Source organism: Bacillus sp. FSL M8-0077, from assembly GCF_038050255.1.
GTDB lineage: Bacteria > Bacillota > Bacilli > Bacillales > Bacillaceae > Bacillus > Bacillus altitudinis.
The window spans coordinates 1344821-1575506 of record NZ_JBBPAF010000001.1; the positions used below are offsets into that span (position 1 = coordinate 1344821).

A 230686-nucleotide genomic window follows, 5' to 3' on the forward strand; every position below is an offset into this window, starting at 1 on the left:
GCTAATGAGCAAGCAGGCAAAGGATCTTCAAGCAAGGGTGAAGAGAAAATTTTAACATTAAATAACGAAAACGAACCGACATCATTTGATCCACCCATTGGTTTTAATAATGTGTCCTGGCAAGGGCTCAATAACTTAATGGAAGGATTAACAAGACTGAATGAGAAGCACGAACCATCTGCTGCCATGGCGGAAAAATGGGACATTTCAAAGGATGGAAAAACGTACACGTTCCATTTAAGGGATGGGATTAAGTGGTCAAATGGTGATCCAGTCAAAGCAAGTGACTTTGAATATGCGTGGAAGCGGCTGCTAGATCCAAAGACGGGCTCTTCTGCGGCATTCTTAGCTTATATGATTGAAGGGGGCGAAGCGTTTAACAGCGGAAAAGGGAAGAAAGAAGATGTAAAAGTCAAGGCTGTTAATGATCAAACGCTAGAGGTCAAGCTAGCATACCCGCAGAAATCTTTCTTAAATATGACGGCAAACCCTGCCTTTTTCCCAGTGAATGAGAAGGTAGCGGAAAAGGACCCGAACTGGGCCAAGGATGCGAAAACCTTTGTCGGCAATGGACCGTTTAAGCTGACAGAGTGGAAGCATGATGAAAGCTTTACAATGGAAAAAAGTGACACGTATTGGGACAAACAAACGGTCAAGCTAGATCAAGTGAAATGGCTCATGATCAGTGATCGAAACACAGATTATCAAATGTATCAATCAGGAGATTTAGATATGGCCTTCGTTCCGGCAGAACAAAGTGAAGACCTGTTAAAAAGTAAAGATGTGCAAATTGAGGATCAAGCAGGGCTGTTTTTTTATCGCCTGAATGTCAACATGGAGCCTTTTCAAAATAAGAACATTCGCAAAGCCTTTCAAATGGCGATCAATCCTCAGGATATTGTAGAGTATGTGACGAAAAATGAAGAAAAGCCAGCACGTGCCTTCGTTTCACCAGGAATTTTAGATTCAAAGGGTGAAGATTTCAGAGAAACTGGCGGCGACCTTGTCAAACATGATACGAGTGAAGCCGTAAAACTATTAGAAAAAGGGTTGAAAGAAGAGAACTATTCAAAGCTGCCGGCCGTCACATTAACATATAGTACAAAGCCTGAAAATAAGAAAAAAGCAGAAGCCATTCAGCAGCAATTAAAAGAAGCGCTAGGGGTAGACGTGAAGCTTGCAAACATGGAAGCAAATGTGTTTGCAGAAGATCAAAAGGCACTCAAATTCCAATTCTCGCAAAGTTCATTTCTAGCTGACTATGCAGACCCAATCAATTTCTTAGAGAGCTTCCAAACAGGAAATGCGATGAACCGGACAGGCTGGTCAAATGATACGTATGATCAGCTGATCAAAAAGGCGAGCCAAGAAGCAGATGAACAAAAGAGAAATCGTATGCTGCATGATGCCGAGGCACTTCTGATGGAAGAAGCACCGATCATTCCCATTCATTTTTATAACCAAGTCTATTTACAAAAAGAAGGCGTAAAGGGCATTGTTCGTCATCCTGTTGGTTACATTGATTTGAAATGGGCACAGGTAGATGGAGAGTAATTGAAAAAAATGAGAGAACGGGACGCTTTGAAAAAAGCGTCTGTTCCTTTATTCGTTCATGTTATAAAGAAGATACCCATAGATTGAAAGAAACGAAAAGAAAGAGGGGATTGGCATGAACCATTTGCCAGTGGCACTTCAAACAGGGGATACAGTGGGAATCATTGCACCAGCAAGCCCGCCTGATGAGCTGAAATTAGCAAGAGGTATTTCTTTTTTAGAAAGCTTAGGGCTAAAGGTGAAAAAGGGGAAGTATATCGACTCCCGGTATGGTTATTTAGCAGGTCATGATCATGAACGAGTGGAAGATATTCATCACATGTTTCAAGATCCTGACGTGAAGGCAGTGATTTGTGCTTGCGGAGGTTACGGAACAGGAAGAATTGCAGAAGCCATTGATTATGACCTCATTCGCCGGAACCCAAAAATCTTTTGGGGATACAGTGATATTACGTTTTTACATACAGCGATTCAGCAGCAGACGGGTCTTGTGACCTTTCATGGTCCAATGCTCTCCTCTGATGTGGGACTTGAGGAGGTTCATCCGTATACAAAAGATACCTTTTTACAGCTATTCACTCCGAAAGCCTTTTCGTATACGAACCACCTGTCACCTCTTCACACTTTTTATCATGGCACGGCTTCAGGCGAAATCACCGGAGGAAATCTTGCCCTTATCGTCACGACACTTGGTACACCTTTTGAAATTGATACAAAGGGGAAGCTTTTATTGATAGAAGATATTGACGAAGAACCATATAAAATCGATCGAATGATGCAGCACTTAGCATCTGCAGGAAAATTACATGATGCGGCTGGATTTATCATTGGTGATTTTCATCAATGTGAGCCGAAAAAGAAAGAGCAGTCGTTAACGCTCGATCAGCTATGGGAGACGTATATTGTCCCGCAACAGAAACCTGCACTTGGCGGCTTTCGGATCGGTCATTCATCTCCAAACTTCGCCATTCCAATCGGTGTGCAGGCTACATTAGATGCTACAGAGAAAAAACTGCATATTTCTCCTGGTGTTGCAGCAAAAGAGGCGATCAAATGAAAATCGTAGATGTTCGCACATGCAGAACGAGTGTACCGCTAAAGAAGCCTTTCAAAACAGCATTAAGAACGGTATATGACGCCGCATCTCTTATTGTGATCATCACCTATGATCAAGGTGATATCAGTTATGGAGAGGCAGTACCGACATCGGTCATTACAGGTGAAACACTGGAAAGTATCGACTATGCTATTTGCGCTGTGATGAGGCCGATCTTGATTGGAGCCTCATTGTCACAATATGAACAAATCTTTTCAGCGATCGACCGTGTACTTGTAGGAAACACGAGTGCAAAGGCTGCAATAGATATGGCGATTTACGATGGTTTAGCAAAGCAGGCTGGCCTGCCGCTTTATCAATATCTTGGCGGTTATCGTGATCAGCTGGAAACGGATTACACGGTCAGTGTCAACCGTCCGCTAGAAATGGCAGAGGATGCGAAGCAATATGCAGCTGAAGGCTTTCGCACCTTAAAGATCAAAGTGGGAAAAGATGATATAAATACGGATATTCAGCGGATCAAGCGGATTCGAGAAAAAGTCGGGCCGGATATTCAAATCAGGCTTGACGCCAACCAAGGCTGGACATGGAAGGAAGCGATTGTGGCCATTCAAAAAATGGAGGCGCTCAATATTGAACTAGTCGAGCAGCCAGTGCCTAAAGAAGACATCGAGGGTCTGCGCCGGGTGACGGAAGCGACAGACACATTGATTATGGCAGATGAAAGTATTTTTAGCCTCCATGATGCCATCAAGGTGTTAGAAACGAGAAGCTGTGATCTCATCAACTTAAAATTAATGAAAACAGGCGGTATCAAAAAAGCGCTGAAAATCAATAGTTTAGCAGAAGCATACGGCGTCAAGTGCATGGTTGGCAGTATGATCGAGTCAAAACTAGGGATTACCGCAGCTGCTCATCTTGCTGCAAGTCAGCCGAATATTACCCGTTATGATTTTGATGCGCCGCTTATGCTCAAAGAAGACTTAATAGACGGAGGAATTGTCTATCAAGGAAAAAATATTCTCTTTCCGCCGCATCATGGGTTAGGCATTCTAGGAGTGAAAGGGGTCTTATGATGTTATATGAATCAAAGGTTCCAGTCGCAAATATATGGACAGCACCACAGTCGCCGAGAGAAATAGATCGACGCGTTCTTCAAAGTTCCATCCAGATCGAAGAGTGGATTGATCAGCAAACATATGAACAGAAATTGGCCTTATGTGAGGAAAACCTTATTCAAACCCAAGTACTGCTTGGCGAACGAGTCATTGGGCTGGAGGAGACAGATGGCTGGATGAAAGTTGTCATCCCGCAGCAGGCAAGCCGGAAACACCCGCAAGGCTACCCAGGTTATATCCCTGTAGAGCAATTAAAAGAAGTATCAGAGAGTGAACCACCTGCTAGTCCCTTGATTGTTTGTCAGAAAAAAGCGGTTTTATATCAAAACGGAGCACCGGATATGGAGGTTAGTTTTTTAACAGAACTAGCACCTGTTGAAGAAACAAGCGATTCCTTTGATGTTCTGACTCCAGTAGGAAGAAGAGAAATCAAAAAAGAAGATGTGCGCCGCGCTTCATCCCCTTCTTCAATGAGCGGTAAGGATGCCTTAGCCATAGGAAAACAATTTATTGGACTGTCATATTTGTGGGGCGGCATGAGCAGCTATGGCTACGACTGTTCAGGTTTTGTTTACAGCATGTACAAAGCGTGTGGATGTTTATTACCGAGAGACGCAAGTGACCAAGCAGTTCAAGGAACTCCAGTCGCATCAAACCATTTGGCGCCAGGTGATCTCATGTTTTTTGCCAATGACAATGGGAAGGGAGCTGTTCGCCATGTAGGGATGTATGCTGGAGATGGCATGATGCTTCACTCGCCTAAAACGGGCAGACAGATTGAACTTCTTTCTCTTTCTGGTACTTCATATGAACAGGAATGGGCAGGAACAAGGCGGTATTTGAAAGCTGAGAGGGGGAGATGTGATGGGAAGTGAACCACTTCTGCAAGTCAACAACTTAAAAAAGCATTTTCATCTATCGAAAGGAAGAACGTTAAAAGCATTAGATGGTGTCACCTTTCAGCTGAAACAAGGCGAAACCTTTGGTCTTGTTGGTGAGTCAGGCTGCGGTAAATCGACACTTGGAAAAGTGCTTATGCGGCTTTATGACCCGACAGAAGGTGAAGCTTTGTATGAAGGGAAAAGTCTCCATCACTTATCGAACCGAGAATCATTTGATTTCAATAGGCAAATTCAAATGGTGTTTCAAGATCCGTATTCTTCTTTAAATCCTAGGCTCTCTGTAAAAGATATTATGCTGGAACCGATGGAGATCCACCAATTGTATGGCAGTCAAAAGAAAAGGCTCGCACGTGTGAAGGAACTGCTTGAAGCGGTGGGGCTAAGTCATGATTTTGCTACACGTTATCCTCATGAATTCAGCGGAGGACAGAGGCAAAGAATAGGGATTGCTAGAGCACTAGCCTTATCGCCAAAGTTTATTGTGGCAGATGAGCCGATTTCTGCACTAGATGTATCCGTTCAAGCTCAGGTCGTGAATTTGCTGAAAAAACTGCAAAAAGAAGAAGGATTGACGTTTTTATTTATTGCCCATGATTTATCGATGGTCAAATATATCAGCGATCGAATTGGTGTCATGTACTTAGGACATCTCGTGGAAATGACGAGCAGTGATGCTTTATATAAAACACCGCTTCATCCATATACACAAGCATTGCTGTCTGCTATCCCGATTCCAGATCCTGATGTGGAAGATAAACGCAAGCGGTTTATTTTAAAGGGAGAAATTCCAAGTCCAGTGAATCCGCCAAGCGGCTGCGTATTTCGGACAAGATGTCCTGCTGCAATGGATGTATGTGCGGACAAAAAGCCAGTATTACAAGCAGTCGAAGAAGGACATGAAGTGGCCTGTCATTTATATGATAGGAAATAGATAGAGGGAAGAAGACAAGCGTTTAAAAAGCCAGCGAGTAAACAAGCTGGCTTTTTGGCTTTTATGAACGCCTAATAGGTAATGTACAGCATCTAAAAGAGCCGCCGGATTTAATGATTTCTGAAAAATCCACTTCAATGACGGTGTAGCCGCGGGCTGTTAATGCAGCATTTGTTTCCTGGTTGATTGGTAAGCTGATGACTTTTTTCTGACCAGTGGACAAAACATTTGGTCCAAGTGTGAACTGCTCTTGCTCACTTATTTCAATGAGATCATAATGCTTTTTGAGCATATGAAGATCCTTTTCCGTAAAAGCTTCAGGGTAAATCAATATCTCATGATGAGAAAGAATATTCATCACACAATCAAGATGCAAAATGTGAGAAGGAAGATGAATAGGAATGATGTCGTAATTCGGCAGTTCTTTTTTGAGCTGCTGGATGGCGGCTAGATTTGTTCTTTTGCTGACCCCCACAAATACCCGGGTTTGGTCTACAAGCACATCGCCGCCTTCAATCGTTCCAGCATCCAGCGTAACGGTTGTCCATCCTTTTGTTTGTGCCCATTCTGTTAAGGAATGTTCTTCTCCTTGTCTGACAGGGGCTGCCATGTTTGAAACAAATAAAGTCTGTCCAATTGTAAATCCAATATCCCGAGTGAAGACTTGTTCAGGGAAACGTTCATTTGCAGGAAGAAGGACAGGCCGGACATGATGGTTTTTCAGCGTTTGGATGAATTGCTTATGCTGCGTGAGGGCTTTGATTTGAGAAATATTTTCTCTTGCAAAATGCTTTTGGGTTTCATTGATGATCTGTTTAATTTCCATATAAATTGGACTGCATAAGAGGACTTCTTGTAAATCATCATATTCACTCATACATTGCGGCGTTTTGTACACTTTCTCTGATTTCATAGAATCCATCAAAGGGCCTCCTTGTTTATCGATAGTTATATTATTCCTCCTTCTAGTAAATGTTGAAACATTTCCGAAAGAAAATCTCTCATGAGAGACTAAAGCAAAAAGTTTAGACAAACCTAATAGAATAGTGTTTAATAAAAGTCGTTCCGCATCAACGAAAACAGCAAGAAGGAGCTATGACGATGAGTGAAGAAAATTTCAAATACTGCAAGGAATCGAAAGTTGTGAAAACCAGCAGGGTATTCCCCCTTGATACGAATAACCACCAAACGTTATTTGGCGGGAAATTAATGAGTTATATAGATGACATTGCTTCCATCTCGGCAGCAAGACACAGCCGTAGTGAAACAGTCACCGCATCAATGGATTCAGTTGATTTTTTAGAGCCGATTGGACAGAAAGAGTCCGTCTGCTTAGAATCTTATGTGACATGGGTCGGCACATCTTCTATGGAAGTATTCGTCAAAGTCATTAAGGAAAACTTGATGTCTGGAGAGCGCAGACTCGCAGCAACTTCATTTCTTACATTTGTCTCGCTTGATGAAAACGGGAAGCCAAAACGAGTTCCACAAGTCATGCCGGAAACAGAGGAAGAAATCATGCTTCATCAAACAGCGAAGCAGCGGGCAGAGGAAAGAAAAAGCCGCCGAAAGCATAGTAAAGCTTTGGCTGACGCACTTGGGACGGATAAGCCTTGGGCGTAAAAATCACCCTTTAAGCGGTGATTTTTTTCTGAGTCGGTATCTTGCATGGCAAGATAGTGTGTGGTAAGATCAAACTATCTTGTCATGCAAGGTACTGAAAGCGGAGGATCGATGATGACACAATCAACACAAATGCTAAAAGGAATTTTAGAGGGATGCCTGCTGTCGATTATTTCTGAAGGTGAAATTTATGGGTATGAAATGACAAAGAAGCTTGCGCACTATGGGTTTGATCAAATTAGTGAAGGCAGTATTTATCCGATCTTGCTGCGCATGCAAAAAGAACAGCTGGTTCATACGTCCACAAAAGTATCGGCGAGTGGGCCGAAAAGAAAATACTATACGCTCACACAAAGAGGCGAAGAAGCGCTGACGGATTTTACCATGCGATGGAATGAGCTGTCAGGGAATGTAGAGCGATTATTACATAAAGGGAAGTGAGAAGATGGTAACAAAAGAAACGAGACACATCTTATTAGAGCTGCAACTCTATCTCATATCAAAAGGGAAAAATCAGGACGAGATCGACGAAGTGATGGATGAATTAACGACACACGCTGTCGAAGCTGAGAAAGATGGGAAAACAGGGGAAGATGTATTTGGCGGAGATCCACGGGGCTTTGCTGATGAGCTAGCGAAAGAGCTTTCTAGAAATCATAAAGACTGGGTTCCGTTTGTCAGTGCTTTTTTAATTGGATCTCTTTTTTACATGATGTTAGCAGATGCCATCAGTCAAAGTTTATCGTATTCTTGGTATGCACTCATTGGTTATCCGCTCATCATAGTGGCCAATGTGATCATGACCATTGTGATGTTTAGAGCTTCTGCCTTTCAAACAAGCAGGAGGGCATTCTTTTACTTTTGGATATTAGGTGTTTTTCAGATGACAGCCTTGATCACAGTGAAATTATTGGACCAAAAACTTGGTACTCCTTTACTTGTGCTGACCTCGAGCCAAAGATGGGGCGTCATTCTTCTGTTGCTGCTGTGTATTGTCTTATTGAATGCCATATTAAAGGCGAATATGATGTCGCTCATTCCGCTGATCTTCTTTGGACCGCAACTCCTATTCGAATGGCTTGGATGGACATCACCTCTGATGCTTCTTTTCACAAGTCTGGTATCCATTGTCATTTTAGTCTTGCTCACAATCGCTTTTTTACGGAAAACAAACAAGAAAAATGAACATTTAATGTAAATAGAGCACATCTCTTGCGATGTGCTTCAGCGCGTAGACAAACCCTCGCATTCTTTGTCAGTCCTGCGTGCTGGTGCTCACGAATGTCAAATTCGCTCCGCGCCAGTACTCGTCCTTCCTAGACTTCAAAGGTTTTCTATCACGCTGAAAAGAAGACAAAGGGCTAAAATAAACAACATTTTAGCCCTTTGTCAACAATCTGGAGCACATCACTTGCGATGTGCTTTTCTTTTTCTAAAAAAATGTAGATATGGGATCACATTTTTCTTTACAATGAGAAGAGGACAAAAATGAAAAGGGGTTCTGTAATTGGATATTGTATGGGGGTATGTACTCGTTTTTATATTGGCTGCTTTACCTTTCTTTGAAGTGGTTGGTGTCGTTCCGCTGGCGATTTTAAGTGGTCTACATCCTGTGACAACGGCAGTTATTGGATTCGTCGGCAACTTTCTTACCGTCTTGCTACTCATCGTCTTCGTGGACCGATTTAAAGCGTGGTGGCTGAAGAGGAAAGAGGAGAAACATGATGAAAAAGGAGAGAAAAAACAGCTGAAAGCCAGAAAGGTTTGGGAACGGTATGGTCTCCCTGGTCTGGCACTTATTGGTCCTTTTATTATTGGCAGTCATTTAGCGGCTTTTATGTGTATGAGCTTCGGTACGAAAAGAAAACAAGTCGCTGTGTGGATGACGGTCAGTTTAATCATGTGGACCGTATTAGCAGCTAGTTTAACGGGTGCGGGCTTCCATTACTTTGCCCCAGATTCAAATGGGTTGTTCGGGGATATTTTTAGCAAGTAAGCAGGGGGGATAAAAAATGGCACATCAAACACGGATCGTGCTTGAAACAGAGCGCCTCAGACTGAGAACAATGGATGAAGACGATGCGCCTTTTTTATATGAAAAGCTGTTCCAAGATGAAGAGGTCATGAAGTATTATCCTTCACTAAAGGATGAAAAGCAGACAAAAGAGTGGATTGCTTGGAATCAAAAGAATGACCGCACGTACCATACATCCCTGTGGATCATTGAAGAAAAAGAAACGAAAGAACCACTTGGACAAAGCGGAATTGTTCTCCAAAACGTCGAAGGACAAACAGAGCTTGAAATTGGCTATATGCTAAAGAGATCCGCATGGGGAAAAGCATATGCTGTTGAGGCTGCAAAAGGCTGTCTTGCGTATGGTTTTGATGAAATGAAGGTGAGGCGAATGGTCAGCTTAATTCGCCCTGACAATGAAGCGTCAGTCAAGGTCGCAATGAAAATGGGGATGAAAAAAGAAAAAACCATTTCAAAATGGGATCAAATTATTGATGTTTACAGTGTTACTCGTGATGGAAAAAGCGGCTCACTTGAACAATAAAGAGAGCCGCTTTTTCTTTTATATACGCTGTTCTAACTGAAGTAAATATTTCTTTCGTTCGATTCCCCCGCCATATCCGCCAAGTTCACCGCTTGTTTGAATGACTCGGTGACAAGGAATGATGATGGCCAACTGATTAGCACCATTTGCATTTCCAACTGCCCGAACCAAATGGGGATCGCCAAGCATGATGGCAAGATCTCGATACGATCTCGTTTCGCCTGGTGGAATCTGTAATAGAAGATCCCATACCCTTTTTTGAAAAGGGGTGCCATGTATAGAAATTGGCACAGTAAACTGCGTGAGTTTCTTTTCAAAATATAAGGCCAATTCCTTTGCTAATTGCTGATGGACGTTTGTTTCTCCAACTAAAATACGGGCATGATGTTTTTTTCTGATGTTCTCAATTTCTCTTTCTAATCCTCGCCTGTCCATAAATTCAAGCAAATACACATGGGTTGCATCTGAAATGCTAATCATCCGCCCAATCGGAGTAGAAATAAAATTCGCATGCAAAATATTGACTTGCGCCTTTTTGGGTGGATTTCCCATGATTTTCGTAAAGGCATCATTGAAGGCACTGGAAGACTCGTAACCGAAGGTGACTTGCTGATCTATGACTTTTTTTCCGTTCAGAATCTCTTTAAACGCTAGCCCCATTCGGCGTGATCTAGCATATTGAACAAAGGTCATTCCATAGATTTCTTTAAATTTTCTCCGAGCTGTTGCAGAGTGAATCCCTAATTGGCGAAAATCTTCTTCTTTCCATCGTTTCTCAGGACTCTCTTCAACTGCTGATACAAGTGTTTTGACTTCTTCTGGAATGCTGTTAGGATATGTCAAAGGCGTGCATCGCTTACACGGCCGATACCCTGCAAGCAGAGCCTCCTCTGCTGTAAAGAAAAACTCGCAGTTTTCATATTTTGGTTTTCTAGCAGTACATGTGGCATGACAGAAGATGCCGGTTGTTTTAATACCTGCAAAGAACGTGCCGTCATATTGCGGATTCTTATCAACAAGTGCTTGATAAAATTCGTGTTTTTGTTCGTCGGTCATCATCATTTGATCCACCTCTTGTTTTATTATATCAGTGATGTGCTCGTTCCTCTTTCTAACATTTAGTATACTTCGCTTTCATCCACTTTCTTTCGGAAAATGAACAAGTATATTTGCAGGGGAAAAGCAAAGTGGTAGACCGGCATATTAGGGTGTGATACACTTTTTTATACAGAATCTGCTCTACGCTAGATTTGCTTATCATGAATTGGTTTTCTAGGGTTCCGTGCGGCAGCGCAGTCTGGACCGAGAGAAAACACATAGGGTCCTCTGAGAATAGGCCGTATGGACACGGAGGGATAAAAGCCCGGGAGATTTGATCAAATGATCGATTTCCGGGCTTTTTTTGTTGCTTGGAATCGGTAAGAAAGGAAGAGATCGAATGAAATGGGGAAATGTTTTGATTGCAGCCGTATTTGAAGTCGGCTGGGTGATGGGGTTGAAATATGCTGGCTCTATATTGGAATGGAGTGCAACCATCGTTTGTATTGTCGTCAGCTTTTATTTACTCCTGAAAGCCACGACTGTCCTTCCAGTTGGCACACTTTACGCCGTTTTCACCGGACTTGGGACAGCAGGTACGGTCATAGTAGGTATGGTCATGGGTGAGCCGGTACAGCTAGTGAAATTACTTTTAATCATGGTCCTTTTAAGCGGTGTATTAGGACTCAAATTGACCACAGGTGAAAAGAAAGGGGAGGCTGAATCGTGAGCTGGCTTTTACTCATTGGGGCAGGCATCTTAGAAATGCTTTGTGTCACCATGATGAATCAATTCCAGAAAGATCGCCATGTCAAATGGATTTTCTTCATAGCAGCTGGATTTTCGCTATCCTTTCTGATGCTGTCTCTTGCGATGAATACCATTCCGATGGGAACGGCGTATGCGATTTGGACAGGAATCGGAGCAGCTGGAGGAGCGATTGTTGGGATGCTGTTTTATGGTGAGTCGAAAGACGCAAAACGTATTTTCTTTATCGCACTGATTTTATCAGCAGCGGTCGGGTTAAAAATCATTGAATAAGAAAAGGCTGGCAAACATGTGCCAGCCTTTTTGCTACATCGAATGATGATTGGAATCGTTTTCATTTTTGCGGTAAAGCTGACTCACAAGCAGAAAACATACACCAAATGTAAGCAAAGGAATGAGTCTTTCTCCGGTCATAAATAGATAAATGCCCGTGATGAGAAATACGATGCCGAGCCAAAAGCTCACTTTACCAAACAAAGTCATGCTTTTCATCTCCATCACTCCTTTTGTGATAAAAGGTCTATTCATATTATAGCACGCCAGGTGCAGAATTGAATGAATATTCAATAAAAAATACGACTCTGAATTGCTTTTTCTCTTTCCAGTCCAGTATAATATTTCATTAGAATGAAAAACGTAAATGAGGTCATAACACATGAGAACATTGATTACAGAGAAACTTGAATTACACAGACAAAAGCATGAGCAAAAAGGCAGGCTTTTAGTCAGCTGTCCGGATCAGCCTGGTATTGTGTCAGCTGTTTCTACTTTTTTATTTGAACATGGAGCAAATATCATTGAATCTAGTCAATACACAACAGATCATGAGAGCGGCCGGTTCTTTTTAAGAATTGAATTTGATTGGAAAGACATCTCGGCCAACTTACATCAATTGAAAAGCAGCTTTGAGCCGATTGCGCAATCATTTCACATGACGTGGAGCATGTCACGGGCAAGTGATTTGAAAAAGCTGGCAATCTTTGTATCTAAAGAGCTTCATTGTTTACATGAACTTTTATGGGAATGGCAAAGCGGTAATTTAATGGCTGAAATAGCGGTTGTCATCAGCAATCATGAAACGGCAAAAGATACAGTCGAAGCACTCGGCATTCCATTCCATTTTGTGAAGGCAAATAAAGACATTCGTCAAGATGCAGAAAAACAGCAGCTTGCATTATTAGAAGAATATGATATTGATGCGATTGTTCTTGCGAGATACATGCAAATTTTAACGCCAGCCTTTATTGAACAGCACCCAAACAAAATCATTAATATTCATCATTCCTTCCTGCCAGCGTTTATCGGTGCAAACCCATACAAGCGGGCATACGAGCGGGGAGTCAAATTAATTGGTGCGACTTCCCATTATGTCACCAATGATTTAGACGAAGGACCAATCATTGAACAGGATATTGAGCGGGTAGATCATAGAGATGATGCAGAGGCATTAAAAAATATTGGCCGCACGATTGAGCGCAGCGTGCTTGCCCGAGCTGTCAAATGGCATCTAGAAGATCGAATCATTGTCCATGAGAATAAAACGATTGTGTTTAATTGACCGCTTGACTTTTCTGAAGCAATTGGTGATAATATAAAAAAATTAACGAGCGTTGAGAAGGAATAGTAAGCAGGACCTGCTGTGTAAAGAGAGCAAATGACATGCTGAAACATTTGCCGCAGACAGCTGCTGAACCTACCCTTTGAGCCTTAGAGGAAAAATCTAAGCGCATGCCTGGCGTTACAGGAGTTGAGTGGAATAAGCATACGTATGCTTATTCAATGAAGGTGGTACCACGGAAAATCCCTTTTTCGTCCTTTACATAAGGAGAAAAAGGGATTTTTTATGTGGTGAAAGGTATAGCGGAGGGAATCAATGATGAAAAAGCAAAGGATCGTCATAAAAATTGGTAGCAGTTCATTAACAGAGCAAAAGGGAGCCATTGATGAACAAAAAATGCAGGATCATGTCAAAGCCATCGCAAAGCTAAAAGAGGCAGGGCATGAAATCATTCTCATTTCGTCAGGTGCCGTTGCGGCGGGATTTGGCAGTTTAGGATATCCGTCAAGACCTGTGACCTTAAAAGGGAAGCAGGCTGCTGCTGCCGTTGGTCAAGGCTTGTTAATGCAGAAATATACAGAACTATTTTCACAGTTTCAGATGACGCCTGCACAAATGCTTTTAACACGTAATGACTTTTCAGATCGTACAAGATATCGAAATGCTTACGCAACGATGATGGAACTGCTCGAAAGAAAAATTTTACCGATCATTAATGAAAATGACTCTGTGTCCATCGAGGAGCTTACCTTTGGTGATAATGACATGTTATCAGCACTGGTCAGTGGCTTAATTCATGCAGACCAATTGATCATTTTAACAGATATCAACGGAATTTATGATGCCAATCCAAGTGAGAATCCTGATGCGAAGCGGTTTGATGTGCTGACTCACATTTCAGATGAATTGTTCTCATATGCGAAGAGTACGGGTTCAAAGGTTGGAACAGGCGGGATGAAATCTAAGCTTTCAGCTGCACAAACAGCTCTCTCTCTTGGCGTCAAAGTCTTCATTGGCACAGGTGCAGGAGAAGACAAGCTTCTTCACATTCTCGCTGGTCAAGGGGACGGCACATATATTGGTGAACAAGACTTATCATCAGTTAATAACCGTCGCCAATGGATTCAATTCCACTCACCAGTCTCTGGGAAGATCATGATTGATGCGGGGGCAGAGGCGGCGATTTTGCATAATGGAAGAAGTCTTCTTCCAGCTGGTGTCATTGATGTAGCTGGTGAATTTTCTAAAGGAGAGGTCGTCGAAGTCATTGGTCCAAACGGATTAGTCGGTAAAGGACAAACATTGTATGATTCTGATGAGCTTCTTGGCATCAAAGGGATGCGAAGTCATGAGCTTTCTCATGAAAAACCTGAAGTCATTCACCGAGATCACTGGGTTCAGCACGTACAAAACTGAGGAGGGAAAACGATGAATGAAGTTCTAGAAAAAGCAAAAAAGGCAAGCTCAGCCAAAGATCAGCTGCTATTAAAAACGACTGAACAAAAGAATGCTGCATTAGACGCTATTGCAAAAGCATTAAAAGCATCTTCAGCTTATTTAATTGCCGAGAACCAAAAGGACGTTCAGGCGGCTATAGACAAAGAGTTCACGCCATCTGTGATCGACAGAATTACATTAACAGAAGAGAGAATTGAAGCGATTGCAGACGCTACGCATCAACTCATTCAGCTCAAAGACCCAATTGGTGAAACATTAGAAACCATTCAAAAAGAAAACGGGCTTTTCATTGAAAAAGTACGTGTACCTCTTGGAACGGTTGGTATGATTTACGAAGCAAGACCAAACGTGACAGTCGATGCGGCCACTCTTTGCTTGAAAACTGGAAATGCTGTGATTCTTCGAGGAAGTTCATCGGCCATCCATAGTAATAAAGCGATTGTGAAAGTGATTCATAAAGCGCTGCAACCAACGGATATTCCAGTAGACAGTGTACAACTGATTGAAGATACAGGCCGTGAAACGGCTAAAACCCTGTTCACTTTAAATGACTATCTAGATGTCCTGATTCCACGCGGCGGGAAACATTTAATTGACCTTGTTGTGAGAGAGTCTACGGTTCCAGTACTTGAAACGGGTGCAGGGAATTGTCATATTTACATTGATGAAACAGCCAAAAAAGAAATGGCTGAACAAATTGTTCTGAATGCGAAAACACAAAGACCATCTGTTTGTAATGCCATTGAGAGCATTGTCATTCATGAAACATGGGCAAAGGAACATGGCGCTTCGCTCTTTGAAGCACTTCATACACATGATGTAGAGATACGGGGCGATGAAGCAGTATGTGCACTGGCACCGAGTGCCACATTAGCTAAGGCCACTGACTTTGAAACGGAATTTTTAGCACCGATTGTCAGCATCAAAATCGTAAAGACCATGGAAGAGGCGATACAGCATATTCAAACGTATAGCTCTAAGCATTCTGAAGCGATCATTACGGAAAACGAGCAGCATGCGGCACTTTTCTTAACAGCCGTTGATGCTGCCGCTGTGTATCATAATGCATCCACCCGGTTTACAGATGGCTTTGAATTTGGCTACGGAGCGGAAATCGGCATTAGTACACAAAAGTTGCATGCTAGAGGACCAATGGGTCTGCCAGCCTTAACCTCTGAAAAATTTGTCATTCGTGGTCAAGGACAAATAAGAGAATAACCAATCCAAAAAGAGAGTCTTATCGCACAAGGCTCTCTTTTTCCTTTCATTTTTGTATTTCTCCGGTCAAGTATGATAAAATATGGTAATGTTTTATATTTTGAGAAGATTGGAGAAGGCAACGTATGGCGAAAATCATTCCCTCTTCGGATATTGGAGTGAAAATCAACAAGTGGTATGAATTAATCCGCAGATTTGATTCAGAACAAGCAGAACAGTTAAAGCAGGAAATTCGCACCTCTCTTGATTCAATGGAAGAAGATCAGAATTTGCTTCTCTATTTTTCTTTAATGGAATTCAGGCATGAGGTCATGCTCGATTATTTAAAGCCATTAAAGGAAGGAAAGCTTCGCGCCAACTTTTCCGAGCTTTCGAAAGAAATAGATGAGCATCAAACGCATGTTACAGGCATGCTTGAATATTACTATCATTTCTTCAGAGGCATGTATGAGTTTGGCCGGAGAGAGTACATTGCTGCCATATCGTCCTATCAAAAGGCAGAGCACAAGCTTTCTTTTGTATCAGACGATATTGAACGTGCAGAATTTCATTTTAAAATGTCAGAAATATATTATCACATGAAACAAACACACATTTCGATGCACCATGCCAAACTAGCGCTGGATGTTTATATTCAGCACGAACTATATGCGCTTCGTACCATTCAGTGTGAATTTATTGTAGCTGGTAATTATGATGATATGAGAAGGCATGAAAAGGCATTGCCACATCTCGAAAGAGCACTTGCAAGGTCAAGAGACTTTCAGAATGTGCGTTTTATTGCTTCTTCTTTGTTTAATATGGGCAACAGCTATTACAGAATGGGAGACTTGAACCGCGCACTCGACTTAATGAAAGAATCCATCTCATTATTTGATCAAAACCAATCTGATCATCTTCGTCGATCGATAGACCCTCTTTATACAGCCGCTCAGATCTTATACAAACAAGGTAAAAACAATGAAGCATTATATTACAGAGAAGAATGTATGAAACGAGCAGAAGCTCTGCAGGATGACATTCATATTCAGAAAACTATTTTTTTAGAAGCGTTGTACTTACGGCAGGATGCAGAGCATATTAAACGGATTTTCCATTTTTTAGAATCTTCCTATGCATATCCAGATATAGAAGAGCTGGCTTTAGACACCGCAAAGTATTATAATGAAATGGAGGATTATGAAAAATCTTCCATGTTCTATGGGGAAGCGGAACATGCTCGTATCTATATTCAGAGAGGGGATTGTTTATATGAATTTTAAAAAATGGGCAGTCGTCTGTACAAGCATCACGATCTTGGCATTATGGATCACATCACCTAATGCCGACCCCGATAACAGAAATCATACGCTAGAAAAACCGAATCCGCAGCATATCACGATCTAAAAAGCCCTTTTTAAAGGGCTTTTTTTATTGACCGCTTCAATCATCGTAGGTTGCACATTCATAAAAATAAAAAATGGAGGAAAGATGAAAGTGAGTGTTTTTCATTGACTCTCGAATTTAAATTGTGTACAATTCAATTGTAGAAAATATTAATAGAGCGAAAGAGGGTTATATTCATGTCAGAAGTTTTATTTACTGCAACGGTATCAGCTGTAGGAGGAAGAGAAGGTAAGGTTGTTTCAACAGATGGTGTACTAGAGCATGATGTAGCAATGCCAGGAACGCCAAGAGCGAAAAAGCTTGAGAAAGCAACGAATCCAGAGCAATTATTCGCAGCGGGCTATTCTGCATGTTTTGATTCAGCCCTTCAAATGGTCGCAAGACAAGAGCGTATCCGTTTTGAAAGCGAAGTAACGGCACATGTAAGCTTAGTCAAAGACAGTTCAGACGGCGGTTTCAAATTAGGTGTCAAATTAGAAGTAAAAGGAACTGGAATTGAGCAATCTGCACTTGATGAACTTGTTCATAAAGCACACGGCGTTTGCCCATACTCAAAAGCAACGCAAGGAAACATTGAAGTAGAATTAGTAGCTGTCGCTCAATAATAGACATCAAAAAAAGGCTGAGGGAATATTCCCTCAGCCTTTTGATTGTGTTAATTTTTGCAAAAGCTCATGTAAAGAAGCGCGAAGTGTTTTCAGCTCTTCTTCTGACCTGCCTGTTCCAGACAGCATTTGAAATGGAATCGAAGTGGCCTTCTCTTGTAAAGCTTCTCCATATTCTGTTAAACGAATTTGGACAGAACGTTCATCCTCTTTCGAACGTTCACGGATGATGAGTCGATTTTGTTCCATTCGTTTTAGCATAGGTGTGAGTGTACCGGAGTCTAAATAGAGAAGCTCTCCCATTGTTTTCACATTTAAAGTCCCATGCTCCCATAATAAAAGCAGTGCCAAATATTGTGGGTACGTGATATTTAACTCTTCTAATAATGGTTTATACTGCTTCGTCATTTCTCTTGAACTTGCATATAACAAGAAACAAAGCTGATTTTCCAGCTTCATATGTTCAAATTCATTTGTCATATTTGTCACCAACTATTTTTTGTCATACTTATCATTGTATAAGATTTTCTTCCTTTTTAAAATAAATACAGACTAAAAATGAAAAATTCTTCAATGTGCCATAAATGTTTGAGCAACGAATAGAACGTGAAAGGTATAAGTAGAAGAAGGAGGAGATCAAGATGAAACCATTATTTACTGCAAAAGTAAAAGCACAGCACGGAAGAGCAGGACATGTTCGTTCGGATGATGGTGTGCTTGACCACAACATTGTGATGCCAAACGCAAAGAAAGATGGAGAAACTGGTACGAATCCTGAGCAATTATTTGCAGCGGGTTATGCGGCCTGCTTCGGAGGGGCGCTTGAACAAGTCGCCAAGAAGCAAGGTGTCGAAATTGAATCAGAAGTAGAAGGACATGTCAGTCTATTAAAAGATGAAAGTGATGGCGGTTTTAAACTTGGCGTGAAGCTGATTGTTTCCGCTAAAGGGCTTGACCATGACAAAGCGAAAGAGCTTGTTGAGGCTGCACATGAATTCTGTCCATATTCAAAAGCAACAAGAGGAAACATCGAAGTAGAGCTTGAAGTGGCGGAATCATGAAAAGAAAAAAAGGGCTAAAAATGAAGCCCTTTGTCCGTTTACTGATACCTGCTGTTGAGCAGGTGTCTTTTTTTAATATTCTTTCTTTTTGTCGTATGTGTCCCATGCTTCAAATGGAGCAAGGGTTTTTTGAAGGGTCAGCTGGTAAAATGGAATGTTTCTTGATTCGTATTCTTTGTTGATTTCTTCATAAATAAAGGAGTCATCAAAACCAGAAGTCGCTGCATCCTTGTGTCCAGCGGCAAAATATACGGCCTTTGGTCTAGCCCAATAGATAGCACCAAGACACATTGGACAAGGCTCACAGCTTGTATACAAAATACAGTCTTCTAATTGGTATGTATGTAGTGTTTGGCACGCCTTTCGAATGGCTGTCACTTCTGCATGTGCGGTTGGATCATTACTCGTTGTGACATTGTTGCTTCCCTCTGCAATAATCTGACCGTCTTTGACAATGACCGCTCCAAAAGGGCCGCCTGTGCCACTATTTACTCCTTCTACTGCAAGATCAATTGCGCGTTGTAAAAAAGCTTCGTGATTCATTGTCTTCCTCCCTTTGTTCGACTGACTTCTCTAGTATAAACGAATCATGATAGAAAAGGAATCATTGTAGGAGGAGACCGATCAGGACAATTTACGGATAAAAAACCCCTGCCAAATGTTCAGCAGGGGAAGAGTGAGTTAATTATGCGTGCTGCGCTAGCTTTTTACGAGCGACTTCAGCAGCTGTCACCATGTTTTTCAAAGCAGCAATGGTTTCAGGTTCTTGTCTTGTTTTCAGTCCACAGTCAGGGTTCACCCAGAAGCGATCTGTCGGACAGACGTTCAGTGCATCATCAATGATTTTACTCATTTCTTCAACAGCTGGAACGCGCGGGCTGTGGATGTCATATACCCCAAGTCCAAGGCCTTTCAAATACGGGTGTTTTTCTAAATAATCGAGGAACCCGCCATGACTGCGTGAATGTTCAATCGTAATCACGTCTGCATCAAGGTCTTCAATCGTATCAACAATATCCTCGAAATTGCTGTAGCACATATGTGTATGAATTTGCGTTTCATTTTGAACAGACGATGTCGATAGACGGAATGACTCTGCTGCCCAGTTTAAGTATGCTGCCCAATCACTCTCTTTTAAAGGAAGACCTTCTCTTAGCGCAGGTTCATCCACTTGAATCACTTGAATACCCGCTGCTTCTAACGCTTCTACCTCTTTACGTAAAGCAAAAGCGATTTGGAAGGCAATGTCTTTACGAGAGATATCTGTTCTTGGGAAAGACCAGTTTAAGATCGTGACAGGCCCTGTCAGCATTCCTTTGACTTTTTTCTCCGTTAAGCTTTGAGCGTAAACCGTCTCTTTCACTGTCATTGGCTCTGTAAATTCTACATCTCCATAAATGATCGGCGGCTTCACGCAGCGTGATCCATACGACTGGACCCAAGCGAATTTTGTAAAGGCAAATCCAGCGAGTTTTTCACCGAAGTATTCAACCATGTCTGTACGTTCAAATTCTCCATGAACGAGTACATCTAGGCCAATCTCTTCTTGAATATCAATCCATCTTTTTGTTTCTTTTTTAATAAATTCATCATACTCTGCATCTGTCCACTCATTTTTGCGCCATTTTTGACGAGCACTGCGCACCTCAGCTGACTGAGGGAAGCTTCCGATTGTTGTGGTTGGAAGAAGCGGCAGTTCAAGAGATTCATTTTGAATGCGTAGTCGTTCTTCAAAAGCAACTGGACGTTTAAAATCTTTTGATGAAAGACTGTTGCGCTCTGCTGTCAGGTCCGCATTCGTTCCTTTCGCGAATTCTTTTAACGTCAGAAGTGCTTCATTTGCTGCATGGATGTCTGCATCAATGGCAGCCGCTCCTTTTGATAAGCCTTCTTTTAATAGCGTTAATTCAGCCAGCTTTTCAGTGGCATAAGAAAGTCCGTTTAATAGTTTTTCTTCAAGCTGTTCGCTCGGATGTTTTGCAACTGGTACATGTAGCAGGCTGCTTGAAGGCTGTAGCCATACTTCTTTCGGCTGCACGTCAGCAATCACTTCAGAAATAAACGATAATCTTTCTCCTAGATCTGATCTCCAAATATTTCTGCCGTCAATGATGCCGGCTGCTAAAATTTTATCTTTTGGGAAGCCATGCTTTTTCAATTGTTCAAGGTTTCTTCCTTGATCATGGACAAAATCAAGACCGATGGCTTCAACTGGATACGTGACAAGCTCTTCATAGGCATCTACTGAGTCAAAGTATGTTTGAAGCAGAACGTTTAAGGCAGGTACAGCTTCTTTAATCGTTTGATAAATGGCTTTTACTGCTTTCACGTCTTCACTTGAAGCTGTGACTAAAGCAGGTTCATCAATTTGAACCCATTTTACACCGGCTTCTTCAAGCTCTTTTAACAACTGAGTATAAAGCGGCACGAGACGCTGCTGAATCTCTTTCACTTCATTGGCTTCATAGCCTTTAGAAAGTGCGACAAATGTATAAAGGCCAAGAACCACAGGTTTTGTTTCAACACCAAACGCTTTTTTCACCTTTTCGTATGCTTCAAGCGGTTTGTTATGTGTGAGTTTGAATTCTGTGCTTTTTTCGTATTCTGGAACGATGTAGTGATAGTTTGTATTAAACCATTTTGTCATTTCACTTGAGACAGCATCTTTTGTTCCTCTTGCTATCGCAAAGTATGTATCTAGTGGGTCTTTCAAGCTGCGGAAGCGCTCTGGAATCCAATTGAACATAACGGCAGTATCCAGCACGTGATCATAGAATGTGAAGTCTCCAGAAGGAACAACGTCAATTTGTTGATCAATTTGAGTTTTAATAGCGGCTAAAAATTGTTCATCGAGTGTGCTTAAGAGGGTTTCTCGGTCAGTTTGACCTTTCCAATAAGACTCAAGTGCTTTTTTCCATTCTCTGTTTAAACCAATTCGCGGGAAACCTAAATTACTTGTTTTAACAATTGTCAATTCCAATTCCTCCTCTAAATATAAAAAGACATTCACACTCATGATCAAGATTGATGAGGGCAAATGTCTGGTTTAAAAAGACAAAATGTGTGTGCGAAAGAAGGCGTAAGTATCAATGACGAACGCTTTTCCGACATCTCCTATCAACCGTAGGGGGTTTGATGTGATAGAGCGGCTGGTATCCTGGCTCGCGAATCTGCAAGCTTTTCATCCTTCCCATCCTCATGACAGTGGATTATTAACGAAAAGCTCTCCTCACTTACAGTGGCGGGACCGCGCCGGATTTTCACCGGTCTTCCCAATTAAAATTCGACGTGTGATCGAATTACCGACTCTCAAACTATGAATTTATTGTGTTCGATTATATAACGTTCACTTCATTTCGTCAAAGTAAATTTTGAATAATTTTAATTAAAAAAATCCTGAGAAAATTCTATCTTTTCTCAGGACCTAACATGTACCTATAGAGACAAAAGTTCTGCTTCCAATGTTTTCTCAAGAAGCACATCTGGTGCAGTTAAATATAAAAACCCGTTTCCTACAAGGGTTTTCGTTTGTTTTAGCGGAAGAGTTCTCCGTACGAGCTGAGCATATACCTCAGGTTCTGTCAGCTTACGCTGGAACGCTTCTTCTTCGGCATTTTTAATAATGGCGAGTGCACCGCTCACATGAGGGGCAGCCATGGAAGTGCCTGTTAGTCTTCCGTATTTATGGTTAGGGAGAGTGGATAAAATGTCTTCACCTGGAGCGACGAGGTCGATTTCTTTATTCGCATTGGAAAATTCAGAGGATTCTCTTGCAAGGGAGACAGAGCCGACGGCAATGACTTCATTGTATGCAGCTGGGTAGGAGAACTCTTCAGTACGCTCGTCTCCGTCACCTTCATTTCCTGCTGCGCAGACAACAAGAACACCGCTGCTTACCGCATGTTGGATGGCCTTTTGCAGTTCTGGTTCATTGCTTGGCCCACCGAGAGACATGGAAATGATATCAACCTTCTGCTCAACCGCATAGTTAATGCCATTGATAATCCATTCGTATTTCCCGCTGCCATTTTTCCCTCCGAGGACTTTCACGATCAACAGCTTGGCTTCAGGCGCAACACCTAAAATGCCGCCATTTTGATCCGTTGCTGCAATCGTTCCAGATACATGGGTACCATGCCCATTGTAGTCTTTTACATTCTCAGCATCTCCATTGTCATCATCGGTAAAGTTTTTTCCTCCGATAATCTGATCTTTTAAATCGGGATGCTCCGTGTCGCAACCTGTATCAAGGACAGCAATGGTTATGCCTTTTCCTTTGAAGCCACTTGACCAAAGTTCGGGTGCTTTAATCTCCTGAATACTTTCCGGCGTCTCTTTCGCTTCCATCACATTGGCTTTTACTTCATACGGAATTAAGCGAATTTCACCTTTCATAAGAAAGCCCTCCTTATTTTGTTTTCAAAGTAGATTCAGGTTGCGTAATGTTATTGTATAAAACAAATGTTTGATCGGAAAGGGTCAATTGTAATAATTTTTCAAATAATCAAATAATTATTCAATGTGCAGTTCTCCTCATATCTTGCCGAAAGAGGTCACCTTTTGAGGAAAACTCTTAGTATCATATGAAAAAGAAGGAAATGCTGCATAGTGAGCTTGTACCTGTACAGATGAAAATGGGTGAAAAGAACTAAAAAAGATGATCTTGCAAAACAACAAAATTAATTGATAGGTGAGTAGTGAGGAGAAGGGAGAACGAGAAAACATTTTCCCCAAAAAACATTTTATTCTCTAGAGTTCGTTTCATGGACAGTTAGGTTAACAGCAAATTCATAATAATCTGTTCACCAATTGGGCCAGTTTTTCTTCCACCTGTATCCTGAAAGCCTATTTGTGTATATAGAGTCTGGGCAGGGATATTTTGATGATTCACAGCCAGTACGATCTCGTTATAGGTAGGAAATTCAGAGGTGACGAATGGTTTTAATAACGACATGGCCTGTTTGGCATACCCTTTTCTTTGCTGCTTCTGATGCATAGATAATGAAGTTAACAACAAAGCGTTTGGGTTATTTGAATAATCTTTAACACGATCTGTAGCATGTAATACAAAGAAGCCAACCGGTTCCTTCTCATTCAGGATCACAATTCTGTATTGTCCTTCAGTGAACTCAAAATATTCACTCGGTAAAGCGGTGAATTTTTCTTGTTCTTTGTTTAGATTAAAAGACGTTAAACCCTCTATATATGCCTCTGAAAAGTGTGCTAATGTGATATTATCATTTCTCATCATCAAGTAAAGTTCCTCCTTGTCATAACTATAAATAAACTCAAAAAGCATAACCTATATGTAAGGTGATCATCTCTTGATTTTAGAACGTAAGTTCCTTTTTGTCGATAATAAACTATTTTCTTTTGAATAATAATATATGAAGATTGTGACTGTTCCAATGGAGAAAGGCAACATATAATAATGGAAAGACAAGCTTGCCTTTTAGATAGGAGAGATAGAGATGAACAAAGGGAAGATACTCGTGGTCGAAGATGAAAAGAAAATTGCAAGAGTGCTGTCATTAGAACTTGAATATGAAGGATATGAGGTCACAGTCCAAGATACAGGGATGAAAGGACTCCAGGCGCTCGAGGAGGAGAGTTTTGATTTAGTGCTTCTAGATGTCATGCTTCCAGAATTAAGCGGACTTGAAGTGCTTAGAAGGGTTCGAAAGACAAATACGGCAACACCGATCATTTTGATTACCGCAAGAGGAAGTGTTCCCGATAAGGTCAGCGGTCTTGATCTTGGGGCAAACGATTATATTACAAAACCCTTTGACATAGAAGAATTATTAGCGCGAATTCGTGCACAGCTGAGGTTCAATCACAATGCGCAAGAGGAAAAGGACATTGAGCTAAGTATTGCAGATTTAACGGTGAATGAGAAAACAAGAGAAATTCAAAGAGGCGATCAGACGCTTGAGCTGACACCGAGAGAATATGACCTGCTTGTTCATTTATTGAAACATCAGCAGCAAGTGCTCACAAGAGATCAGCTTTTAACAGCTGTTTGGGGTTTTGACTATTTTGGTGACACGAACGTGGTTGATGTCTATATTCGCTATTTAAGGAAAAAAATCGATTACCCGTTTGAAAAACAATTGATTCACACAGTGAGAGGTGTGGGTTATGTGATGAAAGGATAAAGCATGAGATTAAAAAATAAGATCCAGCTTTATACATCGTTGTCCTTGTTTTTAATGGTGCTGCTGTTTCATACAGCGATTTATTTTATTTTTTCAATGACCTTGACGCAAAAAGATATGTCACGGTTGTCGGAAGTAGCTGAAAATATTGCGATTGCACTAAAGAAGTCAGAAGAAGAGGGCCTTCCATCTTCAGAGCTTCTGAAAGCGTATCTGCCTCAAAATGGTATGATCCGTGTCGTCACAGAGAAAGGTGAATCAAAGCTGACCGTCACGAAGGAATCTACGTTTAGCTCACTTCCTTTTACATACGAATCTGGTCAGACAGCGGAAATTCAAGAATACAATAAGAATATGATTGCGTTCGCGGCTATCCCTGTCATTTGGACAAATGGGGACATTGTGTCGCTGCAAGTATATGAAGAAATTGAAAATACAGAAGAGAACTTGGCGTTATTAAAAATGATTTTAATCGCTACTGGCGTTTTGTTTATTGTGCTTTCTTATTTTGCAGGCCACATTTTAACAAAACAAATTGTCCGCCCAATTAGTCGAATGACCAATACGATGAAAGCAAGTATGAGAGAAAAGGCGTTTAAACGAATTGAATTAACAGGCGATTCAAAGGATGAACTGTATCAAATGGGTCAAACCTTTAATGAAATGGCCGAAATTCTCGAGAAACATTATGAGAAAGAGCAGCAATTTTTACACGATGCTTCTCATGAATTGAAAACACCCATTACCGTCATCATGAGCTACAGCAATTTACTAAAACGCTGGGGGCAAAGCCGGCCAGAGGTCGTAGAAGAATCCTCTCAAGCCATTCATGATGAGGCAAAAAAAATGAAAAGGCTGACAGATCAACTACTCACACTGGCGAAAAATGGGCAGCCGCTTTACTTGGACATGAAGCCGGTTGATCTTGGTCATTTGTGCAGCCAAGTTGGCCATACACTTGAAGTGGCAACCAATCGAACCATCCTTACTCATATACAAGCGGGTCAGCCTGTTATTGCTGAAGGAGACGAAGAGAAGATCAAACAGCTTTTGACCATCTTGATTGATAATGCGGTTAAATATAGTGCAGAGCCAGTTGATGTGAACTGCGGACGAGCAGGAGAGAAACCGTTTATTTCGGTTGTTGACAAAGGAATTGGCATAAAAAAAGAGGATCTGCCGAAAATCTTTGACCGCTTTTTCCGTGTGGATGAAGCGAGAAACAGTGAGACGGGCGGGACTGGACTTGGCCTGTCAATTGCGAAGCAAATGGCTGAAGAGCATGGGGCTGAGCTAAAGGTAGACAGCCGTATCGGTGAAGGAACCGTAATGACCATTCTTTTTCAGAAATAAGTAGGTCTTTTCTCATCAATTTCTCATTTCCTCCTTATAAAATAGGAAATAGGAAGGAGGCGCTGCATGTCTAGAAAAATGAAAATGCTGCTTACGCTCGTAGGATGTCTTTTCATTCTTGTGGCTTTTGCAATGCTCATGATTCAAACCATTGACAAAAAAATATTAAGCGAAGCAGACATTAAAAAAATCATCGCAAAAGACTACAATGGAAACATCACAAATATTGATCTGATCAATCATAAACAGGACTATACATTGACGCTTGAAAATTCAAATGGCATCTATCAAATCATTGCATCTTCCTCAAGCGGTCAAATGAAAGAGATGAAACAGTTAAAGAGCTATCAAAAACCAAATGAGAAAAATGCCGAACTCCAAGCAGAAGAAGTGGCAGTGAAAAAAGTGAAGGGTACCGTGATTCAAAAGAAAGAAAAATCGGATCGCTTTATCTTTACGATTCAATCAAAAAAAGAACTGTATCAAGTGGATGTTGAGAAAGACACGTTCAAGGTGATTGAAGCAGAAAAGAAACAGCCAACCTCTAAAGAAAAGAAGCTGACAAAAATAACGGTAGAAGAAGCCATTCAGATTGCCGTAAAAGAAGTGGGCGGCACAGTGGATGATGCGGATCTTGAAACTTTTAGCGGAATGCTCGTGTTTGAGGTAGAGCTCGATTTGCCGGATGGAAGAGAGGCAGAGGTGTTAGTGAATGCCTATACAGGAGATATTGAAGGCATTACGTACGAAAACTAATCATTTTCTCATGATTTTCTCATGTTCCTTTCCTTCCTTTATCATCTTGTTTTTTTAAGATAAAGGAGAAATCAAACAGAGGAGGAATTAAACATGATAAAAAAAGTACTAGTAGCTACAGCATTCACAGGAGCACTTGTCGCAAGTGGTTTCACGCTTCAAGCGCAAAATACAAATCAAACGGCAAATGCCGAACAAGTGGTGCAAAAGAAATCTTCATTTGTCTCAAAGAAACAGGCTGAAAAAGCGGCATTAAAAGTTGTGAAAGGCTATGTAGATGATGTAGATCTTGAGCGTAAAAAAGGAAAATGGGTATATGAGGTCGAGATTAAAAAAGGCGGCTTTGAATATAAAGTATATGTCGATGCCAAAACAGGCAAAGCGCTCAATGATCCAGTCAAAGAAAAGAAACAAAATGTAAAAATCACCAAAAAACAGGCTGAACAAATTGCCCTTGCAAAAGTAAAAGGAACCGTCACAGATTCAGAATTAGATAAAGAAAATGGTGTGTACTTGTATGAAATTGAAATTACGACACCAAGCGGTGAAGAAGTTGATTTTGAGATTTCCGCTAAAACAGGCAAAATCCTCAAGCAAGAATGGGACGATTAAGCCATAAATGAACCTTTGAGCGTGATAGAAAACCTTTTGCAGCCCTAGGAAGGGCGAGTACTGGCGCGGAGCGAATTTGACATTCGTGAGCACCAGCACGCACATGCTGAACCTTACACTTTTATGTGTAAGGTTTTTTCATTGGGACAAACTACTGGAAAGGAGGCGAGAGAATATGATGAAGAAAAAAGAAGAAGAACAGACGATGGATCGTGCGGAATATGTTCCCCATCCTGATGGAGAAGGATATGCTTTGTTTTTGCATGATTCCTTTCATCTCCTCTCCCAAGAGGATATGAATCAGCCGGAAGAAGAATAAAAGACATGAAAGGGCGATGGTCAACTTGTCGATCGCTCTTTTTTTGAAAAGAAAGCGAATACATCAGGAAACTTGGCATCTTGCTTATTGACATCATTGCGCTTTTTCTGTAATCTCAGTGTGTCAACAATATGAGACTTCGTTAGGTGAGGCTCCTGTATGGAGATACGCTGCTGCCCAAAAATGTCCAAAGACGCCAATGGGTCAACAGGAATCATCGACATAAGGTGATTTTTAATGCAGCTGGATTAATCCTATGCCATACAGTGCTAAAGCTCTACGATTGAAGGAGCAAGTGTTTATTTGTCATGCTTACAAAGCGCCTTCATTCGGTTGAAGGTGCTTTTTTATGAGAAAAGGAGGTGTGGGGATGGATCATCCCGATTCGAGACACATAGAGAGTATGTCAAAAGATCAGATTGACGCATCAGATAGAGGAGATCCTGACCCCCGCACAATCTAAGGGATTCGGGTATCTCCTGATTTTGGGGAGGTAACAGCGATGATACAGAACATTACGTACGATGAACTCATTTTACGCATCATTATTTTACTAAGAGATGGAAAACGTAAAGAATTTAAAAACATTATGGAAGAACTTCAGCCTTATGATATGGCCTACTTATTCAAGGAGCTTCCAGAAAAACACCGCGGCCGTTTTCTCAGCTTTTTAACAGTCGATGACGTGACAGAAATGATGGGTGAACTGGAGCGGGAATATCAAGAGATAGTTCTTGAAAAAGTAGGGAAAGACAAAGCTACCTTCGTCACAAACAAAATGGATAATGATGATCTAGCCAATTTGTTTGATGAGATGGAGGATGAGCTGAAGGATCAGCTTTTATCTAACATGGAGGCAGAGGAATCCAAGGCCGTCCAGCTTCTCATGAATTACCCTGCTGAGACAGCAGGCCGGATCATGACCAACCGGTACGTTTGGATTCCGCAGCATTATACGGTTCAGGATGCCGTGGTGAAGCTGAAAAGCTTTGCTGAAATTGCCGAATCGATCAACTACTTATATGTCATAAATGATCAAAAACAGCTTGTAGGGGTACTCTCATACAGGGATCTTATTTTAGGTGAACCGGATGAAAAAGTGCAGGATCTTATGTTTACACGAGTCATTGCCGTTGGTGCCTTTCAAGATCAGGAAGAAATCGCAAAGCTCATTGAACGATATGATTTCCTTGCCATCCCTGTTGTAGAAGAGAACAATGTCCTAGTCGGAATTGTGACAGTCGATGATATCATTGATGTTGTGATTCAAGAGGCAGGAGAAGACTATGAAAAGTTTGCTGCCTCTGGTAAAGATATCACGTTCGACACACCGGCATTTGTGGCGGCATACCGCCGTCTTCCATGGCTCATTTTGCTCCTATTCATTGGGCTGATTTCAGGCAGTATCTTGAATTATTTTGAAGATACCCTGCAGCAAGTCGTTGCTTTAGCATTCTTCATGCCGATGATTGCAGGTATGACAGGGAATACAGGGACACAGTCTCTAGCGGTTGTCATTAGAGGATTGTCAAAAGAAGAATTAACGAAAAAAACCATTATGCGCTTGATTTTCAGAGAGCTGAGAACAAGTATTTATATTGGGATTGTTTGTTCAATCATTATTACGGTCGTTGCCATGGTATGGCAGGGCAATATGATTTTAGGTTTTGTTGTTGGTTCCTCGCTTCTTGCAACACTGATTATTGGGACAATGGCAGGTACGGTCGTGCCGATTATTTTACACAGATTAAACGTGGACCCAGCCATTGCATCTGGACCACTGATCACAACATTGAATGATATTTTATCCTTACTCATCTATTTTGGAATTGCAACAGCATTTCTTCATACACTGATGTAGTCAAAAGAGACTGTAAAATGTAACGTTTTACAGTCTTTTTTGAATAAAGATTGCATATAGCGCTTCCATCCTTTACATTTTAAGGAGAAGGTGGGAGAGAAAAATGAAGAAGTGTTTATTCATTTTCATGTGCATTGTTTTGCTAAGTGCATGTTCAAGAGAAGACGAGGGGAAAGACAGAAGACTTGTGGCATCAGAGCATATGCTTGAAGCGATAACTGAAGGAAATAAACGAAAAATGGAAAATGTCTATGTCGAAGGCGCTGTCCCAAGCCCCAATGACATTCTTAAATCGAAAAAAGAATGGGGAATTGATACGCTTTCTTATGAAGATTTTCAATTGGAAGAAGCCAGCATCCACGTCTTTCATGCGAATTATAAAGATGCAAACACTGGAGAAAAAAAGGCGCTTGCCTTTCGGGTGAAAGAAGATCCTGAAAAAGGCGGTGTACGGATTGACTTTGTAGGGGTCGTTGAAGGAACTGACGCTTCATCTAATTAAAAAGAATGATGATAAGTCAGGCATAAGTTAAGATGATGTAAAAGGATAGAAGAGCTGAAAGAATGTCGCTCTATCTATCCTCTTTTTTTTATCACAAATGATCTTATTTATGAAAACAATGATCTGTCTCAGATCACATATTCGTAATACCTACTAACTCCATAAATTGTGACAGGGCACTGGTCATGTACGAATCACGTCGCCTTATTAACACAGTGGGCACGATTCGATGTGGTTCTGGTAATGGATGACAGGTAAATTTACCTTGCCCCCGAGATTCAACCATAGATTTTGGTAATACAGTCACTCCTAGCCCGCTTTCAACACATTTAAGGACGCCCTCTAACGTACCATATTCCATGACCTTCATAGGAGGATACCCATTGTTCTCTAGCCACTTTTGCCATCGTCCTACATAAATACAATGGGCGAATGACGAGAGCAATGGTTCATGTAAAATGGATTCTACCTGGAATTGCTCCGTGGAGTAGCTTGTAATGAGAACGAGGGATTCTTCCAAAACAGGATACTCAATGATTTCTGGATGAAGAATTGGCCCATCTACCAAGGCGCCGTCTACTTTGTAGTTGAGGATAGCGCTAACCTGATCGACTGTAGGTGCCATATACAAGCTCAATTCAACTTGTGGAAATTTTTTGTAATATTCTGTGAAGATGCTGGGCAATCTTGTAGATGCGGTAGACTCTATAGATCCAATGTGTAAAGATCCCCGCGGAGTAGAGGAAAGCTTAACTGCCTCTATCGCTTCTTCGTAATCGTATAGTAATTTATTTACATAGGGCAGCAGTTCACGTCCTGCAGGCGTTAAAGATATTTTCTTATGATATCGATAGAGAAGAGGAACACCTAACTCTTGTTCAAGACGTTGGATTCTTGCGGTGACATTGGACTGCACATAATTTAATTTTTGAGCAGCTTTTGTGATGCTTTGTTCAATGGCAACGGCTTTAAATACTTCCAAAGATTTAATATCCAAACTAACTCTCCTTTTGCATCATAATTTGTGATGATCTATATGCTATTTTTTGATTTTACGTGATCCAATGAAGTATGTAAACTGAATGATAGAAGAGGTTGATGCTCATTGCGTCCCTTTTATCTGATCGAGAGGAGAAAATGAGAATTTTTTAGCTATGACAATTAAAACAGACGTTTCTATTTAATGAGGAGGGAATCAGTTGATTTCAAAGGTAAATATCGAAGAAAAATTTTCGCAAATAAATGATTATTGGAATCCTAGAATAAGTGGAGAGTTGAACGAATCATACATGAAAATGGTGAAAATTAAGGGTGAATTCATTTGGCATCACCATGATAATGAGGATGAAATGTTCTTTGTGTGGAAAGGCAATCTAGTCATCCGTTTTAGGGATAGGGAAATAACGCTTAATGAAGGAGAATTTCTTGTGATTCCAAAAGGAGTTGAACATCAGCCAATTGCTGAAGAAGAAGTTCACTTGCTCTTAATTGAACCCAAAACGACGCTAAACACGGGGAATGTGCTCAATGAACGAACTGTTTCGATTCCTGAACAAATTTGAAAAACTAAATCGTTAAAGATCAAGTATCCTAGGTGATAAATAGTTGAATGGTTGTTTTAGCTAATAACGAGGCTGCAATTGCTGCCTCGTTTTGCTGTTTCAATGATTCATTGGCTTTCGTTGTCTGAAATAGACTCTTCTGCAAGAATCGGTCTTTGGGTAAGTTCGTGCTTTCATCGTTTCATATTCAGGTCGATCAGGTGCTAAGTCAATTTTGCCGAGTAAGCGATTTTTATTTAGTTCATCGATTTTTGTACCGGAAGTGTGCGTTAATTTGACCTTCCAGCATTTTTTTCTTATATTGTCCGCTTTTTAATGCCTGTTCTTTTTTCTTCATGTCTTTTAAAATTTCCGCTGTCTGCACACCATCTTCCCGTTTGTTGGCGATATCCATTAAACGTTCTACATCAGAAAAAGAATATTTTCGTGTGCCTCTTGTTGAGCGCTGGGGATAGATGAGTTTCCGTTCCTCATAATATCGGATTTGCCTGACGGAAAGCCCTGTTAATTCACTGACAATCCCGATTGAAATGACTTTTTTATCTTTATAAGATACATCTTCCTGCGTCATATCCTCACCCCTGCAAGTCTTTTCTTCATATTATATCGAACAGTCAGTAAAAAAACCTAACGTTTGTTAGATAATATAACACAAAAATGAAAAAAGTGAAAAACAATGGAAGGAAAATTAACATATAACGTGCAAATCATGTCACGTGAACATATGATAATAAAAAGAAAAAATGAGGAGGAGGCGCACTTGATGGAGAAAACACAGATCATTCGTATGGCAAAAGAAATCATCGCATTAGATGTGAAGAGGGATGAACTGCTGGAGCAGTTCATGAAGGCTGCGGGTCAGAATGCACATGCTCTTCTTAGAGCCGTACAAAATGATTTGTATAAAAAGTCCTCATAAGCACCCGATCCATATCCATTGATAGGAGGGGAGATGTCGTGCGGCGTATATTAAAAGAAGCTTTAGCGAAAGAAAGACATTATTATACGAAGCAGCTTTGCTCACTTGGGGTGTATAGCCCTGATATGACCAAGAACATGACAATTAGTGACTTAAAAAAAGAGTATCATTTCTTTTTCAACAAAACAGACCGCTATCTTTAACATCCCTTATCATGTGCACTGTCACATGAAGGGTTCTTTTTTGCGTGTTTAATATTATAGCAATATTGAATTTTGTAGAAATTTGACGAATCAAATGTAAGGAAATATAGAGCCTTTACAGATTATGTTAAAATTTGTCGTAACTTGATGGTTTGCTGGAAAAGCTTTTTTTCGAGATGATTGTGAAAAATAAGAAGGATTTTAAAAGTTTATATCGAAATCTTATACATAACACGAATGGAGTCACTTATGTGGTTGAAAGGGTTTTCAAAAACGTACTTCTATTTTTTACGAAAGGCTCCAACTGCACCGCAAGAAAGCCTTGAAGTTAAAAAAATATTATAAGAGGTAGATATGTGATGAGACTATCGTTTAATGAAGAAGAAGTAGAACGTTCAATGACGCTTTACAAAGTTTTTGCAAGGGCATTTAAAAGCGTTTCCGAACACAGTATTAGAGACAGCAAGGAGCATGGATTCAATCCAACTGAATTTGCCGTTCTCGAATTACTGTATACGAGAGGTGCTCAAAAACTTCAGCAAATCGGCTCAAGACTCCTGCTTGTCAGCGGGAATGTTACGTACGTAATTGACAAGTTAGAACGAAATGGTTTCATTGAAAGAGAACAGGACCCAAAGGATAAACGGTCAGTTTATGCCCATTTAACGGATAAAGGGCGCAGTTATCTAGATAAAATTTATCCAATCCATTCTCTTCGAATTGCGCGGGCGTTTTCTGGTCTTTCGCGTGAAGAACAGGAGCAATTAATTAGTCTGCTGAAAAAAGCAGGTATTCACAGTCAGCATTTGTTATTTAGATAAAAAGAAAAGGTGCCATGGTTGGCACCTTTTTTATGTATCCAGCTGATGAGCAGGATAGGCGATAAATTTCTCAATATCACTAGCTGGAAGTGGCTTGGCATAATAAAAGCCTTGTAGATCGTCACAGCCCTGCGCAGATAAAAGTTGCGCTTGTGCAAAAGTTTCAACACCTTCAGCAATGACTTCTAGAGATAGCTGGTGCCCCATTGCAATAATAGCCCCTGTGATTTGCTCAGACTTTGAATCGCTCAAAATATCCTCGATAAATGATTTATCAATTTTCAGTCGGTGAATCGGCAAATCCTTCAAATAGCTTAAAGAGCTGTGGCCTGTACCAAAATCATCAATACTAATACGGACGCCAAGATGTTTTAGAGACGTCAGTACCTGTTTTGACTGCTTGATGTTGTCCATTGTCATGCTTTCTGTCACTTCAAGCTCAAGAAGTGATGGTTGAAGGTCGTATTTTTTTAGCGTTAGTTTGATCAAATCAATTAAGTCTTCAGAGTTAAACTGCTTAGCAGATAAATTGACCGCTACAGGAATTTTCAATTGCTTGTCATACCACAATTTTGCCTGCTGACATGCTGTGTCAATGACCCACCTTCCAATATCGATGATCAGGCCGGATTCTTCAGCAAGTTCAATGAAAGCCTCGGGTGATTTTAGAGAACCGTCTGGTGCTTTCATTCTTAAAAGGGCCTCAACACCTGTCATCTGTCTTGTTTTGGCGCTGATTTGCGGCTGATAATGAAGCACAAACTGCTTTCTTTGAATGGCATCTCGTAGCTCCAGTTCGCGATTAAGTCTGTCCTCACTCAATCTCTCCATAGATTCAGTAAAGAATTCATAGCGGCTTTGTTTATGTTTCTTTGATAAATACATGGCCATATCTGCTTTTCTCATCAATTCCATACCATTCTTTCCGTTTTGCGGAGAGATGGCGATTCCAATACTAATGGATGTAATGAGCTGATGGTTTTGAATGAAAAAAGGACGTTCAAATTGGCGAATGATGTTTTTCAAAAGCTGTTCAATTTTATGTGTGTTATGCTCCATGTGAGGAAAGATCATTAAAAATTCATCCCCGCCAATTCTTGCAATAAAGCCATTGTCAGGCAAACATTTGGTTAGTCTGTTTGCGGCGGCTTTCAACAGCAGATCGCCTATGTTATGACCAAGGGCATCATTAATAATTTTAAACCGATTTAAATCAAGAAAAAGAACAGCCGTTGACGTTTTTGTCTCTTCTTGAGCGGATAAAACATCATTTAAATGATTAATTCCGTGACGACGGTTCGGAAGTTCAGTTAGTGCATCATAATGTGCCATCACATGAATTTCTTTTTCAGCAATCTTCTGCTGGGTTAAATCCTTAAAAACGAGATAAATGCTGTCAAGTGTATGGTTGACGTGTACGGGTATGTATGTAACATGATAATAATAAAAACGATCTGCTGCTTTCAGTTCTGCTTCACGCGTAATTGCTTTTTTTGATTGATAAATAAAGTCTTCCCACATCTCAGTCGGCATGACGTATTGACTCACATCATCACCAATCCAGGAATTGCACATTTTCAAAATGTGTTTGCCTGGGTCATTAGCAGATATCACTTTTCGATCAACAGATAACACGATAATCCCATCTATATTATGTTTGATCAGTGATTGGAACCGCTGTTCATTTTCTTTTAGCTGATCTGATTGTGACATAATCCGGTGATCAATATAGGCGCCGAAAATCATGAGTGATTGGACGATAAGTGTCATCAGGCCGATGAAAATGGACAGGCTGAATGGTGACATTTCAAGAGAACCACCCGCAGCGACCTGACCATCTGAATGAAAAAACATCGTCGAAGACGCCATGCCAGTGTAATGCATGCCCGCAATAGCACCGCCCATCATTAGTGCACCCGCTATTTTTAACAGCTGATCCTCCCGCCTTTTCTCAGAGCGATGGAGCCGGAAAAAAAGGTGTAATGAAAAGAATGAAGCGAGCGCACCAATAAAAAACGAAAGAAAAAAGAGAACAGGATCATAGCTGATGGTGACATTGGCCATTGATTCCAATCCGAGGTAGTGCATGCTGCAAATAGCTGAGCCCATCGTGATCGAACTAATCAAAAGTCGTCTTGTGGAAAGCTGCTGCTGAATACATATTGAAAAAGCAATGAAAGAACCGATAAAAGAGGCCAAAATCGATAAAATGAGTAAGGGTGTTTCATATGTGATACCAGAGCGTAGATGAAACGCCATCATGCCAATAAAATGCATCGACCATATTCCCATCCCCATGATCATCGCACCAATGATCAACCATACTCTTTTCTTTGCGCCGCTTGACTGGATCACCTGGCTGGCTAATTGAAGAGCTGAGTAGGAGGCGACAGCGGCGACAGCGACTGACAGAAAGACAAGCCATCCATTGTAGCTTCCTGTTAAATGTGTCATGTAAGAAAACCTCCTGTATCTAAAAGCAGACATATACTTAATATATCGGATCAAGTGTCGCCTGTGTTCACTTTTCCTTTACTTAAAAAGGGCATTCAGTATTTTTTTTGAACATTTTTTATAGTAAAATCAGATTTAATGTAAAAAAACGAAGAAAAGTGAATCGTTTTTGGTTTTTTATTCGTTTAATAGGTGGCACGGTACGATTTGCAAGCATAGCCTGTCAAACTGATTATGTGTGAAAGGGATTGATAAACATCGAAGATTTTATTATTTCATTAGCTGATGCTTTTAAGAATTTGTCGTACTTCGGCATCTTTCTTGCATTATGCATTGAATTTGTTCCTGCTGAAGTGGTGTTGCCTCTTGCAGGTTACTGGGTCTCAAAAGGGGACATGGCCTTCATCGGTGTTGTGGCTGCCGGTTCTATTGGCGGGGTGGCTGGCCCTTTGACCTTGTACTGGTTAGGGCGTTATGGAGGCAGACCCTTTTTAAATAAATATGGGAAGTATTTCTTTGTGAAACCTGAGTCACTTGATAAATCGGATGCCTTTTTTGAAAAGCATGGCGGATTTGTTGCGTTTAGCGGCCGGTTTATTCCAGGTGTCAGAACCCTTATTTCCATTCCGTGCGGGATTGCGAAGATGAATGTGTGGGTTTTTTGCCTGTATACGTTTTTGGCGATTACGCCGATTACATTTGTATACGTTTATCTAGGATTTGTCCTTGGGGAGAACTGGCAAGAGGTTGGAACCATTTTAGAACCATATGTATTGCCAATTGGGATCGGTGTGCTCTTGTTGTTTGTTGTCTACGTGTGGCTAAAACGAAGAAAAAGAAAAACAGAAACACCAACGGCTTAATCAATGGGTGAAGATAAAAAGTCATCTGTTGACAATCCGGGGTCTGTTGATTATGATATAAGTAATCTAAATATTCTTAATCCCACCAAAGGGGAGTAGCGTCCGGTTTTTACCGGAAACAAAGTCGTCATTACATGGAACCTCATTCCATCGGCTTTGTTGGCATGATTTACATATCACATGTCTAGCAAGACCTTTGCCATTTCAGGCAAAGGTCTTTTTTGCATTCATAAGCCTATGTCTGTTGTGGGACAATAGATAAAAAATAAGGAGGAATGATGATGGATGCAGCAATTATTTTAGAGTACGGGTGGGTTCTTCTCGTATTGATTGGATTAGAAGGGATTTTAGCAGCTGATAATGCGCTGGTTATGGCTGTGATGGTCAAACACCTTCCTGAAAAACAAAGAAAAAAGGCATTGTTTTACGGACTTGCGGGAGCATTTGTCATGCGATTTGGTTCTCTTTTTCTTATTTCGTTTTTAGTAGATGTGTGGCAAGTTCAAGCCATTGGCGCAATTTATCTTCTATATATTTCGATTCACCATATTTTAAAATCGCACGTATTTAAGAAAAAGGAAGCAGATACAAACATGAAACAAAGCGGCTTTTGGGCAACTGTCGTGAAAGTTGAGCTTGCTGACATTGCATTTGCAGTAGATTCTATTTTAGCAGCCGTTGCATTAGCTGTGACTCTGCCAGCAACAAATCTTCCACAAATTGGTGGTCTTGATGGCGGTCAATTTATTGTCATTCTATTGGGCGGTATCATTGGTCTAGTGATCATGAGGTTTGCGGCGACTGTATTTGTGAAACTGCTTAAAACGAGACCAAGCCTAGAAACAGCAGCATTTGTCATTGTCGGATGGGTTGGCGTGAAGCTGACGCTCTATACACTTTCTCATCCAGCCATAGGGATCGTGTCCTCTCATTTCATTCATTCAACATTATGGAAAGTCATTTTCTGGACGGTTCTTCTCACAATTGCAGCATTTGGCTGGTTTTTATCAAGTCCATCAAGAAAAGGCGGCCAGCAAAACGAGGAAAAACAAGAGATGCGGCTGGAAAAGTAGGTTTTTTGAAAGAAATATCATTTCATTTTCATAACACGTATATTACAAAAAAGGGGGGATACCCCCTTATTTCTTTGCTTTTAAACGAAACGTTGTAAAGTAGATAAAGAAATACATGTCACAATTGAGTAACAGGAAATGAATTCCTCATTTCTTCCTTTGCGCTTCCCTCATAAATTAGCTATCATAAATGAGTAATATAGGGAGAACTGAGGTGAAACCATTGCTTAGCCTTTTGTTTAAAAAGGGAAAGAAAAAGCAAACATTAGAGCAGTCGGCAATCAACATCCAACAGGGTGATACCGAGCTGCAAAATGCATTAATAGAGCAATACAAACCATTTGTCGCTAAGACGGTTTCATCCGTTTGTAAACGATATATAGATGAAAAAGATGATGAATTCAGCGTAGGCTTAATTGCCTTTAATGAAGCGATAGAAAAATACTCTGCCGAAAAAGGCAACTCACTCCTTGCATTTGCGGAGTTAATTATTAAAAGAAAAGTAATCGACTATATTCGAAAAGAAGCAAGAAACGCGCCAACGGTTCAAATGGACCTTCAAGAAAGTGAGAATGGCGAATACTCGCAAAGCATGATTGAAGCAGAGCTTTCTGCAAATGAATATAGGCGTTTAATTGAACAAGAACATAGAAGAGAAGAGATTGAACATTTTAAAGAACGATTGAAAGTATATGGTCTTACGTTTCAAGAACTGCTTGAGCATTCACCAAAGCATGCGGATGCGAGACAAAATGCCATTAAAGTGGCCCATACACTCGTTAAGCACGATGAACTGAGAACCATTTTATTTCAGAAAAAACAATTGCCAGTCAAACAGCTGGAAAAGCTAGTGGAAGTCAGCCGCAAAACGATTGAGAGAAATAGAAAATATATTATTGCGATGGCGATCATTATGACAGGTGATTATGTGTATTTGAAAGATTACCTTAAAGGGGTGCTTAATTCATGAGAAGAGGCATTATAGTAGAGAAAAACAAAAAATATGTCACACTGCTGACCCCTGATGGACAATTTCTGCGGACAAAGTATGAACAGCAAGACTATGAAATCGGTCAAGAAGTGACGTTTCCGAATGAATCACGTCTCGAAAGAAAAAGAGCCGGTTTTTTTGACCTGCTTCGTTTACGTCCGTTAAATGCAGGAATTCTATCAATTGCAGCAATTATTGTCGTGATTTTCACTATGATGCCATCTTTCTCAAGTCAAAAAGCGTATGCATATATGACGATTGACATTAACCCAAGCTTTGAGCTGAAACTCGATCACAATTATCAAGTGATCGGTGTCACTCCGCTGAATAAAGATGCGAAGCAAGTACTGGCCAGTATGAAAGATTTAGAAAAAAACGACATGACCAAAGTCGTGCAGGAAATCATCGATGATTGTGATAAAAAAGGTTACGTGAACGACTCTAAAAGCATTTATATTTCAACTGTTTATGAAAACAAGCAGGATCATACATACAAAACAAACGTAAAAAGTAAAATCAGCACCATCTCGGGGGAATATCAAAAGCGCAATTATAAGCTCGAAACTGTGGAAGGTGACCTGGAAACAAGAGAAAAGGCACAAAAAGCAGGCATTTCAACAGGAACTTATATTAGAAATCAAGAAATGCAAGACAACGAACAAGAGGACGTTAAAAAAGAAGATGAAGATCCAGCAGATGACGAGGCTGTCAAAGAAGAAGAGCCGAAAAATGCTGATGAAGATCAAAAAGACGAAGACAAAAAAGAAGACATAAAGACAGACGATAGCGATGAGATGCAGCCAGATAAAGAAGCTCCTGAAGGCGAAGACAAAGAGCAGAAGGAAGTTGAGAGGGAAGAGCAAGGTTCTGTTCAAAAGCCTCACCAAACAAGCCCTAATCTTGACAACAAAGAGAAAAAGGGAAAAGAAGAAAAGGATCGCTCTTTTGAAAAAGACAAAGAGCAAAAAAAAAATCACTCAACTGATCCAGATGAAAAAAAACATCCAAACGGCACATCACGTGGTGATACTGAAAAGCATGTAAAAAAAAACGACAGTGGTCAGAATCGTCCGTACGGCGAACGTAACAGAGATGACGTCAAACAAAAAGGAAAAAACACGCCGCCCTCATACCGTGAAAACCGGGATGAGCCTACATATGAACAGTAAAAAAACGCCAGAATAGTTCCGGCGTATTTCACCATGTCTTTATTTAGTTGAATGGCCCATTTGAGATTGCGCCTGCTGGACGAGTCTTTTTGTAATTTCGCCGCCAACAGAACCGTTTGCACGTGCGACTGTATCTGAACCGAGAGTCACGCCAAATTCTTGAGCGATCTCGTATTTAAATTGATCTAAAGCTTGTTCTACTCCAGGAACAAGAAGTTGATTTCGATTTGCCATCACATATTCCTCCTTTCACCTCATGTTTGTTGCGCCTTCTTATTTTGAAAAAAACAGCCTGCAATTATGCTGGCAATTGCTGCACAAAAAAGCCGAGGTGATGAAGTTCACCTCGGGTTCATGTTTAAGCCTTTTTTAGCTGTAGCGTATTAAACATCATTTCTTGCGCTGTGCTTTGCAAGTGAGAAGTGAAAACGGAGAAAACTGTAGAACTGATAATGCCTTTAATCAAGTTCCATTGTGGTTTCGTCAATTCTATAAAATCTTCATGAAGCTTGTCCGTCTGCTCTTCTGTCATTTCTCGTAAATTCGTTTCCTTTAATGGAAAATGTGTATGATGATAAATAAAATCAAGGACGTGCGCATATGCTTCATAAAAACGGATAGGGCTGATAACATCATCCGTTCGATCTGTGATCGTATTAAATAAGGCAGATAAGATCGTGCGAATAGAATCAAAATCAAAAACTGATTTTAAATCCCGGACAATTAATAAAATAACGACTTGATCAATGGAGTACTTCTTGCCAAGCTCTGGATGGCCGATCATATCCTTAATATCGCGCTTGATCCAGTTTTGAATGGCTGTCGATTTAAGAGAAGTCAGCTCACACAAGTTGCCAAGCTCAACGATTTCGTTCGTTGAAAGCCCGTGTTCTGATTTTTGCTTCCGCCGTTCGAGTTTTTCAAAAAACGAAGGGATTTTTAATTCATCATATTCATGTTCCTTATCGCTTTTTACAGATAAATTCAAAAGCTGAAGCGGAGTCAGATCTCCCTCGCCTTTTAGAGAATACAGAAGTCTCGTCATGTCAATTCTCGTTAATTTAAAAGTCACCATGTTCCACCTCATTTGTACGTCAAAAACGTGATTATTGATCTAATTCAACATCATAATCTCTTTTTGATGAAAATGCAAAATAAACTAAAACAGGACAGCTGCGTCACAGTTTGTTCACTTTTTAGTGAATAGAAGTAGCGTAATCATTGAAATGACGAGGATTAAGCCAGTATGATAAACATAGAAAACGATTCCTTTTTCCTTGCAATTTGAGACGTTTATTTTTATAATTTTATTAATAAGTTCAAATGAACTTAATATGACAGCGGAGGTTATGTATGGGTAAAAGAATATTTCTGTTTATATTAACGAACATTCTTGTTATCACTACGATTGGTATTGTCCTATCGGTTATTAGTGCAACGACTGGTGTTGGTTCTTATATAGGAGCAGACGGAAGACTTAATATCCTTTATCTTCTTGTATTCAGTGCAGTTGTTGGTTTTGTAGGCTCGTTTATGTCACTAGCGATGTCTCGCTGGATGGCAAAAATGATGATGGGTGTGCGTGTGTTAAATCCAAAAAAGGATTCATTAACATATGATGAGCAGCAGCTTGTTGACCGCGTTCACAGACTATCAAGAGCAGCAGGCCTTTCTAAAATGCCTGAGGTCGGTATTTACCAATCATCTGAAGTAAATGCTTTTGCGACAGGTCCTTCTAAAAGAAGATCGCTTGTTGCCGTATCAACTGGATTGCTTCATGAAATGGATGATGCAGCGGTTGAAGGGGTTATCGCCCACGAAGTCGCTCACGTTGCGAACGGGGACATGGTCACAATGACGTTACTGCAAGGGATCGTCAACACATTTGTTGTCTTCCTTTCAAGAATTGCGGCATGGATCGCAAGCCGTTTCGTTTCACGTGAAGAGCTTGTGCCAGTTGTTCACTTTATTGCTGTGATCGTCTTCCAAATCATTTTCTCTATCTTAGGAAGCCTTGTCGTATTTGCTTACTCTAGACATCGTGAATTCCATGCAGACCGCGGCGGTGCGGACCTTGCAGGAAAAGATAAAATGATTCATGCGCTTCGTTCACTAGAGGCGTATACATCAAGAATCAAAGATGATGATCAAACAGCTGTTGCTACATTAAAAATCAGTGGTAAAAGAAAAGCTTCACTTTTCTCAACACACCCTGATTTAAACGAAAGAATTAGAAGACTCGAAGCAAAATAAGAAAGATCAAAAGACATTCTGCGTAAGGATGTCTTTTTCTTTTTGATGAAAAAGTAAATAAAGCACAAAATACCTTTAAAATCTTCTCTCTTTTCATTAAAATGATATAGTATTCGAAAAGAAAGATAAAAGAAGGAATAACCATGAATCCAATGAAAAAACTAATTGACCGGCTGTCGGCTTTTCAGCTGATTGCCCTTTATTATTTTCTTGCTGTGACCGTGTCGTTCATACTACTCAGTCTGCCAGTGGCTCACCAAGAAGGAGTCAAATGGACATTTATTGATGCGCTGTTTACAGCTGTGAGTGCTGTCAGTGTCACGGGTCTGACTGTTGTCGATACGTCACAAACATTTAGTGTGACCGGGATGTGGATCCTTGCATTTGTTTTGCAAATCGGCGGTATCGGCATTATGACGCTTGGTACATTCGTCTGGCTGGTTATGCGAAAAAGGATCGGCATTAAAGAAAGAAAATTAATTATGGCAGACCAAAACCAGAGCAACTTATCAGGAATTGTGAAACTCATGAAGCAGGTCTTGTATTTAATCTTGCTGATTGAGTTTGTAGGCGGTCTGATTTTAAGTATGTATTTTCTAAAGTATTACGATGTGCAAGGCGCTTTTTTACACGGATTTTTCTCTAGTATCAGTGCAACAACTAATGGAGGCTTTGATATTACAGGGAATTCGTTAATTCCTTATAAAGATGACTATTTCGTCCAATTTATCACGATGCTGCTCATCATTTTTGGCGCTATTGGCTTTCCGGTACTTGTCGAAGTAAAGGATTATTTATTCAATCAAGACCGAAAACATGCATCGTTTTCATTGTTTACGAAAATTACAACGATCACGTTTGGCCTCCTTGTTGTCGTTGGGGCAATTGGGATTTATGCACTTGAAGCCCGGTTTACTTTTCTAGGGAAGAGCTGGCATGAAATCTTGTTTTATTCTTTGTTTCAATCAACAGCCACTAGAAGTGGCGGGCTTTCGACATTAGATATTACGCAATTGACAGAGCCGACGCTGTTATTTTTATGTTTGCTGATGTTTATCGGGGCATCTCCAAGCTCGGTAGGGGGCGGAATTCGGACAACCACGTTTGCCCTTAATTTACTTGCTTTGTTTCATTTTGCGAGAGGAAATAAGTCCATTAAAATTTTTAAAAGAGAGCTCCATCAAGCGGATATTAATAAATCCCTCATGGTGACGATGATGGCCTTTATTTTAGTGTTTGGTGCTACGTTTCTGTTAACTTTATCAGACCATCATACACTTCTTGAAACTTTATTTGAAGTTTGTTCTGCCTTCGGAACAACGGGACTGTCGCTCGGAATTACGTCTGACTTGTCCGTATTTGGTAAGTGTATTATTATGGTCGTCATGTTTATCGGGCGGATTGGAATTCCAAGCTTCTTGTATTTAATTGGCCGTCGTGAAAGTGAAGCGAATTATCATTATCCGAAAGAGCGTGTGATCATCGGCTAACCAGCATTCCTACTGAATGCTGGTTTTTTTATTTCCATTATATAACTGGCTAAATCACAAAGGATGTTCGCAATCTATAGGTAAGAGGTGAAAGAGACGTGCTGGATGTGTTATGGAAAGCAATTGTTATGCTGCTCGTTGGTACCTTGCTGCTGAGAATAGCAGGACCTAAATCCATTAGTCAATTAACGGTTCAACAGACAGTCATCATGATTTCAATTGGATCGATTATTATCCAACCCTTCATTGAGCATAATTTACTTGAAACCATTTATGCAGCGACCATCTTTATTGTGGCACTTGTGGTGATGGAAAAGCTGTCAATTCGGTTTGATTTCTTTGAAAAATTGGTTTCAGGGAAGTCTGTGGTGATTTTAGAGGATGGAGAAATGCTTGATCACAAGCTGAAAAAAACGCGTCTGACAAGGGACGAATTCAAAATGCGCTTAAAGCAGCAGGGCATCACAGACATCAGCAGTCTCAAAAAAGCAACGCTAGAAGCAAATGGGCAAATTGGATATGAGTTAAAGCCTGAGGAAAAACCAGTGACAGTCAAACAAATGAAAGAGCTGTTTGATCAATTGAGCGAAGAACTAAACATGTTAAAAAGGAATGATGACAAATGAAAAGAAAAACAGCGAAAAATGAAGCACTCACAAATAATATGACACCTACAGAAAGCATGGCACACGATCAAGGACAAACACAATTTGACGAGCAATCAGAAGACCGCCAGGCGAACCGAAATTCTCATCAAGGTAAACAGGGGGGAGCCTCTCGTGACTAAAAAGCATTTGAAAAGTAAAGATATAAAAGACCATAAAAAGCCGATGAACCCTGGTATCTTAGAAGAGGAATTTGGCAGTGAGCTGGGGGATATAAACAGTAGTAAATGGATTGATACCTTAGTGAAGCCTAAAAAAGACGATGAATGTCACACTGAACAGAAAAACAGAAATAAATAGAAAAAACGATCTTCTGAGGATCGTTTTTTCTATTTAATATAACTATTTTGTCTGCCAGTCATTGTTCGCATCAGACTGGTCATTTTGAGCTCGATGACTGGTTGTGCAACAGTTTTAACAAATGTACTAGATAGGGTAAAGGTTAAGAGGACCGTAAGCAGCAATAGAATCAATACACTTGCCGTATTTAGAGCCCACTCATCAAACCAAGTCGTTCTTAAAAGCTTAATCACAAAGCCATGAAGTAAGTAGACATATAACGTTCTTGTGCCCCATTTGGTAAAGAAGAACCGGCGTGTTGGGACTAATGCAAAGAAACTAAAGGTAGCAGCAAATGCAAGTAAATACCATGCCATTCGCTTCATAGCTGCCATGAATCCTTCATCTCCAAGAGAAGCGTACGACTGTGACCCAAATAAAAAGGAATAATCGAATTCATAAAAATAGCAAAACATGAACACGGCCATCAGAACAAGAAGTGCAGTCACTTTCCCTTTGCTTGTTCGGATAAATTCAAAGTGCTGTTTTTTTAAATAAAAGCCAGCTAAAAACATCGGCAAAAAGACAAACGTACGCGATAAGCTGAGCGTGTCGCTAATGCTGTCCACGTAACCGACAAGTAACGCCATCGATAAACTGACGATCATTGCCCAGTGGAAAGGTAGTTTTGAAAAAGGAATAAGTAGTAAATTCCAAAAGAATAAACTAATTAAAAACCATAAGGACCATTGCGGATCAATCGGATTTAAGTTAGACATGCTTTGATCCTGTAAGAAATAATAATAGACAGAATAGATGACCTGAAAAATCAAATATGGGATGATCAGCTTAACGGCGACTTTTTTCATAAAACCTGGTTTTCTAAAACCTTTGGCAAAGAAGCCAGACACCAATATAAAAGCGGGCATATGGAATGTATAAATAAATTTATATAAGTAGAGTATCCAGTCATTATCATGTATGAATGACCGTAACAAATGACCAAAAACAACTAGAAAAATCAGAAGAAATTTTGCATTATCAAAATAACTGTCTCTTGTGGACGTCATAACATCACCTTTCCTGCTTTATTTCAAACATAAACGTTCTAAGTGCACTGTTCCCTCATTTGCCCCATTTTAAAATACAAATTGGCTCATTTCGCTATTTGATGTGAAATTGTAGAGCGGTTGTAAAAGAAGCGTAAGAAAAGAGAATCGTTATACAATCGTGTCATCCAAATGAAACAAATGAAGCAAGCCTCGTGTAAAAAGTTCTCTTTTTTTATGAGTCGAATGAAGGAACAATGAAAATCTTGTAGAAATATTGTAGAGGAATGAGGCTGGAAAAGGAGTGTAAGAGAATGACTGAAACGCTCGATGGTGCGAAAAATATCAGAAAATTAGAAAAAGAGAACGAATATTTGCGAAATGAATTGATACAGCACAAAATGCTGTTAAATAAGACGTTAGATGCCATTTTTATATTTGATCAGCACCTCAACATTATCCAAGCCAATGAAGCGACATGCAGGCTTGTACAAACACCAAAAGAAGACCTCCTCAATAAATCCGTTCTAGATTTCCTATACGGCATACCGAAAAACAAAATTGACTGTTCACTTGAGATTTTTTTTCGAAAAGGAACTTTAAAAAGAGAGATCTCCATTCAACTTGAAAATGGAGAGACAAAATATATTGAATTTGCGGCAGAGCATGACGTGGTGAATCAACAATATATTGTCGTCATGCGTGATATTTCTTCAAAGAAAATATTAGAGCGAGAACGCTCAATGAATGAGCAGCTGTTTAAAGATTTATTTGATCGAGCGATTGACGGTATGGTCATTTTTGATCAGGATGGTTGTATGATTGACGCCAATCACTCTTTTTGCCAGAGCTTTGAACTTCAAAAAACGGATTTAACAGACCGTTACTTAAATGAATTTGTTGAAGAAGAAAACCTTCCAGCGCTCCAGCAGCTCTTAACTTCATTGAAAGAAACAGGGAAAGCAAAGGGAGAACTTCCTGTTACCCTTCAATCTGGGCAGCACAAATTATTCGAACTGACCATCACATCAAATGTGATGAGTGGTTTTTACATGTCCATCATGCGTGATATTACAGAAAAAAGATTAATGGAAGAAAAGCTGCTAAAAAGTGAAGAACGTTTTAGAGAAATATTTGAAAATGCAATGGATGCCATCATCATTTGGGCGGATGATGGAGAAATTGTTAGGGCAAATGAATCAGCCTGCCGAATTTTTGAATTGCCGATGCAGCAGCTGATTGGCAAGAAACTCATGGATTTTCTAGTCAAATCTGATCGCAGATACCGGCCGACAAGAAGACGGTATATAAGGAATCTTGAAATCAGAGAAGAACTCCTCTTTAGAATGGCGAATGGCCAATTCAAAGAGCTTGAGTTCACCTCTAAGCATGCGGTATTAGAAGGACAGCATTTAACCATTTTACGGAATGTCAGTGACAGAAAGCGAATGGAAGAGGAGCTGCGAGAAAGTGAGCTCAAATTCCGTAAAGTATTTAATGGCTCTATGGATGGCATTGTTCTTTTCGATAATCAATACCGGATTATTGATGTGAATCCTTCCGCAAGTGAACTGCTTGGCCTCAAAGATGATCACTTAACGGAAATGAACCTTTTTCATATCCTTGCGCCATATCAAATTGAAAATTTGGCGCAGCCAGCTCAGGCGATGTCATTAGATGAGATGGACAATGAAGTTCCATTTGTGCTGAACCATCCAGATCAACGTATTTTGGAGTTTTCTTTTAAACGAAATATTATTCATAACATGAATTTGGCCATCTTTAGAGATGTGACTGAGCGCAAGGAATTAGAGGAGCGGGTAAGAAAATCGGATACGCTTCATGTTGTCGGAGAGCTTGCCGCTGGAATTGCCCATGAAATTAGAAATCCAATGACGGCTTTAAAAGGCTTCATTCAGCTGCTCAAAGGAAACATTGAAGGAGAGTATTCGCTCTATTTTAATGTCATCACATCAGAGCTAAAAAGAATCGAATCCATCATTACAGAATTTTTGATTTTAGCGAAACCGCAGGCCATCATCTATGAAGAAAAAAATGTCGTGCAAATTGTCAAAGACACGATGGACCTTCTTCACGCACAGGCCAATCTTGGCAATGTGCAAATGCACTTAAATGTGCTGGATGATATTCCGCTCATCTACTGTGAACAAAATCAATTGAAGCAAGTCTTTATTAACATCTTAAAAAATGCGATTGAAGTAATGCCTCAGAAAGGAAATGTTTACGTGAGCATTCAAAGGAAGGGGGAGGAGCATATTGTGATTTCTCTTCGTGATGAAGGCTGCGGCATGACAGAGGATAAACTAAAGCGTCTCGGAGAACCATTTTATACAACAAAAGAAAGAGGCACTGGACTTGGGTTAATGGTTAGTTATAAAATTATTGAAGAGCATCAAGGAACCATTGAAGTAGAGAGTGAAGAAGGGGTCGGAACAGTGTTCCATCTCACGCTTCCACTCCGGCAGCAGAAACAAGAAGGGGAGCTTTAATGTGTATTATACAGTCTATACCGCACCAATCGGGGCATTATACATACTAGAGAAAGATGGAGCCATCATTGAAGTGAAGTTTGATGATGAATCGTTTTTGGTCAAAAAACAGAGAGACCGTTTTAAACAAGAAGACACGCCTGTATTAAAAGAAGCGAAAAAACAGCTGGATGAATATTTTAAGGGCGATCGGAAAGTGTTCGATCTCCCGCTCAAGCAAGCAGGCTCTCCGTTTCAAGAGCAAGTGTGGGAGGCACTTTCTACTATTCCGTATGGTGAATCAAAAAGCTATGCTGATATTGCAGAAGCGATCGGCAATCCAAAGGCTGTCAGAGCCATTGGACAAGCTAATAGACGCAATGCATTGCCTATTTTTATCCCGTGTCACCGGGTCATTGGAAAAGACAGGACTCTGACTGGTTATGCAGGGACGAAGACAGGGATGAAAGCGATCCTTTTAGAATTAGAAGGCATCCCATTTGTTCAAAAATAAATGAATTGACCTGTTCCAAATGTTTAGCGAGCGACATATCCTTTTATTAAGCTAAAAAAGTTGGTCTAGGGAAAAAGGAGGCTGCTAACATGTTATGGGGCAAAAAAGATAAAATGTACGCCGTCACATCACTATTTGTCAAAATGAACGTGTTGACAGAAGAACAGAAAAAAGAAATATTAGCAAAAACGAACGAAACAAAAAAGCGCGGTGCTCTTAAATGATAAGAACTCCGCGCTTTTGTTTGATTAAAGTGACACGCTTTCGGTGAATAGTGCATCAATCTCTTCTGTATAGTTGGAAGTGATAATGCCTTTTTCTGTAATGATCCCGGAAATGAGATGATGAGGGGTGACATCAAAGGCAGGGTTAAATACCTGCACGTCAGGAGGCGCAATTTGGATGCCGTTTAATTCCTTTACTTCCTGCGGGTCGCGTTCTTCAATCGGAATATCTGATCCATCCTGAGTTGACACATCAAAGGTCGAAAGAGGTGCTGCCACAAAAAATGGGATCTGAAAATGTTTAGCTAAAATAGCCAGACTTAACGTTCCAATTTTATTTGCTGTATCACCGTTTCTAGCGATTCGATCTGCACCAACAATAACGGCAGAAATTTGTTTTTCTTTCATCGTATGGGCTGCCATATTATCCGTGATAAGCGTCACATCTACACCGCCCTGCATCAATTCCCATGTCGTCAGACGGGCGCCTTGAAGGACAGGACGTGTTTCACATGCGTAAATGTGAAGATCGAGGTTTTTCTTTTTCGCTAAATAAAAGGGTGCAAGCGCTGTTCCGTACCGGCTTGTGGCAATGGAGCCTGCGTTGCAAATGGTCATAATTCGATCACCGGATTTAAAGAGCTGAAGAGCATTTTGACCGATTTGCCGGCATGTTTCTTCATCTTCGATTTGAATTTGAATGGCTTCATGGACAAGATCAGTTTTGGCTGCATTCACCGAAGCAGCACGCTCAATGCGCTGATAAAGCCGGTCTAATGCCCAGGCAAGGTTCACAGCGGTTGGACGAGCACTGTTTAAATATTTTTTCAGGCGAGCGACTTCTCGTTTAAAGATATCAATGTCTTCTGTATCAATGTCTTGAGCACTGAGTGCAAGACCAAAAGCCGCTGTAATGCCAATAGCAGGTGCTCCGCGTACTTTTAGCGTCACAATGGCATCATACACATCTTCTTTTGTATATAAATGCTCAAACACGGTTTCAGCGGGTAATTTTTGCTGATTCAAAATGTTAATACGGTTTTCTTCCCATTCAACGGAACGGGGAACTTCAAATTCTTTAGACAAAACTCGTCACTCCTTTACAGTTTGCTGGAATAATGCGACGAGGTCAGACGCTGTTTCCACTGCATGATATTGTTTGATCAATGTTTTTCCTAGTGTAAGTGCTGCTTTTTTCTGTTGAAGCCTTCTAGAATGTGATGGAATCGCATCGAGATCAGCCGCATGTGCAAGGCCGATGGTTCGGCGAACAAGCTCACAGCCAGCAAAGCCGGCGGCTTCTTTTAAAATACGCTCAAACGTTGTTTCTAAAAAGCTGTCCGATACACTAAACGCTTCAATACTGTCTTCTTTCCATGCTTTTGTGAACACTTCTTTGAATGTTGCCCACACATTGACGACATGATCAAAAAGGTGCTGCTGATCCTGTTCATTCTCATGTGATAAAGCATTTAGGAACAGATTGGCAATAAAGTGGCCGATATCAAATCCGAAAGGACCGTAAAAAGCGAACTCTGGATCAATGATTTTCGTTTCTGTTTCGTTTGCAAAAATACTGCCTGTATGAAGGTCTCCATGTACCAGTGTTTCAGCAGATGTTAAGAAGATCCGTTTCAATTCGGCTGCTTTTGCCTGCAGTTCAAGATCAGCCCACAATGCTTCTGCCTCTTCCCTTAATTCCTCTTCGAAATCATTCGTTTCGCTGTCAAAGAAAGGATCTGTGAAAACGAGTTTTTCTGTAATGTCACAAAGATCAGGGTTCGTAAACTGCTTCACGAATTGTTTTTTGATTTTAGGATTTGTGGCAAAGTCAGATGTGTAAAATAGTGTTTTGCCTAAAAATTCTCCGACATGATCTGATAAATACGGATAATGTTTTCCGGCAATTAGCCCTTTTCTGACGATTTCAAGGTGTGATAGATCTTCCATTGCTGTCACAGCAAGAGCTGTATCTGAATAATAGACGGCTGGTACGAGATGTGGTGCATACTCTGATTGCTTGATGAGTGCTGCACTTTCAATTCTTGCGCGGTCTAATGTCAGCGGCCAGCTTTCTCCAACGACCTTTGCATAAGGAAGAGCCTGCTTGATAATCAGTCCTTTTGCTTGTTTGTGATCATAAATATGAAAGACGTAATTTAAATTTCCGTCGCCAATTTCAGTACAGGTCAAATGACTGCTCTCTTGAATCAATCCAAGTCTAATGGCTAATGCAACTGCCGAACTCTCTGTTAATTCTTCATATGATGCCGTAAGTGTAACCAATTGCTTCCCCTCCAAATCATATAAAAAAGCCTCTTTCTCCTGAGAGAAAGAGGCTTGATGGCGTGTATGCTCGAAGCCTCTCTTATCTCTCAGCACATACGTCTGATGGAATTAGCACCGTGCCCTATAAGACAATGAATTGTCTTGGCGCTGTTCTTGCTGCGCCCCACTTCACAGTGGTATTAACGGTCGGTTGCTGTTGGGGTCAAAAGGCCAAATCCCTCGCCCAACTCTCGATAAGAGAAATCAATATGTAATTGTTTCATGTCTGCTTGCATTTCTTAATTCTAGATATTATCAGAGCTGCAGTTCACATGTCAATCTTTTTTCAAAATTGCTTTACAATTCATAAAACAATCCATTACAGTGATTGTATTGTCACGTAACTTGAATAGAAGGTGAAAAAATGGAATTCCAGCAATCGGATGTATTGAAACATTTACCGAAACAATTTTTTGCATCGCTTGTACAAAAAGTACAGAAAAAAGTGCAGGAAGGGGCAGATGTGATTAATTTAGGTCAAGGAAATCCTGATCAGCCCACTCCTCCACATATTGTGAAAGCGATGCAGGAAGCGGTAGCAAAACCTGAAAATCATCAATACTCCTCATTCCGCGGGACAGCGAAACTAAAAAAAGCTGCAGCTGCTTTTTATGAAAGAGAATATGGTGTCACGCTTGACCCAAAGACAGAGATTGCCATCTTATTTGGAGGGAAAGCGGGACTAGTCGAATTGCCTCAATGTTTACTGAATCCAGGTGATACGCTGCTTGTTCCAGATCCGGGCTATCCTGATTACTGGTCAGGCGCTGTGCTTGCCGGAGCTCGCATGGTCACAATGCCTCTTCTTGAACAAAATAACTTTTTGCCTGACTACCACCAACTGTCTGAGGAAGATAAGAATCAAGCAAAATTGATGTACTTAAATTACCCAAATAATCCGACTGGTGCGACTGCAAACCGGACATTTTTTGAAGATACTGTTGCGTTTGCGAGTGAAAATAAGATGTGTGTTGTCCATGATTTTGCATATGGCGGCATAGGATTTGACGGCGAAAAGCCCCTTAGTTTCCTGCAAATAGACGGAGCAAAAGAGACAGGTATTGAAATCTATACATTGTCCAAAACGTATAATATGGCTGGTTGGAGAGTCGGTTTTGCAGTAGGGAATGCCTCTGTTATCGAAGCCATTGAGCTTTATCAGGATCACCTGTTTGTGTCACTGTTTAAAGCAACTCAAGATGCAGCAGCAGAAGCACTATTAAGCGATCAAACGTGTGTTCAATTACAAAATGATCGGTACGAAAAAAGACGGAACACTTGGATTGCTGCATGCAAAGAAATTGGCTGGGACGTCAGTGCGCCAAAGGGGTCGTTTTTTGCTTGGCTAAAGGTGCCTGAAGGGTATACGTCTGAAACTTTTTCTGATGTATTATTAGAGAAAGCACATGTTGTTGTTGCGCCGGGCAGCGGCTTTGGTGCTCACGGTGAAGGCTACGTCAGAGTCGGTCTTTTAACAAGTGAGGAGCGGCTAAAGGAAGCAGCTGATCGTATCGCTGCTTTGCAGTTATTTGAAAAAAAGCCATTGACAACGTAAAAAAACGGTGCGATAATTCAGACAATATTTAAGAAAATTGAATATTCTTATCAAGAGTAGGCAGAGGGACTAGCCCAATGAAGCCCGGCAACCGACTTCCATGAAGCACGGTGCTAATTCTTGCAGCAAGCGCTGAGAGATAAGATTCGGATGAATGAGACGAAACCTCTTTAATGCGCTGATCAAGCACTTAAAGAGGTTTTTTTATTGACCATATACATGACGCAATCGAAAGGGGATTCCTAGTGAGTGAATTACTGGCAACATACGTACTAACACATCGAGAGGATGAACAAATAGACCGAAAAGCAGAGCAGATCGCACTTGGGTTAACGGTCGGGTCATGGACGGACTTGCCGCAGCTCAAAAAGGAGCAGCTGCAAAAACATAAAGGCCGTGTGGTGAGCGTAAAAGAACAGTCTCCCGCAGTTGGTGGTCTGTATCAATCAGAGGTGACCATTGCTTATCCTGAGGCTAACTTTTCAGCTGATATACCAGCGGTGTTGACGACGATTTTTGGAAAGCTTTCACTGGATGGGAAAGTAAAGCTCGTCGATATCGAATTTTCGGAAAGGTTTAAAAGCTGTCTGCCAGGACCGGTATTTGGCATTGAGGGGATACGAAAGAAAGTAGGCGTGTTTGATCGGCCGCTATTGATGAGTATATTTAAAGGCGTGATCGGCCGTGATATGGAGGATTTAAAAGAACAGCTCCGTTTACAGGCCCTAGGTGGAGTAGACTTCATCAAAGATGATGAGATTTTATTTGAAAGCCCATTAGCCCCTTTTGAAGATCGAATCAAGGAAGGAAAAAAGATATTAAAAGAAACATATGAAGAGACAGGACATCGCACGCTTTATGCTGTTAATTTAACTGGCAGAACTTTTGATTTAAAAGATCGAGCAAGAAAGGCAGCCGAACTCGGGGCTGATGCGCTTTTATTCAATGTTTTTGCCTATGGACTTGATGTCATGCAAAGCCTAGCTGAAGATCCAGAGATACCATTGCCGATCATGGCACATCCAGCAGTGAGCGGTGCAATGACATCCTCTCCAGACTATGGATTCTCGCATTCTCTTCTTTTAGGCAAATTAAATCGATATGCTGGCGCTGATTTAAGTCTTTTCCCCTCTCCTTATGGGTCAGTCGCCCTTCCGAAAAAAGATGCCTTTGGCATTTACGAAGGATGTGTGAAAAAGGATACAGTTCAGCAAACATTTCCTGTCCCATCAGCTGGTATTCACCCTGGAATGGTTCCGGTCTTAATCAAAGATTTTGGACTTGATCATGTCATTAATGCAGGCGGGGGAATTCATGGACATCCGCGGGGAGCAATCGGAGGAGGGAATGCATTTCGCTCGATCATCGATGCGGTGGTCAAAAAAGAGTCTATCGAAGAAAAAGCATCAACTTGTCAAGACTTACAAGCAGCACTTGATCTTTGGGGAAGGGTAGCAGAATAAATGAAAAAACCAATTGTATGTTGTGATTTTGATGGCACGATTACGAAAAATGATAATATCATTCGCATCATGAAGCAGTTTGCTCCAAATGAATGGACGAAATGGAAGGATGGTGTTCTAGCGAAGGAGATCACGATCCAAGAAGGCGTCGGACAGATGTTTCAATTACTGACGAGTGATCAGAAGGAAGCCATTCGGTCATTTATTTTAGAGGATACAGAGATTCGTGAAGGGTTTAAACAGTTTGTCGATGATGTAAAAAAAGCAGACATTTCTTTCTATGTGCTCAGCGGCGGTATGGACTTTTTTGTCTATCCCATCCTGGAAGGGATTGTTGATCAAGAGGATATTTATTGTAACCATGCATCATTTAAAGAAGACCATATTCAAATTGAATGGCCGCATGCCTGTGATTCAGAATGCCAAAATGGCTGTGGCTGCTGCAAGCCTTCCATTATTCGAGAGCTGACGCAGGAAAATGACTTTATTATCATGATTGGAGATTCAGTGACTGATATTGAGGCAGCGAAACATGCGGATCTCACGTTTGCGCGTGACTATTTACTGAACGAATGTAAAGAGCTAGGGCTCGTACATAAAGAGTATGAAACATTTGTTGATCTAAAAGCGCAATTTGATCAAATAAAGGAAGTGAAGGAATGGCAGACGAGAAGAGTAAACGCTGGAAGGAACTAGCATACGTCAAACGTGAATTGGCACAAAGAGACTGGTTTTACGGAACGAGCGGCAATTTATCGATAAAAGTGTCGGATGATCCCATCACGTTTTTGGTGACGGCAAGCGGCAAAGATAAAAGAAAAGAAACCAACGAAGATTTTGTTCTTGTTGATGCAGCGGGTCAGCCGGTACATCCAAATCAGCCGGTCAGGCCATCAGCTGAAACACTGCTTCACACATACGTTTATGAGCGAACGAAAGCAGGCTGCTGTCTTCACGTCCATACGATTGATAACAATGTCATTTCTGAGTTGTATGGCGATAAAGGAGAAGTTCGTTTTAAAGGCAATGAAATTATCAAAGCGCTTGGCTATTGGGAAGAGGATGCAGAAGTCGCTGTTCCTATTATTGAAAACCCAGCTCATATTCCGCATCTTGCAGAACAATTTGCAGTGCACTTGACGGAGGATGCTGGTGCTGTACTCATTCGTAATCATGGCATCACCGTTTGGGGGAAAACCGCATTTGAAGCCAAACGAGTTTTAGAGGCTTATGAATTTTTATTTACCTATCATTTGAAAGTAGTGCTTTATCAAAAGCAGCTTGTTAAATAAAAAGGAGGAAAAATAAATGGCAACTATTTACATTCACAATGAAGAGAACACGTCACTTGAGAACGAACAAGAGGTTCGGGCGTATTTAGAACAGCAAGGGGTCATTTATGAACATTGGGATATTGAAAAACTACCAAATCAGTTATCAGAAAAGTACGATTTAACTGATGATGAAAAGGAAGAAATTTTAACTGTGTTTCAAGAAGAAATAAAGAGTATCTCCGAGCGAAGAGGATACAAAGCGCAGGATGTGATTTCATTATCAGATGCGACCCCTAATCTTGATGAGCTGCTTCAAAACTTTAAACGGGAGCATCACCATACGGATGATGAAGTCAGGTTTATCGTAAGCGGTCATGGAATTTTTGCCATTCAAGGCAAAGATGGTGTCTTTTTTGATGTGAGACTGAATCCAGGTGATTTAATTTCTGTGCCTCCGAATATTCGTCACTACTTTACACTTCAAGAAGATCGTCAAGTCGTCGCAGTTCGCATATTTGTCACAACTGAGGGCTGGGTGCCAATTTACGAAGAAGAAACGGTTTAATAGTGAGAGCTGATCATTTCGCATGAGGCGGAAGATCAGCTTTTTTTTAGGAAAATAGACATAAAATGAGAGAGAAAATAGTTGATTTTGGTCTTCTGCATAGGATAAAATTCTGTTTAATCAATGTGTCAGTCCTGTCCAATTTTGAAGTTTACCCCCAGAATTCGTTGGGTAAAAGGTCTTTAGGCTGTAAAAAATTAAATAAAATAAGCTTATTTAATTTAATTTACAAATAAAGTATAATTTTGGTGTCGGATCATTTAGAGCGTAGACAGACGAATTTATAGCGGGAGCTGAGATCATGAATATTTATGTGCGGAAAGAACAGCTATTAATGTCAATTGATGAAAAGAGAAGACAAATGGTAGAAGCTGCTCAAGTAGAAGGCTATACAGGTGAGACGACAATTAAATATAGTCAAGAACTGGACAACCTGATGAATGAGTATCAGCATCTTCTTTTTCATGAACAACAATCTGTTGCATCCTTTCATGATCTTGTATCGCAAATGAATCTCCTTTCTGTCAATCGTCCTTCTTATTAACATCAAAAAACCGGTCTTGCCATTAGCAAAACCGGCTGAATGCTTCAGTTATTAGTGTGCAGAAGGGAGCATGATGATCACGGTTGTTCCTTTATTCACTTCGCTCTCGATATCGATTGTCCCCCCATACATCGAAATGATTCGTTTACACACAACAAGCCCAAGACCTGTTCCTTTTTCCTTCGACGTAATAAAAGGGAGGAAGATATGTTTCAGCATCTCTTCTGGTATTCCTTCACCTGTATCTTTCACTTTTATGATGACCTGTTCTTTTTCAGCCTCAATGACAATCTTCAAATGACCGCCATTTGGCATCGCTTCTAAAGAGTTTTTCGCTACATTCAATACCACTTGTTTAATGTGATCCTTCGTGCAATACACGCCAACATCTTGAATGGTATTGATTTGTAAATCAACCTCGACATTATAAAGGTTCGCCTCAGAAAATACAATTGGCATAATCTCACTGACAATTTCTTTCACAGAATTATTTTGCCACTTTTCAGCCGTTGGTTTTCCTAGCACAAGAAACTCACTGACGATTTGGTTAATCCGTTTAATTTCTTCCTCGATGACAGAAAAATAAAGCTGATCCTCTTCTGAATGATACTTCTTTTGCAAAAGTTGAATAAACCCGCTAATGCCTGTTAATGGATTTCGAATTTCATGCGCTGTACTTGCTGCGAGTGTTCCAATGAGTTCAAGTTTTTGTGCTTCATTTTGGTGGCGTTCCTGCTGGGTTTGTCGTCTTAAAATGATATATTGGACGAGTGTGAATAAGATATTTAAGAGAATAAATGCACTGGATAAAGGAAACAGCATCACAGACAGGACTTCACTTGTTGTTGCACGCTGCGGAAAAACCTCCAGCTTCCAGCTATTTTCATCTAAATATGTAGACACAGTGCTATCACTTTCAGATACTGGCTGTGGACCACTTGTAAACACAACGTCTCCATTTTGATTCAGCATCTTAAAATGAAGCTCTGGGTTTAATACATTCATAATATTTCTTAAATAATCAATTTGAATCGCAGCGACTAGCACATTCGTGACTTCGTCGTTTTCATTCAAAACAGGGACGCAAATAGAGAGAATCCGCTGCTTAGTAATGCGGCTTACATAGTTATCTGTGATGACGGTCTGTTTTGTGACTTGAATACGTTTAAAGTAATCTCTAAATGACAGGTTGACCTTTTCCTTTAATGGTGTGGTGCTGGCTGTGACAGTTCCTTTTTGGTCTAGGAGATACAGGCCTGAAAAACGAGGTTCTTGTTTATAGATTTTCTCTAGGATGTTTTGTACTCTTTTCGTTTCAAGCGGCTGGTCAAATCCCATGGCAAGGGAAGTTAATCTCGCTTCTGTTTCACTGATTAAATAATTCATTTGGTTTTTGTGAATATTTAACATAAGTGTTGCGGTTTGTTTGTTTTTTACATCAATTTTATCAGTTTCTTTTTCGTAGATAAAATAACTAATGATGAGGGTTGGAATCACGACCAAAATAAGGTAAATCTTGATCTTCTTCCAAAACCCTTTCAGTATACTCATGATTCATCGCTCCAACGTATTACCTAATAGACTTATTATAGCATTGAACCTATCTTTATTACGATGCCTTGTGAGATTTTTAAAAAATTAGGTGATTCGTTCTGGTCTCTTTTTCATGCTAAAAATGGTTCAACATGTTGACATTTTACTTATTGTTTATTAATGTCACATTAGTGGGTTGCATTTCATAAAGGATGATAAAAAATGGAAAATCATAATGTTGAGAAATCTTTGAAATTATTTATTGTACTATCACGTGCCTATCGCTCCATTAATCACCACATGAACAAACATATTGTGAAGCACGGTTTGAATCCGACTGAATTTGCTGTATTAGAATTGCTGTATCATAAAGGTGATCAGCCGCTTCAGCAAATAGGTGATAAGATCTTACTCGCAAGCGGAAGCATCACGTATGTGGTTGATAAATTGGAGAAAAAAGAACTCCTTAGCCGGAAAGCTTGTGCAGAAGACCGCAGGGTGACATTTGCACATATTACGGAGCAGGGAAGAGCTTTGCTTGATGACATCTTCCCAGATCATGCAAAAGAGATTCACGAGATGATCAGTGTGCTTAGTGAAGAGGAGAAGGATGCCTGCATCGATATGCTCAAACATGTAGGACTACGTGCCAAGCATTTATATGATCATAAAGAATAAACACATAAAAAAGGAAGCCGCTGGCTTCCTTTTTAGTATGTAGACAAACCCTCGAATACGGTGTCAGTCCTGCGCACTGATAAACGACAAGAGCTTTCAATCATGCTCATAAGAAAGACAAAGAACTAAAACAAACATCATTTTAGCCCTTTGTCATGATCTGAAAGGAAGCTGCTGGCTTCCTATTTATTTTGCTTTTTTCTCAATTGGTAAAATAAGAACTTCGACGCGTCTGTTTTTGCTTCTGCCTTTTGCGGTGTCGTTAGAGGCAATCGGTTTAAATTCACCGTAACCTTTTGTGCTAAAGTTCTCTTGGTCTAGGTTGCTGTTTTCAAGGAGAATATTTAAAAAGTTGACCGCACGAATAGCGCTTAAATACCAGTTGGATTCAAATTCAGAATTCCGAATTGGAACGTTATCTGTATGTCCGCTAATGACGATGTCACGAGCAGGGTTAATGACGAGCAGTTTTGATATTTCTTTGGCTAACGGAACATCCTGCGGGCGGATCACCGCTCGCCCAGAATCAAAGAAGATGCTGTCTTCAATTGTAATAAGTAGACCTTCATCCGTAAGCTTTGTTTCAAGCTTCGAACCAAGTTTTTTATCTGCAATGAATGAATCTACTTGCTTTTTAACCTTTGTTAATACCGCTTGGTCACGAGCTTTCGCTTTTGCTTCTTCTTCATCTTCATCTTCTGCTGATTTTTTGGTTTGATTGCTGTTTTCAGTTTCCTCCGTGCTCTGCATGCTTGATTGGTCCATTACGCCAGTGCCGCCAGTAAAGACAACATTAAACGATTTAGCCATCTGTTCATATTTTGCCGCATCAATGGAGCTAGATGCAAACAGTACAATGAAGAGGGCGAGAAGAAGCGTAAGAAGATCGGCGTAAGGGATCAGCCAAGACTCATCTACATGGTCTTCATGATCATGTTTTTTACGTTTCCTAGCCATTCTGTTTTTCTCCTTCTTCAATGACAAGATTTGCACGTTCTTTTGCCGGTAAGTACATCAGAAGTTTTTGCTCAATGACCTTTGGAGACTGGCCTTCAAGGACAGAAAGAATCCCTTCAATCATAATGAGACGAAGCTTTACTTCTTCCTTCGATTTACGCTTCAGCTTGTTGGCAAATGGATGCCACAACACATAGCCGGTAAAAATCCCAAGCAGTGTGGCGACGAAGGCAGCACTGATCGCATGTCCAAGTGCTTCAATGTCTCCCATGTTTGCTAGTGCGGCAATAAGTCCAACAACGGCACCAAGTACCCCTAGAGTCGGAGCGTATGTACCAGCTTGTGTAAAGATTAATGCACCTGACTGATGTCTTTCAGACATGGCATCGACTTCTTCTGTTAAGACGTCGCGAATAAATTCGGCACTTTGACCGTCAACCGCCATGCTTAAGCCGTTCTTTAGAAAATCATCATCGACTTCTTCAAGGCTAGCTTCTAATGCCAAAAGACCTTCACGACGAGCAATTTGTGCCCAGTTTGAAAAAAGAGGGATCATTTCTTGAATCGTTGGAAGTTTGCTATCTTTAAAAATTTTCCCAAACAATTTTGGTGTTTTCTTAATTTCACCAGATGGGAAGGCAATGACAACAGCTGAAATTGTCCCAACCACAATGATCAATATAGCCGCCGGGTTGATAAGAGCGGTTAGACTCACACCTTTCAAAACCATACCGACACTCAGTGCAATAAATGCTAAAATAATACCAATTAACGATGTTTTGTCCATTATCTCACCAAATCCTTTAACTATCTTTTTCTATAGTTAATATCGGTGTCTTCTAGAAGGGTTTTAGTCAGAATATAAAATTAAGACAGTTTATGTGAAGAAATTTTGACAAAAGCGCTTTCTGCAAGCCGTAAAAAAAGAAACTCCCTCATATAAAAGGGAGTTTTCAACTTCATCTTTTTTGAGCTGTTTCATCTAAGAGCAATTCTTTTAATTTTTCTTCATGTATGATTTTAATCAAATCGTAGTTCCAATTGATCATGTGATCCATGTGTTCCACCTCTTTTTCTTTTATCGTAAAGGAAAAGAGGCGGGGGAGCGTCGGCGCTCGAATTTAGACACTGCAACATGATGGAGCTGAAGATCCTTCTTAGGATGTACTTAACTCTTTTTCACAACAATTTCGTCTTGTTCAACATCGACTGTAAATCCAGTAAGTTGTTCTTCTTCAAGCAAGATGTCCGTCATTTGATCCTCAACATGCTCTTGAATCGTTCTTCGTAACGGACGAGCCCCAAATGCCGGGTGATAACCAAGTTCAGCGATTTTTTCTTTCGCTTCGTTTGTGATGTGAACAGTTAGATTTTGTTCTTTTAACTGCTCTGACAAATCGTTAAGCAGAAGATCCACAATTTTGACTAAATCGTCTTTATCTAATGAATCAAACTGAATGATGCTGTCAAAACGGTTCAAGAATTCCGGTTTGAAATAAGCGCTCAGTGAATCAATCAATGATTGTTCTTCAATCGCTTCTTCTTGATCAGATTGGAAGCCGACTTTGACTGCTTTTTTATCTGTGCTGCCAGCGTTACTTGTCATAATGATGACTGTGTCTTTAAAGCTGACGGTTCTGCCTTGACTGTCTGTTAAACGGCCATCCTCCATGATTTGAAGGAACATGTGCTGGACATCAGGATGCGCTTTTTCGATTTCATCAAGCAAAATGATGCTGTATGGTTTTCTGCGAACCTTTTCCGTCAGCTGGCCGGCTTCATCATGTCCAACGTAACCAGGAGGAGAACCGATGATTTTGGACACGGAGTGTTTCTCCATGTACTCACTCATATCTAAACGAATGATCGCTTCTTTTGAACCAAATAATTCTTCCGCTAATGTTTTAGACAATTCGGTTTTTCCGACGCCTGTTGGCCCAACGAAAAGGAAGGAACCAGTTGGTCTGTGTTTTGATTTTAAGCCGGCTCTGCTTCTTTTTACGGCTTTCGCCACTTTTTCAACCGCATGTTCCTGACCAATGACTCGGGCTTTTAAGCGGACATCAATTTCTTTCATTTTTGTTTGTTCGTCTGCTTGCAGTTTTCCGACAGGGATGCCTGTTTTTTGTTCTACAATGGACTGAATGTCCTCAGCTGTGACGACATGTTCTTTGTCATTTGTTTTGTTTTGCAATCTCGCTTCAATCGCTTCTTCCTCGTCTCGAAGCTTCGCTGCTTTTTCATATTGTTCTTCTTTTAAAGCAGCTTGTTTTTCAGCAGCGATTTGCGCAAGACGGTTTGTTAATTCATCTTCACTTGCTGCATCGATGGAAAGGTTCGCTTTTGAACCTGCTTCATCCATTAAATCAATGGCCTTATCCGGCAAGTGGCGGTCTTGAATATACCGCGAAGATAATTGAACACACGCTTTAATGGCTTCGTCAGAATAGGTGACGCCATGATAGGCTTCATACTTATCTTGAATGCCTTTTAATATCTCGAATGCTTCATCCTGTGTTGGCTCATCAACCATGACGGGCTGGAACCTGCGTTCAAGGGCAGCATCTTTTTCAATCTGACGATATTCTTTTAATGTCGTCGCACCTACTAGCTGCAGTTCTCCTCGAGCCAGGGCCGGTTTTAAAATGTTTCCGGCATCCATTGACCCTTCGGCAGAGCCTGCGCCTACAAGAAGATGAATTTCATCAACGAATAAGATGATATTTTTCCGGCTTTGCAATTCTTTAATTAATTGCTTCATCCGTTCCTCGAATTGGCCACGTACACCTGTGTTTGCCACAAGTGAAGAGACATCTAGTAAATAAACTTGTTTGTTCTTTAATTTATTTGGTACATCTCCATTTGCAATTTTTAGTGCTAGTCCTTCGGCTATGGCCGTTTTACCAACACCAGGTTCACCAATGAGAACAGGATTGTTTTTATTTCTTCTATTTAAAATCTCAATGACTCTTGTGACTTCTTCATCACGGCCAATGACAGGATCAATTAAACCAGCATGTGCGCCATCCGTTAAGTTCCGGCCAAGCTCATCGAGTAAGCCTTTTTGTTTAGGCCGCTCTTGGCTCGTCGCATGTCCTGCTTGCTCAGAGAAGAATGAGCTGCCTCCGAAAAGGTTAGGACCCATTTTCATTTTTGACTGTTCCATCAAAGAGGTATAGCAGTCTTCACATAAAACCATTTGGCTGCGGGACGAATTTACTTGCATATTCAGGCGAATAGTTGCCTCATTTACTTGACAATGTTGACAACGCATGAGCCATGACCTCCTTAAAATAAAGTTTGACTTTATTTGACCAATGAATGTTAAATAAAATGGTCTGTTGTTTGACCATCTTTGACTATAGTATACTCTGACCTATTTTGACTTTCAACTGTTTTGCTCACAGCTGAATGAAAAATCCTTTTTTGCATTTAATCATGGTTTGTCCTTCTTTTCAAGAAACTTGTCTCATAGGATAAAAAAGAGACAATCGAAAGTGATGGGTGCGGAGGGGTCATATGAAACGTTCAAATGAATCCGCTTTTCAGCTTGCCTTTGTATATGTAGGAACAGTGGTTGGAGCTGGGTTTGCGACAGGAAAAGAAATCGTAGAATTTTTTGTTCGTTTTGGCTGGATTGGATTGATCGGCATTTTGATTAGCGGTGTTATTTTTACCGGCCTTGGCGCAAAAATGATGCTGATTTCAAAACGAATTGAAGCGGAGTCTTATCAAGATATGAATCGGTTTTTATTTGGAGTTGCTGCGAGTCGATATATTAACATCGTCATGTTTTTTATCTTACTAGGTGTTACGTCAGTGATGATTTCTGGAGCAGGCGCTATTTTTGAAGAACAGCTTGGCATCTCAAAAGAATATGGTATTTTTTTAACGATTATTTTAAGTGTCATTGTCCTTTTTAAAGGCTCAAAAGGGTTATTTGGTGTCAATGTACTTGTCGTTCCAATGCTGATTTTCTTTTCACTGATTGTGTTTCTAGACTCATTTGTCTTTAGCAGCGGTGAAAGCCACGTTCTGGGGCTGCAAATGGGAGAGGGCGAATGGATGTTGTCTGCGATTTCATATGGTGCCTTTAATATAGCGCTGTCTCAAGCCGTATTAGTGCCGGTCGCAAACGAAATGACATCCGAAGCCGTCATAAAAAGGGGAGCGGTGCTTGGAGGTCTAATGCTGACACTCATTCTGCTCGCCTGCTTTTTATCCCTTTCTTCATTAGATATGCTGGAGGCGTATGATATTCCGATGGCCCAAGTGGTGTATCAAGTCGCAAACTCCATTCATCTCATCTATTTATTCGTGATCTTCGGTGAAGTCTTTACATCCGTTATAGGGAATTTATACGGTCTCGAAAGACAAGTGAGGGCGTATATCCGATTGAACAGTATGTATACGATATCCTTTATTCTGCTTTGCTGTTATGTAATCAGTAAAATTGGATACGGCACACTGATTTCAACGGTTTACCCTGTTTTTGGCTATGTCAGTATCTTTTTTATCCTCTTTCTTTGTCTGAAAAAAGTGCCTGCATCACGTGATAAGTAAAGAAGGGATAGCTTGTACACCAATTATGTGGTACACTATCCTCTGTGAAAATTGAACAAAAATCCGTGGAAACGGGAGAGGTTCTAGCAAAACCCTCTATAAAAAACTAAGGACTTGCCGTATCCTTGGATGTGGCATTTTTTATTTTTTATGGCTGGGACACCTCATACACATGTAAAGGTGTCTTTTCTTTTGAGAAAAATAGGGGTTTTCATGAGCCTTTCAGATGCAGCTTTGTGCGGTGGTACGGATCTGCAAAAGGAGGAATAGGAAAAATGAAAAATGAAAAAGCGGTCGTTGTCTTTAGCGGGGGACAGGACAGTACGACATGTTTATTATGGGCACTTCAACAATTTAAAGAGGTTGAAACGGTAACCTTTCATTATAATCAGCGTCATCAAGAAGAAATTGATGTCGCCAAAAGAATTGCTGACAAGCTAGGTGTGAAAAATCATCTATTAGATATGTCACTTTTAAATCAGCTTGCACCCAATGCCTTAACAAGAGATGACATTGATATTGAGGAAAAAGAAGGAGAACTGCCTTCTACATTTGTTCCGGGAAGAAACCTCGTTTTCTTATCCTTTGCATCCATTCTTGCGTATCAAATCGGAGCACGTCATATTATCACGGGTGTGTGCGAGACAGACTTTAGCGGCTACCCAGATTGCCGAGATGAGTTTGTGAAATCTTGCAACGTCACGGTGAATTTGGCAATGGAAAAACCATTTGTCATCCATACGCCGCTCATGTGGCTGAATAAAGCTGAAACGTGGAAGCTGGCGGATGAACTGAATGCGCTAGATTTTGTGAAAAATGAAACGCTCACTTGCTATAATGGCATCATTTCTGATGGCTGCGGGGAATGTCCTGCATGTAAGCTTCGAAAAAATGGCTATGACACTTATATGGACATGAAGGAGGCGAACTAAATGCTTTCTCAAATCTATCCACAGACGGATCACCCATTTTCGTTTGAATTGAATAAAGATATGCATGTATCGGCAGCACACTTTATCCCAAGAGAAGATGCTGGCGCTTGTAGCCGCGTACATGGTCATACGTATACGATCAACATTACGATTGCAGGAGATCATCTAGATGAGTCAGGTTTCCTTGTGAATTTTAGCACGCTAAAAAAACTTATTCATGGGCAGTACGACCATACACTGCTCAATGACCATGAAGAATTCTCATCAAATGATCCTTATGCGATGCCAACCACTGAGGTTGTTGCAAAGACTGTGTATGATAAAGTGGCCGCATATTTAACGACTTTAGCGAACAAACCAGTATGTGTTCAAGTTTTTGTCAGAGAGACACCAACAAGCTACTGCATTTACCGACCGAAACGAGTTGAGCTCAATGACTAAAGCGATTCCTGTCTTAGAAATCTTTGGTCCAACCATTCAAGGAGAAGGAATGGTCATTGGCCAAAAAACCATGTTTGTCAGAACGGCTGGCTGTGACTACTCTTGCAGCTGGTGTGATTCATCTTTTACATGGGATGGATCAGCTAAGCATGATATTCAGTGGCTTCAGGCAGAGGACATTGTAAAAGAGCTGAAGAGAATAGGTGGAAAGGCTTTTTCTCATGTCACCATTTCAGGTGGGAATCCTGCGCTTTTAAAACAAATGGAATCACTTATTGATTTATTGCATGAAGAAGGAATTGATACGGCGCTTGAAACGCAGGGAACGATGTATCAAGATTGGTTTTTGAAGATAGATGATTTAACCATTTCTCCAAAGCCACCAAGTTCTAATATGAAAACCGATTTCACGAAACTAACGCGTATCATAGATGAATTGAAAAATGGAAACAGATTGCATCATGCAAGCCTGAAGGTCGTCATCTTTGATGATCTTGATCTAGCCTATGCAAAGGATGTCCATGCGAAATACCCAGAACTTCCTTTTTATTTGCAAGTTGGAAATGATGATACGACGACAGCTGATGATGCGTACCTATTAACGCACTTATTAAAGAAATACGAAATGCTTGTAGATCAAGTAGCGCAAGATCCTGATTTGAATCGTGTGAGAGTCCTACCACAATTGCACACGCTATTGTGGGGAAATAAACGAGGCGTATAGAAAGGAAGAGACAAAATGACGACAAGAAAACCAGAAGAATTAGAAGGTGTCACTTTACTAGGAAATCAAGGGACCAATTACTTGTTTGACTATGCACCTCAAGTGCTTGAAACGTTTCCGAATAAACATACGAATAGAGATTATTTTGTGAAATTCAACTGCCCAGAATTCACATCCCTTTGCCCGCAAACAGGGCAGCCAGATTTTGCGACCGTTTATATCAGCTACATCCCAAATGAAATCATGGTCGAAAGTAAATCATTAAAATTATATTTGTTCAGCTTCCGTAACCACGGTGATTTCCATGAGGATTGTATGAATATTATCATGAACGACCTCATTGAATTAATGGACCCAAGATATATTGAAGTATGGGGCAAATTTACACCAAGAGGCGGTATTTCAATTGATCCGTATACGAACTACGGAAAATCTGGGACAAAGTATGAAGAAATGGCATCGTATCGTATGATGAATCACGATATGTATCCAGAAACGATTGATAATCGCTAATAAATAAGAAAAGACATGCGGATGACATGTCTTTCAGATTGTTGACAAAGGGCTAAAATGAACTTGATTTTAGCCCTTTGTCTTCTTTTCAGCTCAGCGTGATAGAAAACCTTTGAATTCTAGGAAGGACGAGTACCGGCGCGGAGCGAATTTGACATTCGTGAGCACCGGCACGCAGGACTGACACCGAATGCGAGGGTTTGACTACATGCTGAAAGACATGCGAATAACATGTCTTTTTTTATGGAATAGATCATGATGGCACATAAAAAAAGAGAAGAGTCATGTCACTCTTCTCATACCAATAGGAATAGAACTTGCTAGGACGGCTGGGGGCTACCAGCTCGTATGTATAGTATACACGACAGAACGTATGTTTGTAAAGGTGTATCGTGCTTTTATTCTTTATATATTTACATTAAGATAAAATTGAAACGAGCGAATGGAAATGGAGGCGTTTATGTTGGCAAAAGAAGACAAAACAGAGAAGCTGCTGATGGAATTAAGGGAAGAGCTTCAGATGCTTGAGCATCAAAACAAAGAACGATATAAATGGAGTGCCTCCACATTACTTGGAGTGATCGCCCTTTTAATTGATAAAGGTGTGATAACACCTGAAGAAGTTGACATGTACAAAACAAAAGCGGAAATGCAAACCTTTCACGCGCAAAAAGACTGACGCCACTCTATATGGTTGTCAGCCTTTTTCATATGTGATTGTCAGAAGAGAACAGAGCTGTCAAACGAATTAGCTGTGCTTCGTATATCCTTATGTAACGGTAGACTGAATTGAGGATTGCAAATTAATGTACGGAGTCTTTGATGATTTTATAGTTTTTATGATTAACGACTGTTAGTGAATCCAGTTCTAAATCTCTATAGTTGTCCATAATGGTGACATCCACAATAACAGAGTTTTCATTCACTTTTTCAACTACACCTGTTAAACCATTTCTAAATTCGATCACATTCCCAATTTTTGCAATCTTCAACCGATCCCTCTCCTTTAAAAACAGATTTCATTCCCTATTAAAAAGTATTTTGCAATATTTTCATACCAATGTAAAGGATAAAGACGTTTTTCTTTCGTTTTCGTTGTACGCTTTGAAAACGAATGGTATATTTAATATTTGATCAAGGCTGAAAAGGAGCGGTTTTTTTGACTGAAGAACACATCAACACAATACTAGAATCATTACGGAATGGAACTGAAAAACAAGCGACCATTCAAAAGGGTGATTTTTTAACATTTCGTTCTGTATTGGTCAATCAAGATGATTTTAAACATTTTCGCGGAATCGCCAAGCATGGTGGAGGTGTTATTTTTGAATATCTTAAAGAAGCAAGAAGCTAAAGCTTTTTCTCATTGATGAGAGAAAGCTTTTTATTTTGGTTCTTTTGTCACACTTCCAACCAGCTTGATACATATGAAAAGAAAATGTAATAACCCATAATCAGGAGCATAAGGATGATTATAGGCTGAAAAGGGACTATTTTAAACGTTTACATTTCCAGTTCGTGCGTATTTCAACTAGGACATGCCATTTAATGACGGAATTTGGACAGGCATGAAAATCTTTGTGCGTGAAAATAGAAGAAGCTCTTGTTAGAGTGGACAAGTATCTTACAGCCTACATTGATTAAAGGAGGAATGAGGCGAATGATCAAAATTCATACAGCTCTTTTTGCCATCCTTATGCTCATCTCAGCGATCAAGATGGACAATATACAAGAGCAAGAAGGCACATTAAGTCAGAAACTTGAACAAGCACCTGTAAAGCATCAGCTTTCATATATAGATCAAGATGAAAAGCATACTGTGATCCCAGCGTTTTCAGAGGAGAAACATCAGCCTAAAGTGAAAATGCTAAGCACGTCAACAGAGGAGAGGGCATCAAAACCGAAGCCGAAGAAAAAGGAAACGGCAAAGCCAGCAAGCTCAAGAAATCAATCACACTATTCTAATGAAGAAATGGACTTGCTTTCTCGGTTGGTACATGCCGAAGCAAAAGGTGAATCTTACGCCGGGAAAAAAGCTGTAGCAAGCGTCGTATTAAACCGCGTGGAACACCGCTCTTTTCCTGACAGTGTCAGAGGCGTGATTTATCAGCGAAATGCCTTCCAGCCAGTATCAAATGGAAGTATCAATGATAAGGCAGACCAGGATTCCGTAAAAGCAGTGAAGCAGGTTGTCAAAGAAGATGACAGAACAACAAAGGCGATTTATTTTTATAATCCAAAAACGGCGACAGATAACTGGATTCGTTCTCGTAAAATTGTAGAACGCATTGGCCGTCATGTGTTTGCAGTGTAAAGAAAAGCAGCGATCAATCAGTCGCTGTTTTTTTGTCTTCAATTATTAAAATATTTTCAGGACTTGTCTCATAGAATGTGAAAAGAATTTGCTTTTAGACAAGGGGAGGCTACATGAATCGATTTGTAAAAGGGGTCATTCTGCTATCTGTCGCAGCTTTCATTGCTGAGTGTATCGAGTTTTTAGTCAATATGATTTTAGCGAGAGAGCTTGGAGAACATGGAATGGGTTTATATATGAGCATCCTTCCCATCATCATGCTTGTGCTTGTGATCGCCAGCTTAGAGCTGCCAGTCTCCATTTCTAAATTCATTGCAGAATCGCATGAGCGGCTTCATAAAAGTATGCTTCGCCATGCCTTTAAAATGACGCTTGTGGTGACATGCACAACAACGACAATAGCAGCCATTGTACTGCCTTTCATTCCTGTATTTCAATCGTATCATCCGCTGATGAAGGGCTTGGTTCTGTCACTCATTCCAATCATCGCATTTACGTCCATTGCACGCGGCTATTTTATGGGCAAGCAGCAAATGGGCAGAATTGCTCTAGCCAATATGCTGAAAAAAACGATCCAGCTTATCTGTTTGTTTTTGTTTTTTCATTGGTATTCGTTTGATATTGAAACAGCGGTGCTTATCGCGATTGGTGTGATTGTTGCAAGTGATCTCGTCGTCTTTATCTATTTATATTCCCAATACGTCATGGCGAAAAATGCTGTGAATGTCAGATCGGTTGAGTTAAGAGGGATTGACGTCAGAAAACGTTTGTTAGCAGTCTCCATCCCGACAACAGGTATGCGTATCTTTCATGCCATTGCCAATGCGATTGAACCGTTTTTAATCAAAGGAGCCCTCGTTGCAGCGGGCATTTCTGGTACGCTTGCTGTTGATCATTACGGAATGCTTGCTGGCGTAGCGATGTCGATTGGTTTTTTTCCGGCGTTTATCGCTCATTCCATTATGATTGTGATGATTCCGAATGTATCAGAAGCCTATGCCTTGGGGCAGTATGATCTCGTGAAAAAACGTGTCAGACAAGCGATTCTCATTACGTTTGGCTATGGGGTGCCAGCCGTGATGATCATGTATTATTTCGCTTATCCGCTCACGCAGCTCTTTTTTGACTCACCTCAAGCAGCCGTCTACTTGCAGCTGCTATGGCCATACTTCTTATGCCACTTGTTCGTGATGCCGTTTCAAGCGTGTTTAATTGGTATGGGTCTTATTAAAGATGTGTTCCTACATAATATATGGGTGCACGTGGTGTCGTTCTCTATGGTGTATTTCCTAGGATCCATCGAATCCTTAAATATGATGGGCGTTATCTTAGGAATGAACACGGGGATGCTGCTATTAACGGCTTTGCATTATGCGACGATTTGCAAGGAACTCGGCGTCTCCATGTTTCTTACATTGAAAAAAGCTTGAATGTCATGTGCAGCTAGCGGGCAAGCTATAGGAAAATCAGGAAGGAAGATGCTGATGAATCGTAAATATCTACCCGCCAGTCTTCTCATGATGACCCTTCTTTTATTTCTGTTGAACATAGAGGCTGAAGCAAAAGAGCCTGTCATGGCGCCGAGGATAGAAGCTCCTACATTAACAGGTGAATCGCAGGTGATCCCGGTGAAAGGGAAACGGACCATTCTGCATTTTTGGACAACGTGGTGCCCATCCTGCAAAATGGAGCTTCCAGCCTTTGAACAGATTGTGAAAGAAAATCAAAGTGATGTAGACATACTGACTGTGAATTTACTTGGTGCTGAGCAAAGCAAGCATGCAGTTGCCCAATTTGTGAAAGACAGAAAGTTCACATTTCCGATCGTTCTCGATGAACACGGCGAAATGATGAAGAAATACCAAATCATGACGATCCCGACGACCTTTTTCATCAATGAAAAGGGTGAAGTGGTCAAAAACCATGTAGGTCCGCTGACGAAAAAACAAATCAAAGAGTGGACAAATTCATAGAACACAAGCTTTCTGTAAAAAACCAATGGTCGATCCGTTGGTTCTTTTTTGTGTTCAATTACCTTTCAGATGAATAAAATGTGCTCAGAAAGAGAAAGAAATAAATGACGATAATAATGATAATTATTATCAAGAAGAAATTATAATAATTATTAATTGAAAATTGATCAGAACCTGTTATAATGAGTTACAGACCTATAAAAAGCTTGAAATAGCAGAAAATATAGATGATAAACGGAACGGGCAACGATTGATAATGTGAAAATCATTATCAATTAGAGAGGAGAAAGTAATCATGAATGAGAATACAGTACTTTATCAAACGACAGATCAAAAGGGATCCAACTCGCTCTTTCATAAATGGGCACAGCACGGAGAATTAATTGCAGCAGGCATTTCGGGGATTCTCATCTTGATTGGATGGTTTCTAAAGGATGAAACGATGTGGAGTATTCCTCTTTTCATTCTTGCTTTTGTTATTGGTGGTTTTGCAAAGGCAAAGGAAGGAATTGAAGAAACCATTTCATCCAAGACATTAAATGTTGAACTTTTAATGATATTTGCTGCGATAGGCTCAGCGATCATTGGCTACTGGGCAGAGGGCGCCATCTTAATTTTTATTTTTTCGCTCAGCGGTGCGCTAGAAACGTATACGTCAAATAAAAGTAAAAAAGACTTAACGGCCTTAATGAGTATCGCTCCAAATGAAGCCACTTTAATTGAAGAAGATGGCACCACCATCCAAATCGCTGCTTCTTCACTTACGCCAGGCGACCGTATTTTAATCAAAGCGGGCGAACGAATTGCAGCAGATGGTGTGATCATGAGCGGAAGAACAAGTGTAGACGAATCTGCCTTAACGGGTGAATCGGTGCCTCAGGAAAAAGGGCAAGGGGAAGATGTGTTTGCAGGAACAGTGAATTTAAATGGTTCATTAACAGTAGAAGTAACAAAACATAATGAAGAAACACTTTTTCATAAAATCATTAAGCTTGTGGAATCTGCACAAGAAAGTGTATCACCAAGCCAAGCATTTATTGAAAAATTTGAAGGTGCATATGTAAAAGGTGTGCTCATCACTGTGGCGATTTTAATGTTCCTGCCTCATTTTGTACTTGGCTGGAGCATGAGTGAAACGTTTTACCGTGCGATGGTATTTATGGTGGTTGCCTCGCCTTGTGCACTTGTTGCCTCTATTATGCCAGCAGCTCTTTCACTCATCTCAAACGGTGCAAGAAACGGTATGCTTGTAAAAGGAAGTGTCTTTTTAGAAAAACTAGGCACAAGTACGATGATTGCATTTGATAAAACGGGTACGATTACAAGCGGAAAACCAGCTGTTGAAAAAGTGGTCTTGGCAAAAGGGCAAGATGAATCGACCTTTTATCAAGCGCTCTATCAAATTGAAAGTCAGTCGAACCATCCATTAGCTAAAGCCATTTCTGATATGGCAAAAGAGCATCAAACAGAGCGGGCAGCCCACGCAACCATTGAAGAAATATCAGGTTTTGGTGTGGAAGCACAATTAAATGGAGATACATGGCGTATTGGAAAGAAAGATTTTGCCGGAAAAGCTTCAATGGATCGTGACATTGAAGAGAATGGTGAAGTTCTTTCATCCCAAGGATATACTGTTGTCTATGTCCAAAAAAATCAAGAAGTCGTCGGCTGTCTCGGTCTGAAGGATCAAATCAGACCTGAAGCCAAAAAAATGATCCAGGAGCTGAATGATTTAGGCATTCAAACCGTCATGCTCACAGGGGATCAGCAAAAAACAGCTGAAGCGATTGCAAAGGAAGCAGGTATCCAAACCGTTGTCGCTGAATGTCTTCCAGATGAAAAGGTACACGAAGTCAATCAACTGAAAAAACAAGGTGATTCGATCATTATGGTCGGAGATGGGATCAATGATGCACCTGCACTCGCCACAGCAGATGTTGGCGTCGCAATGGGCGGAGGCACAGATGTTGCTTTAGAAACAGCAGATCTCATTTTAATGAAAAATAACTTAAACAATCTAACAAAGATGATTCGTCTTTCAAGAAGGATGAACCGAATCATTAAACAAAACATCATCTTTTCATTAACTGTCATTTGTCTCTTAATCTGTGCGAATTTCTTACAAGTTCTTGATTTACCTTTTGGTGTCATTGGGCATGAAGGCAGTACGATTTTGGTTATTTTAAACGGACTTCGTTTGCTTCGTGCTTCTTAAGCAAATGACAAAAGCGCACTGGCTTTAGGTCAGTGCGCTTTTGTGCGAAATACAGTGAAAACTGATACAATAGATCAGTAGTCAAACGTGTGAGGAGGATCACGATGAATCGAATGAAAAACTTGTCTTCTTGGCTTAAGAAAAAAGACATTCAAGGGGCATTTATACATACAAAGGAGAATGTGTTCTATCTATCTGGATACTTCACAGAGCCGCATGAAAGAGTGATGGGGCTGTTTGTTTTTCAGGAAGCAGATCCATTTTTCATCTTGCCTAAGATGGAAGTTCAGCAAGCAAAAAATGCGGGATGGGCTGGAGATCTTATTGGATATGAAGACCATGAAAACCCCTTTGATTTCATACAAAAGGCACTAGAAACACGAGGAGTAAAAGCGACTCGCCTAGCGATTGAAAAAGAATCCATTCCTTTGCAAAGAGCAGAGCAGCTTCAAGCTGTCACTGGGGCAGAAACATTCGTCCGGGTAGAAGATGTGCTCAATCAGCTAAGACTAATTAAAGACGAAGCTGAAATTGAAACATTGAAAAAAGCTGCTCAATTGGCAGACGAAGGCGTCAAAATTGGGGTTCATGCCCTAAAAGAAGGGGTGACGGAAACCGAAGTTCTTGCTGTCATCGAATATGAACTGAAGAAAAAAGGCATTCAGGGCATGTCCTTTTCAACCATGGTACTATTCGGAGAAAAATCAGGAGAACCTCATGGAAATCCGGGACAGGCAGCCTTGAAAAAAGGCGATTTTGTTTTATTTGACCTTGGTGTGATTGTGGATGGTTATTGTTCAGATATTACAAGAACCTTCATCTATCAAGAAGCGTCTGAACAACAAAAGGATATTTACAACACCGTCTTGAAAGCCGAATTGGCAGCACTTGATATGAGCCAGCCGGGTGTGAGAATTGGTGACCTTGACTTAAAAGCAAGAGGGCTGATCGCAGAAGCAGGATATGGCGAATACTTCCCGCACCGTCTAGGGCATGGACTCGGGGTTTCTGTTCATGAGTTCCCTTCTATGAGTCAAGCAAATGATGACCTTCTAAAAGAAGGGATGGTCTATACGATCGAACCGGGTATTTATGTACCAGGAGTCGGCGGGGTTAGAATTGAAGACGATGTTCTTATTACAAAAGATGGCCCAGTCACCTTAACGAATTATCCAAAAGAGTTGACGATCATCAAGTAATGAAAAAAATCACGATGAACGTCCATGTACTGGGAGCGTCATCGTGATTTTTTTGTCACTCTTTGCGATCCTTATCAACAAAAAAATCATCAATTGATTGAAACGGCTTGATTTTATGTTCTTTTTCTAAAGGATGTAGTGCGAATCGAGCAGAAAACAAAACAGTCAAACATAATATGATCCATATGATAATACCCATCTTGAATTCCCCTTTCCACCCAGTGATTTGTTCAGCTCACATACATCTTAAAGTATGAAACGCTTACCATATCAAGAGAAAGTAGGAGAAAAAATGCCTAACATAAGGGATATTGCGAAAAGAGCGGGCGTATCTGTTACCACCGTATCACGAGTGATGAATGATCATCCTTATGTCAAAGAAGAAAAGCGAGAGCGCGTACTTAGTGCGATGAAAGAGCTCAAATATACACGAAATATTCAGGCAGTGCATTTAGCAAAGGGCTATTCCAATATGCTTGGAATTGTGCTTCCGACAATTGATCACTCCTATTTTAGCGGAATTGTCACAGGGATTGCAGAGAAAGCGCAGGAGCGCGGAATGCATTTTGCCTTGTTTCAAACAGGATATGACCCATTAAAGGAAAAAGAAGCATTAATGAGCTTAAAAGAGCAGCGTGTGGATGGTTTAATCTTTTGTTCAAATGCGTTAAGTGATCGAGACATTTTAAAGTGGCAGGAATCTGGTCCTATTATTTTTTGTCATCCTACTCCGCATGATACATGTTCATCGGTATCGATTGCGCATGATCAGGCTTTTAAGGAAGGGCTTGAACACTTAGCGGCATGTGGTCATGAGCGAATCGCAATCGTTCTTGCTAGAACAGAGGGGGAGAATAGCCAAGTTCGCATTCAGGCTTATCAAGAAATGATGCGGTCGCTTGGGCAGGACATTCATGAGGAATGGATCATTGAAGGAAAACTGACCATTTTTGATGGCAAGCAATTATTTACAGAATGGAAAGAGATGAAAAATCGTCCGACAGCCTTACTGATTACGAACGATGATGTCTCAGCAGGTTTTTTACTAGAAGCACAGCGTCACTACATAAACGTTGCAGAATCACCAGCCATACTTGGCTTTCAAAACGATCAATTGAGTGAAGCATTGGGGATTTCTAGTATAGACATTCCCCTCAAACAAATGGGGCAGGAAGCATTTGACTTGTTCAAGCAAGCATTACAAGGTGAGGCACCAGAAAAAAGAGTGCTGTCATATCGACTCGTTGAGCGCACAACGACTATTTTGAAAAACAATCGTTGACGCACGTTTCATCTGTTTTGTACGATAAGAAGGATTGAATAAGAAGGAGGTGGGGATGTTCATGGAATCCTTCACCGTTGATAAAGCGTTAAATAATAATGTCATCATCGCAAAACACCCTTCTTTAGGTGAAGTGGTCCTGATTGATAAAGGGATCGGCTTTGGGAAAAAATCGGGTGACGTTCTCGATCAAGCGGCATTTGAGAAAATGTTTGTGTTAAAGAATACAAAAGAGCAAACAGAATACAAACAATTGCTGCACCACATTAATGAGGACATGATTGAGCTTGCCAATGACGTCATTTATCATATACGAGAAAAAATGGGGCATCGTTTAAATGAGCATATTCATATTGCACTGACAGATCATATTGCCTTTAGCTTTAAGCGAGTTAAGCAAGGCTATGATATCACCAATCCTTTTATGCTTGAAACGAAATCCTTATACCCGAAAGAATACGAGGTCGCAAAGGAAGTCGTGGAACTGATAAATGCGCGGCCAGATGTTGAAACAAAGCTGCCCGAAGGAGAGATTGGATTTATTGCGCTCCACATTCACTCTGCTTTAACGAACCGGCCTTTATCCGAGGTCAACCGTCATTCGCAGCTCATGACACAAATGGTCCAAGTGATAGAAGATGCATTTCATATGAAAGTAGATAGAGAAAGTATTCATTATTTACGCTTACTGCGCCATATTACGTTTTCGATTGAGCGTATTAAACGGGAAGAATCATTAGAGGAGCCAGAAAAGTTACTTCATCTATTGAAAAATGAATATCCTTTATGCTACAATACTGCTTGGAAAATGATCAAAATTTTGCAACATGCATTGAAAAAGCCTGTACAAGATGCCGAAGCTGTCTATTTGACACTACACCTGTACAGATTGACGAATAAAATTTCATAGTTTCCTTGAAACGTGTAACTGATTCGATCAGGCATGAGTGACTTAAGGTAAATACAGGATAAGATCCTGTTATTTGCGCAACCTTATATCACCATGCCTTTTTTGTGTTCTGAAAGTGAAATGTAAACGGTTAATTATGAAATGTACGTCAATATGTGATTGAAATGTATGTTGTAAGCGAAAACAAAAGGAGGTTCAACCAGTGTTTAAATCACTTTTTGGTGTGTTGCAAAAAATTGGACGAGCACTTATGCTTCCAGTTGCGATCCTTCCTGCTGCTGGTATTTTACTAGCACTTGGAAATGCGATGCAAAATCCGCAGCTGATTGATGTCGCTCAATTTTTAAGCAATGATACAATTCAGCTTGTTGCTAGTGTTATGGAGAATGCGGGGAATATTGTCTTCTCGAATCTTCCACTCCTATTTGCTGTAGGGGTTGCCATCGGTCTTGCCAATGGAGACGGTGTGGCAGGGATTGCCGCAATCATCGGTTACCTTGTCATGAACGTGACGATGAGTGCCGTATTAATGGCCAACGGTTCTATTCCATCCGATTCAGTCAAATTGGCTAAGTTCTTTAAGGAAAGTCATCCAGCATATGTGAATATGCTCGGCATACCGACCTTGTCTACCGGCGTTTTTGGCGGGATTATTGTCGGGGTATTAGCCGCTTATATGTTTAATAAATTTTACAAAATTGAGCTCCCGCAATATCTTGGCTTCTTTGCTGGTAAGCGTTTTGTTCCAATTGTTACATCTATTTCAGCACTTATTTTAGGGCTTTTGATGCTCGTTATTTGGCCGCCAATCCAAGGTGCACTGAACTCATTTTCAACAGGACTGCTTGCAGCGAATGAGCCGCTGGCTGCCTTTGTATTCGGTGTCATTGAACGCTCATTAATTCCGTTTGGTCTGCACCACATATTCTACGCACCATTTTGGTATGAGTTCTTTAGCTATAAGAGCTTATCAGGAGATATTATCCGTGGTGATCAGCGTATCTTCATGGCGCAAATCAAAGATGGTGTTCAGCTGACAGCCGGGACATTCATGACAGGGAAATATCCGTTCATGATGTTTGGACTTCCAGCAGCAGCACTTGCGATTTACCATGAAGCAAAACCTAAGAATAAAAAGCTTGTAGCGGGCATTATGGGATCAGCGGCCCTTACTTCTTTCCTAACAGGGATCACTGAACCGCTTGAATTCTCATTCTTGTTTGTTGCACCGATATTATTTGCGATTCACTGTGTATTTGCTGGATTATCCTTTATGATAATGGATATTCTAAACGTGAAAATTGGAATGACCTTCTCAGGAGGGTTAATCGACTTTTTCTTATTCGGTATCTTGCCAAACCGAACCGCTTGGTGGCTAGTCATTCCAGTCGGTCTTGTACTGGCTGTCATTTACTACTTTGGATTCAGATTTGCGATTCGCAAGTTTAATCTGAAAACGCCAGGACGCGAAGATGAAGCAGCTGACGGTGCAAGCAGCGCTCAATCTGGAAAAGGCGATGACTTACCTTATGAAATTCTTGAAGCAATGGGTGACCAAGAAAACATTAAACACCTAGATGCTTGTATTACGCGTTTACGTGTCACTGTAAATGATCAGAAAAAAGTGGATAAAGACCGCTTGAAAAAGCTTGGCGCTTCAGGTGTCCTTGAAGTAGGGAATAACATTCAGGCCATCTTTGGTCCACGCTCTGATAATTTAAAAACACAAATGCAGGACATTATTGCAGGGCGCACACCTCGACCAGCGAAAGACCCTTCTGCAAAAGAAGAAGTTAGCCAGCAGGTTGAAGAAGTCATTGCAAAACCGCTTCAAAACGAACAAGGGAAAGAAACGTTTGCTTCACCAATTACAGGGGAGCTGCATCCAATTACAGATGTGCCAGATCAAGTATTCTCAGGGAAAATGATGGGTGACGGTTTTGCTATCTTGCCAAAAGAGGGAACAGTGGTTTCACCAGTAAGAGGAAAAATCTTAAATGTGTTCCCAACAAAACACGCCATCGGCCTCCAGTCTGATGGTGGACTTGAAATCTTGATTCACTTCGGAATTGATACAGTCAGCCTCAAAGGAGAAGGATTTGAAGCATTTGTACAAGAGGGAGATCAAGTAGAAATCGGTCAAAAACTTTTAGAGGTTGATATTGATAAAATTAAGTCAGAAGTACCATCTTTAATGACACCAATTGTATTTACAAACTTAAGTGAAGGACAATTTATTGACCTTCAAGAATCCGGTGAAATCAAAGCTGGCCAAGAAAACATCATGAAAATTTCAAAATAATTTTCATAACTGCCGTTCTTGTTAGATGACAAGCTCGGCAGTATGATATAATATTGTGGATGTATGAAATGTATAAAAAGGAGATTGATAAAAATGGCTCAACAAACATTCAAAGTAACTGCAGATTCTGGAATTCACGCACGTCCTGCAACAGTTCTTGTACAAACTGCTAGTAAATATGATGCTGATATCAACTTAGAATATAATGGTAAAACAGTGAACCTGAAATCTATTATGGGTGTAATGTCTCTAGGAATTGCGAAAGGTGCCACAATCACAATCTCTGCTTCTGGTTCTGATGAAAATGATGCACTTGCTGCACTAAAAGACACAATGAAAAGTGAAGGCCTAGGCGAGTAATGCAACAACTGAAAGGAATCGGTGCTTCAGCAGGCGTTGCGATTGCAAAAGCATATCGTCTAGAAGAACCAGATTTAACAGTTCACCAAAAAGACATCAATGATCCAGAGACAGAAGTGAAACGCTTTGAAGAAGCAATTCATGTTTCAAAGCAAGAACTTGAAGCAATTAAAGAGCATGCGCTAAAAGAACTTGGCCAAGATAAAGCGGATATTTTTTCTGCACACCTTCTTGTGTTAAGTGATCCAGAGCTGCTCAACCCAGTGAAGGATAAAATCACATCGGATAAAGTAAATGCTGAATTTGCTTTAAAAGAAACAGCAACAATGTTTGTTACAATGTTTGAAGCAATGGACAATGAATACATGAAAGAACGTGCAGCGGATATTCGCGACGTTACAAAACGTGTCACTGGTCATTTGCTAGGCGTTGACATTCCAAACCCAAGTATGATTTCTGAAGAAGTCATTATCATTGCTGAAGATTTAACACCTTCTGATACAGCTCAGCTGAACAGACAATTCGTCAAAGGTTTTGCGACAGATATCGGTGGTCGTACTTCTCACTCAGCGATTATGGCAAGATCAATGGAAATTCCAGCAGTTGTTGGGACAAAAGAAGCAACAAAAACGGTGAAAAACAATGATCTGATCATTGTGGATGGTATTACTGGAGACGTCATCATTCAGCCTTCTGAAGATGAAGTGAAAGCGTATCAAAAAAAGCATGAAGACTACTTAGCTCAAAAAGCGGAATGGGCGAAACTTGTTGACCAGCCAACGGTCACAAAAGACGGCGTTCACGTAGAGTTAGCTGCAAATATTGGAACACCTGAAGATGTGAAAGGTGTACTTGAAAATGGCGGCGAAGCAGTTGGATTGTACCGTACAGAATTTTTATACATGGGCAGAGATCAGCTCCCAACAGAAGAAGAGCAGTTCGATGCGTATAAAACCGTTTTAGAGAAGATGGAAGGGAAAGCAGTGGTTGTCCGCACACTAGATATTGGTGGCGATAAAGAACTTCCTTACTTGCAGCTTCCAAAAGAAATGAACCCGTTCCTCGGCTATAGAGCGATCCGCCTTTGCCTAGAAGAGCAGGAGATTTTCAGAACACAGCTACGCGCGTTACTTCGTGCAAGTACATATGGAAACTTGAAAATCATGTTCCCTATGATCGCGACGTTATCAGAATTTAGAGAAGCAAAAGCTATTTTACTTGAAGAAAAAGAAGCATTGGTTGCCGCTGGTACAGCCGTTTCTGATTCCATTGAAATCGGAATGATGGTTGAAATTCCATCAACAGCTGTTATCGCAGATCAATTTGCAAAAGAAGTAGATTTCTTCAGTATTGGAACAAATGATTTGATTCAATACACAATGGCTGCTGATCGAATGAACGAACGAGTGTCTTATCTTTACCAGCCATACAATCCAGCTATTCTACGCCTCATAACGCTTGTGATTGAAGCAGCGCATAAAGAAGGTAAATGGGTTGGCATGTGCGGTGAGATGGCAGGAGATGAAATCGCAATCCCGCTCCTACTTGGATTAGGATTAGATGAATTTTCAATGAGCGCAACATCGATTCTTCCAGCAAGAACGCAGTTAAGCAAGCTTTCTAAAGAAGAAGCTGCATCATTTAAAGAGCACATCTTATCACTGAGTACAACTGAAGAAGTGGTTGATTTCGTGAAAAAAACGTTTCAGCATAACTAGGTGATGTGAACCAGACAGGTCAAACTGTCTGGTTTTTTTGTCGAATTTTATCATAATCAGTCATATCGCTTGCAGAGAAGGGCATCCTAAAATAAAAAATGGAGGTGACCAGTTTGTCTTTCTCTAACTATAAGCCAGGTGATCAAGTATATGTGATTTATCGAAACCCACATGCAGCCAATGTCGCACAAATTAAAGAAGCGGAAATCGTTTCACACCCTTACAATGAACAAGAGCTTGCGTTATTTCTACTTGAAACATATCATCCATTAGCCCCTGATGATGCCGTATTCCCAACATACGAAGAAGCAAATGCCCTTTATCAAGATTTGTTTGAATAAGGGAGATTTTAGAAAGGATAGAAGCCATCCTGAGAGGTTAAAGTAACGGTATGAACCTATAAGGTAAGGATGTGCTAAATATGATCAAACCGTTCGTTCCCCAGCTTGTTTATATTGAACCTCGGGCGCTAGAGTACCCATTAGGACAAGAGCTGAAAGAAAAGTTTGAAGGTATGGGGATTGAAATTAGAGAAACAACCTCACACAACCAAGTGAGAAATATTCCGGGAAAAAATGACTTGCAAAAGTATCGTAATGCGAAATCAACGCTCGTTATCGGCGTGAGAAAAACCTTGAAATTTGATACATCGAAACCTTCTGCCGAGTATGCCATTCCGTTTGCGACAGGATGCATGGGGCATTGCCATTATTGCTACCTGCAAACGACGATGGGGAGTAAGCCGTACATTCGCACATATGTCAATGTAGAAGAGATCTTAGATCAGGCTGAACAGTACATGAACGAGCGTGCGCCTGATATCACGCGATTTGAAGCCTCGTGTACATCTGATATTGTAGGAATTGACCATTTGACTCATACACTCAAACGAGCGATTGAATACTTTGGTCAAACCGATCTAGGTAAACTTCGCTTTGTTACGAAATTTCATCATGTAGATCATTTGTTAGATGCAAAACACAATGGGCGAACAAGATTCCGCTTTAGTATCAATGCCGATTATGTCATTAAATATTTCGAACCCGGAACATCACCACTCGATCAGCGGATTGAAGCGGCTGTAAAGGTAGCAAAAGCAGGCTATCCACTTGGCTTTATTATTGCCCCTATTTACATTCATGAAGGGTGGCAAGAGGGCTATAAAGTCCTATTTGAAAAACTCGATGCAGCTCTCCCTGAAGAAGTGAGACAAGATATCACCTTTGAAATGATTCAGCACCGTTTTACAAAACCGGCGAAGCGTGTCATCCAAAAAAACTATCCAAAAACAAAACTAGAACTAGATGAAGAAAAGAGAAGATATAAGTGGGGTAGATACGGAATTGGAAAATATATCTATCAAAAAGATGAAGAACAAGAACTTAGACAGACATTAGAATCATATATCGAACAGTACTTTCCGTCTGCAAAAATTGAATATTTTACTTAAAACAAGTCATTATGGCTTGTTTTTTCTATTTAAATTTTCTTATAACTATTGAATGCGGTACCAATTTTGCCGATATACACATTAAGATGCGAAAGTAGGATGTAGGGGTGATGAGATGTTTAAGAAACTTCAAATGAAGATAGCTGTATTTATCTCAGTTATTTTAATTTTAACTGTTGTTGCGGTTCAAGTTGGTTCCAATTTAGTATTAAGACCACTGATTGAACGAGATACGAAAACAACGACAGCAGCAACGGCAGAAAGCATGAGAGACATCATAGCATTAAAGCTTGAGAATTACGGTGATACGATTAACAAATTGGCAACAAGTACACTTACTGAAGATTTTGCACAGAAACAAACAAAGCAGACATTGGCATTTGAAAACGATGAATTAAAAGGATTGCAGGAGCAGGATGAACTCATCTCGCTTGCCTATATAGGAACAAGTGATGGTAAAATGTTCGCTTTCCCGGAGTCCGATTTTGGTGAAGGGTATGATCCGTCTAAACGAGACTGGTATATTCAAGCCGCTGAAAAGCCTGACGAAGTCCTATGGACAGATCCGTACATTGATAAAGCAACAAATGAAATGGTCGTTTCAGCTACGAAGGCGATCGTACGAAACGGGAAAGTAGTCGGTGTCGCTGGACTTGACTTAAAACTGGCTTCCATTCAGTCCTTTATAAATGAACAAAAGATTCCTTATATGGGAACGGCGTTCTTAGTTGATGGTACAGGGACTATTTTGGCACATCCAACAGAGCAAGGAAAAAATATCTCAAAAGTTGCTTCTGTGAAAACAGCGATCGACAAATCTGGTATTGATGATGACAAACAGCTGACTGTCATCTCCAAAATTAAAGCAGCTAACTGGACAATAGGTGTTAGCTTTGAGAAAAAGAAACTTCTTTGGATCACTGAACAAATGAATCAGACAAGTATCATCATATCTGTCATTGCCATTATACTTGCCATGATTCTAAGCTACTTATTGGCTAGAAGCATTACAACACCAATTAAACGCCTCATCGAGCATGTTCGTAAAGTGTCTGAAGGCGATTTAACCAGCTCGCTTGAGTCGAAGTCTCAGGATGAGATAGGTTTCCTCACGAAAAGCTTTAATCAAATGACTGAAGGTATCAGGGACTTAATTGAAAAAGTGAAAGAGTCTTCAGATCAGGTTGTGAAATCAACGGATGATGTGACACAAATTTCAAACGAGACCTTGCTGTCTAGTGAACAGATTGCAACGGCTATTCAAGAGGTCGCTGTAGGAGCGACGAAACAGGCATCAGAAGCAGAAACCATTAATGAAAAATCAGAGCATTTGTATGAAAAAGTTCGTCATATGGGTGAGCTTGCCACGCAAATGCAAACCAACTCAAAATCATCAGAAGATGCAAGCTATAGAGGACTTGATGCTCTTGGTCTGCTCGTCCAAAAATCAACACAAGCAAATGAAGAATCGAAAAAGGTAGAGCAAATGCTGCTTGACCTTGAGCATAAAACGAAAAATATTGAAAACGTCGTAACAGCGATCTCTGAAATCTCAGATCAAACGAATTTACTCGCACTGAATGCAAGTATTGAAGCAGCGAGAGCAGGAGAAAGCGGACGAGGGTTTGCTGTTGTGGCAGAAGAAGTCAGAAAGCTGGCTGAACAATCTGCGGAATCAACCAAACATATTAGTGAAACCGTAAAACTCATTCAAGATGAATCGAAAAAGGCAGCTGAAGCGATGACAGCAGCAAGCAAAATGAATGAAGAACAAGGTGGTGCCATCAATGCAACAGGGGAGGCACTCAGCAGTATCACAATGGAAATGCAGGCACTTGTCGGCTCCATTGACAGCATTCACACACAAATCAATGAAATGACTGAAGAACAGCAAAAAATGAATGATTCCATTCAAAGTATTGCGGCCATTTCACAAGAATCCGCAGCTTCAGCTGAGGAAGTACATGCTTCAACAGACGAACAAGTACAAGCTTTAGAAAGAACGAAAACATCAACAGAAATGTTGAACGAATCAAGTCAGGCACTGCGTCAGGCAGTCGATCGGTTTAAGCTGTAATCTTGCAGAAAAGAACCTTGCCATGTGAGCAAGGTTCTTTTTGTATGATAAAATATGAACAGAGGAGGGTGCCAACATGCATGTTAATCTATCTGGAAAAAAAGCATTGGTCGCTGCAAGCAGCCAAGGTATCGGTAAAGCCATTGCCTTTCATCTTGCAAAAGAGGGAGCAGATGTGATGCTCTCGGGAAGACATGAGCACACGCTGCAAGAAGCGGTCAAAGAATTATCCCCGCTTGTAAAAGGGAAGCTGACTTATCAAGTATGTGATGTATCTGACGCCGAGCAAATTAAAGCGCTTGTCGTCGCAGCAGCAGGTGATGAAAAACGCCTTGATATATTAGTGAACAATACAGGCGGTCCTCAAACAGGAACACTTGAAACCTTAACGGATGAAGATTGGATGGAATCATTTCAGCTTCATTTACTCAGCTATATTCGGTTATTAAAAGAAGCCTTGCCTTATTTAAAAAAACAAGGTGCACGAGTGTTAAATATTGCATCTATGTCGGTCAAAGAACCAATCCCAGGCTTGATGCTGTCGAATACATTTAGACCGGCCATTACCGGCTGGACAAAAACAGCTGCCCAGGAGCTTGCCAAGGATGGCATTTTGATCAATACCTTAGCTCCGGGGAAAATTGAAACAGAGCGTGTGAAACAGTTGGACAAACACCGTGCACAGGAGGAGAAACAATCGGTTGAAGAGATCAAAGTACAAGCTGAACGTATGATTCCGCTGGGCCGTTATGGGCAGCCAGAGGAATTTGCAGCATATGCGGCTTTTCTTTTATCTGAAGCCAATACATATATGACAGGTCAAACCCTCATCATTGATGGTGGATTGACAAAGTCTCTATAAGGAGGAATTCGTGATGGCACAAATCAAAACAGTTGGTTTTATTGGAATCGGTGTAATGGGACGTAGTATGGCAGGGCATTTAATGGATGCTGGCTACGAAGTTCTCGTTTATACAAGAACAAAAGCAAAGGCAGACACATTGGTTCAAAAAGGTGCTCTTTGGAAATCGACCGTAAAGGAGATCGCAAAGGAGGCAGATGCCGTCATCACAATGGTCGGGTATCCATCAGATGTAGAAGAAGTCTATTTAGGAGAAGATGGACTCGCGGAACATGCTGCGCCTGGTACATACCTCATTGATATGACCACATCGAAACCTCAGCTGGCAAAAGAAATTGAATCGAAAGCGAAGGGAAAAGGACTATTTGCATTAGATGCGCCGGTCTCTGGCGGAGACGTTGGAGCCCAAAACGGCACGCTGGCGATCATGATTGGTGGAGAAAAAGCAGCCTATGAAGCGTGCCTGCCGCTATTTCAGCAAATGGGAGAAAATATTCAATATCAAGGACCTGCAGGAAGTGGTCAGCATACAAAAATGTGTAACCAAATTGCTATCGCAGCAGGGATGGTAGGTGTGGCTGAGGCAATGGCCTATGCTGAAAAATCAGGACTTGATCCAGAGCAGGTACTTAAAAGCATCACAACAGGAGCAGCCGGCAGCTGGTCTTTGTCAAACCTTGCACCAAGAATGCTGAAAGGTGATTTCGAGCCAGGATTTTATGTGAAGCATTTTATTAAGGATATGGGCATTGCACTTGAAGAAGCAGAGCTGATGGGAGAAGAGATGCCAGGCCTTTCACTGGCGAAGTCATTATATGAAAAGCTCAGCGAACAGGGCGAAGAAAACAGCGGAACACAAAGCATCTATAAATTATGGGTCAAATAAAAAAACTGCCCCGCCTAGGTGGAACAGTTTGTAGCGTGTAAACAAGCCCTCACATTGCTGAAAAAAGAAGACAAACTAAAAACCTGTCCCAAATAGAGACAGGTTTTTTTGATATTATTTTCCGATGAATTGCTGCGTCCAGTAGTTACCAGATTTCACATAACCTACACCGATATGTGTATAGTTTTTGTTTAAAATGTTCGCTCTGTGACCTTCACTGTTCATCCAAGCTGTTACTACTTCTTGAGGTGATCTTTGACCTTGAGCAATGTTTTCACCTGCTGTTTTGTACGTGATACCAAATTGCTTCATTTGATCAAATGGAGATCCGTAAGTTGGGCTTGTATGAGAGAAATAGTTTTTATCTTTCATATCTTGTGATTTAGCGCGAGCAGATTTGCTTAATTTAGAATCGACAGAAAGAGCCTTCAATCCTTGTTTTGCACGCTCTTTATTTGTCAGCTCAACCACTTCTTGTTCAAATGCATTTAAGCTGCTGTCTGCTTTTGTTACAGTTGTGTCTTTTTGATCAGATTTTGAGCTGTTGTTCGTTGTGTTTTGTTTTGCTGGTGTGCTTGGTTTAGAAGCAGCCGGTTTTTTCACTGATTCTTGTTTTTGCTCATTTTTTGCTTTGTTTACTTCTTTCACCACTTTTGTTCCAGTAACAGGTTGACCACTTTTGATCAGCTTGTTTAATAGAGCTTCAATCTCTTTTTGGTTTGATGTGCTTAGCTTGTTTACATCTGAAGAGATATGTAATTTTGCAGCTAATGTATGAAGATCAATGGCTTGATGCTGTACGTTTATGACTTGTTTCAGGTTAAGCTCTTTCGCATCAGCTGAATGCCCTCCAGTGAACGTGATTAATGCAGTGGCTGTCAGCGCTGAAAAAATGAATGATTTCTTTTTCATGTTATAACTCCTCCTAAAATCTTTGTTTTGTTTTCTCACAGAAAATCATAACATGAACTTTTTGTTATAAACGTACCAGCATCCTCCATTGACAACGCCCATTTGTCATTTTTGTTAAAGTCATAGAAAGAGTCTCCTCATATCAATGAATGGAGAATCTTTCTATTTAAAGAAAACGACATAAACATACCAATATTTTAAAGTGTTAGTATATTTTTTTGCAGAATAGGGATTGACAGCTTTTTTTCGCTTGTTTCGCTGTAACAACTATTACAAAAGTGTTACAATAATGAGTGGTAATTGTAAAAGATTGAAAGGATGAGAGGAGCTACATAAGTGGGAGAGAAACAGCATCAAGGTGCTGCCGAGCAGAAAAAAATGAAGCGCCGGAACGCCTGGAGAATTAATCTCTTTTTCTTCGCTGTATTTAGTTTATTTGCTGGACTTGTCATCAAGCTCGGTGTGCTGCAAATCGTCAATGGTGAGGATTATAAAAAGCAAGCCAACCGAACTGAGGTCAAAACAGCATCATACCCGTCTCCAAGAGGAAAAATGTATGACGCGAGAGGCAGAGTCGTCGTTGATAACGAAAGTGTACCTGCCATCGTTTATACATCAGAAAGCGGTGTGAAAGCGGAGGATAAGATTAAAGTAGCAAGAAAACTTGCGACTTATATAAAAATGGATACAGATTTTTTGAGAGAGCGCGACATTCGAGATTTTTGGCTGGCCAGCCACCCGGAAGAAGCTGAGAAGTTGATTTCAAAAGCGGAAAAAAAGGATATTGATTCAAAAGACGTCTATCCGCTTCAAGTGGAGCGTGTGCCAAAGAAAGAAGTAAAAGCAATTGAAAAGGATGCAACTGAAAAAGCAGTTGCAGCGATCTATCGCAGGTTTACAGGTGGATATGCCTTTGAACCTCAAATCGTGAAAGCAATGAACCCGAACGAAGAGAAAAAAGGGGACGAAAAAGTTGCGCTGCTTGATGAAACAAAAGAATCTAAACAGACATCATCCGTAAGTTTGACATACGAAGAGATCTCACTTGTATCAGAGCATCTTGATGAACTGCCTGGTGTAAATGTCATCAATGACTGGACAAGGAAATATCCGTATGAAAAAACCCTCTATAATGTCCTTGGCGGTGTCACCACCCCAGAGCAAGGCATTATAAAAGAGCGTGAAGATTACTATATGGCAAGAGGCTACTCGCGAAATGATCGAGTAGGAAAAAGTTATTTAGAATATCAATATGAGGATTTTCTCAATCCAGAAAAAGCTACTGTTCAATATACACAAGTCGGCGGAAAACTGCTTGATGAAATAAAGCGGACAGAAGGACGAAGAGGACTTGACCTTGCACTTACATTTGATATGGAGCTGCAAAAGGAAGTCGACAAAATCGTTGAATCAGAGCTAAGGTCCGCTAGTGCAAGAAACTATATGATGGACCGTGCCTTTGTTGTGATGATGGACCCTAACACAGGTGATGTTCTCGCGATGTCAGGGAAGAAAATGGACGGCAGAGACGTCACAGATTATGCGATCGGAACGTTTACGACTCAGTATGAAATGGGCTCTGTTGTCAAAGGAGCTACTGTCCTCTCTGGCTATCAAGATGGCATGTCACACAACCAATCCTATATGGATACACCGCTGTATTTTGCGGGAAGTGGAGGAAAGCCGAAACAGTCTTACAAAGTTCTTGGATGGGTTAACGACCTTCAGGCACTCCAAAAAAGTTCCAACGTTTACATGTTCCAAGTGGCGATGAGAATGGCAGGGATTACCTATCAAAAAGATGGCCCGTTACCGGCAAGACCTGAACACTTACAAAAAATGAGAAACTATTATGCGCAATTCGGACTTGGCGTAAAAACAGGGATCGACTTGCCGCAGGAATCAAGCGGAATGCAGACGCATCCTAAGACAGTCGGCGGACTCTTGCTTGATGAAGCGATTGGTCAGTATGACACGTATACACCGCTTCAAGTCGCACAATACATGTCGACTATCGCGAATGGAGGCAATCGCATACAGCCAAGAGTGGTGAAAAGTGTCCATCTTCCAACGAATAAGGAAGAAGTAGGCCCTGTTGTGAAGAAATATGAGCCGAAGGTGCTGAACACCATTAACAACTCGAAAGCAGATATCGACCGCGTCAAAATGGGACTTAAAATGGTTACTTCAACAGGCGGGACTGCCGCTGGCCGGTTCGGTCAGCATGATGTCGCAGGGAAAACGGGTACAGCCCAAACCTTCTACTATGGTGCCAACCGGAGCTGGTGGGGCAATGCCACGTACAATTTAACCTTTGGAGGATATTATCCTTCTTCCAATCCGAAAGTGGCATTTAGTGTCGTAACACCGTATGTGTCAGATAAAGATTCTGTCATTAAAACCATTCCAAGTAAAATTGTTGATAAGTACGTTGAATTACAAAAGAAATATGAAAAGCAATAAACAGCCCGGAGCACAGCAAGAGAAAGTGCTCCTTTTTTACTGAAAATATGGACGTTTCACACGAGATTGGGAGGAAAATACGGTTTTTCTAGCGAATCCTTTTTATACATCAAACTAAGGACAACCCTAAAAAAATTAAAGGAGGGTCGGACGACGATGGAACAAAAAATGAAAGATTCGAATCAGCTTTACTCGAATATTGATTTACATGCCGTTCTTTCTTCTAATGGCCGCTTTCTCTACATTTCTTCCAATTGTAAGCAGCTTTTGCTCTATGAACAAAAGGATTTACTAGGGTGTTTTTTGAAAGACTTTGTTCATACCGAAGATCAATTTCTCGTCGAAAGTTATTTCTATAATCAGCACATGCTAGAGATTTGCCACTTTAGACTGCTTAGAAGTGATCTTACAGCTGTATGGGTAGAAGCAAGCATTGATTTTGTTGCTTGTGATGGGTTAGACAAGGATTTGAGTAGAGAAATGATCCTGAAAATGAGGGTAATGAATACAGAGCCTCAAAAAGCAGCATTTCAACCAACAGAAGTGTCAGAACAGTCGTTAGGCAGTCTACCGGCTTTCCAAGATGTCAGTGAAGCTGAAAATCTGATTGCCATGCTGCCAAATCCGTTATGTATTACGGCGCTTGGGAAAATTGTGTATGCCAACGATGCGATGCTGCAATTAATGGGTGTATGTGCAAAAGATGAAATGATCGGCAAGTCTGCGTTTGATTTTATTGCCGAGGAGTACCATGACATTGTGAGAAGCCGAATCAAAAGACTGCAGCAAGGCCTTCCAGTCGGAATGATTGAACAAATATGGAAAAGACAAGACGGGAGCATGATTCATATTGAGGTGAAGTCATCGCCTGCAATTTATCAAAATCAACGGGCGGAACTTTTACTCTTAGTGGACATCTCCTCTCGGAAAAAATTTCAAACTGTTCTTCAAAAAAGTAGAGAGCGGTATCAGCTGCTTATCCAAAATTCGATTGATACCATTGCCGTCATCCATGATCATAAATGGGTATTTATGAATGAATCAGGTATTAAATTATTTGAAGCCGAACATTACGATAAATTAATCGGAAAAGATATTTTTCATCAAATCCATTCATGTGATCAGCAAAAAGTGAAAAAGAGCTTATCACGTATTATCGAAAGAGCATCAGATTCTGAGATTGTGACGATGAGCTGCCATACGTTTAAACACCGGTTAATTTATACAGAAATGGTTTGTATCCCTACCACATTTTTTGGTGAAACAGCCGTTCAAATTATTTTAAGAGATATATCTGAACGAAAACAGACAGAAGAACTCATGCTGCGCTCTGAAAAATTATCAATCGCAGGTCAATTGGCAGCAGGCATTGCACATGAAATAAGGAATCCACTGACAGCGATTAAGGGCTTTTTACAGCTCATTAAACCAAAAACAAAAGACCGTGATCAATATTTTGAAATTGTCTTCTCTGAGCTGAGCCGGATTGAAATCATCTTAAGTGAGCTGCTAATGCTTGCGAAGCCTCAGCAAACAGCATCAATGCAGACGCTTGATTTGAAAAAAATCATTAGCGAGGTCACCGCTCTGCTAGAAACACAGGCCAACTTAAATGGAATTTTGATGAACACAAGAGATATCGAGGAGGATCTCCTGATGAATGGGGATCAAAACCAGCTGAAGCAGGTGTTTATCAATTTAATCAAAAATGCCGTCGAATCCATGCCGGACGGAGGGAAGGTAGACATTACCGCCAAAGCCGAAAAAGAAGGGATACTTGTCACGATTAGAGATGAAGGGATTGGTATTCCAGAATCGGTCATGAAGCGGATCGGTGAACCTTTTTTAACGACAAAAGAAAAGGGAACAGGTCTTGGGCTCATGGTGACATTTAATATTTTAGAAAATCACAACGGAACCATCCGGGTGGATAGCCACCCTGAGAAAGGGACTGTGTTTCACATCATGTTTCCCGCAAAATAAAAACAACGGCAAGAGAGCCGTTGTTTCATCCGTCTGTTGATAGTATGGAACGCTTTTCAAGAACAAATTGTTCGAGACGATCAAGTCCTTCTTTTAACGTTTCAAGTGAATATGCATAGGAAAGGCGCACATATCCTTCGCCGAGTGAAGAGAAAGCAGAACCAGGAACGACCGCAAGTCTTGAACTTTCTAACAGCTCCATGCAAAAATCAAATGAACTCATCCCAAACGATTCAATGGAAGGGAAAATATAAAAAGCGCCGGAAGGCTTAATGACCGGAAGCCCCATAGAAATGAGCCGATCATATACATAGTCGAGCCTTTTCTTATATTGCTCTCTCATGATCAGTGCATCATCCACACCATTTGTCACTGCTTCAAGTGCCGCCTTTTGTGAGATAGCTGAGGCACAAGACACGTTATATTGATGTACTTTTAATACATGTTTAGCAATAGGAGCTGAAGCAAATAAAAAGCCGATTCTCCATCCGGTCATGCTATGAGATTTTGACAGTCCATTGATGACAATCGTCTGTTCCTTTAAGAAAGAAGCAATGGAATGATGCGGACGATCAAATGTCAGCTCACTATAAATTTCATCAGATAGAATAAAAATATCCTTTCCTTCAAGAAGCTGTGCAATTTCTTTCAATTCTTCTTCTAATAGCGTGACCCCAGTTGGATTTGAAGGGTATGGAAGGACCACACACTTTGTCTTTTCCGTTAATGCATCTTCAATCAGCTTGACATTTAATTTAAAACCGGCATTAGTTGTGTCGATATGCACGGGTACCGCACCGCACATCCGAATGATCGGTTCATAGCCAGGGTATACAGGGCCGGGCAGGATGACCTCATCGCCTTCAGTCAAAATGGTTCGAAACGCAGCATCAATTGCTTGACTCGCACCTGTTGTCACAATGATTTCTGTCTCTGCATCATAATCAAGATGGACTTTCTTTTTGATGTACTGCTGGATCGCTTGTCTTAGCTCTAAAAATCCAGCATTATGAGTATACGAGGTGAAATTCTCGTCAATGGCTGTTTTGGCAGCTGTTTTGACATGATGCGGCGTATAAAAATCGGGCTGACCTATGGTCAATGAAACGACATCCTCATATGAAGATACGAGATTTGAAAATGTTCGAATGCCTGAAATTTCAATATCCTTTACTCTTGGATTCAGCAAATGCTCCATTTCTCATCACCTTAAAAATTTATGTTTTTATCCTATTTTACCATTCACTGCATAAATGTCACCTGCGGAAAGGCTTCGGATATCGTTATATGTAGTCTATTCTCCTACCTATCACAGCATGAGTGATAGATGAAGAAAGAGCAACATTTATTATAGCGTAACCTGCTCGGAAAATACAGCTCTGCTTAAGATGATTAGAATAAGCCAAAACGGTGTAAACTGAAAGAACGAGAGAATCAAGTCATGGGAATTGCTTTCAAAGGCATACGATCTCCTGAAGGAGGACGATAATAGATGGATCAATCAGCGAAGACATCGAAAATAGCCTTTCTATCCGTCATGAGTAATACGTTTGTTGTGGTCCTTAAAATCATTGTAGGGGTGTTAACTGGATCTGTTGCGGTTTTATCAGAAGCCATTCACTCTTTTCTCGATTTAATGGCCTCTTTTATTGCATTTATCTCTGTTCGTATTTCAAGAAAGCCGGCAGATTCAAAACATCCTTATGGACATGGAAAAGTTGAGAATATTTCTGGAACGATTGAAACTTTGTTGATTTTAGTTGCTGGGATTTGGATCATTTATGAGTGTGTTCATAAATTAATGCATCCAGAGCCTGTTAAACTGCCGGTACTTGGTATTGTGGTCATGCTGATTGGCGCACTTATCAATTTTGTTGTGTCGAGAGTTGTGAACAAAGAGGCAGAGCGTGTACATTCTGTTGCCATGAAATCGAATGCGCTGCATCTTTTAACAGATGTGTTTACGTCACTAGGGGTCGCCATTAGTTTATTGCTTGTTGCATTAACGGACTGGTATTTCCTCGATCCGATTATTGGAATGGTGCTAGCGCTCTATATTATGCGTGAAGCGTTTAAACTCATGAAGGAAGCCTTCCCACCGCTTGTCGACGCCCGGTTAACCCCGGAAGAAGAACAAGCGATAGAGGCCATCATTCAAACATTCAGTCAAGAATTCATTGAATATCATGACTTTCGAACAAGACGATCCGGTGCTGAAGAATATATTGATTTCCATTTGATTGTTCATGGAAAAACAACCATTGAAGATGTTCACCAATTATGTGATCGAATTGAAGAGAACATTCAGCAGGCGTTTCCGCATGCACAAATCTTTATTCATGTAGAACCTGAAAGTGAAAGAAGCACACAAACGTAAAAAAGGCGATACCACCTCTTGGAAGGTTGTATCGCCTTTTTTTACGCTTCATCTATGAAATGAAATCAATATCCATAAGCAGTATCGTAATCTTCATACCAAGAGATATAAGCAGCATCTTCATTAGATAAACCATGTTTCATGTCTAAAAAATCAGCTTCACAAATATCTTCAATCACAGTCATTTCGTTGTTCTTTAATAGTACGACAGTTCCCATCATGAACACCTTTCTTTAAAAAATCCTTGACTATTGTACCATGTGAAACGTGATTGTCAACAGAAGAATTGAAATGAGACGAAAATATCACAAAATGTTAAAAAAACAGGCGTTGAAAGAACTAGATGTGCCATAATTTTCGTGAATTTTCAGTATTTAATCACATAAATCATCATTGAAAAATGATCTAAAATTCATGTAAAAATGTAAAGCTCCATTGATCTTGCGATATTCATAAGATATAATAACGAATGATTATAAGAAATTTATAGAAAACATACATAATAAAGGAGAAATAGGATGGAAACAAACATGTCAGAAGCACCTATTCAAGAAGAAAAACATCCTGAACTAGCTGGAGTGGGTTATCGTTTTCTTGCTCATCTTTTAGACGGTGTCATTATTAGTGTACCATTTTCATTCATTGTTTTTATTCTGGCAACACTCTTTTTTGTCTCAAGCCCTGAGGCGGCATCTTTGATGTATGATGATAGCTATTACTACTCTTCAACGGTGATCACGGATGAAGAATGGGCAGTTATTATGGGCCTTCTCTTTTTCTATGGCGCAACGATCTTAGTCGGTATCGCGGTGACTTGGCTGTATTATGCGATCATGGAATCATCAAAGCTGCAAGGAACTCTTGGCAAGATGGCTCTTGGAATCAAAGTGACAAAAGTAACGGGTGAAAAAATAACATTTGGGCGTGCGACAGGCCGCTTTTTTGCAAAGGGCTTTTTGTCTCCAATCTTATGTATTGGCTACATCATTGCGTTTTTCACAGAAAAAAAACAAGCACTTCACGATTTGATTGCAAGTACCATTGTCGTAAAGAAATAATGAAAAGAAGCACCTCTGCTATATAGTAAGGGGTGCTTTTTGTATAGATTGCTTGTATGGAAGAGGGGAAATTCACATAAAGTAGAATGATAGTGAAAATAAAGCAGAGAAGGGAGTCAATCTATTGAAAAGAGGGAAAATGACCGTTCAGAAAAAAGGGGCAAGCTTCGGGCTCTTTTTCACAGCACCTGTTTTGGCCTGGGCATTGTATGATTTTGCAAATACGATATTTTCATCGAATATGATCACCATTTTCTTCCCATTTTACTTACAGGAGACGATAGGCGACAGTGCGAGGATGGACCAAATCGCCAGTACATTTATTTCTTATGCGAACGCACTTGCAAGCTTTTTCCTCGTCATTTTTACGCCTTTATACGGTGTGCTGATTGATCGTACAGGGAAAAAGAAGCGGTATATCACGGTGTTTACCCTGATTTGTATTGCCTGTACGTTTTTGATGGGGATTTTTGCTGGGATTGATTTCTCAAGCGAATGGTTTGGCCTTCCTGTCTCCTTATTGGTGGTAGTGACCTTGTTCGTCATCGCAAAATTTTTCTATCACTCTAGTCTTGTTTTTTATGACACCATTTTGCCCGATCTTGGGACAAAGGATGAAATCCCCCTCATTTCTGGATTCGGTATTGCTGTCGGCTATTTAGGTACACTTGTCGGCCTTTCTGTTTATTTACTTGTAGGAAATGACCAGTTTCATGAAGCATTTATTCCAACAGCCCTTTTATTCTTTCTCTTTTTTCTTCCCTTTCTCTTTATTATAAAGGACCCCCACCCTCTGCCACAGCAAGAGAAAAAGGCGTCTTTTTTCAGCGGGTATAAAGAGATTATTCGTACGTTTAAAGAGATGAAGCAGTACAAACCGGCCTTTATTTTTATGATCGCCTTCTTTTTTATGAATGATGCGTTGCAGACAGCGATTGCGATGATGGCTGTTTATGCGAAAATTATGATTGGCTTTACGGCAGGTCAATTTATTTTACTTTATCTTGTGTCCACGATTTCAAGTATCATTGGCTCTTTTCTATTCGGGTATGTCACAAAGGCCATTGGGGCAAAGCGATCGATTACAGTCGTGTATGTCATTTTAATTGTGGCGCTCATTCTAGCTGTGACAGCGACAACTGAATGGGTCTTCTGGGTAGCAGGCAGTCTATTCGGAATTTCACTTGGCGCAAGCTGGGGATCATCACGAATCCTCATTATTGAGCTGACGCCTAAAGAAAAACGAGGACAATTTTTTGGTCTCTTTGCGTTTTCGGGAAAGGTGTCTTCAATTGTCGGTCCCATCATTTATGGCTCCGTCACACTGCTATTTGCAGCACATGGGAATCTCGCAAGCCGTCTTGCATTAGGGTCTTTGCTCATCCTTGCAGCCATAGGACTTGTGATTCATCAATTCGTGCGAGAGAAAGCGTAAAGAAACGTCAACTTTTTACCCATGCTGCCGATATAAAAAGTACAATCTTATATTGAAGAATAGAGGGATTTCCGTGGCTTTAAACAAACAAGAAATTTTACTTGACTCTGGTACAAACGAATTGGAAATTGTGAAGTTTGAAATTGGTTCAAATCAATTCGGCATTAACGTCATGAAAGTAAGAGAAATTATTCAGCCAGTTGAGGTGACAGTTATACCGCACTCTCACCAAGATGTAGAAGGTATGATTAGTTTACGAGGCGAGATTTTACCAGTCATCAATCTATTTTCCTTTTTTAATGTCGAGTCAGATCAGTCAGAACAAGAGAAATACATTGTGACTGAATTCAACCAACGGAAATTTGTGTTCCATACAGGAACGGTATCACAAATTCACCGCGTCAGCTGGGAAGAGATTGAAAAACCAACTGCACTCAATCAAGGAATGGACCGTCATTTAACAGGGATCATCAAGCTTGACGAGAAAATGATTTTCCTTCCAGATTACGAAAAAATCATCTATGATATTGAATCCGCATCTGGCGTAGACACATATCATATGTTTGACGGTGAGAAAGACGAGAGAAGAACAGGGAAGAAGCTGTATGTTGTCGAAGATTCTCCGCTTCTCATGCGTTTATTAACAAATGAATTAACCGAGGCAGGCTATAAAAACATTGTGACCTTTGAAGATGGGAAACAAGCATATGACCATGTCATGGACCTTGTCAGCAAAGGCATCGGTGTGACAGAAGAAATTGATATGATTATTACAGATATTGAAATGCCAAAAATGGATGGACATCGATTAACAAAGCTATTGAAGGACAACCCTTTAACACAGTCCATTCCGATTCTCATTTTCTCTTCATTAATTACGGATGATCTGCGTCATAAAGGGGAAACCATCGGTGCAGATGATCAAATTAGTAAACCAGAAATTCATCAGTTGATTGAAAAGGTAGATCATTTTATTATCTAAAGAAAAAAAGACACAGAGCTAAAATAAACAACATTTAGCCCTTTGTCAATAATCTAAAAAACCACTCGCTTTGAGTGGTTTTTTCTGTTTAAAAATAACTTTCTCCGAGCCGTTTGAAGACGGGTTTTGTATAATGTGATTTTTGTTTTGTGGCGGCAGGTTTTTCTTTTAAACCGACATACGTTTGAAGTATTTGTTTCGCTCGATTTAATGACATATTCGCTTTTGGATTGCGATATGATTGATTTAAATTACCTAAGTGTGGCAAAAATTCGAAGTCTTCTTTAGTTGGTGGCAGATGAAAATAATAATCTCCAATCTCAATCAGCACGTCGGACTGTTGTTGACTATATTTGGGATTGTTAGAGAAATGTAGGCCCACTTTTCTTCCTTTACCTTCTTGCAATAGTTTTTGCAGCGCACGTTTTTTCAAAAGATAAAGAAACTTGGGATTTGGTGCGGTTTTAGCATGGCGGTTAACAGTATAAATGGCTTTTGCGATGTTTTCTGCTGTAGGTTCTATGTCTTTAGTATGAGCATAATCGTCCATTTTTTCTCTCCTTTGTCTTTCGTCTTCCTGTGCTTAGTATAAATTATACGTTTTTATTAGTAAATTGCAAATAGACTTATTGTAAAAAGCCATGAGATTACATCGTTATTATTTAAAATAGCCAAAAATCATGATGTTGAAACCTTGCTGAAATTTGAAGAGGTCGACACATCTTCCTATCACTTTTATGATGATTTTCTCGCTGTTTTAGATGAAAATCATGCCATTATGTTATATGTTCAAGTTGCCTTCATTCTTCAATCATGGTTTGGAACGGTAGGAATTGGCTGAACGTTGACAGAAGATGCAGTAGGGGGTATATGTTGAAAGGTCGTTTGTTTTCGATCGTTAGAGGATGTAGTGAAATGTATATGAAGTGAACTATCATAACAAGATAACTACCTATTTGAATCAATGGGTAGTTTATCAATGTATAGATGTTCCATCGTGTAAAATCTACCATATGTCAGACAATCAAAGTCGAACATATGGCTTAAAAACATGGACTATTTCGTATGGCTAGAATAAGCACAATAAAAACAACCGTTAAAATCCGTTTCGTTCGTCATTTTTTTAGCTTCTTCCATGGCACTTTCACCATTCATGTGCAGACCAATCAACGTACGGCTTGCTGCATCACCTAAAAATGCGCAGTCTTCTGTATGTACAACGTATTGTCCTTGTTCATTTTTTGAATGAATAAAATAATAGCTTTTTAGCATACATCTCACCTCCAATCTGACTATATTACTATAAAATTTCCAATATTGTAAAGAATTTTTATTAAAAATGTTGTATTTATACACATTCCTTTTATTTCATAAAAAGAAAAATTTGTTATAAGTTAAGAAGATCAAAGTCAATGAGAACAGAAAGGACGGTTTAGATTGAAAGATATTTTAACACCTTTATTGGTCGCTTTTGTCGTTGGAGGCATTGTGTATGTGATAGATGATCGGTCGATTCATCCTTTTCTTCTTTTTCTCAGCTTATTTATTAGCATTTATACAGTCGATAGAATCGTTCATTTTGCTTCGAATCATTTCGATGAGTCAGAAAAAATAAGCGTCGTTTATGTTACGCCCATGAAAAAAGGACTTTCTATAGAAGAAAGTCCTCAGATTGTTGACAAAGGGCTAAAATAAACATCATTTTAGCCCTTTTTGCTTCATCTATTGTACTCCTTGCCCTTTTAATTCACGCTGCACATCTAAGTCGGCAGCTTCTCTGCTGAACTTTGGCAGTGTAATGAAGTAAAAAAGGAAGACGAGTAAAATAACAATACCCATTCCGTAATAAATGTAAGAAACATTGGTGATGAGCTTTGGAAATAATACGGCAATTAAACCTAGCGTCATTGATTGGGCAAACATGGTGAGCGGATCAACCCACCCTGATACGCGTCCCATCAGACGAGGGTGAACAATTCTTGGGAGCCAGCCTCCAATGACAATGTTGACTGGACCAATACATGTACCAATGACAAATGACGTGACATAAAATAACCATAATGTATGGGTAGAACCAAGGACAAAAATTAAAATACCTGCAACTAGAATTGGAATCGACATGAGATATTGCATCTTAACCTTTTTCGCAAGAATAGAGCCAAGTAAGCTTCCAACTAGAAGTCCGGCACCGATTGCGATCGTAAAAAAGGATGTATGCAGTTCAAAATGGTCCGGTGAAAGACCGTATTTCATTGTAAACATCGGAAGAACGGCAAATGCGCCATTCACAAGACCGAAAACAAAAAAGCCAAAAATTAAAGAAGCCAATAATTTATTTTTTAAAATATAGAGAATGCCTTCTTTAAAATCTTTCAGAGACGTTTTAACAGTCATGCCTTTCCAGCCTGCTTGTCCATTAGGCTGACGTGCTTCAATTGGAATATTGCATGATCGAATGAGAATACCAGAAACAATAAAACTGACCAAATCAATGGTAATGGCACCGTGAAGTCCAATCGTTTTATACATAATGGCACCAATTCCAACACCAAATACCATAAATAAACTAAATAGCATCTGATTTAAACCAGCCGCTTTTGCATATTGATCTTTATTTAAAATGGCCTGAACGAGAGAGGCTTCAGCTGGATAGAAGAACTTCGTAATGGCACTTCGTATAAACAAGATCAAGAAAATAAGCGGCAGTGAATTAAAATAAATGACGATAAATAAAACGATCGTCAGCCCAGCTCGTATCCAATCACAATTCTCTGCGACTTTTTTACGATCAAAACGGTCTGCAACCACACCGACCATAAAAAAGACAAAGATCGTAGGCAGTGAATACATTAACTCTGCTAAAGTGGCGTAAGCGGGCTGATGACTAAAATGGTCTAGCAAATAAAAGGCAAACGCCATATTGCCTACTGTTGTCCCCATTTGCGAGGCAAGTGCTGCAAAAAAGAGACGAACAAAATTTCTGTTTTTAAAAATATCCATAAATACGCTCCTTAACCTGAAGATCCCACTTTCTATCATATAAAATTTTAACCATTCGTACAATTGATTTCTCCTACTGGCTAATGGTCACAGGTGTTCCATTTGGAACAATTGAAGCAAGTTCGATGACATTCTGATTGTACATGCGAATGCACCCTCTAGACACAGCTTTACCAATTGAAGACGGGTTATTCGTTCCATGGATGCCGTAATGAACTTTTGAAAGGCTCAGCCAATAGGCGCCAAAGGGACCTCCTGGGTTTGGCTGTCTGTTGACAATATAATAAGAACCTGTCGGTGTCATGTTTAATATTCTGCCGGTTGCAATCGGGTATGATCGCAAGAGCTGTGATCCAGAAAACAGCACGAGACGTTTCGCTGAAATTGACACAGATATGCGGTAAGGGATCGTGTTAGGATCCGGTAACCCAGGGATGATGATGACTTCATTTTGTTCTGGCTCGCGGGCTTGAAGTGACGGATTTGCAGCCTTTAAAGCATCTGTCGTTGTTCGAAAATCAAGGGCTATAGAAGCAAGTGTTTCTCCACTTTTTACTGTGTATCGCAGCACGAAAGCACACTCCTTTTACTCAAATAAAAGAAGCCATGATCCCCGCCTCACATATACTATATGGACGGGATCAGGCCCAGTAAGGTTTCTCCTAACATTTGTCATGAGAATGATCTTTGTTTATACATATGCAGGAAAAGGTGATTTGGCTTCTCTTTACACGTGAGATGTTAAGGTGAAAAAAGTGATTTCAGGTTTGGCTAAAAACCGAAGCGGCAGTCTAGTTGTCCCAAGCCCGCGGTTGACATAGATACGGTGCTGATAGCTACCGTATAAGCCTTCGACATATGTACGCCCAAAAGGTGCTGTGAGAATCGGTCCATAGAAAGGAAGCTGTATTTGACCGCCATGCGTATGCCCAGAAAGCTGCAAGTTTATAGGTGTTGTTTCAAGCTCTAGTGCGGCATCAGGCTCATGCACAAGCAATAACGTAAAGAGATCAGAAGAGACTTCTCGTTTGATGAAATGGTAATCAGGCATACTCATCATGAGATCATCCAGTGTAGCGATCTGTATGCGTCCGCCTTCTTTTTCTAAGTGAAACACTTCATTTTTACATAATGTAAAACCGCAAGCTTTCATCGTTTCCTCATATAGATCAATGCCAAATGGTCCGTAGTCATGATTTCCGCATATGGCAAACTTTCCAAACGGAGCATCAAGCTTAGACAAAGAGGCTTTGGCTTTTTCATGTTCTTCAATCGATGATTCAAAATCAACAAGATCACCTGTAAACACAATGAGATCGGGAGATGCAGCGTTGATCTTTTGGACAACAGTCTCTAAATCTTTTGCCGGGAATGTATCACTTAAATGAACGTCACTAAATTGCGCAATTTTAAATTGGTCAAAAGAAGCTGGTAGCTGAGCATCATGAATGGTGAGTGATACGGTGTCGATCATGCGCGGCTCAATGTACCGAGCATAGCCATAACCGGATGTGGTCGCCAAAAGACCGAGAATACTCGCACCAGCTGCTCCTTTTAAAAACTGCCTGCGGGAAAGTTGCTTCATATAAGTCTCCTTTAAAAATAAAATTAAGTATAGCATGATTTTTGATGAATCTCCCATATGGTGCATGGAGGGGAAATCATGATATGATAGACGAATAATGAATGAATAGTCATTCAAAATACACAAAGGGGGAGAACAAATGACGAAGCAAACAGTGATTGTCACAGGGGGATCTAGCGGAATGGGAAAGGCGATGGCGACTCATTTGGCACTCGGGGGCTGGAATGTTGTGATTACTGGAAGAACAGAAGAAACCCTTGAAACAACGGCAAATGAAATCAAACAGCAAGGTGGTTCGATCGCTTATTTTCAAATGGACGTGCGACATCCAGAAGATGCTGATCAAATGGTAAAGTTTGCGGTAGATACATTTGGTGATGTGGATGCACTTATTAATAACGCGGCAGGCAACTTTTTAGTTCCAGCAGAAAAGCTGTCTCCTAACGGCTGGAAAGCGGTCATTGATATTGTGCTAAATGGCACCTTTTTTTGTAGCCATGCAGTGGGCAACTATTGGATTCGTCAAAAGAAAAGCGGAAGTATGATCAACATGGTCGCCACATATGCATGGGGGGCTGGTGTTGGTGTAGCGCATTCAGCAGCCGCAAAAGCAGGCGTACTGTCGCTTACTCGAACGCTTGCAGTCGAATGGGGAAAGCAATATCACATTCGCGTAAATGCCATTGCGCCGGGGCCAATTGAAAGAACAGGTGGTGCTGATAAACTGTGGGAATCTGAAGAGGCTGCACAAAGAACATTAGATAGTGTTCCGCTCGGTAGACTAGGCACACCGGAAGAAATTGCAGAGCTTGCGAGTTTCTTATTATCTGAGCATGCATCTTATATGAATGGAGATTGTATCACGATGGATGGGGGGCAATGGCTCAACCAATCACCATTTTGAATGACCGTGTAAGACCTGCTTTTGATATGGTATAATCACACAAAGAGAGAAGCAGGTGATGAAAATGGTCGATCCATTGGATATTTTAACGAATATTGAAGATGTTTTCCCGCACTATCAAGCGATCTTCAGTGCGGAGGAACAAAAAGTGATAGGCTATGAGATTCTAGGAAGAATGAAGCTTGAGTCGGGAACGGTTAGTCTAGGCTCCTTCTTTACGGATTCATCTATTCCTGACGAATATAAATTGGAAGTAGATCAGAAAGTATTAAGTCAAGCGCTTGATCTCTTCACAACCGCAGATGAAGATTTGCTCATCTTTATTAATCATGATGCGAATGTCCTCATGCTGGATCATGGTGAAAGTTTTTTAGAACTTTTAAAAGAATATGAAGCAAGGGGCATTCAGCTTAGTCGGTTTGTCATTGAAATAACTGAACATACGTTTAGCGGCGACATTGAACAGCTTTACCATACGTTAACGTATTATCGTACATATGGGATCAAAATCGCCGTATCTAATATAGGAAAAGAAAGCAGCAATCTTGACAGGATTGCTCTGCTTTCACCTGATCTATTAAAAATAGATCTACAGGCTTTAAGGGCTTCGTCTCCATCTCCTTCCTATGAATATGTGTTATACAGCATTTCACTGCTTGCAAGAAAAATAGGAGCAGCTTTAATCTATGAAGACATTGAAGCGAATTTTCAGTTGCAGTATGCATGGAGAAATGGCGGTAGATATTTTCAAGGCTTCTACCTTCACGAGCCTGCCGCACAATTAATTGACCGTAACAAACGAAAAGAACAGCTTAAAGAAGAATTTCAACAATTCATTGCCCATGAGAAAAATAAACTCCAAGCTGTCTATGAACATTCTGAAACCTTTTATAAGCGAATTCACCAAGCCGTCAGTACGTTAAAAAAATCATGCAGCACAAATGATGAACTTATACAAAAACTGGCACTTGAACTAACCGATTGCAGCTTTCGTATTTATATGTGTAATGAAGAAGGGTTTCAAATTACTGGAAATGTGTTTAAGAAAGAAAAAGAATGGCTGTTTCAGCCAGAGTATATAGAGAAAAACTGGAGCTGGCGCCCTTATTTTCTAGCGAATATTCTTCAAATGAGAATTAGCGGAAAAGGATTTTTCAGCGATATCTACAGTGATTTAGAAACTGGAGAACGAATACGTACGTTTTCTTATCCGTTAGAGGGAGATGTGTATTTGTTTGTAGATCTTCCGTATGCTTATCTATATGAGCAAGAAGGATTAATTTGAAAGCAGCCGTTATGGCTGTTTTTTTTATTAGAAAAAAGATAGAAAAAATGGTTGACAATGAAACTGATAATCATTATCATTTAGTTATAGAGAGAAGCTACTCTCTGTTCCCCAACCCCTCTATCAGATCAAGATCCAAAAAACTTGGCGCTACCCCCGCCAAGTTTTTTTTGTGCGCCAATCATTCCCTTCATGCATAGGACATCCCAATTCATCCATACATCTTAAATGATGATAGTTAGACAGTAGGAGGGAAAAGTCATGATCAAACGTGACAAGCGGCTGCTGATTGATTTACCAATGCCAGATCACCCAGATGCAAATGGTGCAGCGGCTGTGCAAGAATTACTCGGCGGAAAATTTGGTGAAATGTCCACATTAAATAACTACATGTTTCAATCGTTTAACTTTAGAGGGAAACGAAAGCTCAAACCATTTTATGATCTTGTATCAAGTATTACAGCTGAAGAATTCGGTCATGTAGAGCTTGTGACAACTGCAGTCAATCTCATGATTACGGGAACCACCCATGGGGGCGATCCAGATACGACCCCGATGAAAGCGGCTGTTGATAAACGAAATACGCAGCATTTTATCCAAACAGCCCAAACTGGCTATCCGTTTGACTCCATGGCAAAGCCGTGGACAGGTGAGAATGTGTTCTCAAGTGGTAATCTGATTCTGGATCTTCTTCATAACTTCTTCCTAGAGTGCGGAGCTCGTACGCATAAAATGCGCGTATATGAAATGACGGATCACCCTACGGCAAGAGAAATGATCGGTTATTTACTTGTCAGAGGCGGCGTACATGTTGTGGCGTATGCAAAAGCCCTTGAGGTAGCGACAGGGGTAGATGTAGGGAAGATGCTCCCAATTCCAAATCTCGACAATAAATACTTTGACTCTGCAAGAAAGTTTGAAGATCAAAATATTCATACAAAACTGTATACATTTAGTGACACGGATTATAAGGATATCAATCAAATTTGGAAAGGAAACCATCCGATTGATGGAAAGCCGCTTACAGTTATTGAGGGCACGCCAAAAGGTGCACCCGTGCCAGATTATAGAGATTTGCCGGAAGAGTTTGCTCCAGGTATTTCAAAAGAAGATTTTGACGAAATTGCGAAACGCCTGATGAGATCGGCCGGTTTATAAAAAACAAGATGCATGAGATAAGAAAAAAGACTCAAAATAAAAAAACAGATTCTTTTTCTTTTTTTGAATTCAAGAGGAAAAATATCATCTGAGAACACTTTATGGTATGATGCTTTGTAGGACTTGTGTATAATCAATACGGGTTCATCTTGAGTTGTTTTTTTGAAAGGAGTCTTTTTTTAGAATGTCACAATTAATGGGTATCATTACAAGGCTGCAAAGTCTTCAAGAGACAGCAGAAGCTGCAAACGAGCCGGCACAGCGTTATTTCGAAGTGAACGGTGAGAAAATCTGTAGTGTTAAGTATTTCGAAAAGAATCAAACGTTTGAATTGACTGTTTTTCAACAAGGGGATAAGCCAAACACTTTCCCATTTGACAACATTGATATGATTTCGATTGAGATTTTTGAGCTTCTACAATCCTAAGCTGAATCGTATGAAATGTTTTTTCTAAGAATTCCTTCGTTGATTGCGGAAGCATACACTTCATAAGTGATGGACTAATGGAAGATGATTATTCAGTGCAATATTCGGATAAGAGACCATTGAAAAGGAGTTCCTTTCTGTGAGTGATTCTTTTTTCTTTAATCTTTCTGAAGAGCATTTAGCGTTTTCTGATGTTGTCATGAGATTGAAAGACTTTATTCAAAAAGACCCGAGATCTGTTTATGTACTATCAATTGGTACGGACTCTCAGGTCAATCAGAATGTCACAACATTTATGACTGCAATTCATCTTCACCGGATCGGCAAAGGAGCTTGGGGCTGTCTCACGCAGCAAGTGTTGAATCGGCCTGTACAAAGTCTTAGAGAAAAAATTTCATTAGAGACAGCGTTTAGCCAAAAGGTATGTGCAGACATCCTTGAGGGACCTTTAACAGAACTGATGGATTTGCTTCTTCCGTTTGCTGAGGAAGGGGCAGACCTTCGTTTTGAAGTCCATCTAGATATTGGCAAAAAAGGAAGTACAAAAGAGCTGATCCAGGAAATGACCGGAATGATCACAGCCATGGGAATTGAAGCAAAAATAAAACCCGACTCATACGCAGCATTTTGCTACGCCAATCGATACACAAAATAAATTCCGTCATTTTTCTCCAAACGTTGTCGAAACGTGCGGTTGACGATTCGATTCTAGTTCCTTATTCTAGCTGTATAGAGAGGAAGCAGACATTCAAACGCCTGCTAATCAATATAAAAGCATATATGAAACAGGGGGCCTGATGTTGAATGAGCGTCATCGAAAATCGTTTTAATGAAGAAGAGAAAAAGCTATTATTAAACGTATTACTGAATCAGGAATATGCTGTCGAATTACTAAGCAGTGAGATCAATGATATAGAGTGTGGAACAAAAAATGTCGACGACAATACGTATAAGAAATTGATCACATTGTATGACAGAGTAAGGTTTGAGAATTAATATCGGTTAAACATTCTATTAGATACTCTACGCTGAGTATCTTTTTTATGCAGAAAAAAATCTTTCGACAAAATTCGTTTTAGTTTATGCTTAATGTTAAAGGGGAATGTATGATTGATGATTGAGAGAAAAGGGGTCGAAGAAATATGATAGAGATAGAACCGGCTCAATTACTTGAGTCAACAGTAGCTGAGCATATGATTGATGCAGATAAAGTGGCACACGTTCAAATTGGAAATAATCTTGAGCACGCGCTATTGGTCCTGACAAAAACAGGATATACAGCCATACCTGTTCTGGATGCTTCTTATCATCTTCACGGGTTAATTGGAACAAATATGATCATGGATAAAATCTTTGGTTTAGAACGAATTGAATTTGAAAAGCTCGACCAATTGAAGGTAGAAGAGGTCATGCTATCAGATATTCCAAGACTAAAAACGACTGATCCTGTTTTAAAAGGCGTTCACGCTGTGACGAATAATGGATTTGTTTGTGTGGAAAATGAGGAGCAAGTATTCGAAGGAATTTTCACTCGGCGTGTTGTATTAAAGCGCTTAAATGAGGTCATTCATTCCACAAAAAAATGAGCTGCAGCCCAGCTTATTTTTTTTGCCTTCATAAGCTATTATTTATATAATGACCATATAGAATAAGAAAAACTTATCAAGAGAAGGAGGGCGTTCATGCAGCTTCAAGAGTTACATATGCTTGTTGTACTTAGTGAAGAATTGAATATGAGAAAGGCTTCAGAGCGGCTCTTTGTCTCTCAGCCTGCCTTATCTCAAAGGCTGCAAACGATTGAAAAAGAGTGGGGAACCAAAATCTTTTTTCGTTCACAAAAAGGCCTGACAGTGACTTCAGCCGGTGAACAGATTATTCAATTCGCCAAAGAGGTCACGACTGAGCAGGATCGAGTGCGAGAGAGAATTGATGAGCTTGAAGGAGACATACACGGTACACTCAAGCTTGCGGTTGCGTCCATTATTGGTCAGCACTGGCTGCCAAAGGTGTTAAAGCGGTATGTCGAGAAATACCCAAATGCCAAAGTGTCCCTTGTGACCGGCTGGAGCAGTGAGATGCTTAAAAGTCTGTATGAAGACCATGTGCACATTGGCATCATTCGCGGGAATCCTGATTGGAAGGGCACAAAGGAATACTTAATGACCGATCATTTATATTTAGTCGATTCTGTCATCAAGGACGTGGATGAGTTAATTGAGACAGAACGCCCGTTTATTCAATTTAAAAGTGATAGCACCTATTATCAAGAAATTCAGCACTGGTGGCATCAAAAGTTTAAAGTGTCGCCAAAGCAGACGATTCTTGTAGACCAGATTGAGACATGTAAACAAATGGCCTATCACGGTATCGGCTATGCCATTTTGCCTTCGGTCACCTTATATGACCATGAAAAAAGTGTACACAAAACTCCGCTCGTAGACGCAAATGGAGAGCAAATTGGACGTGACACATGGCTGTTAGGATATGAAGCCTCTTTTCAGTTAAAACAGGTTCAAGCATTTGTTGGTGTGGTGAAAGAAATGCTTGAAAGTGAGGCAGTGTAAGTACCTTCTGGAAGAGGAGGTGCTTTTTTAGGATAAGAGGTTTGATTGGGTTTTTAATAGATTTGCCTGATACATACTGAAAAAGCAGAAAGCTGGAAGAAATGATGAGAAATCAACAAATAAAGAAGATGGATATACCGAAGTGGGGAACTTATTTACGCGAGAGATGGCGTAGACGTTTTGCAAGTCATCTTTCATTAGAAGAACAAAAAGAGATTGGGATGGATGGCTTCCTATGGCACTTATGCAGCTGGGGAAAAGTTGAATGCCTTGAAAAAGAGGCAGCGATAAATGCCTTTCATCAGCAATCAAAGCATACATGTACTATTTTTTATCAATTTGCTCAAGAAGCGTATCTGTTTAAAAACGCGAATGAACTGTCAGTGAAGGAATTGCCATATACAGACGGACATATGGACTATAGCGATCTGTATGTCATGGATTGGGAAGAAAATTGGACATTTGTGATGACGCACGAAACTGATTGTGGTCCATATTTTATTCAGAAATAAAAAAAGAGTACATCACAAAGAGATAGGGTGATGATCAGTTAAAACCGCCTTCCAATTGGAATGAGCGGTTTTTTTATGTACGTCATGTTTATTTTGAACAACACCTTTTCATAAAACATTTGACAATGAAAATCATTATCATTTAAAGTGTACATATAATAATTGAAAATGATTATCATTTAGATGAGGTGACCAATAGATGAAAGCACTAATTGCATTTGCGAGTATGTCTGGCAATACGGAAGATATGGCAGCGATCTTAAAACAAACGCTTGAAGGAAAAGGAATAGACACAGAAATGATGGAATTTGACGACATAAGCGCAGAAGATCTTTCTTCATACGATTATGTTTTGATCGGTTCTTATACATGGGGTGACGGTGATCTACCTTATGAAGCTGAGGATTTTTATGAAGAGGTCTCAGCTCTTGAACTTAGTCACATCAAAGCGGCGGTATTTGGATCAGGCGATTACAGTTATCCAAAGTTTTGCGAGGCTGTTCATACCTTTCATGACATGCTGAAATCGACAGGTGCATCGGTATTTCCTGAAACATTGAAAATGGAACTTGCGCCAGATACAGATGAAGATGTGGCGTGCTGTGAGGAGTTTGCAACGAGCTTTTTAACGTGGGCATCATTGTCTGAGAAAAGAGTTGAAAATCATGTTTCATAAAGGTGCGACAGCTGTTGCTGCGTCTAAAAGTGGCGGCTACTTTGTTGCTGTCAAACGAGAAGGTATTTTCCATTACAGTGTGGAGGGCGGATGGCAGCAGCTTTTTAAGCTCAAGCATAAAATCCACGCTATCAGTTATATTGGACCTTATTTGTTCGGTGTTGGTGAAAATGGAACTGTCATACGATCAGGGGATGAGGGCCATACTTGGGCGTTATCATCATTTCCGACAAATGCAGTTGTTTGGTCTATTACAGGACGCAAAGATGGGTTTGTATGCGCACATGGAAAGCATAGTATTTATGTGTCAACCGATTTCGGAATTTCCTGGGAAATTATGAAGCCATTTGCTCATGTGAATCAGCCCCCTGTGATTCGTTCATTATGTGTAGCGGGCGATTATCTTTATATTGGCACGCAGATTCATGAGGTGCATGGAGGAATATGGGTGTATGACTTGCAAAGTGAACAGGTTTTTCTCCTAAACAGAGAAGAGCATCGAATGACTGCTTCTATGCTGCTTTGCGGGGAACACCTCCTTGTCTGTGCGCTGGGCTCTAAAAAAGGAAAAAGAGGGTCTGTTCAAATTTTAGACTTACATACAAATATGCTGCATGATATTCAATCACAAGCTTTTGCGCGAGAGGAATCATTTTTGGATGTGTCAGAGGATAATGGCATTGTGTATGTGACCACCTCACAGGACGAGCATGGTTTTTCTAAAGTGTATCAGCTTGATATAGAGCAAAAAGAGCTCAAGTGGTTTGATACGATCAAAGGGCACGGTTTTCGTGTTGCCAATCAAAATGAGAATTTTTTCTGTGCAGGTTTATATGAAAGTAAGTTTGTCATGCCTTATGAGGAACCTGCACTGATTCATTAATAAGGAGGAAGAAAAAGTGACGAAAAAAGTTTTATTGGTGTATGCCACAATGTCAGGAAATACAGAAGCAATGGCTGATTTAATCGAAAAGGGATTAAAGGAAGCAGGGGCTAGCGTGGACCGGCATGAAGCGATGGATATAGATGCTGAACTTCTTCATGATTACTCACACATTCTGTTAGGTGCATATACTTGGGGAGATGGTGATCTTCCAGATGATTTTATTGATCTATATGAGGACATGGAAGAGCTTGATTTGACGGGTAAAGCATTTGCTGTATTTGGCTCTGGAGATACATCTTATGAACATTTTTGCGGAGCTGTGGATTTAATTGAAGAAAAAGTGAAGGAGCTGGGCGGTGATATCGTCCTGCCATCTATCAAAATTGAGCTGAATCCAGAAGGAAACGAGGAAGAGGAATTGATTTCTTTTGGTAGACAATTTGTTCATCTTCACCAGCAAGAAGCGGGTTAAAGAGGCCCGCTTGTTTTATTTGCCAAGGCGAAGACAATTCTTTCACTTGTCATTAAAACTCTCCTTTGGTACAGTAATGAAGTATAAATTAAGAGGAGGACATACATACATGAAACAAATGGACGCTAATGAAATTATTTCATTTATTCAAAATAGTACAAAATCAACACCTGTTAAAGTCTACATTAAAGGTGACTTAGAAGGTATTGAATTTGGTGAACATGCAAAAACATTTATCACAGGCAGCACCGGTGTTGTCTTCGGTGAGTGGAGCGAAATTCAAGAAGCTCTAGCATCAAACAAAGACAAAATTGAAGATGTTGTCGTGGAAAATGACCGTCGTAACTCTGCGATTCCTATGTTGGATTTGAAAAACATCAAAGCACGTATTGAGCCAGGTGCAATCATTCGTGATCAAGTGGAAATTGGCGATAATGCAGTCATCATGATGGGTGCTTCTATTAATATCGGTTCAGTCATCGGTGAAGGTACGATGATTGATATGAACGTCGTTCTTGGCGGCCGTGCGACAGTAGGTAAGAACTGTCATATCGGTGCGGGATCTGTTCTTGCAGGTGTCATTGAGCCGCCTTCTGCCAAGCCAGTTGTAGTAGAAGATGATGTTGTCATCGGTGCAAACGCTGTTGTTTTAGAAGGTGTGACCATTGGGAAAGGTGCGGTTGTAGCAGCTGGAGCGATCGTTGTGAATGATGTCGAGCCTTACACGGTTGTAGCAGGTACACCTGCAAAGAAAATCAAAGACATTGATGAAAAAACAAAAGGTAAAACTGAAATCAAACAAGAACTGCGTCAGCTTTAATTGACACAATTCGCAGCTGAAGACATAGACGTGGATGATATATCCACGTCTTATTCGTATACAGGAAAGGAAGCGAGTTCACTTGTTAAATCGTGAGCAATTAATATCCATTCGAAGAGATTTGCACCAAATTCCTGAGCTTGGTTTTAAGGAATTTAAAACACAAGCTTATCTCATCAAGCATCTCGAATCGTACCCAACAGATCGAATCGAGATGGAAACATGGCGGACTGGAATTTTTGTGAAAGTAAAAGGGACAAATCCTACGCGCGTCTTTGCGTATCGTGCAGATATGGACGGATTATCTATCCCTGAAGAAACGGGCTATCCATTTCAATCCGTACATGAAGGCAACATGCATGCATGTGGACATGATCTTCATATGACCATTGCTCTTGGTATCATTGATCATTTCGTGCATCAGCCAATCAAAGAAGATCTGCTATTTATTTTCCAACCGGCAGAAGAAGGGCCAGGCGGAGCTGAACCAATGCTTGCAAGTGATGTTCTAAAAAAGTGGACGCCAGACTTTATTACAGCGCTGCATATTGCACCTGAATATCCAGTCGGCACGATTGCAACCAAGCCGGGCCTATTATTTGCTAATACAAGTGAGCTTGTAATCGATCTTGAAGGAAAAGGCGGGCATGCCGCTTACCCTCATTTAGCAAATGATATGGTGGTGGCTGCAAGTTCACTTGTAGGGCAGCTGCAATCGGTGATTTCACGTAATGTAGACCCTCTTGATAGTGCAGTTATTACAGTTGGCACGATTACAGGAGGAACTGCTCAAAATATCATTGCGCAGCACGCAAAGCTTGACGGAACCATTCGCACGCTCTCGCCAGAGTCTATGGAAAAGGTGAGAAAACGAATTGAAGCACTTGCAAAGGGCATTGAAATTGGTTACGAATGCAAGGCAACAGTTCGATACCCGTCATCTTATTACGAAGTGGACAATACAAAGGATTTGACAGAGGATTTTATGTCATATGTAGCCGAAGAAGGGCTTGCGAATGTCATTGAATGCAGAGAAGCGATGACAGGAGAAGATTTCGGCTACATGCTGAAAAAATATCCTGGGTTCATGTTTTGGCTAGGGGTAGATTCAGAATATGGTCTGCACCATGCAAAACTTACTCCTGATGAAAATGCGATTGAAACAGCTGTAAACGTTATGACGGCTTATTTTAAAAAGCAAGCAGGTGAATGAATAATCAAATGGTCTCCTGTACACCTTATGAACAGGAGGTGTTCTTGATTATGACAAGAATTGGTGTAGAACCATCTTTATCCGATGTAGAAGAACTTTTGAAGCAAAAAGGGTATGATGTCGTACGTATTCAAAATGAACAGCAAATGGATCAGTGTGACTGTTATGTGGTCACAGGGTTAGATTCAAATGTTCTTGGCATTTCAGACACAACGACAAAGGCATCTGTCATTACAGCGTCAGGTATGACAGCTGATGAAATTTGTCAAGAAGTAGAACAGCGCGTTCAATAAAACTAACAGAAAAGAACCAGGGTATTATGATCCTGGTTCTTTTTGCTCTTTGTCTAGATCGAGTGCTTCTTTCATTTTTTTGCGCAGAATTCGTTCGACACGCCACTGCTCCATCGTTTCAGTTTTTGCAATGATACGAAGGACGAGTGATGAGGAGCCAAAAGCCTCCACTCCAACAACTTGAGGACCTTCGATGATTTGCGGCATGCTCTCACGAACTTCATCACAGGCTGCCTGCAAAGTGGTGATCATCTGATCCACATTTTCATCTGGGGATAATTCGATATCAACGAGTGCCTGCATCGTCCCTCGTGAATGATTACTAACATTGAGTATACTTCGGTTCGGAATGAAATGAAGAGTGCCATCAAAGCTTCGAAGCTGTGTTGTCCTCAGTCCAATTTGTTCAACGATCCCATCAAAACCAGCAACCGTTATATACTCGCCGACATCAAATTGTTTTTCCAGCAGGATAAAGAATCCTGTCACAATATCACTCACTAATCCCTGAGCGCCAAATCCAATGGCCAGTCCTACAACACCTGCGCCAGCCAGCAAGGCGGTTGGGTTATAATGAAATAAGTCGAGGATCATAACAACTAGAATAAATATCAGCAAGTAGGCGAAGATATTTAAAGTGAGACTTTGCAGCGTCTGAGCTCGTGATAAAGAGACATCGTGCTTCTCAGAGAATGCTGAATAGGCACGCTTAATCATCTTGTTTCCAATCGCTCTGATGATAAAATAAATCACAAAAATAGCAATGAGTTTTAGCGAAATCATACTGATATTCATGATGATGGAAACCCAATCTACTTGTTCAAGTGCTTTCATGATCTTCAAAACCTTTCTATGTATGTGCGAAATGAGAAGCTAATCATTTGTTCCCTTATGCAAGTCATGTTAAACTTTTAATAGTTGGAGCGAGAGATTGTGACAAATCGTTAATTAAATTTATTATTAATTAATATTGACTAAAAATCGCTTAAGTATTATAATTATATTTGTGAAGTTATTAACTAAATGAGAATTTAACCTATTGATTCTCATTTTATATACAGCAAAGAAGTCTGTATAAAGATATTATTTTGGAGGGATTTACATATGGCAGAGCGTTTTGTAGGAAAACAAGCTCCACGTTTTGAAATGGAAGCAGTACTTGCTAATAAGGAATTTGGTAAAGTTAGTTTAGAGGAAAACATGAAGAATGACAAATGGACAGTTCTTTTCTTCTATCCAATGGATTTCACATTTGTTTGTCCAACTGAAATTACAGCAATGAGCGATCGTTATGATGAGTTCGAAGATTTAGATGCAGAAATCATTGGTGTATCTACTGATACAATCCATACGCATCTTGCTTGGATCAACACAGATCGTAAAGACAATGGTCTTGGAGAATTAAAATACCCACTAGCTGCTGACACAAACCACACAGTATCTAGAGAATACGGTGTTTTAATTGAAGAAGAAGGAATTGCACTTCGTGGTCTATTCATCATTAACCCAGAAGGCGAACTTCAATATCAAACAGTATTCCACAACAATATCGGTCGTGATGTAGATGAGACATTACGTGTTCTTCAAGCATTACAAACTGGTGGACTTTGCCCAGCGAACTGGAAACCTGGTCAAAAAACACTTTAATTGATAGTTGAAGAAACAATCTAACTGATGTTAGACCTTCAGATTGTTGACAAAGGGCTAAAATGTTGTTTATTTTAGCCCTTTGTCTTCTTTTCAGCGTGATAGAAAACCTTTGCAGTGTAGGAAGGACGAGTACTGGTGCGGAGCGAATTTTACATTCGTGAGCTCCAGCACGCAGGACTGACAAAGAATGCGAAGGTTTGTCTACACGCTGGGGTCTAACTGATGTTAGACCTTTTTGTTTCAAGACATACAATGGATGGAGGCGCTTCAAAATGAAATTACGTCAACCAATGCCAGAACTAACTGGTGCAAAAGAATGGTTAAATGGAGAAGTATCAAAAGAAGAATTAATTGGTGATAAACCAACATTGATTCACTTCTGGTCAGTTAGCTGTCATCTTTGTAAAGAGGCGATGCCACAAGTGAACCAATTCCGTGATGAATACAAGGATCAACTAAACGTGATCGCAGTTCATATGCCACGTTCAGAGGATGACCTAGATCTAGAAAAAATCAAAGAGGTTGCGAAAGAGCATGAAATCACACAGCCAATCTTTGTAGACAGCGACCATAAACTAACAGAAGCATTTGAGAACGAATATGTACCAGCTTATTATGTATTCGATAAAACAGGTGCTTTACGCCACTTCCAAGCTGGCGGAAGCGGTATGAAAATGCTTGAAAAACGCGTCAATCGAGTTCTTTCTGAGTCTGAAAAGGCTGCAGAATAGGTTTTCCCCCCATGAATGGGGGTTTTTTCATGGGGAAAAATAGGAGACATATTGCACTGGATGAATTTGATTGTAGGTGGAATGCCTAAGAAAAGAGAAAATGAGGAATTTCATTAAAAAAAATTCCTGAAACAAAAAGGTATTATGACCTATTTACATTTTAATTTTGAAATGAAAATGTAAAGATTTTAACTTTTTACTATTCAGAACGTTTTTGCACAAAAGAAATTTCAGTTTGGTAAATAACTATATAAATCAAGTAGTATAAGCATTTATTCAAAAATTTTACATTATTTTAAAGGTGGTCAAAAGCCTATAGTGGCAATGAAATGGGTGCCGATTTTTCTTCTTTGGCAAAATTTTAGTTGAAAATACCTATCTGATAGCAAACTGTAAAATGATAAAAAAATAGTTGATAAAATTAGTTTTCTAATCTAATATTTACTATAGAATATTTTTTATATGATGAGGGGGAAATCCATTGTTTAATGAGAGGGAAGCGTTACGTTTACGATTGGAACAATTAAACGAAGCAGAAGTAAAGGTCATCCGTGAATATCAAATTGAACGAGATGCGATTTACGCAAAACTAAGAGAATTAGACCGTCAAGGTACAGGTCTCGTCACAGATACAAAAAAAGAAGTGCGGACAGAGAGAAAAACGGATTCATTGCCTGTATTAGCTGAGCTGGCTGCACAAGAAATGAGAAGCTACCAGCAGCCTACGCAAACGCAGTCAAACGTTACATCATCTTTAGGAACAGGTCAGCTAAATGGTGCACCTGTAGGTATTCCTGAAGGATCTACAAGACGAAGAAGAGGTACAGCTAGACCTGGATCAAAGGCAGCTAAGCTTCGTGAAGCTGCAATCAAAACATTAAAGCGTCATAATGCGGCGATTAAAAGCTCTGAACTTCAAAAAGAGATTGAAAAAGAGAGCGGTCTTGAAATTCCAAATATGACAACGTTTATGCAAAGCTTAATTAAAATGTACCCAGAAGTGAAGAAACCTTATCGCGGACAGTATATTTTAGAAGGCGACATTCAAACAGAAGACGAATAAATAAAAAAGAAACTGCTGGGCGTAAATGCCAGCAGTTTTTTCTTGCGTACGTGATGAACGGATCACTTTTTTTGATCAACTGTATAGACAATCTTTCGTTCTTTGGGCATGTTGTCGCGCTGTTTTTTAAATCCATCGATCTTCACTGTCATGACCTCTCCACTCCGCTGCACCGCATCAACTTTTGCCTGGAGCGTTTCTACTTGTTCGTTTAGTTCCTTCAAAATCGGTCCTATTTCTTCGGTTGTTTGCAAAATAGGCTCTTGTGAGAACGGCTCGGCATTTGTTTGGGCTGACTGATCGATATCAGCAAAATGAGAAGCGATCCATTCTTCGCTTTCGGCTAACTGTTTTTGATAGCTTGTGAGCGTTTCATAAAAAATGGCTTCTTTTGCTTTTTCAATTTGCAGTAAATTTTCTTGTGTTTCATAAAAGCGCTCCTGTAGATGCCGAACGCCTTCTTGTAATAAATGAAGCTCTGCGTTTTTATCGCCTAGAGTTTGCTGCAATTTTTCAATCACAGCGGATAAAGTATTTCCTTTTTTCTCCTCTTTTGCAAGCCGTTTATCTTGGTCTAGTAACCGCTCATGTAGTTGCTGAGACATTTCCTTATATTTTACAACCTTCAAATGCAATCGGTGCTTTTCCTCTGTTTCTTTTCGTCTATGATAGGTTTCCTTTTGCAGCATTTCATGAAGAAGGACGATTTTATGTAATAATTCCGATTTGCTATAAGAGAGATCCTGTATTTTAGACGATGCGTGGTCTTGATCAATGGTCATTTCATCCAATTGTTGTTTTAATTGAGTGAAATCCTTTTTCATCTCATGATATTCTTGAGATAGCTTCTTGTTTTTAGCATACGTATACGTGGACTGTAAATCTGAAATCATCTGTTGATATTTGGCCGTTTCAGCTTTTAAAAATAGATTTTCTTGAGACAGATCATGGAATAGGGGAGAAGCATGGCGCCGGTTCATAGGTAGACCCTCCTTATTCATGTTATCAATAAAGTATGCGAAAAGAGAGCGATTAGAACAGCCATATCAAAGGGGATGAGATGATGAGTATAGTGAATGTCATACTAGCTGGAGGTGCTTCTAGACGTTTTGGAGAGCCAAAGGCAAGTCATGTCTATCAGGGGAAACCACTATATGAACATGTGAAAGAGCAGCTTTTGAAAGGGGAAACCATCATCATCAGTCACCCGGAGCTTCTGCCCTTTTTCAAAGCAAGAGGGGAACAAGCTGTTTGGTTAGACAATGAAAAGGTGCGCGGGTATGGCCCGCTTGCAGGAATTTATACCGCTATGCAAAAGCAAGAAGCAGAGTGGTATTTAGTGACGGCATGTGATATGCCATTTATACGAAAAAAGACAGCCATCGCCTTATCTTCTTATTGCCATGACCATGTAGATGCTGTTGTCCCGATGGTGCAGGGAAGATTACAGCCGTTATTTGCGCTTTATCACCGCCGCAGTCTTCCGTTTATTTCTGCGTGTTTACAAGAGAATCAATTAGCTATCAAAGACTTACTACAAAAACTTCACGTCCAGGTTGTTCTAGCCGACGAACTGAACGTGGCACCAAATGAATTTCATAATATCAATAAAAGAAGCGATTTACCTGAAAACGGTATGATATGATACATAAAAACGAGGAGGAGAGAACAATATTGAACGAGCGATATTCAAGGCAAATCTTGTTCCCTCCGGTAGGGAAAAAAGGGCAGTCTGCGCTGGCCGAAAGTCATGTCCTTATTGTTGGAGCTGGTGCACTTGGAACAGCGTCTGCTGAAGGGCTTGTCCGGTCAGGAATTGGCACTTTGACGATTATAGATCGTGATTATGTCGAATTCTCAAATTTACAGCGGCAGCAGCTGTACACTGAACACGATGCAAAGATGCATGTACCAAAAGCGGCAGCAGCTAAAAAACGTCTCCAAGAGATCAACCATGAAGTGACCATACACGCCATTATTGAAGATGCAGGAGTAGGGCTGTTAAGACCCTTATTTCGAAAAGCAAATATCGTCATTGATGCGACTGATAATTTTGAGACAAGAATGGTGATGAATGACTTATCTTTAGAAACAAATACGCCTTGGATTTACGGTGCCTGTGTGAGCAGTCAGGGAATGTATATGACCATTTTGCCGGGCAAAACACCTTGCTTATCCTGTGTGTTTACCTCAATGCCTGTTGGGGGTTTGACATGTGATACAGCTGGTATTATTTCTCCTGCTGTCCAAATGGTGTCGGCTTATCAGCAAACAGAGGCATTAAAATATTTAACAGGGCATGAAGAGCAAATGGAGCGAAAGTTTGTCACATTTGATTTGTGGCAGTCGTCTTCGTTTAAAATGGGTGTATCTCGTACGAAGCAGGAGAGCTGTCCTTCTTGCGGCACAAATAGAACGTATCCATATTTACAGGAACAGCGCAAAAAAACAGCGGTTCTTTGCGGACGTGACACCGTTCAAATCATATCGAAGGATTTAGAAAACCTTTCATTTCAGCATGTAAAAGAGCGTCTGTCCTCTATTTGTGAGGTGGAAGTGAACGATTTTTTAATTCATATACGCTATGAAAGACACCGTATCGTTTGTTTTAAAGGAGGACGTGTATTAATCCATGGGACAAATGATGAAAAAGTAGCCAATTCATTACTAGCAAGACTGCTAGGCATATAGGAGTGAGAAGTGATGGAAAGACGACAGCCAATTCCAGTAGAAGAGGCAGTAAAGAAAGTCCACCAATTTCAAAAACATGGACAAGTCGAATGGGTTCCTTTAAAGAACAGCCTTGGAAGATGGATTGCAGAGGATATTTTAGCAGATCACGATGTTCCTGCCTTTGATCGTTCTCCGTATGATGGTTTTGCACTTCGAGCAGAAGATACAAAGGAAGCATCAAGTGAGAATCCACTTGAATTTGAGGTCATTGATCATATTGGGGCAGGTATTGTTTCTGCAAAAACGATCGGTCCTTTTCAAGCGATTCGCATCATGACAGGAGCGAAGATTCCAAAAGGAGCAAATGTTGTGATCATGCTCGAATTGACGAAAACGTTTGAAAAAGACGGCAAATCAATGATGTCACTTAAAAGACCTCTGAAAAAGGGAAACAATATTTCTCGGCAAGGAGAAGAGACCCTCAAAGGGAACGTCATGATCAAAAAAGGCTCAAAAGTAACCCCAGGCGTGACGGCGATATTGGCAACGTTCGGGTATGCGGTTGTGCCAGTCGTCAAAAAACCGGTCATCGGTATCATCTCAACAGGTACCGAGCTCCTACAAGTAAGTGATGCCATGGTGGACGGTAAAATTAGAAACAGTAACCTGAGTATGGTCTACGCCCAGGTTCTTGAAGCTGGAGGGGAACCGCTTGATTTAGGCGGTGTATCCGATGATTTTGATCAAAGCTATGAAGCAGTAAAAGCAGCCTTAAGCAAAGTTGATATGCTCATCACAACAGGTGGTGTATCGGTAGGTGATTTTGACTTTTTACCTGCTATTTATGAAAAACTTGGTTCAGATGTGTTGTTTAATAAAGTGGCCATGAGACCTGGAAGTGTGACGACCGTTGCTGCGTTGCCTAATGGTCAATTGCTTTATGGTCTGTCAGGAAATCCGGCTGCCTGTTTTGTTGGCTTTGAACTATTTGTCAAACCGATCATTTATAAATGGTGTTTGAAAGAAAATCCATTTCCCGTTTTTGCTGAGGCGAAGCTGACACATGATTTTCCAAAAGCCAATCCGTTCACACGATTTGTTAGAGCATCACTTGATTTCGCTGGCAGCCAGCTGAGTGTGACACCAACAGGTCTTGATAAATCTAGTGCGGTGACATCTATTGCTCATGCTGATTGTTTCATTGTTTTGCCCGGAGGAACAAGAGGGTTTAGTGCAGGTGACAAAGTCAGCGTTCTGCTATTTCACCACGAAGGCGGTGCTCCATGTTGGATGACAAATTAAACATTCTACAAGTCGTGGGCTATCAAAATAGTGGTAAAACGACGCTGGTCGAAAAATTATGTCAGCTGGCGGATGAAGAAGAAATGAAGCTAGGCTGCTTGAAACATCATGGACATGGCGGAAAACCAGACCGTCTGTTCAAACAAAAAGATACAGATCGATATATTCAAGCAGGTGCGTTTGCTGCTGGTGTGGAGGGAGAAGGTGAATGTCACTTTTTCATGCAGCACATGACGTTTGCACAACTAGTCAACATGTGTCAGCATCTTCCTTTAGATGCCGTCTTGATCGAAGGATACAAACAGGCGCCTTACCGCAAAATCCTGTGTGTCAAAGACGAACAGGAACTCATTGATCTTTCGACACTTTCTCATATACAAGCAGCCATTTATTTCAATAAAGAAATACAATTCACTGAGAAATACCCGTTTCCTGTGTTTTCAGCATTTGACAAGCGCGGGATCACATTTGCTTTTAATTTATTGAAGGGGGAAGCCTCGTATGAATGAACTTTTTAACATCACAAAAGAGCCAATTGATGTGAATGAATTGATTCAGCATGTCACAAGACGCAAAGCGGGAGCCATTACGACATTCATAGGCACGGTAAGAGAATGGACAAATGGCAAAAAAACGCTGCGTTTAACATATGAAGCATACATACCAATGGCGGAAAATATGTTGAGTCAAATTGGACAAGAAATTAAAAAACGCTGGCCTGAAACAGAAGCTGCCATTGTGCATCGTATTGGCACTCTTGAGATATGTGACATTGCAGTGGCAATAGCTGTTTCATCCCCTCATCGGAAAGCTGCATACGAAGCCAATGAATATGCGATTGAACGAATAAAGGAAATTGTTCCTATTTGGAAAAAGGAATACTGGGAAGATGGGGAGGCTTGGATAGGTGATCAGCTTGAAACCGTTTCTTACCCTGAGGGAAAACCTAGTGCTCTCCAACTTAACGAGAAAGAAGGGAAGCGGCATGATTAGCGTATTATTGTTCGCCGGCCTTGCTGAGAAGGCCGGTAAACAACAAATCATCATTCAAAAAGATCAAACAACGGTTGATGAGATTAAAATAGAATTACAGGAGGTATATGGTGTTGATACTGCACAAAACGTGATGGTTGCAGTCAACGAAATATATACGAGGGGAAATGCTGAAGTGCGTAGCGGGGACACTGTTGCACTCATTCCTCCTGTAAGTGGTGGATAATAGATATTAGAGGATTTGGTTATGGCCAGCGGCTGTAACCAATTTTTTTATGTGTGAAAAGCTTGGAGAGGTACTTGGGAATGATCTTCGTAAATAAAACATCCCCGGCGTGCTTTAGAAATGTGAGGATCGAGCTGTTGAATGAGGTCATACAATTCGCTGATTCGTCTCACATTGAAATCTGTTTGCGCTTGAAGCTGCTCTTTTAGTTCTTTTGTGCTCACGATGCTTCCCTTTTTTTCTTTAATAATATCTACACACCTTGCAGCGTAGTATATTTTGTCATTAGAAGGTCTGCTCTCTTTCATATCGAGTAATTTGAGCTCATGATAAATCAGTTCTCTTTCCTTTCGAAAGTATTGCCATGCTTCTTGTTCCTTTTCATAAAGTAAAATCAATTGCATTTTCAATTTTTCTCTTAACATTCACTTGACTCCATTTCCACTATCATTTAACCTACCTCTATTTTACATTATATGAAAAAATAACATTTGATCAAGTAAAATCCTTTTATTTTTATTTTTTTAATATGAAAGTATTGTTACTAAAGGCTCATCTGTTCTATAAAAGGCGCTAAACTTAGTCCTATAAAGCCGGGATTCATCGAAATTACTAGGAATATTATAACAAAAAATCGTTGTGTCTAACTGAGACCATCCGAATTCCAAGGAAAAGGATATTTATTCCGAAAGACATGTTGTTTACTTCATAAAATGTTTTTAAGTCAGTAAAATCATGATTTTTTAATATGAATATGGTCGGATCAAGGTATCATTTTGAGGATGTCGTTCATGAAAATAGAATAATAATTTCCATCCTATCACTATGAAAATAAGAAAATCAAATGATCTATCACTTTTTGGCAATCTTTTGATAAAATAGAAACAACAAGAGTATGAATAAACGTTTTCATACTTACAGCACATGGAGAGGGATGACATTTGATGAAAGAAACAACGCCAAAACCCACAATGATTGGAGTAAGCATAAGACCATCAGAGCATTTGAAAAGAGTGTGGGAACATCCATTCGTTTGGTGGCCTTTATCATGTGTACTTGTTTTAACAGTAGTGGTCACTTATTTGTCTCAGCTAGTGAATGAAGGCTTGTGGGCAGATTTAATTTTGCCGATACCTTTTGTTTATGTGATCACGCTCATTGGTCTGGTCATTGGGATAATCATTAACGCTGCCGTATACAAGCTCATCGTCTTTTTAGCAAAAGGTGATGCAACATTCCATCAGCTGTTTTCAGGTGTACTGTATATCACGCCCATTACGATCATTGGTACGATTATTTCTCATTTGGCGATCATTTTTTTTCATGTGCCAAAAGATATCACGATTACCTCATTAAACGCATTCATTCGAATGTCTGGTTCATGGGATGCCGTGTTAGCGAATATCGATCTTTTTGTGATCTGGAATCTTGTTTTAATAGGCTTTTTATTGATCAAAGTCGGTCGCACTTCGCCAAGAATATCTTGGATCATTGTAATCGTCTTTTATGTACTATCTTTAATTTTTCAATATGTAGGAACCACAATCACTATTAACATGTCATTAAGCTGGGGGTAGAATATTTTTATGAGAAAGAAAATCATCATCGGATCGATTATCATTATTGTGATTGGTCTATTTATTGGATTTAATATGGCAAAGAACCAATCAAAGCCTGCCTCTACGGCATCATATAAAACAGTCCAACTTGCATCAAAAGAAATAATTTCTACGGTGATGACGCCTGGAACACTTTCATTCTCGGAGGAGCAATTCATTTATACAGAAGAGGAGAAGGGAAACCTGAATCATATCGCTGTGAAAGAAGGAGAAAAGGTGAAAGTTGGAACACCGCTCCTTACATATGAAAATAAGGAACTGGAGCTTGAAGAACAGCAGCAAGCACTTGCGGCTGAATCAAGTACACTAAAGCTTGAACAATTACAAAAGAGACTCAATACATTAGATGAAAACCAGGAAAAAAAGGTGGGCTCTGATTCGAAAAACGAGCGAGATCAGCTTGAACTCGAACTCAAAGCCGCTGAATTAGAGCAAAAACAAGCGGAGCTTAACCAAGAAAAAATAAAGGCACAAATAGAAGATTTAACGATACATAGCAAAATTGAAGGAACAGTCATCTCCATAGAGCAAGATGCTGGCGCAGAGAAGCTAGAAGAGAGACAGCCAGTGATCCATATTGGCAATGAGAAAAAAATGATCGTACGAGGCTTAATCACTGAGTATGACGCTATGAAAGTCAAAAAGAAACAAAAAGTAAAGGTAACGTCTGATGTCATTCGCGGAAAGAGCTGGCAAGGAGTGGTGAAAAAAGTGGGCGCTGTGCCTGCCCAGTCAACAGCAGAAACAGCTGCAAGTGATCAAACGGTACAATATCCAGTCGAAATTGAAATAAAAGGGAAAAAGCCGGATGCAAAACCAGGCTTTAAAATGATCATGGAAATTGAAACGGACAAGCGTCAAGTGCTCACAATTCCTGAAACAGCCGTGAAAAAAGAGAAAGATGGTTCATACGTTTATGTTGTTGAAAAGAATGCACTGAAGAAAGTAAAAGTGACATTAGGTGAAACGTCAGGTCATGATCTTGAAGTGACGAAAGGTTTAACAAAAGAAGATCAAATCATTGCAGAGCCATCAGATGACATGTATGACGGAATGGAAGTGAATGCTGAATGATTCAGCTTTCAAACGTGACAAAAAGCTACGAAGTCGCTGAGGAGACATTTGATGTATTAAGTGATGTGGACCTTGTCATTGGTAAAGGCGAGTATATGTCCATTATGGGCCCGTCCGGCTCTGGAAAATCAACGTTAATGAATATCATTGGCTGTTTGGACCACCCGACCTCCGGACAGTACCATTTTCAAGGTATGGAGCTGTCGGCAGCAAAGGATCAAGAACTGGCAGTGATTCGAAATCGATCCATTGGTTTTGTTTTTCAACAATTTCATTTACTGCCTAGATTAAATGCGAGGCGAAATGTTGAACTTCCGATGATTTACGCTGGTATCAGTCAAAAGGAAAGAAAAGAACGTGCGGAAATGGCACTTGAAAAGGTTGGTTTGGCAGATCGAATGAAGCATATGCCAAACGAGTTGTCAGGGGGGCAAAAGCAAAGAGTAGCCATCGCACGTGCGATTGTCAATGAGCCGAAGCTCATCTTGGCAGATGAACCAACAGGCGCTCTTGATTCAAAAACGAGCGGCTCGATTATGGAACAGTTTACAAAGCTCAATGAGGAAGGAACAACGGTTGTGCTAGTTACTCATGAAGAAGAAATAGCTGCGTATACAAACCGGATAGTCGTTGTAAGAGATGGACGCCTCGTTCAAGATAGATTGATACAAGGAGACGCAATGAATGAAACTCTTTGAAAATATCAAAATAGCGCTGAATTCTGTCCTAGCTCATAAATTGCGGTCTATTTTAACAATGCTTGGAATTATTATTGGGGTTGGATCAGTGATTGCAGTCGTTGCCATCGGTCAAGGCGGAGAGCAAATGCTAAAAGAATCAATTTCAGGGCCAAACAATACCATTGATATGACCTATACACCCTCTGATGAGGAGTTAAATGCGAATCCTAATGTGTTATTTGAAGCCACATTTACTGAAGAAGACATTCAAAGTGTTCAAGCATTGAATGGGGTTAAACAGGTTGCCTCCTCCACTGCACAAGGCATGCAATTAAGATTCCAAGATACAACAATAGATGCAACGGTCAATGGGATTAATGAAGGCTACACGAATGTACACTCATTACATATAGCAGAAGGACAGGACTTACGTGAAATCGATTTTAGGAGCGGAAGAAGGGCAGCTGTTATTTCAGAAGGGATACAAAAAGAATTATTTAATGGAGAGAAGGCAGTAGGCGAGTTGATTTGGATGAATGGACAGCCGGTTGAGGTGATCGGAGTTTTAGCAAAACAGGAAGGGCTGTTTTCATTTGATATGAATGAAATATATGTCCCTTTTGCAATGCTGACAACTGCATTTGGTGTGAAAGAATATGATAAGTTGTCTATTCAAGTCGCACATGCTGATCAAATGAAAGAAGTAGGAAAGAGTGCGGCTGCACGCTTAAATGAAAATCACCATACAGAAGATGCTTACGAAATGATCAATCTGGAAGAGATTGCAGCAGGCATTGGTCAAATTACGTCAGTCATGACAACAATCATTGGCTCAATTGCTGGAATCTCATTACTTGTCGGCGGCATTGGTGTCATGAATATTATGCTCGTATCTGTCACAGAAAGAACAAGAGAAATCGGAATTCGAAAGGCACTTGGGGCAACTAGGGCTCAAATACTCGTTCAGTTTTTAATTGAGTCTGTCGTCCTTACACTGATCGGCGGGTTACTTGGAATCGCGCTTGGCTTAGGAGGTGCTTCGCTTGTGTCACTGTTTGCAGGATGGCCTTCTCTTGTATCGTGGCAAATCGTATGTGGAGGCGTCCTGTTTAGTATGCTCATTGGTATTATTTTTGGACTGATTCCTGCCAATAAAGCAGCGAGGCTCAATCCTATTGAATCGCTTAGATATGAATAATCCTAAAGCTAACTTCCAAGGGACTGACAAGAAGGTAGAACGAGATATGTTGCCTGCTGCACCGCGCCTGAAGCTTTTATGCAAAACGCATAAAGGCTTTTTTTCGTTCAATTGAATGAAATGAAAAATGATAGAAATGCTAATATCATGACTTTCTTCTCAATGTCACATATTTTTCAGTTTACAAATGGTACATATAAAGGTAAGATGACCATTGTGAAAGATTTTGATAGTTATTGAATGTATTTGATTGTTTTGTATTGATAATGTTGAAAAAAGCGATTACAATAAAGGTGCGCGCAAAATGAATACGTTTTCAAAAGGGGGTGTTTTCATTGCTAACACCAGAAAGACATCAACTTATCATCGACTATTTAGAAGAAAACGATGTCATCAAAATACAGGACTTAACGATTATGACGGATGCGTCTGAATCTACAATTAGAAGAGATTTATCAGCCCTCGAAGAAAAAGGCTTTCTTAAAAGAGTTCACGGAGGAGCAGCTAAAATATCTAGTATTCGTCTTGAACCAGATGTGTTTGAGAAATCTGCCAAAAACCTTCATGAAAAGTCATTGATTGCAGAGGAAGCTGCGTCACTTTTAAAACAAGGCGACTGTATTTACTTAGATGCTGGTACGACAACACAGCAAATGATTGACTTTATCGATCCAGATCAAGATATCGTGGTGGTGACAAATGGTGTCATGCACATTGAAGCACTCATGAGAAAAGGCATTTCTTTTTACCTGATAGGCGGATCGGTGAAACATCGAACAGGAGCCATGGTGGGAGCCGCAGCTTTGACAGCTATGGAAAATTACCGTTTTGACAAAAGCTTTGTTGGGACGAACGGCATTCATCCCGAGGCAGGGTTTACAACACCTGATCCAGAAGAAGCGCTCATTAAAAAAAGAGCCATGAAGCAGGCGAAAAAAACCTACATCTTAACAGATGCCTCAAAGTTTGGCGAAATATCGTTTTCAGCCTTTGCTAGTTTACAGGAAGCCACCATTATCACAAACGACGCAAAAGAGGATTCATTCGATAATTACCATGAAAAAACGGTTATAAAGGTAGTGAAAACATGATTTATACAGTTACTTTAAACCCATCAGTTGATTACATCGTACACGTGGAGGATTTTGCGGTCGGCGGTTTAAATCGTTCAACCTATGACAAAAAATATCCAGGTGGTAAAGGAATCAATGTCTCAAGGCTTTTAAAACGGCACGGTGTTGAATCAAAAGCACTTGGATTCATTGGCGGTTTTACAGGCAAATATATTCAAGACTTTTTACAAAACGAACAATTACAAACAGCCTTTCATGAGGTGTCAGAAGATACACGTATTAATGTGAAACTGAAAACAGGTGAAGAAACAGAAATCAACGGGCTCGGTCCAAGTATTACTGAAGCACAGTTCGATTCGTTTTTATCCCAATTTACTTCATTAACAGAAGGCGATGTCGTTGTATTAGCAGGCAGCATTCCTTCTTCACTGCCTCATAACACATATGAGCGCATTGGTGAGGTATGTGCGAAGCAAGGGGTAAGAGTAGTACTTGATATTTCTGGAGAAGCCTTAAAAAAAGCAGCAGAGCTGAAACCATTCTTAATGAAACCAAACCATCATGAGTTAGGTGAAATGTTTGAAACCAGTATTTCATCTGCAGAAAAAGCTATTCCTTATGGGAAAAAGCTGTTGGAACAAGGCGCTGAACATGTCATTGTATCCATGGCTGGAGACGGCGCTCTCTTATTCAGTAAGGAAGGGATCTTTCAATCTAATGTTCCAAAAGGCAAGCTGATCAACTCAGTTGGTGCAGGGGATTCAGTCGTTGCAGGATTCTTAGCTGGCGTTTCTAAAGGCCTTTCCATAGAAGAATCATTTAAGCTTGGCGTCACATCAGGAAGTGCTACAGCATTTTCTGAGGAACTTGGAACAAAAGAGCTTGTCGATACATTATTGCCACAAGTAAAAGTCACACGCATTTAAAGGAGGAGTCATCATGAAAATTACAGAACTACTCACGAAGCATACGATGAAGCTTCAATTAGACAGCCAGCAAAAAGAAGCCGTTATTGAAGAACTGGTCACTGTATTAGATACAGCTGGTAAATTAAATGATAAAGAAGGCTACAAAGCAGCTGTTGTTAATCGTGAAAAACAAAGCTCTACGGGAATCGGAGAAGGAATTGCGATTCCTCATGCGAAAACAGCAAGTGTGAAAGAACCTGCCATTGCATTTGGCCGTTCAACAGCCGGTGTAGATTATGAATCATTAGACGGACAGCCAAGTCATCTTGTCTTTATGATTGCAGCAACTGAAGGCGCAAACAACACGCATTTAGAAGCACTTTCTCGTTTATCCACACTTCTCATGCGTGAAGAGATCCGAAAGCAGCTTCTTGAAGCGGCTACTGAAGATGAAATCATTGAAATTATCAATACACATGATAAAGACGATGAAGAAGAGGAAGTCAAAGAGGAACCGGCTGCACCGGGAAAACCTGCTAAAATTTTAGCGGTGACAGCTTGTCCAACAGGCATCGCGCATACATTTATGGCCGCAGATGCTTTGAAAGAAAAAGCAAAAGAAATGGGCGTTGACATTAAAGTTGAGACAAACGGCTCTAGTGGAATTAAACATGCCCTGACAGCAAAAGAAATTGAAGAAGCGCCAGCTATTATTGTGGCAGCTGATAAACAAGTTGAAATGGAACGCTTTAAAGGCAAACATGTCATTGAAGTACCTGTGACAGCTGGAATTCGCCGTCCGCAAGAACTGATCGAAAAAGCCATCAATCAAGATGCGCCGATTTATAAAGGTTCAGGCGGCAGTTCTTCAAAAGATGAAAATGAATCGTCAGGTAAGGGAAGAAGTGGATTCTATAAGCACTTAATGAGCGGTGTAAGCAACATGCTTCCGTTTGTTGTTGGGGGCGGTATCCTCGTTGCGATTTCATTCTTCTGGGGAATTAACTCAGCTGACCCTAAAGATCCTTCTTTCAATTCATTTGCAGCTGTATTAAAAGGGATTGGCGGAGATAATGCACTTGCCTTAATCGTTGCTGTATTAGCTGGATTTATCGCAATGAGTATTGCAGACCGTCCAGGTTTCGCACCAGGTATGGTTGGCGGATTTATGGCCTCTGCAGCAGGTGCTGGCTTCTTAGGCGGATTGATTGCTGGTTTCCTTGCTGGTTACATTGTGGTGCTGCTCAAAAAAGTATTCACCTTTGTACCACAGTCGCTCGATGGTATTAAACCAGTTCTGCTCTATCCATTGTTCGGTATTTTCTTTACAGGGATTATCATGCATTACATCGTCAACACACCTGTTAAAATGGTGATGGACGGATTAACACACTGGCTTGAATCACTTGGTACGGGGAACCTTGTATTAATGGGGATTATTTTAGCTGGTATGATGGCCATTGATATGGGTGGTCCGATTAACAAAGCGGCCTACACATTTGGTCTTGCGATGATTGCTGCTGGCAACTATGCACCGCATGCTGCGATTATGGCAGGCGGAATGGTGCCGCCGCTAGGAATTGCCCTAGCGACAACGATCTTTAGAAACAAATTCTCTAAACGTGACCGCGAAGCAGGTATTACATGTTACTTCATGGGAGCTGCGTTCATTACTGAAGGGGCGATCCCGTTTGCAGCGGCAGATCCTCTGCGCGTCATTCCTTCAGCTGTGATTGGTGCAGCAGTTGCAGGTGGATTAACAGAATTCTTTAGAGTGACGCTCCCTGCACCGCACGGCGGACTATTCGTTTTCTGGGTAACAAACCATCCAGTTCTTTACATCATCAGCATCTTAATCGGTGCCATTGTTACAGCGCTACTTCTCGGAATTCTAAAAAAACCAGTCCGACAAGAAGCTTAATTTGAAAAGAAGCATCGTGAAGAGCGGTGCTTCTTTTTGTTTAATTATCAATAAATTAGGAAAAAATATCTAATTGAATAGTTGTCTTGTGAATTTTTAAATGACATGTGATAAAGTAAAGTTATTCAATTCGCGTTTCAAGTCTTTTAGCAGAAAGTCTTAGGAGGAAGCAGTATTTTGAACGAAGAAAACAAACAAAACGAAAATGACATTCAATCTGATGCGAAACAAGCCAAAAAAGAGAAGAAAAGTTCTCTGTTTGAATGGATCAAAGCCATTTTAATTGCACTTGCCCTCGTCCTCATCATCCGTACGTTTATTTTTGAGCCGTATGTGGTGGAAGGAGAGTCAATGGAACCAACCCTTCATGATGGAGAAAAGCTGTTTGTCAACAAAACCATCAACTATCTCGGAGGAGTCAAACGTGGTGACATCGTGATTATTAATGGAAAAGACGGTCAGAAAATTCATTATGTCAAACGATTGATCGGTCTTCCAGGCGACACGATTGAAATGAAGGATGATACGCTTTACATTAATGGTAAAAAAGTAGATGAGCCTTATTTAAAAGAGAACAAGGCGCATGCCAAAGAGTATGAGGTACATTTAACAGGAGATTTTGGTCCAGTGAAAGTACCGAAGAACGATTACTTTGTCATGGGTGACAACAGACTGAATTCCATGGACAGTCGAAATGGACTCGGACTCATTGAAAAGGATCGTATTGTCGGCACATCAGAATTTGTTTTCTTCCCATTTGGCGATATTCGACAAACACAATAAATACACCTTTCTCAATGCGTAAGAAAGGTGCTTGAATGGACGACCCTTCATGTAGGGTCGTTTTTAATTTGGTGTGAGCATCGTGACAATGATAACAATGGCCAATACAGAAGCGAAAACGGACCCGGTAATCGCCAACACAGAACGGAATAATCCGATTTTCACATTGTCTTTTCCACGCTTTTGTAAAAAGCGTTTTGAAAAGATGTGGACCAGTGTGTAAATGAGGACAAGCCCAATATAAAGGCCAAAGTCCCTTGCATTAAAGCCAGTCGCCGATAAATAAATGCCCATAAAGAAAATCAATAAACAGTATTCCATGAGTGTGAGTAATCTCAAATCGCCCGAACTCCTTCAATAAAAACATTCCCACTTATTATACCATATTGGACAAAAAGCCTTTGTTCTTAGCGAGAGACGTTTCTATCAATCGTTATTCATGTTATACTTCATAATGATGAATGAGTGATGGAGGATTAATAAATGATTGCAGTGAATAATGTTAGTTTGCGATTTGCTGATCGTAAATTATTTGAAGAAGTAAATATTAAGTTCACTCCTGGCAACTGCTACGGACTAATTGGTGCCAATGGAGCTGGTAAATCAACGTTCTTAAAGATTCTTTCTGGAGAAATTGAAGCTCAAACGGGCGATGTTCATATGAGTCCTGGTGAACGTTTAGCGATTTTAAAACAGAACCACTTTGAATACGAAGAGTTTGAAGTGTTAAAAGTCGTCATCATGGGTCACAAACGTCTATATGATGTGATGCAGGAAAAAGATGCGATTTATATGAAACCTGATTTCTCAGATGAAGACGGGATTCGTGCAGCAGAGCTTGAAGGTGAGTTTGCTGAGTTAAACGGGTGGGAAGCGGAAAGTGAAGCTGCGATCCTATTAAAAGGTCTTGGCATTCCAGAGAGCCTGCAATCGAAGAAAATGTCTGAGCTTGGCGGATCTGAAAAGGTAAAAGTGCTTTTAGCACAAGCTTTATTCGGTAAACCTGACGTTCTCCTTCTCGATGAGCCAACGAACCACTTGGACTTACAAGCCATTCAGTGGTTAGAAGAGTTCCTCATTAACTTTGAAAATACCGTCATCGTCGTATCGCATGATCGTCATTTCTTAAATAAAGTATGTACGCATATTGCAGACCTTGACTTTGGAAAAATTCAAGTGTATGTCGGAAACTATGATTTCTGGTATGAATCAAGCCAGCTGGCATTAAAACTCAGCCAGGATGCCAACAAGAAAAAAGAAGAACAGATTAAGCAGCTTCAAGAATTCGTTGCTCGGTTCAGTGCGAACGCATCTAAATCGAAGCAAGCGACATCAAGAAAGAAATTGCTTGATAAGATTTCGCTAGATGACATTAAACCATCTTCTCGTAAATATCCTTATGTTCATTTTGCGCCAGAGCGCGAAATCGGAAATGATGTCCTTCAAGTAGAAGGTCTATCAAAAACGATTGACGGTGTAAAAGTACTGGATAACGTCAGCTTTATTATGAATCGTGAGGATAAAATTGCGTTCTTAAGCCGTAATGAGCTTGCTGTCTCTACTTTATTTAAAATCCTTGCTGGTGAAATGGAGCCAGACAGCGGGACGTTTAAATGGGGCGTGACAACATCTCAAGCCTTTTTCCCTAAAGACAACAGTGAATATTTTGAAGGAAGCGATTTAGATCTTGTTGATTGGCTTCGTCAATATTCTCCTAATGATCAAAGTGAAAGCTTCCTGCGTGGTTTCTTAGGCCGTATGCTTTTCTCTGGGGAAGAAGTGAAGAAAAAAGCAAGCGTCTTATCAGGTGGAGAAAAGGTTCGTTGTATGTTATCAAAAATGATGCTGTCTGGAGCGAATATTTTGCTGTTAGACGAGCCGACGAACCATTTAGACCTAGAGTCCATCACAGCGCTGAATAACGGTCTAATGAGCTTTAAAGGGGCTATGCTCTTCTCATCTCATGACCATCAGTTTGTTGAAACAGTTGCAAACCGGATTATCGAAGTGACGCCAAACGGCATCGTTGATAAACAAACAACTTATGATGAGTTCTTATCAGATCAAGACATCCAAAAAAGACTACAAGAGCTGTATGCATAAACATAAAGAAAAGACATCCACATGAGGATGTCTCAGCGTGAAGAGAAAGTGAGGGTTTTTAAGACAAGATGTCCACAAAACCCTCATTTTTGTCTTTTGAACTGTCCGAGAAACGATATATGGTGTTTTTCATTTGGGATTTATTCAATATACGGTGTATTTAAAACTACAAAAAAACTGTCGAGATTTTCTCGACAGCCTGAAGACATCCACATGAGGATGTCTTTTTTCTTTAAAAAGCCCAATTTCCATTACGGAAAATCGGTTCACGTTTACCATCTTTTGTGATCCCATCAATATTCATTTCCTTTGAACCAATCATGAAATCGACGTGTGTAATACTGCTGTTCACACCCGCTGCGTCTAATTCCTCTCGTTTCATCTCTTTACCGCCTTCGATATTAAATGCATAACCGCTGCCGATGGCAAGGTGGTTGGATGCATTTTCATCGTAAAGTGTATTGTAATAGAGGATATTGGAGTTAGAAATTGGTGAATCATCTGGTACAAGAGCAACCTCACCTAGATAATGAGAGCCTTCATCTGTTTCAACGAGCGAAGTTAAAATGTCTTCGCCTTCCTTCGCTTTCACATCGACAATTCGGCCATTTTCAAATGTTAAAGTAAACTCATCAATGATATTTCCTGCATAGCTGAGCGGTTTTGTGCTTGAGACAGTCCCATTTACACCGTCTTTTTTAGGTACAGTAAAGACTTCTTCTGTCGGCATGTTAGCCATGAAAGAGACGCCGCGCTCACTCACGCTGCCGGCACCTACCCAAATGTGCTGCTCAGGGAGCTCAATCGTTAAATCAGTGCCAGGAGCATCATAATGAAGCTTGTGGTAGTGGCGCTCATTTAGGATTTTGACCTTTTCATTTAGCGACTCATCGTGCTTTTTCCAAGCCTCCACAGGATCTGCTTGATCAGCGCGGGCGACTTTAAAGATTTGGTCCCATAATAATGCAACAGCGTCTTCATCTGCATGCTCAGGGAAAATCTTTTTCGCCCAATCTTTTGATGCAGCACCGACGACTGTCCATGCGACTTTGTCAGATTGAACGTATTGACGATATGTATGAAGTGCTGAACCTGCAGCTTTTTGCTGTGAAGCAATTTTTTTCGAGTCAATACCACTTAGAAGATCAGGGCTTTCTGACAAGATCGTAATAAAAGCACCGCCACGTTTTGCGATGGTTTCCATCATCTGTGCTTCCCATTCTGGAAATTGCTCAAACACATCTTGTGGGGCATGTTCATATTTTAAACGGGTAAGAACGCCATCACTCCAGCGGATATGTACGTTTTTCGCTCCGCGCTCATATGCGTGTTTTGCCACAAGGCGGACAAGGTCTACAGATTCAGTGAACGCAGATACGACCACTTCTTGACCACTTTGAACATTTACACCTACTTCAACGATGGTTTTTGCATATTGATCTAGTTGTTTTTCGAATGAACTCATAAAAAACCCTCCTTTAGTCATGTTCATCATATCAGATTTAAGACCGAAAAGGAAAATGGGGGCCGTCCCGAAGCAAAATAAAAAAGCCGCTTTCGTGCGGCTTTTTTAGCGGTTCAGTTGTTTCACAGGCTGTGCATTAGAAGGGGGCATATGTGAAAACGACAGGCTCATTCCTCCTAAAATAATACCGGTTAAAATGACTGTGACAACGACCCGTTTACCTAAATCAAGCAACATGTTCTTCCTCCTTCACGTTTATCCATTCATCACGATATGATCGAAATGATGAAAAAAGAAGTAGAACATGAAGATTATTTTAATGTTTTTTGCAATTTGTCGATCACTTCTAATGAACGACCCGTTCCAATGGCAACAGATTCAAGTGGATTTGCTGCGATATGAACTGGGACGACAATTTCTTGAGAGAGCCATTCTTGAATGCCGTTTAATAGTGCACCACCGCCAGTTAGAATGACGCCGCGGTCTACGATATCACCACTCAGTTCTGGAGGGCTGTCTTCTAATGTAGCACGAATCGCCTCTAAAATATGAAGAAGTGATTCTCGCATAGCACCTTGAATTTCCGTTGATTCAAGTGTAATTGTTTTTGGAAGACCTGTGACAAGGTCGCGTCCACGTACTTCTAATGACTCAGGTTCATGTTCAATGAGTCCATAACCAATTTCCATTTTTACCTGCTCAGCTGTCCGTTCACCGATCAGTAAATTGTATTTCTTTCTCACAAAAGTAATGATATCTTCATCCAGTTGATCTCCGCCAATTCGGATCGAGTGGCAAGAGACAACCCCGCCAAATGAAATGATCGCTACCTCTGTCGTGCCTCCGCCAATATCGACAACGACGTTGGCAACAGGCTCGTCCACCGGGAGATCAGCACCGATTGCAGCTGCGACGGGTTCTTCAATTAAATGCACATGCTTTGCCCCGCAATTTTTGACAGCATCGCTGATCGCGCGGCGTTCGACAGCTGTTGAACCAGATGGTGTACAAACAACCACAGTCGGCTTTCTAAAGGTAAACCCAATATTTTTTCCTGCTTTTTTCATAATTTGTTTGAGTAAATCGGTTGTCATATCATAATCAGCGATGACACCATCTTTCATCGGACGGATCGCTACAATTTTTCCAGGTGTTTTCCCAATCATCTCTTTTGCTTCTGACCCCACTGCAAGGACAGTTTTTGTTTCCGTATCGACTGCCACAACGGATGGTTCATTGAGAATAATTCCTTTATTTTTACTATAAACCAATATGTTAGCTGTTCCTAAATCAATTCCAATTTCGGCATTTTGAAACATGTTTTCACCCAATCTCTATTTTTGCTGTATTAAACAATTTTACATTTAAAAGTTCAAAGACCGGGTGTCATTTGTGGGGGTGTGTGATCACCTTGAAATGAATCTGTAAAATTCAAGTCTCATTTTGACAATCACAATAAATTTTCCCTTTGGTTTTTCGATTTTGAAAAAAATTTTTATGCAGGAGAAACCTTTTAAGAATCTCTTACGTCTACGATATATCAATTGGTGAAAAACAGATTGATCTTGAGCAAATGAAAGAAAGAGGGAACGAAATTGAAATCTATCGGAGTTGTAAGAAAAGTAGATGAACTAGGGCGTATTGTGATGCCAATCGAATTGAGAAGAGCACTTGATATCGCTATTAAAGACAGTATGGAATTTTTTATAGATGGAGAGAAAATCGTCTTGAAAAAATATCAGCCAGAGGGCGTCTGCCTGATGACTGGTGAGATTACTTCTGAGAACCATGAGTATGGAAATGGTCAAATTACATTAAGCGCTGAAGGCGCAGAACTGCTGCTAAAAGAGCTTCAAGAAGCCCTTCAGCAGTAAATATAATAGCCTGTTCTCTCCCATTGTGCTGAGAACAGGCTATTTTTTCTAAAAAAGTTCCTTAAAAATGCCGCATCTCCCTCAAAAAATAAGTGGAAAATGGTACAATTGACAAAGAATCTCAGGGCGGCAGGTGGAATTATTTGAACAAAACATATCAAGTACGGATCCTGTTATCCGTTCTTGCATTTATATTAATTTTGAGCTGGGATTTCTTTTATTATCTTAGTGGCTATCACATTAATTGGCCGCTCGATCTAGCCTTTACAGTCGTTGTTTTGGCCGGTATTTGGATCATCTCAGGCTATGTGGACCGGCTGAATTTACTTGTATCAGATTTAAATAAACGAGAAAAAGAAGCACACGAACTGACAGAGCGGCTGAATCGAATAACAGATAACTTGCAAGAAATCGTCTTTGAAACCAATGAAAAAGGTGAAATCATTTTTTTAAATCAAGCATGGAAACAAATGACGGGGTACGACATAGAGGAATGTCTAGGGACGATGTACAATCAGTACTTTGATCAAGAAGAGCATGTCGTTCAGCATTTGTTATCTGTGATCAAAGAGCATAAGGATGAGGGGCGGGTGGAGCTGCAGCTTCTCCATAAAGAAGGAAAAAAGGTATGGGGAGATGTGCATTATAAGCTTTATTTCGATGAACAGCACCAGTTTACTGGAGGTATTGGAACGGTTGCAGATATCACGAAACAAAAGCAGGCAAAGCTTGAGCTTGAAAGATCAAATCAGCAATTACAAATGCAGGCACAAAAGTTGGCTGTTGCAGGACAAATAGCTGCTGGCATTGCCCATGAAGTCAGAAATCCGCTCACCTCAGTCAATGGATTTTTGCAGCTGATGAAAACACAATATCCTGAAAGAACCGATTATTTTGATATCATCTTTTCTGAAATTAAACGCATTGATTTTGTTTTAAGTGAGCTGCTTGTCTTAGCAAAACCTCAATCGGTTCAATTTCGAGAAGTACAGCTCCATGATTTGCTAGAGCAGGTGATTACCTTATTAAACACAAATGCCATTCTTTCAAATATTGATCTCAAACAGCCATTTAAAAAGCAGGATGCTGGCACGATATTAGCAGACGCCAATCAAATGAAGCAGCTGTTCATTAACTTAATCAAAAATGCGATCGAGGCGATGCCTCAAGGTGGCAGTATATACATATCAACAGAAAAAGTAATGAATGAATGGAAAATCACGATTCAAGATGAAGGAAAGGGAATGTCCGAAGAGGACGTTCTGAAAATATATGATCCTTTCTTTTCGACTAAAAAAGAAGGTACAGGACTTGGTTTAACGATCTGTGCGACGATCTTAAAAGATCACCATGGAAGAATGGATGTAAAGAGCGAGCTCAGAAAAGGGACGGCTTTTGATATTTACTTACCTGTGTATCAAAAAAGCAGATAGCAGGAAGGTGAGAGGACGTGATGTGTGATGATGAAGGAGACAAAGACTTTATTTGTGTATGGGACGCTTTTAAAGCATGAAAAATATCACGAGGTATTGATGAAAGAAAGTAGTCCATTGGCAGCATCTGCTTGGATAAAAGGGAGATTGTACGATACAGATAAGGGTTACCCTGTGTGTGTTGTCTCGGAACAAAACACAGTATATGGAGAATTGTATGAGGTCAGTGATGAAACGCTGCATAAGATAGATGAGCTAGAGGAAGGGTATGACCAGCAGGAAACAGAAGTTATGACAGACCAGGGGCCAAGGGTTGCCGTTGCTTATACAATAGGTAAGCAGAAGGCATTGAGTCTGAAGGAGATTGAAAGCGGCTGCTGGAAGTCATATCAACTATGGGAGCGCAAACCGTCTTCCTTCTATTATTTTGCCTATGGGTCTTGCATGGATGATGCAAGGTTTAAGCTTGCGAAAGTGGATCATTATTTCAAACAAATCATCGGCGGCGGCACACTTGATCGTTTTACCACAAGGTTTACATTGGTGCGTCCTGATGGATCAAGAGCAGATATGGTAGAAGACGGCGGAGAAACAGAGGGTGTTCTATATGAAGTGCCTTTTGATGCCATTCGTTATTTGTACAAACGAGAAGGTGTAAATGAAGGGACTTATCGTCCAGCATTTGTCGATGTCACAGTAGGTGATCAAGTGTATGAGGACTGCTTAACTTTTCTCGTTTTAAAAAAGAGCGAAGAAATTGCGCCTCCTGGTCATTATCGCAGTGAAATCGAAAAAGGAGCAGACCTTTACTTAAGTGAAGCGTTCCGTAAAAAAATACGGTCGCATATGGATTCATTAATCAAACCGTAGTAAAATGCATGGTAAGTGATATAAAAGGAGTCTGAACATGAAAAAGGAATATGCAGTCATTGGTCTTGGACGCTTCGGTGGAAGTATCTGCAAGGCGTTAAGCGAAGAAGGACTTGAAGTCATGGCCATGGATATGAATGAAGATCGTGTGAACGAATATGCTAAAATCGCATCACATGCCGTGATTGGTGATTCGACGGACGAATCAGTCCTAAAAAACCTAGGCATTCGCAATTTTGATCATGTGATCGTGGCGATAGGTGAAAATATTCAGGCGAGTATTTTAACAACGATTATGCTGAAAGAACTTGGTGTCAAAATGGTCACAGTGAAAGCTCAAAATGACTACCATGAAAAGGTTTTGAATAAAATTGGTGCGGACCGTATTGTCCATCCTGAACGAGACATGGGCAGACGGATTGCACATAAAATTATTTCTAACAACGTGCTTGATTATCTAGAGCTGTCAGATGAGTACAGCCTCATTGAAATTGTAGCCAACAGCAGACTTGCTGGGCACTCTTTGCTTGATCTCGACATTCGTGCAAGGTACGGGATCAATATCGTGGCAATTAAGCGCGGGAAAGAAGTGATCGTTTCACCGCTCGCAGATGAAATGATTCAAAAAGAAGATATCCTCATTGTCATTGGGGCAGTGGCAGATATCGGACGCTTTGAAAAACGGGAAATGCAGAACGACTATTAAACACTCCGAGAAGGGGTGTTTTTTGCTTTAGAAGTGTCCATATCGGGTGGACATTGCGGAAGAGAAAAAAGTGGAAATGACCCCGTTTACTTTCTAAAAGAACAGCAAAATAGATCATGGTTATTTGTCAGCCAATTATCACTATTCAGAAATAAAAATCAATCTTTTGATATGGTTGATTTTCTCTAAATGTCATTGACTGGGCAAACAGATTCGTTTACGATAAGAAACATTATATTGTTTACTCGGAGGAGGCAGTGTCGTTGGATAAGGAGCTTTTCAGACATCAAATTGAGGTAGCTGCAAAGAGAAAAAAAGCAGCCCTAGTGATTAAACATGCGAAGGTTATGGACGTGTTTAACCAGGAATGGATAGACGCTGATGTCGCTGTTGAAAATGGAAAAATAGTAGGAATTGGGGAGTATGAGGGAGAACAGGAGCTGGATGCAGCAGGTCAGATGCTTGTTCCTGGTTTCATTGACGGCCACGTTCATATCGAATCCTCGATGGTGACTCCTGCTGAATTTTCCAAAGCTGTCGTTCCTCACGGTGTGACAACTGTTGTAACAGACCCGCATGAAATTGCCAATGTATCCGGTGTTGCAGGTATCCGTTTTATGCTCGAAGAAGCGAGAAAAGCTGCTTTAAATATATATTTCATGCTGCCATCCTGTGTACCGGCAGTCAGCTTTGAACGATCAGGTGCTACGCTAAAAGCAAAAGATTTAAAGCCTCTTTATGAGGAGAAAGAAGTGCTTGGTCTTGCCGAAGTGATGGATTATGTCGCGGTGGAGCAAGCGGAAGAAGATATGCTTCAAAAACTGCTTGATGCTCAACATGAACATAAACTCATTGATGGCCATCTAGCAGGATTAACGGACCGATTAATTAACGTGTACCGAACAGCTAATGTCCAAACAGATCATGAGGTGACAACAGCTCAAGAGGCCCTTGAACGCGTCAAAAGAGGCATGTATGTCATGCTGAGAGAAGGCTCTGTTGCTAAAAATGTAAAAAAAGTATTACCTGCTGTCAATGAGAAGAATGCAAGACGCTTTTTCTTTTGTACGGATGATAAACATTTAGATGATTTAATGGCTCAAGGAAGTATTGATGAACAAGTACGGATGTCGATAAAAGAAGGATTGGACCCCTTTTTAGCCTATCAAATGGGAAGTTTAAACGCAGCGGAGTGTTTCGGTCTCAATACAAAAGGAGCGATTGCACCAGGCTTTGATGCGGACTTTATGCTCATTTCTGACTTACATGAGGTACGAATGACAAGTGTCTTTATCGCAGGAGAATTGGTCTCTGATCATGGAGAATATTTGCCAAGTGTCGACAAGATCACGCCAAGTTCTTCGCTCATGCAATCGGTACATGCAGTGGACGTTCAAGAGAAAGATTTAACGCTGCCTATAACAAATCATCAAAAGATGAATGTCATCCGCATTATACCGAATCAACTTGAAACGAAATTAGAACAAATATCTCCTTCTGGTAGCGATGGACAATTTACTAGTGATACTGATCGAGATGTATTAAAAATAGTACTTGTCGAACGCCATAAAGGTCTATCTGAAATTGGGATAGGGGTTGTCAGTGGCTTCGGCTTAAAAGAGGGGGCGATTGCAACAACAGTTGCCCATGATTCGCATAACTTAATTGCCGTTGGCACAAATGATGCGGATATGATTAAAGCCATTGAGACGTTAAAAGAAGCAGGGGGCGGTTTAACCGTTGTAAAAGACGGAGAAGTTCTTCATACGCTTCCATTACCGATTTCCGGTTTATTATCAGATCAACCTGCACATACGGTCAATGAGAGCCTTCATGCACTCCATGAAGCGTTAAATGAAACAGGCTTTGCCTTAGACTTTAATCCGTTTCTGACATTATCCTTCTTGGCACTACCAGTCATTCCAGATGTGAAAATGACAACACAAGGATTGTTTGATGTGAGAAGTTTTCAACATCTCCCGATTCAATCATAAAACAATGACCGAACCCGCATGTATCGTACAGATATGCGGGTTTTTTTATTGCGCATAAAAAAGAGACACAGCCAATTGGCTGTGTCTCCTTGTGCGTCATTACACTTCCATAATAATCGGTAAGATCATTGGGCGGCGTCTTGTTTTTTCATAAAGGAAAGGAGCAAGAGTGTCAGTAATCTCGTTCTTAATTTCTGACCATTGAGTCGTCTTGCGTTCCATTACTTTTTCAAGATGCTTTGAAATGAGATCTTGCGCGTCATTAATGAGGTCTCCAGATTCTCTCATGTAGACAAAACCTCTTGAGATTAAATCAGGACCTGCAGAAATTTTGAATTCTTTCATATCCATGCTGACAACAACAATGACAAGACCTTCTTCTGATAGAATGCGGCGGTCTCTTAACACGATGTTGCCGATATCACCAATACCGCTACCGTCGATATACACGTTGCCTGATGGAATTTTGCCAGCAACACTTGCTTCGTCACCTTTCAGTGCAAGAACTTCACCGTTATCCATGATAAAGCAGTTTTCCTCAGGGATTCCGCAATCATTCGCAAGTTTAATATGCGTTTTTTGCATGCGGTACTCACCGTGAATCGGCATGAAGAATTTTGGTTTAATTAAACGGAGCATCAGCTTTTGTTCTTCCTGCCCGCCGTGTCCAGAGGTATGAATATTATTGAGTGAGCCATGAATGACCTCAGCACCAGCACGATAAAGCTGGTTAATGGTACGGCTTACGCTAATATTGTTACCTGGGATCGGTGAAGACGAGAAGACAACAGTGTCTCCAGGGATAATTGAAATCTGGCGGTGCGTACCATTGGCAATACGAGAAAGAGCGGCCATCGGTTCGCCCTGACTACCAGTACAAAGAATGGTTACTTTGTTTGCTGGAAGGCGGTTGATTTCATTGTGTTCAATGAACGTGTTTTTTGGACATTTGATATATCCGAGGTCTTGTCCAATATCAATGGCAGACTCCATGCTGCGCCCAAACACAGCGACTTTTCGACCGTTGGCAACAGCTGACTCGATCACTTGCTGAAGTCTGTGAATGTTAGATGCAAATGTAGCAAAGATAATACGTCCATCTACTTTTCTGAAGATGTCATCAATGCTTTCACCTACACGTCTTTCGGACATCGTAAATTCTGGAATTTCACTATTTGTACTGTCAGATAGAAGACAAAGAACGCCTTCTTTCCCGATCTCAGCCATTTTCGTTAAATTGGCAGGCTCGCCAACAGGAGTAAAGTCAAACTTGAAATCGCCTGTATGTACGATGTTACCAGGAGGTGTCTTCACGACAATTCCATAAGAATCTGGGATACTGTGCGTCGTTCTAAAGAAAGACACAGCTGTTTTTCTAAATTTGATCGTATCTTCTTCTTCAAAGATGTGAAGTTTGGTCTGTCTTAATAGACCATGCTCTTCCAATTTGTTACGAAGTAGGCCGATTGCGAGTTTGCCTCCGTAAACTGGAATATTCACTTGCTTGAGAAGGTAAGGGATACCGCCGATGTGGTCTTCATGTCCATGAGTAATAAAAAGACCTTTGATTTTATCTTCGTTTTTAACTAAATACGTATAGTCAGGGATGACGTAATCAATTCCAAGAAGTTCATCTTCAGGGAACTTAATACCAGCATCAATCAAAATGATTTCATCTTGAAATTGAACGCCATACGTGTTTTTACCGATCTCGCCTAATCCGCCGAGCGCAAAAACTGCCGCCTGATCGTTTTTTACAAATTTCATTCCTCTCATAGCTCCAATACTTTAAAATTTTCACTTTCTCGTTCATAGTCTAAAAAAGCACCGTCTACAGGCTGAATGAATTCAATATTGTAGTTATGTTTTTTCAACTTATCGCGTACGTCTCTTTCAGAAACCGCTTCAACGTATAGTGAATCTGTGTGTTCTCTAACAGGTACCTCAGTCGTACTTGCCTGAAAAAATACCTTATATATCATCCAAATCTCTCCTTAAATACCGTATGTTACACTCGCTTATTCTATTATATTAAAAAAACGCGCATAAGAAAAGTCTCAGAGAAAAAAGGACCTTCAGCAAATGTGCGGAAGATCCTTTTAAGCAATCGATTTTTTACGAAGCATGTCCTTCCATTGTCTTCGGATTTTCTTGCGCAGACGACGAAGCATCGCGGATCGCCTCCTTTCGGTTTGAGTATTAGTCAGCCATTTGTTCCGTTCTCTCTATATACTTGTATTATATGATGTTTCTACTTAATGTTACATGGTTATATGTGGGAAATGGGCGTTTTAAGAGGAAGTGGTTTCGTCAGTGAAGATCTTTCTGTATGATGAAGGGGAGAGGGTATACATAACAAGAGACAGGAGACGAGATATGAATAAAAAAGTCATCTTCTTTGATATCGACGGTACTTTATATGACCATGATAAAAAAATACCTGAATCAACGAAGCGAGCTGTTCGTTTATTAAAAGAAAAAGGGCATCATCTCTTCATTGCATCTGGCCGTTCGCCTTTTCTCATCCAGCCTATTTTAGAAGAAATAGGGCTTGACTCATTTATTGCTTATAACGGTCAGTATGTCATGTACGAAGGAGAAGTCATTTACGGCAATCCTCTTAAGCAAGAGCTGATGGATAAAATTTATGAAACAGCGGATCAACATGATCATCCGCTTGTTTTCATGGGAGAGAAGACGATGAAGGCGTCTGTGCCGAACCATCCATTTATCCATGAAGGGATTGGCACTTTAAAAACAGAGCATCCCGAGCACGATTTGTCATTCTTTAAAGAAAACGTCATTTATCAAATGCTGCTATTTTGTAAAGCAGAAGAGGAATACCAATATGAATCGTTCCGTGAAGAAATTGATCTAGTCAGGTGGCATGAACTGGCTACCGATGTCCTGCCAAAAGGTGGATCAAAGGCTGAAGGAATTAAACGAGTCATTGAAAGACTTCCGTACGATCAAAAGGACACAATTGCCTTCGGTGACGGGCTGAACGATCGAGAAATGATTTCGTTTGCTGGAACAGGCGTTGCGATGGGGAATGCAGTCAATGAATTAAAAACATTAGCTGACTTTGTCACCAAACCTGTAGATGAGGACGGCATATTCCACGCTGTGACTGAATTAGGCCTTATTGAAGAATAAAAAACAAGACCCGCTGATGGACGGGTCTTGTTTTTATTTTATGATCTGCCGATCGCAACTGCGTTGTCTGGCTCGGCGAATGGATGATCTTTTTGAATATGATCATAAAACATAATGCCATTTAAATGGTCAATTTCATGCTGAAAAACGATGGCCGGAAACCCTTTTAGGCGAATATCAATGTCTTCACCTTCAAGCGTTGTACCTTTCACCCTGATTTTTTCATAGCGCGGGACAAATCCAGGGATGGCTTCATCAACTGATAAACAGCCTTCTCCAGTAGCTAAATAAGCTCTTTTGACTGAATGGCTGACAATGCGAGGGTTGAATAATGCATAGCTGTAAAGTTCTCCGCCTTCGTCTTCACAGTGAACAGCGATCATTCGTTTACTGATATTGATTTGCGGAGCTGCCAAGCCAACACCGGGTCTAAGTTCGTATTTTTCAGCAATGTCAGCATCCTGACTGTTTTTGACAAATTCAATCATGTCAGCTAATTGCTGTTTTTCTTCCTCTGTTGGCGGGAGTTCAACCGCTTCAGCTGTTTGTCTTAAGACGGGATGCCCGTCTCGTACGATATCATCCATGGTAATCACAAAACTTCACTCCTATTTCCTTTGTATGTAAAGTATATAAAATGATACACAACATATGCAATGAAATAAAGAAGACCGGTCGTATGAGACCGGTCAGAGGCTTATTCAGCCATTAGCAGCAGCCACCGCCGCCTAAGAATGCTGCGCCAACAATGATCAATAGAATGAATAGGACGACGATTAAAGCGAATGTACGTCCACCACCGTAACCGCAACCGTATCCACCACCATAACTTGGATAGCAACAACCGCCGCCGTATCCATAACCGTAACCGCCGTATCCACCATACATACTTCCATGACTATAATTAGACATACTTTTGACCTCCTTTGGAAATACACTCGGCCTCTCATAAGTGAAGGCGAAGCGTGTAATATAAACTATGTATGAATGCACTATTTGTATAGTCATAAGCCTAGAGCATGAAAAAAATCTTCTTTTCCCTCAAAAAACCAGTCTCTTTCCTTGTCACAACCGTCCTGAAAAATTATAGTGGTATGTGGAGATGTAAAGGGGGACCTTGTAATTGAAACAGATGAAAAGAAGAATAAAAGCAGGTGCAGCTTTAGCGGGGATATGTACCCTTTTGCTTGCTGGCTGCGGAGGTCAAAATCCGCTTCATGAGATGCAAGATGCCATGACGAAAATGAGCGAAAAAGAAGCAACCTTTGAAAAAGAACAAGGCGCACTGCAAAGCTATGAGGAAAAAGAGCAGCAGTTGTATAAAAAAATGATTCAAACAACAAAAGACCACACAAAAACAGTCTCAAGCTTGTCTGATCAAGCATTAGCATCGGCAGAGAAGCGGGAAGAACATTTAAAAACAGAAAAAGGCAGCATGGATCAATCGAAAAAAGAATTTCAATCTGTAAAAGAATTCGCTGGACAGATAAAAGGTGCGGAAGTAAAAGACAAAGCAGATCAAACAGTGAAATCAATTGAAAAAAGATATGCATCATATGATCAGCTTTACCGTGAGTATCAAAAGGCGCTGAAACAAGACAAGCACTTGTATGAATCTTTAAAAAGAAAAGACTTAGGATACGCTGAGCTGAAATCCAAACTGAAAACAGTCAATCGTTCCTATAGTAAAGTTAGAAAAGAAAGCAAGAAGTTCAATCAATATACAGATCAATTGAATGAATATAAACAAGCTTTATACAAAACGGCTCAGAAAGAATCACAAAACAGTTAAAAACAGTACTAGCATATTTGTTGTTCTGTTTACCGCTGCTACTTACAAAGTGCTGCGTGTCGTTACTCGTTTTTCCAAGATGTCAAACTGAAAAGAAGAGAAAGGGTTAAAATGAAGTTCATTTTAGCCCTTTGTCCATCATGATCAAAAGAGCTGAAAATAGCTCTTTTTTTATTTTTCGACAAAAACAAACATGTGCTATTGTAGTACAGTAACACACTCTATACTAGTACAGTTTGTGTTATTGATTAAACAGATTGATACAGGTCACCATAAAAAGTAAAGCGAATACATTTATTTAAATAAAGCCGTTAAATCAATTGACGGACTATTTTTCTTGTTGTAAACTATTCCTTGTTAACAGAAGTTGTATTAGTTTTTTGTGAACTATCGTTAATACAGTTAGAAAAAACTCAAAAGCAAACGGTCATCCAATGTTTCGACAATGATCTGTGTGGCTATTATATACAGGAGTCATATGAGCATTTTGGGTTATCCTATATCTGTATGTATAAATGGATTCACGACAAATTGACTGTTAAAAGAAAGGAAGAGGTGACTTTAGAATGGCTGCAAAAACAAAAAAAGCAATTGTTGATAGCAAAAAGCAATTCGATGCCATCAAAAAGCAGTTTGAAACGTTCCAAATTTTAAACGAAAAAGGCGAAGTCGTAAACGAAGCGGCAATGCCAGATCTTTCAGATGACCAATTAAAAGAATTAATGCGCCGTATGGTGTTTACACGTGTATTAGATCAACGTTCAATTTCATTGAACCGTCAAGGACGTCTTGGCTTCTATGCGCCAACAGCTGGACAAGAAGCTTCTCAGCTTGCAACTCACTTTGCACTTGAGAAAGAAGATTTCATTCTTCCAGGATATCGTGATGTACCACAATTAATCTGGCATGGTCTTCCACTAACAAAAGCATTCTTGTTCTCTCGTGGACACTTTGTTGGGAACCAAATGCCTGAAGATGTGAATGCACTTTCTCCGCAAATCATTATCGGTGCACAAATCATTCAAGCTGCTGGTGTAGCTCTTGGTTTGAAAAAGCGCGGTAAAAATGCTGTTGCAATCACTTACACTGGTGATGGTGGAGCTTCACAAGGTGATTTCTACGAAGGTATTAACTTTGCAGGGGCTTACAAAGCGCCAGCGATTTTTGTTGTCCAAAACAACAGATATGCGATCTCTACACCTGTTGAAAAGCAATCTGCTGCACAGACGATTGCACAAAAAGCAGCTGCAGCTGGTATCGTAGGCGTACAAGTTGACGGTATGGATGCATTAGCTGTATATGCAGCGACTGCTGAAGCTCGTGAGCGTGCTGTAAATGGTGAAGGTCCAACATTAATTGAAACTCTTACATTCCGTTACGGCCCACATACAATGGCTGGTGACGATCCAACAAGATATCGTACAAAAGAAGATGAAAATGAGTGGGAGCAAAAAGATCCATTGGTACGCTACCGCAAATTCTTGGAAAACAAAGGCCTTTGGTCTGAAGAAGAAGAGAATAAAGTCATCGAAGATGCAAAAGAACAAATCAAACAAGCAATCAAAGAAGCTGACGAACAGCCTAAGCAGAAAGTCACTGATTTGATTGAAAACATGTACGATGTGAAACCATTCAACTTGGTTGAACAGCTTGAAATTTACAAACAGAAGGAGTCGAAGTAAGCCATGGCGCAAATGACATTGATTCAAGCGATCACTGATGCGTTACGCACAGAACTGAAAAATGACGAAAACGTTCTCGTTTTCGGAGAAGACGTTGGTAAAAACGGCGGCGTATTCCGTGCGACTGAAGGATTGCAAAAAGAGTTTGGTGAGGATCGTGTATTCGATACTCCACTTGCTGAATCTGGTATTGGCGGTCTTGCAATTGGCCTTGGACTACAAGAATTCCGCCCAGTAATGGAAATTCAATTCTTCGGATTCGTTTACGAAGTATTAGATTCTGTTTCTGGACAAATGGCTCGTATGCGTTACCGTTCTGGTGGACGCTGGCATTCTCCAGTGACAATCCGTTCTCCATTTGGCGGAGGAGTTCACACACCTGAGCTTCACGCTGACAGCTTAGAAGGTCTTATTGCACAACAGCCTGGTATTAAGGTTGTTATTCCTTCAACACCTTACGATGCAAAAGGACTATTAATTTCTGCAATCCGTGACAACGATCCGGTTGTATTCCTTGAGCATATGAAACTTTATCGTTCTTTCCGTCAGGAAGTTCCTGAAGAAGAGTACACAATTGAAATCGGTAAAGCTGACGTGAAACGTGAAGGTTCTGACCTTTCAATCATCACTTACGGTGCAATGGTTCACGAATCACTTAAAGCTGCTGAAGAGCTTGAAAAAGAAGGCGTTTCTGCTGAGGTCGTCGACCTTCGTACAGTGAGCCCGCTTGATATTGAAACAATCATCGCTTCTGTTGAAAAAACAGGCCGTGCGATCGTTGTTCAAGAAGCACAAAAACAAGCTGGTATTGCAGCAAACGTAGTAGCTGAAATCAATGATAGAGCAATTCTTAGCCTAGAAGCACCAGTACTTCGTGTAGCTGCACCTGATACTGTATTTGCTTTCTCTCAAGCTGAGAGCGTATGGCTTCCAAACCATAAAGACGTGCTTGAAACAGCTAAGAAAGTTCTTGAATTTTAATTAAATGACAGAGGGGAAAAGAATTTATTTCTCTTCCCCTTTATCAATTACATGACCGTGTAATGTTGACAGAACAAGGGTTTAACATAATCTAGGAGGCGAAAAACAGTGGCATTTGAATTTAAACTTCCGGACATCGGAGAAGGTATCCACGAAGGTGAGATCGTTAAGTGGTTTGTAAAACCAAACGACGAAATCAATGAAGATGACGTTTTAGCAGAGGTACAAAATGATAAAGCAGTTGTAGAAATTCCTTCACCTGTTAAAGGAAAAGTATTAGAATTAAAAGTTGAAGAGGGAACAGTTGCAACTGTAGGACAAACAATCATTACGTTTGATGCACCTGGTTACGAAAATCTTCAATTTAAAGGCAGCGAAGAAGAAGGCGAAGCGAAAACTGAAGCTCAAGTACAAGGTACTGCTGAAGCTGGTAACGAGCCTGAAAAGAAAGAAGTTGCTCAAGAAGAAGCGGCAGCAACTGGTGCTGGCGCACAAGAGCAAGTAGATGCTGATCCTAACAAACGTGTTATTGCTATGCCATCTGTACGTAAATATGCGCGTGAAAAAGGCGTTGAAATTTACAAAGTTGCAGGTACTGGTAAAAATGGCCGCGTGCTAAAAGAAGATATCGACAGCTTCCTTAATGGCGGTTCTGCAGCTCAAGAAGCAGCACCTCAAGCAGCTGAAAGTGCGAAAGAAGAAGCAGCTCCAAAAGCGGCAGCAGCTCCAGTTCTAGAAGGAGAATTCCCAGAAACTCGCGAGAAAATGAGCGGAATCCGCAAAGCGATCGCGAAAGCAATGGTGAACTCTAAGCACACAGCTCCTCACGTAACATTAATGGATGAAGTTGATGTAACAAACCTTGTTGCACATCGTAAACAATTCAAACAAGTTGCAGCTGATCAAGGAATCAAGTTAACTTACTTGCCTTACGTTGTAAAAGCTCTAACTTCTGCTTTGAAAAAGTACCCAGTACTTAACACTTCTATCGATGATAAAACAGATGAAGTTGTTCAAAAGCATTACTACAACATCGGAATTGCAGCTGATACTGAAAAAGGCTTGCTCGTTCCAGTTGTGAAAAATGCAGATCGCAAAGCGATTTTCGAAGTATCGAACGAAATCAACGAGCTTGCAACAAAAGCACGTGATGGTAAATTGGCTCCAGCTGAAATGAAAGGTGCATCTTGCACAATCACAAACATCGGTTCTGCTGGTGGACAATGGTTTACTCCAGTCATCAACCACCCAGAAGTAGCGATCCTTGGTATTGGCCGTATCGCTGAAAAAGCGGTTGTTCGTGATGGCGAAATCGTTGCAGCTCCAGTCTTAGCTCTTTCCCTAAGCTTTGACCACCGTATGATTGATGGAGCTACTGCGCAAAATGCCCTTAACCACATCAAGCGTTTATTGAATGATCCACAATTAATTTTAATGGAGGCGTAAATTCATGGTAGTAGGAGATTTCCCAATCGAAACAGATACTCTTGTCATCGGTGCAGGTCCTGGTGGATATGTAGCTGCTATTCGTGCTGCACAGCTAGGACAAAAAGTAACAATCGTTGAAAAAGGAACACTTGGCGGCGTATGTCTAAACGTCGGCTGTATCCCTTCAAAAGCATTGATCAATGCTGGACATCGTTTCGAGAATGCAAAGCATTCTGAAGACATGGGTATCAAAGCTGAAAACGTAACAGTTGATTTCACAAAAGTTCAAGAGTGGAAAGCTTCTGTTGTAAACAAATTAACAGGTGGAGTTCAAGGTCTTCTAAAAGGAAATAAAGTAGACATCGTCAAAGGTGAAGCTTATTTCGTAGACAGCAACTCTGTACGTGTCATGGATGAAAATTCAGCGCAGACTTATACATTTAAAAATGCAATTCTTGCAACTGGATCTCGTCCAATCGAATTGCCTACATTTAAATACACAGACCGCGTGATCAACTCAACTGGTGCTTTAGCGCTTAAAGAAGTACCTAAAAAGTTAGTTGTCATCGGTGGTGGATACATCGGTACTGAGCTTGGTACTGCTTATGCGAACTTTGGAACTGAAGTTGTCATCCTTGAAGGTGGAGACGAAATCCTTCCAGGTTTTGAAAAGCAAATGAGTTCTTTAGTGAAACGTAACCTGAAGAAAAAAGGAAACGTTGAAATTCATACAAACGCTCTTGCAAAAGGTGTTGAAGAAAAATCTGACGGTGTCACTGTTACTTTTGAAGTAAAAGGTGAAGAAAAAACTGTCGATGCTGACTACGTACTTGTGACTGTTGGTCGTCGTCCAAACACAGATGAGCTTGGCCTTGAGCAGGTTGGTGTTGAATTGACAGACCGCGGAGTTGTCAAAACTGACAAACAATGCCGTACAAGCGTTTCAAACATCTATGCAATTGGTGACATCGTTGATGGACCACCACTTGCACACAAAGCTTCTTACGAAGGTAAAATTGCTGCTGAAGCAATCGCTGGAGAGCCAGCTGAAATTGATTACCTCGGTATTCCTGCTGTTGTATTCTCAGAGCCAGAACTTGCAACTGTTGGATATACTGAAGCAGAAGCGAAAGAAGAAGGAATCGACATCGTTGCAGCGAAATTCCCATTCGCAGCGAACGGACGTGCACTTTCTCTTGATGCAACTGATGGCTTCATGAAAATGATCACTCGTAAAGAGGATGGTCTAGTGATAGGTGCACAAATCGCAGGTGTTGGTGCTTCTGATATGATTTCAGAGCTTAGCCTTGCAATTGAAGCTGGTGTGACGGCTGAAGATATCGCAATGACAATTCACGCTCACCCAACTTTAGGTGAAATCACAATGGAAACGGCTGAAGTAGCAATCGGAAGCCCAATCCATATCGTAAAATAATGAACGTTTAACCCCTCTCCACACGGAGAGGGGTTTTTTATGTATGTGAAACGTCGCTGAAAAAGAAAAACCCTCATGAGCTGAGGGATTCTTTCATATGGATATATAAGTGCAAAGTCGAACCGTTAATTTGTATTCACTCGATCTAATGCTTGGCATATGGGTGATAAGATATCCTCTTTACTTCGGACATTACCTTCCACCTTCACAATGACCTTTTCATTATTGACAAGTAAAATAGCCGGCAGTTCGTCTACTTCATTTTTCCAGCCTGTACGATCTTCTTTCACAATCATCTTGGACATTTCCTTCGGATATTCATTTTTTAAATCGAGCACTGCATCATAATAAGGACTTTCTTTATCAAGATTTTCTGCATCAGTAAAAAAGAGAATTCTCGGCTTTTGAATATTACTGACCTGGTCTGTCTGATTCGGTATGATATACGCAAATGAGCATGAACTAAGTACAAAGAGCATAGGGAATATAATGAGAAGGGTCCTCATAAAATTCAATCTATTCACCTCAAAATCCTTTGGGGTTGTACCAACATTTTTAGGAGCCAGTTCCCTGTTAGTCACTCTAGTGTATCACGTCCTTTTTGACAATTTTCGATTGTTACTCAATTGTTACAAAATTGATATGAAGCAAAATACAATTGAAACGTTTCCTCAATATGATGAGAAAAAAGCATTTATTTATAAAAAATGATTCAATGTGTCATACAATTAACCGTTGACAACTTAAATGTGACATAATATTATAGAGATATGAAATAGATTAAACGCTTTCAAACTTTGAGTAAAGAAAAGGGGAATGTACGTGGGTACAATTATTTGTCAAGATTGCAATGAAACCATTGATCAATTTGAAAATGAAAAAGTGACAACACTTTATGGAACATGTGGTCACTGTCATTGCTGTGATGAAGCCTCTGAATAAATAAAAAAGCATGCAGCTCCAATTGGGGCTGCATGTTTCTTTTTTATAAAATGGCTTTTTGTTCTTTAATGACACGAATCATATCTAGTGTGGAATCTTCTGGTCCTTGAACAGGAAGACCGATTTCGATATTTTTAAAGATATAGGAGATATTTTCTTCTGTGATGATTTCTCCTGGTATAAAAATAGGAATACCAGGCGGATAAACCATGACAAATTCTGCAATGATCCGGCCAGCCGCTTCTTTAAATGGAATGACTTCCGTTGTTGCGTAAAAAGCGTCACGCGGCGTCATCGCGAGCGAAGGGATTTCAGGCAGTAACACTTCTGTCACGGCTTGTTTGCCGCCTTGACGTGCAGAGGTGGCTGCAATTTCCTTCATAGCCGTTACAAGCGTATCAATCGTCTCATCACAATCGCCAGGCGTCACGATACATAAAATATTGTATAGGTCAGAGAGCTCTACTTCAATTCGGTAGCTTTCTCTCAGCCATTTCTCCACATCATGGCCATTCAGTCCAAGGTCTTTAATGGAGATGATTAATTTTGTTGGGTCATAATCGTAAGTAGAAGGTGAACCGAGAATTTCTTGACCAATACAAGTAATACCTTCAATTTCGTTTAAACGGGTTCTTGCTGATTCAGCTAATCGAATGGCTTCATCTGCGAGTGCCTTTCCTTCAGTCGCTAATCGCTTTCTAGCGACATCCAGGGAGGCTAAAAGCAAATAAGAAGTAGACGTAGTTGTCAACATGCTTAAAATAGATTGTACTCGATCCTTTGAAACAAGTCCTTCTTTCATATTTAAAATCGAGCTTTGGGTGAGAGAGCCGCCAAGTTTATGCACACTTGTTGCTGCCATATCAGCACCCGCCTGCATCGCAGACAATGGAAGCTCATCGTGAAAATGAATATGCACACCGTGTGCCTCATCTACAAGAACAGGAACGTCATATGAATGAGCAATCTCTACAATGGTTTTTAAATCAGCTGAAATGCCAAAATACGTTGGGTTAATCACAAGCAACCCTTTCGCATCTGGGTGCTTAGTCAGCGCTTTTTTAGCTGACTCTGGCGTGATACCATGAGAGATACCGAGCTCTTTGTCAATTTCTGGGTGAATAAAAACAGGTACTGCACCAGAAAATACAATAGCAGACATAATCGACTTATGGACATTACGTGGAACAATAATTTTGTCTCCAGGGCCACAGACGGTCATCACCATTGTCATGATCGCGCCGCTTGTTCCTTGTATAGAGAAAAATGTATGGTCGGCACCAAATGCTTCTGCTGCAAGCTCCTGTGCTTCTTTGATCATTCCTCGAGGCGAATGTAAATCATCAAGAGGTTCTATATTAATAAGGTCAATGCTTAATGCATTGTCTCCAATGAATGCTCTAAATTCAGGGTCCATTCCGGCTCCTTTTTTATGGCCTGGAATGTGAAATTGGACTGGATTGGTTGAAGCGTGTTTTTTTAGTCCAGTGTATAAGGGTGTATCATGTTGTGACAATTGCTTTCCCACCTTCATCGAAATACCTGCTATTATTATCCCAATAACAGCAGATTTCATTGCATAAAACAAAAGAATTATATTATGAACTGATCGGAATGTAAAGCATAAAATCAATCGGATTCTGATCAAACAGATGCTATAATAAAAGTTCAAATAAGAAATGTGGATTAAAGTGAGGGACAAGTAAATGGAATATCAATATCCAATGGACGTCGACTGGACAACTGAAGAAAAGATGGCGGTCATTTCATTTTTTCAAGCCGTTGAAAAAGCCTATGAAACAGGAATTGCGAAACAAGCGTTACTAGAGGCTTATAAACGATTTAAAGAAGTTGTACCATCAAAAGCAGAAGAAAAGACGCATTGTGCGGCGTTTGAAAAGGGAAGTGGGTATTCCCCTTATCGCACAGTGAAAAGTGCAAGAGAGGCTGAAGAAACAGCTATGATACGGATGTAAAAAACGAGCCTATAAAGATAGGCTCGTTTCAGCGTGTAGACAAACCCTCGCATTCTTTGTCAGTCCTGCGCGCTGGTACTCACGAATGACAAATTCGCTCCGTGCCAGTGCTCGTCCTTCCTAGACTTCAAAGGTTTTCTATCACGCTGAAAAGAAGACAAAGGGCTAAAATCAAGTTCATTTTAGCCCTTTGTCAACAATCTGAAACGAGCCTATAAAGATAGGCTCGTTTTTTATACAGATTCTTTTTGTGTAAAGCGGTATAGATAAGTTACTGTGCGGAAGGCATCTTCAATTTTTGATAAGAATTCTTCATTATTCATTTGAACAACCTCTTCTCTAGGAAGCTGGATGCCGCAAAGGAGTTCGGCCTTTTTGACTGTTTGAACACGTTCAAATAGTGTTCTCAGCTGTTCAGCATCAAGTTCGCTGTGGCGGAGGACGTCCGGTTTCATATGATCCTTAGACCAAACAAAGTCTTGCGGTATTTTCTTTTGGATCGTGTCCAGCTCTTTTTCGAATAATTGCCCATATTCACCTTTCACTGGAGATTCATAAATGAGCGCAAACCATACAAATACATGAGTTTTCCAAAGCCCAATTTGAAAATGAGGGAGCTTTTTATACCCACGTTTACTGTTAGCGAAAGCCACCCAAGTGTCATTTGGCGGGTTGACTGATCTTCTTGCGTGTTTTGCCACGTGGACAAACATTTCGTCTCCTGTAATAGAAGAAAGAAGCGGTGCAAAATGTTCACCAAGTGCTTCAAGCTTTGGACGGACTCTCTCTTTTAATACGGTCATACGTTCATCTAAACCGTCTACTGTGAATGTTTCAAAATCTTCATCTCTAAAACGCATTTCACTCATGTTATGCCTCCTGTATCTTTTCGCTGATCATATTTTATCATAGCTTGGGTCAAGCTCAAAAAAAGATGCACTTTAAAGAGAAAGATAGCAGGGACCTTGATGCGGCGTTTAAAAACATCGATTTTGTGGTACATAACAAATAGGTAAAAACACAATTTTCAGAATGTCGTTGCGGTTATGCGATCGCTTCATACGATATAAGCAAGAACCATTTCTCTTATCGATTGTATTTTTTATCAATGAAAACTGACAAGGAATGAATCATTCTCTGGAAGGGGCGTTGACCAATGAAGCAAATCGTGAAGCATGGGTATAGACAAGAGAAGAAGAATCGCATCGCTGTGTGGAGATTAGAGGTTGATTATGAGCTTTCTACGCTTCATGAAGCCATCGAGCAAAAAGATGATATCCAGGTAGAACGCAGCAAACGAAAGCTTGAGCGCCTAAGAAAAGAATGGGAGCAGCTTCAAGGGTAAAACAAGGTGAGGTAAAAACGAACCAATTCATCGGTTCGTTTTTGTATGAAGCTGCTTTTTTCTTGCTTTTACGTACATAATATCAGTATGCTAATACAAATAGGTACTACATAGAAAAGAGGTTTACAGTCCGATGACAAACTGGGTGGAAATTGACCGACTTGCAAAGCTTTGGGTAAAAGAAGCGGGTAGCCGCATTAAAGCATCCATGCAGGAAGGTCTATCAATTGAAACAAAATCAAATCCAAATGATCTTGTCACAAACATCGATAAAGAAACAGAACGTTTCTTCATTGAAAAGATTCAGTCGACATTTTCAGATCATCATATTTTAGGAGAAGAGGGCCAAGGGGAAGAAGTGACCTCTCTTGACGGGATAGTATGGATCATTGATCCAATTGATGGCACCATGAACTTTGTCCATCAAAAAAGAAATTTTGCCATTTCAATTGGGATATTTGAAAATGGTGTGGGGAAAATCGGTCTTATTTATGACGTCATTCATGACGAGCTCTATCATGCAGTCAAAGGAGAAGGGGCGTATATGAACGATACCTTACTCCCGCCTTTAAAAGATGTCGCCATTGAAAAAGCCATTGTCGGCATTAACCCAACATGGGCGATTGAAAGCCCCCATTTTGACGCTAAGCCGTTTGCCCGTCTCGTACGCGATGTGAGAGGAACAAGAACGATTGGATCAGCTGCACTTGAACTGGCTTATATTGCAAGCGGAAGAAGCGACGCATATGTCACGTTAAGGCTTGCGCCATGGGATTATGCTGCTGGATGTGTGTTGCTTGATGAGGTAGGCGCTGTTTACTCGAATATTCACGGAGAACGCTTAACGTTTCTAGAGAAAAATAGCATTGTTGCCGGAAATCGATCCGTCTGTGAAAAAATCTTGCATGATTACATAAAAGGAAGCGGAAATAAAAAATAAACAACATCACTTCATGAGAATGAAGTGATTTTTTGTTTTTCCTGAAACTTTTTGGTAAGGCAGATGTCTAAACGAATGAGGCCTTAATTTGATGTAAAGGATTGTGTAGCAATGTTTGATTTGTTTAGTGATTTATCCCTCCATTTTGAAAGGTTTTTTATTTTAAATGAGTACAGTATCCACATGATTCAATGGTGTGTGCTTGGACTATTTGTCCTTTTCATTACACTTCCCATATGGAAAGAAAAGAAGAGTAGTTATTTATTTTATGCTGGAATCGTATTAAGAGTAGTTCTGCTAGGGAGTATGACACTTGAGATGATCCACCAAGTGCTAGCTAGACAGTATACGATCGAAACATTTGAAGTGCTGACAGATTTCATGCAATTTCTCATCTATGGATATGTCTTACTTGCATCACTTTTCTATGTGATTTCTCTTCCTTATTTAAAAAATAGGGGCATTTTTTTTGCATTTGATTTATCTGTGTTACTTCTGCCTTTATGTCAAACGGTATTTATTGTGTTAGTTGAAAGCAAAAAGTTCTTTCTCAGCGGTGATACGGAGCTGATATGGAGAGATTTGATCATCATTTTGCTTATGATTGGCTTTGCCGCTTTGGTACTTCACCTATTCTTTCGTTTGTTTTGGCATCAGAAGTGGAAAGAATTGCTGTTTTTCTATGGCCTGATTTTCGCTGCCCTGCTGTATATTTTTTATCCTGCTATCTCGAAGTATGAGCTACAATCTTCGTTTAAATCCATTGTGATTTTAGCAGCGGCTGCAGGAAGCTTTATGACATTACATTTGTTATGTGTGTTACTACAAAACAAGGGGAAGTTGAGACGGTGGGGTGCTTGGGGGATTGTCGTCTTTTTTATGCTGATGCTGAACCCGATCTTAAATCTTCCACATATCATGTTTCAATTCACCAAAACGGAACTAACAGATACTTTTTCAGAAGAATATCGCCCTTTATCTGAAGCAAGTGCTAAAGCATTCGCTTCAAAGTTTGTACCAGCGGACATTTCATTATATTCAACGACTATTAAGCAGCCGATCTCTTATAACTACGTGTTTGCAGCCGATCAATATGAAGTGAATGTGTCTGCGTTTACAAGTGAATTAAACAGCTATTCTTATAGTGGTCGTGTAAAGGGTCAGAGTTTGACCGATAAAGAATATAGAAAAAAAACCATTGAATTTTTTGAAAGAAGCGGCCATTCCATTGATCTAGACCGCATTCATGTCGTCGTCGAAAAAGAAGACGGGGAGACAAGCGTTCTTCTTTTGCCAAAAATGTCTCAGAATAAAGAGGAGAGCCTAGCGTTTGCCACATGGAAAAAAGAGACGCTTCGCCATGCGCAATATGGGAACGCCATCTTTCAATTGAAGGATGTAGACGGATCTATTTAACAAACAAAGAAATGAAAACGAAAATAAATCGTATTTATAAAAAGCTAAATTTACAGCCACCAGCTTACCAGATCACAGACGTTGATGGCTTTTATTTTCAGTGGCAGCATGAAGTAGAGGTAAAGACAGCCGATCAATCTACATTTGTATTTAATGGTTCAACGAAAGAATTGCTGAAAATACAGCTATCAAAAGCAATTCTTCAACAGAAAAAAGAAAATATCAGTGACGAAGATTTGTTGGAAATGATAGGGAAACAGTCAAAAGACGTCAAGAAAGAAACAGGATCTCGTGAACACAAACAATATACTTTTAACGGGTCATCCCATTTACTTCATGTGACGAGAGATGCCGATGGAATTGTGTTGAATTGGCAATCAGACTCTTCTTTACCGCATACGGTGTCGAATCAAGAACGTGATGAAGTCTATCAGCAAGTCCTCAAAAAGTATAAACCTTATGCCATTTATAAAAAGCAAATCAAGCCGGTGAGAATGATCGACAAAGAGGGGAAAATGAGCATTTCGTGGTTTGTGATCATTCAAACCTTCGGATCGAATGAGCGGAAAATATATGAAGTAAATGGACGAACAAAAGAGGTGCAACGTTTTGACAGATAAAGAAAAACAAGCCATCTTTCAAGATTTATATGAATTGTATCAGGAAGGGGAGCTTGGAGAAAAGGCTGCTAACTGGATGAAGGCGCATGAAAAGCAGTTTCAGCATTCTTTTAAGGGAAATGAGTTTGCTCCTGTCCACACTGAGGATCAGAGCGATTATCATGAATTAAAACGCATGAAGTGATTTATTTCTTCGTTATACTTCTTTTTTATCGTTTTATCAATTTGGATGACTGTGTGGTTTTATTTTTGATGTCTAGACCGACCAATCAAATTGAAAAAATATATGAAGAATATTTTCAGGAAATCACCAAATATTTATATCGCAGAACGGGAAATGTCGAAACAGCCAAGGACCTTGCGCAGGATGTATTTATCAAAGCACTGCATGGGTTATCCTCTTTTAAAGGACATTCAAGCATTAAAACATGGCTTTACACCATTGCTTATCATACATTTGTCAACGACTATCGCCGAAAAGTAAAACGAACATTTACGGATGTAGAAAAAGCTGACTTTTTAGAGCAGCAGATATTCATGACATCTGAAGACCATTTAGAAACGCAAGCTGATATTCAAAGGCTTTGGAGCCATATCAATCAATTGAAGGATTCTTACCGAGAAGTCCTCATTTTAAGAGATATTCAGGAGTTATCGTATGAAGAAGTAGCGGAAATTTTGAATTGGACTTTATCTAAAGTTAAGACAACCCTTCATCGAGCAAGATTAGAGCTGAAACGAAAGCTACATTGTGAGGAGTTCAACAAATGAGCTGTTATTTGATTGAAGAACTATTACCACTTTATATAGAAGGGGATACGAGTGAACAAACAAATCAAATAGTGGATGAGCACTTACGTTCATGCAAAAAATGCCTTCATCTATATGAAGAAATGAAAGAACCAGTCTCTATTGCAAAGTCAACAGAATTCATACCGTTCATAGATGAAAAAGAAGAAAAAAGAAAGTTTGAAATGCGCTACTATGGAAAACTGTTATTACGGGCAAGTATCGTATTTAGTATCGTCTATCTCATCATGCTCTTGATTTATTGGATATAAGAAAGAACCCCCCATCTGGATGAACCGGATGGGGGGTTTTTGAGCTTAGTTCAATTTTTCTTTTGCAATTTGAACTGCATCATAGAACGTTTTTAATTGCTCTTGAGGAATTTTCTTAAGCAATTGGTTGACAACAAGTAATTCAGTAGAGCTGAATCCAAGACCTTTAGCGATTTTAGAATCAATTACAACGTTTCCTTTTTTGTCTAGAACAAGTGCATCACCAGCAAGATCAGCAATTCTGATCACTGATTTGAAAAGCTTTTCGAATTTAGTTGCTTCTTCTTTAGTAAGACCAAGTTCAACAGCTTTTTCTGCATCAAAAACTAATTTTCCTTTTTCGTTTTTAGTGATACTTTCACTGAAAACGATTGTAAGAACAGCTGCGCGATCTAAGAATTTCTCAGCAGTCGCCGCTTCTTCTTCAGTAAGACCGAGCTCAACAGCTTTTTTCACATCAAATGTGTAGCTGTTGTCTTCCTCAACAAATGAATTGATGAGAATGCTGATAACACGCTCGTTTTTCTCCAATAAATCTTTAATAATTTGTTGCTGCTCAAAAGGAATCCCTTTGAAAGTTGCAGCGCTTGCTTGCCCAGGAGCTACTGTTGTGAAAGTAAAAATGATAGCTAAAGCGAAAAATACAACAGAGCTGAGCGATTTGCTCAAAAACTTCTTCATGCTTCTTTTCTCTCCCTTTTCTGTTAAATTTTGTTGCAAGAACAGCATACCATGAGAAACTTTGTGGAAGAATAGGAAAAATGTAACTTTGTGTTTGTTTTTGGAGAACTATAAAAGTTCTTGTCGAAAAATGGGAGAGTTCAGATTGCTTACATTTGCCAACTCTATATGAAGTTTTTAGTTGAATCATTAGTATTACATAGGTGATTGGTCTTGTTTTTACCCAAAATAAAAGCCTTCTACATGTAAAATGTAAAAGGCTTTTCATAAATTTTATGATTGCACGTTTAATTTTCGTTTTAATGTAAATCCTGTTCCCATAAAAACCATGGCGAACACAATACTTAAGCATGTTCCCAGTATGCTTTTTTCTGCTACAGACACTCCAATAAACGCCATACTGACGACGGCAAGTAATGCACATAATAATAGAAGCCATTTGATTTGTTTCATTTGTCTCCATCCCTTTTTTTAGAGTTAATATAAGTTTACAGAAAAACGATCGGCATTTAAAGGGGATTGTGATATAATATGAAAGTTATCTAATTATTTTAGGAGATGAAAATGTGAAACTTCGAAAAGACCTTCGCAACATCGCAATTATTGCCCACGTTGACCATGGTAAAACGACGCTTGTTGACCAATTGCTCCATCAAGCTGGTACTTTCCGTGCGAATGAAAATATCGCTGAGAGAGCCATGGATTCCAATGATTTAGAGCGAGAGCGCGGTATTACGATCTTAGCTAAAAATACTGCGATCCATTATAAAGATACACGCATTAATATTTTAGATACACCAGGACACGCCGATTTCGGTGGTGAAGTTGAGCGTATCATGAAAATGGTAGATGGTGTACTTCTCGTTGTGGATGCATATGAAGGTTGTATGCCTCAAACACGATTCGTGCTAAAAAAAGCACTTGAGCAAAACCTAACACCAATTGTTGTTGTCAATAAAATTGACCGTGACTTTGCTCGTCCAGCTGAAGTAGTCGATGAAGTCATTGACTTGTTCATTGAATTGGATGCAACAGAAGAACAGCTTGAATTCCCAGTTGTATATGCATCAGCAATCAATGGTACAGCAAGTAAAGATGCTAGTAAGCAAGATGAAAACATGGAATCGTTGTTTGAAGCGATTGTTAACCATATCCCATGCCCAATTGACAACCATGAAGAGCCGCTTCAATTCCAAGTGGCACTACTTGATTACAATGATTATGTTGGAAGAATTGGAATCGGCCGTGTATTTAGAGGAACAATGCAAGTAGGACAGCAAGTTGCTCTAATGAAAGTGGATGGCAGTGTAAAACAATTCCGCGTGACGAAGATTTTTGGTTTCCAAGGGTTAAAACGAGTGGAAATCAATGAAGCGAAAGCTGGAGATCTTGTCGCAGTATCTGGTATGGAAGACATCAACGTAGGAGAAACAGTCTGCCCGGTAGAACACCAAGAGGCTTTGCCGATCCTTCGTATTGATGAGCCGACACTTCAAATGACATTTGTTGTGAATAACAGCCCATTTGCAGGCCGTGAAGGAAAGTACGTGACATCACGTAAAATTGAAGAGCGTTTAGAGCAGCAGCTTCAAACAGACGTAAGTCTTCGTGTAGATCCAACAGATTCACCTGATGCCTGGGTCGTGTCTGGACGCGGTGAGCTTCACTTATCAGTTCTGATTGAGAATATGAGACGTGAAGGATTTGAACTGCAAGTATCGAAGCCAGAAGTTATTGTAAAAGACGTAGATGGTGTTCGATGTGAGCCTGTAGAGCGTGTTCAAATTGATGTACCTGAAGAGCATACTGGCTCTGTTATGGAATCAATGGGTGCAAGAAAAGGTGAAATGATTGACATGATCAATAATGGTAACGGTCAAGTTCGCCTGATCTTTACAGTTCCATCACGTGGTTTAATCGGATATACAACTGAATTTCTTTCATTAACTCGTGGTTTTGGTATTTTGAACCATACATTTGACAGCTACCAGCCGATGCAGTCTGGTCAAGTTGGCGGACGCCGTCAAGGTGTACTTGTTTCAATGGAAACAGGTAAAGCAACTGCTTACGGAATTCAAGGTGTTGAAGAGCGCGGTGTGATTTTCGTTGAGCCGGGTACTGAAGTGTACCAAGGAATGATTGTTGGTGAGCATAACCGTGAAAACGATCTTGTTGTCAACGTGAGCCGTATGAAACAACAAACAAACGTACGTTCAGCGACAAAAGATCAAACAGTTAGTATGAAAAAACCACGTATTATGTCTCTTGAGGAATCTCTTGAGTACTTAAATGAAGACGAATACTGTGAGGTTACACCTGAATCTATTCGTTTAAGAAAGAAAATTTTAGATAAAAATGAACGTGAGAAAGCTGCGAAGAAGAAAAAGCTAGCAGGATTATCTTAATTCCATGAAGAATTAAAAAGATAGAACCCTGAAAGGTAAGGGGAGGGAATCTTTTGAATGATCAGGAAGTAAGTGAGAATCTATCCTTTTTCGCGATGCTGTTTCGTGTCGATGAAAATCCGCAAACAGGGATGTGGCTCCTATATGGCACCATCCTTGTTTTAGCGATTATTGTTTTTAAGCTCGGCTTTGCTAGACGTTTACCGATTTTAAAAGCACTTGTCATTTATTTGTTTTTGATTTTTGGCTGCACGTTTCTCACATTTCTAGGAATCTTCTTGCCAGTAGCAGAAGGCCTGGTTGTGGCAGCTGTCATTTTGATTATTTATAAAATACGGCTGCACCGTGCGAAAAAAGAAGGAACAGTGAGTACGTAAAAAAGACCTGAACTTGTGTCAGGTCTTTTTTATGTCTTCTGTTCTTTTTTTCCTTTTTTCTTCTTTTTCTCTTTCGTCGCAGGATCTTGATAAAGAGAGAATCTGCCAGTTTTGATGCGTGCCTCTGTTTTTACTTTAATTCTTTCTTGGCAGTCATCGCACATATATGTATGAATCGGTCGATTTCTTAACCGTTTAGCAACAAGTGTATCATCATTAATGGTTTCAAGCTTTTCACATAATGAGCACTTCACTCTCATCATTTTCACCTCACTTTGGTCATGCCTTCATTATAGCATGTTTTTTAAGCCACTTAAAATCAGCATAAAAAAGGTTTATATCACAAGAGATATAAGCCGCAGCGTGTAGACAAACCCTCGCATTCTTAGTCAGTCCTGCGTGCTGGTGCTCACGAATGTCAAATTCGCTCCGCGTCAGTACTCGTCCTTCCTAGACTTCAAAGGTTTTCTATCACACTGAAAAGAAGACAAAGGGCTAAAATAAAGGTCATTTTAGCCCTTTGTCAATAATCTGAGGCTTATATCACAAGAAATATAAGCCGTTCTCATTATTTCTTCTGATTCATATGATGGTTTGATTGATCATTTTGATTTTTTTCTAATTGCTTTTGATCTTGTTGTTTGAGCTGATGGTTCGGATCATTCGTCGGATCTGTTTCGTTACGGTCGATTTCATTTCGAGGCATTTCTGGCATCACACGTCCCACAATGGCTGCTAGTTCATCCATAATACCGCTTACTGGCCTGCCAGCTTGAATTTCTTTGCCCATTTCCTTTAAACGGCTTACTGTATCTGGGTCAGCGACGACAACAGCATTCGCACCTTCTGGGTCATTTTTCAGTGCTTTGGCGACTGAATATTTAATCGTTTCAACTTTGCTTCTATCTAAATCATCTTTTACATCAATGCCGACGACAGCATACTTGCCGATGACGATCGCTGTTGCGTCATTTACATCTGCTACATGCTCAGTCACATTCACTAGGTGCTTTGCCACATCTGTTGATGGGCGGGCATTTTCAGTGTTTTTCTTGGATGAGTCTGATACTCTTACTAAGTGCTTGTTTCCGTCTTGATGCTCTTCTGCCAAAGGCTTCTCCTGATGCTGGCAAGCGCCTAATAAAAGAATGGTTTGAACCATGAACAACGTCAAAAATAGTCGCATGTGTATTCCCTCCTTCACAAACTGCATGATTTATTTTATTGTTGAATTAACCTTCTAACTTTATTCATGAAAACATATATTTTAACAATCGTTTTTGGAAAGACAAGGATGAATGAAACCCCGATCAGGAGGCGAAGGACCTGAGTAAAATTTATGTATTAGACACAAATGTGTTATTACAGGATCCGAATTCAATCTTTTCATTTGAAGACAATGAGGTCGTGATTCCGGCCGTAGTGTTAGAAGAAGTAGACTCGAAAAAAAGATATATGGACGAGGTTGGGCAAAATGCACGACGTGTCTCACGTTTGATTGACGGGTTAAGATCGAAAGGGAAACTGCATGAAAAAATTACGCTGGAGTCAAAAGGAACGCTGCGTATTGAGCTAAATCATCGCTCTTTTCATGAGCTTCAAGAAATTTTCATCGAAAAAACAAACGATAACCGGATTTTAGCTGTTGCGAAGAATTTGAGTTTAGAGGAAGATACAAAACCGGATGGCCGGCCTGTCATTCTGGTCAGCAAAGATGTCCTAGTGCGAGTAAAGGCGGATGCCATTGGTCTGCAAGCTGAGGATTTCTTAAGCGATCGAGTGCTACAAAATGAAGACATTGATAACGGCTATCACGAGCTCTATATTCCGACTGAGCAGCTGAATACATTTTATAAGCAAAATCAGTTACCGATAAAAGACGTCACGCATGCGCCATTAAACCCTCATCAATTTGTTATTATGAAGGGAAATGAGGGAGGTTCTGCTTTGGGGATGCTTGATCAAAAAGCAGAGCATGTGAAACGGCTTATTTATGACCAAGAACATATTTGGGGAATTCGCCCAAAAAATGTCCAGCAAACGATGGCGCTTGAGTTACTTTTACGCCGCGATATTCCGCTTGTGACACTTATCGGAAAAGCGGGAACAGGAAAGACACTGCTTGCACTTGCTGCTGGATTAATGCAGACAGAGGACCTCGGCATGTTTAAAAAGCTCATTGTGGCACGCTCCATTGTTCCTGTCGGTAAGGACTTAGGGTATTTGCCAGGCGAAAAAGAAGAGAAACTCAGACCGTGGATGCAGCCGATCTATGACAACCTAGAATTTTTATTTAACACAAAAAAACCTGGTGAACTCGATGCGATACTAGCGGGCATCGGTTCAATTCAAGTGGAAGCTTTAACGTATATTCGCGGGAGAAGTATCCCTGATCAATTTATCATTATCGATGAGGCGCAAAACTTAACAAAACACGAAGTAAAAACATTATTAACGCGGGTTGGTGAGGGAAGTAAAATTGTGCTGATGGGAGACCCAGAGCAGATTGATCACCCTTATTTAGACAGCTTAAATAATGGGCTCACATATGTCATTGAGCGTTTCAAAGGGCAGCAAATATCTGGACATGTCAAGCTTGTCAAAGGAGAAAGGTCTGGACTTGCACAGCTTGCAGCTGATTTATTATAGTCCAGACCCGCCATCTTATGTAATGATTAACTCTTTGACGCCTTTAATCGGCTGAGTGATGTTGGACTGATCCTCGAAATAAACGTGGATTGGTCCTTCTTCTGTTATAGGTTTTCCATTTTGGCTGAAATGGGCAATGCTATCCATCGCCTTAGAGAGCGGAACAGCAATTGTTTCTGTTTCTGTGACAAATTCACACGTCTCCGCTTGTTCGAGCGGTTCTGCATTTTTTATCATGTCGCCAAGTTTCATCCCGAAGCTGCCTGTGACAAGTCTTTCTTTTTCGTACTTTTTCTCTGTTTTTAATGTGGGTGGAAGTGTTTGACCTTCTCTTATGACCCGCTCTTGATCAAGCTCCTGATCTAGCTGCTGCTCTTCGTTTGCTGCACTTTTCTCAAAAAATGAATCCATTAAAAATTTACGGTCATCAAAAATCCATACACTCGGATCAATGGTGATCTTGTATTGTACGTTCCCCTTGATTTGAATAATGCTCATGTTCAAGACAACCCCTTTCCAACATAAATTATAGAAGTTTTCGCCCGCTTTGTCACTTTCATAAACATGCACCTCCTTGTACAAACTACGATTAGACGAAAAACAGGGAGGATTTTGGGCATGGCATGTCGTGACAATGAAGAGCTTCAGCGATTTGTAGAAGAGGCAAAAAAGGTGGCCAAAAATGGAAAGGTAGCATCCTATATTCCGGCACTCGGTAAAGCGAATCAATCGGATTTATCTGTCGCTGTTTATCATGTGAGTAATACGTGCCACTCAGCAGGAGATGTTGATAAACGATTCACCCTGCAAAGTATTTCAAAAGTATTAGCACTGGCGCTCGTGCTCTCAGAAGAAGGACCGAAAAAAGTGTTTCAATATGTTGGACAAGAACCGACTGGCGACCCGTTTAATTCGATGATTAAACTAGAGACAGCAAGCCCCAATAAGCCGCTTAACCCAATGATTAATGCAGGAGCGCTTGCCGTTACAAGCTTAATAAGAGGGGCAACGCCGCAAGATCAGCTGAACCGGCTGCTCGGTTTTATTAGAGAGCTTGCCAATGACACCACCATTACATATTGCAAAGAAACCGCTGCATCGGAATTTGAAACATCAATGATTAACCGCGCAATGTGCTATTATATGAAGCAATATCATATCATTAAAGGGAATGTAGAAGAGGTGATGGACGTCTACACGAAGCAGTGCGCCGTCATGATGAACAGCCTGGATTTGGCGAAGATCGCGTGTGTTTTTTCATTAGATGGCAGGCATCCAGAGACAGGAAAGCAAATCCTTTCAAAAGATGTCGCTAGAATTTGTAAAACCTTCATGGTCACTTGCGGTATGTACAATGCAAGCGGGGAATTTGCGATCAATATCGGAATTCCTGCTAAAAGTGGTGTTTCAGGCGGAATTATGGGGGCGGCGCCATACGACTTTGGGATAGGTATATTCGGACCTGCTTTGGATGAAAAAGGGAATAGTATTGCGGGTATTAAGCTGCTTGAGCTCATGAGTGAAAAATATGAGATGAGTATCTTTTAATGACGAATGGCTTCTTTTTATTTTTACAGAGCGAACTGTACAAATCTGCTTGCAATTTTGGGCGTTTCGCTTTATGATAAATAGAAGAATTAGGTACTCGCCTGGGGAACGGAGGGATACTTTTGGCGTCAGAAATTTTAGTCGATCATCGGCAAAAAGCACTGTCTTTATTAAAATTGGATGCAGATAAAATTTTAAAATTGATCCAAGTGCAAATGGACAACTTAACGATGCCGCAATGTCCTCTTTATGAAGAGGTTTTAGATACTCAAATGTTCGGATTATCGAGAGAAATTGATTTCGCTGTCCGGCTTGGATTAGTTGATCAACATGAAGGCAAAAAACTACTCGATAAACTTGAGAGAGAACTATCCGCACTTCATGATGCGTTCACAAAAAAATAATGATTGAAAACTCAAACTTCCACAACAAAAGTTTGAGTTTTTTTGTCCGCCTTTTTATTTTGCTTGATGCCAAACGGACTTGATTGTCTCATGAAAGACGAACAATATAAAGAGGTAAAACGGGATCAAACGGAGAAAATGTAGTAGAATAAGAACAGCTAAGAGAAGAGAATATCAAGCAGTAGAAATAGACGTTAGGAAGAGGATTATATGTTAAAGAGAATGCTAAAATCGTATGACTACTCATTATTGTTCGCCATTATATTAATTAGCGCATTCGGCTTGGTGATGGTGTATAGCTCAAGTATGATTACATCTGTGATCAGATATGATGCTGCGCCAGATAATTTTTTCAAGAAACAGCTTTTATTTATGATTGTCGGGGCGGTCATCTTGATGTTTACAGCCCTCATTCCGTATCAGCTGCTCTTAAATAAAAGATTCCAAATTGTGATGCTTTTGCTATCTGTGTTTTCTCTCATTTATGTGTACTTTGGCGGTCACATTGCAGGGAATGCTAGAAGCTGGATCAAATTTGGGCCTTTTAGTCTTCAGCCAGCGGAATTCGTGAAGATCGTTGTCATCATTTATCTTGCTGCTGTCTATGCAAAGAAGCAGCATTATATTGACCATATTTTAAGAGGGGTGACACCTCCAATTGTGGTTGTCTCCATCCTATGCGGATTTATTATTTTGCAGCCAGACTATGGGACAGCTTTTATCATCGGCATGATTGCCCTTGCGATGATTTTATGCTCAGGGTTTAGCGGTAAAACGCTGGCCAAGCTGCTTGCTTTATTTAGTGCGGTGATGGTTGTTGTGACACCGTTTATTATTCTTTTTTGGGATAAGATTTTCACACAGAATCGTCTTGGGCGTTTTGAGAGTTTTCAAGATCCATTTAAAGACGCAGGCGCTTCTGGGCATCAATTGATTAATTCATATTATGCGATTGGATCAGGCGGCTTTTTTGGGCTTGGTCTTGGAGAGAGTGTACAAAAGTATGGGTACCTTCCAGAACCGCATACAGATTTTATCATGGCCATCATATCGGAAGAGCTTGGTTTTTTCGGTGTGTTTTTTGTCCTTGCTCTCCTTGGCTTTATTGTCGTGAAAGGTTTTTACATTGCGAGAAAGTGTGAAGATCCTTTTGGAAGTTTGCTTGCAATAGGAATTTCTTCAATGATTGCCATCCAAACGTGTATTAATTTGGGCGGTGTTTCAGGTCTGATTCCGATTACTGGGGTCACACTTCCGTTTATCAGCTACGGGGGATCGTCCATCATTTTACTTAGCATATGTATGGGAATGCTGCTGAATATCAGCATGTTCACTGAATATAAAGAGCGTTATAAAAAGAAAAAATCAATCAGCAAACCATCAATTCAAAAAAATGGATTGCAGAAAACTTTGAATCTTTAGAAAACAAAAGTGTACAGTTTTCATTTCTTCCTTTATTATAGAATACATATAAAATTTTAAGGGATATGGAGGAGTGAGAATGTCACAGAGAACAATTCAAAAGGTTCTAGTTGCAAACAGAGGGGAAATCGCTATCAGAGTCTTTAGGGCCTGTACGGAGCTCAACTTACGTACAGTGGCCATTTACTCGAAAGAAGACTCGGGCTCTTATCATCGCTATAAAGCCGATGAAGCATATCTAGTTGGAGAAGGGAAAAAGCCGATTGATGCCTACCTTGATATCGAGGGGATCATCGAAATTGCAAAACGAAATGACGTGGATGCGATTCATCCAGGATACGGATTTTTATCTGAAAACATTCATTTTGCAAGACGATGCGAAGAGGAAGGCATTCAATTTATCGGCCCAACTTCGCAACATTTAGATATGTTTGGAGATAAAGTAAAAGCGAGAGATGAAGCGAAAAAAGCAGGAATTCCAGTCATTCCAGGAAGTGACGGGCCTGTTGATTCGGTCAAAGAAGTCGAAAAATTCGGTGAAGAATACGGCTACCCGTTTATTATTAAAGCTTCACTTGGAGGCGGCGGCCGAGGTATGCGGATTGTCAGATCAAAAGAGGAGCTGAACGAAGCCTATGACCGTGCAAAGTCAGAGGCGAAAGCAGCTTTTGGAAATGACGAAGTATATGTTGAAAAGCTGATTGAAAATCCGAAGCATATTGAAGTGCAGGTGATTGGAGACAATCACGGCAATATCATTCATTTATATGAGCGTGACTGCTCTGTTCAAAGGCGTCATCAAAAAGTCATTGAGGTTGCACCAAGTGTGTCTCTTTCAAATCAATTACGTGAAGACATCTGTGAAGCGGCTGTTCAGCTGGCCCAGAATGTATCGTATATCAATGCAGGGACTGTAGAATTCCTAGTGGCAAATGGGGAGTTTTATTTTATTGAAGTCAATCCTAGGGTCCAAGTGGAACACACGATCACAGAAATGATCACAGGGGTCGATATCGTCCAAACCCAAATTCTTGTCGCAAAAGGACATGACCTCCACAGCAAAGAAGTCGGGATACCAAAGCAAGAAGATATCTTTACACACGGATTTGCCATTCAATCAAGGGTCACAACAGAAGATCCTTTGAATGATTTTATGCCAGATACAGGAAAAATTATGGCTTACCGTTCAGGCGGTGGTTTTGGTGTACGTCTTGATACAGGGAACAGCTTCCAAGGTGCGGTGATTACACCTTATTACGATTCACTGTTGGTCAAGCTGTCTACTTGGGCACTTACTTTCGATCAAGCTGCGGCTAAAATGGTCCGAAATTTACAAGAATTCAGGATTCGCGGCATTAAAACAAATATTCCGTTTCTTGAAAACGTTGCAAAGCACGAGAAGTTTCTAAGAGGGGAATATGATACATCGTTTATTGATTCAACACCTGAGCTATTTAACTTCCCTAAGCAAAAAGACCGCGGAACGAAAATGCTTACTTATATTGGTAACGTTACCATTAATGGGTTCCCTGGTATTTCGGAAAATAAGAAGCCTCATTTTGATCAACCAAATGTGCCGAAACTTGCTGTCCATGAAACGATTCCTTCTGGAACAAAACAATTGTTAGACAAGCATGGACCTGAGGGGCTCGCCAATTGGGTGAAAGAACAAAGCAGTGTACTCTTAACGGATACAACCTTTAGAGACGCACATCAATCCCTGCTTGCAACACGCTTTAGAACACACGACTTAAAGAAAGTTGCTCAGCCAACAGCAGGTTTATGGCCAGAATTATTCAGTATGGAAATGTGGGGCGGTGCTACATTTGATGTGGCATATCGTTTCTTGAAAGAAGATCCTTGGGAAAGGTTGAAAGAGCTTCGTCAAGAAGTGCCAAACACCTTGTTCCAAATGCTATTAAGATCATCAAACGCTGTCGGATATACAAACTATGCGGATAATGTGATTAAAGCATTTGTAAAGGAATCGGCAGAGGCAGGCATTGACGTCTTCCGTATTTTCGACAGCCTAAACTGGGTCAAAGGCATGACGCTTGCCATTGATTCTGTTCGTGAATCAGGCAAAGTAGCAGAGGCAGCAATTTGTTATACAGGTGATATTCTTGATCCATCACGTCCGAAATATGATTTGAAATATTATGTCTCTCTTGCGAAGGAGCTTGAATCCGCAGGCGCTCATATTTTAGGCATTAAAGATATGGCGGGATTATTAAAACCGCAGGCGGCTTATGAACTTGTATCTGCTCTAAAAGACGAGCTCACGATTCCAATCCATCTTCATACACACGATACGAGCGGAAATGGACTCTTCACCTATGCAAGAGCAATTGATGCAGGTGTTGATATTGTTGATGTTGCTGTCAGCTCTATGGCGGGGCTCACATCACAACCAAGTGCGAGCTCATTATATTATGCTTTAGACGGACATGAAAGAAAGCCAGAAATGAATGTTCAAGCGGTTGAACGTCTTTCTCAATATTGGGATTCCGTCCGAAAATATTATCATGAGTTTGAAAGCGGAATGAATTCACCGCATACAGAAATTTATGAGCATGAAATGCCTGGTGGCCAGTATAGTAACTTGCAGCAGCAGGCGAAAGGGGTCGGCCTTGGCGACCGTTGGAATGAAGTCAAAGAAATGTACAGACGTGTAAATGACATGTTTGGTGATATCGTGAAGGTAACACCGTCTTCTAAAGTGGTCGGAGATATGGCACTTTATATGGTGCAAAACGATCTGACAGAAGAGGATGTTTATGAAAAAGGAGCAACATTGGATTTCCCAGATTCGGTTGTTGAATTGTTTAAAGGCTATTTAGGACAGCCTCATGGCGGATTCCCAGAAAAATTGCAAAAGCTGATTTTAAAAGGGGAGGAGCCGCTTACTGTCAGACCAGGTGAGAAACTGAAACCAGTGGACTTTGAAGAAATCAAAAAGCAGTTCAAAGAATCACATGACTTGACGTTAACAGAACAAGATGCCATTGCATATGCTTTATACCCGAAAGTTTTTTCTGAGTTTGTTCAAACAGCAGAAAGCTATGGAGACATCTCTGTTCTTGACACACCAACCTTCTTCTACGGCATGAGACTTGGTGAAGAAATTGAGGTAGAAATTGAAAAAGGGAAAACCCTCATTGTCAAACTCGTGTCAATTGGAGAACCGAATCCAGACGCTACAAGAGTGCTTTACTTTGAACTGAATGGACAGCCGCGTGAAGTGGTCATTAAGGATGAAAGCATCAAATCCTCCGTTCAAGAAAAAATGAAGGCAGATCGTTCAAACCCAAATCACATTGCGGCATCAATGCCAGGCACTGTGATCAAAGTACTTGTTGAAAAAGGACAGAAAATTTCTCAAGGTGAGCATTTGATGATCAATGAAGCGATGAAAATGGAAACGACGGTACAAGCACCGTTCTCAGCAGTCGTGGATGAAATTCATGTCACGAATGGAGAAGGAATTCAAACTGGAGACCTGTTGATTGTCTTAAAGCCTGAATAATGAGTGAGACACATCCACTGCGATGTGTCTCAGCGTGTAGACAAACCCTTGCATTCTTTGTCAGTCCTGCGTGCTGGTGCTCACGAATGTCAAATTCGCTCCGCTCCAGTACTCGTTCTTCCTAGACTTCAAGGGCTTTCTATCACGCTGAAAAGAAGACAAAGGGCTGAAATAAAGAGCATTTTAGCCCTTTGTCAACAATCCAAGACACATCCACTGTGATGTGTCTTTTTTTGAGCGCATTAAAATGTGCAGCCGCCTGTTAGAGTGATTACACTATAGAATGAGGTGAAGAAAGAGTGGAAATTGTCGTGATTTGGTTTCGCCGAGATATGCGATTGGATGATCATATCGCCTTATCAAAAGCGATCACATATGCAAAAAAACATCAGTACCGATTATTTGCTTTTTATCATCTAGATCCATTTTTTACAGAAATGGAACTGGATTTGAACAACGAACATTTCTTTCAAAACTTGGCCAATTTCGTCAAGGAAGCGAGAGAATCTCACATGTATGTTCATCTCATTCATGATGATATTTTGTCCGCTTTTCAAAAGCTCATGAATGCTTATGACATCAATGCGGTCTTTTTTAATGAGGATGAAGTAGGAAATGGTCGAACACGTGATGAGCAAGTGACTCGTTTCTTAGAAGAAAAGGGCATTCATGTGTCAAAGTGGCAAGATACACATCTGCATGGGGCGAGAGATATTTTAAAAGCGGATGGGTCTCATTATCAAGTGTTTACTCCATACTATCAAGCGTGGCGGAAGCAGGAGAAGCAGTCTGTGATAAAAGTTGACAAATCATTTCTGAACAGCGAGCATACGGTTTGTGATGAGTCACTTTCTGAAAAGGGAAATGAGAAACTAAGGGACATCATCAAGAAATGCACAAGGAAATTCGATCAGATTGGATCAGACAAAGCGAGGAGTGCGCTACGCAGCTTTCTTCAAGAAAGATTGACGCATTATCATGAGAAACGGGATATTCCGTCTGTTTTTGGGACGAGTAAGCTGTCTCGATTCTTAAAAACCGGGACCATTTCTATTCGCACGATCTTTCATGCTGTCAATGAGGAAGAACTTTTTGAAGATGAGGCCAAGGAAACATTTATCAAAGAGCTGGCGTGGCGCGATTTTTATCATATGATTTTTGCGCATTATCCAGAGATGAAAGAAAAAGAAATCAACGCCTCCTTTCAACATATAAAATGGAATGATGATGAGACACTTTTTGAAGCTTGGTGTAAAGGACAAACAGGCTTCCCGCTCGTTGATGCGGGGATGAGACAGTTAAATGAAGAAGGCTGGATGCATAACCGTTTGAGAATGGTGACGGCTTCATTCTTGACAAAAGATTATTTCATCGATTGGAGAAAGGGCGAAGCGTATTTTGCGAGAAAACTTGTCGACTATGATGAGGCTTCAAATATTGGAGGATTTCAGTGGGCGGCCTCTGTTGGAACGGATGCTGTTCCTTACTTCCGTATTTTTAACCCAACGACCCAGTCGAAACGATTTGACCCAAGCGGAGAATATATTAGAAGGTATGTACCAGAACTACAGCATGTGAATGAAAAATGGATTCATGAACCGAGTAAAATGCCGATAGTTGAGCAAATGAAATCGGGATGTGTGCTGGGGGATACATATCCTCTGCCTACAGTCGATCATCAAGAAAGACGAAAAAAAGTCATTTCGCTATTTGAAGAAGCGAAACAAACATAAAAGAAATCCCCCTTTTCGGATGAAAGGGGGGATTGTATGTTTATCTGAAAGGCTCTCTATTTTCATATTTAAACCGGGCAATGAGTAAGCAGAAGTAGCATAGTACCCCAAACAGACAAGAAATAAAGAATGAATGAGCAAGCGCATAACCTAGTGCGAGCTGAGAATAGACAGACATGACACCAGAGATCGCTTGAAGTGTAATCAGAATGGCTGAAATGATCCATCCGTAATACAGCTGCTTTTGTTCTTTATAATGTTTAAGGGCATGGAACATCGCAACAAATATCCAAACGAATAATAGAAGGGCTGCTGCTCGGTGAGACATTTGAACCCATTGATTAAAATACGCTGGAAGTGCGCCGTCTTTTGAACAAAATGGGAAGACAGAGCATGCAAGGCTTGATTTTGTATGTCTCACATAGGCGCCCGTATACACCACAATATACGTATATGTGATCAACCCATAAATATGGAACTGCATTCTTTTGCCGATATGAAGCGGCTTCACAAGCTTTGTTTCAGATCTGGTTGCTTCAAACACAAGCAGTGCCAGCAGTAAAATGGAAGCAAAAGAAATCAGTGAAATACCGAAGTGCAGTGCCATGACAAGTGCGTTAGAACCAAACACAACGGCGAGTGCCCCTAACAGCGCTTGAAGCAGTAAGAATATAATGGACATGATGACCAAAAATTTGGTTTCACGGAATACTGGACTGATTTTTTTCCAGCATAAGACCGCCAGTGCCAATACAAGAATGGTGGAAACTCCTGTTGACATGCGGTGGCTCCATTCGATAATGGAAGCAGGGTTCATTTCTGGAAAGAAACGACCGTGGCAAAGGGGCCACTGTCTGCCGCAGCCAAGACCGGAGCCAGTTTTCGTCACAAGCGCACCGCCAATCAGAACGATCAGCATCACAAATGTTGTGACAACGCTCAATAACCTTAAAGCAAATTTCATCAAATGATTTCACCTTCTCTAAATAACTTCTGATCTAAATGAAAACCTCACATGCTCTCAAGTTTAAGCCAAATGCGTGTTCTGTTGCAATTCATAATGACCAAAGTTCACAAAAAAATGATATGTTAGTTCACAAAGTTTACAGATTTAGAGTGCTTGATCTTTCTTTGACAGTCTGATAGAAATAGAGGAGAGAATATTTCATTTTGCACCGCCTTCTGAAACGCACATCCTAATAAATTCACGAAAAGTTCACAAATAACTTCAAGTTTGTCGTTTATTATTTAATAGGATGTTTTTTTACAGCTCTTTATCTTGTATGATAGAGTTGTAACGATTTTACGTTTTATTCGTTTGTTTGAAGGTTTGGGCAAGGGAGGTTATACACATTGGCAAATTCCAAAACAGCCGCGGAAGCAGCTATTCATGGACAAATAGAAGAAACAACCGCTTTAAAAGATTTTCTTGCTCTTATTAAAATGGGCATCGTCAATTCCAATTTCATTACAACATTTACTGGAATGTGGCTTGCTTTTTATTTTACAGATATGAGTTTCCTTGGGAATCTTGATATTGTGCTATTAACAATGATTGGTTCTTCTCTTATTATTGCCGGTTCATGCGCCATTAATAATGCGTTTGACCGTGATATTGATATACTAATGGAAAGAACAAAAACAAGACCGACGGTGACAGGTAAAGTTCAGCCAGGTCAAGCGTATGCATTTGGTATTCTGCTTGTTGTACTTGGACTAATTATGCTTCTGATGACAACTGTTATATCAGCAGTGATTGGATTTATCGGTGTCTTTACTTATGCAGTTCTATACACGATGTGGTCTAAACGCCATTACACCATTAATACAGTCATTGGGAGTGTATCTGGTGCGGTTCCGCCATTAATTGGCTGGACAGCTGTTACAGGCACCATCGACACAACGGCTTGGGTCCTGTTTATGATTATGTTCATCTGGCAAATTCCACATTTCTTATCACTTGCGATTAAGAAAACGGAAGATTACCGCAAAGCAGGTATTCCAATGCTTCCAGTTGTTTACGGCTTTGAAGTCACAAAACGCCAAATCATCATTTGGACAGCATGTCTTCTCCCGCTTCCATTTTTCTTAGGTGGATTAGGATGGCCGATTGTCGCACTTGGCACATTACTGAACATTGGATGGCTCGTCATTGGTCTTATGGGCTTTAAAATGAAAGATATCATGAAGTGGTCAACACTCATGTTCGTTTATTCATTAAACTACTTAACGATCTTTTTCGTTGCAATGATTATTATTACACTATTCTAGAGTGAAATACACTTTGATCACATCAAAACAATGGCTATATCTTATAACACAACATTTTCTTACAACTATGAAAGCCGCCTGATACTCAGTTCTATTTAGGCGGCTTTCTGTTTATACATAGATGGTATTTTGAGTAAAAAAATCATTTTTTTATGAAAAGAGGAAATGTAAGTGCTTTTATAAGAGGCGGGGGTTATGGATGGGTGAAAGGTGATTTTATAAATAAGAGGTAAAAAGCGAAAGGCAAAGGAGATCAAGCAAAAGGGGTTGGGACAAATTATGATAAGAAAATGGCGTGTTTATTCACTGTTTCTCTTACTGACGCTCGTTTTGGCGGGCTGCGGTGAACCATACTTATCAACACTTAGGCCAGTTGGGGAAGTAGCAGATAAACAGTTTTTCCTAACGGTACTGAGTACACTTATTATGGTTCTTGTCGTTATTGTTGTATCGATCATTTTCTTTTACGTCATCATTAAATTCAAACGTTCTAAAGTGGGAGAAGATACGATTCCTAAACAGGTAGAAGGGAACCGTAACCTCGAGATTACGTGGACAGCGATTCCGATAATTCTACTCATTATTCTCGTTGTACCTGTTGTGGCATACACGCTTGAGCTTGGGGATACAAGCGCCATGGATAAGAAAAAACGAGATCCTGAAAAGACACTTGTGGTGAATGTAAGAGCTAGTTTATATTGGTGGGAATTTGAATACCCTGATTATGGGATTGTGACAAGTCAGGAATTGATTGTTCCAACTGATCAAAAGGTTTATTTTAAACTGAAAGCATCTGATGTGAAACACTCTTTCTGGGTTCCAGCAGCTGGGGGTAAAATTGATACAAATACAGACAACGAGAACAAGTTTTATTTAACATTTGACTCAAAACGAACGAAAGATGCTGGAGAATATTTCTATGGGAAATGTGCGGAGCTTTGTGGTCCATCACATGCTTTAATGGACTTTAAAGTTAAAACGCTTTCTCAAGATGAGTTTTTAGGCTGGACGAAAAAGATGGCAGATTATAAGAAGCCTGCATCTACGTCAGATCTAGCCCTTGAGGGTGAAAAACTCTTTAAAGAGAAAAACTGTTTAAGCTGTCACGCGGTAGAGCCTGGAGATGAACGGCCAGAGGCGGCAAGGACTGCTCCAAACCTTGCAACCTTCGGAGAGCGGACAAAAGTAGCTGGAATTAAAGACATGAACAAAGAAAATGTCAAAGCATGGCTGAAAGATCCAGAGAGCTTTAAACCAGGTAATAAGATGACAGGGACGTACCCTAAACTAAATGACTCAGAAGCAGATGCACTCTACGAGTATTTAAAAGGTCTTAAAATACAGTAAATGCCTTGAGCAGCTTGAAGTTGCGCACATTCAAAAGGGTATACGATCTATGTGAAGTTTTTGTTAAGAGCTCCCGAATAAGTCTCTACATCCAAGAATAAGTCAACTGTCAGATATAGTCTGTTTTTAGAACGTGAAGATAGACATTGATATGAAAAGGGGCAAATGGGAGATAAGAGGGGGATTTCATGTGAGTACAATAGCTAAAAAGCGGGGGTTTGGCGCTGTCTTATGGGATTACTTGACGACGGTTGACCACAAAAAAATTGCCATACTATATTTAGTGGCAGGGGGATTTTTCTTTTTAATTGGTGGCCTGGAAGCGATGATTATCCGTATTCAGCTAGCCATCCCTGAAAATGATTTTGTGAGTGCAGGTTTTTACAATGAAGTCATGACAATGCATGGAACAACGATGATCTTCCTTGCAGCAATGCCGCTTTTATTTGCATTAATGAATGCGGTTGTACCTATTCAAATTGGTGCACGTGACGTAGCGTTTCCATTTGTGAATTCACTTGGTTTTTGGCTGTTCTTTTTCGGTGGTATTTTCTTAAACCTTGGATGGTTTATGGGCGGGGCACCTGATGCAGGCTGGACTGCCTATGCGTCGCTCACGCTGAATTCAGAAGGGCACGGCATGGATTTCTATATTTTAGGGTTGCAGATAGCGGGTATTGGTACGCTAATTGCCGGAATCAACTTTCTTGCAACGATTATTAATATGAGAGCGCCAGGTATGACGTATATGAGAATGCCGCTCTTTACCTGGACGACGTTTGTGGCATCTGCACTAATTTTATTCGCATTCCCGCCGCTGACAGCAGGACTTGCGATGCTGATGCTTGATCGAATGTTTGATACGAGCTTTTTTAATCCAGAGCTAGGCGGAAATACAATCATCTGGGAGCATTTGTTCTGGATTTTTGGACACCCAGAAGTGTATATCTTGATTTTGCCGGCATTTGGGATTTTCTCTGAGATCATTCCAGTGTTTGCAAGAAAAAGGCTGTTTGGTTATTCGTCCATGGTGTTTGCAACTGTATTAATTGGTTTCCTTGGATTCATGGTGTGGGCGCATCACATGTTCACAACAGGACTTGGTCCAATTGCCAATGCCATCTTTGCCGTAGCCACGATGGCGATTGCGGTGCCAACTGGAATTAAAGTATTTAACTGGCTGCTCACCATATGGGGTGGTAATGTGAAGTTTACAACGCCGATGCTATATTCAGTTGCGTTCATTCCGTCATTCTTACTTGGCGGTGTAACCGGCGTCATGCTTGCAGCAGCAGCAGCGGATTATCAGTTCCATGACACGTACTTCGTTGTGGCGCATTTCCACTATGTCATTATCGGTGGTGTGGTCTTCGGTATTTTAGCAGGTGTGCATTATTGGTGGCCGAAGATGTTTGGGAAAATATTGAATGAGAAGCTTGGGAAAATTGGCTTTGTGCTGTTTTTCGTCGGTTTCCATTTAACGTTCTTTATCCAGCATTTTCTCGGTCTTTGGGGCATGCCGCGCCGAGTCTTTACATTCTTGCCAGGTCAGGGCCTAGACCTTGGGAACTTGGTTAGTACGATTGGGGCACTGTTCATGTTTGTAGCTGTTGTCATCATGCTGATTAATATTATCTGGACGACAGCAAAAGGGGAGCGTGTATCGGGCGATCCTTGGGGAGATGGAAGAACGCTTGAATGGGCAGTATCTTCACCTCCGCCAGAATATAACTTTAAACAGCTGCCTCTTGTACGGGGACTTGATCCATTATGGATTGAGAAAATGGATGGTAAAAAAGGAATGACAGCATCTGAACCGCTAGATGATATTCACATGCCGAATAATTCCATCTTGCCTATCATTATCTCATTCGGTCTATTTGTGTCAGCGTTTGGTTTTATGTATCGTCAAGAACACAGCTGGGGTCTGCCGGTGATCTTCATTGGTCTTGGCATCACGTTTGCGACCATGCTCGTTCGCTCTCTTAAAGATGATCATGGATACCATATTCACAAAGAAGATTTGACGGATGACGATGACAAAGGGGTGAAAGCATAATGGAACCACAAAAAATGACAGCGGAAACCTTTCCGGCTTCTCCTGAGAAAGCCACGTTAGAAGGAAAGAATAAGTTCGTCGGGTTCTGGTTGTTTCTTGGGGGAGAAACGGTCCTGTTTGCATCTTTGTTTGCCACTTATTTGGCGCTGAAAAATTCAAATGCAGGCGGCGCAACAACAACTGAAATGTTTGACCTCACACTTGTCTTTATTGCCACAATGCTTCTGTTAACGAGCAGTTTAACGAGTGTGTATGCTATGTATCATATGAAAAACTTTGCCTTTAAAAAAATGCAGCTTTGGCTAGGTGTAACCGTTCTTTTAGGTGCTGGATTTTTAGGGGTAGAAATTTATGAGTTTTATCATTATGTGCATGCGTATGAATTTACCATTACGAGCTCTGCACTTGGTTCTTCCTTCTATACGCTTGTTGGAACACACGGGGCTCACGTCGCATTCGGACTTTGCTGGATCACCGCTCTGATCATTCGGAATATGAGACGCGGACTAGATTTATACAATGCACCAAAATATTATGTGGCAAGCCTTTATTGGCACTTCATTGATGTTGTGTGGGTCTTCATCTTTACCGTTGTATATTTAATGGGAATGGTGGGATAAGAATGGGAAATAAAAACACAAATCAGTCCAAAGTCGATCTTGTCTATCGGAAAAAGAAAAATGCCGAAGAAATGAAGCATCAGCTCATTTCTTTCGGCTTGATGATTGGTTTAACGTTTGTTGCCTTTTTAACAATCGCCTCTGAAGACGTCGGAAATTGGTTCGCTGTCCCTTTTATTTTACTGCTTGCAGTGATTCAGGTAGCTTTTCAGCTTTATTATTTTATGCACATGAACCAAAAAGGGCATGAAACACCCGCGTTGTTTCTTTACTCAGGTGTGTTTGTAGCGTTTATTACCGTTTTAGCCTTTTTGACCATTATTTGGTGGTAAGCTCGCTTTGCCCTTGAAGGAGGCGCAGCAATGGAAAACTTAGAGATATTTGGATTTCGTGCATTATGGAGTCCTTACTATTTGACATGTATTGTAGCAGCAGCCGCTTTTTATCTACTTCTCGTGACGAAGGGAAAGCACCGTGCGACGGTGAAAGAGAAAACGCTGTTTCTCACGGGGCTTGTGTTGCTTTATGCAGTGAAGGGGAGCCCGATTGATTTAATGGGGCATATTATGTTCAGTGCGCATATGGCGCAAATGGCAGTGCTCTATTTGGTCATCCCGCCGCTTCTTATTACAGGTTTACCTGCGGCGATTTGGGAGCGGATCATTCAAACACGGGGCATTCAGCCGATTTTCCGCTTGTTTTCTAAGCCGTTGATTGCCTTGCTCGGATTTAACGGGTTGTTTTCGCTGTATCATATTCCGCTTGTGTTCGATTTTGTCAAAACAGATCCGTTTTATCACGCATTGATGACGGTTGTGATTTTTATCGCTGCCTTTTTCATGTGGTGGCCGCTTGTCCATAAAGTGCAAAGTCAGCCGCAGATTACAGGCATTTTAAAGCTTGGGTATATTATGGCAGATGGGATTTTAATGACACCTGCCTGCGCACTCATTATGTTTAGTGAAGCGCCTATCTATGCAACTTATTCAGATGCTGGGGCATGGATACAAGCACTGCACCTATGCGTACCGAGTGATATGCTTGCTGGTCTTGCACTTACGGGTCCTGACATGTTTCATACATTGCCGCTGCTAGAAGATCAGCAACTAGGTGCTATTTTGATGAAAATCATTCAAGAGATTGTATACGGATCAATTCTTGCTGTTGTCTTCTTTGACTGGGCGAGAAAAGAAAGAGCGAAAGATGCCGTACCAGATGCGCTCATTCCGAAATATGAATAAATGAAAAACACAGCCGCAGGGGCTGTGCTTCCAGATTGTTGGCAAAGGGCTAAAATGAACTTTATTTTAGCCCTTTGTCTTCTTTTCAGCGTGATAGAAAACCTTTGCAGTCTAGGAAGGACGAGCACTGGAGCGGATCGAATTTGGCATTCGTGAGCACCAGCGCACAGGACTGACAACGAATGCGAGGGTTTGTCTACACGCTGAAAGCACAGCCGTAGGGGCTGTGCTTCTTTTATGCTTCAGCAGTTATCGCTTCTAGTTTTTCTTTCAATTGATTCAGCGTTTTTTTGCTGGATTGAATAAGAGATTTAGGGAAGTCTTCACCTTCTCCATATTCAACACCATGCGGATAATAGTGTTTTCCAAGTAAAGGTGTCAGCAGCTGGATGTGGGCTTTTTTGGAGCCGACATCTCCCTCAGTGGCGTAGCCAGAGATCCGTAAGTAAAACGTCCCCTCTACCATGTTATACTTCCTGTCGTACGTCACACGCTCATAATCCCATTGATCGGCTCGTACAAATCCTTCACTTTCCATAATGAAATCCAATTTATTTAAGTCAGCTGATACCTTTTCAATCCCCGTACCTTCAAACTTCACCCAAAACCCCTCCTTATAAAAATTCCCTTTACTGACAATCATAGTATGAAAGCGTTAAACTTTCAACTGTGAAAGGTATGTTCTTTTATAAGCTGGTTACAGTAATAGAGAAAATAACGGATGGAGGAATCAATGTGAAAACGAAAAAAATCAAAGATATCATGACGAAAAAAGTAGTGACATTGAAAAAGGACGACAATGCGTATGAAGCGGCAGTCAAAATGAAAGATGCTGACATTGGTGCCATTCCAGTAGTCGACGGAGATCAGCTTGTTGGAATTGTCACAGACCGCGACCTTGTACTAAGAGGTATTGCTGAGAAAAAGCCGAACTCACAAGAGGTTGGTGCCCTCATGACGAAGGAAGTTTTGACAGCTGAAGAAGATGCAACCCTAGAAGAAATTGTCCGGTTGATGTCAGAACATCAGCTCCGCCGTATCCCGGTTGTCAAAAACGGGGCACTCACAGGAATCGTAGCCCTTGGGGATTTATCAGTTGAAGATTTATCAAACGATCGTGCAGGTGATGCTCTGACTGAAATCTCTCAACAAGACCAGGATCACGGCCAAGGATTTCTTCATTAGGAGGGGCATATTTTAAATTCGTGTTAAATAGGCTGTATTGTCGTTGATAAATGGAGCAAGTTTTGTTTAAATGACAGTAGAAGGTACTTTTTGTACCTTGCCAATTTAACGGAGGTGTTTATTTGAAAACTGTGCTGAAAACACTCTTCATCCTCCTGATTATATCCGGAACGTACGTTCTGTTTATTCAATATGGATCTTCACCAGAAAAAGAAAACAGCAATGAGCCGAAGGTGTCTAATGAAGAAACATCTAGCGATAAGCCGATCAACATCCCGAAAAAAGGTCTCATGTCCTTTATGGGGAAGTCTTCAAACGAAGTGCTTAAACAGCTAGGGGAACCAGATCGCATTGATCCTTCCGCATATGATTATGACTGGTGGATATACAATCAATCGAAGAAACACTATATTCAAGTAGGGGTAAAGGACAGTAAAGTGGTGACCTTGTTTGCGACAGGGGATGGGCTGAATGTTGAGCCGTTTAAAATCGGTCAAGCCACAAGTGAAGTATTTAAAAAAACACAAATCGCTCCTTACATTCATGTAGAGGACGAGGGAAATTCATATCGCTTTGAATTCTCAGAAGATGATATGAATACTAGGCCGACGGTGAAAGTGGGAGATGATGTGTACGTCCAGCTCTACATGGATAAGTTTGAAAGCACTCTTTCGAGCATTAGAGCCTTTAACGCAGATACATTTGTCAAACAAAAGCCGTATGAAGTCGTTTATCGAGGTCAATTAATTGAACCTGAGGCGATATCAGGCGAAAAGTGGAAGGATATTGAAGCTTCGAGTCAAAAACAAATTTTTGATATGACCAATACTATCCGCCATAAGTACAACCTGCCGACCTTAAAGTGGGACGATGAAACCTCTGAAGTGGCATTCATGCATAGTGAGGACATGAAAGATCATCATTATTTCTCCCATGAATCTAAAAAATACGGCACGCTGAAAGACCGGTTAGAAAGAGGCGAGGTCGCATTTCAGCTTGCGGGGGAAAACATTGCCTATAATTATGTTGATGGCCCTGCAGCTGTAGAAGGCTGGCTGAATAGCGAAGGTCACCGGAAGGCATTGTTAAATCAAGATTACACGCACCTTGGCGTTGGTGTGAAAGAAAAGTACTATACACAAAACTTCATTAAGAAAACGTCTTAATTCTCTAAACAGCTGCGCACAGATGGCGGCTGTTTTTTTATGAAAAGGGCTCACCAAAATAGACCCAGATGTATATAGTATAGTAGGCATTTGTATGGGGGGTGAGGATATGACAAATAAGCAAAAGCAAACATCCATTGATGAATTTAAACAGTTCGTCAGACGCCATCCGAAATTAATCCAAGAAGTGCAGACGCAAGAAAAAAGCTGGCAAAGTTTATACGAGAATTGGGTCATGTTTGGTGAGGAAGATGACATGTGGTCTCCTTACCGGCAAACAGAAATAGAAGAAGCAAAAGAAGAAAAAGCCGCTAAGCAAAGCGAACCGGGAAAGGCAGATTTTATGTCTAAAATGGTTTCTGCAGTGAAAAAAATGGACGCTGATCAAATGAATGAACAAATTAATAAAATGAGCCAGTCTATTTCCTCTTTACAAAGCTTACTCGGTCAATTTTCATCAAATGGCTCAAAGAAGGGTTCATCTGGAGGCAGCCAGCACCCATTCTCCTTCAGGAAAGATTAATTGAAAGGGGATGCTTTTGGTGCGGAGAGAAGTACAAGAGTTTGTCATGGCCGAAGAGGATCGAATCAAATTCATCAGGCAGCGCCCACTCTGGTATAGACAGTTAACGCGGCATCCTGAAAATGTCACTTCCTTTGAATTAGATAAAATGAACTTTTACGAAAAAACCATTCCTCATCGTGTGAGCCAGTTAAGCAATAGTGTCCAAATGGCTGAAATGATGATCCAGATGTTCCAAGCAATGCGCAATCAAAATGGAGCCGGTTGAGGCTTTTTTTGAGTTGATTAAGATGTCTATTTCATGAGCATCCTATGAAAGTAGACGAAAGGAGAATCAGAACATGAAATGGATGCTGTCAATATGCGCATTGCTTTTTCTTCTCACCGGATGTCAAAGTCAACATGTTCAAGAGCAAGTAACTAAGCAAGAACCAGCAGTACCAGTCATGCAGCAGACGCAAAGTGAAATGAAGCAGCAAGGCTTTTTAAAATACAAAGTGCAGGGATCCGTTGTGTATATAGAAAGCACACTTCAAGATTTTCACCTTGAACCCTCACCTTTGAAAAAGGATCAAAAGACAGGGTATTTTACTGTGTATGTAGATGGGAAACGGGCAGGCAACGAATATACTGCGGCGTTTGTGGTCAAGCACCTTTCAAAAGGAAAGCATAAAATGACCGTGGTGCTGAATTCTCGTCACCCTGAATATAAGCAGAAAAGAGAGACATGGGATGTATTTGTCATGTAAAAGCATTTTCTGATCCATAGGTTTCGTGGTAAACTATGAATTGGAGGTGCAACATTTATGTATGCGACAATCGAATTCGTGGAGCTCCAAGAGGAAGCAAATCATTTGGCTGCCATGATTCTTCAGTCGGAGGAGGCTGAACATTACCGCAACTGTTTTAAGCGTCTCCAGCAAGACGAAGAAGCCCAACAAATTATTGCCCATTTTACAAAAGTAAAAGAGCAATATGAAGATGTGCAGCGGTTCGGCAAATACCATCCGGACTATAGAACGATCTCAAAGGAAATGCGTGAGGTCAAAAGAAAGCTAGATCTTCACGATACAGTGGTTGATTTCAAAAAAGCAGAAACAGCGATTCAATCCATCTTAGATGAGATTAGTATTGAAATCGGTCAAGCTGTATCAGCATATATTAAAGTTCCAACAGGGAACCCATATTTTGATGGTCTATCATCATGCGGCGGTGGCTGTGGATCAGGAGGCAGCTGTGGCTGTAAAGTATCTTGACGAGACTTGAACGTCTCGTCTTTTACATAATGAACGGAAAGAATTGAAAAGCGGCAGGTGAAAAGATGGATACCAAACGTCAAGGGATGGTCGTTTGGCTGCATTCGTTAAAGCAGTCAAAAGCGCTAAGGAAATTTGGGAATGTTCACTATATTTCAAGGAAAATGAAATATGCAGTGATTTATTGTGATATGAATGATCTCGAGCGCCACATGGCAAAGCTCAGTTCATTGCCATTTGTAAAACGTGTTGAGCCTTCCTATAAACCTTTTATTAAATTAGAGTACGAATCCAAATTGGACAAAGCAAAAGAGTATGATTATAAGGTGGGCTTTTAAAGACACAAAAAAATCCCCGCGGCATCACCCGCGGGGTCCTTCTATTCTTAATGATTCATTAAGGAGAAGGCAAAGGGAGAGGAGAAACCGGAGGAAGAACTTATGGGGAAACGTAAGTCTTCTCCGCGGTTGGCAACAGCACCACATCAGATGCTGTTAACAGTAGTATGACCCTCTCTTTTGTGATCTATACATAGAAAATGAATGGAATTCAGTGCATTGTCCCATGTGGAGTGGATATGGTAAGATAATGTTGAATTTTTTGTCATGAAACAATATTCAATAGATGCAAGCAGAAAAAGTGGTGTAAAAATGAGAGTGATTTCTGGAACAAAAAAAGGCCGTACGCTTAAAGCGGTACCTGGCCAATCAACAAGACCAACGACAGATAAAGTAAAAGAATCCATTTTTAATATGATTGGACCGTATTTTGATGGGGGATGGGCCCTTGATTTATTTGCTGGAAGTGGTGGTTTGGGAATTGAAGCGCTTTCTAGAGGATTCGACCATTGTATATTTGTGGATCGAGATATGAAGGCGATTCAGACGATTAAAGGCAATCTGAATCAATTGTCGCTGATGGATCAAAGTGAAGTGTTTAGAAATGATGCAAACCGTGCACTCGCCGCTGTAGTAAAGCGAGAAGAATCTTTTCAAGCCATCTTCCTTGATCCGCCGTATAAAGACCAAAAGTTGAAAGCACTTCTTGATATGATTGATGAGCATTCTTTATTAACAGATGATGGCGTCATTGTGTGTGAGCACGATAAAGATGTGACCCTGCCAGAGGAAGCAGGACAGCTGTATATCTCAAGGCAGGAAATGTACGGAATGACTGGCGTTACGATCTATAGAAAGCGGGGAAATTAAAGCATGGGGAATATAGCCGTTTGTCCGGGTAGCTTCGATCCAGTCACATTGGGCCATTTGGATATTATCAAAAGAGGCGCAAAGATTTTTGATGAAGTATATGTGTGCGTCCTCAATAACTCATCAAAAAAGCCGCTTTTTACTGTTGAAGAGCGGTGTGAACTCATTCGTCAAGCAACAAAGGAGCTACCAAATATCAAAGTGGAATCCTTTCATGGACTGCTCGTTGATTATGCGAAACAAAAAGAGGCGAAAGTCATTTTACGCGGGCTTAGAGCGGTGACTGACTTTGAATACGAGATGCAAGGGACATCAATGAACAAAGTGTTGAATGATGACATTGAAACGTTCTTTATGATGACGAATAATCAATACTCCTTCTTAAGTTCAAGCATTGTTAAAGAAGTAGCGAAGTATCATGGATCAGTCAAAGAGCTTGTACCGCAAGAGGTCGAAGCTGCGCTGAAAGAAAAATTTAATGGATGAGTGCACTGTGCACTCATCCATTTTTTAATTTCTGATAATAGAGCGCAATATACACGATCAGACTGAACAAGGTGATGAGAGGACCAGCAGATACAAGCTGATTCCATAATACGCTGGTAAACATCACGACTTGCTCGCTTGCTTCAAATGCCCCTGCTGGAAGCGCCATGTCTGCTTTAGAGACATAAAGGGGTTTGAATAACAAAAAGGCAAAGACGGCTGCGTAAATACCGTGAAGCAAACGGGCCAAGAAAAATGGTTTAAAACGTATATCGGTTGCTGCCAAAATGCCGGCTACCTGAGCTTGAACGGAGAATCCGCTAAATCCTAAAATAAAGCTGACCACAATCGTTTTAGCGAGCAGGGAAACCTCTTGTGACCCTGTGAGTTGACTTCCTAATGTGATTTCAAATAGACCTGCAATCATGGCTAGATCTAATTCTGGCGGAAGGTGCATCGTTTTCAGTATATACCCGATCCCAATAGAGAGAAGATCTGTCACATGCACGACAGCAAGCATTTGACTAAAGACAGAAAATAAAATGATAAAGCCACCAATCATAAAGAGCGTTTGAACAGATGACATGACAGCGTCACTTAATATTTGGCCAAGTGGTCTTTTTTCTGCAAGTCTTGCAGTATGAAGAGCGCTGAATGCTTCTCGAATTGGAGGCAATAAAAATCCTTTTCGGCTTCTGAGGTGCGCATCATGACGTGCTTTATATCCACGCATCGTTACCCCAACCGCGAGATTTCCTAAATAATGTGCACAGGCTAACACAATGCCTAAAGCTGGGTGATGAAAAAATCCTACAGCCACTGCTCCAAAAATGAATAAAGGGTTTGAAGAATTGGTAAATGACACAAGGCGTTCTGCTTCAATTCTTGTCAGCTGTCCTTCCTGCCGAAGTCTTGTCGTCAATTTAGCGCCAGAAGGAAAACCAGAGGCCATTCCCATCGCTAGTACAAATCCGCCGACACCAGGTACCCGAAAGATAGGCCGCATAAATGGCTCTAATAACACGCCGACAAATCTGACAATCCCGAAACTGATTAATAGCTCGGACAAAATAAAAAAAGGTAGCAGCGATGGAAAAACCACTTCCCACCACATTGCAAGTCCATTTTTCGATGCTTGCAAAGAGGCTTGTGGATGTGTAATCACAGTGGCTGTTAAAAAGATAAAAAAAGCAGCGATGAACAGAGTGTTCCATTTTTTCATGGAGATGTCGCCCCTTGCCGTTATAATCTATTGGCGAGCTCGTGATTAAAGAAAAAGAGATGCTAGCCGAGCCTGTCTTCTATTACTATACGATGAGAAGGGGCATGTTTAGACCTATAGATTCGTATATATGCATAGAAAGAGGAGGGTGGATTCATGAAACGACCGATTATCGGGCTTGCGCTGGGCTCCGGGGGTGCCAGAGGGATGGCACATATCGGGGTTTTATCTAGTCTTGAGAAACAAGGAATACAGGTGGATATGATCGCAGGAAGCAGTATTGGGGCTCTTGTGGGGAGCTTTTATGCGGCAGGACAAGACGTAGAAAAAATGAAAAAACTTGCACTTGTCTTCAGAAGAAAGTATTATGCTGACTATACACTGCCAAAAATCGGTCTGTTAAAAGGAAATCGAATTTTGCAGCTGATTCACACGTTTACATATGGGAAGAATATTGAAGAAATGCGCGTGCCTCTTGCGATTGTCGCCTGTGACCTTCAGACAGGGGAGAAGGTTGTGTTCAAAAAAGGGTCTGTCTCACAAGCAGTCAGGGCGAGCATTAGCATTCCGGGTGTGTTTGTTCCGCATGAAATAGGCGGCAGGCAATTGGTGGATGGAGCGGTAGTGGACCGCATTCCTGTCTCTGTTCTCAAAGAAATGGGGGCAGATCTCATTATCGCCTCTGATGTATCAAGGGTGAAAAAAACAGAAAAGGCAACGAGATTATCGGATGTCATTATGCAAAGTTTGGACATCCTTCAAAATGAATTGGTTCGTCACCAAACCATTCATGCAGATCTCATGATTCGGCCAAAGCTCGAGACCTTTAGCTCTAGTGCGTTTACACAGGTTCAAGAAATGATTGAAGCAGGTGAACTCGCCGCCGACCAACAAAAAGAAAAACTGAAAGATGTCATTGATAAATGGGAGTGTTAATCGAATGAAAAAATTAAATATTCGCTGGCTCAGCTTTTTTGCTGTTGTTCTAGTCTTATTTGGCTTAACTTTTGTGAAACTGCCCTATTACGTCACAAAGCCAGGTGATGCAACAGAGATTGCGCCACACATTCAAGTAGACGGAGGATATGGCGAGAAGGGCAGCTTTTCTCTTATGACCATTAAAGTAGGTCCAGCCAATCCATATACGTATTTGCTTGCAAAAATGAACAAGTATGATGAAATCGTTCCAGAAGAAAATATTAAAGCGGACGGAGAGTCTGATGAGGATTATATGAAACGGCAGCTACAGCTCATGAAAAGTTCTCAAGAAAATGCGATGATTGCCGCTTATACAAAAGCTGGCAAAAAAGTAGATTATACGTTTAATGGGGTATATGCGAGCTATGTGATGAAAGGAATGCCTGCATATGGGAAGATTGAAGTTGGCGATAAGATCAAAAGCGTCGACGGCCATACATATGAGTCTGCAGATAAAATGGTTTCCTATATCAGCAGTAAAAAAGCAGGCACGACTGTCCGTTTTGTACTTGAACGTAATGGCAAAGAAATCACTCAGAACGTGACGTTAAAACCATTTAAAGAAGAGCCAAAACGGGTGGGAATTGGCGTATCACTATTTACAGACCGTCATGTGAAAGTGTCTCCTACTGTGAAAGTGGACATCGAAAACATCGGCGGTCCATCGGCTGGTTTAATGATGTCGCTTGAAATTTACAATCAGCTGACAAAAGAAGATGAAACACACGGCTATGCCATCGCAGGAACTGGAACGATTGATGCAGACGGTACAGTCGGACCGATTGGCGGAATTGATCAAAAGGTTGTTGCAGCAGACAAAGCAGGAAAAGACATCTTCTTTGCACCGAATGATAAAGGTGACCCAAACTCTGACTACAAAAATGCAGTCAAAACAGCAAAAGATATTAAAAGTGATATGAAAATCGTTCCTGTGGATACCATGCAGGACGCACTAAACTATTTAAACAAATTAAAAGAGAAAGCATCATAAAAAAGAGCAGCCTGCAATCAGGCTGCTCTAGCGTGTAGACAAACTATCGCATTCGGTGTCAGTTCTGCGTGCCGGTGCTCACGAATGTCAAATTCGCTCCGCTCCGGTACTCGTCCTTCCTCCTGCAAAGGTTTTCTATCATGCTGAAAAGAAGACAAAGGGCTAAAATAAAACAACTTTTTAGCCCTTTGTCAACAATCTGGAGTAGCAGCCTGCAAATCAGGCTGCTTTTTTCTATCGAGATGAAAAGAGCCCGCTCTCTTCATCATATCGAATCGGTGATGTTTTAAACTCTGCTTTCGTTAATTCTGTTTGCATGGGTTCACAGATGGGAAGGCTGAATACCCTTGAAGCCCGAATATCAAGATCAAGGGCGGGATGTGAAAAGGAAGATAGTTTACTCACAAGTGGTGCATCCAATTCTTTTTTTACAAGAGACAAGTACTGCTGTCCTTTCCTTGTCATTCCGAGTAAACGAATATAGGGCGCTTTTTTCTCTTCAAGCAGCTCGTGCATCGTCTTTTTCTTCACGTTCATTAATAGATGCGTATTCATCCGCTGTAACCTTGTCCACGTATATCGTTTTGTTTTGACAAGTGATAGATACTCCTCGTAGGAAGACGCATGTGTTATGGCTTTTTGCATGCGGTGTTCAATGCCTTCTTCAATTTCATAGATGCCCTCTAGTTCACTCGTATCCATTGTATGAAAGACATGTTTCAGAAAGCGAAAATAGGCTTCTTGCGTATGTAAAAGACCATATGAAGAATGATAGTTGTGTAATTGCTTTAAAGTAGCGTCCGGGAGGTAGGGCGTGACTGCTTGAAATGAGCTCTGTTCTTTTAATGCTTTTCGGATACTTGTGGCACTTGCGATTTTTTGGTTGTCAGGCAGTTCTTCATCATGATAATCAGATGCAATTCTTTGAGACGTAAAAGGCTGCATGTGAGGAGCTCTCTCTAAGATGGCTTTAACATAATGAAAGCCTAAAATGTTATTTGGTTTGGACAAATCCAGTAAGTGTTCAGAATGAGTGGCCTCTTGAAACGCACCAGCTGCTGCTGCGGGATAACTAAGACCTTCTTTCACCTTTTCTTTTGTTAAAAGGTCAATCTCTGCCTTTTTTTCATGCCAAGCGTGTGCTGTGCGCTCAAATGCTTTGATCTCTCCATCCTCACTGCCGAAAAAAAGAGAATGGCATTTTAATGCATCGAGGATGGACACAGCGCCGCTTGCGAAGGTTTCTGCCTTTTGTACGGCATATATGTATGGAAGCTCACACACAATGTCTACACCGTTTTGCAGTGCCATTTTTGTACGTGCCCATTTTGAGACGATGGCAGGCTCCCCGCGCTGGAGGAAAGAACCGCTCATGACGGCAATGGCAACATCTGAGGAGGTTTGTTTTTTCGCCTGCTTCACATGATAGGCATGCCCATAATGAAATGGATTGTACTCGACAACGACTCCCACTGCTTTCAATAGATGTTCCGCCTTTCTTGCTATGGTTAAATGGTCTGTGCTACAGTAGCATAAGGGAAAAATGAAGACCATTTTTTTCAGTGTAGGCATTCCGAGAACTGATGTCAAACAGCCCTTTGACGTCATGTAGGACTGTAAAGAAAAAATATTGACAAATAGCATGATGAAAGCTATAATCATGTTTGTTGCTCTTAGAGGTGATACAATTGAAATGGACAGTTTATCAGTTACATCAAAAAGCTAAAAACAGCTTCGATTTTCATGAGACGGTTGACTTAAATGAACTTACTAGCCTTCATTCAGATATACGTCGTATTTCACCAGTAGAGGTGAAAGGGACTGGAGTGATCGAATCAAAGCAAGTCGCATTTGATTTAACCATCACAGGTGAAATGACATTGCCTTGTTCAAGAACGCTTGTTGATGTAAATTATCCATTTGCGATTTCAACAAAAGAACTATTTGTACTTCATAAGACAGACGATATAGAAGATGAAGACGTATCTGTTGTAGAAGACGATATCATCGACTTAACGCCTATAGTCAAGGAAGAAATTCTTCTTGAAGTGCCCATGCAAATCTTTTGCGACCAAACTGACGTAAAAGGTGCTGCACCACAGGAAGGGAATGACTGGTCGGTCATTTCGGAAGATGCACATCAAAACCGAATTGATCCTCGTCTGGAAGGCTTGAAGAAGCTCTTAGAAGAAAATAATGAATCTTAACTCTTTAAGGAGGTGGGAATAATGGCTGTACCTTTTAGAAGAACTTCTAAAATGAAAAAAAGATTGCGTCGTACGCATTTCAAACTACAAGTACCTGGTATGGTAGCTTGCCCAGAATGCGGTGAAATGAAAATTTCTCATCGTGTCTGCAAATCTTGCGGAACATACAAAGGCAAAGACGTAAAAAGCAACTAATGCTTGATAAAAAAACGTGAGGGAATCTTCCCTTGCGTTTTTTTATTGATCTATTTTTTAGGTTTCTCTCCTGCAAATAGTCTATCTACTCTAGTAAGCGCATATGATGTGGTATTCAGATTCAGGGGGGATGATGAGTTGACGATTACACGGCAGGACGCATGGACACAAGATGAAGATTTACTTTTAGCAGAAGTTGTCTTAAGGCATATCCGAGATGGCGGTACCCAGCTTTCAGCATTTGAAGAGGTTGGGAAAGCATTGTCAAGAACAGCAGCAGCATGTGGTTTTAGGTGGAATTCCTACGTCAGAAAGCAGTACCAGGCAGGCATTGAGCTTGCCAAAAAACAGCGAAAAGAACTGCGTAAAAAAATTGGTATCCATTCTTCGGGTTTACCTCAGCATGCGTTCACCATAGAGGAGAAGGCATCTTCTGATCAGACTGAACTGACGCTTCGAGAAGTGATTCGGTTTCTAGAGCAGCTTGAGAAAGAACCATCTGGTCCAGCTTATTTACGGGAAGAGCTTAAAGATGCACAGCATCAATTAAAATCACTCACCGAAGAAAATGAACAGTTGAAGCGGCAATTAAAAATGACAGAAGAAGATTACCGGGCACTTATTGGTATTGTTGAAAGAGTCAAACAGAATATCAGCTTAAAAGATTACGCAAAATAAGAAAACGCCCCTCGCAGATGGAAAGAGGGGCGTTTTCTTATTGATTAAAATGATTAAGCGGACTCACCTGTGTTCTTTTGAATATGTGCAGGCTCCCAAATGAGTGGGTTTTCTCCTTTATCGCGTTCCATATCATATTTCACCGCTTCAAAGCCCATTTTATCCCAAAAACCGGCAGATTTGACGCGTGGATTCGTTCGAATTGGAAGGCCGAAAGATTTTGCGAAATCAACAAGTGCTTCGCCGTACCCTTTACGCTGATACCCTGGCAGCACTTCTAGCTTCCACAGCTCTAGATAATCATGATTATGGTCAAAATACGTCGTCGTCGAGCCATCTACTTGATAGAGGCTCATACGTGCCACAAGCTTATCTCCAAAGTAAATCCCATAAAATGGAGAGTTGCTGTCATTTTCAATCATATTACTTTCTAGGTCTTCAAGCATGGAAAGTTCTTGTATGCCATATTCCTTAAATTGTTTAAATTCCTCTAATGTTTTGTAGTTAATCAGAAGACGTTTTACTTGTGTCATGTGATCTTCCCCCTTACACACATAATGTCGACAGTGATGTCATTGAAGGCGTTTTCATCCCATCCGCCTAAAAAAGTTTTTACACTTATTATTATAGTTTTTTAATTAAAAAAATTCAATCATAGCGCGTTATCTGCTTTTTGCATCGTAGCACGAAACTGGTAAAATAGTTGATAACATGAGGTAAACTGAAAAAGGGAAGTGCGGCAATTGAAAATTGGAATCATTGGCGGCGGTGCGATTGGTCTGCTTTGTGCCAGTTATTTATCAGAGCATCATGACATCACCCTCTTTACAAGAAGAAAACAGCAGGCAGAAGAAATTCGAGCATTAGGCATTGAACGAATGGTAAGAGGGGAACCCATTCAATCAGCTGTTGAGGCCGACACGGGAGTCAAAGGAATATATGATTTGCTGATTGTGACAGTGAAGTATCATCATCTGCAAGATGTTCTAGGGGAATTATCGGGACTGCCTCGTCAGCGGATCTTATTTTTGCAGAATGGAATGGCCCACCTACTCGATTTAAAGAACTGGAAAACGGCACATCAGTTATATATTGGTGTAGTAGAGCATGGCGCAATGAAAGTGTCTGATCGAGCAGTGAACCATACAGGAATTGGTGTCATCAAGTGGGGAGCATTTCTGCATGAGGAAAAAGGACCTATGAGTAGTGAACTGTCAATGGGCGATTTTCAAGTCATTTATACAGATGAATGGAAGAAAGTGCTGGAGGAAAAACTGCTCGTCAATGTGTGTATTAATCCGTTGACGGCTTTATTACATGTGAATAATGGGGAATTGGTATCGAACCCGTCATATGAACATATGATGACATGTGCATTTGAAGAAGCGGTTTCCATTCTAGGGTTGCATGAGAAAGATCGTCTATGGGCTCATGTGAAATCAATTTGCCATCAAACGGCTGCCAATCAATCGTCGATGCTGCAAGATATCGTCAAAGGCCGCCAAACTGAAAGAAAAGCAATCATTGGCTACCTTTTAAAAAAAGCTCAAGGTCAAGGGATGACGCCGCCATTTCTCACTTTCTTAAATAGAGGCTTGGAAGTATTGGAAAAAAAGCAAACAAAATCTTTTGAGTGAGCTCATTTACATGCTATACTTTTTTCGGGAAACTAACTATTTATTGAAGAAAGGAAGTTCTAAACATGCAATTGACTGAACTTTCCATCCGAAGTCAGAATTTATTCATACGTGATTATATAGAAGAAAAAAAAGAGATGACTGCTTTTTTTGATTATGATATACATTCTGAGCACACATGGAAAAAGAGATACGACGATCTCATGGAAAGGAGCTTCCCGCGCGAGGCTTTAGCGGATTATATGAGCGCATATCATGCAAAATTTGATTCGGCTGCGATGCGTGAGAATATTGAGAAGATCCGTGATGAACGGAGCGTCATGGTGGTTGGAGGACAGCAGGCAGGCTTACTGGCAGGTCCGCTTTATACCATACATAAAATCATTTCCATTATTCAGTTTGCCAAAGAAAAAGAATCAGCCCTTGGCGTTCCTGTTATTCCGGTCTTTTGGGTAGCGGGTGAAGATCACGATGTAGACGAAATTAACTTTGTGTACACGTCTGGCGAAAAAGGCCCAGTCAAACAAAAGCTTCCATTACATCATGTGAAAAAAACAGCTGCGAAAAGAACACCTCTCCACCAAGAGAAAACAGAGAGATGGCTTCGTGATGTATTTTCAACCTATGAGGAATCTGCTTACACAAATGATTTGTTTGATCAGCTTCTTCGATGTTTACGCAAATCAGAAACGTTTACTGATTTTTTTGAGTGGATTGTTCGCGATCTATTTGAAGAAGATGGACTGCTGTTATTGAATTCAGGAGACTTCGGCGTGAAGCCACTTGAACGTACGTTATTCAAGCAAATTGTGGAGTCGAGTGATGCGATCGTGGCTCGCTTAAATAACACGCAGGCTGCCATGAAACAAGCGGGGTATCAGCCGATTATTGAAGCTGGTGACCATCAAGCCAACTTGTTTTACGAATATGATGATGAGCGTTTCCTCATTGAAAAAGAGAACGGCCAATTTTCTATATCTGAAGTGGGGCTTACTTGGACAAAAGATGAGCTTTTGCAGGAAGTCGAGGAGCACCCAGAGCGGTTTAGCAATAATGTGGTGACACGTCCATTGATGCAGGAAACCCTTCTTCCAACACTTGCTTTTATGGCTGGACACGGTGAAGTGAACTATTGGGGTGAGCTGAAAGGCATCTTCGAGTACTTCGATGTCAAAATGGCACCCGTTCTTCCAAGACTGCACGTCACCATTCTTGAAAGGCACATTGAAAAGAAACTGCCGATAAGAGAATTGTCGGTTGAAGAAGTGCTGACAAAAGGCGTGAAAGAAAAGAAGGATGCGCACTTTCAGCAAAGTCTTCCAGACAGCTTCGTTCAATCGGTTCAACATGCCAAACGTGAATTAGCGAATGTTCATGAGGTGATGAGACAAGAAGCGCTGGAGATCGAACCAAACTTTGAACAGCTATTAGATAAAAATGCCAAATTTATAGAAGACCAGCTTCAATTTGTTTATCAAAAGGTTGCAAAGCGTGTTGAAGAGAAGGAAGGATACATCCTTCGAGATTTTGAACGGATTGAAAATAGTTTAAAACCACTCGAAGCACCACAAGAAAGAATTTGGAATATCATGTACTTTTTAAACAAATATGGTCCAGAATTCTTCAAAACGTTCAAAAATCTGCCATTTTCATTTCAAAACAAGCAACAAATTGTCAAACTTTGAAATAAAGTTTTAATGAACCCTGACTAGTTCAGGGTTTTTTTTTATGTAGAAACAGTGTAAAATAAGTTTTGTGGAGAGAAGTGGTGGATAGTGGAGAGTATAGGTGAGAAAGTGGGGCTCTGATGATCATGTTCATGGGTGAATACCAACATACGATTGATACAAAAGGGCGCATGATCATCCCTGCTAAATTTAGAGACGGTCTCGGAGAACAGTTTGTGCTGACGAGAGGGCTTGATCAATGTTTATTTGGCTACCCTATGAGTGAGTGGAAACTAATTGAAGAGAAACTCAAAGCACTGCCGCTAACAAAAAAAGATGCACGTGCGTTTACTCGGTTCTTCTTCTCCGGCGCAGTTGAATGTGATCTGGACAAGCAGGGGCGCATTAACATCGCATCTAACCTACTCCAATATGCAAAACTCGAAAAAGAATGTGTGGTCATCGGCGTTTCAAATCGAATTGAGTTGTGGAGTAAGTCGATCTGGGAACAATATACAGAAGAGCAAGAAGATTCTTTTGCTGAAATTGCTGAAAACATGATTGGATTTGATATATAATAATCCCTTGTGCAGCAAGCTTTCTACACATTCATTTCTATTTGAAAAAGGTGGGACCATATCATCATGTTTCAACATGAGACAGTATTATTAAAAGAAACAGTTGACGGATTAAACGTCAAAGAAGACGGTACATATGTGGACTGCACGCTAGGCGGCGCAGGTCATAGCTCATATTTACTATCTCAATTATCAGAAAAAGGTACATTAATTGGGTTTGACCAAGACGATGCTGCACTGGATCATGCACGAGAGAAGCTCGCACATGTTAAAGCGAACATTCTTTTCATAAAAAGCAACTTCCGATATTTAAAAGAACGTCTGAATGAACAAGGAATTACAAGCGTAGACGGTGTGATTTTTGACCTTGGTGTTTCATCACCTCAGCTTGACACACCAGAGAGAGGCTTTAGTTATCATCATGATGCACCTCTTGACATGCGAATGGATCAAACCGCTGCTTTGTCAGCAAAACAAGTGGTGAATGAATGGCCATTTGAAGATCTAGTTCGGATTTTCTACAAATATGGGGAAGAAAAATTCAGCAAGCAAATCGCACGCAAAATTGAAGAAGCCAGAAAAAAAGCGCCAATTGAAACAACAGGAGAGCTTGTCGACATTATTAAAGAAGGAATTCCCGCACCTGCAAGACGAAAAGGCGGACATCCAGCGAAAAGAGTGTTTCAAGCGATCCGAATTGCCGTAAATGACGAATTGAAAGTATTTGAAGAAGCACTAGAACAAGCAATAGAGTTACTCAATCCGAAGGGGAGAATTTCTGTCATTACATTCCATTCACTTGAAGATCGGATTTGTAAAAGTACATTTAAAGAAATGTCTTCTCTTCCAGAACTTCCGCACGGACTACCAGTGATTCCAGAAGGGCTTGAACCAAAATTGAAGCTGATCACGAGAAAACCAATCGTTGCATCAGAACAAGAGCTGGAACATAACAACCGTGCCCGTTCAGCGAAGCTCCGAATTGCAGAAAAAAAGTAAACGACACCATAGATGATGATAAAAAGGAGGTTTCTTATGAGTAATTTGGCTTATCAAAGAGAAGTAAAGCAACATCAAACCGAGCAGCAAGGTCAATCGGTTGTTATTAGAAGAAGAGGTTCTATTACACTTGGTGAAAAAATCTTACTTGTCATGTTTGTCATGGCTCTCATGTGCAGCTCGATCCTCATCATTTCTAAAGCCTTTGCTGTTTATCACGCAAATATCGAAGTGCAGAAGCTAGAACAGCAAGTGTCTTTAGAATCGAAAAAGATCACTGAACTGCAAAAGCAAAAAGATTTACTAAGTGAACCAGAGAGAATCATTGAAGCCGCTAAAAAAGCAGGCTTAAGCATGTCGAAAGATGTTAAGAAGGTCGATTAACATGGCGATGCCTAAAAAGAATAAAATGATGAACAGAGGCGCGGCAATTGCGAGTATTTGCTTCGCCCTGTTTTTCTTTATCATCCTTGCACGTTTTATTTATATTCAGATTACGGGAACCGTTGATGGACAAGTGTTAGCTGCAAAAGCCAATGAACAATATCAATCGAAAAAAACACTTGAAGCCAAAAGAGGGTCCATTTTAGACAGAAATGGAAATGTGATTGCGGAAGATACATCTGTGTATAAGCTGATTGCAATCATGAGCAAGAAAATGACGGTCGATCCAAAGCATCCGATGCATGTCGTTGACAAAGAAAAGACAGCAAAAGAGTTATCGAAAGTCATTGATATGAGTGAGAGTGAAATTTTAAAGCGACTGAATACAAAGGATGCGTTCCAAGTCGAGTTTGGTAAAGCCGGAAAGGATATTAGTTTTTCAACAAAGGAAAAAATTGAAAAGCTAAAACTTCCTGGGATCGCCTTTGAAAAAGATACAAAGAGGTATTATCCAAACGGCATGTTTGCTTCGAACTTAATCGGCTATGCTAGATTAGATGAAGCAACTAAGGACATGTCAGGCGCAATGGGTCTAGAAAAGGCTCTGAATAAATATTTAAAAGAAAAAGATGGTTATGTAACGTATAACAGCGACAGAAGTGGATGGGCACTTCCGAATAGTAAAGAAGACATCGTTGCCCCGAAAGACGGGAAAAACGTCACATTGACCATCGATCAAAAAATTCAGGCATTTCTTGAAGAAAGTATGACGCAGGTCGCTAAAAAATATAAGCCGAAGAAAATCATTGCGACAGTCGTTGATCCGAAAACTGGAAAAGTTCTTGCAATGGGACAGCGGCCAAGCTTTAATTTAAATGAACTGGACATTACGAATTATAACAACGATGTCATTTCTTACGCATTTGAACCAGGTTCAACGATGAAAATCTTTACACTCGCTGCTGCTATCCAAGAAGGAGTGTACCAAGGCAGTGACAAGTATCAGTCTGGTACTTATAAAGTAGGCGGCGGTCTTGTAAGAGACCATAACAACGGAAATGGCTGGGGGAAAATTGATTTTCATGAAGGTGTTCTTCGTTCTTCAAACGTAGCTTTTGCGAAACTGGCAAAAGAAAAGCTAGGCTTCACACGCTACGAACAATACTTGCAAAAATTCCATTTCTATGACAAAACAGGCATAGACTTGCCGAACGAAGCGTCTAGTAAAATTAATTTCAGATACGAATATGACAAAGCGTCGACTGCTTATGGTCAGGCGTCCGCGATTACGCCAATTCAGCAAATTGAAGCGGCGACAGCCATTGCAAATGGTGGAACGATGATGAAGCCATATGTAATCGATCATATTACAGACCCGAACACAAACAAAACAATTTTACAGCACGAACCAACAGTAGCAGGAAAACCAATTTCTTCTGATACAGCGAAGCAAGTCCGTGACATTTTAGGCGAGGTCGTTTCCTCAAAAATTGGTACAGGCCAGCCTTATCAAATCAAAGGTTTTGATGTCGCTGGGAAAACGGGTACAGGACAAATTGGCGGTGCTGGCGGCTATCTTCAAGGAAGAAACGATTACGTCTTTTCATTTATGGGAATGGCACCAAAAGATGATCCGAAGCTGCTCGTTTATGTGGCTGTCCAACAGCCTCAGTTATCTGAAACACAAACAGGCTCTGCCCCTGTTTCGGAAATCTTTAACCCTGTGATGAAAAATAGTTTGCTCTATTTAAATATCGCACCAACAAAAACAGACAATAAAAAATCTGGCAAACAGAAAATAAAACAAGAAACAATGCCGTCATTCCTAGATTTAGAAGTGAAACAGGCAGAAACAGAAGCAAAAAACAAAAAGTTAACACCTGTTGTCATTGGTGACGGTCTATCCATTAAACGCCAATGGCCAAGTGCGGGCTCTGAATTCTCTGAAAGCCAGAAAGTCTTTTTGAAAACAGCAGGGAAAACCATTAAAATGCCTGATATGACAGGCTGGTCCAGAAGAGAAGTTCTTCAATATGCGTCTATTTCCGGTGTGCATATTGAAACAAACGGACAAGGGTATGCTGTCAAACAAAGCGTCAAAAGTGGAGCAGAGATTTCAGATAAAGTGGTCACAGTGACCTTCAAAAGTCCAAATTAACTTGAAAACCTAGCAAATCAATTGCTAGGTTTTTTCTTTTGCTTGAGCGAAGGACGAGATCGTTCTATAAAAAGACGAGCCTGCATATGATGAAAACAAGCCATATGTAAGGAGTGAACCGGGCGTGCGAGTGTCAAGTGTAACAGTAAGAAAACGATTGCTTTTCGTGCTGCTGTTTGGGGTGATCATTTTTTTCATCATAGATACTAGATTAGGATATGTGCAGTTTATTATGGGCGAGAAGCTGACAAGTTTAGCGAAAGATTCGTGGAGCCGTAACCTTCCTTTTGAACCAGAACGAGGAGATATTTTGGACCGAAATGGGGTGGAGCTTGCGACGAATAAAAGTGCTCCCTCTATTTTAGTCGTGCCGCGGCAGGTGAAAGACCCAGCAGAAACAAGCAAAAAATTAGCAGCAGTGCTGAATATGTCTGAGGAGAAAGCGTACAAGCATGTCACCAAGAAAACGTCTATAGAACGAATTTCCCCAGAGGGGAGAAAAGTATCTCATGAAAAAGCAAAAGAAGTAAGGGAGCTTGATTTAGATGGGGTCTATGTAGCAGAGGACAGCATCAGACATTACCCTTTTGGAAGTTTCTTATCTCATGTGTTAGGTTTTGCTGGAATTGATAATCAAGGCTTACTTGGGCTAGAAGCGTACTATGATGACGACCTAAAAGGTGAAAAAGGCTCTGTGAAATTTTATTCTGATGCAAAAGGGCAGAAAATGCCAGATGAAGCAGATGATTATACACCGCCTAAAGATGGGCTTGATATGAAATTAACAGTTGATTCAAAAGTGCAAACGATCATCGAACGAGAATTAGACAATGCTCAGGCAAAATATAACCCGGATGGCATGATTGCCATTGCCATGAATCCGAAAAATGGTGAGGTGCTGGGAATGTCGAGCAGACCTGACTTTGATCCGGCTGACTATCAATCAGTTGATCCAAAAGTATTTAATCGAAACTTACCGGTGTGGAGCACATATGAGCCAGGATCGACGTTTAAAATCATTACACTGGCAGCTGCCCTGGAAGAAAATAAAGTGAATTTAAAACGTGATCAATTTTTTGACAGCGGATCAGTGACAGTGGATGGCGCAAGGCTCAGATGCTGGAAAAAGGGAGGACATGGATCACAGTCGTTTCTAGAAGTGGTACAAAACTCTTGTAACCCAGGATTCGTCGAGCTAGGTGACCGTCTTGGGAAAGATAAATTATTTTCTTATATTAAAAACTTCGGCTTTGGTCAAAAGACAGGAATCGACCTTCAAGGAGAAGGTCGAGGAATTTTGTTCCCGCTTGACCGTGTTGGTCCTGTAGAACAGGCAACAACAGCCTTTGGTCAAGGTGTATCTGTTACGCCGATTCAACAAGTGGCTGCAGTGGCAGCTGCAGTAAATGGAGGAACGCTTTACACCCCTTATATTGCAAAAGAATGGATCGATCCAATAACAAAAGAGGTAGTTAAAAAACAATCACCAATTGCTAAGAAGAAAGTCATTTCAGCGGAGACGTCTAAAGAAATCAGATATGCCCTTGAAAGTGTAGTCGCTCAAGGAACTGGCCGGAATGCATTCGTTGAAGGATATCGGGTGGGCGGAAAAACAGGAACAGCACAGAAAGTAAAAGACGGAAAGTACATGGAAAATAACCACATTGTGTCATTTATCGGTTTTGCGCCTGCGGATGATCCAAGCATTGTTGTATATGTAGCAGTAGATAACCCAAAAGGCACGATTCAATTTGGTGGAACAGTAGCAGCACCTATTGTAGGCCATATTATGCGAGACAGTTTGCCTGAAATAGGCGTGAAAAAAAGAAAAGGGCAAATTGAAAAGAAGTACCAATGGCTGGACACAAAAACCATTGAGGTACCGAATCTTGTAGGAGGATCTGTTTCTGACCTTGAATCACTCCTGATTAATTTAAAGATTGATGCTTCAGGAACTGGCAGTAAAGTGGTGAAACAATCGCCTGCTGCCGGCACAAAGGTCAAAGAAGGTTCCACGATCCGATTATACTTAAATGATGAATAATAAAGGATGAACAGAGGGTAGCCGCACTCATTCGGCTGCCTCTTTTTGTTGAAAGAGAAGGGTCGTTTAAAAAAAAGAGCATAAAGTGTGTTTTTTCCAAGAGAAACTTAAGGAATACGCTGGATGTATCCTTTTTTTTACGATAAAATATAGACTGTGTGTTTTTTTCACAAGACATGCACGTGAACGAATTTGAGAGGTTTGATATGAAATGAAATTACAAGAACTCCTTACATACTTTAAAAGTGAAAACAATGAACTGATAAACGAAAATCCGGAGATTACTTCCATTGAAATGGATTCAAGAGAAGTGAAAAAAGGGAGTCTTTTTGTCTGTATAAAAGGCTATACAGTAGATGGACATGATTACGCTGAAAAAGCAGTGAAAAGCGGGGCTGCAGCGATCGTAGCTGAACACCCACTTCACATAACAGATGTACCAGTCATTATTGTAAAACATTCTCAAAGAGCACTTGCAAGAATGGCAGATGCTTTTTACGAACAGCCAACTCATAAACTCAATCTAATTGGTATTACAGGAACGAACGGGAAAACATCCACAACACACATGATCGAGCAAATGATGAGAAAAGCCGATAAAAAAACAGGCTTAATCGGTACGATGTATATGAAGGTAAACGATGAAATTCTCGAAGTGAAAAACACAACACCTGAGAGTGTCACCCTTCAGAAGACCTTTAAACAGATGCTTGATCAAGACGTAAATACAGCTATTATGGAAGTATCGTCACATGCTTTGCATCTTGGGCGTGTTCATGGATGTGATTATGATATTGCCGTCTTTACAAATCTCACCCAAGATCACCTGGACTACCACAACACAATGGAAGAATATAAACATGCAAAAAGCTTGCTCTTTTCCCAGCTTGGAAGTGCCTTTCAGCATGATAAGCCGAAGCATGCCATTTTAAATGCAGATGATGAAGCGTCTAGTTATTTTGAAAAAGTCACAGCTGCTGAAATTATGACGTATGGATTAGAGCAAGAATCAGATGTAATGGCAAAGAACATCCAAATCAAACCAAAGGGAACACAATTTGATTTGATCACCCCAATCGGCACAAAAAATGTGACGGTTGCCCTTATTGGGAAGTTCAATGTGTATAACGTTCTAGCAGCTGTATCAGTAGGAATCGTATCAGGCTTATCGTTTGAAACGATCGTCAGTGCCATTGAAGAGCTTGAGGGAGTCAAAGGAAGATTTGAACTTGTGAATTGTGATCAAGACTTCCCAGTCATCGTTGATTATGCGCACACACCTGACAGTTTAGAAAATGTACTGACTACGTGTAGAGAATTAACAGAAGGTCGAATTTTCTGTGTAGTTGGCTGCGGCGGCGACCGTGATAAAACCAAGCGCCCACAAATGGCCCAAATCGCTGTGAAATATGCAGATGAGCCTGTTTTTACTTCAGATAATCCAAGAAGTGAAGATCCCTCAGCTATTTTGAAAGACATGGAAAATGGCGTGCCAAAAGCCTATTATCATAGCTTCGTGAACCGGAAACAGGCCATCTTTTTTGCCATTGCCAATGCAAAAAAGGGTGATACAGTCTTAATAGCTGGAAAAGGCCATGAGACATACCAAATCGTTGGTGATCAAGTCTATGACTTTGATGATGCCAAAGTGGCAGCGGACGCTATTTTAGATCTAAACAAATCTTAAAAATGATGAAAAGAGTGTAATGAAATGAAGCATTTTGTACAAAAACAACATACGAAAGACACGAATGAATATCATAATAATGAATGCTATTTTCTAATGGAAAACGGCTTTGGAAATTCGGAAGGAGTAAAGAACAATGCTTGAACAGGTGATATTGTTTACAATCATAATGGGATTTTTAATCAGTGTTCTTTTATCCCCGATTTTTATTCCGTTTTTAAGAAGACTTAAATTTGGTCAAAGTATTAGAGAAGAAGGACCTCAGTCTCACCAAAAGAAATCTGGTACCCCAACAATGGGTGGAATTATGATTATCTTTTCTATTACAATTACAACGATCGTGATGATTAACAAATTCTCTGAGATTAGTCCAGAAATGTTTTTATTGTTATTTGTCACCCTTGGCTACGGATTATTAGGATTTTTAGATGATTATATTAAAGTAGCGATGAAGCGAAATCTTGGCTTAACATCGAAACAAAAACTGATCGGGCAAATTGTGATTGCTGTCATTTTCTATGCAGTCTTCCATTATTATGAGTTTGCAACGACTATTCGCATTCCAGGAACAGATGTCAGCTTTGACTTAGGATGGGCATACTTTATCCTCGTCATTTTCATGCTTGTCGGTGGTTCTAATGCGGTAAACCTTACGGATGGACTTGACGGTTTATTATCTGGAACAGCTGCTATTGCATTCGGAGCTTTTGCTATACTGGCTTGGAATCAATCCCAGTATGATGTGGCTATCTTTTCGGTAGCAGTAGCAGGCGCTGTCCTTGGTTTCCTTGTCTTTAATGCGCATCCTGCAAAAGTATTTATGGGTGATACAGGATCGCTTGCTTTAGGTGGTGCCATTGTGGCCATTGCCATTTTAACAAAACTTGAGATTTTACTCGTCATTATTGGAGGAGTATTTGTTGTTGAAACGTTATCCGTTATCCTTCAAGTTATCTCCTTTAAAACAACTGGAAAAAGAATCTTTAAGATGAGCCCGCTTCACCACCATTATGAGTTAGTTGGCTGGTCTGAGTGGAGAGTAGTTGTCACCTTCTGGACAGCTGGTTTATTGCTTGCTGTTTTAGGAATTTACATCGAGGTGTGGTTATAATTGAATAGGATGCAAATGTTAAAAGACGAACATGTACTAGTACTAGGCCTTGCAAAAAGCGGATATGCGGCAGCCTCAATCCTTCACGAGCACGGAATAAACGTAACGGTCAATGACCAAAAAGCTTTTGAAGAAAACGAGCCTGCTCAGTTACTTTCTGAAAAGGGGATTGATGTCATTTGTGGCAGCCATCCTCTTCGTATGTTCGACGATAAAGAAATTACGATTTTAATTAAGAACCCTGGAATTCCTTATGAGAATGTGATGGTTCAAGAGGCACTTCGCCGAAAAATTCCAGTTTGGACTGAAATAGAATTGGCGTATCATTTGACCTCATCTCCTTTTATTGGGATTACCGGATCAAATGGAAAAACGACAACGACCACTTTGATTTATGAAATGTTGAAAAAAGACAGCCAAAAAACATTGGTAGCAGGTAATATCGGAACGGTCGCAAGTGAAGTTGCTGCGCGTGCAGCGGGCGATGAATGGATCGTAACTGAGCTCTCTTCATTTCAGTTAATGGGAACCGTTGAGTTCAGACCTAAAATCAGCTTAATATTAAATATTTTTGACGCACATTTAGACTATCATCACACGCGTGAAGAATACGAAAAAGCAAAACAGAAAGTGTATGCACATCAACAAGAAGATGACATAGCTGTGGTTAACCTAGATGATCCATCTGTTGTCAAACTAGCAGAAGATTCAAAAGCGCAAAAAGTGTTTTTCTCAGTTAAAGAGCCGGTAGAACATGGAGCGTTTATTAAAAATGGTGCCATCTACTATATGAATGAACATGTCATTGACCTCAAGGATGTTGTCCTACCTGGTGAGCATAACCAAGAAAATATTTTAGCAGCTATTTGTGTTGTAAAAAATGCAGGCTGCTCAAACGAAGCGATTGTTCAAGTTCTCACTACATTTAGTGGGGTGAAGCATCGTTTGCAATTTGTGGAGACGATTCAAAACAGAAAATTTTACAATGACAGTAAAGCGACCAATATACTGGCAACAAGTAAAGCTTTGTCTGCCTTCAAACAGCCGACCATTTTACTAGCAGGTGGACTTGATCGTGGCAATGAATTTGATGAATTAAAACCTTTTATGAAGAATGTAAAAGGAATGATTACATTTGGTGAGACTGCGCCTAAGTTTGTGAAGCTTGGTGAAGAGCTGGGAATACATCACGTAAAACATGTCGATAATGTTGAACAAGCAGTACCTGCGGCGTTTAGCATATCTGAAGAAGAAGACGTGATTTTATTGTCTCCGGCTTGTGCAAGCTGGGATCAGCATAAAACATTTGAAGAACGTGGAGACATGTTTGTAAACGCCGTGCATATGCTTAAATAAGGGCTTGTCTCTCATATGACTGACAGCCCAAATGAAATTATGCTTGGGGTGTCGGTCTCTTGACGAATAAGAAAACTTCTCCGGATTTTTTGCTTGTTGTCATTACGTTACTTTTATTGACGATTGGTTTAATTATGGTGTACAGCGCAAGTGCTGTGTGGGCATCGTATAAATTTGATGATTCGTTTTATTTTGCAAAAAGACAGCTTTTGTTTGCCGGAATCGGAGTTATCGCAATGTTTTTCATTATGCGGGTCGATTATTGGACGTGGCGGACTTGGTCAAAGATACTGATTGCAGTGTGTTTTCTCCTCCTCGTGCTTGTCTTGATTCCTGGAATCGGTATGGAGAGAAATGGTTCAAGAAGCTGGATCGGTGTCGGTGCGTTTAGTATTCAGCCCTCTGAATTTATGAAGCTTGCGATGATTGCGTTTCTTGCAAAATTCTTATCTGAAAAGCAAAAGAATATCACATCCTTTCGTAAAGGTTTCGCCCCAGCACTAGGCATTGTGTTTTCTGCATTTGCCATCATTATGCTGCAGCCGGACTTAGGTACAGGAACGGTTATGGTTGGAACCTGTATTATTATGATATTTGTTTCAGGTGCGAGAATCGGTCACTTTATCTTTCTCGGTCTTTTAGGGCTTAGCGGGTTTGCCGCACTTGTCTTATCAGCACCCTATCGAATAAAACGAATTACATCTTATTTAAATCCTTGGGAGGATCCACTTGGCAGCGGCTTTCAAATTATTCAATCCTTATACGCTGTCGGTCCAGGCGGTCTGTTTGGAATGGGGCTAGGTCAGAGTAGACAAAAATTCTTCTATTTGCCTGAGCCTCAAACAGACTTTATCTTTGCTATATTGTCTGAAGAACTTGGATTTATAGGTGGATCACTCATTTTGCTGCTCTTTAGTGTTCTATTGTGGAGAGGCATTAGAATAGCGCTTGGGGCACCAGATTTATATGGAAGTTTCTTGGCAGTGGGCATCATCTCAATGGTTGCCATACAAGTAATGATTAATATCGCAGTTGTCACTGGTCTCATCCCTGTGACGGGCATCACACTCCCATTCTTAAGTTATGGCGGTTCATCACTGACATTAATGCTGATGGCAATTGGCGTACTTTTGAATGTAAGCAGGTATGCTAGATATTAATGTGCTGCTAGTTCATGAAACCATATAGACTTTTATTTTGCAAAAGTATGAAAAAATGATTTGAAGAGTGAAAATGGCAGTTTCTGTTTCGAAAACATGATGATTGACTCTTCTTTACAGGTTTTGACGGAGCCCTGTTGTTTAAAACAGGGTTTATACTTTGTTCAGAGCAGAAAAAAAATGAGGGGAAATGGTATAATGCGTATAGTTATTAGTGGAGGCGGAACAGGTGGACATATTTATCCGGCCCTAGCTTTTATTAAAGAAGTGAAAAGACTGCATCCTGATGTGGAATTTTTATATATTGGCACTGAGAATGGGCTTGAAAAGAAAATTGTAGAAAGAGAAAATATCCCTTTTAAATCAATTGAAATTTCAGGTTTTAAAAGAAAGCTTTCCTTTGATAATGTAAAAACAGTGATGAGGTTTCTAAAGGGCGTCCAAAAAAGCAAATCTTATTTAAAAGAATTTAAGCCGGATGCTGTTATTGGCACAGGTGGTTATGTGTGTGGTCCTGTTGTTTATGCTGCGTCTAAGCTGAAAATTCCGACCATCATTCATGAACAAAATAGCCTGCCAGGCATCACAAATAAGTTTCTGGCGCGATATGTGAATAAAGTAGCCATCTGTTTTGAAGAAGCAAAGGAACACTTTCCTTCAGAAAAGGTTGTTTTTACGGGAAACCCAAGAGCCTCTGAAGTCGTCTCTATTAAAGAGGGGAAATCTCTTAAAGAGTTCGGGCTGGATGAGAAGAAAAAAACGGTTCTCATTTTTGGCGGGAGCAGAGGTGCAGCTCCAATCAATCAAGCAGTGATTGACATGCAAGATGAATTAAAGGCAAAGAACTATCAGCTATTATATATTACAGGTGAGGTTCATTATGAAAAAGTGCTGAACGAATTAAAAGAAAAAGGTGAAGCACCGAATATGATCACAAAGCCTTTCTTGCATCAAATGCCGGAGTATTTAAAATCAATTGATGTCATTGTTGCAAGAGCGGGAGCCACAACGATTGCTGAAGTGACGGCACTTGGAATTCCGACCATCTTCATTCCAAGTCCATACGTGACTGCAAATCATCAGGAAATTAATGCAAGATCACTTGAAAAACATGATGCTGCGATCGTTTTAAGAGAATCAGAGCTTACTGGAGATCGCTTGCTTCATGCAATTGATGAAATTGCTGGTAATGACGAGAAACTACATCAAATGAGTCGTTTAACAAAAGAACTCGGAGTACCAGATGCGGCCACACGTTTATATAATGTGTTAAAAGAAATTACGACTTCATGATGAATGATATGAGGTAAGGCGGAGGGTAATATGGAGAACTTGAAGAATGAATTATTAGAAGCGCAAGTTGGTAAAGTACTTGAAAATGAACCGCTTGCAAATCATACGACAATGAAAATAGGCGGACCGGCCGATCTATTAGTCATCCCTAAAGATGTCGATGCTGTCAAAACAATTATGGATCAGGTGAAAAAACATGATACTCAATGGACGGTCATTGGGAGAGGCTCCAATTTACTTGTACTTGATAAAGGAATTCGCGGGGTCGTTCTAAAGCTTGGCGCTGGGCTTGATCACTTAACTGTCAATGATGAAGAAATTACAGTTGGCGGAGGCTATTCAGTTGTAAGACTTGCGACGTCTCTTAGTAAGCAGGGGCTGTCAGGATTGGAATTCGCAGCTGGTATCCCAGGTTCTATTGGTGGCGCTGTTTATATGAACGCAGGGGCACATGGATCTGACATCAGCAAGATTCTTGTGAAAGCGAGAGTCTTATTTGAAGATGGAACGATCGAGTGGTTAACTAATGAGCAAATGAACTTTAGCTATCGAACTTCTGTGCTGCAAAAGGAACGTCCTGGGATTGTTCTCGAAGCAGTGTTCAAGCTTAAACAGGACGAACGTGAAAAAATCACAAAGAAAATGCAGCAAAATAAAGATTATCGCAAGGAAACACAACCGTATAATAAACCATGCGCCGGCAGTATTTTTCGAAATCCATTACCTGAATATGCAGGACAGCTTGTAGAAAAGGCGAATTTAAAAGGATACCAGATTGGCGGGGCTAGAATTTCTGATATGCACGGAAACTTTATTGTCAACGCTGGTGGAGCGAAGGCTCAAGATGTGCTGGACTTAATTCAGTACATTCAAAAGAAAATCAAAGATGAATACAATGTAGAGATGCATACAGAAGTAGAAATTATTGGCGAAGCAAATTAAAGGCTGCTACTTATGAATGGTGGCATCACAGGAAAACAAACGGCATTTTTTCATGCCGTTTGTTTTCTAATCAATATGAGATAAAGAATGATCCAAAGGTGCGGACAAGCAGCTTTGAATGAGGTGAAGAGTATATATGCGGCCTGATCATGAAAATGAAAAGATCGTCAATATAGAAGAGCGAATCCCTAAAATTAAAGAACAAAGGAAGCAGAAAGCGAATCGGAGATTAATCTCTTTTATTTTGCTGTTTTTTATCATGGTTTTAATTATTGTCTATTTGCAAACACCAATCAGTAAAATTTCTTCTTTAACTATTACCGGTAATGAACATGTACCAACAAAACAGCTCGTTAAACTTTCGCAAATTAAAGAAGGCGAGACAGAGTTTTGGAATTTAAATAAAGATATGATAGCAGACCATATAAAGCAAAATAAATTGATTAAAAGTGTCAGTATCAAAAAACATTTCCCTAATAAGGTCAGTATTGCTATCAAAGAGTATGCAAATATTGCGTATCTGCAAAAGGGGCATTTTTATTATGAGCTTCTTGAAAATGGTACAGCTTTGCAAGATGAAGTAACGCCAAGTCACGCAGGACCTATTTTTGTCGATTGGGACAATAAAGAGAAATTGAAGCAAACAGTGAGAGCTCTAAATCAATTGCCGGCTTCTATTCAGGAACTTATCTCAGAAGTATATTACGTACCGACTAGCTCCAATCAGTGGCTCGTTAAATTTTATATGAATGATGGAAACACTGTTATTGCATCAATTAAAACATTTGCAGATAAAATGACAACGTATCCTGCCATTGTCAAAGAACTTTCGTCCTCTGAGAAAGGGACGATTCATATGGAAGTAGCTACGTATTTTGAAGCTTTTAAATCTAAGAAAAAGGAAGATGAACGTTGAGAGGCAAAACCGTCATATTCTCAATTGTAATGCTTGTTCTTGGATTTCTGATTTCTTTTTCATACCAATATACTAAGCAGCATCAAGCAGATGTCAATCGAACAGAACAATGGAAAAAAGAATATTCTTTGAAAAGTCAGCTGACAAAGCAAGAAAAGGCGAATCAAAAACTTGAAAAAGAACTTTATCGTCTTCAATCAAAGGTTCAAGCAAAAGAGTTTAGTTTGAAAAATGAAAAAGAGCAGTATTTTAATGTTTTGGAAGATGTTGAGAAATACAGAATGTTTACAGGAGAAATAGGTGTAAAAGGGAAAGGGGTAAAAGTATCTCTTGAAGATGCATCTTATATCCCGAGTGGACAAAATGTCAATAATTACATTGTGCATGAGAGCCATATTTTCCATGTGATAAACGAACTATTTATATCAGGGGCATCTGCTGTAGCTATAAACGGACAAAGAATCACACACCAATCATACATACATTGTAACGGTCCAGTCGTCACGGTTGATGGTGTTCAACATCCAGCACCATTTGTCATTTCTGCTATTGGAGATCCAGCTGTTTTAATTCCTGCATTAAACATTGCAGGCGGGGTGGTTGATCAGCTGACAAGTGATCATATTTCCATGACGATTGAAAAGAAGGATATTCGTATGAATCCTCTTCTAAGAAACAAAGATTAAATGTGAAAAGGTGAGTGGTGTTGAGGAAAAAGAAGCCATTACTTAGTTTGACAGTCCTGATGGTCATATTTGGCATCATGGTCTCCATCCAGTTTAACTCTTTACAAAAACCTAAAGTTCGCGATACTCGAGACGTTTGGGAATTAAGAGAGGATTTATCCGCATCTAAAAGTAAGGAACTGGATTTATTGAAAGAAATTGATAAATATGATGAAATGCTAAAAAAGTATGGCAACCAAGAAGATCAATCAAAAGAAGCACAATTAACAAAAACGTTGAAGGATTTGAAAGAAAAGGCTGGTTTTACAGAGGTAACGGGTGAAGGAGTTGAAATAGAAATTACTCAGCTTTTTTCTAAGGAACTTACCGGAGAAGAAGTCAAAAATATACCACCTGATCTTTTGAAAAAATTAATCAACGAAGCCAATATGTTTGGGGCAAAACATATTTCCATTAATGAACACCGGGTAATTAACACCAGTGTTATTCGAGATATTAATGGTACGACGAAAATGGATGGTTACAGCATAGATGGTGATACAGTCACTATTAAGATGGTCAGCGAGCAGGCAGATAAATTATACAGCCGTTTAAATGTATCAGATATTGGTGATTTGTTTGCTCAGGAAAATTTCAGTTTGAGTATTAGCCCGCCGAAGAAAAAAATTCATTTAAAAGCATTTGACGGTACAATTCAATTAAATGAATTGAAGCCTCTTGACGATGTAAAGGAGGGAAAATCTTAATGTGGCTTCCTGTACTTGGTTTAATCATAGGAGTTGCGATCGGTTTCTTAACGAATTTTACGATACCGAATGAGTATTCTAACTATCTTTCCCTCGCTGTACTTGCTGCGCTTGATACATTGATTGGTGGAATCAGAGCACATCTGCAAGGGGCATACGATGAACTAGTGTTTGTATCAGGTTTCTTCTTTAATATTATACTCGCAATAAGTTTAGCTTTTCTGGGCGTCCATCTTGGTGTAGACTTGTATTTAGTCGGAATGTTTGCATTCGGTGTTAGATTGTTTCAAAATATCGCCGTTATTCGAAGAATTCTACTAACAAAATGGACAATTTCTAGAGAAAAAAAGAAAAAAAGTGAGTCATAAAAAAGGATATACATATGATGTAACGAATATTTTCAGTAATCCTAATAAAAAATGTTGATTTTTTAAGTTTTGTTACACACTTGTAAAAACACATTCATTGTATTGTTGTTCAGCAAATAATAGAATAGAAAGTATTGATATGTGAGGAGGTGCCATAGAATGAACAACAATGAAATTTACGTCAGCCTTGACATCGGTACATCCAATATAAAAGTCATCGTCGGAGAAATGGCGGATGATTCGCTTAACATTATAGGTGTTGGAAATGTCCCTTCAGAGGGATTAAAAAAAGGATCGATTGTTGATATAGATGAAACAGTTCATTCTATTAGACAAGCATTTGAACAGGCTGAGAGAATGGTAGGTTTTCCTTTACAAAAGGCGATAGTCGGAATTAACGGAAACCACATTCATATTCAGAATACAAGCGGCGTGGTCGCAGTGTCTAGTGAAAATAAAGAAATACATGCTGAAGATGTGAGACGTGTCTTGGATGCTGCACAGGTAGTATCTATTCCGCAAGAACATCTCGTAGTAGACGTCATTCCGAGACAATTTATCGTCGACGGAAGAGATGAGATCACAGATCCGAAAAAAATGCTAGGTGTACGGCTAGAAGTGGATGGATCGTTAATCACAGGTTCTAAAACGATTCTACATAACTGGCTCCGATGTGTAGAGCGGGCTGGTATTGAAATTATGGATATCTGTCTGCAGCCACTCGCATCGGGATCAGCAGCGTTATCGAAAGATGAAAAAAATCTAGGGGTAGCTCTTGTCGATATTGGCGGCGGCTCTACTACGATATCCGTATTTGAAAACGGGCATCTCTATTCTACTCACAGTATCCCATTGGGCGGAGAGAACATTACAAAAGATTTGTCTATAGGACTTAGAACTTCCACTGAAGAAGCTGAACGAATCAAAAAGCAATTTGGGCATGCATTCTATGATGAGGCATCGTCTGAGGAGACATTTGAAGTTTCCGTCATCGGTACGGACCAAAAACAGACGTATACACAACTTGAAGCAGCCAATATCATTGAAGCACGGTTGGAAGAGATTCTGCTTTTTGTGGCAGAGGAATTACGCAATATGGGTGTCCATGATTTGCCTGGCGGATTCGTTTTAACAGGTGGACAGGCAGCTATACCAGGTATCCTTTCTCTGGCACAAACGGTCTTACAAAACAATGTAAGAATCGCAAGTCCTAATTATATTGGGGTCAGGGAACCTCAATATATGACAGGAGTGGGCCTGATCCATTTTGCTTATCGCAATGCAAAGATTCAGGGCAGACAGGTTGGATTCCAAATGCCGGATGAAGCATTTCATGAAGTAGGCGCGTCCATGGAGCCGGTTTCTTCTACACCACAAGTAAAAGAAGCTCAGCCAAGACCGAAAGTGAAACAAAAAGCGCAACAAGAGACAAATAAAAAACCGGGCAAAATGAAAAAACTATTTAATATGTTCTGGGAATAGAACTAGATTTTCGACGGATTAGGAGGATTCAGCATGTTGGAGTTTGAAACAAATATAGACGGCCTAGCATCAATTAAAGTAATCGGTGTAGGTGGCGGCGGAAATAACGCTGTCAACCGAATGATTGAAAATGACGTACAGGGTGTCGATTTTATTGCAGTGAATACAGATGCACAGGCGTTAAACTTATCAAAAGCAGAAACAAAAATGCAAATCGGTGCTAAGCTGACAAGAGGGCTTGGAGCAGGTGCGAATCCTGAAGTCGGTAAAAAAGCTGCTGAAGAAAGTAAAGAACAAATTGAAGAAGTCCTAAAAGGCGCTGACATGGTCTTTGTCACAGCCGGTATGGGCGGTGGAACTGGTACGGGTGCTGCACCTGTCATTGCGAAAATCGCAAAAGATTCTGGAGCCTTGACAGTTGGAGTTGTGACTCGTCCTTTCACATTTGAAGGAAGAAAGCGTCAGCTTCAAGCAGTTGAAGGGATTGCTTCTATGAAAGAAGCAGTTGATACGTTAATCGTGATTCCAAACGATCGCCTGCTTGAAATTGTCGATAAAAACACGCCAATGCTTGAAGCATTCCGTGCAGCAGATAACGTGTTAAGACAAGGTGTTCAAGGGATCTCAGATCTCATTGCAACACCAGGTTTAATTAACCTTGACTTTGCTGACGTGAAAACGATCATGTCTAACAAAGGTTCAGCTCTTATGGGAATTGGTGTCGCAACAGGCGAAAACCGTGCTGCTGAAGCAGCGAAAAAAGCCATTTCTTCACCACTTCTTGAAACAGCGATTGATGGAGCACAAGGTGTTATCATGAATATTACTGGTGGTACGAACCTTAGTCTTTATGAGGTACAAGAAGCAGCGGATATTGTTGCATCAGCCTCTGATGAAGATGTCAACATGATCTTTGGATCTGTCATTAATGATAACTTGAAGGATGAAATTGTGGTCACAGTCATCGCAACCGGTTTTATTGAGCAAGAGCCGGAAGTGACAAAACCTCAAAGAAATCCATTAGGACAAGGATTAAAGCAAAATCAATCCATTCCACAAAAGCGTGAAGTAAAACGTGAGGAACATCAGCAAACATCATCACAACCAAGACAAAATACACAGTCAAGTGATGATACATTGGATATCCCAACGTTCTTACGTAACCGCAACAAACGATAAGCAAGCATGATTCACCCCCTTCCTTTGGAAGGGGTTTTTTTATGTCTTGGTGAAAAGATCCTGAGTCTGTTTGATATAAAAGTCTTGTTTTCTCTGTGTTATTTGGATCTATCGTATGTGTTTTGGCTTGAGTCTTTTAAGTCAAAAGAATCATTTTTAATTCCTTTTACAAAAAACGACAAAGTGTTGAACTTTATTTGACTACATTAATGAGAACACCATGAATCTTGTCATGATCAAAAAGAGGGGAGGGGTCAGGGGACACACTGTTCGATCATTTGAGGAGGAGGGATTTTATTGAAAGTGAAGTTTCGCAAAACCGCCGTCTATCGTTTCATGAGTCTTTTGGTGATTGGTACTTTAACGATGACAAGCTTTGGGATGGTTCAAGCAAAATCGACTTCTACCTCATATCAGGAGGAAGCCGTTTCCTCTAAGACAACAAAAGCCAAGATTTCTTCGAGATTAAAGAAGCAGTTTCAAAAGGAAGATAAGGTGACCTTCTTAGTCAAAATGAAGGAACAAACGAATGTACAAAAAGTAGCAAAAGAAGCTGTATCAAAAGCAAAAAAACAAAAATTAACCGCGGCTAAAACGCAGTACACAAAAAGATCAGCCGTTGTATCTGAGCTGAGAGCAACATCTGATGAAACGCAGCAAGCGCTCCTAGCGTATTTACAAAAGGAAAAAAAGAATAAGCAAGTGAAAGATATTCATTCCTACTATATTGTGAATGGTCTAGCTGTTACGGCAACACAAGAAGTGATGGAAAAGGTTGCTTCTTTTCCAGAAGTAGCTCAAGTGCTACCGAATGAAACACGTCAACTTCATCGTCCTGTTGATTTGAAGCATGCTAAGCCAAACAAACAAATCAAAGCAGTAGATGGAGTTGAATGGAATATTGCTCAAGTGCATGCACCAGAAGCGTGGGATTTAGGCTATGACGGGACTGGAACCGTTGTGGCAAGTATTGATACAGGTGTCGAATGGGATCATCCTGCGCTAAAAGAAAAATACCGCGGGTTTGACCCTGCTCGTCCGAACGAACCATCTCATGAACTGAATTGGTATGATGCCACGACAGGATCTGAAGCCCCTTATGATGACTTGGAGCATGGGACCCATGTGACAGGCACAATGGTTGGTTCTGAGCCAGATGGAAAGAATCAAATTGGGGTCGCACCGGGAGCAGAATGGATTGCAGTGAAAGCTTTTTCAGAAGATGGCGGTACAGATGCTGATCTGTTAGATGCCGGTGAGTGGATTTTAGCACCGAAAGATCAAAACGGAAATCCTCACCCAGAAAAGGCACCTGATGTTGTGAATAATTCGTGGGGCGGTGGGCCAGGTCTTGATGATTGGTATAAAGATGTGGTAAATGCTTGGAGATCAGCAGACATTTTTCCAGAATTTTCAGCCGGTAATACGGATTTATTCAATCCAGGCGGCGAGGGTTCGATCGCAAATCCCGCTAACTATCAAGAAGCCTTTGCTACAGGCGCAACAGATCAGGACAATAAATTAGGGTCTTTCTCCCTTCAAGGACCTTCTCCATATGGCGTAATGAAACCAGATATTGCTGCTCCGGGTGTAAACATTCGTTCTTCGATCCCGGGAAAAGGGTATGAAGATGGGTGGAATGGCACATCGATGGCAGGTCCGCATGTCTCAGCTGTTGCTCTTCTTCTTCGCCAAGTCCAATCAGACCTTTCTGTTGATGAAATTCAGCAAATTCTCATCGAGACAGCGAAACCACTGACAGATCAGCAATTTCCTGAATCCCCTAACAACGGCTATGGGGCAGGGTTAGTTGATGCAAAAGAGGCGATTACTGCTTTAACCGATGGAATCGGTACGATTGAAGGTCAGGTCACAAAAGAGGGAGAAGATACAGAACCGCCTGTTTTCTCACATAAAGGACCGAACGAAATTTTTGCTGCAACACCAACCCCATTAACCATCACTGCAGAAGATGGGGTAGCAGTGACAAATGTTTCTTTGACTTACCGAGTAGATCAAGGTGAATGGGAGACGCTGCAAGCCAACCGCATGGATGGAAATCATCTAAAAGGAACCTATACGGTGCAGCTTCCTGAACTTGAGGGGGAAAACGTCACGTACCGATGGATGGTGAAAGATTTTGGAGAAAATGAAGCGGCATCAGACCCTTATACGCTGCCAATCAAAACATCCATCACCACGGGCTACTCACAAAATTTTGAAGCATGGCCAAGTGGATGGTTCAGTGGTGGAACAAAAGATCCGTGGCAGTGGGGAAAACCGTCCACAGGTCCGAAACAAGCATTTAGCGGGGAACATGTCTATGCCACCCATTTAGACAGTCATTATGAAAATCAAACCGACGCCAATTTGTCTATGCCGCTCATTGCTGTACCAGATGCAGGTTCTTCCTATCTGCAATATCAATACTGGCATGATCTCGAAGCCAATTATGATTATGTGCATGTCTATGTACAGCCAGAGGATGAAGACGCCATTCAAGTGACAGCTTATACGGGGAAAACAAATGCATGGACAGCAGGCGAAGTTGATTTATCTGCTTATAAAGGTCAAAAAGTGAGAGTCCTGTTTCAGATAAGAACAGATGGCAGTGTCACAAAAGACGGCTTTTATTTAGATGATGTGAAAATCACAGATCAAGCATTGCCTCAAAAAGCCAAGAACCAGCTTGGTGTAATCAAAAAAGAAAAGTCCGTAAGTCAAGATAAGAAGTCTGTTGACCCAAAAAAGGCAAAGCCTGCTAAAGTGAAAAATAAACATGTACAAATTCAAAAACAAAAAAATCATGATGCTCCGTCTATTCAAGCTCTTCCAATGAAGGCGCAAATCAGTGTTCTAGAAAGCGGAAAATCAACTTCCACCGATGAAGCGACAGGGAAATATCAGCTGTCGCAAGGAGCAGGAGAATGGACAGTGAAAGCGGAAGCTTATGGCTTTGAATCACGGTCCCAAAAAGTCAAAGTGGCATCAAAAGAAACAGCAGAAGCGAATTTCTCCTTACAGCCGCTAGAGAAACGAACGATCTCTGGCACGGTTGTCAATGAAACGACTGGTGAAAAAGTGAAGAATGCAACTGTTTATCTTGTGGAGGACGCAAAAATTGAGCCGGTGAAAACAGATGAATCCGGTGAATTCTCAGTAGAGGCATTAAGCGGTGTCTATACAGTCAAAATTGTTGCAAAGGGGTTTAAAGGCTATACGTTTACAGCGGATGTGACGGAAAAGCCGCTTGAAAAGTCAGTGAAGCTTGAGCCTTTTATCGGTTTTCCGGGAGAGATTGGCTACGATGATGGCACCGCTGAAAATGCACGGGCTTTCTACGATCCTGGCAATGGCTGGGCTGTAAAGTTTTCATTAGAAAAAGGAAAGAAACAAGCACAGGTCACAGGTGGTCTTTTCCGGTTTTGGACAGCAGAATGGCCAGCTCCTGGAGGCGATGAATTTGCTGTTGAAGTATATGATGCTTCTGGGAAGGGTGGCGCACCAGGTGAGAAAATCGCAGGACCATTAAAAGCAAATGCACTGCGAAATGGTGAATGGACAAAAGTAGATTTAGAAGATCAAGCCATTACAGTAGATGGTGATTTCTATCTTGTTTACATTCAAACAAAAAAGAATACCGAATCTCCGGGACTTGCCACAGATGAAGATGGCCCAAATGCTGAAAGAAGCTGGCAGCTGACGAGCGGTGCTTTTTCTCCTTCTCCGAAAGAAGAGGGGAATTATATGATTCGCGCGCTCGTGAACTATGAAGCAGATGTACCAGAAATCACTTCTCCAAAGGCAGGAACCATTACAAATCAAAGTGAATTGACGATTGAAGGCACGGCCTCTGCGGGTCTTGATGTGGCCATTTATCAAAATGATGAAGAGGTGGCCAAAGTCAAATCAGATGAGGCGGGTACTTTCAAAGAAAATGTATCTGTTCCAAGTGGAGAGCATGTCTTCACGGCGGCGACCGTAACGGATAAAGGCTCAACAAAACATTCCAAGCCAGTCAAGGTGATCATCGATCAAACAGCACCGACATTGACCATTGATACACCGAAAAAAGGCGAAAAATCTAATAGAGAATCACTCACGGTGGAAGGAAAGGTAGCAGACGATCATCTAGATCAAGTCACAGTCAATGGAAAAAAAGCGACCGTAAAGGATGGGGCATATTCTGCAAGGGTGCTGCTGGATAACGGGAAAAATACAATCAAAGTAACAGCAAAAGATGCGGCGGGAAACAAAACGACTAAAAAGGTCGACATCGATGTACAATACGACGCACCTGTCATTTCTGAATTGACACCAAAAGAGAATATGAATCTATCATCAGGTGAATCTGTTAAGATTTCATTTAAAAGCAGGGAAAAGCTAGATGCCACCTTTGTTCTTCATATGCCGCTGACAAATGCTCGATCAAAACTTCAAAACACAAGCGAACTGCCGATTCGTGAAGTAGCACCGGGAACGTATGAAGGCTACTGGACGGCGACATCTATTGCAAAAGCAAAAGGTGCAGTGATTGAAGTCATTGTCAAAGATGATTATGGAAATGTCACAAGACAGAAGGCAGAAGGAACACTCACCATCAATGAGAAAGAATGACAGCGAAATAGACACGACTCTTCGGAGCGTGTCTTTTTTTGTGCAATTGATAGGCGGAGACGTTTGTCCAACAAATCATTCTGATGTTCTCTCCGTCTCATACGTCGACAAAAACGATAACAATCCACCAAAAGTTCTCTATCATCCCCTACAAGAATTGACAGACTTCCATCCGATGACTGTTTTATACTGGTACAAACAAGTGCAAGTACTGCTTTTGATTCTTTGTTTCAGATGAAAGGAGCAGAAGGTGGTCATTTATTTAGATGTCATTTGGCTGTTAAACTTTTGTTTTGATCTATTGCTGCTCTTACTCACGGCATTTATTCTCAAACGACAAGTGAAAAAAAGGCGATATATGTTAGGAGCTCTCATTGGATCGAGCATTGTTCTCTTGCTCTTTACACCATTTGCAATGATTGTGTCGCACCCTTTAGGCAAACTGCTTTTTTCTGTCTTGATCGTGCTTGGAACCTTTGGCTTTCAAAGATTTCGTTCCTTTTTTCAAAACCTGTTTGCTTTTTACTTTGTCACATTTTTGATGGGAGGGGGCATGATCGGGGTTCATTCGTTTTTGCAGACAAATACAGTCATTCAAGATGGACTGCTTATTTCACAAAATGATGGATTTGGTGATCCCATTAGCTGGCTTTTTGTTCTCACTGGCTTTCCGGCCATTTGGCTGTTTTCAAAGAAACGATTGGGAGAGGTTGGTGAGAAAAAAAGACAACATGATGAACAAGTGCTTGTGGAGATACACATTCAAGGAGAAACGATCCGCTTAAACGGACTGGTCGATTCTGGGAATCAGCTGTATGATCCATTGACGAAAACACCTGTCATGATCGTCCAGCTCGATCAGCTCACCTCTATTTTCGGAGAGCCATTTATAGAAAAAATGAAACAGTTTCATCCTGTTGAAGTGATGCAAAAGCTCGATGACCATTTTCCGTTGCTTGATCGTTTAAGACTCGTTCCGTATCGCGCAGTCGGTCATGATCACGGGTTTCTACTATGCTTTAAACCAGATACGGTCGTCCTTTATACAAAAACGCATATGATCCAGCCAGCGAAGTGTTTTGTTGGGATGAGTCTAAGTGGATTATCAGCAGATCAGGAATTTCAATCCATCATTCATCCAGAGATGTTAGACGGAAAAATGATACAAGGGGTGTCGTAGTTTTTTTTGTGATGTCTTTTATCTTACGAAGTCAACTGGACATTTAGAAGGGAGAAGAAGATGAAAAAATTAAAATTTAAACTCACTTACTACTGGTATAAACTCCTCATGAAGCTAGGGCTAAAGAGTGATGAGATTTATTATATTGGTGGAAGTGAGGCACTGCCTCCGCCGTTATCAAAGGATGAAGAACAAGAATTGCTCGTTAAATTACCAAAAGGTGATCAAACAGCAAGAGCCATTTTGATTGAAAGAAACTTGCGATTGGTCGTTTATATCGCAAGAAAATTTGAAAACACAGGCATTAACATTGAGGATTTGATTAGTATCGGAACGATAGGCCTCATAAAGGCAGTAAATACGTTTAATCCAGAAAAAAAGATCAAACTGGCCACATATGCGTCTAGATGTATTGAAAATGAGATCTTAATGTATTTACGCCGAAATAATAAAATCCGTTCAGAAGTATCGTTTGATGAGCCGCTTAACATCGACTGGGACGGTAATGAACTGCTTTTATCAGATGTACTTGGGACAGATGATGATATTATCACCCGAGATATTGAAGCAAATGTCGATAAAAAATTACTGAAAAAAGCGCTAGAACAATTAAACGATCGTGAAAAACAAATTATGGAACTGAGATTCGGTTTAGTTGGCGGTGAAGAAAAAACCCAAAAAGATGTTGCCGACATGCTTGGTATTTCTCAGTCCTATATTTCAAGGCTTGAAAAAAGAATTATTAAACGATTGCAAAAAGAATTTAATAAAATGGTCTAAAAAAATTTTTTGAAAGCTCTATCCCTGTACTATCAAAGGGATCACCATTTTTTCACATATTTCTCATCATAGAGCGTGCATATTTTTCCATCCCACGGAGATACTGAACTTTGTACAACAGCTCCTGTAGGGAGGGAAAAAAGTGTCCAGAAATAAAGTGGAAATCTGCGGAGTCGACACCTCCAAACTGCCTGTTCTGAAAAACGAAGAGATGAGGAAATTATTCAGACAGCTGCAAGATGAAGGTGACGATACAGCAAGAGAAAAGCTAGTCAATGGCAATTTGCGGTTGGTTTTAAGTGTGATTCAGCGTTTTAACAACAGAGGCGAGTATGTTGATGATCTCTTCCAAGTAGGCTGTATCGGATTAATGAAATCAATTGATAATTTTGATTTAAGCCACAATGTCAGATTTTCAACTTATGCGGTCCCTATGATCATAGGAGAAATCCGTCGATACTTGCGTGATAACAACCCCATCCGGGTGTCTCGTTCACTAAGAGATATTGCCTATAAGGCACTTCAAGTCCGTGAGAGACTGATTAGTGAGACAAGCAAGGAACCAACGGCAGAAGACATTGCCAAAGTGTTAGAAGTCCCTCATGAGGAAATTGTTTTTGCCCTAGATGCCATTCAAGATCCTGTTTCTTTGTTTGAACCGATTTATAATGACGGAGGAGATCCGATTTATGTGATGGATCAAATTAGTGATGAACGGAACAAAGATACACAATGGGTAGAAGAATTGGCCTTAAAAGAGGGAATGCGCAGATTGAATGATCGAGAAAAAATGATTCTTCGTAAACGCTTCTTCCAAGGCAAAACACAAATGGAAGTGGCAGAAGAAATCGGCATTTCTCAAGCGCAAGTATCAAGGCTTGAAAAAGCAGCAATCAAACAAATGAATAAAAATATTTTTTAAAGCCGCCGCTGATGTGCGGCTTTTTTCATTCTTTTTAGAGAACCCACCTCTAGTATTGACTCTGTTATTTTTTTCATTTAATCTGTTTTTAACAAATGTTATTTGAAATATCATTTGTGAGGGAATAGAGAAGCGGAAAGAAGGGTTATTATGACATTCCATGATGAAAGAAGGCTGCTCATTAAGGTTGCGCATATGTACTATGAAGAAGGCGCCACTCAATCTAAAATTGCAGAAGCTGTTGGGGTTAGCCGTTCGCTCATATCGAAATATTTGGCAAAAGCACGTGAAGCAGGAATCGTGGAAATCATTATTCATGATGAAGTGAATCAACAATATGGTTCGTTAGAAAGAAAAATAGAGCGAAAATACGGGCTGCGGGAAGTCGTGTGTGTGGAATCTCTCAGTCAAGAAACAACAAAAAGTCGGATAGGAGCTGCGGCTGCGGGCTTTTTATTAAAAGTCATGAAGGATGGACAAGTCATCGGTTTTTCATCAGGGACAACCTTGCATGAAATGGCGAAAGCGCTTACGTCTGTTCAACATTTTCCATCTGTGACATTTGTTCCTCTTGTCGGAGGTGTCGGGAACGAGGATGTTGATATTCATGCCAACTATATTATTGGAAGATGCTCAGAAGCACTCAAATCGAAATGTGAGTTTTTACATGTGCCTGTCATGCTTGATACGAAAGAAGCGAAAGATGTACTCATTAGACAGCCGTCGATCAAAAAGGTCATTGAATTAGGAGAATCCTCAAATATCGCAGTCGTCGGAATAGGCGGGGTTCCGCAGCATTCAACGATGGTAAAATCGTACATGACAAGCGGTGAGGAAGATATCCTGCAAGCGAAAGGTGTGGCGGGTGACATTTGTTATAACTTTATTGATCATAAAGGAGATGTGTATCCGCATCCATGGAACGACCGGGTGATGGGGATCAGTCCTCAAAAGTTGAAAGAGATCCCGCTTGTGATAGGTGTCGCTGGAGGAGAAGAAAAAATTGAAGCAATCAGGGCAGCGTTAGAAGGTGGATTAATTCATGTGTTAATTACAGATGAACAAACGGGAGATGCCCTATTAAAGTAACTACCTAAGCCGATTAGGTAGTTTTTTTGAGTCTTTAGACTCAAAAATGTTGAAAAATTTATCGATTTTATCTTGACACAAAGTTGACACATCATATAAACTAAGTTCATAACAAATGATAAATAAAATAACAAATGTTACAGTAAACAGATTTTTGTTAATTTTTATAACATTTGTTAAAAGTTTCAGATTATTTTTCTAGCAATCTATTGTGAGGCAAGAAAACCTGAAAGGATGATTTAGATGTCAATTTATCAACAATTGTTAGCACGAGAACGCAGCGGAGATCCGATCAAAGTTGGGATTATCGGGGCAGGCCAAATGGGTTTTGGACTCATTTCACAAATTTCTAAAATTCCAGGCATGATTGTCGCAGGTGTTTGTGATATTCACCTTAGTGCAGCTGAGAAAGCAGCGAATTTTTACAAGCAGCATGCGAAACCACATCAAATGGTCGTAACAAATGATTACAGAGAAGTGATTCAGTCAGATTCTGTGGAAGTCGTTGTGGATGCAACAGGTGTTCCAGAGGTTGGAGCTAACATTTCTTTGGAAGCGCTTAATTCAAAAAAACATCTTGTTCTTTTAAATGTAGAAGTCGATATTACAATCGGGTTGGTCATGCATAAATTATTCACGAATGCAGGACTTGTGTACTCTGGATCAGCTGGAGATGAACCAGCAGCAACGCTAGAACTATACGAATTTGCAAAAACAATGGGGCTTGAAGTATTGGTTGCTGGGAAAGGTAAGAACAACCCATTCTTCCCAGAAGCAAACCCAGATACATGTAAAGCTGAAGCAGATAGTAAACATATGAGTGCCCACATGCTGGCAGCATTCCAAGACGGAACAAAGACGATGGCAGAAATGAACCTATTAAGTAATGCAACAGGACTTTTGCCTGATAAAGTCGGCATGCACGGAGTAGAAGCGAATTTAGAAAATGTAGCAGATAAATTGAATCAAAAACAGCAAGGCGGCGTACTGGATAACTTCGGAGTCGTTGAATATGTAAACGGACTGGCACCAGGTGTCTTTGTCATCGTCAAGAGTGATCTTGAGCCAGTAGATGAAGAACTTCGCTACTTAAAAGTTGGAAAAGGTCCTCACTACACGCTGTATCGTCCTTTCCACTTAGCAAGTCTTGAAACACCAGTGACGATCGCTAAAGCAGTCTTACAACATGATTCTTCAATCCATCCAATTGGTGTACCAGTATCAGAAACTGTCGCTGTGGCGAAAAGAGATATTAAAGCAGGAGAAACACTTGATGGTATTGGCGGATACTCCGTAAGAGGTGTACTTGAAACACATCAAGACATGAAAGCGAACGGCCACATCCCAATTGGCTTAATCAGCGGAAAAGTGGTAGCGAAAAAAGATATCAAATTAGGGCAATTCCTATCTCACGATGATGTAGAACTTGATACAAACACAACGGTCTGGAAGCTGCGTTCATTACAAGATCACTTATTTCAATCATAAGGACGTGAGGCTATGGAAAAATTAGCAATCGTACTTTGTATCATTCTGATTGTGCAGTATGGTTTATCGTTTATTCAAATCAAGTACTACCGTAAGAGCATGGATTCACTGATTGACGACTATAAAGGAAAACAAGGCTATCACTTGTTTTCAGGAATGGAGCGGCGCAAATTTGGTCCTGGAGCCATTGCGCTCATCATTGTCGATGAATCGTACACTATTCAAAAATGTCATGTGCTTGGCGGCGTCTCGATTTTGTCTAAATTTAAGGAACTGCCTTCCTATGAAGGGAAACATGTGGGGGCTGTGCTTGATGAGCATCACATGATGAAACAAACATTGAAAAAGCGCAAAAGGGGACCAGCTGTCATGCAAGCACTCTCCATGGCAGCGGAGCAAGCGCTTGTCTCGATTTCTAAAAAAAATATAACAAATGTGAACTAAGAAAGGGGAGATGAAACATGGAATGGATTCAATGGTTTGGAGAGCACTTTATCGGGATGTTTGAAGCCGGCGGAAAGCAATTCATGGGTCTTGTTACAGGTATCGTTCCAACGCTTGTTGTGTTACTTACTTTCACTTATGCTGTGATGAAGTTTATTGGAGAAGAGCGAGTGAATAGAGCGATTCAATTTGCAGCGAAATATACCATTTTGCGCTATACGTTAATGCCGATCTTATCCGTTCTTATTTTGACAAACCCAATGGCTTATACGTTTGGCCGCTTCTTACCTGAAAAACAAAAACCAGCATTCTATGATTCAGCTGTTTCATTTGTTCATCCGGTGACATCACTGTTCCCGTATGCCAACGCAGGAGAACTGTTTGTCTACTTAGGAATTGCGAACGGGATTAAAGAAGCTGGATATTCTATGTCAGAGCTGGCTGTTCGTTACTTCTTAGTCGGGATCGTTGTCATTTTACTTCGCGGAATCATTACTGAATGGATCACAAAGTACTTAGCAGGAAAAATGAAAGCGAATTCACAATAGGGGAGGGTTAGACATGACAAACCACAAAGTATTTGTTGCAAAAGGTGCTGGCGGATGGGGAGAAGGATTAGAGCTTGAACCAACCGGTAAAAGAAGAAAGGTCGTTTCCATTACAGGAGGAGGCATTCACCCAGTTGCACGTAAAATTGCAGAAATGACAGGGACAGAAGCATGTGATGGCTTTAAAAATTCTATACCAGAAGATGAAATGATGTGTGTTGTCATTGACTGCGGAGGAACAGCGCGAATCGGACTTTATCCAATGAAACGCATTCCAACTGTCGATGTGCTGGCATCCTCTCCTTCTGGACCGCTTGCAAAACACATTACAGAGGATATCTTCGTATCAGGTGTCACAGAAAAAGATATTTCCTTTGCGGAAGCATCTGATAGTGAAGGGACTGTAGAAGGTCAAGAAAGCAGCGGCCCAATTGACAAAGAGAATTTCAAAGAAACCTATTCAAAACTGAAAGAGGAAAATATCGAACGTCAGGAACAAGGAAATTTCCTCATGAGATTCTCAAGAGGAATCGGAAAAGTAACCGGTACATTCTATCAAGCTGGTCGTGATTCTGTTGATATGCTCCTTAAAAACATTATTCCATTCATGGCCTTTGTCAGTATGTTAATTGGAATTATCAATTATACAAAAATCGGTGATCTGATTGCCCATTTCCTTTCACCTTTGGCAGGATCTTTATGGGGACTTTTACTGCTCGTTGTTGTCTGTACCTTACCGTTCCTATCGCCTGTCTTAGGACCTGGGGCAGTCATTGCACAAGTAATCGGTGTTCTTATTGGTAGTCAAATCGCACTAGGAAATATTCCGCCTCAATTTGCTCTTCCAGCCCTGTTTGCGATCAACGGTCAAGTAGGGTGTGACTTTATCCCGGTGGGGCTATCACTTGGTGAAGCGAAGCCGGAAACGGTACAATATGGGGTACCAGCTGTTTTGTATAGCCGTCTCATTACAGGCGTTCTATCTGTTGTGATCGCATACGTTGCCAGCTTCGGTATGTATTAAACGTATTAAAGGAGGAATCGAGATACATGGTAACACAATCTGTCGTAAAAGAAATTGGGATCTTAGTCCCGCAATTTAAAGAAGATAAGCTGATTGTTTTATTTGGACCAGCAGCGCCGCAGGAATTAAGAGATATGTCTGTCATTCATGAGTTTGAACACTTAGAAGAAGAGCCGCTGAAATTAGGCGGAACGATTCAAGTGGGCGACCAAACTTATACCATTACTGCTTTAGGCAATAAAGCAAATGACAACTTTAAGGAGCTCGGCCATATTTCGATCTACTTCCAAGAGCCGTTTGATGATGTATTACCGGGAGCTGTCTTTGCATCCCCGCATACGTTTCCTGATATTAAAGAAGGCGTACGAATTGAAATTTCGTAACCATGCAAAAAAAGCTGTTCCTTATAGGGAGCAGCTTTTTTACGTAAGGTTTACTGATTGAAACATTTGCGATATGCTGTAGACGTTATTATTTGTATATTCAGAATTTTTATTCAGGAGGAAAAGATGGTGTCGCTTGACTTGAAGGATGTTTCTTTAAAACGAAATGGAAAATGGCTGCTGCGTTCTATTGACTGGCAGGTGAAAAACCAGGAACACTGGGTGCTTTATGGCTTAAATGGTGCGGGGAAAACGGCTTTATTAAATATGCTGTGCTCGTATTATTTTCC

General features: G+C 40.5%; 244 protein-coding genes, 6 riboswitches and 1 other annotated feature (2 of these 251 cut by a window edge). Of the genes, 190 read left to right on the forward strand and 54 right to left on the reverse strand.

Annotated features, from left to right (window positions below; genetic code table 11):
- The 5 genes from NST57_RS06875 to NST57_RS06895 all read left to right on the forward strand — a co-directional run.
- Positions 1-1554, forward strand: the 3' portion of a protein-coding gene (locus tag NST57_RS06875) for a peptide ABC transporter substrate-binding protein (protein ID WP_341298305.1). Its footprint begins 66 nt before the window's first position; only the last 1554 of its 1620 coding nucleotides appear in the window; the start codon falls outside the window, past its left edge; the stop codon is at positions 1552-1554.
- 115 nt (positions 1555-1669) lie between these two features.
- Complete coding sequence (locus tag NST57_RS06880) at positions 1670-2611, forward strand: S66 peptidase family protein (protein ID WP_341298306.1); 942 nt, start codon at positions 1670-1672, stop codon at positions 2609-2611.
- Positions 2608-3687, forward strand: coding sequence for an enolase C-terminal domain-like protein (locus NST57_RS06885; RefSeq protein WP_142154840.1), 1080 nt, complete (start codon positions 2608-2610; stop codon positions 3685-3687). Before NST57_RS06880 ends, NST57_RS06885 begins: the two co-directional genes overlap by 4 nt.
- Positions 3687-4604 carry an NlpC/P60 family protein gene (locus NST57_RS06890; protein WP_142154841.1) on the forward strand — a complete coding sequence of 306 codons (918 nt, stop codon included), beginning with the start codon at positions 3687-3689 and terminating at the stop codon, positions 4602-4604. Before NST57_RS06885 ends, NST57_RS06890 begins: the two co-directional genes overlap by 1 nt.
- Positions 4594-5562 (forward strand): ABC transporter ATP-binding protein, encoded by a 969-nt coding sequence (locus NST57_RS06895; protein WP_017367088.1) that lies wholly within the window; start codon positions 4594-4596, stop codon positions 5560-5562. Before NST57_RS06890 ends, NST57_RS06895 begins: the two co-directional genes overlap by 11 nt.
- A 61-nt stretch (positions 5563-5623) precedes the next feature.
- Here the strand turns inward: NST57_RS06895 and NST57_RS06900 are convergent, their stop codons facing one another.
- A complete protein-coding gene (locus tag NST57_RS06900; RefSeq protein WP_341298307.1) occupies positions 5624-6484 on the reverse strand; it encodes a dimethylarginine dimethylaminohydrolase family protein in 861 nt (286 codons plus the stop codon).
- Between the two features lie 179 nt (positions 6485-6663).
- Between NST57_RS06900 and NST57_RS06905 the strand changes: the two genes are divergently transcribed.
- The 5 genes from NST57_RS06905 to NST57_RS06925 all read left to right on the forward strand — a co-directional run bounded on the left by NST57_RS06905 (position 6664) and on the right by NST57_RS06925 (position 9743).
- Positions 6664-7185 (forward strand): acyl-CoA thioesterase, encoded by a 522-nt coding sequence (locus NST57_RS06905; protein ID WP_008346212.1) that lies wholly within the window; start codon positions 6664-6666, stop codon positions 7183-7185.
- Between the two features lie 114 nt (positions 7186-7299).
- Complete coding sequence (locus tag NST57_RS06910; protein WP_045034946.1) at positions 7300-7626, forward strand: PadR family transcriptional regulator; 327 nt, start codon at positions 7300-7302, stop codon at positions 7624-7626.
- Positions 7627-7630: 4 nt separating this feature from the next.
- Positions 7631-8383, forward strand: a complete 753-nt coding sequence (locus tag NST57_RS06915) for an HAAS domain-containing protein (RefSeq protein ID WP_341298308.1) — start codon at positions 7631-7633, stop codon at positions 8381-8383.
- Between the two features lie 309 nt (positions 8384-8692).
- Positions 8693-9181, forward strand: coding sequence for a small multi-drug export protein (locus NST57_RS06920; protein WP_142154846.1), 489 nt, complete (start codon positions 8693-8695; stop codon positions 9179-9181).
- A gap of 16 nt (positions 9182-9197) precedes the next feature.
- The gene (locus NST57_RS06925; RefSeq protein ID WP_341298309.1) at positions 9198-9743 is read left to right on the forward strand and encodes a GNAT family N-acetyltransferase; all 546 of its coding nucleotides are present in this window, start codon (positions 9198-9200) and stop codon (positions 9741-9743) included.
- Between the two features lie 18 nt (positions 9744-9761).
- Here the strand turns inward: NST57_RS06925 and NST57_RS06930 are convergent, their stop codons facing one another.
- Positions 9762-10805 (reverse strand): bifunctional transcriptional activator/DNA repair enzyme AdaA, encoded by a 1044-nt coding sequence (locus NST57_RS06930; protein ID WP_341298310.1) that lies wholly within the window; start codon positions 10803-10805, stop codon positions 9762-9764.
- 199 nt (positions 10806-11004) lie between these two features.
- Positions 11005-11115, forward strand: a riboswitch (guanidine-I (ykkC/yxkD leader).
- 66 nt (positions 11116-11181) lie between these two features.
- Between NST57_RS06930 and NST57_RS06935 the strand changes: the two genes are divergently transcribed.
- Positions 11182-11511, forward strand: a complete 330-nt coding sequence (locus tag NST57_RS06935; protein WP_024719620.1) for a DMT family transporter — start codon at positions 11182-11184, stop codon at positions 11509-11511.
- On the forward strand, positions 11508-11822 hold the full coding sequence (locus NST57_RS06940; RefSeq protein ID WP_017367096.1) for a DMT family transporter: 315 nt from the start codon (positions 11508-11510) through the stop codon (positions 11820-11822). Before NST57_RS06935 ends, NST57_RS06940 begins: the two co-directional genes overlap by 4 nt.
- A 33-nt stretch (positions 11823-11855) precedes the next feature.
- On the opposite strand, the gene NST57_RS06945 is transcribed toward NST57_RS06940, so the two are convergent.
- Positions 11856-12041, reverse strand: a complete 186-nt coding sequence (locus NST57_RS06945; RefSeq protein WP_142154850.1) for a hypothetical protein — start codon at positions 12039-12041, stop codon at positions 11856-11858.
- A 163-nt stretch (positions 12042-12204) separates the two neighbouring features.
- On the opposite strand from NST57_RS06945, the gene purU reads away from it, so the two are divergent.
- The 6 genes from purU (at position 12205) to NST57_RS06975 (ending at position 17774) form a co-directional block, all read left to right on the forward strand.
- Complete coding sequence (gene purU / locus NST57_RS06950; protein ID WP_142154851.1) at positions 12205-13107, forward strand: formyltetrahydrofolate deformylase; 903 nt, start codon at positions 12205-12207, stop codon at positions 13105-13107.
- Positions 13108-13150: 43 nt separating this feature from the next.
- Positions 13151-13369 (forward strand) — a binding site (T-box leader).
- Positions 13370-13425: 56 nt separating this feature from the next.
- Entirely contained in the window at positions 13426-14523 is a 1098-nt protein-coding gene (gene proB, locus NST57_RS06955; RefSeq protein ID WP_341298311.1) for a glutamate 5-kinase, read from the forward strand.
- 12 nt (positions 14524-14535) lie between these two features.
- Positions 14536-15783 carry a glutamate-5-semialdehyde dehydrogenase gene (locus NST57_RS06960; RefSeq protein WP_073414285.1) on the forward strand — a complete coding sequence of 416 codons (1248 nt, stop codon included), beginning with the start codon at positions 14536-14538 and terminating at the stop codon, positions 15781-15783.
- A gap of 125 nt (positions 15784-15908) precedes the next feature.
- Positions 15909-17045, forward strand: a complete 1137-nt coding sequence (locus tag NST57_RS06965; RefSeq protein ID WP_008346192.1) for a response regulator aspartate phosphatase — start codon at positions 15909-15911, stop codon at positions 17043-17045.
- Positions 17035-17169 carry a hypothetical protein gene (locus tag NST57_RS06970; protein WP_008346190.1) on the forward strand — a complete coding sequence of 45 codons (135 nt, stop codon included), beginning with the start codon at positions 17035-17037 and terminating at the stop codon, positions 17167-17169. Before NST57_RS06965 ends, NST57_RS06970 begins: the two co-directional genes overlap by 11 nt.
- Before the next feature lie 176 nt (positions 17170-17345).
- Entirely contained in the window at positions 17346-17774 is a 429-nt protein-coding gene (locus NST57_RS06975; protein WP_017367099.1) for an organic hydroperoxide resistance protein, read from the forward strand.
- Between the two features lie 33 nt (positions 17775-17807).
- Here the strand turns inward: NST57_RS06975 and NST57_RS06980 are convergent, their stop codons facing one another.
- Positions 17808-18254, reverse strand: a complete 447-nt coding sequence (locus NST57_RS06980; protein ID WP_341298312.1) for a MarR family winged helix-turn-helix transcriptional regulator — start codon at positions 18252-18254, stop codon at positions 17808-17810.
- A 161-nt stretch (positions 18255-18415) separates the two neighbouring features.
- Between NST57_RS06980 and NST57_RS06985 the strand changes: the two genes are divergently transcribed.
- The gene (locus NST57_RS06985) at positions 18416-18835 is read left to right on the forward strand and encodes an organic hydroperoxide resistance protein (protein WP_008346186.1); all 420 of its coding nucleotides are present in this window, start codon (positions 18416-18418) and stop codon (positions 18833-18835) included.
- A gap of 72 nt (positions 18836-18907) precedes the next feature.
- Here the strand turns inward: NST57_RS06985 and NST57_RS06990 are convergent, their stop codons facing one another.
- From NST57_RS06990 to NST57_RS07005, 4 genes are all read right to left on the reverse strand, one after another.
- A complete protein-coding gene (locus NST57_RS06990) occupies positions 18908-19378 on the reverse strand; it encodes a nucleoside deaminase (RefSeq protein WP_008346184.1) in 471 nt (156 codons plus the stop codon).
- A gap of 142 nt (positions 19379-19520) precedes the next feature.
- Positions 19521-21809 carry a 5-methyltetrahydropteroyltriglutamate--homocysteine S-methyltransferase gene (metE, locus tag NST57_RS06995; protein WP_341298313.1) on the reverse strand — a complete coding sequence of 763 codons (2289 nt, stop codon included), beginning with the start codon at positions 21807-21809 and terminating at the stop codon, positions 19521-19523.
- Between the two features lie 156 nt (positions 21810-21965).
- A riboswitch (cobalamin riboswitch) is annotated at positions 21966-22158 on the reverse strand.
- A gap of 112 nt (positions 22159-22270) precedes the next feature.
- A complete protein-coding gene (locus tag NST57_RS07000) occupies positions 22271-23230 on the reverse strand; it encodes a S8 family peptidase (protein ID WP_025207227.1) in 960 nt (319 codons plus the stop codon).
- Between the two features lie 376 nt (positions 23231-23606).
- Complete coding sequence (locus NST57_RS07005) at positions 23607-24086, reverse strand: GNAT family N-acetyltransferase (protein WP_341299196.1); 480 nt, start codon at positions 24084-24086, stop codon at positions 23607-23609.
- Positions 24087-24306: 220 nt separating this feature from the next.
- Here NST57_RS07005 and NST57_RS07010 point away from each other — a divergent pair, with 220 nt between their 5' ends.
- The 7 genes from NST57_RS07010 to NST57_RS07040 all read left to right on the forward strand — a co-directional run bounded on the left by NST57_RS07010 (position 24307) and on the right by NST57_RS07040 (position 30396).
- A complete protein-coding gene (locus NST57_RS07010) occupies positions 24307-24993 on the forward strand; it encodes a response regulator transcription factor (RefSeq protein ID WP_251185950.1) in 687 nt (228 codons plus the stop codon).
- 3 nt (positions 24994-24996) lie between these two features.
- On the forward strand, positions 24997-26346 hold the full coding sequence (locus tag NST57_RS07015; protein WP_142154857.1) for an ATP-binding protein: 1350 nt from the start codon (positions 24997-24999) through the stop codon (positions 26344-26346).
- 66 nt (positions 26347-26412) lie between these two features.
- Positions 26413-27102 (forward strand): PepSY domain-containing protein, encoded by a 690-nt coding sequence (locus NST57_RS07020; RefSeq protein ID WP_142154858.1) that lies wholly within the window; start codon positions 26413-26415, stop codon positions 27100-27102.
- Positions 27103-27195: 93 nt separating this feature from the next.
- Positions 27196-27714, forward strand: coding sequence for a PepSY domain-containing protein (locus NST57_RS07025; protein ID WP_142154859.1), 519 nt, complete (start codon positions 27196-27198; stop codon positions 27712-27714).
- A gap of 175 nt (positions 27715-27889) precedes the next feature.
- Positions 27890-28033 carry a hypothetical protein gene (locus NST57_RS07030; protein WP_008346168.1) on the forward strand — a complete coding sequence of 48 codons (144 nt, stop codon included), beginning with the start codon at positions 27890-27892 and terminating at the stop codon, positions 28031-28033.
- 131 nt (positions 28034-28164) lie between these two features.
- Positions 28165-28328: riboswitch (M-box (ykoK) riboswitch) on the forward strand.
- A 207-nt stretch (positions 28329-28535) separates the two neighbouring features.
- Positions 28536-29894: a magnesium transporter gene (gene mgtE / locus NST57_RS07035; RefSeq protein WP_007498785.1), complete on the forward strand. Its 1359-nt coding sequence runs from the start codon at positions 28536-28538 to the stop codon at positions 29892-29894.
- Positions 29895-29997: 103 nt separating this feature from the next.
- Positions 29998-30396: a hypothetical protein gene (locus tag NST57_RS07040; RefSeq protein WP_341298314.1), complete on the forward strand. Its 399-nt coding sequence runs from the start codon at positions 29998-30000 to the stop codon at positions 30394-30396.
- Between the two features lie 133 nt (positions 30397-30529).
- On the opposite strand, the gene NST57_RS07045 is transcribed toward NST57_RS07040, so the two are convergent.
- The gene (locus tag NST57_RS07045; protein WP_008346160.1) at positions 30530-31393 is read right to left on the reverse strand and encodes a LysR family transcriptional regulator; all 864 of its coding nucleotides are present in this window, start codon (positions 31391-31393) and stop codon (positions 30530-30532) included.
- Positions 31394-31595: 202 nt separating this feature from the next.
- Between NST57_RS07045 and NST57_RS07050 the strand changes: the two genes are divergently transcribed.
- The gene (locus NST57_RS07050; RefSeq protein WP_341298315.1) at positions 31596-31958 is read left to right on the forward strand and encodes a cupin domain-containing protein; all 363 of its coding nucleotides are present in this window, start codon (positions 31596-31598) and stop codon (positions 31956-31958) included.
- Positions 31959-32199: 241 nt separating this feature from the next.
- Here NST57_RS07050 and NST57_RS07055 read toward each other — a convergent pair whose 3' ends face one another.
- Complete coding sequence (locus NST57_RS07055; protein WP_007498778.1) at positions 32200-32529, reverse strand: MerR family transcriptional regulator; 330 nt, start codon at positions 32527-32529, stop codon at positions 32200-32202.
- A 192-nt stretch (positions 32530-32721) separates the two neighbouring features.
- Here NST57_RS07055 and NST57_RS07060 point away from each other — a divergent pair, with 192 nt between their 5' ends.
- From NST57_RS07060 to NST57_RS07070, 3 genes are all read left to right on the forward strand, one after another.
- Positions 32722-32877: a hypothetical protein gene (locus tag NST57_RS07060; RefSeq protein WP_200831215.1), complete on the forward strand. Its 156-nt coding sequence runs from the start codon at positions 32722-32724 to the stop codon at positions 32875-32877.
- 38 nt (positions 32878-32915) lie between these two features.
- Positions 32916-33080 carry a hypothetical protein gene (locus NST57_RS07065; protein ID WP_008346148.1) on the forward strand — a complete coding sequence of 55 codons (165 nt, stop codon included), beginning with the start codon at positions 32916-32918 and terminating at the stop codon, positions 33078-33080.
- A gap of 356 nt (positions 33081-33436) precedes the next feature.
- Positions 33437-33901 carry a MarR family winged helix-turn-helix transcriptional regulator gene (locus tag NST57_RS07070; RefSeq protein ID WP_088004396.1) on the forward strand — a complete coding sequence of 155 codons (465 nt, stop codon included), beginning with the start codon at positions 33437-33439 and terminating at the stop codon, positions 33899-33901.
- 30 nt (positions 33902-33931) lie between these two features.
- Here the strand turns inward: NST57_RS07070 and NST57_RS07075 are convergent, their stop codons facing one another.
- Positions 33932-36355 (reverse strand): EAL domain-containing protein, encoded by a 2424-nt coding sequence (locus tag NST57_RS07075; RefSeq protein ID WP_341298316.1) that lies wholly within the window; start codon positions 36353-36355, stop codon positions 33932-33934.
- Positions 36356-36603: 248 nt separating this feature from the next.
- Between NST57_RS07075 and NST57_RS07080 the strand changes: the two genes are divergently transcribed.
- The 4 genes from NST57_RS07080 (at position 36604) to NST57_RS07095 (ending at position 40451) form a co-directional block, all read left to right on the forward strand.
- Positions 36604-37218 carry a DedA family protein gene (locus NST57_RS07080; RefSeq protein WP_039169164.1) on the forward strand — a complete coding sequence of 205 codons (615 nt, stop codon included), beginning with the start codon at positions 36604-36606 and terminating at the stop codon, positions 37216-37218.
- Between the two features lie 78 nt (positions 37219-37296).
- Positions 37297-37467: riboswitch (yybP-ykoY riboswitch) on the forward strand.
- Between the two features lie 32 nt (positions 37468-37499).
- Positions 37500-38291, forward strand: a complete 792-nt coding sequence (locus tag NST57_RS07085; RefSeq protein ID WP_341298317.1) for a TerC family protein — start codon at positions 37500-37502, stop codon at positions 38289-38291.
- Between the two features lie 214 nt (positions 38292-38505).
- Positions 38506-39261 carry an RNA polymerase sigma factor SigI gene (gene sigI / locus NST57_RS07090; protein ID WP_008346139.1) on the forward strand — a complete coding sequence of 252 codons (756 nt, stop codon included), beginning with the start codon at positions 38506-38508 and terminating at the stop codon, positions 39259-39261.
- Positions 39258-40451 carry an anti-sigma-I factor RsgI family protein gene (locus tag NST57_RS07095; RefSeq protein ID WP_341298318.1) on the forward strand — a complete coding sequence of 398 codons (1194 nt, stop codon included), beginning with the start codon at positions 39258-39260 and terminating at the stop codon, positions 40449-40451. The genes sigI and NST57_RS07095 overlap by 4 nt, the downstream gene beginning before the upstream one ends.
- 39 nt (positions 40452-40490) lie before the next feature.
- Here NST57_RS07095 and NST57_RS07100 read toward each other — a convergent pair whose 3' ends face one another.
- Positions 40491-40685, reverse strand: coding sequence for a small, acid-soluble spore protein, alpha/beta type (locus NST57_RS07100; RefSeq protein ID WP_142154865.1), 195 nt, complete (start codon positions 40683-40685; stop codon positions 40491-40493).
- A 124-nt stretch (positions 40686-40809) separates the two neighbouring features.
- Positions 40810-41526 (reverse strand): DUF1836 domain-containing protein, encoded by a 717-nt coding sequence (locus NST57_RS07105; protein ID WP_142154866.1) that lies wholly within the window; start codon positions 41524-41526, stop codon positions 40810-40812.
- 278 nt (positions 41527-41804) lie between these two features.
- Between NST57_RS07105 and htpX the strand changes: the two genes are divergently transcribed.
- The 5 genes from htpX (at position 41805) to NST57_RS07130 (ending at position 45159) form a co-directional block, all read left to right on the forward strand.
- Positions 41805-42704, forward strand: coding sequence for a protease HtpX (htpX, locus tag NST57_RS07110; protein ID WP_142154867.1), 900 nt, complete (start codon positions 41805-41807; stop codon positions 42702-42704).
- 143 nt (positions 42705-42847) lie between these two features.
- Positions 42848-44194 (forward strand): TrkH family potassium uptake protein, encoded by a 1347-nt coding sequence (locus tag NST57_RS07115; RefSeq protein ID WP_007498761.1) that lies wholly within the window; start codon positions 42848-42850, stop codon positions 44192-44194.
- A 98-nt stretch (positions 44195-44292) separates the two neighbouring features.
- Positions 44293-44820 carry a DUF421 domain-containing protein gene (locus NST57_RS07120; RefSeq protein ID WP_045034960.1) on the forward strand — a complete coding sequence of 176 codons (528 nt, stop codon included), beginning with the start codon at positions 44293-44295 and terminating at the stop codon, positions 44818-44820.
- Complete coding sequence (locus NST57_RS07125) at positions 44817-44981, forward strand: hypothetical protein (protein WP_008346124.1); 165 nt, start codon at positions 44817-44819, stop codon at positions 44979-44981. Before NST57_RS07120 ends, NST57_RS07125 begins: the two co-directional genes overlap by 4 nt.
- On the forward strand, positions 44974-45159 hold the full coding sequence (locus NST57_RS07130; protein WP_142154868.1) for a hypothetical protein: 186 nt from the start codon (positions 44974-44976) through the stop codon (positions 45157-45159). Before NST57_RS07125 ends, NST57_RS07130 begins: the two co-directional genes overlap by 8 nt.
- A gap of 29 nt (positions 45160-45188) precedes the next feature.
- Here the strand turns inward: NST57_RS07130 and NST57_RS07135 are convergent, their stop codons facing one another.
- Positions 45189-46208, reverse strand: a complete 1020-nt coding sequence (locus NST57_RS07135) for an acyltransferase family protein (RefSeq protein WP_142154869.1) — start codon at positions 46206-46208, stop codon at positions 45189-45191.
- 293 nt (positions 46209-46501) lie between these two features.
- Between NST57_RS07135 and NST57_RS07140 the strand changes: the two genes are divergently transcribed.
- The 3 genes from NST57_RS07140 to NST57_RS07150 all read left to right on the forward strand — a co-directional run bounded on the left by NST57_RS07140 (position 46502) and on the right by NST57_RS07150 (position 49414).
- Positions 46502-48697 carry a PAS domain-containing sensor histidine kinase gene (locus tag NST57_RS07140; RefSeq protein WP_142154870.1) on the forward strand — a complete coding sequence of 732 codons (2196 nt, stop codon included), beginning with the start codon at positions 46502-46504 and terminating at the stop codon, positions 48695-48697.
- Position 48698: 1 nt separating this feature from the next.
- On the forward strand, positions 48699-49190 hold the full coding sequence (locus NST57_RS07145; protein WP_019743074.1) for a methylated-DNA--[protein]-cysteine S-methyltransferase: 492 nt from the start codon (positions 48699-48701) through the stop codon (positions 49188-49190).
- Positions 49191-49279: 89 nt separating this feature from the next.
- Entirely contained in the window at positions 49280-49414 is a 135-nt protein-coding gene (locus NST57_RS07150; RefSeq protein ID WP_008346115.1) for a hypothetical protein, read from the forward strand.
- Between the two features lie 24 nt (positions 49415-49438).
- Here the strand turns inward: NST57_RS07150 and mtnA are convergent, their stop codons facing one another.
- Complete coding sequence (gene mtnA, locus NST57_RS07155; protein WP_142154871.1) at positions 49439-50500, reverse strand: S-methyl-5-thioribose-1-phosphate isomerase; 1062 nt, start codon at positions 50498-50500, stop codon at positions 49439-49441.
- Positions 50501-50506: 6 nt separating this feature from the next.
- Complete coding sequence (mtnK, locus tag NST57_RS07160; protein ID WP_341298319.1) at positions 50507-51700, reverse strand: S-methyl-5-thioribose kinase; 1194 nt, start codon at positions 51698-51700, stop codon at positions 50507-50509.
- A 406-nt stretch (positions 51701-52106) separates the two neighbouring features.
- Between mtnK and NST57_RS07165 the strand changes: the two genes are divergently transcribed.
- From NST57_RS07165 to NST57_RS07190, 6 genes are all read left to right on the forward strand, one after another.
- Positions 52107-53297, forward strand: a complete 1191-nt coding sequence (locus NST57_RS07165) for a pyridoxal phosphate-dependent aminotransferase (RefSeq protein WP_341298320.1) — start codon at positions 52107-52109, stop codon at positions 53295-53297.
- A gap of 44 nt (positions 53298-53341) precedes the next feature.
- Positions 53342-53443, forward strand: a riboswitch (SAM riboswitch).
- A gap of 99 nt (positions 53444-53542) precedes the next feature.
- Complete coding sequence (mtnW, locus tag NST57_RS07170) at positions 53543-54760, forward strand: 2,3-diketo-5-methylthiopentyl-1-phosphate enolase (protein WP_341298321.1); 1218 nt, start codon at positions 53543-53545, stop codon at positions 54758-54760.
- On the forward strand, positions 54761-55456 hold the full coding sequence (locus NST57_RS07175; protein ID WP_341298322.1) for a 2-hydroxy-3-keto-5-methylthiopentenyl-1-phosphate phosphatase: 696 nt from the start codon (positions 54761-54763) through the stop codon (positions 55454-55456).
- Positions 55420-56052 (forward strand): methylthioribulose 1-phosphate dehydratase, encoded by a 633-nt coding sequence (locus NST57_RS07180; RefSeq protein ID WP_341298323.1) that lies wholly within the window; start codon positions 55420-55422, stop codon positions 56050-56052. The genes NST57_RS07175 and NST57_RS07180 overlap by 37 nt, the downstream gene beginning before the upstream one ends.
- A gap of 16 nt (positions 56053-56068) precedes the next feature.
- Entirely contained in the window at positions 56069-56599 is a 531-nt protein-coding gene (locus tag NST57_RS07185; protein WP_142154877.1) for a cupin domain-containing protein, read from the forward strand.
- A 301-nt stretch (positions 56600-56900) separates the two neighbouring features.
- Complete coding sequence (locus NST57_RS07190) at positions 56901-57143, forward strand: aspartyl-phosphate phosphatase Spo0E family protein (protein WP_142154878.1); 243 nt, start codon at positions 56901-56903, stop codon at positions 57141-57143.
- A 51-nt stretch (positions 57144-57194) separates the two neighbouring features.
- Here NST57_RS07190 and NST57_RS07195 read toward each other — a convergent pair whose 3' ends face one another.
- Positions 57195-58694, reverse strand: a complete 1500-nt coding sequence (locus NST57_RS07195) for an ATP-binding protein (protein WP_142154879.1) — start codon at positions 58692-58694, stop codon at positions 57195-57197.
- Positions 58695-58898: 204 nt separating this feature from the next.
- Between NST57_RS07195 and NST57_RS07200 the strand changes: the two genes are divergently transcribed.
- Positions 58899-59354, forward strand: coding sequence for a MarR family winged helix-turn-helix transcriptional regulator (locus NST57_RS07200; protein WP_003211701.1), 456 nt, complete (start codon positions 58899-58901; stop codon positions 59352-59354).
- A 186-nt stretch (positions 59355-59540) separates the two neighbouring features.
- Here NST57_RS07200 and motB read toward each other — a convergent pair whose 3' ends face one another.
- From motB to NST57_RS07215, 3 genes are all read right to left on the reverse strand, one after another.
- Positions 59541-60311, reverse strand: a complete 771-nt coding sequence (gene motB, locus NST57_RS07205) for a flagellar motor protein MotB (RefSeq protein WP_142154881.1) — start codon at positions 60309-60311, stop codon at positions 59541-59543.
- Positions 60304-61098 (reverse strand): flagellar motor stator protein MotA, encoded by a 795-nt coding sequence (motA, locus tag NST57_RS07210; RefSeq protein ID WP_142154882.1) that lies wholly within the window; start codon positions 61096-61098, stop codon positions 60304-60306. The genes motB and motA overlap by 8 nt, the downstream gene beginning before the upstream one ends.
- A gap of 381 nt (positions 61099-61479) precedes the next feature.
- Positions 61480-63585, reverse strand: a complete 2106-nt coding sequence (locus NST57_RS07215; RefSeq protein ID WP_142154883.1) for an AAA family ATPase — start codon at positions 63583-63585, stop codon at positions 61480-61482.
- 245 nt (positions 63586-63830) lie between these two features.
- Between NST57_RS07215 and NST57_RS07220 the strand changes: the two genes are divergently transcribed.
- From NST57_RS07220 to NST57_RS07245, 6 genes are all read left to right on the forward strand, one after another.
- Positions 63831-64874 (forward strand): YkvI family membrane protein, encoded by a 1044-nt coding sequence (locus NST57_RS07220; RefSeq protein ID WP_341298324.1) that lies wholly within the window; start codon positions 63831-63833, stop codon positions 64872-64874.
- Positions 64875-64945: 71 nt separating this feature from the next.
- A riboswitch (PreQ1 riboswitch) is annotated at positions 64946-64990 on the forward strand.
- 159 nt (positions 64991-65149) lie between these two features.
- Entirely contained in the window at positions 65150-65806 is a 657-nt protein-coding gene (gene queC, locus NST57_RS07225; protein ID WP_008348090.1) for a 7-cyano-7-deazaguanine synthase QueC, read from the forward strand.
- Positions 65807-66247, forward strand: coding sequence for a 6-carboxytetrahydropterin synthase QueD (gene queD / locus NST57_RS07230; protein WP_008348088.1), 441 nt, complete (start codon positions 65807-65809; stop codon positions 66245-66247).
- A complete protein-coding gene (gene queE / locus NST57_RS07235) occupies positions 66240-66971 on the forward strand; it encodes a 7-carboxy-7-deazaguanine synthase QueE (RefSeq protein WP_008348085.1) in 732 nt (243 codons plus the stop codon). The genes queD and queE overlap by 8 nt, the downstream gene beginning before the upstream one ends.
- A 15-nt stretch (positions 66972-66986) precedes the next feature.
- On the forward strand, positions 66987-67484 hold the full coding sequence (gene queF / locus NST57_RS07240; RefSeq protein WP_106067344.1) for a preQ(1) synthase: 498 nt from the start codon (positions 66987-66989) through the stop codon (positions 67482-67484).
- A 460-nt stretch (positions 67485-67944) separates the two neighbouring features.
- Complete coding sequence (locus tag NST57_RS07245; protein WP_142154888.1) at positions 67945-68163, forward strand: nitrile hydratase subunit beta; 219 nt, start codon at positions 67945-67947, stop codon at positions 68161-68163.
- A gap of 124 nt (positions 68164-68287) precedes the next feature.
- Here the strand turns inward: NST57_RS07245 and NST57_RS07250 are convergent, their stop codons facing one another.
- Positions 68288-68476, reverse strand: a complete 189-nt coding sequence (locus NST57_RS07250; protein ID WP_003211747.1) for a YkvS family protein — start codon at positions 68474-68476, stop codon at positions 68288-68290.
- Between the two features lie 167 nt (positions 68477-68643).
- Between NST57_RS07250 and NST57_RS07255 the strand changes: the two genes are divergently transcribed.
- The 6 genes from NST57_RS07255 to NST57_RS07280 all read left to right on the forward strand — a co-directional run bounded on the left by NST57_RS07255 (position 68644) and on the right by NST57_RS07280 (position 75185).
- Positions 68644-68838, forward strand: a complete 195-nt coding sequence (locus NST57_RS07255) for a hypothetical protein (RefSeq protein ID WP_341298325.1) — start codon at positions 68644-68646, stop codon at positions 68836-68838.
- A gap of 306 nt (positions 68839-69144) precedes the next feature.
- On the forward strand, positions 69145-69798 hold the full coding sequence (locus NST57_RS07260) for a cell wall hydrolase (protein ID WP_331832320.1): 654 nt from the start codon (positions 69145-69147) through the stop codon (positions 69796-69798).
- A 113-nt stretch (positions 69799-69911) separates the two neighbouring features.
- Entirely contained in the window at positions 69912-71228 is a 1317-nt protein-coding gene (locus tag NST57_RS07265) for a polysaccharide biosynthesis protein (protein WP_073414311.1), read from the forward strand.
- A gap of 54 nt (positions 71229-71282) precedes the next feature.
- On the forward strand, positions 71283-71771 hold the full coding sequence (stoA, locus tag NST57_RS07270) for an endospore biogenesis thiol-disulfide oxidoreductase StoA (protein ID WP_341298326.1): 489 nt from the start codon (positions 71283-71285) through the stop codon (positions 71769-71771).
- Between the two features lie 295 nt (positions 71772-72066).
- On the forward strand, positions 72067-73986 hold the full coding sequence (locus tag NST57_RS07275; RefSeq protein WP_341298327.1) for a heavy metal translocating P-type ATPase: 1920 nt from the start codon (positions 72067-72069) through the stop codon (positions 73984-73986).
- Between the two features lie 104 nt (positions 73987-74090).
- Positions 74091-75185 carry a M24 family metallopeptidase gene (locus NST57_RS07280; RefSeq protein ID WP_341298328.1) on the forward strand — a complete coding sequence of 365 codons (1095 nt, stop codon included), beginning with the start codon at positions 74091-74093 and terminating at the stop codon, positions 75183-75185.
- Positions 75186-75240: 55 nt separating this feature from the next.
- Here NST57_RS07280 and NST57_RS07285 read toward each other — a convergent pair whose 3' ends face one another.
- Complete coding sequence (locus NST57_RS07285) at positions 75241-75384, reverse strand: hypothetical protein (protein ID WP_200831216.1); 144 nt, start codon at positions 75382-75384, stop codon at positions 75241-75243.
- Positions 75385-75477: 93 nt separating this feature from the next.
- Here NST57_RS07285 and NST57_RS07290 point away from each other — a divergent pair, with 93 nt between their 5' ends.
- From NST57_RS07290 to NST57_RS07335, 10 genes are all read left to right on the forward strand, one after another.
- A complete protein-coding gene (locus NST57_RS07290) occupies positions 75478-76467 on the forward strand; it encodes a LacI family DNA-binding transcriptional regulator (RefSeq protein ID WP_341298329.1) in 990 nt (329 codons plus the stop codon).
- A gap of 55 nt (positions 76468-76522) precedes the next feature.
- Positions 76523-77377: a glucose PTS transporter transcription antiterminator GlcT gene (gene glcT / locus NST57_RS07295; protein ID WP_017359435.1), complete on the forward strand. Its 855-nt coding sequence runs from the start codon at positions 76523-76525 to the stop codon at positions 77375-77377.
- A gap of 202 nt (positions 77378-77579) precedes the next feature.
- Positions 77580-79679, forward strand: coding sequence for a glucose-specific PTS transporter subunit IIBC (gene ptsG / locus NST57_RS07300; RefSeq protein WP_142154895.1), 2100 nt, complete (start codon positions 77580-77582; stop codon positions 79677-79679).
- Between the two features lie 93 nt (positions 79680-79772).
- On the forward strand, positions 79773-80039 hold the full coding sequence (locus tag NST57_RS07305; RefSeq protein WP_003211078.1) for a phosphocarrier protein HPr: 267 nt from the start codon (positions 79773-79775) through the stop codon (positions 80037-80039).
- Positions 80039-81757: a phosphoenolpyruvate--protein phosphotransferase gene (gene ptsP, locus NST57_RS07310; protein ID WP_142154896.1), complete on the forward strand. Its 1719-nt coding sequence runs from the start codon at positions 80039-80041 to the stop codon at positions 81755-81757. The genes NST57_RS07305 and ptsP overlap by 1 nt, the downstream gene beginning before the upstream one ends.
- A gap of 98 nt (positions 81758-81855) precedes the next feature.
- Positions 81856-82098 (forward strand): transcriptional regulator SplA domain-containing protein, encoded by a 243-nt coding sequence (locus NST57_RS07315; protein ID WP_200831217.1) that lies wholly within the window; start codon positions 81856-81858, stop codon positions 82096-82098.
- Positions 82099-82178: 80 nt separating this feature from the next.
- Positions 82179-83207, forward strand: a complete 1029-nt coding sequence (gene splB, locus NST57_RS07320; protein ID WP_007498710.1) for a spore photoproduct lyase — start codon at positions 82179-82181, stop codon at positions 83205-83207.
- Between the two features lie 115 nt (positions 83208-83322).
- Entirely contained in the window at positions 83323-85284 is a 1962-nt protein-coding gene (locus tag NST57_RS07325) for a methyl-accepting chemotaxis protein (protein ID WP_341298330.1), read from the forward strand.
- A 76-nt stretch (positions 85285-85360) separates the two neighbouring features.
- Positions 85361-86146, forward strand: coding sequence for an SDR family oxidoreductase (locus NST57_RS07330; protein WP_341298331.1), 786 nt, complete (start codon positions 85361-85363; stop codon positions 86144-86146).
- A 13-nt stretch (positions 86147-86159) separates the two neighbouring features.
- A complete protein-coding gene (locus NST57_RS07335; protein WP_341298332.1) occupies positions 86160-87032 on the forward strand; it encodes an NAD(P)-dependent oxidoreductase in 873 nt (290 codons plus the stop codon).
- 114 nt (positions 87033-87146) lie between these two features.
- On the opposite strand, the gene NST57_RS07340 is transcribed toward NST57_RS07335, so the two are convergent.
- Entirely contained in the window at positions 87147-87944 is a 798-nt protein-coding gene (locus NST57_RS07340; RefSeq protein WP_341298333.1) for a CAP domain-containing protein, read from the reverse strand.
- Between the two features lie 336 nt (positions 87945-88280).
- Here NST57_RS07340 and NST57_RS07345 point away from each other — a divergent pair, with 336 nt between their 5' ends.
- Together NST57_RS07345 and NST57_RS07350 are read left to right on the forward strand one after the other, a co-directional pair.
- The gene (locus NST57_RS07345) at positions 88281-90407 is read left to right on the forward strand and encodes a peptidoglycan D,D-transpeptidase FtsI family protein (protein ID WP_341298334.1); all 2127 of its coding nucleotides are present in this window, start codon (positions 88281-88283) and stop codon (positions 90405-90407) included.
- 156 nt (positions 90408-90563) lie between these two features.
- Positions 90564-92390 carry a PAS domain-containing protein gene (locus tag NST57_RS07350; protein ID WP_142154901.1) on the forward strand — a complete coding sequence of 609 codons (1827 nt, stop codon included), beginning with the start codon at positions 90564-90566 and terminating at the stop codon, positions 92388-92390.
- A 25-nt stretch (positions 92391-92415) separates the two neighbouring features.
- Here the strand turns inward: NST57_RS07350 and NST57_RS07355 are convergent, their stop codons facing one another.
- Positions 92416-93588 (reverse strand): aminotransferase A, encoded by a 1173-nt coding sequence (locus NST57_RS07355; RefSeq protein WP_341298335.1) that lies wholly within the window; start codon positions 93586-93588, stop codon positions 92416-92418.
- Between the two features lie 294 nt (positions 93589-93882).
- Between NST57_RS07355 and NST57_RS07360 the strand changes: the two genes are divergently transcribed.
- On the forward strand, positions 93883-94767 hold the full coding sequence (locus tag NST57_RS07360) for a cation diffusion facilitator family transporter (protein WP_142154903.1): 885 nt from the start codon (positions 93883-93885) through the stop codon (positions 94765-94767).
- Positions 94768-94832: 65 nt separating this feature from the next.
- Here NST57_RS07360 and NST57_RS07365 read toward each other — a convergent pair whose 3' ends face one another.
- Complete coding sequence (locus NST57_RS07365) at positions 94833-94985, reverse strand: hypothetical protein (protein ID WP_017367142.1); 153 nt, start codon at positions 94983-94985, stop codon at positions 94833-94835.
- Positions 94986-95285: 300 nt separating this feature from the next.
- Here NST57_RS07365 and NST57_RS07370 point away from each other — a divergent pair, with 300 nt between their 5' ends.
- The 3 genes from NST57_RS07370 (at position 95286) to NST57_RS07380 (ending at position 98242) form a co-directional block, all read left to right on the forward strand.
- The gene (locus NST57_RS07370) at positions 95286-95825 is read left to right on the forward strand and encodes an RDD family protein (protein WP_142154904.1); all 540 of its coding nucleotides are present in this window, start codon (positions 95286-95288) and stop codon (positions 95823-95825) included.
- Between the two features lie 124 nt (positions 95826-95949).
- Complete coding sequence (locus tag NST57_RS07375; protein WP_341298336.1) at positions 95950-97260, forward strand: MFS transporter; 1311 nt, start codon at positions 95950-95952, stop codon at positions 97258-97260.
- 73 nt (positions 97261-97333) lie between these two features.
- Positions 97334-98242: a chemotaxis protein CheW gene (locus NST57_RS07380; RefSeq protein WP_142154906.1), complete on the forward strand. Its 909-nt coding sequence runs from the start codon at positions 97334-97336 to the stop codon at positions 98240-98242.
- An 88-nt stretch (positions 98243-98330) separates the two neighbouring features.
- On the opposite strand, the gene NST57_RS07385 is transcribed toward NST57_RS07380, so the two are convergent.
- Positions 98331-98792 carry a YkyB family protein gene (locus tag NST57_RS07385; RefSeq protein ID WP_008356877.1) on the reverse strand — a complete coding sequence of 154 codons (462 nt, stop codon included), beginning with the start codon at positions 98790-98792 and terminating at the stop codon, positions 98331-98333.
- Between the two features lie 144 nt (positions 98793-98936).
- Between NST57_RS07385 and NST57_RS07390 the strand changes: the two genes are divergently transcribed.
- A complete protein-coding gene (locus NST57_RS07390) occupies positions 98937-99083 on the forward strand; it encodes a hypothetical protein (RefSeq protein ID WP_160141240.1) in 147 nt (48 codons plus the stop codon).
- Positions 99084-99298: 215 nt separating this feature from the next.
- Here the strand turns inward: NST57_RS07390 and NST57_RS07395 are convergent, their stop codons facing one another.
- Positions 99299-99514 (reverse strand): hypothetical protein, encoded by a 216-nt coding sequence (locus tag NST57_RS07395; RefSeq protein WP_142154907.1) that lies wholly within the window; start codon positions 99512-99514, stop codon positions 99299-99301.
- Between the two features lie 165 nt (positions 99515-99679).
- Between NST57_RS07395 and NST57_RS07400 the strand changes: the two genes are divergently transcribed.
- Positions 99680-99937, forward strand: coding sequence for a hypothetical protein (locus NST57_RS07400; RefSeq protein WP_341298337.1), 258 nt, complete (start codon positions 99680-99682; stop codon positions 99935-99937).
- 27 nt (positions 99938-99964) lie between these two features.
- Here NST57_RS07400 and NST57_RS07405 read toward each other — a convergent pair whose 3' ends face one another.
- The 3 genes from NST57_RS07405 to NST57_RS07415 form a co-directional block, all read right to left on the reverse strand.
- The gene (locus NST57_RS07405; RefSeq protein ID WP_341298338.1) at positions 99965-101242 is read right to left on the reverse strand and encodes an MFS transporter; all 1278 of its coding nucleotides are present in this window, start codon (positions 101240-101242) and stop codon (positions 99965-99967) included.
- A 73-nt stretch (positions 101243-101315) separates the two neighbouring features.
- Entirely contained in the window at positions 101316-101813 is a 498-nt protein-coding gene (locus NST57_RS07410; RefSeq protein WP_008348009.1) for a L,D-transpeptidase family protein, read from the reverse strand.
- A 156-nt stretch (positions 101814-101969) separates the two neighbouring features.
- Positions 101970-102827 (reverse strand): metallophosphoesterase, encoded by an 858-nt coding sequence (locus tag NST57_RS07415; RefSeq protein ID WP_074042056.1) that lies wholly within the window; start codon positions 102825-102827, stop codon positions 101970-101972.
- Between the two features lie 139 nt (positions 102828-102966).
- On the opposite strand from NST57_RS07415, the gene fadH reads away from it, so the two are divergent.
- The 15 genes from fadH to NST57_RS07490 all read left to right on the forward strand — a co-directional run bounded on the left by fadH (position 102967) and on the right by NST57_RS07490 (position 114037).
- Positions 102967-103731, forward strand: a complete 765-nt coding sequence (fadH, locus tag NST57_RS07420; RefSeq protein ID WP_142154908.1) for a 2,4-dienoyl-CoA reductase — start codon at positions 102967-102969, stop codon at positions 103729-103731.
- A 64-nt stretch (positions 103732-103795) separates the two neighbouring features.
- Positions 103796-105016, forward strand: coding sequence for an EAL domain-containing protein (locus NST57_RS07425; RefSeq protein WP_341299197.1), 1221 nt, complete (start codon positions 103796-103798; stop codon positions 105014-105016).
- Positions 105017-105277: 261 nt separating this feature from the next.
- Entirely contained in the window at positions 105278-106174 is an 897-nt protein-coding gene (locus NST57_RS07430; RefSeq protein WP_019743902.1) for a manganese catalase family protein, read from the forward strand.
- A 184-nt stretch (positions 106175-106358) separates the two neighbouring features.
- A complete protein-coding gene (locus tag NST57_RS07435; protein WP_003212254.1) occupies positions 106359-106601 on the forward strand; it encodes a YkuJ family protein in 243 nt (80 codons plus the stop codon).
- Positions 106602-106740: 139 nt separating this feature from the next.
- Positions 106741-107256: a ribonuclease H-like YkuK family protein gene (locus NST57_RS07440; protein WP_142154910.1), complete on the forward strand. Its 516-nt coding sequence runs from the start codon at positions 106741-106743 to the stop codon at positions 107254-107256.
- Between the two features lie 149 nt (positions 107257-107405).
- Complete coding sequence (abbA, locus tag NST57_RS07445; protein ID WP_008347999.1) at positions 107406-107597, forward strand: antirepressor AbbA; 192 nt, start codon at positions 107406-107408, stop codon at positions 107595-107597.
- A gap of 146 nt (positions 107598-107743) precedes the next feature.
- Positions 107744-108187 carry a cyclic-di-AMP-binding protein CbpB gene (gene cbpB / locus NST57_RS07450; RefSeq protein WP_142154911.1) on the forward strand — a complete coding sequence of 148 codons (444 nt, stop codon included), beginning with the start codon at positions 107744-107746 and terminating at the stop codon, positions 108185-108187.
- A gap of 96 nt (positions 108188-108283) precedes the next feature.
- On the forward strand, positions 108284-109165 hold the full coding sequence (locus NST57_RS07455; RefSeq protein ID WP_007498669.1) for a LysR family transcriptional regulator: 882 nt from the start codon (positions 108284-108286) through the stop codon (positions 109163-109165).
- Between the two features lie 104 nt (positions 109166-109269).
- Positions 109270-109677: a DUF4275 family protein gene (locus NST57_RS07460; protein ID WP_341298339.1), complete on the forward strand. Its 408-nt coding sequence runs from the start codon at positions 109270-109272 to the stop codon at positions 109675-109677.
- 199 nt (positions 109678-109876) lie between these two features.
- On the forward strand, positions 109877-110353 hold the full coding sequence (locus NST57_RS07465) for a flavodoxin (RefSeq protein ID WP_341298340.1): 477 nt from the start codon (positions 109877-109879) through the stop codon (positions 110351-110353).
- Positions 110343-111236: an exo-alpha-sialidase gene (locus NST57_RS07470; protein WP_142154914.1), complete on the forward strand. Its 894-nt coding sequence runs from the start codon at positions 110343-110345 to the stop codon at positions 111234-111236. Before NST57_RS07465 ends, NST57_RS07470 begins: the two co-directional genes overlap by 11 nt.
- Positions 111237-111285: 49 nt before the next feature.
- On the forward strand, positions 111286-111711 hold the full coding sequence (locus tag NST57_RS07475; RefSeq protein WP_341299198.1) for a flavodoxin: 426 nt from the start codon (positions 111286-111288) through the stop codon (positions 111709-111711).
- A gap of 109 nt (positions 111712-111820) precedes the next feature.
- On the forward strand, positions 111821-112531 hold the full coding sequence (gene dapD / locus NST57_RS07480; protein WP_142154916.1) for a 2,3,4,5-tetrahydropyridine-2,6-dicarboxylate N-acetyltransferase: 711 nt from the start codon (positions 111821-111823) through the stop codon (positions 112529-112531).
- 34 nt (positions 112532-112565) lie between these two features.
- A complete protein-coding gene (locus NST57_RS07485; RefSeq protein ID WP_142154917.1) occupies positions 112566-113744 on the forward strand; it encodes an amidohydrolase in 1179 nt (392 codons plus the stop codon).
- 50 nt (positions 113745-113794) lie between these two features.
- Positions 113795-114037: a YkuS family protein gene (locus NST57_RS07490; RefSeq protein ID WP_003211408.1), complete on the forward strand. Its 243-nt coding sequence runs from the start codon at positions 113795-113797 to the stop codon at positions 114035-114037.
- Between the two features lie 24 nt (positions 114038-114061).
- Here NST57_RS07490 and NST57_RS07495 read toward each other — a convergent pair whose 3' ends face one another.
- Positions 114062-114871, reverse strand: coding sequence for a mechanosensitive ion channel family protein (locus NST57_RS07495; RefSeq protein ID WP_341298341.1), 810 nt, complete (start codon positions 114869-114871; stop codon positions 114062-114064).
- A 270-nt stretch (positions 114872-115141) separates the two neighbouring features.
- Between NST57_RS07495 and ahpA the strand changes: the two genes are divergently transcribed.
- The 3 genes from ahpA (at position 115142) to NST57_RS07510 (ending at position 117481) form a co-directional block, all read left to right on the forward strand.
- Entirely contained in the window at positions 115142-115684 is a 543-nt protein-coding gene (ahpA, locus tag NST57_RS07500; RefSeq protein ID WP_003211758.1) for a biofilm-specific peroxidase AhpA, read from the forward strand.
- Between the two features lie 275 nt (positions 115685-115959).
- The gene (locus tag NST57_RS07505) at positions 115960-116418 is read left to right on the forward strand and encodes a redoxin domain-containing protein (RefSeq protein WP_142154919.1); all 459 of its coding nucleotides are present in this window, start codon (positions 115960-115962) and stop codon (positions 116416-116418) included.
- A 481-nt stretch (positions 116419-116899) separates the two neighbouring features.
- The gene (locus tag NST57_RS07510; RefSeq protein WP_142154920.1) at positions 116900-117481 is read left to right on the forward strand and encodes a Rok-like winged helix domain-containing protein; all 582 of its coding nucleotides are present in this window, start codon (positions 116900-116902) and stop codon (positions 117479-117481) included.
- Between the two features lie 62 nt (positions 117482-117543).
- Here the strand turns inward: NST57_RS07510 and NST57_RS07515 are convergent, their stop codons facing one another.
- Positions 117544-118461 carry a sigmaE regulated sporulation protein gene (locus NST57_RS07515; protein WP_341298342.1) on the reverse strand — a complete coding sequence of 306 codons (918 nt, stop codon included), beginning with the start codon at positions 118459-118461 and terminating at the stop codon, positions 117544-117546.
- An 83-nt stretch (positions 118462-118544) separates the two neighbouring features.
- On the opposite strand from NST57_RS07515, the gene NST57_RS07520 reads away from it, so the two are divergent.
- Genes NST57_RS07520 through moaD form a run of 6 tightly spaced genes read left to right on the forward strand, consistent with a single transcriptional unit; the run spans position 118545 to position 122675 of the window.
- A complete protein-coding gene (locus NST57_RS07520) occupies positions 118545-119126 on the forward strand; it encodes a molybdenum cofactor guanylyltransferase (RefSeq protein WP_341298343.1) in 582 nt (193 codons plus the stop codon).
- Between the two features lie 29 nt (positions 119127-119155).
- Positions 119156-120172 carry a MoeB/ThiF family adenylyltransferase gene (locus NST57_RS07525; protein WP_142154923.1) on the forward strand — a complete coding sequence of 339 codons (1017 nt, stop codon included), beginning with the start codon at positions 119156-119158 and terminating at the stop codon, positions 120170-120172.
- Positions 120173-120181: 9 nt separating this feature from the next.
- Positions 120182-121456: a molybdopterin-binding protein gene (locus tag NST57_RS07530; RefSeq protein ID WP_200831220.1), complete on the forward strand. Its 1275-nt coding sequence runs from the start codon at positions 120182-120184 to the stop codon at positions 121454-121456.
- Positions 121438-121965 (forward strand): molybdopterin-guanine dinucleotide biosynthesis protein B, encoded by a 528-nt coding sequence (mobB, locus tag NST57_RS07535; protein ID WP_142154925.1) that lies wholly within the window; start codon positions 121438-121440, stop codon positions 121963-121965. Before NST57_RS07530 ends, mobB begins: the two co-directional genes overlap by 19 nt.
- The gene (locus NST57_RS07540; RefSeq protein ID WP_142154926.1) at positions 121958-122449 is read left to right on the forward strand and encodes a molybdenum cofactor biosynthesis protein MoaE; all 492 of its coding nucleotides are present in this window, start codon (positions 121958-121960) and stop codon (positions 122447-122449) included. The genes mobB and NST57_RS07540 overlap by 8 nt, the downstream gene beginning before the upstream one ends.
- Positions 122442-122675: a molybdopterin converting factor subunit 1 gene (moaD, locus tag NST57_RS07545; RefSeq protein WP_008345159.1), complete on the forward strand. Its 234-nt coding sequence runs from the start codon at positions 122442-122444 to the stop codon at positions 122673-122675. The genes NST57_RS07540 and moaD overlap by 8 nt, the downstream gene beginning before the upstream one ends.
- Before the next feature lie 47 nt (positions 122676-122722).
- Here the strand turns inward: moaD and NST57_RS07550 are convergent, their stop codons facing one another.
- A complete protein-coding gene (locus tag NST57_RS07550) occupies positions 122723-123100 on the reverse strand; it encodes a Rok-like winged helix domain-containing protein (protein WP_142154927.1) in 378 nt (125 codons plus the stop codon).
- A gap of 519 nt (positions 123101-123619) precedes the next feature.
- On the opposite strand from NST57_RS07550, the gene NST57_RS07555 reads away from it, so the two are divergent.
- The 8 genes from NST57_RS07555 (at position 123620) to lepB (ending at position 131931) form a co-directional block, all read left to right on the forward strand.
- A complete protein-coding gene (locus NST57_RS07555) occupies positions 123620-124252 on the forward strand; it encodes a YIP1 family protein (protein WP_341298344.1) in 633 nt (210 codons plus the stop codon).
- A gap of 9 nt (positions 124253-124261) precedes the next feature.
- A complete protein-coding gene (locus NST57_RS07560) occupies positions 124262-125368 on the forward strand; it encodes an efflux RND transporter periplasmic adaptor subunit (RefSeq protein ID WP_341298345.1) in 1107 nt (368 codons plus the stop codon).
- The gene (locus tag NST57_RS07565; protein ID WP_041092425.1) at positions 125365-126066 is read left to right on the forward strand and encodes an ABC transporter ATP-binding protein; all 702 of its coding nucleotides are present in this window, start codon (positions 125365-125367) and stop codon (positions 126064-126066) included. Before NST57_RS07560 ends, NST57_RS07565 begins: the two co-directional genes overlap by 4 nt.
- Positions 126053-127246 (forward strand): ABC transporter permease, encoded by a 1194-nt coding sequence (locus tag NST57_RS07570; protein WP_341298346.1) that lies wholly within the window; start codon positions 126053-126055, stop codon positions 127244-127246. The genes NST57_RS07565 and NST57_RS07570 overlap by 14 nt, the downstream gene beginning before the upstream one ends.
- Positions 127247-127581: 335 nt before the next feature.
- Positions 127582-128337: a DeoR family transcriptional regulator gene (locus tag NST57_RS07575; protein ID WP_142154932.1), complete on the forward strand. Its 756-nt coding sequence runs from the start codon at positions 127582-127584 to the stop codon at positions 128335-128337.
- Entirely contained in the window at positions 128334-129245 is a 912-nt protein-coding gene (gene pfkB / locus NST57_RS07580; RefSeq protein WP_341298347.1) for a 1-phosphofructokinase, read from the forward strand. Before NST57_RS07575 ends, pfkB begins: the two co-directional genes overlap by 4 nt.
- A 13-nt stretch (positions 129246-129258) precedes the next feature.
- Complete coding sequence (locus NST57_RS07585; protein WP_341298348.1) at positions 129259-131148, forward strand: PTS fructose transporter subunit IIABC; 1890 nt, start codon at positions 129259-129261, stop codon at positions 131146-131148.
- Positions 131149-131358: 210 nt separating this feature from the next.
- On the forward strand, positions 131359-131931 hold the full coding sequence (gene lepB / locus NST57_RS07590) for a signal peptidase I (RefSeq protein WP_026050084.1): 573 nt from the start codon (positions 131359-131361) through the stop codon (positions 131929-131931).
- A gap of 63 nt (positions 131932-131994) precedes the next feature.
- Here lepB and NST57_RS07595 read toward each other — a convergent pair whose 3' ends face one another.
- Positions 131995-132270: a hypothetical protein gene (locus NST57_RS07595; RefSeq protein ID WP_008345136.1), complete on the reverse strand. Its 276-nt coding sequence runs from the start codon at positions 132268-132270 to the stop codon at positions 131995-131997.
- A gap of 144 nt (positions 132271-132414) precedes the next feature.
- Here NST57_RS07595 and NST57_RS07600 point away from each other — a divergent pair, with 144 nt between their 5' ends.
- A complete protein-coding gene (locus NST57_RS07600; RefSeq protein ID WP_019743117.1) occupies positions 132415-134034 on the forward strand; it encodes an ABC-F family ATP-binding cassette domain-containing protein in 1620 nt (539 codons plus the stop codon).
- 232 nt (positions 134035-134266) lie between these two features.
- On the opposite strand, the gene NST57_RS07605 is transcribed toward NST57_RS07600, so the two are convergent.
- The 3 genes from NST57_RS07605 to mreBH all read right to left on the reverse strand — a co-directional run bounded on the left by NST57_RS07605 (position 134267) and on the right by mreBH (position 136818).
- Positions 134267-135499 carry an aminopeptidase gene (locus NST57_RS07605; RefSeq protein ID WP_341298349.1) on the reverse strand — a complete coding sequence of 411 codons (1233 nt, stop codon included), beginning with the start codon at positions 135497-135499 and terminating at the stop codon, positions 134267-134269.
- A gap of 105 nt (positions 135500-135604) precedes the next feature.
- Positions 135605-135736: a protein YkpC gene (locus NST57_RS07610; protein WP_003210922.1), complete on the reverse strand. Its 132-nt coding sequence runs from the start codon at positions 135734-135736 to the stop codon at positions 135605-135607.
- Positions 135737-135810: 74 nt separating this feature from the next.
- Positions 135811-136818 (reverse strand): rod-share determining protein MreBH, encoded by a 1008-nt coding sequence (mreBH, locus tag NST57_RS07615; protein ID WP_017359401.1) that lies wholly within the window; start codon positions 136816-136818, stop codon positions 135811-135813.
- A 276-nt stretch (positions 136819-137094) separates the two neighbouring features.
- On the opposite strand from mreBH, the gene NST57_RS07620 reads away from it, so the two are divergent.
- From NST57_RS07620 to ade, 5 genes are all read left to right on the forward strand, one after another.
- Entirely contained in the window at positions 137095-137373 is a 279-nt protein-coding gene (locus NST57_RS07620; RefSeq protein WP_008345129.1) for an AbrB/MazE/SpoVT family DNA-binding domain-containing protein, read from the forward strand.
- A 143-nt stretch (positions 137374-137516) separates the two neighbouring features.
- The gene (locus tag NST57_RS07625) at positions 137517-138806 is read left to right on the forward strand and encodes an ATP-binding protein (RefSeq protein ID WP_142154935.1); all 1290 of its coding nucleotides are present in this window, start codon (positions 137517-137519) and stop codon (positions 138804-138806) included.
- 27 nt (positions 138807-138833) lie between these two features.
- Positions 138834-139676 (forward strand): gamma-glutamylcyclotransferase, encoded by an 843-nt coding sequence (locus NST57_RS07630; RefSeq protein ID WP_341298350.1) that lies wholly within the window; start codon positions 138834-138836, stop codon positions 139674-139676.
- Positions 139677-139713: 37 nt separating this feature from the next.
- Complete coding sequence (locus NST57_RS07635; RefSeq protein ID WP_008345123.1) at positions 139714-140382, forward strand: potassium channel family protein; 669 nt, start codon at positions 139714-139716, stop codon at positions 140380-140382.
- Positions 140383-140645: 263 nt separating this feature from the next.
- On the forward strand, positions 140646-142376 hold the full coding sequence (gene ade, locus NST57_RS07640) for an adenine deaminase (RefSeq protein ID WP_142154937.1): 1731 nt from the start codon (positions 140646-140648) through the stop codon (positions 142374-142376).
- A 99-nt stretch (positions 142377-142475) separates the two neighbouring features.
- On the opposite strand, the gene rnjA is transcribed toward ade, so the two are convergent.
- On the reverse strand, positions 142476-144143 hold the full coding sequence (gene rnjA / locus NST57_RS07645) for a ribonuclease J1 (RefSeq protein ID WP_142154938.1): 1668 nt from the start codon (positions 144141-144143) through the stop codon (positions 142476-142478).
- A gap of 5 nt (positions 144144-144148) precedes the next feature.
- Positions 144149-144358: a DNA-dependent RNA polymerase subunit epsilon gene (locus tag NST57_RS07650; protein WP_008345114.1), complete on the reverse strand. Its 210-nt coding sequence runs from the start codon at positions 144356-144358 to the stop codon at positions 144149-144151.
- Between the two features lie 394 nt (positions 144359-144752).
- Here NST57_RS07650 and NST57_RS07655 point away from each other — a divergent pair, with 394 nt between their 5' ends.
- On the forward strand, positions 144753-145532 hold the full coding sequence (locus NST57_RS07655; RefSeq protein WP_142154939.1) for a Cof-type HAD-IIB family hydrolase: 780 nt from the start codon (positions 144753-144755) through the stop codon (positions 145530-145532).
- Positions 145533-145570: 38 nt separating this feature from the next.
- Here NST57_RS07655 and def read toward each other — a convergent pair whose 3' ends face one another.
- Together def and NST57_RS07665 are read right to left on the reverse strand one after the other, a co-directional pair.
- Positions 145571-146128 carry a peptide deformylase gene (gene def / locus NST57_RS07660; RefSeq protein ID WP_008345111.1) on the reverse strand — a complete coding sequence of 186 codons (558 nt, stop codon included), beginning with the start codon at positions 146126-146128 and terminating at the stop codon, positions 145571-145573.
- Between the two features lie 112 nt (positions 146129-146240).
- Positions 146241-146420: a YjcZ family sporulation protein gene (locus NST57_RS07665; protein WP_026050085.1), complete on the reverse strand. Its 180-nt coding sequence runs from the start codon at positions 146418-146420 to the stop codon at positions 146241-146243.
- A 235-nt stretch (positions 146421-146655) separates the two neighbouring features.
- Here NST57_RS07665 and NST57_RS07670 point away from each other — a divergent pair, with 235 nt between their 5' ends.
- The 5 genes from NST57_RS07670 (at position 146656) to lpdA (ending at position 152850) form a co-directional block, all read left to right on the forward strand.
- Positions 146656-147324: a YkyA family protein gene (locus tag NST57_RS07670; RefSeq protein WP_341298351.1), complete on the forward strand. Its 669-nt coding sequence runs from the start codon at positions 146656-146658 to the stop codon at positions 147322-147324.
- Positions 147325-147890: 566 nt separating this feature from the next.
- Complete coding sequence (pdhA, locus tag NST57_RS07675) at positions 147891-149006, forward strand: pyruvate dehydrogenase (acetyl-transferring) E1 component subunit alpha (RefSeq protein WP_007498599.1); 1116 nt, start codon at positions 147891-147893, stop codon at positions 149004-149006.
- A 3-nt stretch (positions 149007-149009) separates the two neighbouring features.
- Positions 149010-149987, forward strand: coding sequence for a pyruvate dehydrogenase complex E1 component subunit beta (gene pdhB, locus NST57_RS07680; protein WP_007498597.1), 978 nt, complete (start codon positions 149010-149012; stop codon positions 149985-149987).
- A 108-nt stretch (positions 149988-150095) separates the two neighbouring features.
- Positions 150096-151433 carry a 2-oxo acid dehydrogenase subunit E2 gene (locus NST57_RS07685; RefSeq protein ID WP_142154942.1) on the forward strand — a complete coding sequence of 446 codons (1338 nt, stop codon included), beginning with the start codon at positions 150096-150098 and terminating at the stop codon, positions 151431-151433.
- A 4-nt stretch (positions 151434-151437) separates the two neighbouring features.
- Positions 151438-152850 carry a dihydrolipoyl dehydrogenase gene (gene lpdA, locus NST57_RS07690; RefSeq protein WP_003211097.1) on the forward strand — a complete coding sequence of 471 codons (1413 nt, stop codon included), beginning with the start codon at positions 151438-151440 and terminating at the stop codon, positions 152848-152850.
- Between the two features lie 125 nt (positions 152851-152975).
- Here lpdA and NST57_RS07695 read toward each other — a convergent pair whose 3' ends face one another.
- Complete coding sequence (locus NST57_RS07695) at positions 152976-153356, reverse strand: hypothetical protein (RefSeq protein WP_341299199.1); 381 nt, start codon at positions 153354-153356, stop codon at positions 152976-152978.
- 316 nt (positions 153357-153672) lie between these two features.
- On the opposite strand from NST57_RS07695, the gene NST57_RS07700 reads away from it, so the two are divergent.
- Positions 153673-153792 carry a GapA-binding peptide SR1P gene (locus NST57_RS07700; RefSeq protein ID WP_003212464.1) on the forward strand — a complete coding sequence of 40 codons (120 nt, stop codon included), beginning with the start codon at positions 153673-153675 and terminating at the stop codon, positions 153790-153792.
- Between the two features lie 43 nt (positions 153793-153835).
- On the opposite strand, the gene NST57_RS07705 is transcribed toward NST57_RS07700, so the two are convergent.
- Positions 153836-155308: an aminotransferase class I/II-fold pyridoxal phosphate-dependent enzyme gene (locus NST57_RS07705; protein ID WP_142154944.1), complete on the reverse strand. Its 1473-nt coding sequence runs from the start codon at positions 155306-155308 to the stop codon at positions 153836-153838.
- A 190-nt stretch (positions 155309-155498) separates the two neighbouring features.
- Between NST57_RS07705 and NST57_RS07710 the strand changes: the two genes are divergently transcribed.
- The gene (locus tag NST57_RS07710) at positions 155499-155768 is read left to right on the forward strand and encodes a UPF0223 family protein (RefSeq protein ID WP_008345089.1); all 270 of its coding nucleotides are present in this window, start codon (positions 155499-155501) and stop codon (positions 155766-155768) included.
- A gap of 233 nt (positions 155769-156001) precedes the next feature.
- Here NST57_RS07710 and NST57_RS07715 read toward each other — a convergent pair whose 3' ends face one another.
- Complete coding sequence (locus NST57_RS07715) at positions 156002-156637, reverse strand: DUF1054 domain-containing protein (protein ID WP_008345087.1); 636 nt, start codon at positions 156635-156637, stop codon at positions 156002-156004.
- A 287-nt stretch (positions 156638-156924) separates the two neighbouring features.
- On the opposite strand from NST57_RS07715, the gene NST57_RS07720 reads away from it, so the two are divergent.
- From NST57_RS07720 to NST57_RS07750, 7 genes are all read left to right on the forward strand, one after another.
- Positions 156925-157113: a hypothetical protein gene (locus NST57_RS07720; RefSeq protein ID WP_008345085.1), complete on the forward strand. Its 189-nt coding sequence runs from the start codon at positions 156925-156927 to the stop codon at positions 157111-157113.
- Positions 157114-157246: 133 nt separating this feature from the next.
- The gene (locus NST57_RS07725; RefSeq protein WP_041507356.1) at positions 157247-158053 is read left to right on the forward strand and encodes an inositol monophosphatase family protein; all 807 of its coding nucleotides are present in this window, start codon (positions 157247-157249) and stop codon (positions 158051-158053) included.
- Positions 158054-158236: 183 nt separating this feature from the next.
- Complete coding sequence (locus tag NST57_RS07730; RefSeq protein ID WP_341298352.1) at positions 158237-159469, forward strand: hypothetical protein; 1233 nt, start codon at positions 158237-158239, stop codon at positions 159467-159469.
- A gap of 11 nt (positions 159470-159480) precedes the next feature.
- Positions 159481-160089: a hypothetical protein gene (locus NST57_RS07735; RefSeq protein WP_341298353.1), complete on the forward strand. Its 609-nt coding sequence runs from the start codon at positions 159481-159483 to the stop codon at positions 160087-160089.
- Positions 160079-160273: a hypothetical protein gene (locus tag NST57_RS07740; RefSeq protein WP_341298354.1), complete on the forward strand. Its 195-nt coding sequence runs from the start codon at positions 160079-160081 to the stop codon at positions 160271-160273. Before NST57_RS07735 ends, NST57_RS07740 begins: the two co-directional genes overlap by 11 nt.
- Positions 160274-160341: 68 nt before the next feature.
- Positions 160342-160860, forward strand: a complete 519-nt coding sequence (locus NST57_RS07745; RefSeq protein WP_341299200.1) for a sigma-70 family RNA polymerase sigma factor — start codon at positions 160342-160344, stop codon at positions 160858-160860.
- Complete coding sequence (locus NST57_RS07750) at positions 160857-161150, forward strand: anti-sigma factor family protein (protein ID WP_341298355.1); 294 nt, start codon at positions 160857-160859, stop codon at positions 161148-161150. The genes NST57_RS07745 and NST57_RS07750 overlap by 4 nt, the downstream gene beginning before the upstream one ends.
- A gap of 45 nt (positions 161151-161195) precedes the next feature.
- Here NST57_RS07750 and NST57_RS07755 read toward each other — a convergent pair whose 3' ends face one another.
- Positions 161196-161831, reverse strand: a complete 636-nt coding sequence (locus NST57_RS07755; protein ID WP_142154951.1) for a hypothetical protein — start codon at positions 161829-161831, stop codon at positions 161196-161198.
- A gap of 273 nt (positions 161832-162104) precedes the next feature.
- Positions 162105-162284 carry a DUF5325 family protein gene (locus tag NST57_RS07760; RefSeq protein WP_142154952.1) on the reverse strand — a complete coding sequence of 60 codons (180 nt, stop codon included), beginning with the start codon at positions 162282-162284 and terminating at the stop codon, positions 162105-162107.
- Between the two features lie 113 nt (positions 162285-162397).
- On the opposite strand from NST57_RS07760, the gene typA reads away from it, so the two are divergent.
- On the forward strand, positions 162398-164236 hold the full coding sequence (typA, locus tag NST57_RS07765; protein WP_341298356.1) for a translational GTPase TypA: 1839 nt from the start codon (positions 162398-162400) through the stop codon (positions 164234-164236).
- A gap of 95 nt (positions 164237-164331) precedes the next feature.
- Positions 164332-164613, forward strand: coding sequence for a YlaH-like family protein (locus NST57_RS07770; RefSeq protein WP_045034298.1), 282 nt, complete (start codon positions 164332-164334; stop codon positions 164611-164613).
- A 29-nt stretch (positions 164614-164642) separates the two neighbouring features.
- Here the strand turns inward: NST57_RS07770 and NST57_RS07775 are convergent, their stop codons facing one another.
- Positions 164643-164873 (reverse strand): YlaI family protein, encoded by a 231-nt coding sequence (locus NST57_RS07775; protein WP_008345063.1) that lies wholly within the window; start codon positions 164871-164873, stop codon positions 164643-164645.
- 308 nt (positions 164874-165181) lie between these two features.
- Positions 165182-165799: a YhcN/YlaJ family sporulation lipoprotein gene (locus tag NST57_RS07780; RefSeq protein ID WP_142154954.1), complete on the reverse strand. Its 618-nt coding sequence runs from the start codon at positions 165797-165799 to the stop codon at positions 165182-165184.
- Positions 165800-165939: 140 nt separating this feature from the next.
- Here NST57_RS07780 and NST57_RS07785 point away from each other — a divergent pair, with 140 nt between their 5' ends.
- Positions 165940-167262 carry a PhoH family protein gene (locus NST57_RS07785; RefSeq protein WP_341299201.1) on the forward strand — a complete coding sequence of 441 codons (1323 nt, stop codon included), beginning with the start codon at positions 165940-165942 and terminating at the stop codon, positions 167260-167262.
- A 15-nt stretch (positions 167263-167277) separates the two neighbouring features.
- On the opposite strand, the gene NST57_RS07790 is transcribed toward NST57_RS07785, so the two are convergent.
- A complete protein-coding gene (locus NST57_RS07790; RefSeq protein ID WP_008345056.1) occupies positions 167278-167760 on the reverse strand; it encodes a hypothetical protein in 483 nt (160 codons plus the stop codon).
- Positions 167761-167880: 120 nt separating this feature from the next.
- Between NST57_RS07790 and glsA the strand changes: the two genes are divergently transcribed.
- From glsA to NST57_RS07815, 5 genes are all read left to right on the forward strand, one after another.
- On the forward strand, positions 167881-168810 hold the full coding sequence (gene glsA / locus NST57_RS07795) for a glutaminase A (RefSeq protein WP_341298357.1): 930 nt from the start codon (positions 167881-167883) through the stop codon (positions 168808-168810).
- A 122-nt stretch (positions 168811-168932) separates the two neighbouring features.
- Positions 168933-169214, forward strand: coding sequence for a YlaN family protein (locus NST57_RS07800; RefSeq protein ID WP_034318078.1), 282 nt, complete (start codon positions 168933-168935; stop codon positions 169212-169214).
- Between the two features lie 210 nt (positions 169215-169424).
- On the forward strand, positions 169425-170636 hold the full coding sequence (gene ftsW / locus NST57_RS07805) for a putative lipid II flippase FtsW (RefSeq protein WP_341298358.1): 1212 nt from the start codon (positions 169425-169427) through the stop codon (positions 170634-170636).
- 79 nt (positions 170637-170715) lie between these two features.
- The gene (gene pyc, locus NST57_RS07810; protein ID WP_058213801.1) at positions 170716-174162 is read left to right on the forward strand and encodes a pyruvate carboxylase; all 3447 of its coding nucleotides are present in this window, start codon (positions 170716-170718) and stop codon (positions 174160-174162) included.
- 299 nt (positions 174163-174461) lie between these two features.
- Entirely contained in the window at positions 174462-175895 is a 1434-nt protein-coding gene (locus tag NST57_RS07815) for a cryptochrome/photolyase family protein (protein ID WP_341298359.1), read from the forward strand.
- 40 nt (positions 175896-175935) lie between these two features.
- On the opposite strand, the gene NST57_RS07820 is transcribed toward NST57_RS07815, so the two are convergent.
- Complete coding sequence (locus NST57_RS07820) at positions 175936-176859, reverse strand: COX15/CtaA family protein (RefSeq protein ID WP_008345045.1); 924 nt, start codon at positions 176857-176859, stop codon at positions 175936-175938.
- 389 nt (positions 176860-177248) lie between these two features.
- On the opposite strand from NST57_RS07820, the gene cyoE reads away from it, so the two are divergent.
- The 6 genes from cyoE (at position 177249) to ctaG (ending at position 183433) form a co-directional block, all read left to right on the forward strand.
- Positions 177249-178166 (forward strand): heme o synthase, encoded by a 918-nt coding sequence (cyoE, locus tag NST57_RS07825; protein ID WP_142154960.1) that lies wholly within the window; start codon positions 177249-177251, stop codon positions 178164-178166.
- Positions 178167-178445: 279 nt separating this feature from the next.
- Positions 178446-179513: a cytochrome c oxidase subunit II gene (gene coxB / locus NST57_RS07830; RefSeq protein ID WP_073413389.1), complete on the forward strand. Its 1068-nt coding sequence runs from the start codon at positions 178446-178448 to the stop codon at positions 179511-179513.
- 151 nt (positions 179514-179664) lie between these two features.
- The gene (ctaD, locus tag NST57_RS07835) at positions 179665-181572 is read left to right on the forward strand and encodes a cytochrome c oxidase subunit I (RefSeq protein ID WP_341298360.1); all 1908 of its coding nucleotides are present in this window, start codon (positions 179665-179667) and stop codon (positions 181570-181572) included.
- Positions 181572-182192, forward strand: coding sequence for a cytochrome c oxidase subunit III (gene ctaE, locus NST57_RS07840; protein ID WP_445818782.1), 621 nt, complete (start codon positions 181572-181574; stop codon positions 182190-182192). The genes ctaD and ctaE overlap by 1 nt, the downstream gene beginning before the upstream one ends.
- 2 nt (positions 182193-182194) lie before the next feature.
- Entirely contained in the window at positions 182195-182524 is a 330-nt protein-coding gene (ctaF, locus tag NST57_RS07845; protein WP_003211520.1) for a cytochrome c oxidase subunit IVB, read from the forward strand.
- 30 nt (positions 182525-182554) lie between these two features.
- Positions 182555-183433, forward strand: coding sequence for a cytochrome c oxidase assembly factor CtaG (ctaG, locus tag NST57_RS07850; RefSeq protein ID WP_017367183.1), 879 nt, complete (start codon positions 182555-182557; stop codon positions 183431-183433).
- Between the two features lie 235 nt (positions 183434-183668).
- Here the strand turns inward: ctaG and NST57_RS07855 are convergent, their stop codons facing one another.
- The gene (locus tag NST57_RS07855) at positions 183669-184034 is read right to left on the reverse strand and encodes a YugN family protein (protein ID WP_008345035.1); all 366 of its coding nucleotides are present in this window, start codon (positions 184032-184034) and stop codon (positions 183669-183671) included.
- Between the two features lie 161 nt (positions 184035-184195).
- On the opposite strand from NST57_RS07855, the gene NST57_RS07860 reads away from it, so the two are divergent.
- The 9 genes from NST57_RS07860 to coaD all read left to right on the forward strand — a co-directional run bounded on the left by NST57_RS07860 (position 184196) and on the right by coaD (position 189257).
- Positions 184196-184618 carry a CBS domain-containing protein gene (locus tag NST57_RS07860; protein WP_341299203.1) on the forward strand — a complete coding sequence of 141 codons (423 nt, stop codon included), beginning with the start codon at positions 184196-184198 and terminating at the stop codon, positions 184616-184618.
- 122 nt (positions 184619-184740) lie between these two features.
- Positions 184741-185784, forward strand: coding sequence for a CAP-associated domain-containing protein (locus NST57_RS07865; protein ID WP_142154962.1), 1044 nt, complete (start codon positions 184741-184743; stop codon positions 185782-185784).
- Positions 185785-185893: 109 nt separating this feature from the next.
- Complete coding sequence (locus tag NST57_RS07870; RefSeq protein WP_142154963.1) at positions 185894-186307, forward strand: spore coat protein YlbD; 414 nt, start codon at positions 185894-185896, stop codon at positions 186305-186307.
- 19 nt (positions 186308-186326) lie between these two features.
- Positions 186327-186575, forward strand: a complete 249-nt coding sequence (locus NST57_RS07875; RefSeq protein ID WP_017359376.1) for a YlbE-like family protein — start codon at positions 186327-186329, stop codon at positions 186573-186575.
- A 73-nt stretch (positions 186576-186648) separates the two neighbouring features.
- A complete protein-coding gene (locus tag NST57_RS07880; protein WP_341298361.1) occupies positions 186649-187056 on the forward strand; it encodes a hypothetical protein in 408 nt (135 codons plus the stop codon).
- A 57-nt stretch (positions 187057-187113) separates the two neighbouring features.
- Positions 187114-187563, forward strand: coding sequence for a YlbF family regulator (locus NST57_RS07885; protein ID WP_142154965.1), 450 nt, complete (start codon positions 187114-187116; stop codon positions 187561-187563).
- 65 nt (positions 187564-187628) lie between these two features.
- Positions 187629-187901: a YlbG family protein gene (locus tag NST57_RS07890; RefSeq protein ID WP_008345023.1), complete on the forward strand. Its 273-nt coding sequence runs from the start codon at positions 187629-187631 to the stop codon at positions 187899-187901.
- A gap of 312 nt (positions 187902-188213) precedes the next feature.
- Positions 188214-188771: a 16S rRNA (guanine(966)-N(2))-methyltransferase RsmD gene (rsmD, locus tag NST57_RS07895; protein WP_142154966.1), complete on the forward strand. Its 558-nt coding sequence runs from the start codon at positions 188214-188216 to the stop codon at positions 188769-188771.
- Between the two features lie 3 nt (positions 188772-188774).
- Entirely contained in the window at positions 188775-189257 is a 483-nt protein-coding gene (gene coaD / locus NST57_RS07900) for a pantetheine-phosphate adenylyltransferase (RefSeq protein ID WP_007499803.1), read from the forward strand.
- A 13-nt stretch (positions 189258-189270) separates the two neighbouring features.
- On the opposite strand, the gene ylbJ is transcribed toward coaD, so the two are convergent.
- Positions 189271-190479, reverse strand: a complete 1209-nt coding sequence (ylbJ, locus tag NST57_RS07905; RefSeq protein ID WP_142154967.1) for a sporulation integral membrane protein YlbJ — start codon at positions 190477-190479, stop codon at positions 189271-189273.
- 156 nt (positions 190480-190635) lie between these two features.
- Between ylbJ and NST57_RS07910 the strand changes: the two genes are divergently transcribed.
- Both NST57_RS07910 and NST57_RS07915 read left to right on the forward strand, forming a co-directional pair.
- Entirely contained in the window at positions 190636-191415 is a 780-nt protein-coding gene (locus NST57_RS07910) for a patatin-like phospholipase family protein (protein WP_142154968.1), read from the forward strand.
- A 4-nt stretch (positions 191416-191419) separates the two neighbouring features.
- The gene (locus tag NST57_RS07915) at positions 191420-192448 is read left to right on the forward strand and encodes a SepM family pheromone-processing serine protease (protein WP_142154969.1); all 1029 of its coding nucleotides are present in this window, start codon (positions 191420-191422) and stop codon (positions 192446-192448) included.
- Between the two features lie 234 nt (positions 192449-192682).
- Here the strand turns inward: NST57_RS07915 and NST57_RS07920 are convergent, their stop codons facing one another.
- Positions 192683-193930 carry a nucleotidyltransferase gene (locus NST57_RS07920; protein ID WP_200831221.1) on the reverse strand — a complete coding sequence of 416 codons (1248 nt, stop codon included), beginning with the start codon at positions 193928-193930 and terminating at the stop codon, positions 192683-192685.
- A gap of 206 nt (positions 193931-194136) precedes the next feature.
- Here NST57_RS07920 and NST57_RS07925 point away from each other — a divergent pair, with 206 nt between their 5' ends.
- The 3 genes from NST57_RS07925 to gerR all read left to right on the forward strand — a co-directional run bounded on the left by NST57_RS07925 (position 194137) and on the right by gerR (position 195528).
- The gene (locus tag NST57_RS07925; protein WP_142154971.1) at positions 194137-194655 is read left to right on the forward strand and encodes a YceD family protein; all 519 of its coding nucleotides are present in this window, start codon (positions 194137-194139) and stop codon (positions 194653-194655) included.
- Between the two features lie 21 nt (positions 194656-194676).
- The gene (gene rpmF / locus NST57_RS07930) at positions 194677-194850 is read left to right on the forward strand and encodes a 50S ribosomal protein L32 (RefSeq protein WP_008354700.1); all 174 of its coding nucleotides are present in this window, start codon (positions 194677-194679) and stop codon (positions 194848-194850) included.
- Between the two features lie 138 nt (positions 194851-194988).
- Entirely contained in the window at positions 194989-195528 is a 540-nt protein-coding gene (gene gerR, locus NST57_RS07935) for a sporulation-specific transcriptional regulator GerR (protein WP_017359370.1), read from the forward strand.
- Positions 195529-195581: 53 nt separating this feature from the next.
- Here gerR and NST57_RS07940 read toward each other — a convergent pair whose 3' ends face one another.
- Complete coding sequence (locus NST57_RS07940; RefSeq protein WP_007499784.1) at positions 195582-196061, reverse strand: N-acetyltransferase; 480 nt, start codon at positions 196059-196061, stop codon at positions 195582-195584.
- Positions 196062-196271: 210 nt separating this feature from the next.
- Between NST57_RS07940 and NST57_RS07945 the strand changes: the two genes are divergently transcribed.
- The 30 genes from NST57_RS07945 to NST57_RS08090 all read left to right on the forward strand — a co-directional run.
- Entirely contained in the window at positions 196272-197165 is an 894-nt protein-coding gene (locus NST57_RS07945) for a 2-dehydropantoate 2-reductase (RefSeq protein WP_341298362.1), read from the forward strand.
- Between the two features lie 65 nt (positions 197166-197230).
- Positions 197231-198850, forward strand: a complete 1620-nt coding sequence (gene bshC, locus NST57_RS07950) for a bacillithiol biosynthesis cysteine-adding enzyme BshC (RefSeq protein ID WP_142154973.1) — start codon at positions 197231-197233, stop codon at positions 198848-198850.
- Positions 198851-198978: 128 nt separating this feature from the next.
- On the forward strand, positions 198979-199410 hold the full coding sequence (gene mraZ, locus NST57_RS07955) for a division/cell wall cluster transcriptional repressor MraZ (protein ID WP_003211163.1): 432 nt from the start codon (positions 198979-198981) through the stop codon (positions 199408-199410).
- Between the two features lie 66 nt (positions 199411-199476).
- Positions 199477-200409, forward strand: coding sequence for a 16S rRNA (cytosine(1402)-N(4))-methyltransferase RsmH (gene rsmH, locus NST57_RS07960; protein ID WP_035392149.1), 933 nt, complete (start codon positions 199477-199479; stop codon positions 200407-200409).
- A 36-nt stretch (positions 200410-200445) separates the two neighbouring features.
- On the forward strand, positions 200446-200793 hold the full coding sequence (gene ftsL, locus NST57_RS07965; RefSeq protein WP_025207292.1) for a cell division protein FtsL: 348 nt from the start codon (positions 200446-200448) through the stop codon (positions 200791-200793).
- A gap of 7 nt (positions 200794-200800) precedes the next feature.
- The gene (locus NST57_RS07970) at positions 200801-202951 is read left to right on the forward strand and encodes a penicillin-binding protein (protein WP_341299204.1); all 2151 of its coding nucleotides are present in this window, start codon (positions 200801-200803) and stop codon (positions 202949-202951) included.
- Between the two features lie 124 nt (positions 202952-203075).
- Entirely contained in the window at positions 203076-204995 is a 1920-nt protein-coding gene (locus NST57_RS07975) for a stage V sporulation protein D (RefSeq protein ID WP_142154975.1), read from the forward strand.
- Between the two features lie 211 nt (positions 204996-205206).
- Entirely contained in the window at positions 205207-206682 is a 1476-nt protein-coding gene (locus NST57_RS07980; RefSeq protein WP_142154976.1) for a UDP-N-acetylmuramoyl-L-alanyl-D-glutamate--2,6-diaminopimelate ligase, read from the forward strand.
- Positions 206683-206818: 136 nt separating this feature from the next.
- Entirely contained in the window at positions 206819-207793 is a 975-nt protein-coding gene (mraY, locus tag NST57_RS07985) for a phospho-N-acetylmuramoyl-pentapeptide-transferase (RefSeq protein WP_142154977.1), read from the forward strand.
- A gap of 9 nt (positions 207794-207802) precedes the next feature.
- A complete protein-coding gene (murD, locus tag NST57_RS07990; protein WP_445818816.1) occupies positions 207803-209149 on the forward strand; it encodes a UDP-N-acetylmuramoyl-L-alanine--D-glutamate ligase in 1347 nt (448 codons plus the stop codon).
- Between the two features lie 59 nt (positions 209150-209208).
- Positions 209209-210309, forward strand: a complete 1101-nt coding sequence (gene spoVE, locus NST57_RS07995) for a stage V sporulation protein E (protein ID WP_142154979.1) — start codon at positions 209209-209211, stop codon at positions 210307-210309.
- Positions 210310-210507: 198 nt separating this feature from the next.
- A complete protein-coding gene (gene murG / locus NST57_RS08000; protein WP_142154980.1) occupies positions 210508-211602 on the forward strand; it encodes an undecaprenyldiphospho-muramoylpentapeptide beta-N-acetylglucosaminyltransferase in 1095 nt (364 codons plus the stop codon).
- A gap of 30 nt (positions 211603-211632) precedes the next feature.
- Positions 211633-212544 (forward strand): UDP-N-acetylmuramate dehydrogenase, encoded by a 912-nt coding sequence (murB, locus tag NST57_RS08005; RefSeq protein WP_142154981.1) that lies wholly within the window; start codon positions 211633-211635, stop codon positions 212542-212544.
- A gap of 136 nt (positions 212545-212680) precedes the next feature.
- Complete coding sequence (locus NST57_RS08010) at positions 212681-213460, forward strand: FtsQ-type POTRA domain-containing protein (RefSeq protein ID WP_142154982.1); 780 nt, start codon at positions 212681-212683, stop codon at positions 213458-213460.
- Positions 213457-214146, forward strand: a complete 690-nt coding sequence (locus NST57_RS08015) for a DUF881 domain-containing protein (protein ID WP_341298363.1) — start codon at positions 213457-213459, stop codon at positions 214144-214146. The genes NST57_RS08010 and NST57_RS08015 overlap by 4 nt, the downstream gene beginning before the upstream one ends.
- A gap of 20 nt (positions 214147-214166) precedes the next feature.
- Positions 214167-214892 (forward strand): DUF881 domain-containing protein, encoded by a 726-nt coding sequence (locus NST57_RS08020; RefSeq protein ID WP_142154983.1) that lies wholly within the window; start codon positions 214167-214169, stop codon positions 214890-214892.
- Positions 214892-215260, forward strand: coding sequence for a small basic family protein (locus NST57_RS08025; protein ID WP_003210988.1), 369 nt, complete (start codon positions 214892-214894; stop codon positions 215258-215260). The genes NST57_RS08020 and NST57_RS08025 overlap by 1 nt, the downstream gene beginning before the upstream one ends.
- A 159-nt stretch (positions 215261-215419) precedes the next feature.
- A complete protein-coding gene (gene ftsA, locus NST57_RS08030) occupies positions 215420-216742 on the forward strand; it encodes a cell division protein FtsA (RefSeq protein WP_007499754.1) in 1323 nt (440 codons plus the stop codon).
- 33 nt (positions 216743-216775) lie between these two features.
- Complete coding sequence (gene ftsZ, locus NST57_RS08035; RefSeq protein ID WP_007499752.1) at positions 216776-217921, forward strand: cell division protein FtsZ; 1146 nt, start codon at positions 216776-216778, stop codon at positions 217919-217921.
- Between the two features lie 297 nt (positions 217922-218218).
- Entirely contained in the window at positions 218219-222538 is a 4320-nt protein-coding gene (locus NST57_RS08040) for a S8 family serine peptidase (RefSeq protein ID WP_445818783.1), read from the forward strand.
- Positions 222539-222788: 250 nt separating this feature from the next.
- Positions 222789-223718, forward strand: a complete 930-nt coding sequence (gene spoIIGA, locus NST57_RS08045; RefSeq protein ID WP_341298364.1) for a sigma-E processing peptidase SpoIIGA — start codon at positions 222789-222791, stop codon at positions 223716-223718.
- Positions 223719-223778: 60 nt separating this feature from the next.
- Positions 223779-224498: an RNA polymerase sporulation sigma factor SigE gene (gene sigE, locus NST57_RS08050; protein WP_007499746.1), complete on the forward strand. Its 720-nt coding sequence runs from the start codon at positions 223779-223781 to the stop codon at positions 224496-224498.
- Between the two features lie 142 nt (positions 224499-224640).
- Positions 224641-225420, forward strand: a complete 780-nt coding sequence (sigG, locus tag NST57_RS08055) for an RNA polymerase sporulation sigma factor SigG (RefSeq protein ID WP_034317964.1) — start codon at positions 224641-224643, stop codon at positions 225418-225420.
- A 150-nt stretch (positions 225421-225570) separates the two neighbouring features.
- Positions 225571-226509: a sugar-binding domain-containing protein gene (locus tag NST57_RS08060; protein WP_142154987.1), complete on the forward strand. Its 939-nt coding sequence runs from the start codon at positions 225571-225573 to the stop codon at positions 226507-226509.
- A gap of 243 nt (positions 226510-226752) precedes the next feature.
- A complete protein-coding gene (locus NST57_RS08065; protein WP_142154988.1) occupies positions 226753-227997 on the forward strand; it encodes an NAD(P)H-dependent oxidoreductase in 1245 nt (414 codons plus the stop codon).
- Between the two features lie 12 nt (positions 227998-228009).
- Positions 228010-228441 (forward strand): transcriptional regulator GutM, encoded by a 432-nt coding sequence (locus NST57_RS08070; RefSeq protein ID WP_341298365.1) that lies wholly within the window; start codon positions 228010-228012, stop codon positions 228439-228441.
- 17 nt (positions 228442-228458) lie between these two features.
- A complete protein-coding gene (gene srlA / locus NST57_RS08075) occupies positions 228459-228989 on the forward strand; it encodes a PTS glucitol/sorbitol transporter subunit IIC (RefSeq protein ID WP_003210918.1) in 531 nt (176 codons plus the stop codon).
- 13 nt (positions 228990-229002) lie between these two features.
- Positions 229003-230013: a PTS glucitol/sorbitol transporter subunit IIB gene (gene srlE / locus NST57_RS08080; RefSeq protein WP_142154990.1), complete on the forward strand. Its 1011-nt coding sequence runs from the start codon at positions 229003-229005 to the stop codon at positions 230011-230013.
- Positions 230014-230039: 26 nt separating this feature from the next.
- Positions 230040-230396, forward strand: coding sequence for a PTS glucitol/sorbitol transporter subunit IIA (locus NST57_RS08085; protein ID WP_007499733.1), 357 nt, complete (start codon positions 230040-230042; stop codon positions 230394-230396).
- A 129-nt stretch (positions 230397-230525) separates the two neighbouring features.
- On the forward strand, positions 230526-230686 hold the 5' portion of the coding sequence (locus NST57_RS08090) for an ABC transporter ATP-binding protein (protein ID WP_445818784.1). It continues 616 nt past the right edge of the window; only the first 161 of its 777 coding nucleotides appear in the window; the start codon lies at positions 230526-230528; the stop codon falls past the right edge of the window.

Excerpts from the sequence above, each read along its gene's own strand:
- NST57_RS06880 (WP_341298306.1), top strand. The coding sequence starts at position 1,670 with ATGAACCATTTGCCAGTGGCACTTCAAACAGGGGATACAGTGGGAATC.
- NST57_RS06885 (WP_142154840.1), top strand. The coding sequence starts at position 2,608 with ATGAAAATCGTAGATGTTCGCACATGCAGAACGAGTGTACCGCTAAAG.
- NST57_RS06890 (WP_142154841.1), top strand. The coding sequence starts at position 3,687 with ATGTTATATGAATCAAAGGTTCCAGTCGCAAATATATGGACAGCACCA.
- NST57_RS06895 (WP_017367088.1), top strand. The coding sequence starts at position 4,594 with ATGGGAAGTGAACCACTTCTGCAAGTCAACAACTTAAAAAAGCATTTT.
- NST57_RS06900 (WP_341298307.1), bottom strand. The coding sequence starts at position 6,484 with ATGGATTCTATGAAATCAGAGAAAGTGTACAAAACGCCGCAATGTATG.
- NST57_RS06905 (WP_008346212.1), top strand. The coding sequence starts at position 6,664 with ATGAGTGAAGAAAATTTCAAATACTGCAAGGAATCGAAAGTTGTGAAA.
- NST57_RS06910 (WP_045034946.1), top strand. The coding sequence starts at position 7,300 with ATGACACAATCAACACAAATGCTAAAAGGAATTTTAGAGGGATGCCTG.
- NST57_RS06915 (WP_341298308.1), top strand. The coding sequence starts at position 7,631 with ATGGTAACAAAAGAAACGAGACACATCTTATTAGAGCTGCAACTCTAT.
- NST57_RS06925 (WP_341298309.1), top strand. The coding sequence starts at position 9,198 with ATGGCACATCAAACACGGATCGTGCTTGAAACAGAGCGCCTCAGACTG.
- NST57_RS06930 (WP_341298310.1), bottom strand. The coding sequence starts at position 10,805 with ATGATGATGACCGACGAACAAAAACACGAATTTTATCAAGCACTTGTT.
- NST57_RS06935 (WP_024719620.1), top strand. The coding sequence starts at position 11,182 with ATGAAATGGGGAAATGTTTTGATTGCAGCCGTATTTGAAGTCGGCTGG.
- NST57_RS06945 (WP_142154850.1), bottom strand. The coding sequence starts at position 12,041 with ATGAAAAGCATGACTTTGTTTGGTAAAGTGAGCTTTTGGCTCGGCATC.
- purU (WP_142154851.1), top strand. The coding sequence starts at position 12,205 with ATGAGAACATTGATTACAGAGAAACTTGAATTACACAGACAAAAGCAT.
- proB (WP_341298311.1), top strand. The coding sequence starts at position 13,426 with ATGAAAAAGCAAAGGATCGTCATAAAAATTGGTAGCAGTTCATTAACA.
- NST57_RS06960 (WP_073414285.1), top strand. The coding sequence starts at position 14,536 with ATGAATGAAGTTCTAGAAAAAGCAAAAAAGGCAAGCTCAGCCAAAGAT.
- NST57_RS06965 (WP_008346192.1), top strand. The coding sequence starts at position 15,909 with ATGGCGAAAATCATTCCCTCTTCGGATATTGGAGTGAAAATCAACAAG.
- NST57_RS06970 (WP_008346190.1), top strand. The coding sequence starts at position 17,035 with ATGAATTTTAAAAAATGGGCAGTCGTCTGTACAAGCATCACGATCTTG.
- NST57_RS06975 (WP_017367099.1), top strand. The coding sequence starts at position 17,346 with ATGTCAGAAGTTTTATTTACTGCAACGGTATCAGCTGTAGGAGGAAGA.
- NST57_RS06980 (WP_341298312.1), bottom strand. The coding sequence starts at position 18,254 with ATGACAAATGAATTTGAACATATGAAGCTGGAAAATCAGCTTTGTTTC.
- NST57_RS06985 (WP_008346186.1), top strand. The coding sequence starts at position 18,416 with ATGAAACCATTATTTACTGCAAAAGTAAAAGCACAGCACGGAAGAGCA.
- NST57_RS06990 (WP_008346184.1), bottom strand. The coding sequence starts at position 19,378 with ATGAATCACGAAGCTTTTTTACAACGCGCAATTGATCTTGCAGTAGAA.
- NST57_RS07000 (WP_025207227.1), bottom strand. The coding sequence starts at position 23,230 with ATGAAAGGTGAAATTCGCTTAATTCCGTATGAAGTAAAAGCCAATGTG.
- NST57_RS07005 (WP_341299196.1), bottom strand. The coding sequence starts at position 24,086 with ATGATGAGAAATGATAATATCACATTAGCACACTTTTCAGAGGCATAT.
- NST57_RS07010 (WP_251185950.1), top strand. The coding sequence starts at position 24,307 with ATGAACAAAGGGAAGATACTCGTGGTCGAAGATGAAAAGAAAATTGCA.
- NST57_RS07015 (WP_142154857.1), top strand. The coding sequence starts at position 24,997 with ATGAGATTAAAAAATAAGATCCAGCTTTATACATCGTTGTCCTTGTTT.
- NST57_RS07020 (WP_142154858.1), top strand. The coding sequence starts at position 26,413 with ATGTCTAGAAAAATGAAAATGCTGCTTACGCTCGTAGGATGTCTTTTC.
- NST57_RS07025 (WP_142154859.1), top strand. The coding sequence starts at position 27,196 with ATGATAAAAAAAGTACTAGTAGCTACAGCATTCACAGGAGCACTTGTC.
- NST57_RS07030 (WP_008346168.1), top strand. The coding sequence starts at position 27,890 with ATGATGAAGAAAAAAGAAGAAGAACAGACGATGGATCGTGCGGAATAT.
- mgtE (WP_007498785.1), top strand. The coding sequence starts at position 28,536 with ATGATACAGAACATTACGTACGATGAACTCATTTTACGCATCATTATT.
- NST57_RS07040 (WP_341298314.1), top strand. The coding sequence starts at position 29,998 with ATGAAGAAGTGTTTATTCATTTTCATGTGCATTGTTTTGCTAAGTGCA.
- NST57_RS07055 (WP_007498778.1), bottom strand. The coding sequence starts at position 32,529 with ATGACGCAGGAAGATGTATCTTATAAAGATAAAAAAGTCATTTCAATC.
- NST57_RS07060 (WP_200831215.1), top strand. The coding sequence starts at position 32,722 with ATGGAGAAAACACAGATCATTCGTATGGCAAAAGAAATCATCGCATTA.
- NST57_RS07075 (WP_341298316.1), bottom strand. The coding sequence starts at position 36,355 with ATGACACATTTAACAGGAAGCTACAATGGATGGCTTGTCTTTCTGTCA.
- NST57_RS07085 (WP_341298317.1), top strand. The coding sequence starts at position 37,500 with ATGGATGCAGCAATTATTTTAGAGTACGGGTGGGTTCTTCTCGTATTG.
- NST57_RS07095 (WP_341298318.1), top strand. The coding sequence starts at position 39,258 with ATGAGAAGAGGCATTATAGTAGAGAAAAACAAAAAATATGTCACACTG.
- NST57_RS07100 (WP_142154865.1), bottom strand. The coding sequence starts at position 40,685 with ATGGCAAATCGAAATCAACTTCTTGTTCCTGGAGTAGAACAAGCTTTA.
- NST57_RS07105 (WP_142154866.1), bottom strand. The coding sequence starts at position 41,526 with ATGGTGACTTTTAAATTAACGAGAATTGACATGACGAGACTTCTGTAT.
- htpX (WP_142154867.1), top strand. The coding sequence starts at position 41,805 with ATGGGTAAAAGAATATTTCTGTTTATATTAACGAACATTCTTGTTATC.
- NST57_RS07115 (WP_007498761.1), top strand. The coding sequence starts at position 42,848 with ATGAATCCAATGAAAAAACTAATTGACCGGCTGTCGGCTTTTCAGCTG.
- NST57_RS07125 (WP_008346124.1), top strand. The coding sequence starts at position 44,817 with ATGAAAAGAAAAACAGCGAAAAATGAAGCACTCACAAATAATATGACA.
- NST57_RS07135 (WP_142154869.1), bottom strand. The coding sequence starts at position 46,208 with ATGACGTCCACAAGAGACAGTTATTTTGATAATGCAAAATTTCTTCTG.
- NST57_RS07140 (WP_142154870.1), top strand. The coding sequence starts at position 46,502 with ATGACTGAAACGCTCGATGGTGCGAAAAATATCAGAAAATTAGAAAAA.
- NST57_RS07150 (WP_008346115.1), top strand. The coding sequence starts at position 49,280 with ATGTTATGGGGCAAAAAAGATAAAATGTACGCCGTCACATCACTATTT.
- NST57_RS07165 (WP_341298320.1), top strand. The coding sequence starts at position 52,107 with ATGGAATTCCAGCAATCGGATGTATTGAAACATTTACCGAAACAATTT.
- NST57_RS07175 (WP_341298322.1), top strand. The coding sequence starts at position 54,761 with ATGAAAAAACCAATTGTATGTTGTGATTTTGATGGCACGATTACGAAA.
- NST57_RS07180 (WP_341298323.1), top strand. The coding sequence starts at position 55,420 with ATGGCAGACGAGAAGAGTAAACGCTGGAAGGAACTAGCATACGTCAAA.
- NST57_RS07185 (WP_142154877.1), top strand. The coding sequence starts at position 56,069 with ATGGCAACTATTTACATTCACAATGAAGAGAACACGTCACTTGAGAAC.
- NST57_RS07190 (WP_142154878.1), top strand. The coding sequence starts at position 56,901 with ATGAATATTTATGTGCGGAAAGAACAGCTATTAATGTCAATTGATGAA.
- NST57_RS07195 (WP_142154879.1), bottom strand. The coding sequence starts at position 58,694 with ATGAGTATACTGAAAGGGTTTTGGAAGAAGATCAAGATTTACCTTATT.
- NST57_RS07200 (WP_003211701.1), top strand. The coding sequence starts at position 58,899 with ATGGAAAATCATAATGTTGAGAAATCTTTGAAATTATTTATTGTACTA.
- motB (WP_142154881.1), bottom strand. The coding sequence starts at position 60,311 with ATGGCTAGGAAACGTAAAAAACATGATCATGAAGACCATGTAGATGAG.
- motA (WP_142154882.1), bottom strand. The coding sequence starts at position 61,098 with ATGGACAAAACATCGTTAATTGGTATTATTTTAGCATTTATTGCACTG.
- NST57_RS07215 (WP_142154883.1), bottom strand. The coding sequence starts at position 63,585 with ATGCGTTGTCAACATTGTCAAGTAAATGAGGCAACTATTCGCCTGAAT.
- NST57_RS07220 (WP_341298324.1), top strand. The coding sequence starts at position 63,831 with ATGAAACGTTCAAATGAATCCGCTTTTCAGCTTGCCTTTGTATATGTA.
- queC (WP_008348090.1), top strand. The coding sequence starts at position 65,150 with ATGAAAAATGAAAAAGCGGTCGTTGTCTTTAGCGGGGGACAGGACAGT.
- queD (WP_008348088.1), top strand. The coding sequence starts at position 65,807 with ATGCTTTCTCAAATCTATCCACAGACGGATCACCCATTTTCGTTTGAA.
- queE (WP_008348085.1), top strand. The coding sequence starts at position 66,240 with ATGACTAAAGCGATTCCTGTCTTAGAAATCTTTGGTCCAACCATTCAA.
- queF (WP_106067344.1), top strand. The coding sequence starts at position 66,987 with ATGACGACAAGAAAACCAGAAGAATTAGAAGGTGTCACTTTACTAGGA.
- NST57_RS07245 (WP_142154888.1), top strand. The coding sequence starts at position 67,945 with ATGTTGGCAAAAGAAGACAAAACAGAGAAGCTGCTGATGGAATTAAGG.
- NST57_RS07260 (WP_331832320.1), top strand. The coding sequence starts at position 69,145 with ATGATCAAAATTCATACAGCTCTTTTTGCCATCCTTATGCTCATCTCA.
- NST57_RS07265 (WP_073414311.1), top strand. The coding sequence starts at position 69,912 with ATGAATCGATTTGTAAAAGGGGTCATTCTGCTATCTGTCGCAGCTTTC.
- stoA (WP_341298326.1), top strand. The coding sequence starts at position 71,283 with ATGAATCGTAAATATCTACCCGCCAGTCTTCTCATGATGACCCTTCTT.
- NST57_RS07275 (WP_341298327.1), top strand. The coding sequence starts at position 72,067 with ATGAATGAGAATACAGTACTTTATCAAACGACAGATCAAAAGGGATCC.
- NST57_RS07280 (WP_341298328.1), top strand. The coding sequence starts at position 74,091 with ATGAATCGAATGAAAAACTTGTCTTCTTGGCTTAAGAAAAAAGACATT.
- NST57_RS07285 (WP_200831216.1), bottom strand. The coding sequence starts at position 75,384 with ATGGGTATTATCATATGGATCATATTATGTTTGACTGTTTTGTTTTCT.
- NST57_RS07290 (WP_341298329.1), top strand. The coding sequence starts at position 75,478 with ATGCCTAACATAAGGGATATTGCGAAAAGAGCGGGCGTATCTGTTACC.
- glcT (WP_017359435.1), top strand. The coding sequence starts at position 76,523 with ATGTTCATGGAATCCTTCACCGTTGATAAAGCGTTAAATAATAATGTC.
- NST57_RS07305 (WP_003211078.1), top strand. The coding sequence starts at position 79,773 with ATGGCTCAACAAACATTCAAAGTAACTGCAGATTCTGGAATTCACGCA.
- ptsP (WP_142154896.1), top strand. The coding sequence starts at position 80,039 with ATGCAACAACTGAAAGGAATCGGTGCTTCAGCAGGCGTTGCGATTGCA.
- NST57_RS07315 (WP_200831217.1), top strand. The coding sequence starts at position 81,856 with ATGGAGGTGACCAGTTTGTCTTTCTCTAACTATAAGCCAGGTGATCAA.
- splB (WP_007498710.1), top strand. The coding sequence starts at position 82,179 with ATGATCAAACCGTTCGTTCCCCAGCTTGTTTATATTGAACCTCGGGCG.
- NST57_RS07325 (WP_341298330.1), top strand. The coding sequence starts at position 83,323 with ATGTTTAAGAAACTTCAAATGAAGATAGCTGTATTTATCTCAGTTATT.
- NST57_RS07330 (WP_341298331.1), top strand. The coding sequence starts at position 85,361 with ATGCATGTTAATCTATCTGGAAAAAAAGCATTGGTCGCTGCAAGCAGC.
- NST57_RS07335 (WP_341298332.1), top strand. The coding sequence starts at position 86,160 with ATGGCACAAATCAAAACAGTTGGTTTTATTGGAATCGGTGTAATGGGA.
- NST57_RS07340 (WP_341298333.1), bottom strand. The coding sequence starts at position 87,944 with ATGAAAAAGAAATCATTCATTTTTTCAGCGCTGACAGCCACTGCATTA.
- NST57_RS07350 (WP_142154901.1), top strand. The coding sequence starts at position 90,564 with ATGGAACAAAAAATGAAAGATTCGAATCAGCTTTACTCGAATATTGAT.
- NST57_RS07355 (WP_341298335.1), bottom strand. The coding sequence starts at position 93,588 with ATGGAGCATTTGCTGAATCCAAGAGTAAAGGATATTGAAATTTCAGGC.
- NST57_RS07360 (WP_142154903.1), top strand. The coding sequence starts at position 93,883 with ATGGATCAATCAGCGAAGACATCGAAAATAGCCTTTCTATCCGTCATG.
- NST57_RS07365 (WP_017367142.1), bottom strand. The coding sequence starts at position 94,985 with ATGGGAACTGTCGTACTATTAAAGAACAACGAAATGACTGTGATTGAA.
- NST57_RS07370 (WP_142154904.1), top strand. The coding sequence starts at position 95,286 with ATGGAAACAAACATGTCAGAAGCACCTATTCAAGAAGAAAAACATCCT.
- NST57_RS07385 (WP_008356877.1), bottom strand. The coding sequence starts at position 98,792 with ATGGACGATTATGCTCATACTAAAGACATAGAACCTACAGCAGAAAAC.
- NST57_RS07395 (WP_142154907.1), bottom strand. The coding sequence starts at position 99,514 with ATGCTAAAAAGCTATTATTTTATTCATTCAAAAAATGAACAAGGACAA.
- NST57_RS07405 (WP_341298338.1), bottom strand. The coding sequence starts at position 101,242 with ATGGATATTTTTAAAAACAGAAATTTTGTTCGTCTCTTTTTTGCAGCA.
- NST57_RS07415 (WP_074042056.1), bottom strand. The coding sequence starts at position 102,827 with ATGAAGCAACTTTCCCGCAGGCAGTTTTTAAAAGGAGCAGCTGGTGCG.
- fadH (WP_142154908.1), top strand. The coding sequence starts at position 102,967 with ATGACGAAGCAAACAGTGATTGTCACAGGGGGATCTAGCGGAATGGGA.
- NST57_RS07425 (WP_341299197.1), top strand. The coding sequence starts at position 103,796 with ATGGTCGATCCATTGGATATTTTAACGAATATTGAAGATGTTTTCCCG.
- NST57_RS07430 (WP_019743902.1), top strand. The coding sequence starts at position 105,278 with ATGATCAAACGTGACAAGCGGCTGCTGATTGATTTACCAATGCCAGAT.
- NST57_RS07435 (WP_003212254.1), top strand. The coding sequence starts at position 106,359 with ATGTCACAATTAATGGGTATCATTACAAGGCTGCAAAGTCTTCAAGAG.
- abbA (WP_008347999.1), top strand. The coding sequence starts at position 107,406 with ATGAGCGTCATCGAAAATCGTTTTAATGAAGAAGAGAAAAAGCTATTA.
- cbpB (WP_142154911.1), top strand. The coding sequence starts at position 107,744 with ATGATAGAGATAGAACCGGCTCAATTACTTGAGTCAACAGTAGCTGAG.
- NST57_RS07455 (WP_007498669.1), top strand. The coding sequence starts at position 108,284 with ATGCAGCTTCAAGAGTTACATATGCTTGTTGTACTTAGTGAAGAATTG.
- NST57_RS07460 (WP_341298339.1), top strand. The coding sequence starts at position 109,270 with ATGAGAAATCAACAAATAAAGAAGATGGATATACCGAAGTGGGGAACT.
- NST57_RS07465 (WP_341298340.1), top strand. The coding sequence starts at position 109,877 with ATGAAAGCACTAATTGCATTTGCGAGTATGTCTGGCAATACGGAAGAT.
- NST57_RS07470 (WP_142154914.1), top strand. The coding sequence starts at position 110,343 with ATGTTTCATAAAGGTGCGACAGCTGTTGCTGCGTCTAAAAGTGGCGGC.
- NST57_RS07475 (WP_341299198.1), top strand. The coding sequence starts at position 111,286 with ATGTCAGGAAATACAGAAGCAATGGCTGATTTAATCGAAAAGGGATTA.
- dapD (WP_142154916.1), top strand. The coding sequence starts at position 111,821 with ATGAAACAAATGGACGCTAATGAAATTATTTCATTTATTCAAAATAGT.
- NST57_RS07485 (WP_142154917.1), top strand. The coding sequence starts at position 112,566 with ATGATATATCCACGTCTTATTCGTATACAGGAAAGGAAGCGAGTTCAC.
- NST57_RS07490 (WP_003211408.1), top strand. The coding sequence starts at position 113,795 with ATGACAAGAATTGGTGTAGAACCATCTTTATCCGATGTAGAAGAACTT.
- NST57_RS07495 (WP_341298341.1), bottom strand. The coding sequence starts at position 114,871 with ATGAAAGCACTTGAACAAGTAGATTGGGTTTCCATCATCATGAATATC.
- ahpA (WP_003211758.1), top strand. The coding sequence starts at position 115,142 with ATGGCAGAGCGTTTTGTAGGAAAACAAGCTCCACGTTTTGAAATGGAA.
- NST57_RS07505 (WP_142154919.1), top strand. The coding sequence starts at position 115,960 with ATGAAATTACGTCAACCAATGCCAGAACTAACTGGTGCAAAAGAATGG.
- NST57_RS07515 (WP_341298342.1), bottom strand. The coding sequence starts at position 118,461 with ATGAACCGGCGCCATGCTTCTCCCCTATTCCATGATCTGTCTCAAGAA.
- NST57_RS07520 (WP_341298343.1), top strand. The coding sequence starts at position 118,545 with ATGAGTATAGTGAATGTCATACTAGCTGGAGGTGCTTCTAGACGTTTT.
- mobB (WP_142154925.1), top strand. The coding sequence starts at position 121,438 with ATGTTGGATGACAAATTAAACATTCTACAAGTCGTGGGCTATCAAAAT.
- NST57_RS07540 (WP_142154926.1), top strand. The coding sequence starts at position 121,958 with ATGAATGAACTTTTTAACATCACAAAAGAGCCAATTGATGTGAATGAA.
- moaD (WP_008345159.1), top strand. The coding sequence starts at position 122,442 with ATGATTAGCGTATTATTGTTCGCCGGCCTTGCTGAGAAGGCCGGTAAA.
- NST57_RS07550 (WP_142154927.1), bottom strand. The coding sequence starts at position 123,100 with ATGTTAAGAGAAAAATTGAAAATGCAATTGATTTTACTTTATGAAAAG.
- NST57_RS07555 (WP_341298344.1), top strand. The coding sequence starts at position 123,620 with ATGAAAGAAACAACGCCAAAACCCACAATGATTGGAGTAAGCATAAGA.
- NST57_RS07560 (WP_341298345.1), top strand. The coding sequence starts at position 124,262 with ATGAGAAAGAAAATCATCATCGGATCGATTATCATTATTGTGATTGGT.
- NST57_RS07565 (WP_041092425.1), top strand. The coding sequence starts at position 125,365 with ATGATTCAGCTTTCAAACGTGACAAAAAGCTACGAAGTCGCTGAGGAG.
- NST57_RS07570 (WP_341298346.1), top strand. The coding sequence starts at position 126,053 with ATGAAACTCTTTGAAAATATCAAAATAGCGCTGAATTCTGTCCTAGCT.
- pfkB (WP_341298347.1), top strand. The coding sequence starts at position 128,334 with ATGATTTATACAGTTACTTTAAACCCATCAGTTGATTACATCGTACAC.
- NST57_RS07585 (WP_341298348.1), top strand. The coding sequence starts at position 129,259 with ATGAAAATTACAGAACTACTCACGAAGCATACGATGAAGCTTCAATTA.
- NST57_RS07600 (WP_019743117.1), top strand. The coding sequence starts at position 132,415 with ATGATTGCAGTGAATAATGTTAGTTTGCGATTTGCTGATCGTAAATTA.
- NST57_RS07605 (WP_341298349.1), bottom strand. The coding sequence starts at position 135,499 with ATGAGTTCATTCGAAAAACAACTAGATCAATATGCAAAAACCATCGTT.
- NST57_RS07610 (WP_003210922.1), bottom strand. The coding sequence starts at position 135,736 with ATGTTGCTTGATTTAGGTAAACGGGTCGTTGTCACAGTCATTTTAACC.
- mreBH (WP_017359401.1), bottom strand. The coding sequence starts at position 136,818 with ATGTTTCAAAATGCCGAAATTGGAATTGATTTAGGAACAGCTAACATA.
- NST57_RS07630 (WP_341298350.1), top strand. The coding sequence starts at position 138,834 with ATGATGAAGGAGACAAAGACTTTATTTGTGTATGGGACGCTTTTAAAG.
- NST57_RS07635 (WP_008345123.1), top strand. The coding sequence starts at position 139,714 with ATGAAAAAGGAATATGCAGTCATTGGTCTTGGACGCTTCGGTGGAAGT.
- rnjA (WP_142154938.1), bottom strand. The coding sequence starts at position 144,143 with ATGAAATTTGTAAAAAACGATCAGGCGGCAGTTTTTGCGCTCGGCGGA.
- NST57_RS07650 (WP_008345114.1), bottom strand. The coding sequence starts at position 144,358 with ATGATATATAAGGTATTTTTTCAGGCAAGTACGACTGAGGTACCTGTT.
- NST57_RS07655 (WP_142154939.1), top strand. The coding sequence starts at position 144,753 with ATGAATAAAAAAGTCATCTTCTTTGATATCGACGGTACTTTATATGAC.
- NST57_RS07665 (WP_026050085.1), bottom strand. The coding sequence starts at position 146,420 with ATGTATGGTGGATACGGCGGTTACGGTTATGGATACGGCGGCGGTTGT.
- pdhA (WP_007498599.1), top strand. The coding sequence starts at position 147,891 with ATGGCTGCAAAAACAAAAAAAGCAATTGTTGATAGCAAAAAGCAATTC.
- pdhB (WP_007498597.1), top strand. The coding sequence starts at position 149,010 with ATGGCGCAAATGACATTGATTCAAGCGATCACTGATGCGTTACGCACA.
- lpdA (WP_003211097.1), top strand. The coding sequence starts at position 151,438 with ATGGTAGTAGGAGATTTCCCAATCGAAACAGATACTCTTGTCATCGGT.
- NST57_RS07695 (WP_341299199.1), bottom strand. The coding sequence starts at position 153,356 with ATGAGGACCCTTCTCATTATATTCCCTATGCTCTTTGTACTTAGTTCA.
- NST57_RS07710 (WP_008345089.1), top strand. The coding sequence starts at position 155,499 with ATGGAATATCAATATCCAATGGACGTCGACTGGACAACTGAAGAAAAG.
- NST57_RS07715 (WP_008345087.1), bottom strand. The coding sequence starts at position 156,637 with ATGAGTGAAATGCGTTTTAGAGATGAAGATTTTGAAACATTCACAGTA.
- NST57_RS07720 (WP_008345085.1), top strand. The coding sequence starts at position 156,925 with ATGAAGCAAATCGTGAAGCATGGGTATAGACAAGAGAAGAAGAATCGC.
- NST57_RS07725 (WP_041507356.1), top strand. The coding sequence starts at position 157,247 with ATGACAAACTGGGTGGAAATTGACCGACTTGCAAAGCTTTGGGTAAAA.
- NST57_RS07730 (WP_341298352.1), top strand. The coding sequence starts at position 158,237 with ATGATTCAATGGTGTGTGCTTGGACTATTTGTCCTTTTCATTACACTT.
- NST57_RS07735 (WP_341298353.1), top strand. The coding sequence starts at position 159,481 with ATGAAAACGAAAATAAATCGTATTTATAAAAAGCTAAATTTACAGCCA.
- NST57_RS07745 (WP_341299200.1), top strand. The coding sequence starts at position 160,342 with ATGTCTAGACCGACCAATCAAATTGAAAAAATATATGAAGAATATTTT.
- NST57_RS07750 (WP_341298355.1), top strand. The coding sequence starts at position 160,857 with ATGAGCTGTTATTTGATTGAAGAACTATTACCACTTTATATAGAAGGG.
- NST57_RS07755 (WP_142154951.1), bottom strand. The coding sequence starts at position 161,831 with ATGAAGAAGTTTTTGAGCAAATCGCTCAGCTCTGTTGTATTTTTCGCT.
- NST57_RS07760 (WP_142154952.1), bottom strand. The coding sequence starts at position 162,284 with ATGAAACAAATCAAATGGCTTCTATTATTATGTGCATTACTTGCCGTC.
- NST57_RS07770 (WP_045034298.1), top strand. The coding sequence starts at position 164,332 with ATGCTGTTTCGTGTCGATGAAAATCCGCAAACAGGGATGTGGCTCCTA.
- NST57_RS07775 (WP_008345063.1), bottom strand. The coding sequence starts at position 164,873 with ATGAGAGTGAAGTGCTCATTATGTGAAAAGCTTGAAACCATTAATGAT.
- NST57_RS07780 (WP_142154954.1), bottom strand. The coding sequence starts at position 165,799 with ATGCGACTATTTTTGACGTTGTTCATGGTTCAAACCATTCTTTTATTA.
- NST57_RS07790 (WP_008345056.1), bottom strand. The coding sequence starts at position 167,760 with ATGAGCATTATTCAAATCAAGGGGAACGTACAATACAAGATCACCATT.
- glsA (WP_341298357.1), top strand. The coding sequence starts at position 167,881 with ATGGCATGTCGTGACAATGAAGAGCTTCAGCGATTTGTAGAAGAGGCA.
- ftsW (WP_341298358.1), top strand. The coding sequence starts at position 169,425 with ATGTTAAAGAGAATGCTAAAATCGTATGACTACTCATTATTGTTCGCC.
- pyc (WP_058213801.1), top strand. The coding sequence starts at position 170,716 with ATGTCACAGAGAACAATTCAAAAGGTTCTAGTTGCAAACAGAGGGGAA.
- NST57_RS07820 (WP_008345045.1), bottom strand. The coding sequence starts at position 176,859 with ATGAAATTTGCTTTAAGGTTATTGAGCGTTGTCACAACATTTGTGATG.
- coxB (WP_073413389.1), top strand. The coding sequence starts at position 178,446 with ATGATAAGAAAATGGCGTGTTTATTCACTGTTTCTCTTACTGACGCTC.
- ctaD (WP_341298360.1), top strand. The coding sequence starts at position 179,665 with ATGAAAAGGGGCAAATGGGAGATAAGAGGGGGATTTCATGTGAGTACA.
- ctaE (WP_445818782.1), top strand. The coding sequence starts at position 181,572 with ATGGAACCACAAAAAATGACAGCGGAAACCTTTCCGGCTTCTCCTGAG.
- ctaF (WP_003211520.1), top strand. The coding sequence starts at position 182,195 with ATGGGAAATAAAAACACAAATCAGTCCAAAGTCGATCTTGTCTATCGG.
- ctaG (WP_017367183.1), top strand. The coding sequence starts at position 182,555 with ATGGAAAACTTAGAGATATTTGGATTTCGTGCATTATGGAGTCCTTAC.
- NST57_RS07860 (WP_341299203.1), top strand. The coding sequence starts at position 184,196 with ATGACGAAAAAAGTAGTGACATTGAAAAAGGACGACAATGCGTATGAA.
- NST57_RS07870 (WP_142154963.1), top strand. The coding sequence starts at position 185,894 with ATGACAAATAAGCAAAAGCAAACATCCATTGATGAATTTAAACAGTTC.
- NST57_RS07880 (WP_341298361.1), top strand. The coding sequence starts at position 186,649 with ATGAAATGGATGCTGTCAATATGCGCATTGCTTTTTCTTCTCACCGGA.
- NST57_RS07885 (WP_142154965.1), top strand. The coding sequence starts at position 187,114 with ATGTATGCGACAATCGAATTCGTGGAGCTCCAAGAGGAAGCAAATCAT.
- NST57_RS07890 (WP_008345023.1), top strand. The coding sequence starts at position 187,629 with ATGGATACCAAACGTCAAGGGATGGTCGTTTGGCTGCATTCGTTAAAG.
- rsmD (WP_142154966.1), top strand. The coding sequence starts at position 188,214 with ATGAGAGTGATTTCTGGAACAAAAAAAGGCCGTACGCTTAAAGCGGTA.
- coaD (WP_007499803.1), top strand. The coding sequence starts at position 188,775 with ATGGGGAATATAGCCGTTTGTCCGGGTAGCTTCGATCCAGTCACATTG.
- ylbJ (WP_142154967.1), bottom strand. The coding sequence starts at position 190,479 with ATGAAAAAATGGAACACTCTGTTCATCGCTGCTTTTTTTATCTTTTTA.
- NST57_RS07910 (WP_142154968.1), top strand. The coding sequence starts at position 190,636 with ATGAAACGACCGATTATCGGGCTTGCGCTGGGCTCCGGGGGTGCCAGA.
- NST57_RS07915 (WP_142154969.1), top strand. The coding sequence starts at position 191,420 with ATGAAAAAATTAAATATTCGCTGGCTCAGCTTTTTTGCTGTTGTTCTA.
- rpmF (WP_008354700.1), top strand. The coding sequence starts at position 194,677 with ATGGCTGTACCTTTTAGAAGAACTTCTAAAATGAAAAAAAGATTGCGT.
- NST57_RS07940 (WP_007499784.1), bottom strand. The coding sequence starts at position 196,061 with ATGACACAAGTAAAACGTCTTCTGATTAACTACAAAACATTAGAGGAA.
- bshC (WP_142154973.1), top strand. The coding sequence starts at position 197,231 with ATGCAATTGACTGAACTTTCCATCCGAAGTCAGAATTTATTCATACGT.
- mraZ (WP_003211163.1), top strand. The coding sequence starts at position 198,979 with ATGTTCATGGGTGAATACCAACATACGATTGATACAAAAGGGCGCATG.
- rsmH (WP_035392149.1), top strand. The coding sequence starts at position 199,477 with ATGTTTCAACATGAGACAGTATTATTAAAAGAAACAGTTGACGGATTA.
- ftsL (WP_025207292.1), top strand. The coding sequence starts at position 200,446 with ATGAGTAATTTGGCTTATCAAAGAGAAGTAAAGCAACATCAAACCGAG.
- NST57_RS07970 (WP_341299204.1), top strand. The coding sequence starts at position 200,801 with ATGCCTAAAAAGAATAAAATGATGAACAGAGGCGCGGCAATTGCGAGT.
- NST57_RS07980 (WP_142154976.1), top strand. The coding sequence starts at position 205,207 with ATGAAATTACAAGAACTCCTTACATACTTTAAAAGTGAAAACAATGAA.
- mraY (WP_142154977.1), top strand. The coding sequence starts at position 206,819 with ATGCTTGAACAGGTGATATTGTTTACAATCATAATGGGATTTTTAATC.
- murD (WP_445818816.1), top strand. The coding sequence starts at position 207,803 with ATGCAAATGTTAAAAGACGAACATGTACTAGTACTAGGCCTTGCAAAA.
- murG (WP_142154980.1), top strand. The coding sequence starts at position 210,508 with ATGCGTATAGTTATTAGTGGAGGCGGAACAGGTGGACATATTTATCCG.
- murB (WP_142154981.1), top strand. The coding sequence starts at position 211,633 with ATGGAGAACTTGAAGAATGAATTATTAGAAGCGCAAGTTGGTAAAGTA.
- NST57_RS08010 (WP_142154982.1), top strand. The coding sequence starts at position 212,681 with ATGCGGCCTGATCATGAAAATGAAAAGATCGTCAATATAGAAGAGCGA.
- NST57_RS08025 (WP_003210988.1), top strand. The coding sequence starts at position 214,892 with ATGTGGCTTCCTGTACTTGGTTTAATCATAGGAGTTGCGATCGGTTTC.
- ftsA (WP_007499754.1), top strand. The coding sequence starts at position 215,420 with ATGAACAACAATGAAATTTACGTCAGCCTTGACATCGGTACATCCAAT.
- ftsZ (WP_007499752.1), top strand. The coding sequence starts at position 216,776 with ATGTTGGAGTTTGAAACAAATATAGACGGCCTAGCATCAATTAAAGTA.
- sigE (WP_007499746.1), top strand. The coding sequence starts at position 223,779 with ATGAAAAAATTAAAATTTAAACTCACTTACTACTGGTATAAACTCCTC.
- NST57_RS08060 (WP_142154987.1), top strand. The coding sequence starts at position 225,571 with ATGACATTCCATGATGAAAGAAGGCTGCTCATTAAGGTTGCGCATATG.
- NST57_RS08065 (WP_142154988.1), top strand. The coding sequence starts at position 226,753 with ATGTCAATTTATCAACAATTGTTAGCACGAGAACGCAGCGGAGATCCG.
- NST57_RS08070 (WP_341298365.1), top strand. The coding sequence starts at position 228,010 with ATGGAAAAATTAGCAATCGTACTTTGTATCATTCTGATTGTGCAGTAT.
- srlA (WP_003210918.1), top strand. The coding sequence starts at position 228,459 with ATGGAATGGATTCAATGGTTTGGAGAGCACTTTATCGGGATGTTTGAA.
- srlE (WP_142154990.1), top strand. The coding sequence starts at position 229,003 with ATGACAAACCACAAAGTATTTGTTGCAAAAGGTGCTGGCGGATGGGGA.
- NST57_RS08085 (WP_007499733.1), top strand. The coding sequence starts at position 230,040 with ATGGTAACACAATCTGTCGTAAAAGAAATTGGGATCTTAGTCCCGCAA.